Raw genomic sequence first — 212,414 nt, 5'->3', positions numbered from 1 at the left:
CGCCGGGCGGCCGTTGCCGTCTACCGGCGGGTTGCCGATATGCGGGTGCGTCCGGTTGGGGCCCTCGATCGCCGGGCGGCCGTTGCCGTCTACCGGCGGGTTGCCGATATGCGGGTGCGTCCGGTTGGGGCCCTCGATCGCCGGGCGGCCGTTGCCGTCTACCGGCGGGTTGCCGATATGCGGATGCGTCCGGTTGGGGCCCTCGACCGCCGGGCGGCCGTTGCCGTCTACCGGCGGGTTGCCGATATGCGGGTGCGTCCGGTTGGGGCCCTCGACCGCCGGGCGGCCGTTGCCGTCTACCGGCGGGTTGCCGATATGCGGATGCGTCCGGTTGGGGCCCTCGACCGCCGGGCGGCCGTTGCCGTCTACCGGCGGGTTGCCGATATGCGGGTGCGTCCGGCCGCCGGTCACGATCGCCGGACGGCCGTAGGGCTGGGATGTGATCTGCGGGCCGCGGTTGTTGGGACCGGTACGGCCGCCGCCCTGTTGCGGGCCACGATCATTGGGATGAAGGTGGTTGTTATACGGGTTGTAGGGCTGGTTGCCGTTCGGCTGTGCCCCAGATCCGATGTCGGGACCCGGCTGAGCGCCTGAGCCGATCGGCGGATTGCCGTTCGGCTGAGCACCCGAACCGATGTCGGGGTCGCTGTTGCCGTACGGATTATACTGTCCACCGGCGTTACCGAGGGTGGCGCCATAGGGGTCGTAGAAGGGCTGGTTGCCGTTCCCGAGCGGAGCCGGTACGGTTCCCGGTTGGACCGGTGGAACGTTGCTCGGCTGTGGCTGTGCGCCCGAACCGATCGGCGGATTGCCGTTCGGCTGGGCACCGGAGCCGATATCGGGCCCCGGCTGAGCACCCGACCCGATGGGAGGGTTGCCGTTCGGCTGGGCACCGGACCCAATGTCGGGCCCCGGCTGAGCGCCCGAGCCGATGGGAGGGTTGCCGTTCGGTTGAGCACCGGAACCGATGTCGGGACCGTTGTTGCCGTTCGGCTGGGCGCCGGAGCCAATGTCTGGGTCCGGAGTCGTTCGATCGGCGTGAACGATCCCGCCTCTGACCAGATTACGGTGAACAGCGCTGCCGTGGGCAAGGGCTGCTCCGCCGAACCCGAAAGAGAGGGCGCTTGCGGCGACACATGTCATTAAAAGTTTGTGGTGGCGTGTCATGGTATCATACTCCTGATACCCCCTCGACACCCCCCGCCCTATATGCGGTCCGCTGCTAAACTGTTGCCCAATTTCAGCAACGGAGGGCGGACCTTCTTATTTAATTGCGTTGTAATTATGTTAACTATATTCTTGTTATTTCGTTTATACCATCAAATTGTCGCATACTATTTCGTCAATGCGGGGAGAAACGAAATAATATTAATTTCACGGATGTTTGATCTGAAAACACTAGGAGAGGCCGGCCCCTTGAGCCGGCCTCTCGAAATCACAGGAAATGGTGGATTAGCGCGTGGAAGGGCCACGGTGGCCGCGGTGGCCGCCATGGTTATGGTGTCCAGTCGAAGCGCTATGACGAGCGACTCCCTTGCCGGTGGCCGAGTGGCGCGCGAGGGATGCGGTGTTGCGGCTCGCCGGGGTGGCCGAGTGCTGGGCGAGGGAAGCGGTGGCCGAGTGGTGCGCGAGAGACGCCGCCTTGCCGCCCGCCGGATTGGGCGAGTGCTGGGCGAGCGAAGCGGTGGCCGAGTGGCGCGCGAGAGACGCCGCCTTGCCGCTCGCCGGGTTGGCCGAGTGCCGCGCGAGCGAAGCGGTGGCCGAGTGGCGCGCGAGGGAAGCGGCCCTACCGCCCGCCGGGTTGCGCGAAACTGTGGCGCCTGAACCGATTGGGGCTGGGCCTACCGCAGCGCCTTTACCGATGGCGGAGTGGCGCGCGAGGGAAGCGGCCCTACCGCCCGCCGGGTTGCGCGAAACTGTGGCGCCTGAACCGATTGGGGCGGGGCCTACCGCAGCGCCTTTACCGATGGCGGAGTGACGCGCGAGGGAAGCGGCCCTACCGCTCGCCGGGTTGCGCGAAACTGTGGCGCCTGAACCGATGGGGGCAGCGCCTACCGTAACCCCCTTACCGATAGGGGCGCGATCCACCGTAGCTCCCGAGCCGATGCGGACGCGGCCGTTGGATCTCGAACCGAGAGGGATGCGGACGATGGAGGTTGGGGCCGGCGTAGCTCCCGAACCGATGTCAGGACCGGGCATCCGAGTGCCCGTTGCTGGGTTAACCGAGGCGACGGCGCCTGTGCCGATTGCCGGGGCGTACGCAGCGGTCGGAGTGCTACGAGTAGCGCGTGGGGCCTTCGAAGCCTTGGTGTGACGGAACCCACATGAGGCGGCAGAAGTCCCACATATAACGCTGGGCCTGGGTGCAGCTTCATGGGCGGTGCGCCCGGCGGCCAGAGAGGCTCCGCCGAGGCCAAGGACGAAGGTGCTCGCGAAGAGCGTTGTTAAAAACTTACGGTGCATCACGATGTACTCCTAGATGCCCCCTCACTCAATTGCCGCAACCGACCGGTAACGGTATAATAATACTCTTGTTTAATTGTGTCTTAATTGTGTTTATGTTTCAGTACTTGCTTTAGGATTGGGCATCCTAAATTTATCTATTCTTGATGGGGAGGAGGATTTATATTAAATTTTATTGCTCACGTCTGAAATTGTAAAAGGAAGAGGTGCGTATGGGTGCCTCTTTCGTCTACCCGCCCGAAAATCTTGGGATTTGCTAAGGAACATAGGCGGGAGGAAACCGCCATGAAGAGAGGCCAGCCCTAGAGCCGGCCTCTTGAAATCAGGACACAAGCTCGATCAGCGATGCGACCCGTTGTGCGATGCGCCGCCGCCGTGGCGGCCGTCGGATCCATGGCGCCCCCCACTGCCGTGGCGGCCTATCGAAGCGCCCCGCATCGCGGAAAAGCCTCCATGTCGACCCTGCCGGGCCATGGTTGCTGCTCTGTTATCGACTGTGGCACCCTGGCCAATGGGAGCGGGGCCTCCGGTGACGCCCAGGCCGATGGGGGCGGGCCCTCCCGTAATGCCTGAGCCGATGTCAGGGCCCTGAGTGCCCTTTGGACCGCCCCCATGTAGGCCGCCGCCTACGTGGGTTGGATCGCCCCTATCTTTAGGGTGCCCGGTGTGGGTCGGTCCCGTGTGGGTTGGGTCGCCCCTGTCTTTGGGGTGTCCTGTATGGGTTGGCCCCGTGTGTTTTGGATCACCCGTGTGGGTTGGAGCTCCTCCACCGCCTGTCGGTTGGCCATTGCCCTTCGGGCCGCCCCCGCCTCCATGGCCGCCGCCATGATGGCCTGCGTGTTTTGGATCGCCCCTGTCTTTTGGCTGCCCGGTGTGGGTCGGTCCCGTGTGGGTTGGGTCACCCCTGTCTTTTGGCTGTCCGGTATGGGTCGGTCCCGTGTGTTTTGGATCACCCGTGTGGGTTGGGGCGCCTCCGCCCCATGGCCCGCCATTATCGGTCGGGTTGCCGTTGTCGGATGGCCCGCCATTGCCGGTTGGATTGCCGTTGTCGGATGGCCCGCCATTACCTGTTGGCCCGCCATTGCCAGTTGGCCCGCCATTGCCGGTTGGATTGCCATTGCCGGTTGGCCCGCGAGTGCCGGTTGGGCCTCCCGTAGCTGCGGGAGCTCTTTGAGCGGAGGCATGTGGGCTACGTGATTTATTCCACCCACCACCTTTGCTGTAAGGCAGGCAAGCACCAACTGACATCCCACATATAGCGCGCGGCGCGGTGCGCCCAGTTCTATGGGTGGTGTGCACTTCGGCCACAGCCGCCCCGGCAAAGCCCAGTACAAGAGTGCTCGTGAAGAGCGTTGTTAAAAGTTTGCGGTGTATCATGGTATTGCTCCTTGATCCCCCAATCCTTTTGCTGTCGATCGATCACTCAATTGACAGACCCAGAGCCTAATAACGGCGCTGTTCAAATAATGTTCCGATAGTTAATATCTCTTAACTCTTATTTATAGCTGGGGTTTCGGCTGCGGCTATCGTTAGCTGCGCTCACGGAACGAACGGATGAGATCACTAGCGCGGGGTTTCTGTCTGTCCATCGCCCGTAAATGTTCGTCGCGGGTTTCGGCGTGGCGCGTGCGCCAGTCAGTTTCGTCTGCCGGCAGCCCTAAGCGCTGGTTCGGATCGAGCGGCAGGATAGGCGGGAGCGAGGGTTTTTGGTCGTCCTCTGCCGTCAGCCGCGGCCCATAATCCAGAAATTCCGGCTCGGGTTCGGCGGCGGCGCTGTCGAAATGACGCAAGCGCTCGATGACGCTTTCGAGCGATATGCGCCGGTCGCCACCGCGCATCGCCTGCTGCTGCTCCTGCATATGCGCGCCCGGCAATTTGCTGGCGGGGATGGTCTCGAAGGTCATGCGCATCGGCGTCGACAGCGCCTCGCCGAAGGCGATGGCCTCGCGATTGGCGATGGATGACAGGAAGTTCGTCATGCTCCTGGCCGCGCCTGATATCGCGCCCTTGACGATCTGCTGGTCGCGCTCATTGCCGAGCCGCATGGCGAAGATCGTATTGCACTGGGACAGGATCGTCGGGTCCAACTCGCCGGGGCGCTGCGTGACCACGCCGAGATAGACGCCATATTTGCGGCCTTCCTTGGCGATGCGGGCGATGGCCTGGCGCGTCGGCCAGAAGCCGGCGTCCGGATCGGCGGGGATATAGCGGTGGGCTTCCTCACAAACGACGAGCGTCTGGATCTTGCCGTCGCTCGACACCGCAAGATCGAAGGCGAGGCGGCAGAGCACGGAGGCGACGCTATTCACCACCTCGGAGGGCAGGCCGGAGAGCTGGAAGACGCAAATCGGGCGGCCATCCTGGGGCACGCGGAAAATGCGGCTGATGGTCTGGCGCATCGTATCGGCAATGGTGGAGGCGGCGAACATGAAGCGGAAGCGCGGATCGTTGACGATCGATTCCAGCCGGATCTTCAGCGCCTTGAGGTGAGGGCGCTCCGCCTTTCCTTCGAGTTGTCCCGCGCGCTGTTCGATCAGCGCCATCAGGTCTGAGATGCGGTAGGGGACCGGTGTGTCGGCGGAAACCGCCCGCTGGTCGCGCTCGCGCCGCCTGAGAAGCGTCGATGCCTGGCTATCGGCCATGCGAAAGCGTTCGCGGGCGGACTGGATCATGTCGCGCAGCGCATCCATTTCGCCGGCGTTGGGCTCGCGGCCCCGGAACAGGACGTCGGCGAATTCCTCCAGCCGGAACATCCAGAAAGGGAGGTCGAGATTGGCCGCGTCCATGACAATGGCGTGATCGGGAAACGCAGTGGCAAACTCGTTGTGCGGGTCGAGGACCAGCACGCGCACATCGGGGCGTTCGGCCACCACCTTGCGCAGGAGCAGCGTCACCGCGCTCGACTTGCCGACGCCGGTGGTGCCGACGACGGCGAAGTGGCGCGACAGGAGATCGTCTACCGAGATGAGCGCGGGGATTTTATTGTCCTGCGTCAGCGCGCCTATGGCGACGGTCTTGCGCTCGCTCGCGGCATACATGGCCGCGAGGTCGGCGGCGCGGATGCGGTGGGCAATGGCGCCCATGTGGGGATATTGCGAAATGCCTGAGGAGAAGGAGGATGTTCCTTCCTGCGTCGAGCGCGCCTCGCCGATCAGCTCGATATGGATGTGGATGATGTTGTCGTTATCTTTCTTCCAGGCGGCATCGGGCATATCCATTCTATGAATGAGTCCGACCAGCCGGTTCTCGCCGACGCGCACGGAAATGAGCTGGCCGACGGCCCAATAATCCTCCGATGCGCTGACGGAGGGGCCGGCGACGGCGGCAATCGTCGCGCGGTCGCCGTCGCATTCGATGATATAGCCTTCGGTGCGATTGCGCGCGACGACGCGCTCCTGTTCGTGCTGCATCCCACTTGCCCCCTTCGATCCCTTCACCCTCGTCCTTCGAGGCTCGCTTCGCTCGCACCTCAGGATGAGGGTGAAGGGCCGCCGCGCTCCAGTAGCCCTCATCCTGAGGTGCGAGTGGAGCGAAGCGGAACGAGCCTCGAAGGACGAGGGCGCTTGGCGCTAATGCATATCTAGCCTAGTCACGTTGAGAGAAGGTTAGCAGTAACGAATTCATTTTTACCATTGACGCGTGGCTGTACCGCATTTACTCTCCGAGCCATGAACAAGCTTCTTATCGTAGTACGAGCGCGCATGGGCAGGGTGGTGTAACCATCCGGCGAAAGCTCCCATGCGCGACACACAGGCTCCCTCGGGGGGCCTTTTTTATTGCCTTAAATCCAGCTAAACGAAACTTTATTGCTCCATCGGCGACTTAAACGAAACGTGAGACGGCAAGATGGAACGGCGAACGGGAAGAGAATGATGACGGCAGGAAAACGCGAAGCAGAGACGGCGCCTTCGGCAAAACGCGAGATGACGGGCGCGGAGATGGTCATCCAGGCGCTGATCGACCAGGGCGTGACCGATATTTTCGGCTATCCGGGAGGGACGGTTCTTCCTATCTATGACGAGCTCCACCAGCAGGACCAGATCAACCATATTCTGGTGCGTCATGAGCAGGGTGCCGGCCATGCGGCGGAGGGCTATGCCCGCTCGACCGGCAAGGTCGGCGTCATGGTGGTTACGTCAGGTCCCGGCGCGACCAATGCCGTCACGCCGCTGCAGGATGCGCTGATGGATTCCATCCCGCTGGTTTGCATCACCGGCCAGGTTCCGACCACGCTCATCGGCTCCGACGCGTTTCAGGAATGCGATACCGTCGGCATCACCCGTCCCTGTACCAAGCACAATTGGCTGGTGAAGGATGTCAACGATCTCGCCCGAATCCTGCATGAAGCCTTTCACGTAGCCCGCACAGGCCGTCCGGGCCCGGTTCTCGTTGACATTCCGAAGGATATCCAATTTGCCGTGGGCATGTATACGCCGCCGCAGATCGCGCCGCGCACCAGCTACCGTCCGATCGTCGATGGTGACCAGAATGCTATCGCGCAGGCGATCGAGCTTCTGACCTCGGCCAGGAAGCCGGTTATCTATTCCGGCGGCGGCGTTATCAATTCAGGCCCGCTGGCAAGCCAATTGCTGCGCGAATTGGTGGAACTCACCAACTTTCCGATCACCTCGACGCTGATGGGGCTCGGCGCCTATCCGGCATCGGGCAAGAACTGGCTCGGCATGCTGGGCATGCACGGCACCTACGAAGCCAATATGGCGATGCATGATTGTGACGTCATGCTGTGCATCGGCGCACGCTTCGACGACCGGGTCACCGGTCGTCTGAATGCGTTTTCACCTAATTCCAAGAAAATCCATATCGATATCGATCCGTCCTCGATCAACAAGGTCGTCCGTGTCGATGTGCCCATTATTGGCGATGTCGGCCGCGTGCTGGAGGATATGGTGCGCCTGTGGCGGGCGTCGGAGAAGAAGCCCGAGAGACAAGCGACTACCGAATGGTGGACGCAGATCGATAAATGGCGCTCGCGCAAGTCACTGTCCTATACCCGCAACAAGGATGTGATCATGCCGCAATATGCGCTGGAGCGGCTCTTTGCGCTGACCAAGGATCGCGACACTTTCATCACCACCGAAGTCGGCCAGCATCAGATGTGGGCAGCGCAATTCTATGGCTTTGAAGAGCCGAACCGCTGGATGACATCGGGCGGTCTCGGTACGATGGGCTATGGCCTGCCCGCCGCGCTGGGCGTGCAGATCGCGCATCCCGCTGCGCTGGTCATCGATATCGCCGGCGACGCCTCGGTGCAGATGACGATGCAGGAGATGAGCACGGCGGTGCAGTATGAGGCGCCGATCAAGATTTTCATCCTGAACAACCAATATATGGGCATGGTGCGCCAGTGGCAGCAAATGTTGCACGGCAACCGGCTGTCGCATTCCTATACGGAGGCGATGCCGGATTTCGTCAAGCTGGCGGAAGCCTATGGCGGCCATGGCATACGCTGCGAGAAACCGGGCGATCTCGATGATGCGATTTTGGAGATGATCGACGTGAAGAAGCCGGTGATCTTCGATTGCCGCGTGGCGAACCTCGCCAATTGCTTCCCGATGATCCCCTCCGGCAAGGCGCATAACGAGATGCTGCTGCCTGATGAGGCAACGGATGAGGTTGTCGCCAACGCCATCGACGCCAAGGGGCGGGAATTGGTGTGATGTCTGATTTATCTTTAGCGCTGCCCCTCACCCTTACCCTCTCCCCGTAAGGACGGGGAGAGGGAGGCATGGATGTTTTCGTATTTTCCGTCCTGCACGGCGCAGGGACGAAGGATAAGGTGGTGACGCTGGTGCCTCCGTCGCCCCGCTTGCGGGGAGAGGGTAAGGGTGAGGGGCAATCCATGCGCGGTCCTAAAGAGACTATTATCAAGCGGGCGCGTTCGCTGCGAAGACAGGATAACGACGCTGAGTACAAATTGTGGTTGGAACTTAAGGACCGGCGGCTAAATGGCTATAAATTCGTCCGGCAATTTCCGATCGGTCCCTACTATGCCGATTTCGTGTGCCGGGAACGCAAACTGGTCGTGGAGGTCGATGGCAGCCAGCACGCCGAAAATGAATATGACCGAAGGCGCGATGCTTTCATGAACAATGAAGGATATGCGGTCATGCGGTTTTGGAATGTGGACGTGCTGAACAAAAGCAATGCCGTCCTGGAGACCATTGTAGCTGCGCTCGACGGGCGATTGCGTGAAGAGACCGCAGCCAATGACTTGATTTTCACGGGATACTTTCGAGGCAAATCATGAACGCACAGAATCTAGCTTCCGGCTCGGCCTATTTCATCGCCAGCGAGACGCAAAAGCCCGAGACGCACACGCTGGCGGTGCTGGTCGACAACGAGCCGGGCGTCCTTGCAAGGGTCATCGGCCTTTTCTCCGGGCGCGGTTACAATATAGAGAGTCTCACTGTCTCCGAGACGGAGCATGAGAAGCATCTCTCCCGCATCACCATCGTGACGCGCGGCACGCCGCATGTGCTCGACCAGATCCGCCATCAGCTGGAACGCATCGTGCCGGTGCATCGGGTGATCGACCTTTCCATCCGCGCCGCTGAACTCGGCCATGAGCGCCCGATCGAGCGCGAACTGGCGCTGATCAAGGTCGTGGGAACCGGCGAAGCGCGCGCCGAGGCCTTGCGCCTCGCCGATGCCTTCCGCGCCCGCGTCACCGATGCGACCACGGAGCATTTCATCTTCGAAATCACCGGAAAAAGCGCCAAGATCGACCAGTTCATCGGCATCATGAAGCCGCTTGGGCTGGTGGAAATCTGCCGCACAGGGATTGCCGCGATGAACCGGGGGCCGGAGGGGATGTAAAATATCGCCGTGTCCCCTCTCACCCTCGTCCTTCGAGGCTCGCTCCGCTCGCACCTCAGGATGAGGGTGAGAGGGAGGCCAGCGTATCAGTAGCCCTCATGGTGAGGTGTGAATGGAGCGAAGCGAAATGAGCCTCGAACCACGAGGGCGCTTGGGGCGCTTGAAGCCAATCGGTCTGCGGCGTATAGACGGTTGGGTTCACCATCCGGGAGGGTAAGGCTGTGACCGAGCCGAAGAAGCCTGAAAAGATCACTTTGGAGTGGATCATTTCGGAAATGGAGCGGCTTGGCCCAGAGAACGCGCCGGAGACAGTGGATTGGGGGCCTGATCGCGGTGAGGAAATCATCGACGATGAATATTCCACGCTCGATAAGGAAATCTTTTCCATGCCAAACCTCCCGACCTATGAGGACGTGCTCGCCGCCGCTGGGCGCATCGAAGGGCATGCGCATCGCACGCCGGTGTTGCGGTCGCGGACCATCGACCGGGAGATTGGCGCGGAAATCTTCTTCAAGGCGGAGAATTTCCAGCGCGTCGGGGCGTTCAAGTTTCGCGGCGCGTTCAATGCGCTTTCACGCTTTGACGAGCGGCAGAGGAAGGCGGGAGTGCTGGCATTTTCGTCCGGCAATCACGCCCAGGGCATTGCGCTTTCGGCAAGCTTGCTTGGCATTCCGGCGACCATTGTCATGCCCGAAGATGCGCCCGCTTCGAAGATTGCGGCGACGCGGGGATATGGCGCGACGGTCGTGACTTTTGACCGCTATAAGGAGGATCGCGATGCGATTGCCCAGCGGTTGGCGGAAGAACAGGGGCTGACGCTGATTCCGCCTTATGATCACCCGGATATCATCGCGGGGCAGGGCACGGCGGTGAAGGAATTGATTGAAGAAGTGGGCGAACTTGATGCCTTGTTCGTCTGTCTGGGCGGCGGCGGCCTTTTGTCCGGTAGCGCATTGGCGGCGAGGGCTCTAGCGCCTCAATGCAAGATTTATGGCGTCGAGCCGGAAGCGGGCAATGACGGGCAGCAATCGTTCCGATCAGGTGAAATCGTGCGTATCGCGACGCCGAAGACCATTGCCGATGGCGCACAGACCACGTCGCTTGGAAACCTTACCTTTCCCATCATCCGGCGGGATGTGGACGATATCCTGACCGCTTCGGACGACGCGCTGGTCGAGGCCATGCGCTTCTTCGCCTCGCGCATGAAGATGATCGTCGAGCCGACCGGCTGTCTCGCATTTGCCGGGGCGCGGCAGTTCGGCCCCCAGCTCAAGGGGCAGCGTGTTGGCGTGATCGTTACTGGCGGCAATGTGGATTTGGGGCAGTTCTGTGCTTTGGTAGGGCAGTAAGGCAATAGGCCAGTAGGGCCGTATGTTTTACACATATTGCCTTACTGCCTTACTGCCCTATTGCCTTATTTTTCTACTCCTGCCATTGAACCCCATGCAATTTTCTCCCCAACAGGACGCGGCGCTCAAGGCCGTTGCGCAATGGCTGAAGGAAGGCCGCCGGCCGATCTTCCGGCTGTTCGGCTATGCCGGAACGGGCAAGACGACGCTGGCGCGCTATTTCGCCGAGCATGTCGATGGCGACGTGCAGTTCGCGGCCTTCACCGGCAAGGCGGCGCAGGTGCTGCGCTCCAAGGGCGCGGCCAACGCGCGTACGCTGCATTCGCTGATCTATCGCCCGAAAGGCGAGGAAGCGGTGGAGGACGAGACGACGGGCAAGACCAGCATTTCGCCGACCTTCTCGCTCAACCGGCAGAGCCCGGTGGCCAAGGCCAAGCTCATCGTTGTCGATGAATGCTCGATGGTGGACGAACAGCTCGGCCGCGATCTTATGACATTCGGCACACCGATCCTCGTGCTGGGCGATCCCGGCCAGCTGCCGCCGATCTCGGGTGGCGGATTCTTCACCGAACATGAGCCGGATTTTCTCTTGACGGAAATCCACCGCCAGGCGCGGGACAATCCAATTCTCCGGCTGGCGCTCGATGTGCGCGAGGGGCGCGAGTTCGGACATGGCGACTACGGCAAGGCTCAGGTCATCGGCAAGGGTGACGTGACCCAGGAACTGGTGCTCGCCGCGGACCAGGTGCTGGTCGGCACTAACAGGACAAGGCGGCGCTATAACCAGCGCCTGCGCGAGCTGAAGGATTTTACCGCCGATTATCCGCAGGCGGGTGACAAGCTTGTTTGTTTGCGAAACGATCCGGCGAAAGGGCTGCTCAACGGCTCGCTTTGGAAGGTGATGACCTCCTCGCGCGAAACGGTGAAACCGGGAATCAATCTTCTGGTATCGCCAGAGGATGAGGAGCCGGGCAGAGGCGTTGCCAAGATCAAGCTCCTGAAGGCGCAATTCGAGGAGCCGGATACAGAAATTCCGTGGCAAACCAAGAAGCGCTTCGATGATTTCGATTATGGCTATGCGCTGACCGTGCACAAGGCGCAGGGTTCGCAGTGGAACGATATCGTGCTGTTCGACGAGAGTTTCGCCTTTCGCGATACGCGCGACCGCTGGCTCTATACGGCGATCACGAGGGCGGCGGAGAGGCTGACGATTGTGAGGTGAAGGCAGTATGGCAATAGGGCAGTAAGGCAATATGTTTATTGATATTGCCTGCCGTGCAAATACGCTTTCCCTACTGCCCTACTGCCCTACTGCCCTACTGCCCTTATTCTTTCACTTCCTCCGCCTCAATCCATTTCCACGCCTCGGCTTCCTCTTCGGCGGAATATGTCTTCATCTCTATGGAAAGAAACGGCTTCATCAGGCTGGCGCTGAGGCTTATCCAGGCAGGTGCGCCGACGATCGCATAGCGGCGGATGTGTTTTAGCGACCGCGACTGCATGGCAAATGTCGAATCCTTGAAGGCCGCGTTCCAGTCGAAACCCTGATAGCCATCGAGCCGCACCAGGAGATCGATCTTATCGTGCTGTTCATAGGCTGCTTCGAGGAGGCCATAGATATTCTCGATGTCGGCGCTGGAAAGGTGGCCTTCAATGGCAAAGGCGAATGCATCGTCGCGATTCGTCGGTATGCGGCGGACGACGGGAATTGTGGTTTCAGGCCTCATAATGTTTCCTTACGTATGTTTTCCTTACGTTGAAAAGATTTTCCTTTATAAGGCTGCCTCTAGGCGTTGATCAGCCGCATGATCTTTCCAAAAAGTCTGCAACTTTTTAGGATCATGCTCCAGCGCTTTCGTTAGGAGCCAGCATGACAGCAAAGCTTTCCGTCAATCTTAACGCCATCGCCATGCTTCGCAACCGTCGCGATCTGCCGTGGCCAAGCGTTACCGGCATGGGGCGGATCGCGCTTGGCGCGGGCGCGAGCGGACTGACCGTGCATCCGCGCCCCGACCAGCGCCACATCCGCTTTGCCGATCTGGGCGAGATCAGGGCCTTGATCGATGACGAATTTCCCGGCGCGGAGTTCAACATCGAGGGTTTCCCGACCGAGCGATTTCTTGAATTGGTTGAGAAATACGAACCGGAACAGGTAACTCTTGTGCCGGATGATCCGACGCAGGCCACTTCCGACCATGGCTGGGATTTCGAGACCAAGGCCGATTTTCTGACGCCGATCGTGGCGCGGTTGAAAAGCCGGGCGATGCGCGTGTCGCTGTTTGCCGATCCCGGTCCGAAGGGACTCAAGGCTGCGAAAGCCACTGGCGCCGACCGGATCGAGCTTTATACCGGCCCTTATGGCGGAGCGCATGCCTCACCCAAGGCGGCGGCGGAGGAGTTGCGCAAGCTTGGCGCAGCTGCCGATGCGGCACTGGCGCTGGGATTCGAAATCAACGCGGGGCATGATTTGACGGTGGAGAATCTTCCCGCCCTGGTCAAACGCATTCCGGCGCTTGGCGAGGTTTCCATCGGTCACGGCCTTACGGCCGACGCGCTGCGCCATGGAATGGCCGATAGCGTGCGGCGCTTTTTGAACGCTTTGGAACTAACTCCATAACCCCTTGGAAACCATGCAGCATTTCAAAATATTAGAAGGTTTGGTGCAATCATGCCGGCGAATAGTATTCTTGGTTTCGGTTGGTGCTGAGGTTCTCAGGCATTCGCTTAATGCATAACTGTTGTGCAAGCCTTGCATTATCCCGCATTGTTTTTGCGGCGCGATGTGGCTATCCCGCCGCCCACGCGCCATCAGAAACGATAACCGGCATATGGGACCGCGAACGAGAGACTGAGGCAGTGAGGTGTCATTAATGAGCAATGCGCAGAACGACGATCTGCCTGAATCCGGTGTCGCCGGTTCTGACAGCGGAATCGAGCTTACCGGTCACGAAAGCGACAGTTTCCGCGTTCTGCTTCTAGGTGCATTGGGGGTCGTCTATGGCGATATCGGCACCAGCCCGATTTATGCCTTTCGCGAGGGCCTCCATGCGGCATCGGGTGACGGCTCTCTGACGCGCCTGGAAATTCTCGGCGTCATCTCGATGATTTTCTGGGCGCTGACCCTGATCGTCACGATTAAATATGTTCTTTTCGTGCTGCGTGCCGACAATAACGGTGAAGGCGGCATTCTTTCGCTGATGGCGCTCGTCCGCTCCAGCTTTCGCAAGCGACCCGGCTTCGTGCTCGGCATCGGCATATGCGGTGCGGCGCTGTTCTTCGGCGATGCGGTGATCACACCGGCGATTTCGGTTCTCTCCGCCGTTGAGGGGCTTGAAACGGTCACGCCGGAGTTTACGCCCTTCGTCGTGCCCCTCACCATCGCCATTCTGGTGACGCTCTTTTCCGTGCAGCGCTTCGGCACGGCCAAGGTTTCCGCCGTCTTCGGGCCGATCACGGCGCTCTGGTTTCTTTCCATCGCGGCTGTCGGACTCTGGCATATTTTCGATTCGCCTTCGATCCTCATTGCGCTCAATCCGTATTATGCCGTCAGCTATCTCTTTTATCATCCCGCCACGTCCTTCGCGACGATAGGCACGATCTTCCTTGCGGTGACGGGCGCCGAGGCGCTTTATGCGGACCTTGGCCATTTCGGACGCAAGCCGATCGTCACTGCATGGCTCTGGATCGTCTTTCCCGCCCTGCTTCTCAATTATTTCGGTCAGGGCGCCTTCATCCTGGCGCATGGGCAGGCGGCGTCGAACCCGTTCTTCCAGATGATGCCGAGCTGGGGCTTGTTGCCGATGGTCATTCTCGCCATGGCGGCGACGATCATCGCCAGCCAGGCGGTGATTACCGGCGCTTATTCGCTGGCGCGCCAGGCGGTACAGCTCAATTTGCTGCCGCGGCTCGAAATCCAGCACACATCGGAAAAACTGCTGGGCCAGATCTATATTCCGCGCGTCAATCTCATCCTTGGCATCACGGTTATCATGCTGGTTCTCGGTTTCGAGAGTTCAACCAGGCTATCGGCGGCCTATGGCATTGCCGTCACCGGCAACATGATCGTGACGAGTTTGTTGCTCTGCATCGTCATGATGCGCATCTGGAAGTGGCGGGTGCCGGTGGCGGCGCTGGTGACAGCGGGCTTTCTCACGCTCGACATCGTGTTCTTCGGCGCCAACATCATCAAGGTGCATGAAGGCGGCTGGGTTTCCATCCTGATGGCGGCCATCGTCATGGTGATAATGATCACCTGGGTGCGCGGCAGCCGGCAGCTCTTCCACAAGACCCGCAAGGGCGAGGTGGAACTAGACGTGGTGCTGGAGCAACTGGCGAAGAAGCCGCCTGTTATCGTTCCCGGAACCGCGGTATTCCTCACCGGCGATCCCAAGAGCGCGCCGACGGCGCTGATGCACAGCCTGAAGCACTACAAGGTGCTGCACGAGAACAATGTCATCCTGACGGTGGTGACCGCGCCGACGCCGCGCGTCTCGGCGGCGGACCGCGCCCGCGTCTCGCAATATAACGAGCGCTTCATGCAGGTGACGCTGACCTTCGGCTATATGGAACAGCCCAACATTCCGCGCGCGCTCGCCATATGCCGCAAGCTTGGCTGGAAGTTCGATATCATGAAGACGTCCTTCTTCCTGTCCCGCCGCTCGCTGAAGGCATCGCCCCATTCCGGAATGCCTATCTGGCAGGACAAGCTCTTCATCCTGCTCGCGCGCACCGCCTCCGATGCGACGGAATATTTCCAGATACCCACCGGGCGGGTGGTTGAGGTGGGTACGCAGGTGAATGTTTGAGGGGAGGGGCGCTTTGCGCTCCTAAGTCCGAGAATGACGGCTGGACTATGCGCCGTCTCTTATCAGCGTTTCAGCCGAGGCCTGACAGACTCTAGAGCGGTTTCTAGTTTAATGGAATCGCGAGGCATACCCCCCTCTGGCTTGCCAGCCATCTCCCCCTCAAGGGGGGAGATTACGCTGTCATTGCCGCTTTCGCCAATCGCCAACATTTCCAGAATAAGTGCCGTCATTGATGCAGGCCAATCTCCCCCCTTGAGGGGGAGATGTCCGGCAGGACAGAGGGGGGTATACTGTCCCGCCAGCATTTCCATCTAAATATGAAATGCACTAGCTCATAATCGAGAAGGTGAGATAGGCGCGGGCATCCCCCGACACGCGAACTTTCATCACGCAACCTTGCGATTGACGATCTGGTGAATTTCTTCGAGAACATCATCCATGTCGTGAACGTCACCGCCAGCGACCTGCTCCCGCCCTTTTTTCACGGCGAGGATGTCCGCCCCTTCGCTAGCAAGATATGTTTTCAGCGCCCTGACCATGACCCAGCTACGCGGCCTGTCACAGGTTTCCGCGATCTGCTCGATTGCTGCAAGGATTTCTTCCGGCAAGCGAATGGTGATCGGGTTGGAAAGATTGGGTTTGGTCATACTGCTCTCCATTTGTAATACATCGTATTACAATATCTATTTGTGGTCAATTAAAACCCCCTTGCATCCTCCCCCCGCTTTCGACATAGTGCCGAACCGTAACGTACGGTACGGTGACAAGGCGCGGGATTAGCCGCCTGTGGGAGCGAGTGAAGTGCAGGGCAGGGTGGAAGTGAATGGCGAGGGCGATAGCCTGACCGCGCGGCAGAAGGCCGTGCTGGATGCCGCGCTTGGCCTGCTTGTCGAAGGCGGCGATGCGGTGACCATGACGGGCGTGGCGCGGCGCGCCAGTTGTTCCAAGGAAACGCTCTACAAATGGTTCGGCGACCGCGACGGGCTTTTGACCGCCACGGTGCAGTGGCAGGCCTCGAAGGTGCGGGTCGCACCGCTGACGCGCGAAGGGCTCGATGCGAAATCGCTGTTTGCCAGCCTTGAAGGTTTTGCTCGCGATTGGCTGCGTGTTCTCTCGGGCGAGATTTCCGTGACGCTCAATCGCCTGGCGGTCAGCCATGCCGGGACGGGCAAATCCGATCTGGGCCAGATCGTTCTCGCCAACGGGCCTTTTGCCATGGCGCGGCGGCTGAAGCCGGTCCTCGAAATCGGCCGCGAGGCCGGTCTGCTCGCTTTCGATGATGTGGACGAGGCGTTCCGCACGTTCTTCGGGCTCGTCGTCCGCGACATGCAGATACGCCTCTTGCTTGGCGACCAGCAGGAATCGACCGACGCCGCGATTGCCCGGGATGCGACCCGCGCGACGCAGCAGTTTTTCGCTCTTTACGGAGCTCAAAAAGAAGCGGCGGATGCCGCTGGCAGCATAAGGAAGGGAATACCCCATGCGCGTTTATTATGACCGCGATGCAGACCTCAATCTGATCAAGTCGAAGAAGGTCGCCATCATCGGCTATGGCAGCCAGGGCCGCGCCCACGCGCTGAACTTGAAGGATTCCGGCGCCAAGGATGTGCGCATCGCGCTGCGTCCGGGTTCCGCCACCGCCAAGAAGGCGGAGGCCGATGGCTTCCAGGTTGTCAGCGTTGCCGAAGCGGCCAAATGGGCCGACCTGATGATGATGGCGACGCCGGATGAGTTGCAGGCCGACATCTACAAGGAGCACATCGCCGACAATATCCGCGACGGCGCTGCAATCGCCTTCGCCCACGGCCTCAACGTGCATTTCGGCCTGATCGAGCCGAAGAAGACCGTCGACGTGGTGATGATTGCGCCGAAGGGTCCCGGTCACACCGTGCGCGGCGAATATCAGAAGGGCGGCGGCGTGCCGTGCCTGATTGCGGTCCATCAGGACGCCTCCGGCAATGCGCATGATCTGGCGCTGTCCTATGCCTGCGGCGTCGGCGGCGGGCGTTCGGGCATCATCGAGACGAATTTCCGTGAAGAGTGCGAAACCGATCTGTTCGGCGAGCAGGTGGTGCTATGCGGCGGTCTGGTGGAACTCATCCGCGCCGGTTTCGAAACGCTGGTCGAGGCCGGATATGCACCCGAGATGGCCTATTTCGAGTGCCTGCACGAGGTGAAGCTGATCGTCGACCTGATCTATGAGGGCGGCATTGCCAACATGAACTACTCGATCTCCAATACCGCCGAGTGGGGCGAATATGTCTCCGGCCCACGCATCATCACCGCCGAGACCAAGGCCGAAATGAAGCGCGTCCTCAAAGACATCCAGACCGGCAAGTTCACCTCGGAGTGGATGCAGGAATACCGTGCCGGCGCCTCGCGCTTCAAGGGCATCCGCCGCATGAACGATTCGCACCAGATCGAAGAAGTTGGCGAAAAGCTGCGCGGCATGATGCCGTGGATCAAGTCGAACGCGCTGGTGGACAAGGCGAAGAATTAAACTATGGGAATAGGGCAGTAGGGGAATAAGGCAGTATGTTTTGGCCCTTGCCATCATCTATCTGCGAAATATTCTTGCCCTACTGCCCTACTGCCCTACTGCCCTACTGCCCTACTGCCCTACTGCCCTACTGCCCTAACCGCCAAACGGCGATGAACAGTCGCGGCGCGTACCGGCGAAAGGCTGGTAGGTATTGTCGTTCGCGCTATAGGAGCGGTAGCGGTTCTGGCACCATTGAATATGGTTCACGCTTGGGGTGGCGGGCTTGACACCGGATGCACGCCCACCCCGATCCTCGATGGGATCGCCGTTTTTATAGTGCAGCACGCCCTGATCCGAAAAATAGGTGCCGCTTTCGCCACATAGCGTCGAGCCGTAACATTTGCGCGCTCCCTGATCGGAACTGGTGCTTCCTATCCTGCCGCCGATAATCAGCGCGCCTTCGGGCCGCAAGGGGCGCACACCGGATTGCTGGCGGATCTCCACGGCCGACGCGGCGGAGACCGCCACGCCGATATAGGCGGCCATCAAAAGCAATATGCGGCTTGATCGAAGCAATTTCGTTCTTCCTGTTCTTTCCCTTGCTATATAGGGTTGGGGCGTTGCGATGCAATCGAAGGCCTGATCGATGGACAAAATTCCCGAGAACACGGTTTTCTCGATAGACGGCGTCGACGTGCGGGTGGTGCCAGGAGAGCTCGACTATGCCAGTGCCAACAAGACGGCGATTGCGCGCAACTGGGAGGGCGAGCTTGTCGCAAAGCCCGGGCTTTTCAACGGCGAACTCTATCTGGCACCGGATGCACGCCTTGGTGAGGGCGTGCTTCGCGCTGACTTCGTGCGCTCCCGTTACGAGACGCTGCTCTATTGGCGCAACGACCCGCAAAAAATCCGCCCATGGCATATTTTCAGCGTCGGTGTGATCGTCTCTTCGGATAATCGCCTGATCGCTGCGCGCATGGCTGCGAACAATGCCGGCGGCGGGCGCATCTATTTTCCCGCTGGTTCCATCGATGACGATGACATCATTGGCGGGGTGGTGGACTATGACGGCAACAGCCGGCGCGAGGTGCTGGAGGAAACCGGCCTCGACCTTTTCGGGGCTGAACGGGAAGACAAAATTCATCTGGTGACGGCCAATCGCAGCATCGCGCTTTTCCGCCGTTATCACTTTCAGGAGAATGCGGCGGCGCTGACCGGGCAGATCAGGGAGCACATGGCCGCTCAAGCCGCGCCGGAACTGGATGAAATCATCGAGGTGAGCGGGCCGGGACAGATGGGGGAGGCGACGCCGAGCTATGTGCGGGCATTCGCCGACTGGCACTTTAAGGCAGTAGGGCAGTAGGACAATATGATGAGGAAATCCATGAGCACTCAGCAAACTTCCGGCCGGCCATACGAGATATTCGACGTGTTTACCGGTGAGGCGCTGAGCGGCAATCCGTTGGCTATCGTCCATGACGCCGAAGGGCTCGACGACAGGCGGATGCAGGCTATCGCGCGGGAATTCAATCTTTCCGAGACGGTCTTTGTCAAGCCTGCCGAAAACCCGCTTCACACGGCAGCTATCCGCATCTTTACGCCTGATGATGAGTTGCCTTTCGCCGGGCATCCAACGGTGGGAACCGCCGTGGCGCTGGCATCCCGGCAGCGCGAGGGGGACGATGCGGACGTGCTTGTCGCGCTGGAAGAAAAAATCGGCGTCGTGCGCTGCGGGGTGCGATCCTCGACAGAGGGCGCTTTTGCCGAATTCGATATCCCGCGTCTGCCCGAGAAGCTCGGTATCGAGGTGGAAAAGGAGGCTGCGGCGGCGGTGCTTGGGCTGGGCACGCATGAGATCGGCTTTGAGAATCACGTTCCCGGCATGTGGAGTGCCGGTGTTCCCTTTCTGCTCATTCCGGTACGCAATCTGATCGCGGCGGCCAAGATTTCGCTGGACAGGGCATTTGCAAGGGAGAACCTGCCGGCAATCGCCGGGAAGCCGTTGTTTATCTATGCCTATTGCCGCGAGACGCAGCTTTTCGACAGCGCTTTTCATGCCCGTATGTTCGATACGGCGGGCAATATTTTCGAAGACCCCGCGACCGGCGCCGCCGTCGCGGCCTTTTCCGGCGCGGTGCAGCATTTCGACAGGCCGGTGGACGGTGTCACGACCCTGTGGATCGAGCAGGGGATGGAAATGGGGCGCCCGTCACGCATCCGGCTGGAAATCGATGTTGAGAACCAGAAACTGGCCCGCGCGCGTATCGGTGGATCGGCGGTGAAGGTGGCGGAGGGGACGCTGTTCGCCTGACGGTAGCGGGGCAATGTCAACGCGGATGGTTCCGTTTTGACGGTTCTGGATTTTTTCTTGAAAATTCAGCGATTAGAGGCTGGACAGTGGCGATGAGGGCAGCTATAGAACCGCTCACTTCACCGGGCCGCTGCCCAGCGAAGCGGGTGCGTAGCTCAGTTGGTAGAGCAGCTGACTCTTAATCAGCGGGTCACAGGTTCGATCCCTGTCGCACCCACCACTTTCCCCTCAGTTCACAAATTCTTGCAGATATATTCGTCCTTGCGGACGCCGCAATCGGCTGCCATATGTCCGGAGGGCGGCAATCCTGTCATTAATATTTGATCCTTGCCTGCCATAAACGAAAGACTGCTGCTGCATAGTTCCTTAAACTCTGTCAGCTATGGCTTTGTCGGGTAGATTGGGAACTGAATGGAAAGTCTTCTAGGCGATCTGGCGCATTTCATCTCGGCGCATAGCGCATGGGCCGGGCCGATCGTTGGGCTGATCGCATTTGGCGAATCGCTGGCGCTGATCGGTATGTTCATTCCGGCAACTCCAATCATGCTATTGATCGGCGGCCTTGTCGGCGCCGGCATTATCGAGCCTTTTTCAGTTATCCTCGGCGCCATTATCGGCGCGGTTGTCGGCGACATCATCTCCTACTTCCTGGGCTGGTATGTCGGGCGCAGCATCGTGCACAAATGGCCGCTCAACAAGCATCGCCAAGGCGTTGCCCGAGCGCGACTCTATTTCCGCCGCTATGGTTTTGCCGCCGTGTTTTTCGGTCGCTTCTTCGGCCCCATCCGCTGCACGGTTCCGCTGGTGGCGGGCATGATGTCGATGGACCAGAAGCGCTTCCAGACCGCCAATATCCTTTCCGCCGCCGTCTGGGCGCCACTCATGTTCGCTCCCGGTTGGCTCGCGGGCAAGGGGGCCGGGATATTCGCCAATATGGATGGCGGTCATCTGATGTGGCTGACAGCCGGTGCGACGGTCGTTGCCACGATCGCCACGGTTTTCGGCGTTCGCATGTTCAAATCCCGCCCGCGCCGCACCCGGCGCAAGGTGCAGATTTCTCCTGCGGAGTGAGGTTAAGGCAGTAGGGCAGTAGGGCAGTAGGGCAAATATGTTTGGTATTGCCATCGTCTGTCGGCGCAATTTCCTTTGCCCTACTGCCCTACTGCCCTACTGCCTTACCGATCACATTCTCCTGAACCTGCCCTTATTCCCTCCGGTTACCTAAAGGTGCCTTCTTGTCCGGTTTTTTGCGTGTGGTTAAGTCGCGCTTGAAATTCACAAAAGGATTGCCGGATGAAGCCCAAACTTCACATCATTATCTGCTCAACCCGCCCGGGCCGCGCCGGGCCCAAGATGGCCGAATGGTTCCATGGTTTCGCCCAGGAACACGGCAAGTTCGATGCCAAGCTCGTCGATCTCCAGGACTTCGCCCTGCCGGTTTTCGACGAGCCGAACCATCCGCGTCTGAAGCAATATGAAAACGCGCATACCAAGGCCTGGAGCGCCAGCGTCGAGGCCGCTGATGCCTTCGTTTTCGTGACGCCGGAATATAATTTTTCGCCGCCGCCGGCGTTCTTCAATGCGCTCACCTATCTCTCCCAGGAATGGAGCTATAAGGCTGCCGCGATCCTGAGCTACGGTGGCGTCTCCGGTGGGTTGCGCGCTGCGCAGATGGCGAGGCTCTATCTCGCCAATCTCAAGATGGTGCCGCTTCAGGAAGGCATTGCCATCCCCGGCTTCCCGCAATTCATCAGCGAGGATGGCGTGTTCAAGCCCAACGAGCTGATCGAGACAAGCGCCAAGACCGTGCTGGACGAGCTGGATCGCTGGACCGCCGGCCTCAAGACGATCCGCGCCGCGTAATTGCAGCAAACGAACTTTTCAAAGCCGCTCCGCACACCTTGTGGGGCGGCTTTCACATTTGCGGGTGTGCCCTTCCTGCATCAATCACGAAATATATATCGCATTTATAAACCATCGGCTTGGTCCGGTGCTTGACCGATGGGAGGGATGGCATATCCTTAAACAAGCTTAACCTGTTTGACTAAAACAGGGCAGGTTGATTGAGGAAGACTGGAGATTGACATGGCACGTATCTACGAGCTTGGCGTTCGTCCTGTCGTGACATTCTTTTTGCGGCTGCTGGCCTGCCTGGAACGACCGCTTTTCACTAAAGCGCATAACACCGATGAGGTCGCGGCGCGGCGCAAGCGGCGGACCGAGCGGACTGAGGACGACGTTCTGTGGTGCTGGAAACAGCGCGGCTTTTGGTGATCGAATAGAGTTTGTCCAGGCATCAAGATAAGCGCCGTTAAGAGAAGGCGCATAGGCCTATCGTCATTCTCGGGCTTGTCCCGAGAATCTACCGTGGCCTAATCTGTCAGGATGGCAATCGCTTATCTTTGTCTTATGGCAGATTCTCGGGACAAGCCCGAGAACGACGGCGAGAGGGGCAGGCATTGTTTGCTTTCTTGTCATTCGCTCTTTGCGTGGAAAAATTTTCTCCTGTTTTGGAAAGGTCCGTGACGGGCATTTTGCGGCCGCGGGCGATGGTAGATTATCTATTCAAATCAATGATTTAAATTGTCTTTTCCCGGCAGAGGCGTAAGTTTCATCTCACGATTTCAACAGGGTGGGATTACGATCCATGGGCAAAACTTTTCTCTACGCGGCGGTAGCTCTGGCACTCGGAACGGCGCCTGTTCATGCAGAGGAGCCGAAGGAAATCCTCAACGTTTCCTACGATATCGGTCGCGAACTTTACGAGCAGATCGACAAGGCCTTTACGGCGGCGTGGAAGGAGAAGACCGGCAACGACATCACGGTCAATCAGTCTCACGCGGGCTCATCGAAGCAGGCGCGCTCGATCCTGGAGGGGCTGGAGGCCGATGTCGTGACCTTCAACCAGGTGACGGATGTGCAGGTGCTGCACGACAAGGGCAATCTCATTCCCGCCGACTGGCAATCGCGCCTGCCGAACAATTCATCGCCCTATTATTCGCTGCCGGCCTTCCTGGTGCGTACCGGCAACCCGAAGAACATTCGCAACTGGGACGATCTCGTACGCGAGGATGTCGAGGTGATCTTCCCCAATCCGAAGACATCGGGCAATGGGCGCTACACCTATCTGGCCGCCACCGCCTATGCCAAGGAAGCCTTCGGCAATGACGATGCGAAGGTGCGGGAGTTCATCACCAAGCTGTTCAAACGCGTCCCCGTCTTCGACACCGGCGGGCGCGGCGCGACCACGACCTTCACCGAGCGCGGCATCGGCGATGTGCTGATCACCTTCGAGGCGGAAGTGCTGGGCACGCAGAAACAGCTTGGCAAGGACAAATACGATGTCGTCGTGCCGCCTATCAGCCTGTTGTCGGAATTTCCGGTGACGGTGGTGGACAAGGTTGCGGACAAGCGCGGCTCGCGCACGGTGTCGGAGGCCTATCTGAACTATCTCTATTCGCCGGAGGGACAGGATATCGTCGCCCGGAACTTCAACCGTGTGCATGACGAGGCGGTCAAGGCGAAATACAAGGCGCAGTTTCCCGAGGTTCGGCTGGTGAAGGTGGAAGACGCTTTCGGCGGCTGGAAGCAGGTGAGCAAGGAGCATTTCGCCGAGGGCGGGATTCTCGATCAGCTGTTCACGGCGCGGTAGGAAAATGCCCCTCACCCTTACCCTCTCCCCGCAGGCGGGGCGAGGGGGGCATAGACGTTGCCGCTTCGTCCTTCTCCCCGTTTTTACGGGGAGAAGGTGCCGGTAGGCGGATGAGGGGCAAGCGAGGTCGTCATGTTTTCAAACCCATTCACAACCAGAAAAAGCGTCCTACCAGGCTTTGGCATCACCATGGGCGTGACGCTGCTTTATCTGGTCATCATCGTGGCGCTGCCGCTTGCCGCCATGGTGCTGAAGACAGCTAGCCTGGGCTGGGCGGAGTTCTGGTCGATCGTCACCTCCGACCGCGCGCTTTCGACCTATCGCATCACGCTTGGCGCAGCGGCGCTCGCCACGCTGATCAATGCCGGCTTCGGGCTTCTGCTTGCCTGGGTGCTGGTGCGCTATGAATTTCCCGGCAAGAGGCTGATCGATGGGCTCGTCGACCTGCCTTTCGCGTTGCCGACGGCGATTGCCGGTCTGGCGCTGGTCACGGTCTTCTCGCGCAATGGCTGGTTCGGCCAGTATATCGAGCCGATGGGGATCAAGATCGCCTATGCGCCGCTGGGCATCGCCATCGCCATGGCCTTTACCAGCGCGCCCTTCGTCATCCGCACGGTGCAGCCGGTGCTGGAGGATCTCTCCGATGATGTGGAACAGGCGGCTGAGACGCTTGGGGCGCGGCCCTGGCAGATTTTCCGCCATGTCATCTGGCCGATGATCTTTCCCGCCTTTCTCGCGGGTTCGGCCCTGTCGTTTGCCCGCAGCCTCGGCGAGTTCGGGGCGATCGTCTTCATCTCGGGCAATCTGCCGTTCAAGACGGAGGTGACGTCGCTGCTGGTTTTCATCCGGCTCGACGAGTTCGATTATCCGTCGGCGGCGGCGCTGGCGATGGTAATGCTGATTGTTGCCTTCCTCATGCTTCTCACCACCAATCTCATTCAAGCGTGGCAACTCAGATATGCAGAGCGTAGCTAATATTTTGATCGAAGCGCCAAGCGCCCTCGTGGTTCGAGGCTCCCCTTCGGGGCGCACCTCACCATGAGGGCTCCTGTAACGCCGGTGCCCCTTCACCCTCATCCTGAGGTGCGAGCGAAGCGAGCCTCGAAGGATGGGGGTGAAGGGACTCGCCAGACAACGAAGCGCGGCCCGTGGCAGGTGGCGCTGGTCCTCCTTGCCATCGCGCTTTCGGCGCTCTTCCTCGGCGTGCCGCTGGCGGTGATCTTTACCTATGCCTTCGGCAGCGGGATCGGGGTGTTCTGGGGGCAGATCACCGAACCTTCGACGCTACACGCAATCTGGCTCACTGTTCTCACCGCCATCGTCGTCGTGCCTGTTAACATGGTGTTCGGCATCTGCGTCGCGTGGCTGGTGACGCGGTTCCGCTTTCCGGGGCGGCGGCTGCTCATTACCTTTGTGGAAATCCCGTTTTCCGTCTCGCCCATCGTGGCCGGCGTCATCTATCTGTTCCTCTACGGGTCGCAGGGCCTGCTCGGACCGTTTCTGGAGGCGCATGACATCAGGATCATGTTCACCGTCCCGGCGATCTTTCTGGTCAGCCTGTTCGTGACCTGTCCGTTCGTCGCGCGTGAACTCATTCCGCTGATGGAGGTGCAGGGTAGCGACGACGAGGAGGCGGCGATTTCGCTTGGCGCGACCGGCCTGCAGACTTTCTTCTACATCACCTTGCCCAATATCAAATGGGCGCTGCTCTATGGCGCGGTGCTTTGCAATGCGCGGGTGATGGGGGAATTCGGCGCGACATCCATCGTCTCCGGCGCTATCAGGGGCAAGACGAATACATTGCCGCTGCAAGTGGAACTGCTGTTCAATGATTACAACACCGTCGGTGCCTTCGCCGCCGCCTCGACGCTGGCAGTCATCGCGCTTTTGACATTGGTGCTCAAGTATATTCTGGAGAGGGCAGTAAGGCAGTAGGGCAATAAGGCAGTATGTTTATAAGGCAGTATGTTTAATTGCCTTTGACCGAATCTCGATATTCTCCTACTGCCCTACTGCCCTACTGCCCTACTGCCCTACTGCCCTACTGCCCTAATTTCTCACTCCGCTGCGATCAAGGTGCGCTGGCGGAAGGAAGAGGTGAGGATCATGCCCTCCGGCCAATAGCCGAAGCCGCTTGCGGGGTTGATATGGCCGGCGCGGCCAAGATCGACAAAGCCGGAACCCCAGACATCGGCGAGAGCCTGAGCCTTGGCGAAGCTCATATATTCATCGTTGCGGCTGGCGACGACGATGGAAGGGAAGGGGAATGGCTGGCGGGGCAGCGGCGTGAAGCTTGCGAATATCCGGTCCTGCCGCGTCATCTTCTCGCTATCGGCCGGGGCGACGAGCAAAGCGCCCGCCACGTGCGCCGCCGCCGGGCGGTTCGCCAGATGGGCGACCAACACGCAGCCGAGGCTGTGCGCCACCAGGACGCTGCCGGGATGTTCGGCGAGATGCGCTTCCAGCACATACAGCCAATCGGACAGGACCGGATTTTCCCAGTCTTCCTGCTCGACCACTTTCGCGGAAGAATCGTCGAGAAGCCATTGGCGCTGCCAATGATCGGATTCCGAGCCCCGGTAGCCGGGTATGATCAATGTCGTCGTCATGCCATTTCCTCGTATAGAGCGTGATCCCCACAAACCATGCGAATTAAATGCTGATGCTATTCAAGAATAGGTGGAAGACTGGTGCATATAAAGAAATGCCCGGCTATATCTGCCGGGCATTTGTAACTAATTGCCTAATCTATACTTGGATACAAGAAATTTTTTTAGAGAATGACTTCAATTATTCTCCGATAGTGGTTTTATCCTTCTCGCGCCAGCGCAAGGAGAATTGGCTCTTCTCGAAAATGAGCACCACTATGAGCGAAAGTGCGAAGGGAATGAGCAGATAGAACAGGCGGAATACGATCAGCGCGGCCAGCACGTCGGCCCGGTTCATTTCAGGCAGGCCGGTCAGGAAGACGATTTCAAGGACGCCGAGCCCGCCCGGCGCATGCGAAAGGAGGGCGGCGGAAAAGGAAACGAGGAAGATGCCGAGCACGATGAGATAGCCCGGATTTCCGGCTTCGGGGAGGGCGAAATAGATGATGCCCGCGGCGCCGATCAGTTCGACCGGGGCGATCAGAAGCTGTTGCCAGACGATTTTCAGGCGCGGATATTCCAGCCGGAACTTGCCTATTTCGAGCGGGCGCAATTGCAGCCAGCTACCGAAGACATAGAGCAGTACCAGCAGGATCATCAACGCTCCAAGGCCGGTTGCGAAGCCTATGGAAATCTCATCGTTGAAGCGCTGCAGAATGTGGGGTTCGATGATCAGGACGGCGCCGGTCAGGATGACGCTGCCCAGAATAAAGGTAAAGGAGCAAAGGGCGATGAGAAGCGCCACCTCGCTGCCGGTCAAGCCGCGCGAGCTATAGGCGCGGTAGCGCACGACCGCGCCCGAGAGCATGGCAAAGCCGATATTGTGCGACAGCGCATAGGTGGTAAACGAGGTGAGCGAAATGAAAAGCCAGGAGATGCGCTTGCGCAGATGCGCGAGCGCGATGCGGTCATAGCCCGCCAGCGCGATATAGGACAAAATGGCGGAGCCGCCGGCCAGGAGCCAGTGGCGCAGGCTGATGGCCTCGAGACTATGCACCACATCGTCAAGCGATATGCTGCGCAGTTCCCGATAAAGCAGCCAGACCGAAACGGTGACGGCGCCGATGCCGACGATCGGCCAGATGTAGTCTTTGAGTTTCATGCCCCTGCCGTTTAAATTCATTCAGTAGCGTACACGATTTCATCGGCAGGCGGTGAATTTGTGGTTGAGACATAGGAAACCATGCCGCGCGCGATTTCGCGCTCACCCATGATGACGGCGTTTGCGCCCAGTTCAGTCAGATGCTGCGCTTCGGCGTCGGAATGGGCGCGGGCGACGATATCGATGTCCGGATTGGCGGCGCGAGCCTTGGTGATGATCTGGCCCGCCTCGAAGGCATTGGGGATGGCAATGACGAGCTTTTGCGCGCCCGCCAGATTGGCTGCCTTCAGCGCGTCGTCGCGCACGGCATTGCCGGGAAGGTATTCCGTACCCTCGTCACGCAGCTTGGCTAATTGCTTGTCGCCGTCCTCGATGACGAGGAACGGCATTCCGGCCGTCTTCATGGCTTTCCCCACGAGGGAGCCAACGCGGCCATAGCCGACAAGAACCGTGTGGCCGGAAAGCTGGGTCTGCGGCAGATGCTCCGGTTCCTCTTCCTCCGGGGCAGGTTGCAGGTCGGATGCGGGCGTTTCTTCCGGGACCGGCGCGAGGCGCTTTTCCAGCCATGGCCGCATCTTGTCGGTTGCGAAAAAGACGAGCGGATTGAGCAATATCGAAAGGATCGCGCCGGCCAGTATGAGGTCGCGGCCCTCTTGGGGGAGCAGTTTCAGGCCGAAACCGAGTTCGGCCAGAATGAACGAGAATTCGCCGATTTGCGCCAGGCTTGCGGAAATGGTCAGGGCGGTGCCAACGGGATGGCGGAAAACGCGCACGATGACGAAAGCGATGGCCGATTTGCCCAGAATGATGATGCCAAGCGTGGCGATGAGTGGCAGCGGATCGTTGAGCAAGCTCGATGGGTCGAACAACATGCCGACCGAGACAAAAAATAGAACGGCGAACGCATCGCGTAAGGGGAGCGATTCTTCCGCCGCGCGGTGGCTAAGCTCCGATTCGCTCATGATCATGCCGGCGAAGAACGCGCCCAGCGCCAGCGATACGCCGAAGAGCTTGGCCGCGCCGAAGGCGACGCCGAGCGCGATGGCGAGGACGCCCAGTCGGAAGAGTTCGCGCGATCCGGTGTTGGCGATGGAATGGAGAACCCACGGAATGACGCGGCGTCCGACAACGAGCATGAGGGCGACGAAGAGCGCCACCTTGGCCAGCGTCAGGCCGATGATGCCCCAAAGGCCAAGGCCGAAATGGGCGGCAATCGGGTCGGCCGCAGCCATGCCTGATGTGCCGTTGATGAGGCTGGCAAGCGCGGGCAGGAGCACCAGCGCCAGCACCATGGCGAGGTCTTCGACGATGAGCCAGCCGACGGCGATGCGGCCGCGCTCGGTTTCGATGAGACGGCGCTCCTGCATGGCGCGTAGCAGGACGACGGTGCTCGCCACCGAAAGGGCGAGACCGAAGACCAACCCGGCGCCGGGACTCCAGCCGAGCAGAAGGGCGAGGCCAAGGCCAAGAACCGTGGCGACGGCGATTTGGGCGATGGCGCCGGGAACGGCAATCGCCTTGACCGAAAGAAGATCTTTTAGGGAAAAATGCAGGCCGACGCCGAACATGAGGAGGATGACGCCGATTTCGGCCAGCTCCAGCGTCAGGTTTTGATCGGCAACGAAGCCCGGCGTATAGGGTCCGGCAATGACGCCCGCGAGGAGATAGCCGACAAGAGGAGGAATACGCAGCCGATTGGCGATGGCGCCGAAGACAAAGGCCAGACAAAGCCCGACGACGATCGTTGCAATCAGAGGCGTCTCATGCGGCATATGGCGGGGAGCCTCCTGTGTAAGTTAGTGCCTTCCTTCCCCCTGCGGGGAAGGTGTCCACGGAGCGGGCGGATGGGGGGATGCTCTATTCTTCACCACCCCAACCCCGGACTTGCCGTCCCCCTCCCCGCAGGGGGAGGGGGAGGAACCTCAGCTCTGCACAACCGCGCTACCCGATTCCTTCTCCTTGTGATGGCGTTTCCACCAATCGCCGAGGAAGAGCAGGATCGGAGCGGCAATGTAGATCGACGACGAGGTCGCGATCACGATGCCGAAGATCATCGGGACGGCGAAGTTGTGGACCGCGCTGCCGCCCCAGATCGCCATGGGCAGCATGGCGAGGAAGGTGGTTGCCGAGGTGTAGATACAACGCGCCAGCACCTGGTTGATGCTCATGTCGATGATCTCGCGCAGCGGCTTCGACTTGTAGAGCCGCATATTTTCCCGCATCCGGTCATAGACCACCACCTTGTCGTTCACCGAATAGCCGATGATCGTCAGGAGGGCGGCGATGGCCGTCAGGTTGAAGTCGAGGCCGGTCAGGGCGAAGAAGCCGATCATCTTCGTGGTATCGAGGATGAGCGTGGCGATGGCGCCCAGCGCGAAATACCACTCGAAGCGCCACCAGATGTAGAACAGCATGGCGACCGCCGCGAGCGACACGGCGAGAATGCCGGAACGCGCCAACTCGCCGCTGACCTTCGGGCCGACGACTTCGGAGCGTTCGATCTTGACGCCTGGGATGAGCTTTTCGACCGAATCGCGGACCTTGGCGACCGCCGCCGTCTGCGCATCCTCGCCGCCATTCTGGCGTTGTACGCGGATCAGCACATCGCTTGGGCCGCCGATATTCTGGAGCGCGACTTCGCCGATGTCGAGCGCGCCGAGGGTCGAGCGCAACTGGGAGAGGTCGGCCGGCTGCGGCGATTTGATCTCTATCTGGATGCCGCCCAGGAAATCGATGCCGTAATTCAGGCCCGGCTTGATGAAGAGCACGATCGAGGCAAGCGACAGCAGGATGGAAACGCCGATGCCGAGAAAGCGCGCCCGCATGAACTTGAAATTCGTCTCGCCGGGCGAAAAATTGAAGAGCGGCTTGATTTCCAGCTTCTTCAGCTTCCGGCGGCGAACGATCGAGGCCATCATCATGCGGACGAGGGAGACGTCGGAGAACATCGAGATGGCGATGCCAAGCATCATGGTGATGGCGAAGCCGCGCACAGGACCGGTGCCGAACAGGAAGAGCAGGCCGGTGGCGATGAGCGTCGTCACGTTGGCATCGACAATGGTCGCGTAGGCGCTCTTGAAACCCTTGTCGAGGGCCGCCATGGCGGAAAGGCCCTTGCGGGTTTCTTCCTTGATGCGTTCGTTGATCAGCACGTTGGCGTCGACGGCGATACCGATGCCGAGGATGATGCCGGCGATGCCCGGCAGCGTCAGCGTCGCGCCAAGCAGGCTTAGCGCGGCGAAGGTGAGGACCGTGTGAAGCAGGAGAGCCACATTGGCGACCATGCCCCAGAAGCCGTAAAGCACGACAATGAACAGCGCGACGAGAATGAAGCCGGCGATGCCGGTATAGAGGCCCATCTTGATGGAGTCGGCGCCGAGATCAGGGCCGACGGTGCGCTCTTCCACGACGGTGAGCGGGGCGGGCAGGGCGCCCGCGCGCAGCAGTGCCGAAAGGGTCGACGTCTCCTCGACCGTGAAATTGCCGCTGATCTGGCCGGAGCCACCGGTAATCGGCTCGCGGATGACGGGCGCGCTCAGCACCTTGCCATCGAGAACGATGGCGAAGGGCTTGCCGACATTGCGGCTCGTGATGTCGGCGAACTGGCGCGCGCCGACGCTATCGAATTTGAAGGAGACCAGCGGCTGATTGGTGTTCGGGTCGAACCCGGCGCGTGCATCGACAAGTCGCGAGCCGTCAAGCGCCACTTGGTCTTCAACCGGGTACTTGATGTTCGGATCCTTGGCATCCGGCAGGATGGTCACGCCCGCGGGCGGCGGATCGTTCGGGTTGACGTCGGCGAGCATATGGAAGGTCATCTTGGCGGTCGAGCCAAGAAGCTGGCGCAGCTGCGTCGGGTCTTTCAGGCCGGGAAGCTGAACCACGATGCGGTCGGAGCCGGCGCGCTGGATCGACGGTTCCGCCACGCCGACCTGATCGACACGCCGGCGGATGATCTCAAGGCTCTGCTGCACCGCATTGTCGAGGCGGTAGCGCTCGCCGGCTTCCGTCAGCGTGAGGCTGATCTGGTTGCCGTTGGTCGTGACATCGATATTGTTGGTCGTGGTGCCGAAACCGGTGTCGCCGACCGGGGTAACGAGCGTGTTAAGCGCCGTTTGCGCTTGGGCGCGCTGAGCTGCATCCGGAATATTGACCACCACGGCATCGCCCGCGATGCGAACCGATTGCGGCTGGATGCGTTCGGCCCTCAGCTTGGAGCGGACGTCATCGAGCATCGAGCGCAGGCGATCCTTCTTCAGGCTCGCTTCATCGACTTCCATCATGAGATAGGAACCGCCGCGCAGATCGAGCCCGAGCGTAACCTGCTTTTTCGGCAGCCAGCCGGGCAGGGAGGCCAGCTGTTCCTTGGTGAACAGGTTCGGCAACGCCACCAGGATGCCGAGCAGAACGATGATGCTGTAGGCCGCGACGACCCATTTTGAAGTTCGCATATTGCCGATCCGGTAAATCGCGCTCGCCCAATCCGGAGATTGCCCCGAAGATATCGACGGGCGCAGATGTTCTGATTTCCCTGTCAGGGATTTCCTTCTCCATAAACACCCAATCGCCAGTGGACAAGAAAATATCGCTTGTTTCCAGCGCTTAACAGGGATTTCTGCTATTCCGATTCATGTCGCTTGCCTATATCTGACCTATACGCGGTGCCATGATTGTGCCCGTTTTGCTTGTGAACGGTGCTTGACGGCACACTCAAGCCTGGTTGCCCGGCAGAAACTGCGGAACGATAAATTGATAATTTCAAACAAATCCTCGAGAGTTCTGTTCATTTTCGCGATGTTCCTTGCGTTGCTTGTTCCTGCGGGCCAGGTGCTGGCGCAGGCGGTCACCGCCCCGCCGCCGGTTGCCACAGTACCGCAGAGTATCGTCGATCAGGAACGGCCGGTCATCGACTCGCTTAAAAAGCAGACCGCTGATTTTGCCAATACGCTCAACAAGGCGGCGACCAACGACGAAGCGCTGGTAAACCTGCGTATCAGCCTGGAAGATACGGCGAAGAAGCTGCTGGGTGCGGGGCTGGCATTCCGGCCAAGGCTGGCGGAGATCAATGCGCGGCTGGAGCAGCTCGGACCGGCACCAGCCAAAGACCAGCCAGCCGAGCCTGAAATCGTTACCGACGAGCGCAACAAGCTGACGACGGAAAAGGCGCAGATCAACGCCATGATCGGGGAGACGGAGGATACCTCTCTCACCGCCAACCAGATGATCGAGCGGATCGGCGAAATGCGCCGCAATCTGTTCACGCGTACCCTGTCGCAGCGTGTCGATATCAATTATGCGCTGGGCAGCGAGGTAGCGGGCGCCGCAGGCGCAGAGGCCCAGACGCTCGGGCGGGTGGTATCATCCTGGTGGCGCTTCGTTCTTTTCTTCAAGTTCAAGCCGTTTTTGGCGGCTGCATTCCTCGCGCTGTGCGCCGCGCTGGTGCTGCGTTTCGGCGCACGCCGTTTTCTAGGCAGGTTTTTTCTCAGCCGTGATGTCACCGTTGAGGCTCCGTCCTATCTGAGCCGGCTTTCCGCCGCTTTCTGGTCCACGCTCATTCCTACGGCGGCCGCGGCTGTCTTCCTCGGGACAACCTATTATCTTCTCGACTATTTCAATGTGCTGCGTCCTGACATCGCGGCGATGCTGTCGTCGCTGTTCACGGTCATCCTCATTGTCTATTTCATCCACAGGCTGGCGAAGGCGGTGTTGTGCGCGGACATGCCGAACTGGCGGCTGGTGCGCATCGCGTCCAGGCCCGCGCGGGTGCTCACCTTCCTCATCACGGCGACCGCGTTGATCAATGGCCTCGATTATTTCCTGAACACGGTCAACCAGATCCTGGTATCGCCCCTGTCGCTGACGGTGGCGAAAAGCCTGTTGGCGACAGTGCTCGGGGGGCTTCTCATCATCGCCATTGCGTGGGTGAAGCCGTTCGAGGACGAGGAGACAGGCGCGGCCAAGCCGTGGCCAAAGGCATTGCGATTGTTTCTCATCTGCCTGGGGTTGTTCCCGATCGTCGCGGCGTTGCTCGGCTATATCGGGCTTGCCCGCTTCGCCTCGCAACAGATCGTCGTCAACGGCGCGTTTCTGGTGACGATGTATCTGGGCTTCCTCACCGCCCGGGCAATCACGGATGAACATGCGTTCGGAGGCACCTCCATCGGGCGCGCCATGCAGCAGCGTTTCGGCACGAGCGAGGCCTCGCTTGACCAGCTCGGGCTGGTTGCGGGCATCCTTATCAATATCGCCGTTCTCCTGGTGGGTATTCCGCTGATCCTTCTACAATTGGGCTTCCAATGGTCGGAATTGCAGACCTGGTTCCTCCGGTTGCTGACCGGATTCCAGATCGGCAGTTTCTCCATCTCGTTCACGGGAATTTTCACCGGGCTTCTACTCTTCGTCGCCGGCTATTTCCTCACGCGCTGGTTCCAGAACTGGCTCGATGGCAGCGTGATGGCGCGCGGGCGGGTCGATTCCGGCGTGCGCAATTCCATCCGCACCGTCATCGGCTATGTCGGCCTGGCGCTGGCGGCGCTGGTGGGCATATCTGCTGCAGGCGTCAATCTTTCCAACCTGGCGCTGATCGCCGGCGGTCTCTCGCTCGGTATCGGTTTCGGTCTGCAGAACATCGTGCAGAATTTCGTCTCCGGACTCATCCTGCTGGTGGAGCGGCCGATCAAGGTGGGCGATTGGGTGGAGGCGGGCGGCGTCGGCGGCATCGTCAAGAAGATCAGCGTACGCGCCACGGAGGTGGAAACTTTCCAGCGCCAGTCGATCATCGTTCCAAATTCATCGCTGATCAACGCCAATGTCGCCAACTGGACTTATCGCAACAAGCTTGGCCGCGTCGATATACCCGTGGGGGCGGCCTATGGCAGCGATCCCAGAAAGGTTCATGCGGCGCTTTTGGAGATTGGGCGCTCGCATCCGCAGGTGCTGAAAAATCCAGAACCTTTCGTCGCCTTCAAGGCGTTCGGCGCTTCCTCGCTTGATTTCGAGCTTCGCGTGTTTCTTGCCGACATATCCAACGGCGCGAACGTGCAGAATGACTTGCGCTTCCAGATCATGGAGAAGTTCGCGGCGGAAGGGATCGAAATCCCGTTCCCGCAGACAGATATTCACCTGCGCATGGAGCATATAGAGGCAATCGCCGAGGCCCTCGCCGACCGCAACGGTGAAGAGAGCGATGAAAAGACCAAAACCGTGAAGGTGGGAACGAAGACCAATGTCACCGGGACAAGAAATTGATATGTTCAGTTGCCGTTCAGATCGCAGACTATAAATTGTGTCTGGAAATGGGCGGGGAATGCCTGTGCAAACTGGAAGCAGCCTTTCGCTGCAAAGGGGCGGTGGCGACACCGGGAACGAAATGAAGAGATTTGCAACCGTTTTGCTTCTGGCCACAATCGGTTCCAGCGCCGCGCTGGCAGCCAGCGCCGTCAATAAGGACAGCGAGCCGCGCACCCTTGTCGTCACAGAAGGGTCGACCAAGAGCGATCTGGTCATCGCGCCGAGCGAAACGGTGGATTTTTGCCCTTCCGGCTGCTTCGTCACCTTTCCCAATGGCGACCGTCAGGCGCTGACGGGCAGCGAGACCATCGAGATTACAGGCGGCAAGGCGAAGATCAATTAAGGCAGTAGGGCAGTAGGGCAGTAGGGGAATAAGGCAATATATTTATATTGCCATTGCCTATCTGCTTGATATTCCTCCTGCTTCGATCACTCATGAATAATCGCACGAGCTGATAGTTTCCCCACACGCATTTCATCCTTTGTTTTCTTGTTGTTCGCTATTAAAAAGCTGAACGTGGGGGAGCAGGGTAGGAATGATGAATGCGCGTAGCAAGGTAGAGACAGTACCGCTGGCTGTCGATCTCGACGGCACCCTGATTGCAACGGATCTTTTGTGGGAAGGCATCTTCCTGCTTTTGAAGAAGAACATTCTCTACATCTTCCTGCTTCCGGTGTGGGCCTTGCGAGGCAGGGCGTGGCTGAAGCATGAAATCGCCGAGCGCGTCATGATCGATGCCTCGACGCTTCCCTACCGGCTGGAGTTTCTCGATTTCCTGAAGCGCGAACATGCGGGGGGGCGCAGGCTGGTTCTTGCCACCGCCTCCGCCACATCTTTCGCCGAAGCGGTGGCGAAGCACCTGGGCATTTTCGATGCGGTCTATTCGACAAGCCGGATCCGAAACCTTGCCGCGGGCAACAAGCTGAAAATGCTGGTGGAAGCGTTTGGCGAGCGCGGCTTCGACTATGCGGGCAACTCACGCGCCGATATCACTATTTTCAGCAATGCGCGCAAGGCCATCGTCGTCGCACCCGACAGGGCCGCGCGGGCGTGGCATCGCAAGCATGGCGGCGATGGCGAGGCAGGAGGCTATTTCCCGGCGCCGCGCACGGGGCTTCATGGCATTCTGAAAATGCTGCGCGCGCATCAATGGATAAAGAACACGCTTGTGTTCGTTCCACCGCTTCTTGCCCACGACCTGTTTTCGGTGAATGTCGTCATCCACGCGGCGATTGCCTTTGTTTCGTTTTGCGCCGCCGCGTCGTCGATCTATATCGTCAACGATCTGTTCGACCTGCAGCTGGACCGGCGGCATGCGCGCAAGAAGGCCCGTCCCTTCGCCAGCGGTGCGTTTTCCATCCCGTTCGGTATTGGCGCTGCGATAGCGCTGCTGGCGCTGGCCTATGGCCTGGCCCTGCTGTTGCCGGCCCGGTACATGCTGGTCCTCACGCTCTATCTTGTTGTCACCACCGCCTACACGGCGGCACTGAAACGGATGCTGCTCATCGATGTGCTGGTGCTGGCGGGGCTTTATACGCTGCGGTTGCTGGCGGGCGTTGCCGCCACCGCCACGCCGGACTCGTTCTGGCTGCTCGCCTTCTCCATTTTCTTTTTCCTGTCGCTCTCGCTGGTGAAACGCTATGTCGAGCTGACAAGTTCGCCGCCGGAAGAAAAAGCCAAGCTGGCCGGCAGGGGGTATCGCGCCATCGATCGCGAGATCATTGCGCAGAGCGGTGTGGCGTCCGCCTTCGGCGCGGTGCTGGTGCTGGCGCTCTACGTGGACAGCCAGTCCGTCGCGAGCCTTTATGCCCACCCCTGGATGATCTGGCCGCTTTGCCCGATCGTTCTCTACATCAATTTGCGCATATGGATTCTGGCGCGGCGCGAGGAAATGCATGATGATCCGGTCGTATTCCTGCTCGGCGACTGGCGCAGCCTCATAATGGTGCTGATCGGCGCGGCGATGCTGGTGCTGGCTGGGGTGAACTGGTGACGCTTGAAAGCTTCGGCCGCATAGAGCGAAGGCCGCGGCAGGCGGTTTCGTTTATTGAAGCGGAGCGGATGCTGAGAAGCGGCGAGGTGGCGGCGGGCGCGTTGCTCGGCTTCGGCAATGGACGCTCCTATGGCGATAGCTGCCATAATGATGGTGGTACGCTTATCGGGATGCGCCCGGCGGGCCGAATACTCGGTTTCGACGGGGAGAGCGGCATCCTGGAGGCGGAAGCGGGCGTGCTTCTCGCTGACATAATCGCCTTTGCCGCGCCGCATGGTTTTTTCCTGCCCGTAACGCCGGGTACGCGCTTCGTTACGCTGGGAGGGGCGATTGCCAACGACGTGCATGGTAAGAACCATCACCGGCGCGGCACCTTCGGCTGTCATGTGGATAGGCTCACGCTCCTGCGTTCGGATGGGGTGCTGCGCAATTGCTCGCCGGGTGAAAACCCGGCGCTTTTCGCCGCGACCATCGGGGGAATGGGGCTGACCGGCTTGATCGTGACGGCCCGCATCCGGCTGATGCGCGTCACTTCGCTCGATATAGAGGAGCGGGTCACGCCCTTTGCCGATCTCGATGAATTCTTTGCGCTGGCTGAAAAGGCGGACGAGGAGAATGAATATGCTGTGGCATGGATCGACCAGCTTGCTGGCGGACGCCATGCCGGGCGCGGGCTGTTGATCACGGGAAACCATGCCGCCAACGGCAATTTCAACGCTGACAACCGCTCCGCGCGGCTCCGTGTGCCGTTCGAATTGCCATTTTCGGCGGTCAGTCGGCCAAGCCTCAAGCTTTTCAACTCCGCCTATCATTATCTAAAAGGTAAGAATGCGGGACCGCATCTGACGGGCTATGCAAGCTTCTTCTATCCGCTTGACGGGGTACGCGACTGGAACCGGCTTTATGGTCCGGCAGGGCTTTACCAGCACCAGAGCGTCATTCCGGAACCTCAGGCGCGAGCGGCGATACCGGACATGCTGGAGGCGACGCGCCGGGCAGGGCAGGCATCCTTCCTGACGGTGCTGAAACGGTTCGGGCCGGTTGCCTCGCCGGGGCTTCTGTCCTTTCCGCGCGCGGGCTATACGCTGACGCTCGATTTCCCCAATCGCGGCGCGAAGACGCTGACGCTTCTGTGCGAACTCGACCGGCTGACGGTGAACGCGGGCGGCCGGGTCAATCCCTACAAGGACCAAAGAATGTCGGCGGAAACCTTCGCCGCGTCTTTTCCGGAGTGGAGAAAACTGGAGGAAATGCGCGACCCCGCATTTTCATCGAATTTCTGGCAAAGAACGGGGTTAGTTCTAGCCGCATGATCTTACCCGGAAGTCTGCAACTTTTCGGGATCATGCACCTAACGGGGTTAGCTTTAGCCGCATGATCTTACCTGGAAGTCTGCAACTTTTCGGGATCATGCTCTAATGCTCGCTTGACCCAAGGGCACATGAATGCGAATTGCAATCGGGAAGCCGGATTGCAAGTGAGAATTGCGGATTGTTCGAATTGTAGACAATCGCTTTGCGGCTTCTCAACATGCCTGGTGTAGCGACAGTATTTGTTTTAGCCGCATGATCTTATCCGAAAAGGCCAAATTTTTCGGGGTCATGCTGTAGCAAACGGGTGGGTGCGATGACAAAATATATTCCTTTTATTCTGTTTACGGTGATGACCAATGCCGCGGCGCAGATACTGCTCAAATACGGCATGATCTCGCTCGGACCCATCAGCTTCAGCGCGGATACGCTTATCCAGCGCATGTTCCAAATACTGTTCAATCCGTGGGTATTCGCAGGGCTTACGGTCTTTGTCATCTCGATGGCCTCCCATCTGTACGTTTTGTCGAAAGTCGATCTCTCCTTCGCCTATCCGTTCTTGAGTCTCGCCTATGTGGCGGTCGCTGTTTTCGCGTGGGCCCTGTTCAAGGAAGAGCTCGGAACTCTGAAAATCGCCGGTATCGCCTTTATCTGCATCGGCACAGTGCTGATCGCCCAGAGCGGGCATGGCCGCGCGGCGGCTTCTGCGGCGGTTCATGCCGAAGCCGGTGCAAAATAAACAGAACAGCGGGGGAAATCATGAGACATATCATCTTCGGCGGCGACGGTTTTGTCGGCCGCTATCTGGCGCATGATCTGGTAGCGCGGGGCGAGGAGGTCGTCGTCGCGGATATCGTCCGGTCCGAACTGCCGCATTACGGCAACGCGCGGTTCGTCCATTGCGATGTCACCAGCGAAGTGCAGGTGAACGCGATCGGCCTCCAGCCGGATGACATGGTCTATAATCTCGCCGCCAAGATGCTCTCGCCGCTGCAGGTGCGCGCCAAGCGGCATGAATTCTTCTGGCCGGTCAATTATCACGGCGCCGCCCATATCATGAGCGCCATGGACCGGGCGGGAGCTTCGAAACTGGTGCAGTTCACCACCGATATGGTCTATGGCCATACTGTCGTCTCGCCGCAGACGGAGGACCATCCGATTGCGCCGCTGGGTGAATACGGCAAGTCGAAGGCCGCGACGGAGGCGCTTGCCGCCGATTGGCGCGCGCGTGGCATGAACATCTCGATCATGCGCCCGCGGCTGATCATCGGTCCTGGCCGTCTCGGCATTCTGGAAAAGCTGTTCAAGCTCGTTGACCGCAATTTTCCTGTGCCGATGATCGGCTCGGGCAAGAACCCTTACCAGTTCATTTCCGTCTATGATTGCGCGGAAATCGCGCGCCTCGCCTGCGAGCACGGCGTGCCGAATGACGCTTATAATCTCGGCTCGTCGAGCCCGCCTTCGGTGCGCGCGCTGCTTGGGGGGCTGATCAAACAGGCGGGCTCGAAATCGATTCTGCTGCCGACGCCTGCCTTCGCGGTCAAGGCTACGCTCAAGCTGCTGGATGCTATCGACAAGCCGGTGATGGATCCCGAGCAGTATCTGATCGCCGATGAATATTGTGTGAGAGACACATCACGCGCCTTCGCTGCCTTCGGGTGGAAGCCGAAGTTCCGTGACGAGGACATGCTTGTCGCCGCTTACAAGGAATATCGCAACAAGATTGACGGCAGGCCGGTGGCGCAGATGGTGCCGCTGGCCGCGAAATAGAAACGGGGGGAGTACGGGATGACGCCGAAGCCTAAATTGCTGACGGTCGAAGAGGCCAAGGCGCTTGACCTGCCACGCATGACGGAGCTTTTCTCCGCACATATCAATCCCGGGCAACTGCATTTCATGAAGCTGCTCGGCTTCGACAAGATCAAGGTCGAGCGCGCCGAAGGCATGTTCTACGTCGACCAGAATGGTCGCAAGATCCTCGATTTTTTCGGTGGGTTCGGCTCGCTCGCCTTCGGGCACAACCATCCGCGCATTCTCGCGGCGCGCCAGGCCTTTCAGGAGGAAAAGCGCCACGAGATCGCCATGGCCTTCATGTCGCAATATGCGGCGGCGCTGGCGCATAATCTCGCCGCCTGCAGCCCCGGCGATCTCGACATGGTGTTCTTCGGCTCCTCCGGCTCTGAGGCGATGGAGGCGGCGCTGAAAGTTGCCGAACGCGCTGCCGGGCCGAAGCGCCCGAAAGTGGTCTATGCGGAGAATTCGTTCCATGGCAAAACCAAGGGCGTTCTGAACGTCACCGACGGCAAGCTCTATCGCGGCGAGTTCAAGCTCATCGACAATACGGTGCGTGTGCCTTTCGGCGATATCGAGGCGATAGAGAACGCGTTCAAGTCCGATCCCGAGATCGGCGTCATCGTGCTGGAAACGATACAAGGTGGGGCCGGGATCGTCACGGCGCCGACCGAATTCTGGCAGAAGCTGCGGGCGCTTTGCGACCGGTACGGTGTGCTTTGGGTCGCGGACGAGGTGCAGTGCGGGCTTGGCCGGTCGGGCAAATTCTACGCTTTCGAGCATCATGGCGTGGTGCCCGATGTGACGGCGCTGGCCAAATCGCTCGGCGGCGGCAAGACCGCGATGGCGGCGATGATTGCCCGGCGCGAGGTCTATATGAAGGCCTATGGAACGCCGAAGACGGCGCTGATCCACGCCATGGCCACCTTTGGCGGTATCGGCGAGGCGTGTATTACGGCCATCGAGGGGCTGAATGTGCTCTACGATGAGCACCTGATCGACAATTCCGCGTCTACCGGAACTTATCTGGTCGAGCGGCTTGAGGGGCTCAAGGGAAAATATCCCTCGCTCATCAAGGAAGTGCGCGGGCAGGGGCTGATGGTCGGCCTGGAGTTTCATGATTTTTCCAAGACGATGCCGATGGTATTGCGACCCGTGCTTGCCATGCTGGATGACAAGCTGAAAGGATCGCTGCCGGGGTTCATCGGCAGTCATTTGCTGCGCGACCATGGCGTTCTGGTGGCTTTCACTGAATATAACCGCAATGTGGTGCGTCTCGAGCCGCCGCTGATCTGCGAGCGGGAGCATGTCGACCAATTCATCGCGGCGCTGGATGAAGTGCTGTCGCGGGGCATCGTCCGGATCGTCAAGGATTTCGTCAAGGCGCAGGTGCGGTAGGCTTGTCGCTTCGCTGATTCAATGCTTGATTGAGAATATTCGGGAGCAGAAGCAGCAGAGCGCTGAGCCAGCCAGCGCTCAACCGGCGAGGATGAGCCACGTCGGCCGAGGCACGGCTTTGCTCTCGAACAGGAGTGATACCAATGGGCTATTCTGTGCCTATTATCGTCACGCTTGAGATAAGGAAAACCCGCACTGGCTGGACAGTCCGTGTGCGGGTTCAATTCCTAGTCTGAGCGAAAAGGGTCAGGAGTTGACGCTCCTGGCCCACTCCAATCTAGTATTTTCTGTGACACGTTTCAAGCCAGTCTCTTTCACGTCGCAATACGAAAAGACCCACACGGCCTGGTCTCCGTGCGGGTCGCTGTCGAACTACGAAGCGAGTAAAGGACTGAAGGAGTTAGCGCTCCCTGTCAGCACTCCCGTAATCTAAAGCAGAGGCGCGTTGGTTTCAAGCCTCAACCGTCGGACGGCACGAGCCCCGGCCGCAGCAGCATATCCCAGCAATCGTTGAGCTTCACCTTCTGCTTTCCCTCAAGCGCACCGGCATAGATGCGCTGGAGTTCGCGGCGGCCGGTGGTGAGCGGGCAGTGCGGCACGAGCACGGCATCGGTCTCAGCTATCGCCGCTTTGGCCGCCGCGTCGGGCGGCGGCACGGTGCGGAAGGGATCGGCGCCGATCTGGATATGGCGAGGCGCGTCGCGATCGAGAAGCCAGGGGAAGGGATTGGGGAAATCGAGATTCATGATCGTGGCGAAGTGGACGCCATGCGCGGCCTCGAATTTCCGGATATCCTTGACGGCTCCATCCGCGGAAATCAGCCAGTACATCTGGTAGTCGAGTTCGGAATAGAGCTGCCAGCTCGGAAGCTGGCCCTTGGCGGAGAGGTCGGCGTAGGCATCGCCATATTGCTGATAGTGTTTTTCCATCAGCAGGGCGCGCTCCATGATATTCCGATGGGTGGAAACCTGCGCCAGCGATTTCATGTCGGTCATCTGTGCGGCGACATAGCGGGGCGACACCGCGATGGCGCGCAGCGTCTTGTGAACGATCTTGGCCGTGTAGGGGATGGCGACGAAGCCGATGAGCACCGCGATCAAAAGCTGGCGCGGGAGGGGCGCGCGCGAGGACTGGATAAAAATGGCAAGGAGGATCGGCCACAGGAAGGAAAAGTCCTGGCTGCCCGTGTTCTGCGTTTCAAAGAAAATGCCGGCGACAAGCGCCACGCCCAGCCAGACGAAATTGCTGTCGAGCCCATGGCGTATGCCGGCGATGCCTCCGGCCCTGAAAGCGGCGGTGAGCCTGCCTCGTTCCGTCCAGAAGAGGACGGACGCCAGCATCGCTCCCGCCAGGATGATATCGAGATCGGCGGAGAGGGCGGTAAGGAAGCGGGGAAGCAGCGCTTCCCGGTTCAATTGAATGAGCAGGGCGATTTCGTTGAGGTAGGCCGTTATCATGCGCCCGTTGAATTCCAGGCAGGCGAGGATGATGAGAAACACCGCGCCCGCCAGCAGGACGCTGCGCCAGGAAATGCGCCCCGACAATAATGCCAGCAGGCCGATCATCCCTCCCGCAAGGAAGCCGGTGATCTTGACGAGAAAGAGGGAAAGCATCGTCAGCCCGCAGACGATGGCGAGCCTGCGCCCATCCTTCACGAACATCAGGGCGGACGTGAGCACATAGAGCAGAAGCGTGGCGTGGCGATTGTAGATGCCGAAGCCATCCATGCCGGGATAGGTATGGAATATCTGCACATTTGCGGGACAAATGGCTAAAATCAGGAAGGGGACGATCAGTGCAACGGTGACAGGGCGTCTGGTGCGGGCGATATCGCCGAGCACCAAGGCCATCAGCGGCGCGGCGACAAACAGGATGACCCATTGGGTGAGCAAAAGCGGCTGGGCATGAGGAAAAAGCTTCAATCCCAGCGCGAAGAGATAATAGGCGAGCGGACCCACCGGGGTGAGAAAGTCGGTGTTGGGGATCTGGCCGTTGAAGATGCGCTGCGCGGCATCGTAATAGATGTAGGTATCCCAATACATCGGGCCGATCGGCAGGACGATGGGAAGGGAAAGGAGAACGCAAAGCAACAGCAGAACCAGCCCGAGCCACGCGAGCGGCATCGCCACAACGCGGCGCAGGAATGGCTTGCGCCCGCCATTGTCATTGTTTTCCGTCGCCGATATGTCCATCATGATCGATCCTGCCCCCTAGGCCCTTAATCGGGCATGGGCAGCAAAATGACAAGGTGTCTTTCTTCGCGCTTCCAAATGGACGCGCGGCGCTCCATGTCGCAAACAGGCCTTATTAAAAGCAGGGCGCTCGGCATAGTGCCTCAAAAATCCAGCCTTATTTCCAAGGGGAACGATACGATATGAAGACCCATGCCCGTGCGGTGGTGATCGGTGGCGGCGTGGTGGGCGTTTCGACGCTCTACCATCTGGCAAAGAAGGGCTGGAGCGATGCCGTCCTGATCGAGCGCAAGGAACTCACCTCCGGCTCGACCTGGCACGCGGCGGGCCTGTTGCCGCTGTTCAACATGAGCTATTCGGTCGGCCAGATCCATAAATACTCGGTGAAGTTCTATCAGGAACTGCAGGAAGAGACCGGCATGAATGTCGGTTTCACCAATTGCACCAATATCCGTCTGGCCCGCACCAAAGACCGCTGGGACGAATATATGTATTATGCGGGCGTGGCCGAAACCATCGGCGTGCCGGTAAAACTCCTGACGCCTGAAGAGGTCAAGGAAATCTGGCCGCTGGCGGAGATGGACGGCATTCTCGGTGCGATCCAGCATTCCGATGACGGTTATATCCAGCCGGCGGATCTGACGCAGGCGTTGGCCAAGGGCGCGCGCGATCTGGGCGCCACGATCTACCGCTACACCACGGTGACCGGTATCGAGCAGCAGCCGGATGGCCAATGGCTGGTGAAGACCGACAAGGGCGATATTCTTGCCGAGCATGTTATCTCCGCCACCGGCAATTTTGCCAGGCAGACGGGCCGAATGGTCGGCCTCGATGTTCCCGTCATTCCGGTCGAGCATCAATATATCGTCACCGAGCCGCATCCGGCGATCCTGGAGCGCAAGGCCAAGGGCCTGCCTGAAATGGGCGTGCTGCGTGAGAGCGATTCCTCCTGGTACATGCGCGAGGAAAATGGCGGCCTCCTGCTCGGACCATATGAGAAGGGCGCGCCGGTCTGCTATGTTGATGGTCCCTCGGATGAGAGCGAGTACGAGTTGTTCCAGGAGGATCTGGAGCGGCTGATGCCCCATATCGAGACGGCCATCGCCCGCGTTCCGGCCTTCGGCGAAGTCGGCATCAAGAAGGTTTATAACGGCGCCATCGCCTATACGCCGGATGGTTCGCCGATCATCGGTCCCGCGCCACGGCTCAAGAATTTCTGGCTCAATGAGGGCCATTCCTTCGGCGTGACGGCGGCGGGGGGCGCTGGCTGGCAGCTGGCGGAATGGATCGTCGAGGGCGAGCCTTCCATCGACATGATGGGCGTAGACCCGCGCCGTTTCGGCCCTTATGCGACCGAGGGGTATCTCAAGGAGAAGAACGAGGAGGCCTATGCGGAGGTCTTCTCCGTCCATTATCCTGATGAGGAGCGCGGCGCGGCGCGGCCCTTGAAGCGCTCGCCTTCCTATGACCGCCAGAAGGCGCTCGGCGCGGTATTCGGTTCGGTCTATGGCTGGGAGCGGGCCAACTGGTTCGCGCCAGAGGGCTACGGCATCGATGTCGCCTCGCTCGACAAGCCGGATGTGCTGCTCAACCACAACCATCCGAAGCCGGATGCCGACGGCAAGGTCAAGGAATTATGGTCGTTCCGCCGCTCGAACTATTTCGAGCATGTCGGCAACGAGGTGAAGAACGTTTCCGAGAATGTCGGCCTGCTCGACATGTCGGCCTTCGCCAAGATGGAGGTGTCCGGGCCGGGCGCTCAGGCGTGGCTCGATAGCATCCTCGCCAACCGTATCCCGAAGAAGCAGGGCCGTATCGCGCTTTGCCATCTCCTGACCAAGAATGGCGGGGTGCGCTCGGAATTCACCGTCTATGAATATTATCCGGGCTTGTTCTATCTGGTTTCCGCCGGTGCTTATGAAAATCACGACCACGACTATCTCCATAAGCTGCTTCCCGCCGATGGCTCGGTGCGGCTTCGCCCCGTTACGCAGAAGCTGGGCGTGCTGGTGCTGGCCGGGCCGAACAGCCGCAAGGTGCTCCAGAAGCTGACCCGCACGAGCCTTGCGAACGAGGATTTCCCGTGGCTATCGGGCAAGCAGATCAATGTCGGCCCGGCGACAGCCCATGCGCTGCGCGTCAATTTCGTCGGCGAGCTCGGCTGGGAACTGCATCATCCGATCGAGCAGCAGAACACGATCTACGATCTTCTGATGGAAGCAGGCGCGGAATTCGGCATCAAGCCGTTCGGCATCCGCGCCATGCTGGCGATGTCGGTGGAGAAATCCTACCGCCTGATCCCGCGCGAACTCTCCATCGAGTACAATGCCTACGAATCCGGCCTAGACCGCTTCGTGCATCCGAACAAGGGCGAGTTCATCGGTCGCGACGCGGTGGTGAGCGCGCGTGAAAATGGGCTGAAGTGGAATTTCGTGACGCTGGAGGTGCACGATATCGGCGATGCCGACGCGCGTGGCTCGGAGCCGATCTATCATGACGGCAAGCTCATCGGCCGGGCGACGAACGGCGCTTATGGCTGGCGCTTGGGGAAGAGCTTGGCGTTGGCGATGGTGAAGCCGGAGTTCTCCGCGCTGGGTACGGAGCTTGATATCCGGATTTTGGGCAAGATGCACAAGGCGACCGTCATTTCGGAATCGCCGTTCGATGGGGAGAATGAGCGGATGAGAGGGTAGGTGTAAAATAGAAGTGCTGGCGGGACAGCGCCCCCCTCTGTCCTGCCGGACATCACCCACCTCTCACGTCGTCATCCTCGGGCTTGACCCGAGGATCCACGGCGAGGGGGTACAGACGGCGCCGCTCCATCAACGCATTCCAGCAAGCGAAAGCTGTGTTTGTTGTTCGACCTATATTCTGCTCTATGCCAACGATCCTGTAGCGGATGATAGTACCATTCTCGCCTCCTCGCCGTGGATCCTCGGGTCAAGCCCGAGGATGACTATGTGAGAGGTGGTAGATGGCTGGAAAGCAGTGGCGCGCGCTCCTCCATCAGCATTCAGTGGTAAGCCTAAATTTTTACGCCGCCATCGGCTGCTTCCGCTCCGCCCGCTCCTGTTGCGGTGAGCGGCCATAAAGCTCGCGGTAGCATTTCGAGAAATGAGAGGCCGAGACGAAGCCGCAGGCGACGGCTACTTCCACCACGGGCATGGAGGACTGGATGAGCAGATGGCGGGCGCGGTCGAGGCGGATTTCGAGGTAGTAGCGGGCGGGCGAGCGGCCCATCTCGTGGCGGAACAGGCGCTCGATCTGGCGGCGCGACAGGCCGACATGGTCGGCCACCTCGATCAGCGACAGGGGCTCGGTCAGGCTCGCCTCCATCAGTTCAATGATGGTCAGCACCTTGGAGTTCTGCACACCCAAGCGCGCGCGCAGCGGCAGGCGCTGGCGGTCGTGCGGGTTGCGCACCCGGTCGGTCAGGGCCTGCTCGCAAACGCGATTGACCAGATTGTCGTCGAAATCGTCGCCGATGAGCTTCAGCATCATGTCGAGCGCGGCGGTGCCGCCGGCGCAGGTGTAGATGTTGCCATCGACCTCGAAGAGATCGGCATAGACATCGGCCTTAGGGAAAGCTTCCGCGAAACCGGGCAGGTTTTCCCAATGGATGGCGCAGCGTTTGCCTGAAAGAAGGCCGGCGGCGGCGAGAATGTGGGCGCCGGTGCAGAGGCCGCCCACTGAGACGCCGCGGTTGAACTCCTCGCGCAGCCAGGCGAAGACTGATTTGTTCTGGAATTTCTCGACATTGATGCCGGAGCAGACAAGGACCATCGAGGGCCGTTCCTCGCCGGTCAGATAGCGGCGCTCATCCTCCAGCGAGGCGGTGACGGCGCATTCGACGCCATTGGATGCCGTGACGGGCTTGCCGTCGCTCGATGCCAGACGCCAGCGATAGGCGTTGTAGCCCAGCATCCGGTTGGCAATGCGCAACGGCTCGATGGACGTCGCAAACGCGATCATCGAGAAATCGGGAACGAGAAAAAAGACGAAGGAGCGCTTTACAAGCGTTTTCTGATTCATGGCTATCATTCCGTTCCCTGTCGCGTATGAACCATTATTCTGGTTTCTTTGCGACCTAAAGCCATTGAACCATAGAACGAATTCCAGGGGAAGTGCGACGAAATAACTGTCGCAAACAGGCAATTCTCATAAAAAGGCGGAAAAGGGTAAACAGGTCGCGAGCGGCTGGGGCAACGGTATGCCGCTCGCTACCCTTGGGGGCATCAGTTCTTATCCTCATGAAATTGCCGTTCATAGAGATCCGGCCAGCCGATGTCATGAAGGATGTTCTCCGGCAGAGCGGCGAGGGCAAGGATCGTTTTCCGTCGCCGCTTCCTTGCTGCCATCTCCTCGAACATTCCGGCGATCGGGGAGGTGAAGTTCTCGAAAGCCCTGATAGCCCGATGGGCAAATCGTGCCAGATGCGCATTATATTGATCGAGATAGTTGTCGTTGCAGTCGGCCATGGCGTTTCTCCTGAGCAGCCATTTCTATTTCCTTTCTTGACTATCGGATGATGTTGATGTTCAATCAAACGAAATTGATGAACATGTGAATTCAATATATTTGATCCATGAGGCTGGACATGACCGCTCCGATGCACCATCCGCTGCCTATTCTCGACCTCGACGTTTTGAGGACATTCGTGATGATCGCCGAGACGGGAAGCTTCTCTTCGGCGGCGAATGCGGTGTTCCGCACGCCGTCGGCGGTGTCGATGCAGATCAAGAAGCTGGAGGAGACGCTTGGCACCACGCTTCTGGAGCGCGATGCGCGGTCCGTTTCGCTGACGAGCGATGGCGAATTGCTGCTGGGCTATGCGCGGCGGATGCTGGCGCTCAACCGGGAGGCGGTGGCGAAGTTCGTGGCGCCGACCGTTTCTGGCCTTGTGCGGCTTGGGTCGCCCGACGATATCGGCGAATGGGTGCTGCCCTACGTGCTGAAGCGCTTCGCCGAGACGCATCCCAGCGTGACGGTGGATGTCGTCATCGACCAGAGCGTAAATCTGCGCCGGCGGATAGATGAGAAGCGCCTCGACATCACCATGATCAATCTGTCGAACCTTGTGCCGAAGACCAGCGATGTCGAGGTGCTGATGACCGAGGAACTGGTGTGGGCCGGCGCCAAATGCGGCACCGCGCATGAGCGCCAGCCGCTGCCGCTTTCCATGTGGGAGGAGGGCTGCGCCTGGGGCGGCAACGCGCTTGAGGCGCTGGAAAAAGCGGGGCGCGAGTATCGCGTCGCCTATATGAGCGCGCATACCACGGGCCAGCGGTCGGCAATCCTCGCCGATCTCGCCATCGCACCATTCGGCAAGACGCTGCTGAGCGAGGGGCTCGTCCCGCTCGGCCCGGAACACGGCCTGCCGCCGCTTGGCAGCTACCAGCTTGGCATGATCGTCGCCAAGAATGCCGGCCAGCATGTGGAGGTGGTGGCGGAGCATTTGCGCGGGATTTTTGAGAAGTATGGGCGGACGGGGAAGTTTTGAGGGCGTGGTTGATGGATTTGCTGATCCGCGCTTCCTCTCACCCCCCTCTGCCCTGCCGGGCATCTCCCCCTCAAGGGGGGAGATTGGCTGTCATCAATGACGGTTCTTATTCTGCAACGTTGGCGATTGGTATATACGCCTGTGAAGGCGTAATCTCCCCCCTTGAGGGGGAGATGGCTGGCAAGCCAGAGGAGGGTGAGAGGAAGCGCGGAAACGCTTATCGTTTTGAGTCTGATAATAGCAACAACTATCTGTATTTAAAGAAGCTTTCGCTTAAGCGCCGCCACCCGATGTTTGTCAGTCTTTCGCCGCAGGCCGTCCTCAAAACCAAGGCGAACTATATTTCCTTCCCTTGACGGTAGAGCAACGCCACATGAGGCGTGCACCTCGGTTACGGGCAGGCGAGACAACAACGTTTCTACATTCTCCGCCGTCAGTCCGGAACCAGGCATGATCGAGATTTTACCGTCCGCCGCAGCGAATGCTTTTTCCAGATCATCCAAACCTTCCAGCGCTGTCCTTGCCCGACCCGACGTGAGGATGCGCCCGAAGCCGGTGTCGATGGCAATGCGTACAGCTTCATCGATATACGGCACCAGATCGAAAGCGCGGTGGAGTGTCGTGCCGAGGCCGTCTGTCTCGCGCATGAGTTGCTCAAGCGCGTGAGGATCAAGATTGCCGTCGGGGCGGCTGGCGCCGAACACCACGCCAGCGAGGCCCGCCGCGCGCGCGGCATAGATATCATATTGCATCTGCTCGATCTCGCGGTCCGTATAGACGAAATCCCCCGCGCGCGGGCGGATCATCGCATAGACTGGGATCGTTGCCAGTGACGCAAGGGCGATGAGGCTGGGCGAGGGGGTGAGGCCGCCCAGTTGCAGCGCGGAGCAAAGCTCGATGCGGTCGGCGCCGCCTTCGATCGCCGCTTCCAGCCCTTCGGCATCATCGACACAGACTTCCAGCAGGATGTGGCTCATGGCCGTGCTTCCAGCCCAAGCAGACCCGCGCCGATGAGGCCCGGTTCGATGCGGCATTCGCCGCGCACCACCAGCGGCTTGTCCGTTTTGCGCAATATGCGGTTGCGCACCGCCGCGTCGATCCGCTCTATCAATGGCATCGAATTCGACAGTCCGCCGCCGACGGGCACGATGGATGCGCCGAGCACATTGACGACCAGCGCCAGCGCGTCCGACAGGATGTCGACATGGCAATTGATGGTATGGGTGGCGTTCGCATCGCCGCTTGTCCAGGCGTCGATGATCTCGGTGCTGGTTGCCTCCATGCCATGGAGATAGCGATGCAGCTTTTCGAGGCCGCGGGCGCTGCATATGGCGTCGATGCATCCGGTCTGGCCGCAGCCGCAGGCAAAACGCGGTATGGCGACCGGCGGGTTGCCGGCGAGCGTGGCGGAAATCGGCCCGTGGCCCCATTCCCCGGCAAAGCCGCCGGCTCCGGTCAGGACCTTGCCGTCGATGACGATGCCGCCTCCCACGCCGCTGCCCAGAATTGCACCGAACACCACGCGATGACCGCGCCCCGCGCCCAGAATTGCTTCGGCAAACGCAAAGCAATCCGCGTCATTGGCGATCAGCACGGGTCTTTTCAGGACTGCTTCGAGGTCGGCGACGAGGGGGCGCCCATCGATGCACGGGATATTGGCGCAGGTGATGCGCCCGCTATCGGCATCGATGACGCCGGCAAGCGAAATCGAGACGAGGCTATGGTCGTTGCCGGTCGCTTCAGTGGCTATCCTGCCGATTGCGGCGGCGAATGCGTCGAAATCGTTGAGTGGTGTCGGAACGCGGTCCAAAGCCTTGATATCTTGCGGCGAGGTTGCCCGCGCGCTCTTGATGGCCGTGCCGCCGATGTCGAAACATGTGATCATGCGGCCTTATTCGCAGAAAGCGAAACGGGTGTCGATGGGAGGAGGCAGCAAAGAGAGCAGTTGGCGAGGCAGTACCCCCCTCTGCCCTGCCGGGCATCTCCCCCTCAAGGGGGGAGATTGGCTGACACGAGTCGTCGTATCTATTCTGTAACGTCTGCGATTGGTGGCGAGCGCCATGAAGGCGTAATCTCCCCCCTTGAGGGGGAGATGCCCGGCAGGGCAGAGGGGGGTATCTAGCGAATCCATTAAAACAGGAGCCGCTCTAACCTCGGTTCCGGCGCGCGGCGCGTTCCTCGCGGGAGCGGCGGCGGGGGGAGCCGTCTGCCGGACCGTCGGAGCCATCGCCATCGGATTTCCGCTCCGGCAGCTTCACCGCCGCGGAGAGCTTGGGGAAGGGATCGACCTTGTTGGGGATCGCCATGGCGTAGACGAAATGCTCCTGGAATTTCGGCTCCAGTGCGGTTTCAATCTTCTCGATGCGGCCCACCGTTTCCTCGACTTCGCGGCGGTAATCGCGGTTGAGCAGCGCCATGCGCGCGCCGGTTCCCGCCGCATTGCCGACGGCCTTGACGTTTTCCAGCTCGCAATCTGGGATGAGGCCGAGGACCATGGCGTATTTCGGATCGATGAACGAGCCGAAGGCGCCGGCGAAGCGGATCTGATCGACATGATCGATGCCGAGCTTGTCCATCAGCAGCTTCACCCCGGCATAGAGCGCGGCCTTCGCCAACTGGATGGCGCGCACGTCGTTCTGGGTGATGGCGATGCGCGGGCTGCCCTCATGCAGGAGATAGGAGAAGGTGCGGCCATTGGCGGTGATGCGGGGCGAGCGGGCGTTGTTTTTTTTGCGCAAATCCGGACGGAAAACCGCTTCACACTTTTCCTGGATTTGCGCTAGGCTGCCGTCGATGACGCCATCCTCGGAGATGATGCCGGACAGGTACATTTCCGCGATGACTTCGATGATAGCTGACCCGCAAATGCCGGTGATGCCGGTGCGGCTCGCTGCTTCCGCGAACCCCGGCTCATCCGACCATTGCTCGACGCCGATGATGCGGAATTTCGGCTCCAGCGTGTCCGGGTCGATGCGCACGCGCTCGATGGCACCGGGCGCGGCGCGCTGTCCGCCGGAGATTTCCGCGCCCTCGAAGGCAGGGCCGGTGGGTGAGGAGGCCGCGACGGTGCGCTGGCGATTGCCCAATACGATCTCGGCATTGGTGCCGACATCGACGAGCAGCATCATCTCGTCCTGCCGGTGCGGGCCTTCGCTGAGCGTCGCGGCGGCGGCGTCCGCGCCGACATGGCCGGCGATGCAGGGCAGCATGTAGACACGGGTGCCGGGATTCATTGGCAGGCCGATATCCGACGATTTCAGATGCATGGCACCCGAGACGGCGAGTGCGAAGGGCGCGCCGCCGAGCTCCGTCGGGTCGATGCCAAGGAACAGGTGGTGCATGATCGGATTGCCGACGAAGACGGCGTCGAGAATATCCTCGCGCGCAATGCCGCCATCGGCGCAGACCTTGTCAACGAGGTTGTTGACCGCCTCGCGAACCGCAAGCGTCATCGCCTCGCGCCCGTCGGGGTTCATCATGACATAGGAAACGCGGCTCATCAGATCCTCGCCGAAGCGGATCTGCGGGTTGGACGCGCCCGCCGAGGCGAGGGTGCGGCCCGAAAGAAGCGAGGATAGATGCATGGCGATGGTGGTCGAGCCGATGTCGCAGGCGATACCATAGGCCTCGTTCTTGAGGCCGGGCCAGAGTGCGATCAATGTCGGGCGGCCGGTTTCCTCGCCGTGGTGAATGGCGGCGGTGACGCCCCATTTTTCCTTGCGCAGGATCTGCTGGAGTTTGGGCAGGAGATAGGCATCGACCTGCAACTCCTTGTATCCCCAGTCCTTTTCAAGCGCTGCTTTCAACCGGTCGAGGTCGCCGAGCGGCTTGTGCATGTCGGGCTCTTCCACTTCGACATAGCACATGTGGACCGCCGGATTGCGCTCGATGCTGCGGGTGTCGACGTCCTTGCGTATGGTTTGGGCGTTGACCTGGACGTCCTGCGGCACGTCGATGACGAGATCGCCTTCAATGGTGGCGGAGCAGGAGAGGCGGCGTCCCGGCTTCAGCTCGCGCTTTTCGGCGTAGCGAAGTTCTTTCGGGCCGATGGCGGAGATATGCTCGTTGGCGGAGGTGATGCCGTGCTTGGCAAACCGGCCCTCCTGCACCTCGATCTGGCAGCGCCCGCAAGTGGCGCGTCCGCCGCAGACGCTTTCGACATAGACGCCAAGCGACCGCGCGGCTTCGAGAACCGGTGTGCCAACCGGGAAATGCCCGCGCTTGCCCGAGGGCATGAAGAGGACGAGGGGGTCGGTGCTCATGGATTACCTATTGCAGTGCTTTCGGGCGGCGCTATCATGCCCCTCATCCTGAGGTGCGAGCGTAGCGAGCCTCGAAGGACGAGGGGCATGATGGTTGAAGCAACTGTCTATATTTTGCGCTGCGCCGATGGGAGCTACTATACCGGCATTACAAAACAGTCGGTCGAATCCCGGATATGGGAACATAACCATCTGCCTGATGAAATGGCATATACGTGGAACAGACGGCCGGTGGAACTCGTATTCTCGGAAACTTATGATCTTGTGAAAGAGGCCATTGCGCGAGAAAAACAGATCAAAGGCTGGTCGCGGCGCAAAAAGGAAGCACTGATCGCTCTCAATTATGAGGGATTGCCTGAATTGTCCCGTCGCGGTCATCTGATACCCAAACCTTGATCTTGGGGTTGGCGCCAAGCACCCTCGTGGTTCGAGGCTCATTCCGCTTCGCTCCAATCGCACCTCACCATGAGGGCTCCTGAGATGCCTCTCCAAGAGCTACTGAATACAGCGCCCTCTCTATGGCAAACAATGTCCCTCTCTATAATAGTTCGCATTATGGGCCGTTTCGAGCTTATCTGCGCAGTGAAGCAAGGTAGGGCCAATGAAGCGCTCGCCGCCCCTTCACCCTCATGGTGAGGTGTGAGTGTAGCGAAGCGAAACGAGCCTCGAACCACGAGGGTGAAGGGGGTCGATATCTGCCCCTACACCACCACCCCCCGCCTTGCCTCGCGCCCCCCACGTCGCCGTCCGCCATTGTCGCCCGCCGGTACCGGCTGGCCGGAATTGGCATTGGCGGCGTGGGTCGGCTGGTGGTCGCGGTATTTATTGATCCATTTGCCGCAATTGGCATCTGTGCCGTTCAGCACATTGGCTGCATGGACCATTTCCATCTCCTGCGGGCGGCAGGGGTTCATGATGGCTGACGTCATGCCGCTGGCGATGACCATGGGGATGAAGGCGGCGTTGATGCCGTGGCGGTGGGGGAGGCCGAAGGAGATGTTGGAAAGGCCGCAGGTGGTGTTGACGCCCAGCTCCTCGCGCAGCCGCCGCACCAGCCGGAAGACCTGCAGCCCGGCGGTGCCCATCGCGCCGATCGGCATGACCAGCGGATCGACGACGATGTCATGCGCCGGAATGCCGTAATCGGCGGCATGGCGCACGATCTTGCGGGCCACTTCGAAGCGCACGTCTGGGTCTTCCGAAATACCGGTCTCGTCATTGGAAATCGCCACGACAGGCACGTTGTATTTCTTGATGAGCGGCAGGATGGCTTCGAGCTTTTCCAGTTCCCCCGTCACCGAGTTGACCAGCGGACGGCCCTTGGCGACCTTCAACCCGGCCTCGATGGCGGCGCTGACCGAGGAATCGATCGAGAGCGGCAAATCGACCAGTCCCTGGACGATCTCCAGCGTCTGCACCATCAGCGCAGGCTCCGTCGCATTCGGATCGACGGCGGTGACGCCGGCGTTGATATCCAGCATCGTCGCGCCCGCAGCCGCTTGCTCCAGCGCATCCTTGATGACCGTCTCGAAATTGCCGGCGACCATTTCGGCGGCGAGCTTCTTGCGCCCCGTCGGGTTGATGCGCTCGCCGATGACGCAGAAGGGCTGGTCGAAACCGATGACGATTTCTCGTGTCGCGGAGGCGACGATGGTGCGGGTCATGCGGATTTGTTCCTTATTGCGCGGCGGCGACAGGGGCGACGGTATGTGGATTCCAAGTACCACGTTCGACCAGCCATTCGGAGGCTTGTCTGATGCCGCCGAAGGGGAATACGTGGATCTGCTTGATATTGCTCGTCGGATTTTCCAGCACATGCCGCTCGATGGGGCCGACGACGCCTTCCGGCGAGTGGCTGGTGGCAAGAGCGGTCAACGACAGGGCGTTCTTCTTCAAATAGGTGATGGAATTGCCGATGCCGCACATGGCGGCATATTTGATGAGCGTGGTGATCTTGGCGGGACCGGCAATGCCCAGATGAACGGGCAGGTCGATGCCGGCGTCGCGTAGGCCTTCACTCCAGATTATGAAATGTTCCGCATCGAAGCCGAACTGCGTGACGATGCGCAGGCGGGCACCGGTGCGCTCGCCGAAATTCTTTTTGAGGCGCAGGGCTTCGATGGCCACGGCTTCGGAAAAATCGGGGCTGCCCTCGGGGTGGCCGGCGATGCCCATCTCGGTGATGCCGTAGCGGTCGAAGAAGCCGGTTTCGAGGACCTGCATGGTCGAGTTGAACTCGCCCGCAGGGCGCTCCAGCCCACCGCCGATAATGAGAACATCGGTGACGCCAGCTTCTTCAGCCGCGCGCTGGATGCGGACTTCAAGCGCCGCTTTGGTGGTCAAGCGGCGGCAGGCGAAGTGCGGCACGGGCTTGTAGCCGAGGTCGCTCACGCGCCGGGCGGCGGTGGTCAATGTATCGACCGTGTCGGTGCCCATGTCGGTTATGTAAACGCGGCTTCCCGCCGGGAACAGACTCGGCAGATCCTGCGACTCGATTGCCTGCTTTGGCGCCAGCTCGATGGATGCGGCGATGCGGGTCGCTTGAGAGGATTTCAGCTCATGAATGGTCATGTCCACCTGCCTTTACCAGCGCCACGAGGCGGTCTTGGGTGTATTCACTGTCTAGCTGGGCAAACGCCGCATCGGCTTCCGCTTCCAGATCGTCGCCGACGGCCACGGGCGTTCCGCGCCGCCATTCGGCGAGATAGGCGTCGGTGCCTTCAGCGCCCACACGCATGGCGCACATATCGATCGCTTCGGTGAAACGCTGCGGCAATTCGCGCTTGGCGCTCTTGCGGCCCTGCTTCACGATTACCTGGGCGGGTATGTCCCGCCAATAAACGACAACGAGATCGGCCATGCGTTTTCATCTCTCCGTATCGCCAGCATCGCTGGAATTGCTGGTTATGGCTTGCTGCGCGACGACGCGTTGCAATCCAAAAACGACGCGGACGGCTATCGCGTTTGCGTCACTGGAAACGCATCCGTCAATTCAGGAAAGGCAGCTTGGTGATGAGCGCTCCGGCGGTGAACAGCACCCCGACGATTATGCCAAGGGAGATCAAGCCGATCAGGACGCCGATGGTCATGAGAACGCCGTCGCGCTCGGTCAGCGCCGCGCCGATGATGGCGGTGGCGAAGGCGGGGAGCCAGTTGGAGAGCGGTATGGGGAAGACCACCGCAAGCCCGAGGATCAGCGTCAGGAGGCCAAGCCAGCGGTCGCCATGATGACGGGCGAAGGGCCATAGGCGAGGGCGGATGAAGCGCTCGATGCGCCTGAGCCACGGGGTGCCCTTCTCAGACAATTGCCGGAAACGTTCCGGCGCCAGCGAACGCTCGCGCAGGACGCGCGGCAGCCAGGGCGTTTCGAAGCCCAGCACCATCTGGGCCGAAAGGAGCACCAGCGGGATGCCGGTGATGATGCCGGTGCCGGGCGGCAGCGGCAGGAGATTGAGCAGGGCGAAGAAGGTAAGGAGCGTGGCGAAGCTGCGGTCGGAGAGCGCCTTCTCGATCTGTCCGAAGCTGATCGGGCTGGTGGCATTCTGCGCCAGATCCTCGAAAACCTGCGACAAAGGCCGGCGGTCGGAAATGCCGGATGGCTTGCCGGAGCCGGCAGCTTCGCCTGCCGGCGTGGAGGTTTCCTGTCGGGGAGTCGGGTGCGGCTTTTGGTTCATGCGCTCCATATCGCCCGCCGATGATGATATTTCAATGACATGCACGCGAGATCAGGCTTAATCGCGGTGGATTGCGGTTGCATCCCTGATAGCAGGAACCAGATCGCCGAAACCGGTAAAGCGGCGCTCATAGGCGAGCCCCAGAAAGCGAGCTGCTTCCTCGGCCTTGCGCGAAAGTTCGGGATCGTCCGTCTGCGCCAGATAAATCATTTTGGAATAATTGCCGAAATACATGTCGCGCAATTCGGGATGTCGGTCGAGACCGAGCGGTTTGACCAGAAAGGTCTCGAACTGGCGGGCGAGGAAATCGGTCATGAAGAAGGACGTCATGTCGTCGTCCCAGCGTTTCGCGAAAGCCTCGTTGCCGACATAAAAGGAGAAGCAATGCGGTCCGGCGATGCGCTCCACGCCGTATTTCTCGCAAACCTTGTCCAGCAGGCCGCCGGTGCCGCAATCGGCATAGCCGACGAAAATATGCTCGATGCCCTCGCGCCTGGCGCGCTTGATCGCCCGCTCGACGGCAGGGGCGATTTTATCAGGGTAATGGTGATAGACGGCGGGGAGGCATTTCAGCTCGAGATGATCGAGGCCGAACTGCTCGCGAATGCTCAAAATTTCGCGGGCAATCATGCCACAGGCGATCACCCGCACTTTCTCCGGTTGGGAAACGTGCCGTCGTTCAGACACCATCTTGCCAAGCGCGTGCATCCCGGTACCCTCATTGGGGCGGAAATGTGATTCCGCGGATCGTCATCATATTACCAGATCAGGAGACACCGTCCATGAAAGCATCGCGCGTCGTGCCGTTGATTGCCGTTCTCTGTGCGTTTTCACTCGCTTCCTGCGCCAATACGGTGACCGGTGTGAGCAAGGATGTCAAAGGCACCGCCCAGGCGGTGAAGAAGGCCGTGAAGTAGAGCTACGATTGTTCCCCTCCCCCTTGCGGGGAGGGGTTAGGGGTGGGGGTGCGGACGGAAAGCGCGATTGCAATTCGGTTTAGTACCGAGGGCATATCCAGCATCACGTCGGCGTTGGAGACGCGCAGTATGCGGAAGTTCTGGCTCCGCAGATAGACCTCACGTTCAAAATCGTGTCGACGCTGATCTTCGTCTTCATGAATTTTTCCGTCGACCTCGATGATCAGACGATGGCCGAGACAAACAAAATCCGCCACATAGGGGCCGATAGCCATCTGGCGGCGGAAATGCGTACCCATAGCTTCGGGTAATTCTTTTCGCAGGGCGGTCCAGAGGCGGCGTTCCGTGTCGGTCATTGTCTTGCGCAAGCGCGGAGCGTTATGGGCGGCGGAAGCGCTGGGCGGGGCGGGGTTATATCGGTTCCATGCCATTCAGCGTTCCACTTGCCATCACCACCCCCACCCGTCCGCTAACGCGGACACCCTCCCCGCAAGGGGGAGGGAGGGCGCTATATGATCTACCCCGCGCCACGCTGATTGTGCCGGCGCTTCATGAAATCCTTGGCGGTTTCCACCGCCACGGCGGCATCGCGGCAATAGGCGTCGGCGCCGACGGCTTTGCCGAATTCCTCGTTGAGCGGCGCGCCGCCGACCAGCACGACGTAATCGTCGCGGATGCCCTTTTCCTTCATCGTGTCGATGACGACCTTCATATAGGGCATCGTGGTGGTGAGTAGCGCCGACAGGCCGATGATGTCGGGCTGGTGCTCCTCGATGGCGGCGAGATAGTTTTCCACCGGGTTGTTGATGCCGAGGTCGATGACGTCGAAGCCTGCGCCCTCCATCATCATGCCGACGAGGTTCTTACCGATATCGTGAATATCGCCCTTGACGGTGCCGATGACGAGCTTGCCCTGCTTCGGCGCGCCGGTGGCGGCGAGCAGGGGGCGCAGGATGAACATGCCCGCTTTCATCGCATTGGCCGAAAGCAGCACTTCCGGCACGAAGAGGATGCCGTCGCGGAAATCCTCGCCGACGATGCGCATGCCCTCGACAAGCGCCTCGGTGAGCACCTTGTAAGGCGCCCAGCCGCGTTCGAGCAGGATGTTGGTGCCTTCCTCGATCTCCTCCTTCAGGCCGTCATAGAGATCGTCATGCATCTGCTGCACGAGTTCGGCGTCGGAAAGTTCGGAGAGAATGATTTCATCGTCGGCCATGGACGCATCCCATTTTAAGACCCGGAACGGGCCAATCCCATATTCATCACATAATCCGCAAGCGGCAAAAATCCATCGCTTAAAAGCGACCTCACATGTCTTAAAACGCCATGGTTTGGCGCGGACGGAATTGCTGCCCCAATCAGTTCGGATATTGCTATAATATGCGCAAAGGAGACTGCGTCAGAGGCGCGGGAGAAATAAATGGATAAAGAAACGTCTGGCGAAGCATCGGTGGAAAGCGGCGAAGAGCGCGGCGGTCGGCGTGGGCGCGGCGCCAGCGGCGGGGCGGCGGCAAGGCGCGCTGCGCGGTCCGGCGGTGGGCCGGGCAAGTCGCTGACCTATATCACCCGCAAGGTGCCGGTCTATGAGGTGCTTGGCGAGGAAGGTCTGGCGCTGATCGAGGCCAATGCCGATATTGTTCTGGAAGAGATCGGCATCGAGTTCCGCGACGATGCGGAAGCGCTGGAGCTGTGGCGGCAGGCGGGCGCGGATGTCAAAGGCGAGCGTGTGCATTTCCCCAGGGGGCTTTGCCGCTCGCTGCTCAAGACCGCGCCATCCACCTATACCCAGCATGCGCGCAACCCTGAACGTTCGGTGCAAATCGGCGGCGACGCGACCGTGTTCGCGCCCGTCTATGGCCCGCCCTTCGTGCGTGACCTCGACGGCAACCGCCGCTATGCGACGATCGAGGATTTCCAGAATTTCGTGAAGCTCGCCTATATGGCGCCGAATATCCACCATTCCGGCGGGACGGTGTGCGAGCCGGTCGACGTGCCGGTCAACAAGCGCCATCTCGACATGATCTATGCGCATATGCGCTATTCGGACAAGCCGTTCATGGGGTCGGTGACGGCGCCGGAGCGGGCCGAAGACACGGTGGCGATGTGCAAGATCCTGTTCGGCGATGATTTCGTCGAAAACAACACGGTGCTCACCAGCCTCATCAATGCCAATTCGCCGATGGTGTTCGACGAGACGATGCTGGGCGCGCTGAAGGTCTATGCGAGGCATAACCAGGCCTGCATCGTCACGCCGTTCATCCTTGCCGGCGCAATGAGCCCGGTGACGGTGGCGGGGACGCTGACGCAGATCCTGGCGGAAGTGCTGGCCGGGGCGTCGCTTACGCAGCTGATCCGCCCCGGCGCGCCTGTCATTTTCGGCACGTTCGCTTCGTCCATCTCGATGCAATCAGGGGCGCCGACCTTCGGCACACCGGAGCCGTCGCTCGTCTCCTATGGCGCGGCGCAGCTGGCCCGGCGTCTCGGCTTGCCGTTCCGCACCGGCGGTTCGCTCTGCGCCTCGAAGCTGCCGGATGCGCAGGCGGCTTATGAAAGCGCCAATACGCTCAACTCGACGCTGCTCGCCGGCACGAATTTCGTGCTGCATGCGGCTGGCTGGCTGGAGGGTGGGCTGGTTTCTTCCTATGACAAGTTCATGATGGATATCGACCAGCTCGGCATGCAGCAGCGTTTCGCCGAAGGCGTCGATCTTTCGGAAAACGGGCAGGCGATGGATGCGATCCGCGAGGTCGGCCCCGGTAGCCATTATCTCGGTTGCGCCCACACCCAGGCCAATTTCCAGAGCGCGTTCTATCGCTCATCGATTGCCGACAACAATTCCTACGAGCAATGGCTGGCAGAGGGCGAGAAGCGGGCCGAACAGCGCGGCAACGAGCTGGCGCGCCGCTGGCTGGAAAGCTATGAGGCGCCATACCTTGACCCAGCGATAGACGAGGCGCTGAAGGCGTTTATCGCGGAGAAGAAGGCCTCGATGCCCGACGCCTTCACCTGAAAGAAGCCCGAAGACGGCCGGGCTAAAGTGGCCAATCTGATCCACCATGAGGTGTGGCGTTCGGCCATCAGAGGGCCGGATGGATGATGCTCACGGTGGAAGCGTCGGTGGGACACATACCCCCCTCTGCCTTGCCAGGCATCTCCCCCTCAAGGGGGGAGATTGGCCGACGCCGCCATCCGCGTTCATTTTGCAACATTTGCGATTGGTGGCGACGTTGATGAAGGTGTAATCTCCCCCCTTGAGGGGGAGATGGCTGGCAAGCCAGAGGGGGGTGCCTCGAATAGGTACGTCTCTGCCGGAGTGGAGATGTATAGCGATAACCTCACCATCACCGCTGCCCTTGCGCCCTACGGGCTCATTCCACGCGGCGGCTTTGTTTTCAGCGGGGGCGAGGATGCGCCGCGCGGAGTCGCGCGGAACCGAGCGCGTAGTATCGTGCTGGTGGGTCATGCCGGATCGTCGATCTGGCCGCATTTTGCGCGTTGGTGGGAAAACGAGGGCAGGGACCGAGCTGACCCGCTCGACAATTGGTCAAAACAGGTGCTGGGGGAGGCGGCGGAGGCGCTTGGCGCTCGGGCGGCTTTTCCATCCGACAAGCCGTGGCTACCGTTCCAGCAATGGGCGACAAGGGCGGAAGGGCTGAAACCATCGCCGCTCGGATTGCTCATCCATCCGGTCTTTGGGTTGTGGCACGCTTATCGCGGCGCTTTGCTGTTCGACGAGGAAATCGAATTTCCGGCACATCGAGCCTTCCCGCATCCCTGTGACCAATGCGCCGCCAAGCCATGCCTTTCCGCTTGTCCGGTCGAGGCATTCGATGGCGCCGGCTTTGCAGTGGATCGCTGCCGGGACTATTTGCGGGCCGATGTGGGGAAGGCATGCCGGACAGGCGGTTGCCTTGCCCGGCTCGCCTGTCCGGTTGGACGGGAATATGCCTACGAAGCCGCGCAACAGCGCTTCCACATGGCGGCGTTTATGAGGGCAGGAGATAGGCCCTCACTGACCGCGTAGCGGACCGGTGAGGGTTTTACTGCCGGTCAGGCGCCTAGAGAGGCGTTGTCGATCACGAACCGGTACTTCACGTCGCCCTTAAGCATGCGCTCATAGGCGGTGTTGATCTCCTCCGCGCGGATCATCTCTATATCCGCCACGATGCCGTGATCGGCGCAGAAATCCAGCATTTCCTGGGTCTCGGCTATGCCGCCGATCATCGAGCCGGCGATCGCCCGCCGCTTCATGATAAGGTTGAACACGTTGGGGGATACGTGGGGCGTCGCCGGGGCTCCCACCAGTGTCATCGTGCCGTCCCGCTTCAAGAGCACCAGAAATGCATCGAGATCGTGCGGAACCGCAACCGTGTTCACGATAAGATCGAAGCTTTTGGCGTGCGCCGCCATCTCGTCGGCGTTGCGTGACACGACCACTTCATCGGCGCCCAGCGCCTTGGCTTCCTCACGCTTGGATTCAGAGGTGGTGAACGCCACGACATGGGCGCCCATCGCGTGCGCCAGCTTGACCCCCATATGACCCAGACCGCCGATGCCGACAATGCCAACCTTCTTGCCCGGTCCGGCCTTCCAATGCTTGAGCGGCGAATAGGTGGTGATGCCGGCGCAAAGCAGCGGCGCGACTGCGGCGAGTTGATCCTCCGGGTGCCTGATCCGCAGCGCATAGCGTTGATGCACGACGATCTGCTGCGAATATCCGCCAAGCGTATGGCCGGGCGCATCGAGGGTGGGGCCGTTGTAGGTGCCGACCATATGGTCGCAATAGTTCTCCAGATCGTCGTCGCACTCGACGCAATGCCGGCAGCTATCGACGATGCAGCCGACGCCGACCAGGTCGCCTTCATGGAAGCCCGTCACCTGCGATCCGACAGCCGAAATGCGGCCGACAATCTCATGCCCTGGAACGCACGGCCATTGCGTGCCGGCCCATTCAGCGCGCACCTGATGCAGATCGGAGTGGCAAACGCCGCAATAGGCAATGTCGATGCGGACATCCTGCGGGCCGGGAGCCCGGCGGGTGATGATCAAGGATTCAAGCGGCTTGTCTGCGGCATAGGCGCCATACGCTCTGACGGTCATCAGGCTATTCCTTTGGATATTCAGTTTTTTGAGAATGCTGCGGCGGGATTTCACGGAAATGAATCTTAGCAGGCGATTGCCTTATGAGATTAGACGGCAAATATCGCTTGCTGTCATGAGCTGTGCTCATCAATTTAGGGTGAGGATTACTTCCCGCCTTGGGGGGATACCTTATTATCCAAGCCGCCGCCAATTATCGCCGGCCTTCGTTGGCTGGTTGAGGCGCTTCGGCATCGAGGTTAGGGTTCCCTCGGACCGTCATTTTCGGGCTTGTCCCGAGAATCTTCCATAAGAAAAAGAAAAGCGATTACCGTACTGGCAGATTATGCCTCGGTAGATTCTCTGGACAAGCCCGAGAATCTACCGAGGGACAAGGGAGCCGCACGATCCCGAGAAATCTGTTGCTTCCCGGGATCATGCGTCGCCTTACTTTCCGGCGCGAACCTTCGCCAGTTCCGCCTGCGTCTCATCCCAGAGCGGCTTGCCGATGCTGTCGACGACCTTCTGGGTGATGGGGGCCGCGATTTCGCGCAGCTTGGCCACTTCGCCTTCGGGCATGACCGAGACTTCCATCCCGGCTTTCTTCAGATCTTCCAGCGCTTTGGCCGATTGCTCGCGGGTATCCTTGCGCTCGAACGCGCGTGACGAGATTGCGGCTTCCTTCAGGATTTTCTGCTCGTCGGGCGAGAGGGTGTCCCACCACTTCTTGCTCACCAGGATCACCCATGGGCTATAGACGTGATTGGAAACGGTCAGGTATTTCTGCACCTCGAAGAACTTCGAGGACAGGATGGTCGTGTAAGGATTTTCCTGCCCGTCGACCGTACCGGTCTCCAGCGCGGTGAAAAGCTCGGAGAACGGCAGCGGCACGGCGTTGGCGCCGGCGGCGTTGAAGGTTTCGAGATACACCGGATTCTGCATGACGCGCAGCTTGACGCCCTTCAGGTCCTCAGCCTTCTCGATCTTGTGGCGGTTGTTGGTGAGATTGCGGAAGCCGTTTTCCCAATAGACCAGGCCGACAAGGCCCTGCGCCTGCAGGCTGTCGAGAAGCTTCTGCCCGACCGGGCCGTCGAGCACCGCATCGGCTTCCTTGTCATTGGCGAAGAGGAACGGCACGTCCCACAGCGCGAATTCCTTGACGGTGCCGACGAGGGTGGCGGTCGAGCCGACCATCATTTCCTGCGCGCCGCCGATCAGGGCCTGCTGCATCTGCACGTCGGAGCCGAGGGACGCCGCGCCGAAGCCGCGCACCTTCATCTTGCCGCCGCTCAGTTTCTCCACTTCGGCAGCGAAATGGCGCTCGGCATTGCCTTGAACGCTGTCTTCGTTGAGGCCATAGCCGAAGCGGATGATCCGGCTTTTCACGTCCTGCGCTTGCGCCGCGGTGGCGCCGATTCCCAGCGCCAGCATGGCGATAAGGATTTGTTTCATTTGAGGTTTCCTCCCTTAGAGTGTTGCAGCTGAGTAAATTGCAGCTGTGGTTGATTAGTGGAGCCATTTGGCCGGAACGGTGATGAGTTCCGGGATGAGGATGAAAAGAGCCAAAAGTGCGGTGTAGGCGATGATATATGGCCAGACGCCGCGAATGACGCCTTCCAGCCGGATATTGGCCACCCCGGCGACCACATTGAGCACCGTGCCGACCGGCGGTGTAAGCAGCCCAACAGCGCCCACCAGCACGAACATGACGCCGAAATAGATCGGGTCGATGCCTGCCTTCACCGCAAGCGGCGAGAGGATGGGGCCGAGGATCAGGATCGTCGGCGTCAAATCCATCGCCGTGCCGACGAGCGTCAGCAGGATGATGATCGCCGCCATCAGCAGCTTCGGCTGGTCCAGCAGCGGATCGAGCAGGCTGATGACGAGATTGGGAAGATCGGCGAGGGTGATCATGTAGGAGGTGAAGAGCGCCGACGCGACGAGGAACATGACCACAGCCGTGGTCTTGGCGGAGGCGACGAAGAGCTTGGGCAGGTCGGCGATTTTCAGCCCGCGATAGATGAAGAGGCCGACGAACAGCGCATAGACGGCCGCGACCACCGCCGCTTCCGTCGGCGTGAACAGGCCGCCCCGCATGCCGCCGATGATGATGACCGGCATCAGCAGCGCCCAGAACGCATCCAGCAGGGCCTTGCCGCGCACCGACCATGGCTGGCGCGGACGCGGCGGCACGTTCTCCTTGCGCGCAACCCATGACCAGACGCCGACCAGCACAGCCGCCATCATGAGGCCGGGCGCGATGCCTGCCATGAACAGCTTGGTGATAGAGACATTCGTCGCGACGCCATAGATGATGAACGACATGCTGGGCGGAATGATCGGCGCGATGATGCCGCCGGAGGCGATCAGCCCGGAGGAGCGCTCGACATTATAGCCATGCGACCGCATCATCGGGATGAGCAGGGCGGCGACGGCGGCGGTATCGGCGATAGCCGAACCGGAAACGCTGGCGAGCAGCGTGGCCGCGCCGATCGCAACATAGCCGAGGCCGCCCTTGATGTGGCCGACCATCGTCACCGCGAGATCGACCATGCGGCGGGAAATGCCGCCGGCATTCATCAATTCACCGGCGAGAAGAAAGAACGGCACGGCCATCAGCGGAAAATTATCCGCGCCGGCCAGCATATTCTGGGCGAGCAACTGCGCATCGAAGAAATCGAGATGCACCATGAGCGCAACGCCGGTCAGCATCAGCGCAAAGGCTATGGGCATGCCCAGCGCCATCAGGCCGAGCAGGGTGCCCAAGAAAATCGCGATTGTCATTGCTTCTTCCCCCCAGCTTGCTCATGTGGAGCAAGCTCCCGCAGCGTTTCCGCCGCTTCGCCTTCATCCGCGCTTTCGCGCACCTGGACCAATTCGTCGTCGCTCAACCGTCCCGTCAGCGCCCGGATGAGGTCGAGCGCGAACAAGACGCCCATCGCGACCGCCGCGACCAGACCGGCGGCGGAAAAGGCTGCGAGCGGGACGCCGGTGACGGGTGACTTGCTCTGGAGGCCGATGACTGTCTGCTGCCAGCTTCCCTCAGCGAAAAGCCAGAGCGCATAGAGAATGAGCGCATTGGTCACGACCATGCAGGCGAGCCTGCCTGCGCGCGGCAGCAACCGGACCAGCATATCGACGCCGACATGAGCGCGCTCGCGCACCGCCACCACCGCGCCAAGAAAGATAAGCCAGACGAAGGCGAGCCGCGAGATTTCCTCGGAGGCCGCAAGGCCGCTGTTGAACAGGTACCGGCCAGCCGCATTGCCGAAGACGAGCACGACCATCACCGCAAGCGTCGCGGCCATGGTCCATTCGGTGATTTTCTGGAGCCAATCGGCGACCGCTTTCATGCCGTTTCCCCTTTACGGCTTTCTACCTCTGCGTCGGGCATCCCCAGGAGGGCGCATGTCCACTCGACCAGCTTGGCCGGGTCTTGATCGATGGTCATGGTGATGCCCTTCTCAGCGGGCGCCAATTCTTCCAGAGCCGCCAATTGGCTGTCGAGAAGTTCCGGCGGCATGAAATGGGAGCGGCCCGTCATGCGCTGCAGGATGAGATCGCGGGGGCCGGTGAGATGCAGGATGGCAATAGAACCGAGCTTCTCACGTAAAAAATCGCGGTAGCTCTGCTTCAATGCCGAACAGGCGATGATGACAGGAGCGCCGTCGCGCTTGAGCGCCTCCGAAGCGCCCTCGGCAATCGCGCCGAGCCAGGGCCAGCGATCCGCATCGCTCAGGGGCTGTCCCGCCGACATCAGCCTTATGTTCGCTTCGGGATGGAACTCGTCGGCTTCGATGAAGCTGCCACCGCTTCGCTCGGCAATCGCCCGGCCAACGGTCGATTTGCCGACGCCGCAGACGCCCATGACAAGGACGAAATCCGGGACGAAACCCGGCACGAATTCGGGCCGCCGCGTGAGCGCAGCTTCTTTCGACATCGTCTCTCCTCCCAATTTTTTATGGCCTTAGAAAAATGAAAGCGCTTTCATTTGTCAAGTGCGTTTCGCTTGGCTATAAATTTCTACCTTGGAGAGGGGCCGCAAAAGCGTATGAAACCCAATAGAATCAAGCTTTCCGACGTGGCGGATGCGGCCGGTGTAAGCGCTGCGACAGTTTCACGCGCATTGCGAAACCCGGATATCGTCTCGCAAAAGGTTCGCGAGCGAATCCAGTTCGTTATCGATGAATTGGGCTATGTTCCCGACCCGGCGGCAAGGGCGCTGGCGTCAGCGCGGACGGATGTGATCGGCGTCCTCATTCCATCGGTCACCAACAGTGTGTTCGCCGATGTGCTGCGCGGCATCTATTCTGCGGCGGAAGGCACGTCCTATCGCATCCAGCTCGGAAATACGCGCTATTCGGTGCTGGAAGAGGAAAAGCTGCTCAAGGTATTCCTGAGCCAGCGGCCCGCTGGATTGATCGTGACCGGAATAGACCAGTCGGCGGCGTCTCGCGCCATGCTGCTCAAGGCGGAGTGTCCGGTCGTGCAGATCATGGAAACGGGCGACAGGCCTGTCGATATGATGGTTGGCTTTTCGCACCGCGAAGGCGCGTTTGCCGCGACCTGCCATCTGATCGAGAACGGCTACAAACGAATCGCCTTTCTGGGCGCGCGAATGGACCCGCGCACGCAGCGGCGTCTGGAGGGTTTCTCCCAGGCGTTGCGGGAAGCGGGCCTTCTCGACGAGCGCCTGATCGTCACCACCCCGCGCCCGTCGACCGTGACGCTCGGCAGCGAACTGCTTGGCGAGTTGCTTGCGCGCGCACCGGATGCGGACGCGGTTTTCTGCAACAATGACGATCTGGCATTGGGGGTGCTGTTCGAATGCCAGCGCCGGAGGATCGCAGTGCCAGACGAATTGGGAATATGCGGGTTCAACGATCTGGAGATGATGGCGGTGGCCAATCCGGCGATTACGAGCGTGAGGACGTTTCGCGAGGAGATGGGGGGCAGGGCGTTTGAGCTGCTGCTTGGGAGCTTGAATGGGGCGCCGGTGGGGGAGGGGATTGTTGATTTGGGATTTGAGCTGGTGAGGCGGGAGAGTACGCGGCGGTCCGCCTTAAATTGAAGCATTGGCGGGGCTAGATGTGAGCGGTTCCTGGTTTAATGGAATCGCGAGGCATACCCCCCTCTGGCTTGCCAGCCATCTCCCCCTCAAGGGGGGAGATTAGCCTTCATGACGCTCGCCACCAATCGCAGACGTTACAGAATAAATGCCGCGACCCATGTCAGCCAATCTCCCCCCTTGAGGGGGAGATGCCCGGGAGGGCAGAGGGGGGTATGCCTCGCATTAAACCAGGAACCGTTCTGGCGCTTACTTTTACCCCCGCCGTCCCCGCCGCTCGCGCCGTGGAATATCACTGCCATCTCCGGCAACCTTGTTCCGCATCGGCCCGATGGCCTCGACGATGGTTTCGACCGTCGGGCGAGGGCCCTGAACATGATTGTCCAGCGCCTGTCGCATCGCCGCCAGGTGGGCGAAGGAGGTGCCGCAGCAGCCGCCGATGATCTTCGCGCCGGCGTTGATCGCCAGATGGGCGTAGTTCGCCATCAGATCCGGCGTTCCGGAATAGTGGATTTCCGTGCCGCGGAATTCTGGAATGCCGCAATTGCCCTTGACCACGATCGTTGCCGCAGGATCGGCGTCGGTCATGTCGAGGAGTGAGGAGAGAATGTCGGATGCGCCGACGCCGCAATTGGCGCCCACCGCCACCGGCCTTTGCGGCAATCCATCTACGACGTGATGAATATCCTTCGGGTGGAGGCCCATCATCGTCTTGCCGGCGGTGTCGAACGAGCCGGTGTAAACATAAGGCAAGCCCAGTGACGTCGCGGCTTCCGCGGCGGCGCGGATTTCATCGGGCGCGGACATGGTCTCGATCCAGGCGACATCGATGCCGCCGGCTTTCAGCCCTTCGAGCTGTTCTGTGAATGCCGAGACTGCCTCGTCATAGGTGAGGGCGCCCAGCGGCACGAGCAGCTCACCCGTCGGGCCGACTGAACCGGCGACGATGATTTTGCGGTCCGCCTTGCGGGCGACGGATCGAGCGAGTTCGGCTGCTTTCTTGTTGAGTTCGAAAACCTGATCCTGGGCATGATGCAGTTTGAGCCGCTGCCTGGTGCCGCCGAAGGAGTTGGTGAGGATGATATCCGCGCCGGCATCGATGAAGCCCTGATGCAGCGCCTCGATCTTCTCCGGATTGCTCTCGTTCCAGAGTTCCGGCGCCTCGCCCGATTCCAGCCCTGCGGCAAACAGGTTCGTGCCCGTCGCGCCATCGGCGAGCAGCACGCCTTTTTCAGCGATGAGATCGGCCAGCGGGTTCGGCGAAGAGGCGCTCATATGGGTTCCGGCTTTATTTGACGATTACATAATGTACCGGAACCTTGATATCCGGGCGGGTACGGTATGGCAGTTCGGCGGTTTCGATCTTGTCGACCGGCAGCATGATATGCGAGGCGTTCAGAATGTCCATGACCTTTTCCGGCGGCTCGTTGCCGCCGAACCAGAGGACGAGCAACGGCTTGGCGATGCGCGACACGGCGTTGGGCGTCTCGGGGTAAACGACCTGGACCGAGGGATCGAAAAGCCGGAAATTGCCCGGTATCTGCGGATAATCAGCCAGTACGGTGGAAAAATCCCCGTCTTCATGCACCTGCTTGAACAATTGCGCGTATTCCAGCTGGCCTATGGGCGGGTCGTTGCGGCCGCTGCCATAGGTCAGGTTGATGGCGAGAACGGGCGTGACCAGAAATGCCACGACAATGCTTGCGATGCTGAAATCGCGTAACGGGCGGTCGGTCAGCCGGTAGCGGTGAAGGAGCCAGGCGAGGCAGGCCGGAACGAGGAACAGTACTGGCTGTAGCCAGCGATCCTTCACATTGGTTGCGCCGGTAGCACAGATGCCGACGAAGACGATGGCGAAACCGATAAGGATGAGCCTGAACAGGAAGCGCTCGCCCGGGAGCAGGTGGGCAGCGGCATGTTTTTGCTTTCCGCGATGGAGAAAGAATATAACGACCGCCACGATGATTGCGAGGGCGGAAAAGAGCAGGCCGACCTCAAAAAGCCGGGCAACGCCCACCACACGGTCGAGCAGGAAGTTGCCCGTGGCGTCGATTTCGAATTTTCCCGAGCGGGCCAGGACGCTATTCTTGTGCTCAAGCATCCACCAGCCGGTTGGCGCGAGGCAAAGCGCAAATATGCCTATGGTGAGGAAGGATCGGCGCGACAGAAGTACTGTCCTGTATTCCGGAATTGTCAGGGCAGTGAGGACGAGGCCGAGGACAAAGAAACCGGCGTTGAACTTACCAAGCAACGCCGCTGCCATCGTCAGCCCGAGAATGCCTGCCGAAAACAGGGAGCGTGAGCGCATGTGCCAGGCGAAAGCGAGGAACGCCCAGGCGCAGCCTGTGGTGCCGGCGACGGAATGCGTAAGCGCGCGCTGCGATTCCCAGCCGATTTGCGGAATGAGGAACAGGCCCAGCATTCCAGCGGCGGCGACAGTGCGCGGCAGGCCCAGCAGGTGGATGCCGCCATAGACGCTGGCGAACATGCTGGCGAGCAGCCCGAACTTGACGATCTGCAATGTCAGAAGGCTGGTGCCGAGGAAATGGGCAGCGAAACCGGTAATCCAGGTATAAAGCGGCGGTTGCGAACCGCCGTAGCCCCAGGAGAGATAGCCGATATTGGCAAGTTGCTCTGCATCGTCGAGCCCCGCGCCATTGGAAATGAAGCTTACGAAAACGGCCTGAAATGCGAAATAACACAGGACGAACAGCAGTGCCGGATGCAAGCCTGACACTTGCCGGGGAGAGGGTGTGGATATCGGCTCGTTCAAATCCATGAATACCGTCGATCCTGTAGGATGCATAATAGCCTTCAGGAGATCATTTGCCCCTGCTCCAACAATAATGCGCTGGCAGCCTTTTCCCAGAATCGTGGCAGCATTACAACGGTGGAATGGCGACGGTAAAAAAGTCGTGAAGAGTGAGGTGGATTTCGCGATTCTCTGGACCGGTCATGGTCCCGCAGGCGTGACCATGGCGGCGATGATACTCTGCATATCGACGTAGCCCATGGGTTTGCCATCCGCATCCTGTACATGGAGCGCGCCGATGCGCCTTTCGGTCATAATACGCGCGGCGTGTTCCAGAATGGTGCCTTGGGGAACCAACGGCAGGCCGGCTCCCTTGTCATGCATACCGGGCTTCATGATCGCCTCGACGACGATGACGCGACCGCGATTGACGTGCTGGACGAAGCTGGCAATGTAATCATCGGCGGGTTTCATCACGATGTCCTGCCCGGTACCCTGCTGGACGATCTGGCCATTGCGCAGGATGGCGATGCGGTCGCCAAGCCGTAATGCCTCGTCGAGATCATGGGTGATGAAGACGACGGTCTTGCGGATTTCCTTCTGCAGATCGAGGAGGACGGACTGCATGTCCATGCGTATGAGCGGATCGAGCGCGGAAAACGCCTCGTCCATGAGCAGGATCGGCGCGTCATTGGCGAGCGCGCGGGCGAGGCCGACGCGCTGCTGCATGCCGCCGGAGAGTTGGTTGGGATAATTGTCCTCGAAGCCTTCGAGGCCGACGCGGGCAATCCAGCGCCGCGCGGCTTCCAGTTGTTTAGCGCGCGCTACACCCTGAATTTCCAGCCCATAGACCACGTTTTCCAGAACGGTGCGGTGCGGCAGGAGCGCGAATTTCTGGAAGACCATCGCGGTTTTGTGGCGACGGAAGGCGCGCAACTCCGCCGCGTTCATCTTCACCACATCGGCGCCGTCGATCAGCACTTCGCCCGCTGTAGGGTCGATCAGGCGGTTGATATGGCGGATCAGCGTGGATTTGCCCGACCCGGACAGGCCCATAACCACCTGAATGTGGCCGGCAGGCATATCGATGTTGATATCCCGCAGGCCAAGGACATGGCCATGTCTGGCGTTCAGCTCCGCCTTGGTCATGCCGTTTCTTACGGCGTCGATGTGTGCCTTGGGATTGGCGCCGAAGATCTTGTAGAGATTCCGGATGGTGATGCCGGTCGTGCCTTTGTCTTCCTCAAGCATGGACCGTCTCCAGATGCTTCTGCAGCCGCTTGCCATAGGCCTGGCTTATGCGGTCGAAGATGATGGCGATGCCGACGATGGCGAGGCCGTTGAAGAGGCCCAGCGTGAAATACTGGTTGGCGATGGCCTTGAGCACCGGCTGGCCCAGACCCTGAACGCCGATCATGGAGGCGATGACCACCATGGCGAGCGCCATCATGATGGTCTGGTTGATGCCGGCCATGATGGTGGGCAGGGCAAGCGGCATCTGCACGTTCTTGAGGCGCTGCCAGCTTGACGAGCCGAAGGCATCGGCGGCTTCCAGCACATCCTTGTCGACCAGCCTGATGCCCAGATTGGTCAAGCGGATGATGGGCGGAATGGCGTAGATGACGACGGCGATCAGCCCCGGTACGCGGCCTATGCCCAAGAGCATGACGACGGGGATCAAATAGACGAAGCTCGGCATCGTCTGCATCACGTCCAGCACCGGGTTAATGATGCCCTGAAACCGGTCGGACCGTGACATGAGGATGCCGATGGGGATGCCGATGGCGATGGAAAGCACGGTGCAGACGAAGATCATCGATACCGTCTTCATCGTATCGGTCCACATGCCGAAGAAGCCGATGAGCAGGAGGGTGATGACGGTGCCCGCGACGATTTTCCAGCTGCGGCTGGCGAACCAGGCAATACCTGCGATGAGCGCAAGGATAATCGGCCAGGGCGTCCCGGTCATGAAGCGCTCGGACTGGATGAGGAAATATTGCAGCGGATCGAAAAAAGTCTCGATCCTGTCGCCATAGGCGCGCGTGAATGCCCGGAAGCCCTCATCGATCGACTTCTTCAACGCGGTCAGCGTGGTGTCGTCCATATGAGGGAAGCGGGTGAGCCAGTCCATTGGGTGGTGTGTCTCCTTTGCGAGGGAGTAGGGGAATAAGGCAATAAGGCAGTAGGGCAGTAGGGCAGTAGGAAAAATTATCCGATTAATGCGCAGCCAAGGCAATCAACATATTGCCCTACTGCCTTATTGCCCTACTGCCCTCCAATTACTTCACCGCCGCCTTGATCTTCTCCGCCGCCTCAGGCGAAACCCACTTGGTCCATACATCCTCATTATTCTTGAGGAAATATTTCGCGCCGGCTTCGCCAGTGGCCTGGTTGTCGGTCATCCAGGCGAGAAGCTTGTTGACCGTTTCGTTGGTCCAGGAGCGGGCTTTCAGATAATCCAGCGCGGGGCCGGCGCGGTCGGCAAAGGGCTTGGTCACTAGCGTCTCGACATTGTCCTTCGGCCATTCATTGGGCTTGGGATCGGCGCAGCTTTCTACCGTGTTGCAGCGCTTCCACTCCGCTTCGTCGAAGGGGACGCCATGGCCGAGCTTGACCATCTCGTATTTGCCCAGAAGCGCGGTCGGCTCCCAATAAAAGCCCATCCAGCCTTCCTTGCGCTCGTAGGCCTTGGCGATCGATCCGTCGAGACCGGCGGACGTGCCGCTGTCGACCAGCACGAAGCCGGCCTTTTCGCCCCCATAGGCCTTGAAGAACTGCGTCGTCACGCGCGTGCCGCCCCAGCCCGCAGGACCGTTGACCACGGCGCCCTTGCCGGGTTCTTCCGGCGCGGGGAAAAGTTCGGGATGCTTCAGCGCATCGGCAATGGTCTTGATATCGGGATGGGCGTCGGCGATGTATTTCGGGATCCACCAGCCCGATACGCCGCCTTGCGAAAGCGCCTTCGAGACGGAGACGATCTTGCCTTCCTTCGTGCCTTGGGCGACGACATCCGGTAGGAAATCGACCCAGCCTTCCGGCGCGATGTCCGGCTCGCCCTTTTCGATCATGGAGGTGATGGTCGGCACCGTATCGCCGGAGATGAGCTCGGCCTTGCAGCCGTACCCTTCGGTGAGAATAAGCCTATCGAGATTGGCCAGAACCTCGGCCGATTGCCAGTTCATGCTGGCGATTGTCACATCGCCGCACTCGGCGGCCGATGCCATTCCGCTAAATCCCACGATACCGGCGACCAGAATCGTGGAAGCAAGAAGCTTCTTCATCAGATATTCTCCCATTTGCAACAGCACGAAGATTTTATGTTCCCCGCCGGCGTCCTGTTTGGCCGGCTGGGCAATTTTTCCCTTGATTCCCATGCAAGCGCCTAACCCGGTAATTAAGCGTCTTGCTCACGACAATTCTTATCGGAATAGCGACAAGCAGCCAATAAGGCGCGGATAAATCTTCGCCTCCGATTTGCTGCGGCAATGGCTCGCTTAGATCGGGGCAGCAAGGGGCAAGCCGGACAAATTCCCAAGTGGATAAAATGCAATTGAAATGCTCAACGAATCGGCAATACTACCACAGATAGAATTACGCAACGTCCAGTTCGCGCGCATTGATATTATGAAATTCGCCCTTCATCCGGGTGATCTGAATTACGCAGGCATTTATCCTGAGAATTAGAAACCATGCATATGAGTAATTTTTTTAAATGGAGGAAAGAAGATGAACAAGTTACTTTATAAAGCGGCATCATGGCGGATATTCACCGCCATGGCCGGCCTGCTGGCCGTAGCGGTGATTGCGATCCCCGACGCGGCGCAAGCGACTTCAGGCAACAGGGCGATTGCCAGCGTCTCCGCATTTAAAGGCGTCAGCCCAAATCGCGTCGCCTTCATGCCGGACGGGTCGAAAGCATATGTGCCCAACACCACGTCGAATACGGTGTCGGTAATAGACGCTCAGACACACAAGCAGCTGAAGGTCATTACCTTGCCCGCTGGCAGCTCGCCTGGCAACCTTGCTGTGACGCCCGATGGGACCAAAGTAGATGGGACCAAAGTATATGTCCTTCACCAGCATTCGGCGATTTCCATAATCGACACGAGAACCGACGAGCTGGCAACGACAAGCACGGTCCAGAATTACACCGGGACGAACCCTTATGGCATCGCGTTCAACCCGGCCAAAGGTTCGAACGTCGCCTATGTGACCAATAATGACGCGGCCTCGTCTGTATCGATAATCGATACATCGACTGACACCCAAACCGGCACGGTTGCCGGCTATGATGGTGCCGCGGGCGCCCATGACGTGGCATTCGCACCGAGCGGGACATTCGCTTATGTCGTGACCGCGCTGTCCGTCGTCGTGATCGACGTTGCGTCAAATGCGCAAACCCAGCCAGTTACGGGCTATACCGGCACAACTCCGCTCAATGTCGCCTTCGCTCCGGACGGGTCGAAAGCCTATGTAACCAACCAGGGGTCAAGCTCGGTGTCGGTCATCAAAACCAGCAATCACACGCAAACGGGCGAGGTCGCAAAATTCAATGGCATTAATCCTGCCGTTGTAGCGTTCAACCCGGACGCGGCGATTGCCTATGTGACCAGCTATAGTTCCAATTCGGTGTCGGTGATCGATATCACAAGCGACACCCAGACTGGCACGGTCAATCTGGACGAATTCGAGGGCAATCATCCCAACGGGGTGGCATTTCGCCCTGATACCGACCCCGATAAGGCGGGGGATGTCGCTTACGTCGTTTTCATCGGTTCCGACAAGGTATCGGTCATACAGGTGCACCCCGCCGCCGCTGTCATCACTACGCCGGTCTTGCCGAGTTCTGGTGCGGTTTCGGGTGGGACGATCGTGACCATCAAGGGAGAGAATCTGCTCGATACGACCGGCGTCCACCTTCGGGGGTATCGTGGCGGATACTCCCAACAGTCCCTCCGGCGGCTCCAATACGGAACTGACGGTGGTTACGCCTCCGTCGAAGGATGGCAATTTGGGCGCCGTTGACGTTGTCGTGGAAAATAAGGGCGGCAACGGCACGGCAAAAGGCGCGTACACCTACATCACACCTGTTTCGGATTAACGGGGCAGAGTTCCTCACTCATGCGGCGTGCCCTGATGGCGGGGCACGCTCGCGGCGCCGAGTGCCACTTGCAGGCGTGGAGAGTGATTTTTGAAGGAATATTACAATGATTTTCAAGGATTTTTCGAAAGTATATTGGGGCTGGCTCGTCGCGGCGTGGGCCATGGCTGCGGGGCTGATGGCGGGGGCGCTGTTGCCGGCATACGCCACACCAGCCAATACGCAGATTGGGATTGTCGAGGGGTACGACGGGCAAATTCCTTTCGCATTCGCACTTACTCCCGACGGCAAAGTCGGGTATGTGCTGCAGCCGATGCGTTGGCCTAATGGCGATAGCGCCATTGCTGTCATCGATATTGGCCGGAACATGCAAGTGGGCTACGTGAAAAATTATATCGGAGCAGGCCCAACTGCTATTGCTATGTCACCGGACGGCAAAATTGTGTACGTTAGCAATGGTGGTCCTGGCTCCACAAAGTCGATCTCCGTCATTGATGTGGCAACGAACACCCAAACCGACACGATCAATTTGCCGGATTTTCAACTGCGTATTCCCTCTATGGCGCTTTCACCTGATGGGAAGACCGCCTATGTGTCTTTCGCTACCGGCAGTAGCGGTGATCCGGATCCCGGGATCGCCGTGATCGATATCGCGACGAAGGGAGTAAGTTTTATTCCTCCTTCCCCAAAAGGGTATATGGGGATGAGGGTTGTCGCGGTTTCTCCAAACGGGGACAAGGCATATGCGACAATTCCTAACGCCCCGGCGGTAGCGGTGATCGATACAAGAACGAATACACAAACCGGAATGATCAAGAATTGGGACGGTTCAACGCCGTTTGGGATTGGCTTTTCTCCTGATGGGAAGAAAGCCTATATTACGTCAAATGACTACGGCGGTAACATTTCCCGCGAGGTGCTCGTAGTTGATGTGGCTACGGATACGGTCACAGGAGCCGTCAAGAAAGGGTTAGTATACCCGCCGTTGGCGGATATTACCTTTTCGCCAGATGGAAAAAATGCATATTTTCTGGATGGAAGCGGCTACCTTGAGAATACCAAAAACGGCTACGTTATCACTACCGCGACGAACACGATAACGGACATGCTGCACGGGTATGTCACCTCCGATAATTTTTATCCGATCGGCAACGCCAACACCGAAATCTTGGCGGTAACTCCGGACAACGGGCGTCTCTACATCGCCACTCCGTGTGGTGCCAACGCTGTGGTGCTGGCCTGCACAAAGGTTGACAATAACAAAAGCTACATCGCAATTATAACCCTTCTTCCCCTGGCCTCGACCATCAATAAGGACGGGGTACTGCCATCGAGCGGGTCGATCGACGGAAAGACCCAGGTGACTGTCCATGGAACGAATCTCCTTGGGACGAGCAATGTCACTTTCGGTGGGGTTGCTGGGACGGACCTGCAGATTATTTCGGATACCGAATTGACGGTGACAACCCCTTCGCACCAGGTTGGAACCGTCGATGTCGTCGTCGAGAATGGCGGAGGGAATGCTATCGCGCGCGCGGCGTATACATATATTACCGACCGCGAGGAGCATTGCGGCGCCCCGATGCCTGGAGCGCGTATCCTGAGTTCCAGCACCAATCACAGCGATTCGCGGTATTTAACAGCCATGGCCGCCGGCGATTACAACCAAGACGGCCGCGGTGATCTGGCGATAGCAAGCTTCAGGCCGGAACGTGCCGTCAATGTCTTCCTGGCCCGGACCGACGGCACCTTCTCCTGGTGGCATCCGTTTTATTCTCAATCCACGGATAGTAACACCCAACCCACGGATATCTACGACATTGTCGGGACAGTAACGGGGGATTTCAATAATGACGGCATCCTCGATCTCGTCACCGGTTCCTATAAGGCGGCAAACAACGCCAACGGCGAGATTATTTACCTGCAAGGCAAGGGCAACGGGGACTTCGATCCTCCGGTTATGTCGTCGACACGGGGCGGCGGGGTAAGCGCGGTTGCCGATTTCAATAGGGATGGCAATCTTGACGTCGTGTTCGTGACATATAGCACGTCTTCCCCGTCAGCTGAGGGCGTCTTCCAAGTCCATCTCGGCGACGGCTATGGACTATTCAGGCCTTATGGCTCTCCGCAAGACCTGCCTAACGCTCGCCAATTTATCTTTTCGTATGCTGCGGGTCCCGGAATGGCCACCGGGGATTTCAACAATGACGGCAAGCCTGACCTTCTTATAGCAGAGGGAGATACGGGAGCGTCGGTGTACCTCGGCGACGGGAACGGTGCCTTCGAATCGAATCCCGCTATATTCAATCTCGGCGCGGGGAATAACGCCCGCTCGGTGGTGGCGACGGATTTCGACGGCGATCGAGTTCTCGATTTCGCGGTGGGTAGCGATGCGGTGCTCGCCCTTTATCGAGGAGCCGGCGATGGCAAGAACTTTGAGCGCAAGCCGAATCCGCTTGAAAACACTTCCTCAAGCGGGATTTCCCTGGCGGTGGGAGATTTCAACAACGATGGCTGGGCGGATATCGTCGCCTCGTTGCTTGGTAAGCGTGAAACGAAGATTCTGATCAATAGCGGCTGTCGCTGGGCCTTCATGGCGGCCAAGGTGCAGATCAAGGGTCAATATGACGGTTATTGGCCCGTTGTTGGAGATTTCAACGGTGATGGGTTCAGTGATGTGGCGGTGCTGGATGATATGCATGGCCTCACATCGGCTCTCATCGTCCCTGAGGTGGTCAGCGGGTCGCAAACGGTTCCCGGGCAGCAGGGAAAGCAATGAAGAATCCCTTCACCGCTTTCCCATGCGCGGGGCCAGATAGCTTCGTCTAAAACGGCAAAAACCGTGCTGTCCCTGGGGAGAGCACGGTTTTGCCAAACTACGCATGGCGCTATCGCGAGAACGCTGCGACGGCGGGAGATGCAGCTCCGGTACGCAATACCTTATCCGGAGCGGGGGACGGCGTTGCGTGCCGTCTTGATTTCCTTTCTAGCGCCACATCGTTACCGTCAGGTTAGCAAGAGCTTAAGCAAATCTGAATCGGTGCATTTTTTGAATCTTTTTGCGATTGCCCAAGGTGCCTGCAGAGATTAGTCAGGTAACCATGACACGCGCCATCATGCTGCAGGGAACGGGTTCGGATGTCGGCAAGACGGTGCTGGTCGCCGGGCTTTGCCGGCTGGCGGCAAAGCGTGGGCTCAAGGTGCGCCCGTTCAAGCCGCAGAACATGTCGAACAATGCCGCCGTCAGCGATGATGGCGGCGAGATCGGGCGGGCGCAGTGGCTGCAGGCTCTGGCTTGCGGGGTGCCGTCGTCGGTGCATATGAATCCCGTGCTGCTCAAGCCGCAATCGGAAACCGGAAGCCAGATCGTCGTGCAGGGGCGGGTCGTGGGACAGGCGAAAGGCCGGGAATATCAGCGCTTGAAGCCGCAATTGATGGATGCGGTGATGCAGTCCTGGGAGGAAGTGCGCGCCGGGGCCGATCTTGTCATCGTGGAAGGCGCGGGCTCCCCGGCGGAGATAAACCTGCGCGCCGGCGACATCGCCAATATGGGGTTTGCCGCGCGGGCAAATGTGCCGGTCGTGCTGGTCGGCGACATCGATCGCGGCGGCGTGATCGCCTCCATCGTCGGCACCCATGCGATCCTTCCCGAAGAGGATCGGCGGATGATCGCTGGATATCTCATCAACAAGTTCCGCGGCGATATTTCGCTGTTCGATGATGGCCTTGCGGCGATCACAGGCTTCACCGGCTGGCGCTCCTTTGGCGTGGTGCCGTGGCTGAAAGCGGCGGGGCGCTTGCCAGCGGAGGATTCGGTGGTGCTGGAGCGGCTCGCCAAGGGCGAGGGCAGGGCGCTTAAGATCGCCGTTCCCGTGCTCGACCGCATCGCCAATTTTGACGATCTCGATCCGTTGAAGGCCGAGCCGCAGGTGGAGGTCGTGATGGTGCGAAGCGGTGAGCGGCTTCCGGCCGATGCAGGGCTGGTGGTGATCCCCGGCTCGAAATCGACCATCGGCGATTTGAAGCGCTTTCGCGAGAATGGCTGGGATCGCGATTTGCAGATGCACCTGCGACGCGGCGGCCATGTGATCGGCATTTGCGGTGGCTACCAGATGCTGGGCCGCGCGGTGCGCGATCCTGATGGGATAGAGGGTGATATCCGCGAGATAGAGGGGCTGGGCCTGCTCGATATCGAGACGGTGATGGAGCCGGAAAAGACGGTGCGCAATTCGACGGCGCATTCGGTGGTTTTCGATGTGACGCTTGAAGGTTATGAAATCCATCTGGGCAGGACAACCGGGCCGGATTGCAATCGCCCCGCCGTTATTTTGAATGGTGTGCCCGATGGCGCGGTGTCACCGGATGGGCGGGTGTTTGGGACCTATCTGCACGGGCTTTTCGGGGCGGATGCCTTTCGGGAGAAGCTGCTTGGCTCGCTGGGCGTAACGGGCGGTACGGTGTCTTATCGCGCCGAGGTTGAGCGGGCGCTGGATGAGATGGCGGAGGAACTTGCGGGTTGTCTGGATGTGGAGGGGTTGTTGGGGCTGGAGAGGGGGTAGAACAGGCTGCCCCGTGGTTCGAGGCGCTCTCCCTCCCCCTTGCGGGGAGGGTGGCCCGAAGGGCCGGGTGGGGGTGGTTCAGGATTGAGCACAACCGTTGCCACCCCCATCCGCCCGCTAACGCGGGCACCTTCCCCGCAAGGGGGAAGGAAGGCGCCCAACCGCTCAGGCAGGGCAGAGGGGGGGTGAAGTGCCCCACCGGCTCTTTAATTTCAATTCGGCAGCACCACCGAAGCCACCGCCCCGCCATGCTCTCCATTTTCCAATTCAAGGCTGCCCCCATGCGCCGTCGCGATGGCGCGGACGACTGACAGGCCAAGCCCGGTTCCGCCGGTGGCGCGGGAGCGGGAGGGGTCGCCGCGCCAGAAGGGGTTTGCCGCGACCGTTTGCATATCGGCGGGGAAGCCGGGGCCGTTGTCGATCAGGCGGATCACCGCGCCGCCATCGGGCAAAGCGCTCGTTTCGCAGCGTAGAATCTTGCCGGCAGCGGCATAGCGGCAGGCGTTTTCGAGGAGCGCCAGAAGCGCTTGGCGGATGCGTTCGGCATCGATCGGGGCGGGCGCGGGTTCCAGCCTGGTTTCGACTTCAAGGCCGCTCGCCTCCAGCATGGGTTTGGCGGATTCGAGCACGATTTCAAAGTCTTCCGCCACGTTTCGCATGGCGCGATTCAACACCAGCTTCTGGCCGATCGCCAGCGACAGAGTGCGCAAATCCTCGATCAGCCGGGAGAGGCCTTCGACCTGGACGAGCAGGTTCGACATGGTTTTGCGCTCCATCGGGAACACACCGTCGAGCATACCGTGGATCGAGCCGCGCAGGATGGTGACCGGCGTACGCAACTCATGCGCCACCGCCATGTTGTTGAAGCGCAGACGTTCTTCCATCGTTTCAAGGCTGGTCGCAAGCGCATTGAAGCTTTCGACAAGGCTCGCCACTTCGCGCGTGCTGGCATGGGAAACGCCGACGCGGGCCGAAAAGTCGCCGGATTTCAGGCTCTCCGCCGCAAGGGCCAATTTCTGCAGGGGATGGGCGATGCGCCGGGCAAGCCACACGCCGATAAGGCTGCAGAGGCTGGCCGATAGAAGGCTGCACACCAGCACCGACATTTGGAGATCAAAATCGCTGGGTCCGTCGAAATCGGCGCGCCCCTCGACAGATGCGAGATGACGAAGCAATTCCTGCACTGCTGCCGCATCGGGCACACCACCATTGTTTATGGCGCGGTAGGTATCCGCCAGCGGCGGCGGCAGACTGTTGATGACCGCATCTTCCAGATGATTGGCGTACCAGTTCACGCCCAGATAGGTGAGGCTGACGCTCAAGAGCAGCATGGCTGCTATGATGATGGCCGTGGTTCTTGCCAGCGGCAAAGCGCGCGTTTTCATTTGGGCTCCGAAAGGCGATAGCCGATGCCGCGAACGGCGGGAAACAGGCCCTTCTGCCCCAGCTCTTCCAGCTTGCGGCGAAGGTTGGAGATATGTGTATCCACGGTGCGCGCCAGCGCATCGCTTTCCGGCAGGCAGGCGTCGAGAATGTCTGAGCGGTCGAATGCGTGGGTCGGGCGGCGGATCATATAGGCGAGGATGCGGAATTCGCTCAACGTCAGTTGGACCGGCCGGCGCGTTTCACCGCGCTTTACGAACGCCGCGTGGGAATGAAAATCGACCTCGATATCGCCGAAGCGGCGGATGGTTTCCTGATTTTGCCCCTTGGCGCGGCGCAGGACGGCACCCACCCGCGCCACTACCTCCTGCGGGTTGAAGGGTTTTACCACATAATCATCCGCGCCCATCCGCAAGCCGCTCAGGCGGTCGATATCCTCGGCCAGCGCCGTCACCATGATGACCGGCGTGGTGCCCGCCTGGCGCAATCGCGCGAGAACGCCGAAGCCGTCGAGCTTCGGAATGCGGACGTCGAGGAGAACGATATCGGGTGAGAGTTGCGCATGGTGCTGCAAGGCCGTCTCGCCATCCGCCGCGCGCACGGTGCGATAGCCTTCCCGGATGAGATAGGCATCCAATATCCGGGCGATTTCCGGCTCATCCTCGACGATCAGAACGAGACTGTTTTCCACGTGAATTTAGCTCCGTTCGCTGCGGCGCGTTTTGATAGCGTGAATGGTGAATGGAGAATAGTGAATGGCTCCGTCACGCACCATTCACCGACTAGTCCTTGGCCGTTTCTTGACAATGCCCGCCCACACCGCAGCCGGCCCATTCCTTCGAGGTGTTCGACATGCGGGAAACGACTTTCAAATTATACGATACGCGGCATGATTCCATCGCGCCGAAAGGGGCTGTGCTCTTCGCGGGGCCGCTGGGGCTGGCGGTGCTCGCTGTCAGCGTCGTGTTCATCATCTTTCCCGGCATCGACCTCGCCGTTACCCGCCTGTTCGCGGATGAGGATATCTTTCCTTTGTTGGAAAACCCGGTTCTGAAGGCGGTGCGGGATTTCAATCGTGCCATGCCGTTTTTCCTGCTGCCGCTGATGATCGTCGCAATTCTTGCCTATGCGCTCTGGCCGCGCCGCTTGAGTGGCATTGCCGCGCATAAGGCTCTCTATGTGATGTTGAGTTTCGCAATGGGGCCGGGGCTTTTCGTGCAGATCGGCAAAACGTTCATCGGCCGGCCGCGTCCGACGGGCATTTTCGAGTTCGGCGGCGCTGCCGACTTCGCTCCCGTCTGGCAATTCGCCTCCATATGCAGCCGAAGCTGCTCGTTTCCATCCGGCGAGGCGGCGCTTGCCGCGGCTGCGATGTCCGTGCTGGTGTTCGTTCCGGCTGCGATGCGCAAGAGCGTGGGGACCGTGCTTGCGCTCCTCTTTTTCTTCGTCGCGTTCAACCGCGTCATGTTCGGCGCGCATTTTCTGTCGGACGTGCTTGTCGCCTGGTTCGGCACGCTCTGGGTGATGGCATGGCTGTGGAACCGGATCGTATCGAATGCGGACAGGATCGATGATGCCGTACGCCGGTCGGGCGGTCCGGCGCGGCGTGTGATTTTCGGCCAGGCGCGGACTGACTTCGATTGACGCCGATTGTCTTAACTCATACTGTGCCGCCATACGTTTGGTTCCCTACGGCCAAAAGCCATGAGGGATCAAAAGGGAATGCGACGGGCGGACCCATTCAGGGCGTCCTCATCGCAGCCGACCCCGCGACTGTAGAGCGGATAGGATTCATGCCACGCCCAAGGGGAGCTTTGGGCAGCCACTGGGAAACCGGGAAGGCGGCATGGGTCTTGTGACCCGCGAGCCAGGAGACCTGCCGGACGTACAGGGCAATGACGCCCGCACCCCTGGGGAGTTTTCCCCTGCTGCCTGCACGGAGGTTGTCATGGCTGCGCGTACCGAATTTTCCCGATCGCTGGCTTTGCCGCTCGCAACGCGTTTAACGACGGCTGTCGTCTCGCTGTTTCTCGGCGCATTCCTCATCTACGGCGTCGGTCTCGCCCATTCCGACGCGCTGCATGATTCGGCGCACGACACGCGCCACTCCTACGGCTTCCCCTGCCATTAGAGTTTAGCCGCCAAGGAAAAATCATCATGCTGATCAAATATTTGCTGGCTACTATCGTAGCCGGCCTCTTTGCGGGCATCCTTGTGACGCCTGCGATGTACCTGCGCACCGTGCCGCTTATTCTTCATGCCGAAACCTTCGAGGATGCGGAGGGCGGTCATGATCATGGCGCTGGGGAGGCTGCTCATAGCCACGAATCGGCTGAGCCGCATGAGCATGAGACGGGGCCGGAATTGCCATTCGGGCGTCTGGGCAATACCATCCTTGCCAATCTCGTAGCCGGTGCCGGTTTCGCGCTGGCGCTCGGCGGTGTGGCGCTGCTGCTAGGCAGGCGGATCACGGCGCGCAACGGCATCTATTGGGGCCTTGCGGGCTTCTTCGTTTTTGCCTTCGCGCCGTCGCTTGGTCTTGCGCCGGAACTGCCGGCCATGCCCGCCGCCGATCTTGGCTCGCGGCAGGTCTGGTGGGTGGCGACGGTTCTGCTTTCCGCCATCGGCCTTTATCTCATCGCGCTCAGGCGGGAGGCGTGGGCGAGGCCGCTCGGGCTTGCCGTGATTGTCGCGCCGCATCTTTACGGCGCGCCGAAGGCTGAGGACCTTTCCTCGCCGGTTCCCGCCGTGCTCGCCTCGGAATATGCGGTGGCATCGCTGGCGACCAACCTCTTCATGTGGGCGGTGCTTGGGCTGGCGCTCGGATGGATGCTGCAGCGATATGCTTCGGCGGAATTGGAAGGCTAGAACGTTTGATGGAATCGCGAGGCTACCCCCCTCTGTCCTGCCGGACATCGCCCCCTCAAGGGGGGAGATTGGCCTTCATCGATGACGGCGCTTTATATTGCAACGTCGGCGATAAGCGACAGCGGTTCTCACAGCCAATCTCCCCCCTTGAGGGGGAGATGCCCGGCAGGGCAGAGGGGAGTACTGTCCCGCCAGCGCTTCCAGCTAAAAATGAAGGGCTCTGAGCGTGCCTGGAAAAACCACATTTGTCCTTGGCGGCGCGCGCTCGGGCAAATCGGTGTTTGCGGAGCAGCTTGTCGAGCAATCCGGCCTTGACGCGGTGTATATCGCGACGGGGCAGGCTTATGATGATGAGATGCGGGAGCGGATCGCGGCGCATAAACAACGCCGCGGTCTGGTCTGGACAACGGTCGAGGAACCTCTCGATCTCATCGGCGCGCTTCGCTCCCATGCGGGCGAGGGGCGCGCCGTTTTGGTCGATTGCCTGACGTTGTGGCTTACCAATCTGATGATGGCCGAACGTGATATCGCGGCGGAAATCGCGCGGCTTGCTGCTGCGATACCCGAACTCTCGGGTGCGGTGCTGTTCGTATCCAACGAGGTGGGGCTCGGCATCGTGCCTGATAACCGCATGGCGCGGGCGTTTCGTGATCATGCCGGGCGGCTCAATCAGGCGGTCGCAGCCGCCGCCAACCAAGTTTATTTCATAGCGGCCGGACTGCCGCTCAAGATGAAGGGTTAATTTCCATGCAGGGACAAAAGATACCGGCAACGGTCATCACCGGCTTTCTGGGTTCGGGCAAGACGACGATGATCCGCAATCTGCTTGAAAACGCCAATGGCAAGCGGATAGCGCTGATCATCAACGAATTCGGCGATCTGGGCGTCGATGGCGGCATCCTCAAGGGTTGCGGGATCGAGACCTGCCGCGAGGAAGATGTGATCGAGCTCAACAATGGCTGTATCTGCTGCACGGTGGCCGATGATTTCATCCCGACCATGACCAAACTGCTGGACCGCGCGGACAGGCCTGATCATATCGTCATCGAGACGTCTGGTCTCGCCCTGCCGCAGCCGCTCGTTGCCGCCTTCAACTGGCCTGAAATCAAGACGCAGGTGACGGTCGATGGCGTCATCACCGTCATCGACGCCGCCGCTGTGGCGGAAGGCCGCTTTGCCGACGATCATGACAGGGTGGATGCGCAGCGCGCGGAAGACGATGCGCTCGATCATGACAGCCCGCTGGAAGAGCTCTACGAGGACCAGATTCGCGCCGCCGATCTGATCGTGCTCAACAAGGCCGACCTCATCGACGTCGTGAAGCTGGAGCAGGTGCGCGAGGATGTGGCGAGCCGCACCAATCGGGCGCCGAACATGGTGCCGGCGAGCTTCGGCAAGCTTGGCGTGGAGCTTCTGCTGGGCCTTGGCGTCGGCACGGAAGCCGACATCGCCAACCGCAAGTCGCATCACGAGCTGGAGCATGAAGCGGGCGAGGAGCACGATCATGACGAGTTCGAAAGTTTCGTCGTGGGGCTTGGGCCGGTTGTGGAGCCGAAGGCTTTTGTCGAGAAGCTGAAGGGTGTGATTGGAGCGCATGACATCTTGCGGCTCAAGGGCTTTGCCGATGTGCCGGGCAAGCCGATGCGTCTCGTGGTGCAGGCTGTGGGGACGCGCATCGAGCATTATTTCGACCGGGCCTGGGAGGCGGGGGAGGAACGGTCGTCGCGGCTGGTGGTGATCGGGCTGCATGATATCGATGCGGTGGCGATTGAGCGGGCGGTAAGGGCGGCGGCGGCCTAGTTGGAATAAGATTGTGCTTGTCGATCTCACCCCCCTCTGTCCTGCCGGACATCTCCCCCTCAAGGGGGGAGATTGGCCTTCATCGATGACGGCGCTTTATCTTGCGACATTTGTGATTACTGCGTTTGGGATTGTGCGAAAGCGGTCCTCCCAGCCAATCTCCCCCCTTGAGGGGGAGATGTCCGGCAGGACAGAGGGGGGTGTCTCGGTAAAGCCAAGGCAACAGAAGGAGACGCCTGAATGCATCTTCTTCTAGCCCAGAAAGGAACCATTGCCGAAGGCGGCGAGGCGGTTGATCTTGGCCAGTCGCCGGGCGATATCCTGTTCCTTTCGGCGGCGGATACGGAGCTGGCGAGCCTTGCGGCGGCGCATGTCGGCGGGCCGACACTGCGGCTGGCCAGCATCATGGCGCTGGCGCATCCCATGTCGGTCGATACATATATCGAGCGTACCGCGCGGTACGCTCGACTGATCGTGGTGCGCGTCATCGGCGGCGAGAGCTATTGGCCCTATGGGCTCGAGGCGCTGCATGCCTGCGCGGTCAACCATGGCATCAAGCTTGCGGTGCTTGCCGGAGATGACAAGCCGGATGCGGGGCTGCATCGGTTTTCGACGGTCGAGCGCCGAGATCGGGATGCGCTCTGGCATTATCTCATCGAGGGCGGGGCGCAGAATGCGCGGGGGTTTTTGGATTATTGCGCGGCGTTGATTGGGCTTGGGGAGAGACCGGCGGAGGCTTCGCCGCTGCTGAAGGCAGGGGTGTGGTGGCCGGGGCGGGGGGGGGGTTCGGGGGGGGGTGTTCGGGGGCAGTGGGCTGCAACACCCCCCTCTGTCCTGCCGGACATCTCCCCCTCAAGGGGGGAGATTGGCCTTCATAGAGGTGGCCACCAATCGCAAACGTTGGCAAGTAAGCAGCACGGTTCAGGTCAGCTAATCTCCCCCCTTGAGGGGGAGATGGCTGGCAAGCCAGAGGGGGGTATTCATAAAGCGTCCCCAATAGCCGCCATCTGCTTCTATCGCGCTCTCGTCCAGAGCGGCCAAACAAAGGGCGTCGAGGCGCTGATCGATGCGCTGGCGGCGCAAGGGCTGAATCCTCTTCCGGTGTTCGTCTCAAGCCTCAAGGACCCCGTCTCGGTGGCGACGCTTGACGCCATCTTCGAAGAAACCCCGCCCGATGTGGTGCTGAACGCCACCGGCTTCGCTGTCTCCGCGCCCGGAGCCCAACGTCAGCCGACGGTTCTGGAAAAGCGTGGCGCGGTGGTGTTGCAGACGATCTTTTCCGGCTCGACGGCAGAGGCGTGGGAAGCCTCGCCGCAGGGGCTTTCGGCCCGCGATCTCGCCATGAACGTGGCGCTGCCGGAGGTCGATGGCCGGGTGCTGTCGCGGGCCGTCTCGTTCAAATCGGCTTGGGCGTATGATGAGGCGGTTGAGGCCAATATCGTTACGCATGAGCCGCGCGCGGACCGCGTGGCGTTTGTCGCCGAACTCGCGGCGCGCTGGGCGCGGCTGCGGCGCAAGCCGGCGGGTGAGCGGCGGGTTGCGATCATCATGGCCAATTATCCGAACCGTGACGGGCGGCTCGGCAATGGCGTGGGGCTGGATACGCCGGCGGGTACGCTGGAGGCGCTTCTGGCGATGAAGGCGGCGGGGTATCCGGTTGCTGATCTGCCGGAAAACGGCGATGCGCTGATCAACTATCTCATGGCCGGGCCGACCAATGCTGCAACCGATGGTCGGGAAATCCGTGAAACGCTTTCACTGAATCAATATAAGCACTTCCTTGAAAAGCTTCCGATAAAGATTCAGGATGAAATCACGGCGCGGTGGGGAGCGCCGGAGGCCGATCCGTTCTTTCTCGACGCCGCGCGTGGTTTCGCGCTGCCGCTTGCCCGCTTCGGTGAAACGCTGGTCGGTATCCAGCCGGCGCGGGGTTACAATATCGATCCCAAGGAGAGCTACCACTCGCCGGACCTGGTGCCGCCGCATGGCTATCTTGCGTTCTACGCCTATTTGCGCGAGACATACGGCGCGGATGCCATTGTCCATATGGGCAAGCATGGTAATCTCGAATGGCTGCCGGGCAAGGCGCTGGCGCTTTCGGAGAATTGCTACCCGGAAGCCGTTTTCGGCGCGGTGCCGCATATCTATCCCTTCATCGTCAACGACCCCGGCGAGGGGACGCAGGCCAAGCGCCGCTCCGCCGCCGTCATCATCGACCATCTGACGCCGCCGCTGACACGGGCGGAGAGCTACGGGCCGCTGAAGGACCTCGAAGCGCTGGTGGACGAATATTACGAGGCGGCGGGCGTAGACCCTCGCCGCCTGCGACGATTGAAGGGGCAAATCCTCGATCTGGTGCGTGATATCGGGCTGGACCATGACGCGGGCATTCATGAGCATGACGGCGAGGACCTCGCGCTGCAGAAGCTCGACGCCTATCTGTGCGATTTGAAGGAGATGCAGATCCGCGATGGGCTGCATGTGTTTGGGCTGTCGCCTGAGGGGCGGTTGTTGACGGATCTGCTCGTGGCGTTGGCGCGGGTGCCGCGTGGGGGCGGCGAGGGGGCGGACAGGAGTTTGCAGCGGGCGATTGCGGCGGATGGGGGGGTGGCTGGAGGGATACCCCCCTCTGCCCTGCCGGGCATCTCCCCCTCAAGGGGGGAGATTGGCCTTCATCGAGGTTCGCGTCAGTCGCATACGTTGGAGAGTGAGCGGCAAGGGTCCTCTCAGCTAATCTCCCCCCTTGAGGGGGAGATGGCTGGCAAGCCAGAGGGGGGTATTCGTAAAGATATACCCTTCGATCCTCTTGATTGCGACATGTCAGCCCCCTGGACCGGCCAGAAGCCCGACATCCTCCAGTCCGTATCCACCGACCCATGGCGAATCACCGGCGATACGGTGGAACGGATCGAACTTCTGGCAGCGAAATTGGTGGCGGGTGAAATACCATGTCCGGAGGGCTGGAGCGCCACAAGGGCAGTGCTCGACGGAATAGTCTCGCATCTCCGGCCTGTCGTGGAAGCCTGTGGCGCGGCAGAGATAAACGCCATGCTGACGGCGCTCGACGGCCGCTTCGTTGCGCCCGGTCCTTCGGGTGCGCCGACGCGGGGGCGGCCGGATGTGTTGCCGACGGGGCGCAATTTCTTTTCCATCGACAGCCGCGCCGTGCCGACGCCGGCGGCGTGGGAGCTGGGCAAAAAGTCCGCCGAACTGCTCATCACCCGTTATACGCAGGACCATGGCGAATGGCCGACTTCGTTCGGGCTGACCGCATGGGGCACCTCGAACATGCGGACCGGCGGCGACGATATTGCCCAGGCGCTGGCGCTGATCGGGGTCAAGCCGGTGTGGGACATGGCCTCGCGCCGCGTCACCGGCTATGAGATCGTGCCGCTGGCGTTACTTGGCCGACCGCGCGTCGATGTGACGTTGCGCATCTCCGGCTTCTTCCGCGATGCCTTTCCCGACCAGATCGCGCTTTTCGATCAAGCGGTTCGGGCGGTGGGAGCGCTCGACGAGGATGAGGCCGATAATCCAATCGCGGCGCGGATGGGGCGTGAGGAAATCCGGCTGACGACCCAAGGTGAGGACGAGAAATCGGCGCGGCGCAAGGCCGGTTACCGCGTCTTCGGCTCCAAGCCGGGCGCTTATGGCGCGGGTTTGCAGGCGCTGATGGACGAAAAGGGCTGGCAGGATCGCGGCGATCTCGCCGAAGCCTGGCTCGTCTGGGGGGGCTATGCCTATGGCGCTGGCGAAGAGGGCACCGCCGAACGCGGGCTGCTGGAAGAGCGGCTGAAATCGGTCGAGGCGGTGATCCAGAACCAGGACAATCGCGAGCATGATCTGCTCGATTCCGACGATTATTATCAGTTCGAGGGCGGCATGGCGGCGGCGGTGGAGCATCTCAACGGCGCGCGGCCCACGATCTACCACAACGACCATTCGCGGCCCGAGCGCCCGGTCATCCGCACGCTGGAGGAAGAGATCAGCCGCGTGGTGCGGGCGCGCGTCGTCAATCCGAAATGGATCGCGGGCGTGATGCGCCATGGCTACAAGGGCGCATCCGAGATGGCGGCGACGGTGGATTATCTCTTTGCCTTTGCCGCGACGACGGGCGCGGTGGCGAACCATCATTTCGAAGCGGTCTATCAGGCCTTCATCGCCGATGGCGAGGTGCATGATTTCCTCAACGAGAAAAACCCGGCGGCGCTGGCGGAGATGGCCGCGAAGCTCATCGAGGCGATCGACCGCAGGCTTTGGACGCCACGCTCCAATTCCGCGCGGTACGATCTTGAAGAATTAGCTATTCATAAAATGAATCACGGAGCGATGCCAAATGGCTGAAAAATCAGAGAAACTTTTAGGGCTTAGCGAAGAGGAGCTGAACCTCCGTCACGCCGAGAAGATGAAGAAGAAGAAGGCCGCGCGCGACAAGATCCTTGCCACCAAGACGGACGAGAAGGGTCTCGTCATCGTCAATACCGGCAAGGGCAAGGGCAAATCGACGGCGGGTTTCGGCATGGTGTTCCGGGCGCTGGGGCATGGCATGAAGATCGGCGTCGTGCAGTTCGTCAAGGGCTCGTGGGATACGGGCGAGCGCTGGGTGCTGGAAAAATTCCCGGATCAGGTGACGATCTCAGCCATGGGCGAGGGCTTTACCTGGGAAACGCAGGACCGCGCCCGCGACATCGCCATGGCGCGCGACGCCTGGGAACAGGCGAAGGCGATGATCCTCGACGAGGAGCATGAGATGGTGCTCTGCGACGAGCTCAACATCGTGCTGCGGTATGATTATTTGCCGGTGGAGGAAATCATCGAGGTGCTGAAGGCGAAGCCCGCGATGAAGCATGTCATCATCACCGGGCGTAACGCCAAGGACGAACTGATCGAATTCGCCGATCTCGTCACCGAGATGGAGATGCTCAAGCACCCGTTCCGCTCCGGCGTGAAGGCGCAGAAGGGGATAGAGTTTTAGAAATAGGGCTGCGGGCGGTGGTAGCGCCGCCCGCAGTCAAAGAGGTCAGACGTTCTTGAACAGGACGCCGCCGAGAAGAATGATGTAGGCCACCGCCAGAATCCAGAAGGATGCGACGGGGATGAAAGAGAGCGTTCCGAAGAACGCCAGCAGCGCCAGGATTGCGATGATGAGGCTGAGGAAGAAAATCAATTGAGTAGGTGCAGTAAGGTTCATGACAGGCCCCTCCTTGGAGACAATTGAGATGGATAAGCTGCAAACAGCCAGATAGAACCCCCTCTGTGCCGATTGCGCAAAAGTGAGTGAAACGCGGTAAACACGTACGCAATGCAACCGATTCGCGAGATGCAGATTAGCAGAAACTATATGTGACCGAAATGAGGCTTGCTACAACAAATAGGGGCGGTCGAATTTCGCTTCTAGCGCTAGGCGTGGGCTGCGAGCGTGGCGCGGAAGCGGCGGAAGCGATTGGGCTGGCGGAGCGCGCCTTGCAGGAATCGGGCTTCGGTCTTGATGCGCTTGGCGGGATATTTTCGCTCGACAGGAAGCGGGGGGAGCCCGCCATTCAGGCGCTGGCCGAGCATTTCCGGCGCGAAATCGTGTTTTTCGACGCAAGACGGCTCGAAAAGGAGACGCCGCGTTTGCAAAACCCGTCGGAGGCAGTTTATCGCGCGGTGGGGTGCCATGGCGTGGCCGAGGGCGCGGCGCTGGCGGGGGCGGGGCCTGATGCGCGGCTGGTGGTGCCGAAGATGCGGTCGGAGCATGTGACGGTGGCGATTGCGGTAAGTTATGTAGCGCGGGTGCAGTTTTGATGGCATCGCGAGGCCTCACCCCCCTCTGTCCTGCCGGACATCTCCCCCTCAAGGGGGGAGATTGGCTGACATGTCTCCCGGCGCCTATTCTGCAACGCCTGCGATTGGTGCCACGCGCCAATGAAGGCCTAATCTCCCCCCTTGAGGGGGAGATGGCTGGCAAGCCAGAGGGGGGTGAGGCCTCGCGTTTCCCTATAAGGAGCAATTGAGATGACTATCCATTTCATCGGCGCCGGTCCCGGCGCGCCTGATCTCATCACCGTTCGCGGCCTCAGGCTGATCGAGCGGTGCCCGGTCTGCCTTTATGCGGGATCGCTGGTGCCAAGGGAGGTGGTGGCCTCCGCGCCTGAGGGTGCGCGGGTGGTCGATACTTCGGTGCTGACGCTGGGCGAGATCATTGCCGAACTGGAGGCCGCGCATCGGGCGGGCCATGATGTGGCGCGGGTGCATTCGGGCGATCCGTCGATCTATGGCGCGATGGCCGAGCAGATGCGGCGGCTGGATCAATTGGGCATTCCCTATGAAGTGACGCCCGGCGTTCCCGCCTTCGCCGCCGCCGCGGCAGCGCTGAAGCAGGAACTGACGATCCCCGAAGTGAACCAGACGGTGATCCTGACGCGCACATCGATGAAATCGTCGGGGATGCCGGAAGGCGAGGATCTGGCGACGCTTGGGCGTTCGGGCGCGACGCTGGTGATCCACCTCTCGATCCGCAATCTGGGGCATATCGAGCAAGAACTGACGCCGCTCTACGGAGCCGATTGCCCTGTCATCGTCGCCTATCGCGTCGGCTGGCCGGATGAGCAATTCGTCAAGGGGACGCTGGCTGATATCGCGGAGAAGGTGCGGGAGGCGAAGCTGGCGCGGACGGCGATGATCTTTGTCGGGCGCGGGTTGGCGCCGGAAAACTTCAGGGATTCAGCGCTTTACCATAAGGATCATGTGCATTCACTACGGGGTACGTAAACCCTTCCTTCCGTCATTCTCGGGCTTGTCCCGAGAATCTGCCGTCGTGGAAAGGAAGGGTGATTACCGTACTGACAGGCCATCGGTCGGCAGATCCTCGGGACAAGCCCGAGGATGACGGGTCCGAGGAGGGGAGCTATCCCAAATTGCTTCTGACGAACTCCAGTACCGCCTCGACATTGCCGGCGGCATTGGCAAAAACTTGTTGCGGACGGGCGATCAGGATGACCGGGATTTGCAGTCTTCGGGCGGCTTGCAGCTTGGCATAGGAAGCGGCGCCACCGGAGTTGCGGCAGACGATGTGGGTTATCCGCCGCTCGCGGAGGAAGGCTTCCTCGTCGCTGGACTTGCCGGGCTTGGCGAGCACCAATTCGTATAAGGCAAGATCGAGCGGCGTTTCCGGCGGGTCGATCATGCGCGCCACAAAATGCGCGTCGGGGCGCGTGGCGAAGGCGGCGATGTGCTGGCGGCCGAGTGCCAGCAGGACGCGCGCGTTTGGTGGAATGGTCAACGCGGCCTCTTCGAGCGATGCGACTTCGTGCCAGAGGTCGCCTTCGGTCTTTTCCCACGCAGGACGCTCGAGGCGGATGATTGGCCGGGCGGTCAGTTCGGCGGCCTTTGCCGCATTGGGGGAAATCCGGGTGGCGAAGGGGTGGGTGGCATCGACCAGCAGGGTTATATTTTCCGCCTCGATATAGCGGGCAAGACCTTCCGCGCCGCCGAACCCGCCGCTGCGGACTTCGCCGTCGAGCGGGGCGGGATCGCGCGTGCGGCCGGCGAGCGAGGTGATGACGCGGAGAGGCAGGGGCGCGAGGCGCTTTGCCAGTGCCGCCGCTTCCGCGGTGCCGCCGAGGATGAGGATGGCGGGGCGTTGCAAGACACCCCCCTCTGGCTTGCCAGCCATCTCCCCCTCAAGGGGGGAGATTACGCTGTCATTGGCCGTGCTGCCACTCGCAGACGGCGAAGGATAAGCGTCGCCACCGATGCCAGCCAATCTCCCCCCTTGAGGGGGAGATGCCCGGCAGGGCAGAGGGGGGTGCTCATAAGGCGTATTCATTTGCAATCTAAACCCTCGCAAGCACATTCCCCTTGCGATCCGTCACAATCACCTCCACCTCAACCGGCGCGCCCCTCAGCACATCCAGCGCGGTCGCGCGGGCGCGTTCGGCGATGGGGCGGGCGAGGTCGAGGCTTATTGATTGAGTCATTTCAAGCACTTCCATCGCGCTGTTGGCGGAGAGAATCCGCTGCTTCATCTCGATTGGAGCCCCCAGCTTTTCCGCCTCCGCCCAGAGAAATCCCATATCGACCTGGCTTCGCGAGGAATGCAGGTCGAGCGCGCCTTGGGCGAGCTTGGTCAGCTTGGCGAAGCCGCCGGCGATGGTGAGTTTGTCTATGGGATGAACGCGCAGATATTTGAGCAGCCCGCCGGCGAAGTCGCCCATGTCGAGCAGCGCGAAATCGGGCAGATTGTAAATCTTCTGGGCAGTGTCCTCGGAGGTCGATCCCGTCGCGCCCAGCACATGGGTCTGTCCGGCGGCCCGCGCGACATCGATGCCGCTATGGATCGAGTGGATCCATGATGAGCAGGAAAAGGGGTGGACGATTCCTGTAGTGCCGAGGATGGAAATGCCGCCGACGATGCCTAAGCGCGGGTTCCATGTCTTTTTGGCGATTTCCTCGCCGTCGGGCACGGAAATGGTGACGACCAGATCGGCGGGCAGGCCGTATTCCGCGCAGATTTCCTCGCATACGACGCGTATCATCGCGCGGGGCACCGGGTTGATCGCCGCCTCGCCGGGCGGAATCGGCAGGCCGGGACGGGTGACCGTGCCGACGCCTTCGCCGGCGGCGAAGACGATGCCGCTGCCGGGTTCGGCGGGGAATACGGTCGAGATGATGGTGGCGCCGTTGGTCACATCAGGATCGTCGCCCGCATCCTTGATGATTCCCGCCATGGCATAACCTTCGCCGAGGCCTTCCAACGCCAGCGAGAAGTATGGCACTTCGCCCTTGGGCAGGATGATGCCGACCGGATCGGGAAACTCTCCCGTGATGAGCGCGGTTAGCGCCGCCTTGGTCGCCGCGGTGGCGCAGGCACCGGTCGTCCAGCCGCGCCGCAGCGGCGTCTTCGCATCCGTTTTTCTTGTTCCGGCATCTGGTTCGTCGTTCATGGGGGCTTTATAGAGCAGTCGGTGAATGGTGAATAGTGAATGGTGAGCGGTAAGCAGTGAGCGGTGAGCAGTGAGCGTTTGTTTTTAACTGTCTCACCGCTTACTGCTCACCGCTCACTATCACATCAGGAGACCCAGAATGAGCGCAACGAGGACGCGAATGGCCTTGCCCATCTTCGAGCCGGGCCATGTCTGGCTGGTCGGCGCGGGGCCGGGCGATCCCGGACTGTTGACGCTCCACGCCGTCAATGGTCTCGAACAGGCGGATGTGATCGTGTACGACGCGCTGGTGGATGCGCAGTGCCTCGCCATGGCGCGCGAGGGGGCGGTGCTCGAATATGCGGGCAAGCGCGGCGGCAAGCCTTCGCCCAAACAGCGCGATATTTCGCTGAGGCTCGTGGAATTGGCGCGCGAGGGCAAGCGGGTGTTGCGGCTCAAGGGCGGCGATCCGTTCGTCTTTGGGCGCGGCGGCGAGGAGGCGTTGATGCTGGTGGAGCATGGCATCCCGTTCCGCATCGTACCCGGCGTTACGGCGGGCATCGGCGGTCTTGCCTATGCCGGCATTCCCGCGACAATGCGCGATATCAATCATAGCGTTACCTTTCTCACCGGGCACGATGCGACGGGTATCGTGCCCGATACGATAGACTGGGCGGCGATCGGCAAGGGATCGCCCGTCATCGTCATGTATATGGCGATGAAGCATATCGGCCTCATCACCGGCCGGCTGATCGCGGCGGGGCGTTCGCCGCATGAGCCGACAGCCTTCATCTGCAACGCCACCATGGCGAACCAGCGGGTACTGGTGACGACATTGGGCCAAGCGGAGGCCGATGTGGCGGCGGCGGGGCTGGAACCCCCGGCCATCGTTGTTGTTGGTGAAGTCGTTAAACTTCGCGGGATGCTCGACTGGATGGGAGCGGCGCAATGAAGGGATTTCTGATCGCCGCGCCTTCTTCGGGTTCGGGCAAGACGACGGTGACGCTTGGCCTGTTGCGCGCGCTTAGAGAGAGGGGCGTCGCGCTGGCGCCTGCCAAGGCCGGGCCGGACTATATCGACCCCGCCTTTCACGCGGCGGCGAGCGGCGCGCCATGCTTCAACCTCGATCCATGGGCTATGCGGCCGGAGTTGATCGGTGCGCTTGCCGCCCGGATGACGGAAGGCGACAAGCTGCTGGTGGCCGAAGCGATGATGGGCCTGTTCGATGGCGCCATCGACGGGACGGGATCGGCGGCGGATCTGGCGGTGCAATTGGGACTTCCGGTCATCTTGGTGGTGGATTGCAGCCGGCAGTCGCAATCCGTGGCGGCGCTTGTCAGCGGGTTTCGAGATTTCAGGAATAATGTTCTGATCGCCGGGCTGGTGTTGAACCGGGTTGGCAGCATCAGGCATGAGGCGATGCTGCGCGCGGCGCTGGAGCCGCTGGGCATTCCTGTTCTGGGCGCGGTCGCGCGTGATGAGGCGCTCTCTCTGCCTGAGCGGCATCTGGGGCTGGTGCAGGCGGGCGAGCATGGCGAACTCGACGCCTTCATTGCCCATGCCGCCCATGTCATGGCTGAGCGGCTCGATCTGAAACGTATCGAGGAGATCGCGCGTCAGGCCCATATGGGTACCGCGGCCGCCAATGTGCCGCGCTTTCCGCCTTTGGGGCAGCATATTGCCGTGGCGCGCGACGACGCCTTTGCATTTGCCTATACGCATATTCTCGATGGATGGCGCAGACGCGGGGCGAGTTTGAGCTTGTTCTCGCCGCTGGCTGACGAGGCTCCCGATACGCAGGCAGATGCGATCTACCTGCCGGGGGGGTATCCCGAACTGCATGGCGGGCGGCTTGCTTCGGCGGAGAATTTCCGCGAAGGCCTGCACCGGGCGGCGGCGAATGGCACGGCCATCTATGGCGAGTGCGGCGGCTATATGGTGCTGGGCGAGGCGCTGGAGGATGCCGTGGGACAGCGGCATGAGATGCTGGGACTCCTGCCGCTCGAAACGAGCTTTGCCAAGCGTAAGCTGCATCTCGGCTATCGCAAGCTGACGCCGCTTGCCGGTTCGCCGTGGAATGTGCCGCTGAGGGGACACGAGTTCCATTACGCCAGCATTGTCAGGGAAGGGGCGGGAGAACGGCTCTTCCAGATTGCCGATGCGCTCAATACGGATCTGGGCGAGGCGGGTCTGCGCGTCGGCTCGGTGGCTGGTTCCTTCATGCATGTGATCGATATTGCCGGAGATGAAACATGACGATCGAGCGTGCGGTAATAGAGCATGGGGGCGCGCTCGACCGGGCAATTGCCCGCTTCGGGGGCAACCAGGCGGATTGGCTGGATCTCTCCACCGGCATCAATCCGGAAGCCTTTCCCTTGCCGGAAATCACGCCTGAGGTCTGGAACCGGTTGCCAGATGAGGCGCTGCTGGACAAGGCGCTCGCGGCGGCGCGGAGTTATTACAGCGTGGCGGATGGCGCTTTTATCGTCGCTGCCCCCGGCACGCAGGCATTGATCCAGATCGTGCCGGAACTCACCCAGCCGGGCGAGGTGGCAATCCTGTCGCCGACCTATCAGGAGCACCACGCCGCCTTCGCGCGCGCCGGGTGGGCGGTGCTTTCGTGCCCTGATATCGGCTCCATACCGGCAACGGCGAAGGCCGTGGTGGTTGTCAATCCGAACAACCCCGATGGACGCATCGTGCCGGGCGACGAACTCTTGGGGCTGGCGCAGAAGCTTGGGGCGCATGGCGGCTTTCTGATCGTCGATGAAGCGTTCGCCGATGCGCATCCGGAGGTGAGCATCGCAGGCCAAGCCGGTGGCGATCATCTGATCATCCTCAAATCGTTTGGAAAATTCTTCGGCCTTGCCGGTTTGCGGTTGGGGTTTGCGATTTCCGGGGCGGGAATTGCGAAAAGGCTATCCGAACGGCTCGGTCCTTGGGCGGTTTCCGGACCTGCGCTGGCGATTGCTGTCCATGCGTTTTGCCCCTCACCCTTACCCTCTCCCCGTGAAGTACGGGGAGAGGGGGGCCTTGATGTTGACGCTCTTTCTTTCGTGCCAGGGGCAGCGGTAGAAGAGGGAGGCGGCGATGCTGATGTCTCCCTCTCCCCGTCAAAACGGGGAGAGGGTAAGGGTGAGGGGCAGAATGTCACCATCCTTGGTGCCTTTCGCGCACGCCTTCTTGCCCGCCGCGCCCTCCTGTCCGCCGTCCTTCAGCGCAGCGGTTTCGAAGAAATCGGCGGCACGGCTTTGTTCGCGCTTGTCCACCACGAACAAGCCCAAGCGCTCTATGAACATTTGTGCCACCGGCATATCCTGACCCGCAAATTCGATTACGCGCCCAACTGGCTACGCATCGGCCTTGCCGACGAAGCCGGGTTGGAGCGTTTGGAAGAAGCGCTGCGCTAACGTTTCCAAGGAATTCACATGGAAATAAAGCTGCTTATCCTGTTTCTCGCGCTTGTCGCCGACCGTATCCTGGGCGACCCCGAATGGCTGTGGCGACGAGTTCCGCATCCCGTCGTTCTCTTCGGCAGTGCCATCTCCTTCATCGACAAACGCTATAATGACACGCGGACCAGCGCGGCGGAGCGGGAGCGGCTGGGCATCTGGACTGTGCTGGCGCTGCTCGTGGGCGTATTCGTCGTCGGGCTTCTGGTTTCCGCGCTTTTGCTGCATTTGGGATGGTTCGGCGCGCTCGTCGAAATCGCTGTTGTTGCGGTGTTTCTGGCGCAGAAGAGCCTGGCCGATCATGTCTCGCGCGTGGCCAGCGCCTTGCGGGACGAGGGGATCGAGGGTGGCAGGCGGGCGGTTTCGATGATCGTCGGGCGCGATCCGCAATCGCTGGATCAGGCGGGGACTAGCCGCGCGGCGATCGAGAGCCTTGCCGAGAACAGCTCGGACGGGGTGATCGCGCCGGCCTTCTGGTATCTCCTGCTGGGGCTGCCGGGCCTGTTTGCCTACAAGCTCCTCAATACGGCGGATTCGATGATCGGGCATCTCAACCCGCGTTATCGCGACTTTGGCCGGTTCGCGGCGCAGCTCGACGATGCGGCGAACTGGATACCCGCGCGCCTGACGGGAGGGCTGATTGCACTCGCCAGCTGGTTCCAGGGCGGGCGCGGGGCGGCGCGACGCTCGTTCCAGGTGATGATGCGCGACGGGCGCCTGCACCGCTCGCCCAATGCCGGCTGGCCTGAAGCGGCTTATGCCGGGGCGCTCGATGTGGCGCTGGCAGGCCCGCGCGTTTATGCCGGTGATATCGTCAACGAGCCGATGGTCAATGGCGCGGGCAGGCATGATCTGGGCGCGGCCGATATCGAGGCGGCGCTGAAACTGTTCTGGCTTTCGATGACAGTGCTTGCCGGTGTCGTGCTGGTGCTTTGTCTGATCGGATTGCTTTTTTAGTTTCTCGGATCCAACACATCCCGCAACCCATCGCCCAACAGATTCAGGCCGAGCACGGTGATGACGATGGCGAGGCCGGGGAAGAGGGCCATGTGCGGGGCGATGCCGATCATGGTTTGTGCTTCGAAGAGCATTCGTCCCCAGCTTGGGTTGGGCGGCGGGGCGCCCAACCCAAGATAGGAGAGCCCGGCCTCCGCCAATATGCCGAGGGCAAACTGGATGGTCGCCTGGACGATCAGCAGGCTGGCGATATTGGGCAGGACATGGTCGATGGTGATGCCGCCGGAGCTTTTGCCGATCGCCTTGGCCGCGAGGATGAACTCGCGCGACAGTATCGAAAGCGCCGCTCCCCGCGTCACGCGGGCGAAGACCGGAATATTGAAGATGCCGATGGCGATGATTGCATTGATTGCGCCGGGGCCGAAGATGGCGGTGATCATGATGGCGGTGATGAGGGCGGGGAAGGCGAAGACGAGATCGTTGAAGCGCATCAGCATCTCATCCAGCCAGCCGCCACGCGTGGCGGCGACGAGGCCGAGCGGGATGCCGATCCCCGCGCCGATACCGACCGCGACGAGCGCGACGGCAATGGAATTGCGGCTGCCGACCATGATCATGGAGAGGATGTCACGGCCGAAATGATCGGTGCCGAACCAGTGCGCGGCGGACGGCCCTTGAAGCTTGGCGGCGATATCGATGGCCGTGGCGTCATAGGGCGTCCAGGCATAGGACAGGAGCGCCATTCCAGCGACGAGGAGGGTGATCGTCAGGCCGATGATGAGGGACCGGTTCATCGCGGAATGTCCAGACGCGGATCGACGAAGGCGTAGGCGAGATCGACGATCAGGTTGACGAGAAGGACAGCGGCGACGAGGACCATGATGACTCCCTCCACGACGATGAGGTCGCGCTGGGTGATGGCCTGGAAGATCAGGCGTCCGAGGCCGGGAAGGTAGAAGACATTCTCGATGATAACAGTGCCGGCGAGCAGGAAGGAGAATTGCAGGCCGAGAATAGTTAGGACAGGAATCATGGCGTTGGGCAGGGCGTGGCGGCGGAGAATGGCCGTTTGTGTCAGCCCCTTGGCGCGGGCGGTGCGGATATAGTCCTGCGAGAGGGTTTCGATGAGCGCCGAGCGGGTCACGCGCGCGAGGATGGCGGCTTGCGGCAGGGCGAGCGCGATGGCGGGGAGGAGGAGGCTCTTGAAAGCAGGGAAAATCCCGGCGCTCCAGCCGGGAAAGCCGCCTGCCGGCACGAGGCGGAGCGTGACGGCGAAGACATAGACGAGCAACAGCGCGAACCAGAAATTGGGAATGGCGACGCCGAGTTGCGTGACGCCCATGATTGCTGAGTCCGGGGCGCGACCGCGCCGGGCGGCAGCGAACAGGCCGACCGGGATGGCGATGGCCATCGAGAGGGTGAGCGCCATGAGGGCGAGGGGGAGGGATACGGCGAGGCGTTCAGCGATAAGATCCCTGACCGGCACGGCGTAGGTGTAGGAGCGTCCGAAATCACCGGTGAGCATATGTCCGGCCCAGGTGAGGTAGCGGAGGATGATCGGCTGGTTCAGGCCCATCTGGCCGCGCAGTGCGGCGATTGCGTCCTCGCTTGCGCCGAGGCCAAGCATCAGCCGGGCAGGGTCGCCGGGGAGGATTTCCAGGGTGCTGAAGACGACCAGCGAGGCGAAGACGAGGGTGAGGAGGGAGGTGGCGAGGCGGGTTAGGAGGTGCGATAATATTGAGGGGGAGAGCATTACGAGATACCCCCCTCTGCCCTGCCGGGCATCTCCCCCTCAAGGGGGGAGATTAGGCCTTCATGGACATTCGGAACCAATCGCAATCGTTGCAAAATAAAAGCGGAACGTAGTGTCGGCCAATCTCCCCCCTTGGGGGGGAGATGCCCGGCAGGGCAGAGGGGGGTATCTCGCTGTTCCCTTACACGAGAAACCGCCCTCTTCACTCCGCCCACTTCACCGCCGTCAGATCATTCGCCGGGATCGGATAATTCTTCCACAAACCCTCCAGCTTCGCATCCCAGATGCCGATCTTGGGAAACTGCATCAGGAACGCGACGGGCGCGCCGGCGGAGAGGGTTTTCTGCGCTTCCCCATAAAGCGCGTTGCGCTTCTCCCCATCCGGGGTCGCGCTTATTTCGGCGATGAGCGTCTTGAAGGCCGGGTTGCGGTAATTGAAATAGTAGTCGTCGCGGGCGAAAATGTTCAGATCGTTCGGCTCGGTGTGCGAGATGATGGTGAGATCGTAATCCCGGCTCTTGAACACCTGCTCCAGCCACTGCGCCCATTCGACGAGAATGATCTGCGCCTCGATGCCGACGCTGCGCAGTTGCGCCGCGATGATCTCGCCGCCGCGCCGCGCGTAGACCGGCGGGGGCAGCTTCAGCGTGGTCTTGAATCCATCCAGATAGCCTGCCTCAGCCAGCAGCTTTTTCGCAAGTTCCGGATCGTATTTCCGCTCGCCTGTCAGATCGACATAGGCCGGATGGTGCGGCGGGAAGAAGGAGCCGATTTGGGTGCCGAAGCCGAACATTGCGCCGTCGATGACCGCCTTGCGGTCGATGGCGTGGGCGATGGCCTCGCGCACCTTCGGGTTGTCGAAGGGCGGTCTGGCGTTGTTTTCGGAAAGAATGGTTTCGCCCTCGGTCGTGCCGATCTCTACCTTGAAGCGCGGATCGGCCTGAAACTGGGGCACGGATTCCGGCGCGGGGAAGGAGGGGAACGCCTGTATATCGCCTGCAAGCAGGGCGGCGCTGGCGGCGGCGGGATCGGGGATGAAGCGGAAGGTTGCCTTGTCGAGCGCGGGCTTCGCGCCCCAGTAATCGGATGAGCGCGCGAGGGCGACCTGCGATCCCTTGGCCCAGTTTTGGAATTTGAACGGGCCGGTGCCGATGGGCTTTTCCTTGTTGGTGGCGGCACTGGTCCGACCGACGATCACCGCATCGCCCCAGCCCAGACTATAGAGAAAATCGCCGGAGGGGTGTTTCAGCGTCACCTTCACCGTCGCGGGATCGATCACTTCCACCTGGTCGATGGCCTCGAACAGGCCTTTTTGGGCGTTGGTGGAATCGGGCGCGCGGGCGCGGTCGAGCGAGAATTTTACGTCGTTCGCATCGAAGGCCGCGCCGTCGTGGAATTTGACGCCCTGATGGAGATGGAAGGTGTAGGTTTTCCGGTCGGGCGAGATGTCCCAGTTTTTCGCAAGCGCCGGCTGCGCCTCGCCATTGGCGCCGATGCGGGTGAGCCCCTCGAAGATATTGGCGTAGACGATCTCGTCGATGGCGCCAGCGGCGCCGGCGGTGGGGTCCAGATGCGGCGGTTCAAGCACCATCGCGAGGGTCAGGTCGGAACGGGCGGTGGCGGGGTTTGCGGCGCCAAGGAAGAGAGCGGCGAGCGCGAGAAACGCATATCTGCGGGCGGTTGCGAATGTCATGATAGCTGCTCCCCTATCCAGATGAAATGTCGGCGGGACAGTACCCCCCTCTGTCCTGCCGGACATCTCCCCCTCAAGGGGGGAGATTACGCTTCCATAGACGTTCGGCGCTCAATCGCCAACATTGGAGAAAGGAGCGATGCCATTGATGCAGGCCGATCTCCCCCCTTGAGGGGGAGATGCCCGGCAGGGCAGAGGGGGGTATTTGGCACCAGCATTGGCATTCCTACCCCCAGCGCTTGTGGAACCACATCCATTGGCCCGGATACTCCCGCACCCAGCCTTCGACCGTATCATTGAGCAATTGCGCGGTGGCGTTGACGTCGATCTGGCCCTTCTCATCACGCGGGAGTTCCATGCGTTCGTTGAGTTCGAGCCTGTAGCGCCCGTGAGCCAAGCGGATGCAGCGGGCGGGGTAGACGTCGCAATCGAATTGCCGGGCGAGCTTGGCGAGGAGCGGATTGGTTCTCACGGGACGCCCGAAGAAGGTGGAGGGCACGCCGCGGCGGAACTTCTGGTCCACAAGCATGCCGACATTGCCGTCTTCGCCAAGGACATGGGCGAGCGACCATGCGGCTCCGGCCTTGGAGGGCACCAGATGGCCCATATTGGTGCGCCGCGCCTGCAGGACATGCTGCGCAATGTATGGGTTGTTGGGCGGGCGGAAGAGGGCGGTGACGTTCAGTCCGAACGTGGCGGCGCAGATCGGCAGAAGCTCGAAATTGCCGGTATGGGCGGTGAAGAAGATGTGCGGCTTCTTCTCGTTGCGCAGGCGCTCGAAAATCTCGGTGCCTTGAACCTCGATCAGTCCCGGTTCGGTGACGTTCGGATCGTAATCGAAAACCGCGTCGAGAAAGATATATTCGGCAAAAAGCCGCGCCATGCCGTCCCACATGTCGCCTGCGATCTTTTCGATCTCGGCGGTGGTTTTTTCCGGGTAAGCGCTGCGTAAATTGGCGACCGCGACGCGGTGGCGCGAGGTGTAGGGGCCGATGAACCGCCCCGCCTTTGCCGAAAACTCAATGGCGCTTTTCGCGGGCAAGCGGCGCAACAGGGCGAGCACGGCAAACACCGCCTGCGCCCACAGCCAGTAATTGGCGCGGCGAAGTTTTTGCCAGTGGCGCCAGAGGGTGAGTTTGAGCTTTAGCATCCCCCTTCACCCTCGTGGTTCGAGGCTCGCTTCGCTCGCACCTCACCATGAGGGTGAAGGGGCGCCGGCGTGGCAGTAGTCCTCATCCTGAGGTGCGTAGTGAAGCGAAGCGGAGCGGAGCCTCGAAGGACGAGGACGCTTGGCGGTGATCCCATCAAAACAGGCACCACGTTAGCCCACACGCAAGATAATCTTGCCGAACACATCCCGGCCTTCCATGCGCTTCAGCGCCGTGTCGATCTCCTCGAAACCCACTACAGTATCAATCACCGGATGAACCAGCCCGCGCGCCATCTTTTGCATGGCGTCGGCCATGTTTTCCATGCGGCAGCCGAAGGAGCCGAGCAGCTTCAGTTGCTGCTGGAAGAGCATCATCAGGTTCATATCCGTTGAAACGCCCGATGTGGAACCGCAGGTGACGAGGCGGCCGCCGCGTTTCAGGCACAGCATGGAACCGGCCCAGGTATCCTTGCCGACATGCTCGAAGACGACATCGACGCCCTTCTTCTTGGTCAGCTTGCGCACGACGCCCTCGAAGCGGTCCTCGCGATAGTTGATGACGTGATCGGCGCCCAGCGCCTTGGCTTTCTCGATCTTGTCGTCCGAGCCGACCGTGGTGATGACGGTGCAGCCCATCTTCTTGGCAAGCTGGATCGCCGCCGAGCCGATGCCGGAGCCGCCGGCCTGGATGAGGATGGTTTCGCCGGGTTCCAGCCTGGCATTGTCGAACAGCATGTGCTCGACCGTACCGAAGGTTACGGGCGCGACCGCCGCGCCGATTTCATCGACGCCGGGAGGGGCGGGGACGAGCAGGCGGGCGGGGAGGTTGATCTTCTCCTGCGCGAAGCCGTCGAGATGGAAGCCGTGGACGCCGGAGACGTGCTCGCAGAGATTGTCGCGGCCTTCGCGGCACGGGCGGCAGAGGCCGCAGGTCTGCGCGCCGTAAATCGATACGAGCTGGCCGGGCAGGATGCCCGCCACGCCGGACCCAAGCGTCTCGACCACGCCCGAAGCTTCCGCGCCGATGACCAGCGGCATCTTGCGCTTGGCAAAAGCCATGCCGCGCCAGCCCCAGACATCGATATGATTGAGCGCCACGGCCTTGATGCGCACCGTCACCTCGCCGGGGCCGGGGGGCGGGGGCGGGGCGATGTCGGTCAGTTCCAGGCGGCGGTCTTCGATGAGTTGTAATGCGCGCATGAGTCTTTCTTCATTTGAGAAGGGAGTAGGGGAGTAAGGGAATAGGGGAGTAGGGAAGAAAGTACGTTTAGCTTACCACCTATTCACCTACTCCCTTACTCCCCTATTCCCTTACTGCCTTAAAGGACCGGTTCCGCGCCCATGACAAGGCAGGTGTTCTGGCCGCCGAAGCCGAAGGAGCTGGAGAGGACCGTCGAAACCTTGGCCTCGCGTTTAACGTTCGGCACCACGTCGAGGAGAATGGCGGGGTCCGGGTTGTCGTAGTTGATGGTGGGCGGCAGGGTGCCGGTCTGGATGGTGAGCAGCGAGAATGCCGCCTCAATTGCGCCCGCCGCCGTCAGCGTGTGGCCGATCATCGACTTGTTCGAGGAGGTCGGGATCGCGCCGATGCGGTCGGCGAAGACGGTGGAAAGCGCCAGATATTCCATCTTGTCGTTTTCCGGCGTCGAGGTGCCGTGGGCGTTGATGTAATCGATCTGGCCGGTGGTCAGGCCCGCATCCTCCAGCGCTGCGCGTACCGCGCCGATGGCAGGCGAAGCGTCCGGCTTGGAGCGGGTGCGGTGGAAATCGTCGGCTTTTTCGCCGCAGCCCTGCAGGAAGCCAAGGATTTTTGCGCCACGGGCGATGGCGCTTTCAAGCGATTCCATCACCAGCGCGCCCGCGCCTTCGGCCATGACGAAGCCGTCGCGGTCCCTGGAGAAGGGCTTGGCGGCCTTGTGGGCGGGATCGTTCTGCGTCGAAAGCGCTGACAGAAGTGAGAAGCGGATCAGCGATTCGGCGGAAACCGAACCGTCGGTGCCGATGGAAAGCACACGCTCGCTTTCTCCGCGCCGGATGGCTTCGACGCCGAGCTGAATGGCGGTGGCGCCGGATGCGCATGCGGTGGAAAGTGTGATCGGCAGGCCGCGTGTGCCGAATGTATCGGCGATGCGCTCTGCGATATAGCCGAACTGCGTGGTGTTGAAGAAATCGGGCAGCGGCTTGCGGCGGCAGGAGGCGAGCATCAGCTCGTAGCTCGTCTCGCCATCCTCGATCGTTGTCCGGTCAAGCGCGAAACGGCTTTTCCAGTCGAGTTCGACCGGAGGGGCGGCGATGAAGAGCGAACCGCCGAAATCATCCATGGGAAGGCCGGACTGCGCGATGGCCTCTTCGGCGGCGAGGGCGGCGAGCTTTTCCGACAAGGGCGTAGCGCCGGCGGTGCTTTCGCCCAGGAAATCGACCGTGCCGGCGATGCGGGTGTTCAAGTTTTCCGTCGGGAAGCGCGTGATCGTATGGATGCCGGAGCGCCCGGCGGTCAGCGCCGCCCAATTGTCTTCCTTGCCCTGGCCAAGCGAGGAGACGATGCCGATGCCGGTGACGGCAACAATCGGACGGCCAAGATGATCGGTATATTTCGTCATCTGCTTCTCCCTCAGACTCGGGTCAAACGGGCGACGCCTTCGCCGCGCGTGACGCCGATGGTGGTGGCGATGGCTGCGGAAACCGGCTTATCCCGGGGCATTTCGCCTTCGCCGAGCGGGCCGAAGGCCTCGCCTTTCGAAACGGCGATGGCCGCAAGCGCGACGCTCAGCGGAAACTGCGCCTCGCGCAGATGGCCGGTGAGGCCGGTAACACCGCGCACGGCTGCGCCGGGCAGGGCGTCGAGCGCCGCTTTTTCCGCCGCCGTCGGCGCATGCGCGCCGGATGCGCCGGAGACGATGAAGGGCGCTTCATCGCCGTTGGCGGCCGTTTCGATCATATCCCGGACCGTCTTTGACAGATCGTCGCGGCCTCGGCGGATTTGCCCGCTGGTGATCGATTCGATCTCGGCATAGGCCTTCGCGCCGCGTTTGGCCGCATGGTCGGCGCTTTCGAGCACGAGGAACACGCCGCCAGAGCCGGTGACGAGACCGCCCCCGGCGCTGCCCTGGCGCTGCCAGAGCGGCGCCCAGCCATCGGATTTCAGATAGCCGCCAAGCTCATGGCCCAGCAGCATGTCGAAATGCTCGGTGTTGTAGGAACCGCCAACCAGCATATGCGTGCTCTGGCCGGAGCGGATGCGGGCGGCGGCGGTTTCGATGGCAGAAATGCCCGAAGCTTCCTCGCCCATGAAGGTGCGCGAGGAACCCGTGACCTTATGGACGATGGAGATATTGCCCGCCAGCAAGTTGGACAATTGCGCAAGGAACAGCGTCGGGCGAAGCTCGGTGGAAAGCTTCTGGTTCAGCATCACGCCACGGTCGTTCGAGGTGCGGCCCTCGGCCAGAATCAGCGTATCGACGGCAAGGTCGCGCTCGCCGCCGCCTGCGGCGACGACCATGTCCATGGTCGCGCACAGCGCCTCGTTTTCCTTGATGCCGGCATTCTGGAGCGCAAGGCCCGCCGCGTAGGTTCCGAGCCGCTGCCAGGTTTCCATCTGGCGCTGGTCGCTGCGCTTGGGGATCTGCAGGTTCCAGTCCACCTCACCCAACGGGTGCACGGTGTATGGCGCGAACCGCGTCGCATCCAGCTTCGGCTCGGAGTTTTCGACAAGCGCATTCCAGTGGGCATCGAGCCCCTCGCCAAGCGAGGAGACGATGCCGATGCCGGTGATGAGGACTTTATTGTTCTGCATGATTCCCGCCGCTTTTCCGTGACCCAGACTTGGCGACTTGTTAGGCCTTCTTGGCGGCGACCAGTTCGTCGATCTTGGCGCAGAGATTCTTCAGGACGAAATACTCTTCCGTGGGAACCTTGCCGTCATTGACTTCCTGCGTCCACTTCTCAAGCGGAATCTTGATGCCGAACGCCTTGTCGATGGCGAAGACGATGTCGAGGAAATCGAGGCTGTCGATGCCAAGATCGTCAATCGTGTGGCTTTCCGGCTTGATCGTGTCGCGGTCGATCTCGCTGGTTTCGGAAATGATGTCGGCGACTCTGTCGAACGTGGACGTCAATTTGCAGTTCCTTTTCAAGGCGTCATTGTGGTCAATTGGCGCGTGTCTAGCGTTTTTCTTAAGCGAGGGGAAGATGCAAGGTCCCAAGCTGTATGAGCGGCAACTTAAACGGGGTTAAGTAAAGCGTTTGCTAAAATGATTTTGCCTCCATTCCGATTGCATCCTGACGCGCCAGATTCTATGCCGGACAGATGGGACTCGCCGGCACGATATTCATCATCTTCAGCATCATTTTTCTCGGCTATGCGGCAGCGCGATTCAAGGTGCTGAGCGAGGCGGCGGGGGATGGGCTTTCGGAATTCGTCTTCGTCGTCTCCACGCCGCTGCTTCTGTTCCGCACCACGAGCACGGCGGATTTCCACGGCAGCGCGCCATGGGAGCTGTGGGTGGCCTATTTCTCCGGCGTCGTCGGGGCGTGGGTCATATCGCACGGGGCCGTGCGCACCGTCTTCGGGCGCGACCGGCGCGCGGGCGTGGTGGCTGGGGTTTCCGGCGCGTTCTCAAACCTCGTCTATCTCGGATTGCCGCTGATGCTGGGCGTGTTCGGGCAGGAGGGGGTGACGACGATCTCGCTCATCATTTCCGTCCACATGCCATCGATGATGGCCGCTTCCATTGCGCTTAATGAGTGGGCCTCGCGCCGCGACGGGGTGAGCACCGGCGAAACCAGTGTTGCCGCGACGGTCAGCACGTTTTTCAAGAGCCTCCTGCGCAATCCGCTGGTGCTTGGCATTCTCTCCGGCTGGGCGTGGCGGCTTTCGGGCCTCGCCATGCCGGAATTCGCATCCACCGTCATCGACATGCTGGCAGGGGTCGCGGGGCCGCTGGCGCTTTTCGCCATGGGGATGGGGCTGAAGAAATTCGGCATTTCCGGCAATGTCCGCGCGGCGTGCCTCGTTGCGACGATCAAGCTGATGCTGATGCCTGCCATCGTCCTTGCGGTGGCGTGGGTTTTCCAGCTTCCGCCGCTCACGGCCAAGGTGGCCGTTACCGCCGCCGCGCTTCCCTCCGGCATCAATTCCTACCTGATCGCCACGAGGTTCGGCACGGGGCAGGCGCTCGCCTCCACCTCGATGGTGATCGCCACCGGGATATCCGCCTTGACGCTGGGGATGTGGATTTCAATCGCCACGCGCATTTTTGGCTGACACAATTAAAAGTTTATTTATTGAATAAATCTCGCGTTATAGTTGTAATTCTATAGTGCCTCCCGTGGCGTGACGCCCATATTGGAGGACTATTACCGATGACTACGACAGACGAAATCAAACGCATGGTCGCCTCGATGACGATCGAGGAGAAGATCGGCCAGAAAATCATTCTGGATTTCATGCATTGGAACGGGGCGGACATGACGGCGCCGAGCGACGATGTCAAATCCCTCCTCGTCGATAACAATATCGGCGGGGTGATCCTGTTCTCGAACAATTTGAAGGACACCGCCCAGATAAAGACGCTGACGTCCTGGTTCGCGTCGATCCAGACGAAGCCGGGAACACGGCTGTTTCTTGCCACCGACGAAGAGGGCGGGGATGTCTTCCGGCTTCCTCGCGGGGATTACCCGTCATATCCCGGCAATATGGCGCTGGGCGCGGCCGTTTACGGCGGGGCGAGCCCAAGCCTTGCCTACAGCCAGGGCAAGCAGATGGCGCAGGATCTGAAGGCGCTCAACATCAACGTCGCCTTTGCCCCGGTCGCCGATGTCAACACCAATGCGCACAATCCTGTTATCAATGTGCGCTCGTTCGGCGCCAACTGGTCCAATGTGCAGGATCTGGCGGAGCAACTGGCTGCCGGCATACGCAGCGAGAAGGTGATGACCACCTACAAGCATTTTCCGGGCCATGGGGGCGCGTGGTCGGATTCTCATCTCACGCTGCCGCTCATCACGCGCGACCGTTCGGATGCGTTCACCATCGATATCGCGCCCTATAAGGCTGCCATCGACAAGGGCATGGCGCCGGATATCGTGCTTACGGCGCATATCCAGTACCCATCTCTCGACAATACCAAGGTCAAGGCATCGAAGACCGGCGAGATGATCATTGTTCCCGCCACCATGTCGCGCGAGATTCAAACCGTGATCCTGCGAAACCAGTTGGGGTTCAAGGGCGTGACCGTCTCCGATGCGCTCAGCATGGGCGCGATTACCAATTATTTCACGGAAGAAGACGCCATAGCCAAGGTCTTCGCCGCAGGCGTCGATATTTCCCTGATGCCTATCGGAATTTATTCGAAGGCGGACATGGCGCTTCTGCCCAAATTCATCAAAACGGTGGTGGATAAGGTCAAAAGCGGCGTGCTCAATGCGGCCGAGATCGACGCCTCTGTGGAGCGGATCCTTCGCCTCAAATCCGCCTTCGGGCTGGCGAGCGGCAGCGTTTCGTCGGGTCAGGCGGAAGCCGGCGGTGTTAAGGCCGATCCGTTCGCGCTGGAAAAGGAGATCGCGGACAAATCGGTCACGCTGTTGCGGAATAATACTGGCGAGTTGCCGGTCCGCAATACCCAGAAGAAGTTCTTCATCTTCACACCATGGGGCGAGCAAGGCGAAGGGATCGCGCAGGCTCTCACGGCCAATGGCTACAAAGCGACCTCTGCGAAGCAGGGCGCCATCAGCGAGGACCAGCGCAACGCCTATATCGACGCGTGCGACGTGTTCGTCATGGGCACCATGTCGGCGGGTCTCGATCCCAATGATCCGGAGATCGGGCCGGCGAGGACGCTGATGCTCCACGCCCAGAACGACCTGAAAAAGACGGTGGTGCATGTTTCGCTACGCGCGCCCTATGACGTCATATGGTATGACGGCGTCAGGAATTGCGTGGCGACCTATGCCCGCTACGGCTATGAAAATGGCCGCTGGCGCGGCCCCTCGATGAAGACGCTGGGGGAGGTGCTGATCGGCAAACGGAACCCCGTCGGCAAATTGCCGACGCCCCTCTATTGGAGCTATGACGACAATGTCAATCTGGGCGTCGTCGCGCGTCCGTATTATATGGGGTACGGGCTGAGTTATAATACCGCTCTCGAAACGTGATCTATTCGCTTCTGGCCGGGGCGTCGGCTCCGGCCAGAAATCTTCCTCGCGACGAGGGTAGCGCAAGGCGCTCATCCTCCTTATCTTGAGATTGATCAAAGCCGCGCGAAGGTGGGCGGCTTGGCGTGTGGGGGGCTGACTATGGCTATAACATTTGATACTCTTGGTTATTCGAAACGTCTTCGCGATGGTGGCATCGACCAGAAACACGCGGAGCATCATGCGGAAGCAGTGCGAGATTTCGTCATGCCGGAACTGGCCACGAAAGCAGATTTGAGAGCCGCACTTGAAACGCAGACGTTGCGTTTAACCCTTGTCAACGGTGGCATGTTGGCGACAGCCATAGGCATTTTGTTGGCGGCTCTGCCCCTTTTCCTCAAATAGCCCGGCGCTACCTTTCTGGTTGCATCAAATATTGAGGAGAAGTGCAATGCTTCAAAAAACCAGCCACTTCATGAAACAGGCCAATCTGATCGGCGGTGAATGGGTGGAGGCCGATTCTGGCCAGACCATCGATGTCATCAATCCGGCGACAGGCCTGAAATTCGGAACGGTGCCGAAATCTGGCAAGGCGGAGACGGCGCGCGCTATCACAGCTGCGGCGAAGGCTTTCGAAAGCTGGAAAAAGACCTCCGCCGCCGAGCGCGCCCGGCTGATGCGCAAACTGCACGATCTGATCATCGAGAACCAGGATGCGCTCGCTGAACTCCTGACGCTGGAGCAGGGGAAGCCGCTTGCCGAGGCGAAAGGCGAGATTGGCATGTCGGCGGCCTATATCCTCTGGTACGCCGAAGAGGCGCGGCGGGTCTACGGCGATACGGTGCCTTCGCCCTGGGCCGACCGGCGCATCCTCGTGACGAAAGAGCCGGTGGGCGTCGTCGCGGCGATCACGCCGTGGAATTTCCCGTCCTCGATGCTGGCGCGCAAGATCGGTCCCGCGCTCGCCTCCGGCTGTACGGCGGTGGTGAAGCCCGCGACGCAGACGCCTTATTCGGGCCTCGCCTGGGGTGTGCTCTGCGAGGAGGCGGGCATTCCTGATGGCGTGATCAACATCCTGACCGGCTCGGCCTCGGAGATCGGCGGGGAACTGACGCGCAATCCGCTGGTGCGCAAGCTGACGTTCACGGGTTCTACGGAAGTGGGGAAGATCCTGATCAAGCAATCCGCCGACACGGTCAAGAAAGTATCGATGGAGCTTGGCGGCAACGCGCCGTTCATCGTGTTCGACGATGCGGATATGGACCGGGCGGTCGAAGGGGCGATTGCGGCGAAGTTCCGCAATTCCGGGCAGACCTGCGTATGCACCAACCGTTTCTTCGCGCAGGCCGGGATTTATGACCGGTTCGTGGAGAGGTTGGCGGCGGCGGCTGAGAAGCTGAAGGTCGGCAACGGGCTGGAGGACGGCACCCAGCAGGGGCCGCTGATCGACGAGGGTGCGGTTGAAAAGGTCGAGGAGCTGATCACCGATGCGGAGGCGAAGGGCGGCAAGGTTGTGACCGGCGGCAAGCGGTCTACGCTGGGGCTGACCTATTTCGAGCCGACGGTGATTACGGATGCCAAGCCGGACATGCGTTTCTTCAAGGAAGAGATCTTCGGCCCCGTCGCGCCTGTCTACAAGTTCGGGACAGAACAGGAAGCTGTCGACCTTGCCAACAGCACCGAATACGGCCTAGCCTGTTATTTCTACACGCAAGACCTCGGTCGCACCTTCCGGGTGATGGAGGGGCTGAAATACGGCCTCATCGGCGTCAACGAGGGCATGATCACTACAGTCGAGGCGCCATTCGGCGGCTTGAAGGAATCGGGCCTCGGCAAGGAAGGCGGGCATCAGGGCATCGAGGATTATCTCGATACGAAATATGTCTGCATTGGTGGGTTAGTGAGCGGTGAGCAGTAAGCAGTAAGCAGTAAGCAGTAAGCAGTAAGCAGTAAATAGTATCCTTCACTGCTTTCTGCTCACTGCCTCACTGCTCACCATTAAAAAAAGGCACTAGACGATCGTGACAGCGGAAATTTTTGGAGAGACGCCGGATGGCGAGGCGGTTCATCGTATCACGCTATCCGGCGGGGGGCTGACCGCGAAAGTTTTGACCTATGGAGCGGCGATTCAGGATCTGCGGCTTGAAGGGCATGAGGCGCCGCTGGTTCTGGGGTATCAGGATTTCGCGGATTACCTCGCCTATTCGCCGCATATGGGCGCGATTGCCGGGCGGTCGGCCAACCGGATTCGCAACGGCATCTTCACCATCGACGGCAATACCTATGAGGTGGATCGCAATTTCCTTGGGGCTCACAATCTGCATGGCGGGCGCAAGGGCCTTGGCAAGCGCGTCTGGCGGGTGACCGGGGAGGGGCGGGATTTCGTCACGCTGGCGATTCTTGCCGCTGATGGCGAGATGGGCTTTCCGGGCAATCTCAACGTTCACTGCACCTACATGCTAAGCCCGGGCGGAACGCTGGTGGTGCGGCTCGAGGCGGTGACCGACAAGCCGACGATCTGCAATCTCATCCACCACAGCTATTTCAATCTCGACGATGGGGGCGAAACCGACATTCTCGACCATCAGGTGATGATCGGGGCGCAGGCTTATCTGCCGGCGAACGAGGCGCTGATGCCGGATGGTCGGGTGCTGCCTGTCGAGGGCACGGATTATGATTTCCGCGATTTCCGGCAGGTCGCGCTGGAGCGGGATGGCGCGCAGGTGGTTTACGACAATAATTTCTGCCTCGCCGCAGCGCGCGGGCCGCTCAAATGGTGTGCGGCGGCGAAGGGCGCGAAGTCCGGCGTGCGTCTCGATGTGTCCACCACCGAGCCGGGTGTGCAGTTCTATGCCGGCAATACCGTCGCGCGGCCTGCGGTGGGGCTGACGGGCAAGCCTTACGAGAATTACGCCGGGCTGTGCTTCGAGCCGCAGATTTGGCCGGATTCACCGAGCTTTCCGTATTTCCCGCAGGCGGTGCTGCGTCCGGGGGAAGTTTATGCGCAGACGACGCATTATCGGTTTGGGCGGGGGTAGGGTAATTCGCGATGGATGGCCGCGCGCTTCATTTCACCCCCCTCTGGCTTGCCAGCCATCTCCCCCTCAAGGGGGGAGATTAGCTTTCATCGATCGCGGGCATTCTATTCTGCATCGCTGGCGATTGGCGAAAGCGGAACTCTCAGCCAATCTCCCCCCTTGAGGGGGAGATGCCCGGCAGGGCAGAGGGGGGTGTTCCTGGCTCAAACGCCTCTTTGGCTTCCTCCATCGGAGCAAGGGCCCCATAGAACTCCACGACGCGCGCAGCCACCGTGTGGGCGCGTTTGGCGGCGTCGGCTGGAGCTAGACCTTGTAATCGCGCGGCGAGGTATGCGCCGTTGAAGCTGTCGCCTGCGCCGGTCGTGTCGATGGCATTGGCGGTGATTGCGGGTACCCATTCTTCCTGTTCCGGCGTCAATAAAAGAGCCGGGTCGGTGCCATCCTTGACCACGATTTCCTTCACGCCAAATGCCGCGATGCGCCGGGCCGTGGCTTCGGGCGACGCATCGCCGAACAGGTCCTTCTCGTCGGGGAAGGTGGGGAGGGCAATGTCGGCAAGGCGCATGGCTTCGCCAATCACGGCGCGGGCGGTCTCGATATTTTCCCAGAGCCGGGCGCGGTAGTTCGGGTCGAAGGCGATGCGGCTGCCGTTGCTGCGGGCGGTGGCGATTGATTCGAATAAGGCGTTTCGGTCGGCGCGGGCAAGAATTGCCAGCGTGATGCCCGAGAAATAGACGATATCGCGGTCTTTGAGGCTTGCGGCAAGCGCCTGCGGGTCGCTCGCCAGTTTTCGCGCCGCGGCGTCGCTGCGCCAATAGGTGAAGGAGCGTTCGGCGCCATCGAGCGTGATGGCATAAAGGCCGGGGCGGGCGCCCGGTATGATGGGGCTTTTGGCGGTTCCGATGCCGTTAGCCTCAAAAAAATCGCGCTGTTTTTCGGAAAACGGGTCGTCGCCGAAGGCGCTCACATAATCCACCGGATAATTGGCCGCGCTGAGGGCGCGAACATACCACAGCGTGTTGAACGTATCGCCGGCAAAGCCCATGCGCCAGATATCGCCGCTGGCTCCCGAAAGCTCGATCATGCATTCGCCGATGGATGCAAATCCGCCCAATTCTTTTCTCCCGTCCGTTTTCCCTGCATAATCAGGCCGATGCAAAATAACCGGCCCGCTGCGTAACCAGGCAATCCAATTTCTTGGCCGATTTCCTTTGTTGGCATGTCATATTCGGCATGTAACAAAAAGGGGAAAGAGGGAATCGGCCATGCGTTATGCGATCTATTTCACCCCGCCGGCGGGCGATCCGCTCAGTAAGGTGGCCGCCAACTGGCTGGGGCGCAACGTTTTCAGCGGTGCGGCGGTGAAGCCGCCGGCGATCCGCTCCTTCGAGCCGGAGGAGGTGGCGCTGTTGACTGCGGAACCGCGCCGTTATGGTTTTCACGCGACACTGAAGGCGCCATTCAGTCTCGATGAGAAGTTCACCGAGCGCGATTTGCTTTCCAGCCTGATGCATTTCGCTTCGTCGGTGGCTCCCGTTACCATCGATCGGCTGCATGTCGCGGCGCTCGGAGATTTCTTCGCGCTGGTGCCGGAGGAGCCGCTGGCGGAACTGGACCAACTGGCGAACGATGTCGTCGTCGCCCTGGACCGCTTTCGCGCATCGGCCACGGAAACAGAGCGGGCGCGGCGCAAGCCTGAAAGTTTAAGTATTTCCCAGTTGAGAAATCTGGAACAATGGGGTTATCCTTACGTGTTCGAGGATTTTCGTTTTCACATGACTTTAACAGGGCGTGTCGAGGAAAAGGACAAGCTTCGCGTTGCACGAATGCTGGATGCGTTTTTCGAGCCGGTCCTGAGCGAACCGGTCGAAATAAACAATCTGGCGCTGTTCGTCGAAGCCGAGCCCGGCGCGCCGTTCGAGGTTCATTCCCTGCATCCGCTGTCCGTTTCCCCGCTTACCGGAGCCGGGCGGCCCAAGAAGAGTGCCTGACAAGAAAAGTGCCTGATATGTTGCATGAATTCATATTGAAGAATGCCCGCATTATTCTGGAAAATGAGGTGCTTGCCGGTTCCCTGCAGGTTCGGGATGGAAAAATTGCGGATATTTCCTGGGGCAACACGGTCGCCGGCGAAGACATGGAGGGCGATTTTCTCACGCCGGGCCTGATCGAGCTTCATACCGACCATCTGGAGGGGCATTACGCGCCGCGTCCCAAGGTACGGTGGAATCCTGTTGCGGCGGTGCAGGCGCATGATGCGCAGATCGCCGCGTCAGGCATCACCACGGTTTTCGATGCGCTGCGCATAGGTCTCGATGACGAGGCGGAAGTGGGCGTGGAGGATATGCGGGTGCTGGCAGACGCGATCTGCGACAGTACGCGCAACAACCGGCTGCGCGCGGAACATTTCCTGCATCTTCGCTGCGAGGTTTCGGCGTCCGATTGCCTTGAAGCCTTTTCGCTTCTGGAGGGCTATGGGCGGGTGCGGATGGCATCGCTCATGGACCATGCGCCGGGACAGCGCCAGTTCGCCGATCCCGAAGCCTATCGTGTCTATTACATGCGCAAGCTGAAGACCTCCGAGGAGGAGTTTCGCCGCTATTGCGAGAAGCGCATGGCCGAATCGGAACGCCATTCGGCGGCCAACCGGGCGGCTATTTCCGAGGCCTGCCATGCGCGCGGCATCGTTCTCGCCAGCCATGACGACGCGACCGTCGCCCATGTCGAGGAGGCGGTGGAACAAGGGATACGCGTGGCGGAATTCCCCACCACCCATGCGGCAGCCAGCGCCTCGAAGGCGGCGGGACTATCGGTGCTGATGGGCGCGCCGAATGTGGTGCGCGGGGGCTCGCATTCCGGCAATGTTTCGGCGCGGGAACTGGCCGAGAAGGGCTGTCTCGACATTCTTTCCTCCGATTATATCCCGTTCAGCCTGATGCAATCGGCGTTTTATTTGAGCGAAGTCGTGGAGGCGATTACGCTGCCGCAGGCGATGCGGCTCGTGTCGAAGAATTCGGCGGATGCGGTCGGCCTTGACGATCGTGGCGAGATTGCCGTGGGCAAACGCGCCGATCTGGTGCGCGTGCGGGTCGATGATCACGTGCCGGTCATCCGTACGGTGTGGCGCGAGGGGGCGCGGGTGATATGATGGCGTCCGGTTCCATCGAACGGGTCTTAAGCGAGACGCGGCCTCTACGGAACGGCGTGTTCGTTGCCGTGGTCGGGCCGAGCGGTTCGGGCAAGGACACCATCCTTGCTTATGCGCGCGAGCGGTTGCAGCATCGATCCGAATTTCATTTCGTGCGCCGGATCGTCACCCGCGCGGCTGCTGATGATACGGAAGAACACGATACCGTGAACGAAGAGGCGTTTGACGCGGCGCTTGAGAAGGGCGCGTTCAGTTTGCACTGGAATGCGCATGGGCTGCGATATGCGCTGCCCAAGGCCGTCGATCACCATGTCGATAATGGCGCCGTGGTGATCGCCAATGTCTCGCGCAGTACGCTTGAGGAAATCGGCTCGGCATATGCCAATATCCGGGTGATACATCTTCATGCCGCGCCGGAGGTGCTGGCGCGCCGCCTGGCACAGCGTGGCCGCGAGGATGCGGCTGATATCGAGGAACGGCTGCGGCGTGGCACACAGGCGATAGCGCACCGCGACGGGGCGATCATGCTCGACAATTCCGGCCCATTGGAAGTTGCCGGCGACCGGTTCGTCGCCATTTTAGAAAAAGCAGCGGCGTTTGCCGCGGTGTGCGGGGAGATTTGAGGGCTTTCTGTCCTGAACCTGCGACAAGGAAAAAAGCAATTGCCGCCCTGATAAATCAGACCGCAGGGCAATCGCATATGGCACTGAAAAAGCCCCTCATCCGCCTGCCGGCACGTTCGTCGCTCAAAAAGCCAAATCGTTGGCTTTTTGTCCGCTGCGCGGATCGCTCCTCAACCCGCACGCGGGGAGAAGGAAGAAGCGGCTACGCTGGCGCCTCCCTCTCCCCGTCTTTGCGGGGAGAGGGTAAGGGTGAGGGGCAAGCCGCGCCATATGTGATTGGCTTAGATTAGACTCAGTAGATTCTCGCGGGTAGAGGGGAAGCCTCGTCCATATCGCGGAACATGTGCATTAAGCTCAGCATAGCCGCGATTTTTCTTTACTTTTGGCGCTTTATCGCCGCATTTCGATAGCTGGGGCACAACCTAGGGGCAGGTCGAAATGATGGGCATTATCGCTGCGCGCGTGGCCGTTATTGCGGCTGCTGGTGGTGCAATTTCATGGATCGGCGATTTTCCGTTTTTTCTGCTGGTCTCTTCATTCGTTTTTATTATTGCCGTGGCCTTCGTGACATTCGGGCGCGATCCGCTGCGGGCGGAACTGGCTGAAGCGGGCGTAACGAATTTCGTGGTTTCGCGCGGCGACAACAGGCATTTCGCCGGCATTGGCAGTGAGCCTGGCCTCTATATGGGGAATCGTGTGCGGCGGGCCTGGGTCTATGCGCGCGATATCGAATCAATGACTGTTGATGCAGGGCAGAATCAGGTTTCGCTCGATATAAACACCTCCGTGGCAGGATTTCCGCTCCTCCAAATCCACTTTCTGCCGGATGCTTCGAGCGTCAGGCAAGGTTCGGCAGCCTACCGTAAGGCATTTGCGCAGGCCGAGGAATGGTTGCAGCTTTTGAATGGAAAAGTTGCGAAAATCGCCGATTTTGCAGCCTTTAAGCCGCAGGAAGCTTGAAAAAACGGGCATTTGACGCTCCTGCGCGACTCGGCGCGCCAGTCCTGATTGTTATGAAAAAGGCTTTTTTACCAACGCGGCGCGGCGGAATTAATTCAGCCCGTGATATGTTGTGAATTTACAGATCCGATTGTTTCTCTGTATGTGCCGCAACGGGGTTTTGGGGGCGGTACTATTCTTGCCTTGGTTGCAGGGCAGGATGGTGCAGGACGAAACAACCAGGATTTAATAAATTGATGCATGTTTTGTCGGTCTTCGGTACGAGGCCGGAAGCCATAAAGATGGCCCCGGTCGTGAAAGCCCTTTCCGCGGAAAAGGGAATTCGATCAATAACCTGCGTTACCGGGCAGCATCGCACCATGCTCGACCAGGTGCTGGCGCTCTTCGATATCAAGCCTGATTTCGATCTGGCTGTGATGGCGCCCAACCAGACCCTCAACGGTCTCGCCAGCCGCGTCATGGCCGGGCTTGATGACATATTTGCCGAAGTCCGGCCCGATTATGTGCTGGTGCATGGCGATACCACGACGGCGATGGCCGCAAGCCTTGCCGCCGCTCATCGCAACATCAAGATTGGCCATGTCGAGGCGGGGCTGCGTACCTATGATCTCGCAAAGCCCTGGCCGGAAGAGCTCAATCGCCGCGTCATCGATGTGGCCGCCACGAAGCTTTTCGCGCCGACCGAGACGAGCGCGGATAATCTGCGCGCGGAGCGGCTTGGCGGCGAGATTCTCGTCACCGGCAACACGGTCATCGATGCTCTCAAGGAGACGGTGGGCCGTATCGACAATGATCCGGCCATCCGGACGCGGCTTGAGGCGCAATTTTCCTTTCTCGATCCGTCACGGCGCGTGCTTCTCGTCACGGGGCATCGCCGTGAGAGCTTCGGCGACGGCTTTCTCAACATATGCAAAGCTTTGGCGGAACTCAGCCGGCGCGCCGACCTTCAGATCGTCTATCCCGTCCACCTCAATCCCAATGTGAGCGGTCCCGTCCATGAACTGCTTTCGGGCAAGCCCAATATTCATCTGATCGAGCCGCAGGAATATCTTTCCTTCGTTTATCTCATGAACAGGGCGGATATCATCCTGACGGATTCCGGCGGCGTGCAGGAGGAGGCTCCTTCGCTCGGCAAGCCGGTTCTGGTCATGCGCGATGTCACGGAACGGCCGGAAGCGGTCGCAGCCGGCGTCGTGCGCCTCGTCGGCACGGATGCCCAGCGCATCACGGGCGAGGTGGAACGCCTCCTGGGCGATGCCGCCTACTATTCCGGCTTTGCGCGGATACTCAATCCTTATGGCGACGGCCTGGCATCGAAGCGGATCGCCGCATCGCTTGCGGGCAGGGACATCGCTCCCTTCGCCATCTGAAAATCTCAAAATTCAAAAAATCCCCCCACCTTGTGAAATAGGTTCATCATGATTGATTCAGCTCGTCGTCGACTCCTTCTGTCCTCCGCCCTGATCGGCGGTCTGCTCGTCGTACAGGGTGGCCAGGCGGCCTATGCGGGCGAAATTGGCGACGCGGTCAAATCGCTTGCAGGCGGATCCATCGTTCGCGAAAAAGTTTCCCTCAAGGAGCTTGGGCTTACCCAGCCGATCACGCTGAATTCCAGCGATGCGCGCCGCGAAATTTATCTGCCGGTTCCCGCGAATGTGAAGCTGATCGATCCGAGCCTGGTCGTGGATGGTCATTATATCCGCGCCGATGGCGGGCGGACCACCTATACGATGGCGCTGGACGGCAACGTGGTTGCCGCGCGTTCACCTGATGACGCGGAAGGCGAGGCGGATGTGAGCATCGGCGTTGACGGTGCACCGCGTCCTTCGGGCTTCGTGCGGCTTGGTCTCGCATGGGCATCCGTAACGGGTCGCGACGATCTCTGTAATGAAGATAGATCCATCGGCAATCTGTTGCAGATCTCGCCCAATTCCTATTTCGAATATGGCTACGATCCTTCCGGCGTCACGGATATCGCATCCGTCTGGTCGGCCTTGCCGCGCAAGGTCACGCTTCTCGTCGCCTCCGATGCGCTGGAAGGCGGCAGCTACGATGCCGCGTGGCGGCTCGGCGTTGCCCTGCAACGGGCCGGCAAGGATGTGCAGGTCATCGCGTTGCCCAAGCCGGGCAGCGAGATCGACACGACAGGTCTCAAAATCCCCCCGGCGCTTATGAATGTACCTGCCTTCGCCGCGCTGGCGAAGGGCGGCAAGGTTGCCCTCGCCAATGAGGCCGAAGTCGGCGCTCTGCTGCTGCTGGGCGCGCCGCAGGTGCGCGCCGATGTCGCGGTTTCCGATCCGGCGCTCGCAGCCAGGCTCAAGACGGCGTTCGACGCTGTAGGGGCAGAGCTGGCGCAAGCCGACCCGGCGGCGACCGCGGCGCTTGACGCGCTTGCGACGCGCAAGGACTCGCTTCTCAACGCCGCTGAAGCAAAGACCGTCGATGTCCGCACGCTTGCCGGCCGTCCGGTCATTGCCGTTTCTCCGGATGCGGCGGCTGCGGCGACGGGCCTGTTCGATGGCCTGTGGCGGAAAACCGCGCTTGTCCGCGGCATGGTCCTCAACACGGTCGGCAAGCCGAACGCCGGCTCCAATAGCGTGGCGCTGGGCTCGCTCGATCAGTCCGCCGGCAATCTCGATGTCGTGGCGCGCGGCGACTGGACGACGACTTTCGATCTTGGCTCCAGCCTTGGCGAAGGCAAGGTGCCTTCGAGCATGACGATCAATGTCGCCGCTGCTCCGGGCGCGACGGAAACCTCGCCGGTGGCCTCCGTATATCTCAACGATTATCTCCTCGGCGCCAAGCGCCTGACCGCCGATGGCAAGGCTGAGAGCATCTCGGTTGATGTGCCGTCCTATGCGCTTCTGCCGCGCAATACGGTGCGCGTGCAGTTCCAGCGCCAGCCCGCCGGCGGCAATTGCGAAGTGCCGCAAGCCTTCCCGGCGGCGGTGTTGCCCAACAGCCGGATCTGGCTGGAAGCCGCGCCTGCCGCCCAGAACTTCTCCGGCATAGTCGCCAGGCTTGCCGATGATTCCGAGGTGATCGTGCCGCAGGGCTGGCGCAATTCGGCCACCGAAACGCTGCCGACGCTCATCAGCGTCGCCGACGCGGCGGGGATTTCGCCATCGAAGGCGGTGTTGAGCCTTGGCGAAAACAATGCGGCTATCGCGCCGAAGAAGCCGTTCCTGGCCTTCGATGTGCCGGTGGCAGGTGCTGCCGATACGGTGAAGGTTGCGGGACAGCATGTTTCGATCGCCGACAAGGATGGCAAGGTTTTCTACGATGTCGCCGGACTTGATCATGTCGCCGTGCTGCAGGCGGTGACGGGCGCGACCGAACCGGGGATCAGCTACCGCACGGTTGGCGAGGGCCCGCGTCTGGACAAGTCCTTCCAGCTCGGCCAGGGCGATGTCGCTGTCGTGGGGGAGGCCGGTATTCTGGCTGCGGTCAACAGCAATGGCACGCCTGCCTATGAGAATGGCGCCAAAGGGGCGAACAACGCGCCCTTCACCTTGAGCAAGCTTCTCGAAGGATCCTTCTGGGAGCGGCACTTCTCATGGGTAGCGACCGCGGTGCTGGGCCTTGCCTTCCTCCTTCTGCTCCTGCTTGCGCGGCGAGCGCGTAAGCGCCGGGGCGGCGACCAGGCATAAAGGTAGACCACCAGATGTCGCTTTATTGGCCCTATCTTTTCGCGGACTACTACCTTTGGCTGGAATATGGCGCCATCGCCATTGCCGTCGTGATCCTCATATCCAGCATCGATGATCTTTTCATCGACGCATGGTACTGGTTTCGAGAGGCCAAGCGCGCCACCACGAAGCGGGGCTACAAGCCGCTTCGGGCGGAGCAATTGCGCGACCGGCCAGAGCAGCACATCGCGATCATGATTCCGGCCTGGATGGAATACGACGTCATTGCCGCCATGCTGGAAAACATGGTGAAGGTGCTCGATTATCGAAACTATACGATCTTCGTCGGCACCTATTGCAATGACGCGGCGACCATCAAGGAAGTCGAGCGCATGCGCCGCCGCTACAAGCAGCTGGTGCGCGTGGAGGTGCCGCATGCCGGGCCCACCTGCAAGGCGGATTGCCTCAACTGGGTCGTGCAGGCGATCTTTGCCCATGAGGAGAAGCACGGCATCAGCTTCGCGGGCGTGGTGCTGCATGACAGCGAGGACGTGCTGCATCCGGTGGAACTGCAGTATTTCAACTATCTCCTGCCGCGCAAGGATCTGATCCAGCTTCCTGTCGCCTCGCTGGAGCGCAACTGGTTCGATCTCGTCGCCGGCGTCTACATGGACGAGTTCGCGGAATGGCATGGCAAGGATCTTGTCGTGCGCGAAAGCCTTGCCAAGCAGGTACCGTCAGCCGGTGTCGGCACCTGTTTTTCCCGCCGCGCGCTGTTGACGCTCGCGGCTGAAACCGACAACCAGCCTTTCAACACCCAGACGCTCACCGAGGACTACGATATCGGCGTACGTCTTGCCGCGCACGGGATGCACTCCATCCTGGCGCGGTTCCCCGTGGAATATCGCGTCAAGCGGGCGTCGTGGTTCGGCTACGGCAAGGTGAAGGAAACCATCGTGCGCATGCCGCTCAGCGTGCGCGAGTATTTTCCCAATACCTTCCGCACCTCCTATCGGCAGAAGACACGCTGGTCGCTCGGCATCGTTTTTCAGGGGTGGGCCTATTTCGGCTGGCATGGCTCGCTGGTGGATCGATATTTTCTGCTGCGCGACCGCAAAGGCGCCGTGACGGCCTTCATAGCGATCCTCGCCTATGTGCTCGTCGCACAATATCTGTTGTTCCAGATCGCCTTTGTGACGGGCCTCATGACTGTGAGCTATCCGCCGATCACCGCATCGGGCAGCTGGTTCGAGCTTCTCCTGGGATTGAATGCCGTCGCGCTTACATTGCGAGTCGCCCAGCGCGTCTACTTCACCTCCCGCACCTTCGGCTGGGAGCACGGGCTGCTGTCGATCCCGCGCATGGTTGTCGGCAATTTCGTGAATTTCATGGCGATGTCGCGCGCATGGAAGCAGTATCTTTTGCACCTTATCCTGGGCAGGCGCCTTACGTGGGACAAGACGATGCACGACTTCCCCACGGGCGGAGGACTGACCGAGGAACGCACGAGGCTGGGTGAGCTGCTCGTTTCATGGCAGGCGATCAATGACGACACTCTTCAGGCGGCGCTGCAAAAGCAGGACCAGAAACACGTCCCCTTCGGCCGTATCCTGGTGCAGGAGGGCTGGCTTGCCGAAGAAGTGCTGGCCGAGGCGATCGCCTTCCAGTCCGGACTGGACCTGACATCGGTCTCCGAGGCCGAAATCCTCGCCGCAAAAGACCGGTTTCCGCTGGAGCTCAGCGTTCGCTGGCGCATTCTTGCGTTGCCGGACGGGGAGGGGCCGGATGGGAAGGTCCGTCTCGCGACGGCTGCTCCTCTCCCTGACATCGTGCAGGAACAAATCCGAGCAACTCTCGGCTATCGTCCGCGCCAGTTCATCGTTCGCGATCGCGATATCACAGTCGGCTTGCGCTTTTTGAGCGAACAGAGGAAAGATGGGGCCAGTGTCGAATCACTAAGCGCTTTAAAGTTAGTACATAGTTCTGAAGTTCCATTGCTTGGCGATTTATTGGTCGAACAGGGCGGTGTATCACGCGACGCTTTCAACGAGGCGATGATGCACTATTCGCCTGCTTCGGATGGACTTGTTGGCGGTTATCTCGTGGCGAGGAACGTCATTTCGAAAGACACGCTTGAATGGGCGCTGCAAGAACAGCAGCGCCATGCTGTGGAAGTTGCTGCCAGGGAGATGAGCCACTGATGAAAAGGACTTTTCCTTTGCGAAAATTTTCCCAACGTGCGGTTGGCCGGCCTTATCGCTTGGCGCTTGCGCTGGCGTTCCTCAATCTCAGCACCGCAATGCCGGTATGGGCGCAGGACCAGGGCAGCAGCCAGATGCCGGCGGCTGAAGAGCAGCCTGCGCAGGCGCAAGGGGAACTTCCGCTGAGCGGCCCGGCTTATCGCATCGCCACCGAGGCTTATAACGCCTTCGCCCGTCGCGATTATGAAACAGCCATTACGCAGGCCCGCGAAGCCATCCGGCAGCGCCCGGATGTGGGGCGGTTGCGGGTGCTTCTGGCCGAGGCGCTTGCCGCATCGGGCAAGAGAGACGAGGCGCGGACAGAAGCGCGGCAGGCGGCCAACGATCCGCGCCTGTCGTCCGCCGCGCGGGCACAGCTCAGCACACTGGCGGCTGCGGAACCAGCGCCTGCCGCGCCGCCCGCTGCTCAAGTCTCCGAACCTCAACCTGCACCCCCTCCGGTAGCATCGCCTGCCGCGCCTCCCGCGGCAAAAGCTGGGACATCGACGCAATCCAGCCCCGCTTATCAGGCCGCTGATGCCGCGTATCGCGCCTATGCGCGCCGCAGCTATAACCTCGCCGTCACCAAGGCGCGGGAAGCGGTAAAGCTGAGTCCTGGGAACAAAGCCTATCGCACTTTGCTTGCCAATTCGCTCGCGGCGCAAAAACTGGCAAGGAAGCCTGCGGTGCAGGCGCAGGCGCCGGTTGATCAGGCGGCGAGCTCCGCCTATGCGATTGCCGCCCGCATAACGCAATTGAACAAAGAGGGCAGGCGACAAGACGCGCGCCGGCTCTTTGCCGAGGCGCGCGATGCCGGAAACCTCAAAGCGCTCAAGCCCGCCGATCTTGGTTACCTCGCGACGCAGGCGGGCGATAATGAGATGGCCTATGAGGCCTTCCAGCAGGCGAAGCGCGCTGGCGAACTGCACGGCACCCAGCTGATCGACGCCGCCTATGCGGCGCGGCGCGCCTTTCATAATGAAGAGGCGGTTGCGCTGTTGCACGAGGCCATCGATGCCGAGGAGCGCGGCGATTTTTCCTTGCCGCCGCAGCGTCTGTTCGGCTTGCGCCGCGAGGTGGCGGATCTCACCCGCGAGTTCGGGTTCAATTCGACCTTGAGCTACGGCAGCAGCGGCGTTTCCAGCGGTTCGTTCAGGCCATTGGATAGCAGCGCCGGGAAGATTCTCCAGCATGGCTCGGAGGTCTATTGGCGTCCGCGCGGCATCGGCTATCGCGACGGCGCGATCTTCGAGCTGTTTGCCCGCCAGTTCACGACGCTGAACGATTCTCGCGATGGGCCGACCGGTTTCCCCACCATGCAAGGCAGCGTGGGCGCGCGGTGGAAGCCGTTTGCCCGCTACAATCTGGTGCTGGAAGCGAGCAAGCTTTTCAAAATCGGGGAGCATAGCCGCAACGACACGCTGTTGCGCGCCGCATTTGGGGATAGTTTCGGCACCGATTTGCGCGTGGATGTGCCCTCGTGGTGGACTGGGCAATATTATGCCGAGATCGGACGCTACATGGAATCGGGCCAGAACATAGCCAATGGCGAAGCCCGGATCGGGCGCAGCTATCGCATGGATGGCATCGACAAGAATCTGGTGGTGACGCCTTTCCTGGCGGTGGCTCCGAGTTATGACAGCGATCTCGACAAGCAATTCGCGCTTGGCGCCGGTCCCGGCATCAATGCGCGCTACTGGTTCCGAGAAGACAAATATACCGCGCCGCGGTCCTATGTGGACTTCACGGTGCAATATCGCGCCAAATTGTCGGGCGATGATCGGGCCAAGGGGTTTTTCGGGGCTATTAGCGTGGCTTATTGATGCGCCGGGCTTTTTCCGCCGGCAAGTGGCTATTGCCGGTGTTTATTCTTGTCCTGGCCGGATTGATTGTCTGGCTATCGGGAGGCTATGGGCTCTTGGAGCGATGGTGGCGCGGTCCCCTTTCGGTTTCGGGGATCGTCTGGCAGGTCGATAATCCGACCGCCGACATCTCCGGCAACTGGCAGAAACTTGGTGTCGATCATCTGCTGATCCAGTGGAGCGAGGTTGACGGCGCGAGTTTCGTGGGCGGTCCAGGGGCGGCTGGAGCGAAGCAGCCCGACTGGCTGCAAATCTCGCGCCAGCCATGGGCAAAGCATGTCATTCTGGGGCTTGCCGGGCATTTCGGTGAAAAGCAGGCGCGGCAGAACGCAGTCTCGTTGGCTCGCGATTCGGCCGCACTTTTCCAGACACGCCTGCCGCTCAATATCGAGGGATATTATTTCCCCGTAGAGGTTGACCCTACCTGGAAGGAAGCGCCCGAAACCATGAAAGCGGCGCTGGCATTGCTCCCGCGCCCTTTATGGATCAGCGTTTACGACAGCGCCAATATCGGCGCCAAACCCTTGGCAGACTGGCTTGCAAGCTGGCTTCCGCCGGATGTTGGCGTGTTCTTTCAGGATGGCGTGGGCGTGGAAGCCCGTAGCCCTGCCGTGGCGCGCGAATATGCCGATGCGCTCGCCGCGCGCCTTGGACGCAAGCGAGTCAAGGTGATCGTGGAGGCGTTCAGGCCCAAGGCCGGCGGTGGTTTCAGGCCTGCGACCGTGAATGAGCTTCTACCGCAGATCGCGGCGATGCAGGGCTATGATATCTATCTCTTCGATGGGCCGCATTATCTTGATGAGCACCGGGTTGACGAACTGGCGGCGGAGATGAAGAGCGCAAGGCATGATTTGCGCTAGATACGCTGACCATTCATCATTATCTAGGCGTGATATGTTGGCACACTTTCCCCTGCTGGATTGAAGCTAAATGAACGGTAGCGCTGAAAAGGCTAATAAATACAAAGAGTTCAAGCTTTCCATCGCACCCATGATGGATTGGACGGACCGACATTGCCGGTTTTTCCATCGCCAGATGACGCGGCGCGCGCTGCTTTATACCGAGATGGTGGTCGCGGATGCGGCCATTCAGGGCAATCGCGAGCGGCTGCTGGGCTTTAATGCTGTCGAACATCCGGTGGCGCTGCAACTGGGTGGTTCCGATCCGGCAAAACTGGCGGAGGCGGCGCGGATCGGGGCGGATTTTGGATATCGGGAGATCAATCTCAATGTTGGCTGTCCCTCGGACCGGGTGCAGTCGGGCACGTTCGGCGCCTGCCTGATGAAGACGCCCGATCTGGTCGCCGCCAGCGTGGCGGCGATGAAGCGGGCGGTGGATATTCCCGTCACCGTCAAATGCCGGATCGGTGTCGATGAGCAGGACCCGGAAGTGGCGCTCGATGCGCTGGCGCGTGGGGTGATCGATGCGGGCGCGGATGCGCTGTGGGTTCATGCGCGCAAGGCCTGGCTGCAGGGGCTGTCACCCAAAGAAAACCGCGATATTCCGCCGCTCGACTACAACCGTGTCTATCGGTTGAAAGCGGAATTGCGGAGTCATTTCATTGGCATCAATGGCGGTATTCAGACGCTTGATGAAGCGCTCAATCATTTGAATCATGTGGACGGCGTGATGATGGGCCGCGCCGCGTATCATAATCCGGGCTTGCTGATCGATGCGGACAGGCTGCTGTTCGGCGACGAGCGCGAGGCTATCGATATGCCTACGCTTATCGATACGATGTGCGATTATGCCGACCGGCACATTGCCGAAGGCGGCAGGCTTTCACATGTAACCCGGCATATGATCGGGCTCTTCCCAGGGATGCCGGGGGCGCGGCGCTGGCGACAGGTGCTCTCAACCGAGGCATCGCACGCCGATGCCGACAGCCGGGTTATTCGCAAGGCTTTTGCGGAAGTCGGCGCGGATGTGACGGAAGCAGCTTGAATTCTTTATTTTTGCGCAAGTCCGGACGGAAAACCGCTTCACACTTTTCCTGGACTTGCTTTAATCCGTCAGCACCAGCTGATCGCCCTGCACGGAAAATCCGCGCAAGGTATCCAGAAAATTCATGCCGAGCAGGCTTCCGATCGCGCCATTGTCCTGCGCGACGAGCGCGGGGATATCGTGGCGGGTGATATCGCCGATCTGGAGGGTGGCTATCTGGACCATGGCGGCATTGGCGCTGCCATTGGCGGTCATGATCGGGACGGAGTAGGAGAGATTGGTGGTATCGATCCCGCCGCGCCTTGCGTCGTCAGCGGACAGGATAACCATCGAAGCTCCTGTATCGATCAGGAATGAGGTGCGCGCGCCGTTGACCTTGCCGTTGACCTCGAAATGGCCGTTGAGGGATTTGGCGAGCGTGACGGTCAAATTTCCGTTGCTGTCTTTTCCCGAGATAGGGCTGCCGGGGATGAGGCCGGCGGTGACGCGATTCGCGACATCCTGCAATTCATAGCGATATTGATATCCGGCGACGAGCGCGAGGATGATAACGACCCAGATGGCGGTGCTACGGGCGAAATCGCTCAGTTTTATGCGTGAACCGAGGAGCGCGGCGGCAAGGACGATGCCCCATATGCCGAGATAAGCGGCATTGGCAAACGCGTCATTCGCGAGGCCAAGCGTCGTGCCGCTATCATTATTGGCCATCAGGAGCAGGATGACGGCGCCAATTATCGCGACGATGATCCAGAATAGACGGTTCATGCTTCTCTCTGTTTCTGAAGCGCCATCCGGGCGCGCCGGGTGTCTCGCCTCGGTTTTCGCTCTACGGTTTCAAGGCGAGCGGCAAGTGCTTGCGCAATTTCGCGGCGGCGCTCCGGCGTCATTGCCGACCAGGTGCTGATTTCATCGATCGTGCGGCCGCAGCCGAAGCAATAGCCGGTCTTGGCGTCCATCGAACAGACGAGGATGCAGGGCGATTCAATAGTGTTCATTGCGTCCCGAAAAAATACTATGTCTTTTCTTACACAAAACTCCGAAAAATCCATCACGGGAATTGTGCTTCAATCAATATTCTTGAATGTGGTTGCGTCACGCCATCATGACAAGGCCCATTAGAAGCGCAAGCGCCGCGATTTGCTGCGCCGCGCCCAGCGCATCGCCGGTCTGTCCGCCGATCTTGTGGTGACAGAGATTGGCGAAGCCGAATGTGGCGGCGGCGCATAGCAGGACCGCAACCAACAGTCCGCCGATGCCGCCTGCGGGCACATAGGTTGCTACCAGAAAGAAAAAGCCGGCGAGGAGGGCGGTGAAGGCGCCTGTGTCGTCGGGCGCTCCCGCGCCATCGGCCACGCCGCCGGGCCGCGCGGAAGGCAGCATACGCCAGAACGCGACCAGCACCGCGCGGCTTGCCGCTTCCGTGCCGATGAGGGCGAGGGCGGCTAGACCTACGCCCGCACGCTCGATGAGCGTCGCGAAAAGCAGGGCGCGCAAGGCCACGGAAATGATGAGCGCCAGCCCGCCAAACGTGCCGATGCGCGAATCCTTCATGATTTCAAGGCGCCGCTCCACCGTTGCCCCGCCGAAGAAGCCGTCCGCGATATCGGCAAGGCCGTCCTCATGCAATGCGCCGGTAACGATTGTGAGTGTGCCAATGGCAAGGATACTGGCGACGACGGGGGGGAGATTGAACAGGGTGGCCACGATCAGCACGAAGGCCGCGGGCAGGGCGATCAACGCGCCGGCGAGAGGGAAAACCCGGGCATTCTCCGCCAGCGATCCATTCTGGCCATCAAACCATGCCTGGGATATGCGCAGGCGGGTGAGGAAGCCGAGCGAGCGCATGATTTCCGCCAGAAGGCTATCCATGTTCGTGATCCCTTTTTCAAACGCAAGAAACCATCCGGCCTGAAGAAATGGGCCGGATGCCTTTGTTCCATATCTGATTCCTAACCCTTATCGGCGGGCATAATCCCGGTTGCCGGTTCGAAGCGAAGGGCGGTGCCGACCTGGCATAAAAAATTTATCGGTTCGGAAAGCTGCCTATAAGTTTTGGGTGAAAGCTCCCGCATGGTAACGATGGCCTTGTCATCGGGCATGACGCCGTATTCGAAGACCTCGAGGATAGGTAAATTCGAGGGTCCCGTGATCAGGCGCTGTTGATTATACGCGATCATGGCATGGGGCCCGGGTACCATCTTGAAATCCTTGATCACATGCCCAACAGTCAGCCCCGATGACACGGGATTTTTGCCGGGAGGATCAGGGCGGACCTTGCAACGATCGAGATCGACGATCGATGTCGTGGGCAAACCGGCAAGCAGCCGGTGGCTGAGTTCTTCGTACTGGTTTGTCATCGGCGCTGCTTGCGCCTGCGCCACTGCGCCAAGCATTGCCAGGGCCGTAAGCGCGTTGCTGAAATATCGCATGATGTTCACCTCGCGATTTAACATCCGGATACATATAGAAGCGGGCGTTTCTTTATCCAGAGGCGTGGTTTTTCAGCGTTCCCCCGACATGTCCCTTCTCGCCTTGTCCAATTCTTCCGCATAACGGCGCAGAAGATAGCCTTCGGTCAGAAGGCCCTGTACCTTGCGGTGGGTGAAATCGTCGACCACGACAAGCTCTTCGCTGCCCGTTTTGGCGAACATTTCGGCTGCTTCCTTTACATTCATCGCCTGCCGCAGCATCGCGTCGCCATAGCGGAGATAATCCGATACGGGCTGTTCCCCGATAGCGGGATCAGGCGGCAGGGCGTGGATTTCGGCGACAATCAGGATGCCGGCATATTTCCTGCCCGGCTCGACGGCAATGACGCGCTGGAAGGAACCCAGCGGTATTTCCTTGCGGAATTCCACCACCGTCAGGTCGTACGGCACGGTGCGGATATCCTTGCGCATCATGCGCTCGACGGTCAGGTTTCTCATCCAGCCGATGTCCTGCGCGCTGCGAATGGTCTCGCCGCGCAGGTGGAAGCGCCAGGTGGAGAACGAATAGCCGAACGTCTCCCTGACCAGCATCGCCGACATGATCGCCGCCGCCAGCACTACGCCGGTAAGGGTCAGGTCGCCGGTGGATTCGAGCGCGAGGAAGGCCATCGTCAGCGGGCCGCCCACGACGCCCACCGCAAGCGAGGTCATGCCGACCACCGCGGCCACAACCGGATCGATGCCCGTTGCGGGCGAGACAATCGCCATGATGCCGGCGAAAATCTTGCCCGCCAGCGTGCCCAGAAACAGCGATGCGAAGAACAGGCCGCCACGAAAGCCAGATCCGAGGGATATGGCGGAGGCCAGAAGCTTCAAAAGGAAAATTTCGATGATGATGAAGAGCCCGTAATCCATCGCCAGCTCGCGGTGGAGCGCGCCGTGGCCGCTGGAGAGCACCTGCGGGGTTATCAGCGCAAGAAGCCCGATCAGACAGCCACCGATGGCCGGGCGCAAGGTGTTGCCGATTGTCAGCCGGGTGAAAAGCCGCTCGACCACGGTCACCAGATGCATGATGGCAATCGACAGGCCGCCGGCCATAAGGCCAAGGATGAGAAAGGGCAGATATTGCCGCGCCTGCATGGGAGGCAATTCGCCCAGCTCGATAGGAAAGGGCGGCGCGCCCAGATATCCGGCAACCAGCGTCGCGGACACGGCGGCCGCCATCACCGGCGCCACATTGGCCACGGTGTAAATGCCAATGATGAGCTCGAAGCCATAAAACGCGCCGGTGAGCGGCGCGCCGAATGCGGCGGCGATGGCCCCGCCCGCGCCACAGCCGACGAGCAGGCGGACATCGCTGCGGCGCAGGTTCAGAAACGCGGCCAGCTTGGAGGCGATGCCGGAACCGACCTGCGTATAGGCTGCTTCCAGCCCTACCGATGCGCCGAAGCCGCTGGACAAGATCGTTTGCACAGCTACGACAAGCGTATCGGTCATCGACATGCGTCCGCCATAAAGCGCGTTGGCCTCGATGGGGTCGATCGGATGGCGCAGCTTCCTGCGACGGACATAATATATCGTCAGCCCCATCAGGATGCCGCCGGCCACCGGCACGAGAGCCATTTCCGGACGGGCGAGCGCCAGCATCCCGGAGAGGCGCTCGCCATGCGGGAGTTCATAGAGCAAGCCATGTAACTGGCTGACGATCCAGCCGATCAGCATGACGGCGGCGCCTGCAAACACGCCCACGATGCAGGCGAGCAGAACGATAGCGATGCCGCGCGCATTGAGAATGCGGAGGACGGCGAGCAGCCGCAGGCGCAATCTGCCTGCATCGATGGTTTTTAGTGCTTCCAGATGCACAGCCGGTCCAATCGGCAAAATTCGATTCTAGCCGCATGATCTTGTTCAAAAAGTCTGCAACTTTTCGCGATCATGCTCCAGACCAATCTAACGCCATACAGCTTAATGACAACAGGCGGGAAGGGGACGGTTTCTGCATCTTGCGGAACCGGGCTTGCTCACCTTATGTATGGAGCAATCACGAATCCCCTTTGCGGGCGGCCCCGCCTGCGCTATTCGAATGCAATCTCCAGATATTTAGAGGCCCAGATGAGAGATCCGATCGCACCAACCATGAACCTTGTGCCGATGGTCGTCGAACAGACCAACCGCGGCGAGCGGGCCTATGATATTTTCTCGCGGCTCCTCAAGGAGCGCATCATCTTCATCACCGGACCGATCGAGGACGGCATGGCGTCGCTGGTTTGCGCGCAGCTGCTGTTCCTGGAAGCGGAAAATCCGAAGAAGGAGATCAACATGTACATCAACTCGCCGGGCGGCGTGGTGACGTCGGGCATGTCGATCTACGATACGATGCAGTTCATCCGTCCGCCGGTTTCCACGCTCTGCATGGGGCAGGCGGCTTCCATGGGCTCGCTTCTGCTGACCGCGGGCGCCACCGGTATGCGCTACGCGCTGCCCAATGCGCGCATCATGCTGCACCAGCCGTCCGGCGGTTTCCAGGGGCAGGCCTCGGATATCGAGCGCCACGCGCAGGACATCATCAAGCTGAAGCGCCGGTTGAATGAGATTTATGTGAAGCATACCGGTCGTGATTATGACACGATTGAACGCACACTGGACCGCGACCATTTCATGACGGCGGATGAAGCGAAGGATTTTGGCCTGATCGACAAGGTCATCGAATCGCGCGAAGTGATCGAAGGCGCGGCGAAATAAGCCGGCTGAGCCAGCCATTCGAAGCCGACAAAGCCCCCGGTGCGTGGTTCTGCATCGGGAGTGCGGCTTTTATATCACAAAATCGCGTTCCTTCGGGCTTGTGCATGGCGCGGCAGTCGTTACGTTAAGTGAAAATTGGTTTTCGTCAGCCTAGTGTCGTGATTTCGGAAGTCCGCTTGATTTCGTCTGCCGAAGAGTTTTTGAGAAGTTGCTCAGGTGATCGGTGTTTTCGGTCGGGACGCCGGATAGGGTAACGGGTTTTGCGGAGGCACTGCCAACGGGCGTGCCACCGGTTGTGAAAGGAAACTGCGATGAGCAAAGTCAGCAACAATGGTGGCGATTCGAAGAATACGCTCTATTGCTCGTTTTGCGGGAAAAGCCAGCATGAAGTCCGCAAGCTGATTGCGGGTCCGACCGTCTTCATCTGCGACGAGTGTGTCGAACTGTGCATGGATATCATCCGCGAGGAAAACAAATCCTCGATGGTGAAGTCGCGCGAAGGCGTGCCCACACCGCAGGAGATTATCGCGGTCCTCGATGATTACGTCATCGGCCAGAACCATGCGAAGAAGGTTCTCTCCGTTGCCGTGCACAATCATTACAAGCGCCTCGCGCATCAGTCGAAGAACAACGAGGTGGAGTTGGCGAAGTCCAATATCCTGCTCGTCGGGCCGACGGGTTGCGGCAAGACTTACCTTGCCCAGACGCTCGCCCGCATCATCGACGTGCCATTCACCATGGCCGATGCGACGACGCTGACGGAAGCGGGCTATGTGGGCGAGGATGTCGAGAACATCATCCTCAAGTTGCTCCAGTCCGCCGATTACAATGTCGAGCGCGCGCAGCGCGGCATCGTCTATATCGACGAGGTCGACAAGATCAGCCGCAAGTCGGACAATCCATCGATCACGCGCGATGTATCGGGCGAGGGGGTGCAGCAGGCGCTCCTGAAGATCATGGAAGGTACGGTCGCCAGCGTGCCGCCGCAGGGCGGGCGCAAACATCCGCAGCAGGAATTCCTGCAGGTGGATACGACCAACATTCTCTTCATTTGCGGTGGCGCCTTCGCCGGCCTCGACAAGATCATTTCCGCGCGCGGCGAGAAGACGTCCATCGGCTTCGGCGCCAACGTCAAGGCGGCGGATGATCGCCGTATCGGCGCTATCTTCCGCGAATTGGAGCCGGAAGACCTGTTGAAGTTCGGCCTTATCCCGGAATTCGTCGGTCGTCTGCCTGTTATCGCGACGCTGGAGGACCTCGACATCGATGCCCTGGTGCAGATCCTGTCTGAGCCGAAGAATGCGCTGGTCAAGCAGTATCAGCGGCTCTTCGAGATGGAGAATATCGAGCTGAGCTTCCACGAGGATGCATTGCGCGCCATTGCAAACAAGGCGGTGGAACGCAAGACCGGCGCTCGTGGTCTGCGCTCGATCATGGAGAAAATCCTTCTCGACACCATGTTCGACCTGCCGACGCTCGACGGTGTGCAGGAGGTGGTGATCTCCGGTGATGTGGTGGATGGCAGCGCCCGCCCGCTCTATATCTATTCCGAACGGCATGAGGAAAAGGGCAACGCCTCGGCGTGACCGGTCTCTTATGGCGGACGACAGAAAAACGGGAAGGGCTGCGGATAGCGGCCCTTTTTCGTGAATGGCATGCAATCAAGCTTTTGCGTGCCAAGCAAGTGATCCGGGACTAAATCCAGATTGTGACTTGAATTGAATTCTTCGGGTCTCCAACTAGGGTTTCTAATGCATGTTTGTGACTTGCCAATGACTGTTCACGGGAGCACAAACACGGCAATCGGCCGAACGGCCTGAGAAAGGACTTGATATGACGGGTATTGAGAAGAAGGCTTTGGCGGGTGGCAATGATGGGCTTTATGCCGTTCTGCCGCTGCGCGACATCGTGGTCTTCCCGCATATGATCGTTCCGCTTTTCGTGGGACGGGAAAAATCGATCCGTGCGCTCGAGGAAGTCATGGGCGTGGACAAGCAGATCCTGCTTGCGACGCAGAAGAATGCCGCCGATGACGATCCGGCAGCCGATGCGATCTATGATATCGGCACAGTCGCCAATGTATTGCAGCTCCTCAAGCTTCCCGACGGCACCGTCAAGGTGCTGGTCGAGGGCATAGCGCGGGCAAAGGTCACGCAGTTCACGGACCGCGAAGATTACCATGAGGCCCACGCCTCCTCGCTAGGCGAGCCGGAAGAGGACATGGTGGAGATCGAGGCGCTGGCCCGCTCGGTGGTTTCCGATTTCGAGAATTATGTGAAGCTCAACAAGAAGATCTCTCCAGAGGTCGTGGGTGCCGCAAGCCAGATCGACGATTATTCCAAGCTGGCGGATACGGTCGCCTCGCATCTGGCGATCAAAATTCCTGAAAAGCAGGAGATGCTGTCTGTTCTCTCCGTGCGCGAACGGTTGGAGAAGGCGCTTTCCTTCATGGAAGCCGAAATCTCCGTGCTGCAGGTGGAAAAGCGCATCCGCAGCCGCGTCAAGCGCCAGATGGAGAAGACGCAGCGCGAATATTATCTGAACGAGCAGATGAAGGCGATCCAGAAGGAGCTTGGCGACGGCGAGGACGGACGCGACGAAGCGAGCGAACTGGAAGAGCGCATCAACAAGACGAAGCTCACCAAGGAAGCGCGCGAAAAGGCGCAGGCCGAACTGAAGAAGCTGCGCAGCATGAGCCCGATGTCGGCGGAAGCCACGGTGGTGCGCAACTATCTCGATTGGTTGCTGTCCATTCCGTGGGGCAGGAAGTCCAAGGTCAAGCAGGATCTGGATTTTGCCGAGGAAGTGCTCGGCGAGGAGCATTTCGGCCTTGATAAGGTCAAAGAGCGCATCGTCGAATATCTCGCGGTGCAATCTCGTTCGGCCAAGATCAAGGGGCCGATCATTTGCCTCGTCGGACCTCCCGGCGTCGGCAAGACCTCGCTCGCCCGCTCGATCGCCAAGGCGACGGGGCGTGAATATATCCGCATGTCGCTGGGCGGCGTGCGCGACGAGGCGGAAATTCGCGGTCATCGCCGCACCTATATCGGCTCGATGCCAGGCAAGGTCATCCAGTCGATGAAGAAGGCGAAGAAGTCCAATCCGCTGTTTCTTCTCGATGAGATCGACAAGATGGGGCAGGATTTTCGCGGCGATCCGTCATCCGCATTGCTGGAGGTGCTTGATCCGGAGCAGAACTCGACGTTCATGGACCATTATCTCGAGGTCGAATATGATCTCTCGAATGTGATGTTCGTGACGACGGCCAATACGCTGAATATCCCCGAGCCTTTGATGGACCGCATGGAGATCATCCGTATTGCCGGTTACACCGAGGATGAAAAGCTTGAAATTGCCAAGCGGCACCTGCTGCCGAAGGCAATCCGCGACCATGCGCTGCAGCCGAAGGAATTCTCGGTCAGCGAAGATGCGCTGCGCGGCGTCATCCAGCATTATACGCGGGAAGCGGGCGTGCGCAGCCTTGAACGCGAGCTGATGAAGCTGGCGCGCAAGGTCGTCACCGAGATTTTGAGGACAAAGAAGCAATCGGTGGAAATTACGCCGGCCAATCTCTCCGACTATCTGGGCGTAGAGAAATATCGCCACGGGCAGATCGAAGGCGAGGACCAGCTTGGCGTCGTCACCGGCCTTGCCTGGACGGAAGTGGGCGGTGTGCTGCTGACCATCGAAGGCCTGATGATGCCGGGCAAGGGCCGCATGACGGTGACCGGAAACCTGCGTGACGTGATGAAGGAGTCGATCTCTGCGGCGGCGTCCTATGTTCGCTCGCGAGCCCTTGATTTCGGCATCGAGCCACCGGTATTCGACAAGCGCGACATCCACGTCCATGTTCCCGAAGGCGCCACGCCGAAGGACGGCCCGTCGGCGGGCGTGGCCATGGCGACGGCCATCGTTTCGATCCTCACGGGAATCCCTGTGCGCAAGGACGTGGCGATGACCGGCGAGATCACGCTGCGGGGCAGGGTGCTGCCGATCGGCGGCCTGAAGGAAAAGCTTCTGGCGGCCTTGCAGGGCGGTATCAAGAAGGTTCTGATCCCGGAAGAGAACGCCAAGGATTTGGCGGAAATTCCTGACAATGTTAAGAACAATCTCGAGATCATTCCGGTATCGCGGGTGGGTGAAGTGCTGAAGCATGCTCTTGTGCGGATGCCGGAGCCTATCGAATGGACGGAGCCGTCAACGCCCTTGCCGGGGGCTGGAGACGAAGACGCCGCCGCTGCAGTGGCGCATTAAGGTTGCTTCCGTCGGCAATATAAAGGAAATGCCGGGCAAAACGTCCGGCATTTCTGTGTTTAACCCCGGTTTTCCGGGCTTTTTCGATTTGAACGGCTTGGTTTGGGAGATGATTCGAATAAACTCCGCCCATGCCGGTCGAGTCGTAAGACCCGGCAAATAAAAGAAAGGAAATGCCCCTATGAACAAGAACGAATTGGTTGCCGCGGTTGCGGAAAAGGCCGGCCTGACGAAAACCGACGCCGCTTCGGCTGTCGATGCCGTCCTGGAATCCGTTACCGGCGCGCTGAAAGATGGCGGCGACGTCCGCCTCCCGGGCTTCGGCGTTTTCTCCGTTTCGCACCGAGCCGCCTCTACGGGCCGCAATCCCTCGACGGGCGCGGAAGTCGCCATTCCGGCCCGCAACGTGCCGAAGTTCTCTGCCGGCAAGGGCCTGAAGGACGCCGTCAACGGCTGATCCATATAGAGCGCTTCTTGCCGGGAGCGCTATTTATCTCTCCGGCCTGCCGACCCGTGAAATAGCGAGCAGCAAAATGGTTGCTCTCTATTTCCAGTTCGGACAGGCCGGAGATTTCTTTTTGTCCGTTATTTCCAATCAGGCAGCCGCTTCGACATCATATTCGAAATGAATGCGGGTATAAGGAAACTCGACTCCCTTATCCGTGCGATCGATCATGCCTATCTTGATAAGCATCGTCACATCCCGATGCACGGCCTGCACGTCACGACCGACGCGTCTCGCCACTTCTCGGATCGACAGTGCCCCCTGGCCCGCTAGCGTTGTAATGATAGCAAGGCGGGAGGGTGAAAGGGTGCGGTACATGTCGTCATAAGAAGGGAAATTGTATGACGGCGTGGCTTTGAATGTTTCGTCGCCAGCGAGTACACGCCGTTCCGCCTCCAGTATGCGGGTAAAGATCTCATCATCCGTGGCGATACGCACAAGTAATGTATTCATCTAACCATCCTTTCAATATCCGCACGAAAGGCGGCAGATAGTGCTTCCAGCGACGTGAATTCGAAGGCTTCCTCCCGGTTTCCAACATGCCGGTGATCCCCTTTCCCTCGCTCATTGTCGTACCGCAGAATACACTTATCGTCCCTAATGAGAGCGAGTCTGTACTTGTAATAATGCGTGCAGCCGGGAACGGGGCGAGGTAAACGCCAGATGACAACTTCGTAAAAAGTCGCATCATCGATCTTCCTATGTGTTCTCTCAATAAGCTTCGCCCCCATGTTGTTTAGCCTAACAACAGGGCGCGGTCATGTCAATGTCGGATGGGAGACGATTATTTGCGAGACGACTTCATCGTCCCGACATCCACGGTAATGCTGCCGGATATCGTCACATCGGTATTGCCGATCCTGACCGTATTCGGTCTTGATGGATCAGTCATCCGGTCGGGCTCAGGCGGTGGCGCGGTGACGATCGGCTTTGGCGGGATGACGCCCGGCAAAGTCTTGTTTTCCTCGGCAAATGACACGCCGGCGCTGACCGCGCTCGCGGCCAGCCCCAGGAAAAGCGCCGGAACAGATTTCGCGCATATCATCATGCTCGTCTCCTACAGCGCCGCTGCCATGATCAGGCCGTTGGCCATGTCGAGCGTCAGTTCATCGTAATGCGAGATGATGCGGCTGGGCTCAAAATTGTTGACGGGCAGATCGGTATAGCCGAAATCGACCGCGATGACAGGAATGCCGGCGGCCTTCGCAGCGTCTATGTCCGCCCGGCTATCGCCGACCATCACCGCGCGGGCCGGATCGCCGCCGGCGCGCAGGATGGTTTCCACGAGATGGCGAGGGTCGGGTTTGCGGAATGTGAAAGTATCGCCGCCGCAGATCGTGGCAAAGCGATCCGCCTCGCCGAGTTCGGCCAGAAGCTTCACCGCGAGGGCTTCGAACTTATTGGTGCAGACGGCAAGCATAAAGCCCGCTGTAGCCAGCCGGTCCATTGCCGTGATTACCCCGGCGAAAAACTGCGATTGGCCAGGCATATGCGCGCTGTAATGCTCCAGGAACAGCCCGACGAGCCAATCCAGTTGCTCCGGTGAAAGTTGCTTTTGCTGCGCCTCGAACGCGCGCTCGATCATCACGCGAGCGCCTTGGCCAACATAACGGCGCAGTGCCACCGGATCGACCCTTTCCAGTCCTGATTGTTCGAGGCAATGGTTGAGGCTGTCGAGAAGATCGGGCGCTGTGTCGACCAGCGTTCCGTCGAGGTCGAACACGACAATGGGCTTCGTCATTTTGTATATCCAGATTGGAGGTTACATCCAGATTGGGTCAGCGATACCTACCGGATCATTGCGGTTTGCTCAAGGTTTGGGGAAAAGGCAGGTTAAAAAGCTGCAAAACAAAGCTTTGTGCAATCGCCCCGGCATGATAGATGCAACTGCAAATCAGCAGGGTAAAAAAGGTGGGGGCGTCATGGATGCGCGCAAGCTGAAAATCGAGGCGGCAGCCGTTGCGCTCACATATGTGGACGACGGAATGCGGCTCGGTATCGGCACCGGCTCGACGGCGGAAGAGTTCGTGCGGCTTCTGGCCGCGAAGGTAGCCGGAGGGCTCACCATCATTGGCGTCCCAACGTCTGAACGCACCGCGCAATTGTGCCGCGAACTCGGCGTTTCGCTGACAACCCTCGACGAGACGCCGGAACTTGATCTCACCATTGATGGCGCGGACGAGCTGGACGGCACGCTGTCGCTTATCAAGGGCGGGGGCGGGGCGCTGTTGCGCGAGAAGATTGTCGCCGCAGCGTCGAACAAGATGATCGTCATCGCCGATGAGACGAAAGTCGTCGAAACGCTCGGGCGGTTTCCTTTGCCCATCGAGGTCAACCGCTTTGGACTTGAGGCGACGAAAATCGCCATTATAAAGGCGTCCGCCGATCTTGGTCTTGCCGGACCGATTGCGTTGCGGTTAAAGGAAGGTGAACCCTTCATTACCGATGGTGGCCACTATATCCTGGATGCGTCTTTTGGGAGCATTCCCGATCCGAAGACCTTATCATGTGCTTTGTATGCCATTCCAGGCGTGGTGGAGCATGGACTTTTTCTGGGGCTGGCGAGCGCTGCGATTATCGCCGGCGTGGACGGCATCCGGACACTGACAGTAGCTTAGTTCAAGCCGCATGATCTTCTCCGAAAAGTCTGCAATTTTTCGGGATCATGCTTAGTTTAGTTTGAGCCGCATGATCTTGTCCGAAAAGTTATAGACTTTTCGGGATCATGCTTAGAGAGACACGGAGTAATGACCATATGACCCAGGCAACTGGTTTTCGCCGCCTGATTACGCCGCTGGCGGTGCTTGCGATAATTGCGGGCCTCAATGCGGCCCAGGCGCAGGAAATCTCGGAATCGCATCTGGCCGCCGCACGCCAGGCGATTGCCGCTATCCATGCGACGGAGCAGTTCGATGCCATCCTGCCGCGCGCCGCGCAGGCGCTGAAAGCCGAGTTGATCCAGAAGGATCCAAATCTTGAAGCGGCGATTACCAAGACCGTCGATGAGAAGGCGCTGGCTCTTGCCGCGCGCCGGGCGGATTTGGAAACGGAAGCCGCGCGCGCTTATGCCAAATCCTTCTCCGAGACTGATCTCAAGGCGATTGCGGCATTCTATGAATCGGCTGCGGGGAAGAAGCTGATCTCCGAGGGGCCGATTGTCACGCGCGAAGTGCTCCGGTCCGCCAATATCTGGCAGAACGGCATCGCGCGCGATCTTGCCCAGTCGGTCGGCGAGGCCATGAGCAAGCAGGAAGGCGCCGCTCAGCCGGCGCCAGCCGAGCAGCCTAAGCCGTAACCCCATCTTCACGCCCTACATTGAGAGCCCGGCTTTTCAAGCCGGGCTTTTTTATTCCCGTCGCAGGCTATATGTGTGGGTTCTCTTTCAGTTCAGATTCCCGAGGTTTTTCATGGCATCCTACGATTACGATCTCTTTGTCATCGGCGGCGGTTCCGGCGGCGTGCGTGCCGGGCGTCTGGCGGGAGCGATGGGAAAACGTGTGGGACTTGCCGAGGAATACCGCATGGGGGGCACGTGCGTCATCCGTGGGTGCGTTCCGAAGAAACTGTTCGTCTATGCCTCGCAGTTCAGCGAAAGTTTCGAGGATGCGGCCGGTTATGGCTGGAGCGTCGGTGAAGCATCGTTCGACTGGTCGACGCTGATCGCCAACAAGGACCGGGAGATCGCGCGGCTGGAGGGGCTTTACCGCAAGGGGCTCGAGAATTCGAAGGTAGAGATATTCGATAGTCGGGCGGTGCTGGTGGATGAGCATACGGTCGAGATCGTCTCGTCGCGCAAAAGAGTGACCGCCGAGCAAATCCTGATTGCGACCGGCGCGCGACCCAATCCACATGCGGCGCTGCCGGGACACGAGCTCTGCATTAATTCCAACGAGGCCTTCCATCTTGCCGAACTGCCGAAGTCGATCGTGATTGCCGGCGGCGGCTATATCGCGGTGGAGTTCGCCAACATCTTCCACGGGCTCGGCGTGGAGACCACGCTTGTCTATCGCGGCCTCGAATTGCTGCAGCGCTTCGATGGCGATCTGCGCCATCTCCTGCACGAGGCGATGGAGGCCAAGGGTATCCGCATCCTCTGCAGCACGGTATTCGAGCGTGTATCGCGGCGCGATGACGGGCGGCTCGATGTTAAGCTCTTGGGCGGTGAAACCCTGGTCGTAGATCAGGCGATGCTGGCGCTTGGACGCACTCCAAACACCGAAAATCTCGGCCTGGAAAAGGCTGGGGTGGAAACCGATGTGGTCGGCGCCATTCGCGTCGACGATTATTCACGCACCAACGTCCCGAACATATGGGCAGTGGGCGACGTGACCAACCGGGTGCAGCTTACCCCCGTGGCGATCCACGAGGCGATGTGCTTCCTTGAAACCGCGTTCAAGAACAATCCGACGAAGCCGGACCATGAACTCATCGCCACCGCCGTTTTCTCGCAACCGGAGATCGGCACGATTGGCCTTTCGGAGGAAGAGGCGGCCAAGAAATATGCGGAAGTTGAGATTTATCGCGCGCATTTCCGGCCGATGAAGAACACGCTTTCGGGCCGGAATGAAAAAATGCTGACGAAGCTGGTGGTGGACGGGAAGAGCCGTAAGGTGCTGGGGGCGCATATCCTTGGACCCGACGCAGGCGAGATGGCGCAACTTATCGCCATAGCGCTGAAAGCAGGGGCGACGAAGGATGATTTTGACCGGACGATGGCGGTGCATCCGACGGCGGCGGAAGAGTTTGTGACGATGTACCAGCCGAGCTATCGAATTGTGAATGGCGAGCGGGTTTAGGGGGAGACTAACGGGTGGAGATAATCTCATCCATTGCTTTTCGAGCCCGGGGGCAAATATCTTTATGCTCCGTCTCTTAATGGTAATATTTATCTCTATGAACTCAATGACGACGGCACTTTAAACCCGAGGCTGCCGGCGACCGGCACCGCAACGGGGGCGGATAGCATGATGATATTGGACATATAGTCTGTAATGATCAGTTGGCCAATCGGGTGCAGCTTTACCCCGGTGGCGATCCACGAGGCGATGTGTTTCCTTGAAACCGTGTTCAAGAACAATCCGACGAAGCCGGACCATGAGCTTATCGCCAAGCAGCGGACTTGAGATTGCTGCAACTTAAAGTTTTTTTATTTGAAAATTCCCTCGACAGTAGCATCATAATTTTATAGAATGCGCAAGTATTTAAAATATTTCTCATATTAATAGGAGCTAAATTATGCCGAAATTTGCTTATGTCGTAGAGCCAAGTATTATCTATCGCTATTCTGTGCAGCCGGACGGCTCGTTATCCCCTTTAGATCCACCTGTCAGCTGCGAGAACGCGATTGGGATTGCTTGTTCGAATGCGTCGAGATTTCAGGAAGGAGGCGATTATATTTTCGTTGTCAGTAACGGCATCGATGGCGAAAGCGGAAGCGGAATAAGTATTTATCACGTCGAAAGTGATGGCTCACTGACTATGAGGATTGACCATTCTCAATCCGACACTGTGTCAGAGGACGCATTCTTTATCACTGCCATGTATTTGAGTGGTCCGAATGCGTATTTTATTTATATCGACAGCAGGAGTGCTAAGTCCAGAATAAGTGGTTATCAATTTATTGCGCCTAATTCCATAACGGCGCTTGGCCCTCGGGGCGAGCCGGCGATCTCCCTTCCTCCCGGCTTCCAGGAGCAGATGCTTAGCTATTTGGAAATTGTATCGCCGGATGGAGCGCCTTTGCCATATATTTATGCGCTTTATCCAGCGGAGCTCGTTTCTTATACGACCCGTGTCGATGGCCGTCTCAAATATGCCGGCTTCTCAGCAGGTGGTTACGATAGTGCCTCGCAGATAGCTGCACCCCCCAATGGTGATTTTGCCTACGTCCCATTTTTTGATGGTTCCGTTCTGGGGTACAAAATGCAGGCGGGCAATTTCAATCCGTTGGGGTCCGTCACCCAATTGCCGAGTTTTGGAACTGCGGCTATCACCAGCAGGGATGGCAAATATCTGTTTATTTCTGTCGCGGCGAGCCCCGTCGATGGAGGGGGAACCGATGCAGTATTTTCATTCAAGATCGGACCGGATGGCTCGTTGACGCCATTGGATCAAAAACCCTGTGGTCCGGTAACCACCATGCTCGTTACCGAGCCGGGCGGACAATATCTTTATGCTCTTGCCGGAGAAGGCGTTGGCATCATTTATATTTATGAGATCAACGCTGACGGAACCCTAACTCCCAAGCCGCCGGAATCGAAACACAGCGGGCGAAGCGTGTTCGGTATGGTCGTGCTGGAGATGTTGCCTGGGTAAGGATGTCCCGCCACGGGAAAAAGCTGGAGCAATCCGGCGGGTTTTCGCCTAGTATATATGTTAATTTTCCTTTATAGGAACGCAGCCTCCGTACCTGATGGTACGGAGGTGTTAGATTATTCCGTAAACGGGTGCTGTAATGACGAAGAACTGGACACCGCAATCCTGGAGAGGCAAGCCGATCAAGCAGGTGCCGTCCTATCCGGACGCACAGGTGCTGGCCGATGTCGAGTCCCGTCTTCGTTCTTATCCGCCGCTGGTTTTTGCAGGCGAGGCGCGCAAGCTCACCCGTCAGCTGGGTGAAGTCGCCGAAGGCCGCGCATTTCTGCTTCAGGGCGGGGATTGCGCCGAAAGCTTCGCCGAGCATGGCGCGGACAATATCCGCGATTTCTTCCGCGTGTTCCTGCAGATGGCGGTGGTGCTGACCTTCGGCGCGGCGCAGCCGGTGGTGAAGGTCGGGCGCATCGCCGGGCAGTTCGCCAAGCCGCGTTCGTCCGACACCGAGACGAAGGACGGCGTCGAGCTGCCGGCCTATCGCGGTGACATCATCAACGGCATCGATTTCGACCCGGCGTCGCGCATTCCCGACCCGAACCGCCAGGACATGGCCTACCGCCAGTCGGCGGCGACGCTGAACCTTTTGCGCGCCTTCGCGCAGGGCGGTTATGCAAATCTCGAAAACGTGCATCAATGGATGCTGGGCTTCGTCGGCAACAGCCCGCAGGGCGAGCGCTACGAGGCTTTGGCCCAGCGCATTTCCGAGACGATAGGCTTCATGCGTTCCATCGGTATTACGGCGGAGAGCAATGCGTCCTTACGCGAGACGGATTTCTACACCAGCCATGAAGCGCTGCTTCTGGGCTACGAGGAGGCGCTGACGCGCGTCGATTCCACCTCCGGCGACTGGTACGGCACGTCCGGTCACATGATCTGGATCGGCGACCGCACACGCCAGCCTGATCATGCGCATGTGGAATATTGCCGTGGCATCAAGAACCCGCTCGGCCTCAAATGCGGTCCTTCGCTCGATCCGGACGGTCTCTTGAAGCTGATCGACACCCTCAATCCGGAGAACGAGGCGGGCCGGCTGACGCTGATTGCGCGCTTCGGCTATGACAAGGTTTCCGACCATTTGCCGAAGCTCATCCGCGCTATTCAGCGGGAAGGGCGCAAGGTGGTGTGGTCGTGCGATCCGATGCATGGCAACACGATCACCGCCAATGGCTACAAGACGCGGCCTTTCGACCGCATCTTGAAAGAGGTGGAGACTTTCTTCGCCGTCCATCGCAGCGAGGGCAGCTATCCCGGCGGCATCCATATTGAGATGACGGGCAAGAACGTCACCGAATGCACCGGCGGCGCGCGCGCCATCTCGGCGGAGGATCTTTCCGACCGTTACCATACCCATTGCGACCCCCGTCTCAATGCGGATCAGGCGCTGGAACTGGCGTTCCTCGTCGCGGAACTCTTGAAGAAAGAGCGCGACGCGCAGCCGCAGAAGAAGGTTGCAAACGGCTGAAGCCTGCATTCAGATTTTCTCGATTGCCGAAACAGGGCGGGAGGATACACTCCCGCCCTGTTGTTTTTTTGGGGAGGGAAGAATTGTCTGAAAACGATCATCAGGACCGTCGCACGGGATCATGCCTTTGCGGGGCTGTGCGTTTTGAAACCGACGGCCCGCTTCGCGGCATCCTTTATTGCCACTGCACGCAATGCCGCAAACAGTCGGGGCACTATTTTGCCGCCACCAATGTCGGCGACGATGCCATCCACATCGATGGGGCGGAGAATATCACCTGGTATCAATCGAGTGAGAAGGCGCGCCGCGGCTTCTGCCGGATTTGCGGTTCGGTGCTATTCTGGAAGCGCGACAAGCGTGATGCTATTTCAGTCATGGCGGGCGCGTTTGACCAGCCGAGCGGGCTCCACGGCGAAAGGCATATCTTCACCGCCGATAAGGGTGATTATTACAGCATCGATGATGATCTGCCGCAGCACGAGGGCCGATAGCCGGGGTGCTTGACTTGCTACCTACTAGAAGGTAGGTAAAGTGCATGGGCAATTTATCGACCACCTCCGATGCCATTCTGACGTGCGCGCGTTCTCTGATCGTCGCTGGCGGGTACAACGGTTTCAGCTATGCCGACATCGCGGATGTGGTCGGGATTCGCAAGGCGAGCATCCACCATCATTTCCCAAGCAAGGTCGATCTGGTCCGAACGCTCGTTGCGCGGTATCGGGAGGAGGCTGAAGCGGGGATGGCGGGGCTCGAGCTTCAGGTATCCGATCCGCTCGAGCAGCTTCGATCCTACGTTGGGTATTGGGAAGTGTGCATCGCGGACGCCAGTGCTCCGTTTTGTGTCTGTGCGCTGTTGGCAGGCCAACTGCCTGTTCTGCCCGAGGAGGTTGCCCTGGAGGTGCGGGCGCATTTCCGCTGCCTGTCGCAGTGGCTGACATCGGTATTGGAGCGCGGCGCGGGTGAGGGGCGACTTCAACTGACGGGTACCCCTCGTGCCGAGGCTGAAGCATTCATGGCAACGGTTCATGGCGCGATGCTTTCGGCGCGGGCCTATGGCGATCCGAAGATTTTTGCCCTTGTGACAGCACCGCTTCTGGAGCGGCTGGCTCCGCGCTCCGCCTGATGAACGCTGCGATGGGAAGGCGGCTGCGAGATTTGCCTTTTAAAACTACCTACTGGTTGGAAGATGTCAAAGGAGACTGAAATGTTTGGGATTTCACCGATCGGCTGGGTGCATACGCTCGGCAGCTTGCCCGCCATTCCGCTGGCTATCTATATGTTCGCTCGCCACGGGCGGATCGTGCCCCGGTCAACGCCCGGCGCCGTCTATTTCGTCTCGATGCTGATCGGCGCGGTCACAGTGTTCCTCGTCGCGCATCAGCCGGTGAGCTACGGCATCGGCGCGGCAACGATCCTGCTGCTACTTGCGGGGTATGGTGTCGGCCGTATTTCTTTCTTTGGGCGTGCGGGCAAATATCTCGAAACCATTTTCCTCAGCCTGACGGCGTTTTTGCTGATGGTGCCGACCGTTAGCGAAACCCTGCGCCGGGTCCCGGATGGCCACCCCTTTGTTACAGATCCGAAATCGCCGCTTCTTCTCGGGGCGCTGGCCAGTCTCCTTGTCATTCTCATCGTCGGCTTGACGGTCCAAATCGTCTATTTGCGTCGGCAAGACAGGCTTCAATCCAGCCACGTCTTGATCTAGCTTATCCCCTAGTCTTTCGGGGGAATCGTTCATGGAGCGCATCTGGCTGGCGTTCATTAACTCGATGCGGGCGCTCAAGTGGCTGGCGCGGCATGAAAAGGCGGTGCAGCAGGAGCTGGCGCTGTTCGTCGTCTCGATACCCGTCGCGCTCTATCTCGCGCCGAACGCGCCGATGTTCCTGGCCATGATCGGGGCGATCCTGTTTCTGATCATGATCGAGGTGCTCAACACCGGCATCGAGGCGGCCTGCAACGCCCTCTCGCGCGAATTTCACAGGGATATCCAGATCGCCAAGGATTGCGGCTCGCTCGCGGTGTTGATCTCCATCATTCTGGCAGCCGGGGTGTGGGGTTACGCGCTATTCATCGCTATATATCAATAAGCTTGGATTGCGACTCTTCAACCCGCACGGTAAAGCTTGCCCATGACCAAAAAGACATTCGCACCCGACACTCTGCGCATTGCGATAGCCCAGCTCAATCCCGTGCTGGGTGACGTAGACGCCAATCTCGCCAAAGCGCGGGAGGCGCGCGCCGATGCGGCGCGGCAGGGGGCGGATGTCGTCCTCTTCACCGAGCTTTTCATCTCCGGCTATCCGCCGGAAGATCTGGTGCTGAGGCCATCATTCACTGCGGCTTGCGAGAAGGCAGTGCGCGAATTCGCGGCCGATACAGCCGATGGCGGACCGGGCGTCATCATCGGTACGCCGCTGAAGCGCGATACGGGGCTGCATAATTCGGTGATGGTGCTCGATGGCGGCGAGGTGATTGCCGAACGCTTCAAGCAGGATTTGCCGAATTATGGCGAGTTCGACGAAAAGCGGGTTTTCGTGGCGGGCCCGATGCTGGGACCGGTGAATTTCCGCGGGGTGCGGCTCGGAATTCCGATCTGCGAAGATATCTGGGGCGATCTCGGCGTCTGCGAGACGCTCTGCGAAAGCGGCGCGGAAATCCTGCTCGTGCCCAACGGTTCGCCCTATTATCGTGGCAAGGTGGATGTGCGCCACCAAGTGGCGATACGCCAGGTGATCGAAACGGGCCTGCCGCTCATCTTCGCCAATCAGGTGGGCGGGCAAGACGAGCTGATCTTCGACGGCGCTTCCTTCGGCATCAATGCCGACAAGTCGCTCGCCTTCCAGATGTCCGAGTTCGAGGCGCAACTGGCCGCTATTCCTTGGAAGCGGGAGCCCGATGGCTGGGTCTGCTTCGATGGGCCGATGGCGAGAATTCCCGAAACGGAAGAAGCCGATTATCACGCCTGCATGCTGGGCCTGCGCGACTATGTGAACAAGAACGGCTTTAAAAATGTCGTTCTTGGCCTTTCCGGCGGCATCGATTCGGCGCTGTGCGCGGCGCTGGCCGTGGATGCGCTGGGTGAGGAGCGGGTGCGCGCCGTGATGATGCCGTACCGCTATACGTCCAAGGATTCGCTTAAAGACGCGGAGGATTGTGCCCGCGCGCTGGGCTGCCGCTATGATATCGTGCCGATCCATGAGCCGGTGGAAGGCTTCAGGCATGCGCTCGCGCCTCTGTTCGAGGGATTGAGCGAGGATACGACCGAAGAGAATTTGCAAAGCCGCGCGCGCGGAACGCTGCTGATGGCGATCTCCAACAAGTTCGGCTCCATGGTTGTGACCACGGGCAACAAATCCGAAATGTCGGTGGGCTACGCCACGCTTTATGGCGACATGAACGGCGGCTTCAACCCGATCAAGGATCTCTATAAAATGCAGGTTTATGCGCTTGCAGCCTGGCGCAACAGCCATGTGCCGCCGATGGCGCTTGGCCCCTCCGGCGTGGTCATTCCGCAGAACATCATCGACAAGGCGCCATCGGCGGAATTGCGGGAGAACCAGACGGACCAGGATTCGCTGCCGCCTTATCCCGTGCTGGACGATATTCTCGAATGCCTGGTGGAGAACGAGATGGGCGTCAATGAGATCGCGGCGCGTGGACATGAGCCCGCTCTGGTGCGCCGCATCGAGCACTTGCTTTATCTCGCCGAATACAAGCGCCGGCAATCGGCGCCGGGTGTGAAGATCACCAAGAAGAATTTCGGGCGGGATCGCCGTTATCCCATCACCAATCGATTTAGAGATCGAGCATAGTCCAGGAATACCAATGACCGTCACCGTGCGTTTCGCCCCGTCTCCGACGGGCTATATCCATATCGGCAATACGCGAACTGCCTTGTTCAACTGGTTGTTTGCATTGAAGAATGACGGGCGGTTCATCCTGCGTTTCGACGATACGGATGTCGAGCGCTCGAAAGCCGAATATGCCGAGGCGATTGCCACCGATCTCGACTGGTTGGGCGTAAAGCCTGACCGGGTGGAACAACAGTCCAAGCGGTTCGCCATCTATGATGCGGCGGTGGAAAAGCTAAAGCGGGCCGGGCTGCTTTATCCGGCTTACGAGACGGCGGAGGAGTTGGAGCGCCGGCGCAAGCTGCGGCTGACGCGGCGGTTGCCGCCGGTCTATGGGCGCGAGGCGCTGAAGCTGACAGATGCAGACCGGGCGGCGCTCGAGGCGGAAGGGCGCAAGCCGCATTGGCGGTTTCTGTTGCCTAATTTCAAGGACGATCCATTCTCGCCTGAGCGCACCGAGGTGCATTGGGACGATCTGGTGCGCGGGCCGCAGACTGTCGATCTCGCATCGATGTCCGATCCCGTGCTGGTGCGCGAGGACGGGACGTATCTTTATACGCTGCCGTCCGTCGCCGACGATATTGACTTAAGCGTCACGCATATCATTCGCGGCGACGACCATGTCACCAATACCGGCGCGCAGATCGCGTTGTTCCGGGCGCTGGGCGCGGAGCCGCCGGCGTTCGGACATCATAATCTGCTGACGACGATCTCGGGCGAGGGGCTTTCCAAGCGCAGCGGCGCGCTTTCGGTCGGCTCCTTACGCGAAGCCGGCTACGAGCCGATGGCGATCGCCTCGCTGGCGGTGCTGATCGGCACTTCGGAGAATGTCATCGCCGCGCCTGACATGGCAGCCTTGGCCACGCATTTCGACCCGGCGGCGACATCAAAATCATCGGCGAAATTCGATCCGGCCGAGCTCGATACGCTCAACCGCGCGCTCATCCATGCGCTGCCTTTCGAGGCGGTGAGGGATCGTCTTGCGGCGCTTGGCATAGAGGGGGAGAAAGCAGAGGCGTTCTGGCTCGCCGTGCGCGGCAATCTCACCCATGTCAACGACGCAGCGGCATGGTGGCGGATCGTCAACGAGGGCGCTCAATCGGCACCGGACCTTACCCCGGAAGATCTCACCTTCGTGCGGCAGGCTTTCGATCTCCTGCCGCCGGAGCCGTGGGATCGCGAGACCTGGAAAATCTGGACCGACGCCGTGAAGGAAGCGACGGGACGCAAGGGCAAGGCGCTGTTCATGCCGCTCCGTCTCGCGCTTACCGGGCTTCATTCGGGCCCGGAACTCGCAGACCTTTTGCCTCTTGCTGGTCGGGAAAGAATTTTGGCCCGACGACCCTGACCTTCGCCCCTGCGGAGTTGGCCATGGCGGCATCCTTGTCCGTCAGCCTTATCAGATCGTCCCGGTTGAGGCCGCCCTCGGTGTTGAGCATCGTTTCCGGATCGGCGGCGGGATCAGGCCGCCGGCGTGGGATGCCGATGAAGACGGACGTCTTGGCGGAGGCCGCATCGTCCTTTTCGCGTGTTTCGCTAGGCATAGCACTACTACCATTCGGGATCGGGGTGAATTTATTCGTCCCCGCGACGGGCTGGCTCTGCGGCGCGGCGGCCTGGCAGCTGCAGCCCGGGGTCGCCTTCAGCTTGCGATAATTGAACGCCGTCGGCAGATCCGCATAGGGGGTATTGGTAGCGGCGGATAGCATATCTTCCGAATCCTCGTCCCTCACATTGTGATAGTAGAGTTTTGTCTCGGTGCCCGGACACATGGCGGAGCAGGAACTCTCGTCACGAGCGAAGAATTTGCGGTCCGTTGAAAAGGATATGGGGAAATAATAGCCGTCGCAGGTGCGTACGCAGAGGGTGCGCAGGCCACCTTTGACGTTCAAGTTCTTGAGGGGCGACACGCTCTCACTGATCGCGGCAATCTTTTCAATGCGCCGGCTCACGGGCTCGGCGTCGCGCTCCACCACCCGCTCTCTGTCTCTTTCGCGGTTTCTGTCGCGCTCGCGCTCAACCAGCCGATCTCTCTCCCGTTCACGCTCACGATCAATCCGTGCTCTCGTTTGCGAGCGGATGCGCTCTTGCTCACGTTCCTTTTTCAGGCGGATAGCGGCGTTGCTTCTTTGCCGCGTGACCGGCGCATAGGCCGTATCGGAGTAGGAGGCCTCTTCCCTGGCTTGCCTTTGGTTGAAAAGCCGGGTGAAGAGTCCGACGGAGCGCTGCGGGGTTGCATCGCAATCATAGTTCGCGAGCGCCGCAAGCACCTGCCGTCGCTCTGCCGGCGATCCGGCAGGGCTATATCGCGCCGCCTGCTTCGCCTGGGCGATTTCGGCCTGGAGCCGCGCGATATCGTTGTTGAGACTCATGCATTGCGGCGAATAGGAGGGGCGCCGGAACAGCCCGCGGAGGCAATTTTCCTGCCGCGCCCATGCCCGCGCGGTGGCCAGCTCGCCCTGCAACTGCCTGACCTCCGGGGCGCGGGAAACGGAGCGGCTGCGGTTGCTGGAGAGGGAAGCCAATTGCCGATGCAATTTGGAGCATATGGCGGAGGCCGCCGCGCCTTCTCGTGTCGATGCGGCAACGGAGCCGATGCCCAGAAAAGCCACCGCAATCAAGAGTAAAAATCTGGTCATCATATCCGCCACCCTGCCTAAGCAATATCGACATAGTAAAGCGTAAATTTAAACGGTTAACAATTGGTTAATTTCAAGTTTTTTCGTTAAGTATTTCTGAATAATATTGAATGAAGTATTTATAATTATTTGCGGCTGAGAGCTTTCTGGTCGTCATTCTCGGTGCCAAGTCCGATAATGAGTAGCGTTTTTGCCGACGCTTATAAACTCAAGCCTCCAGCCGCTGTGATACCTCCACAACATTGATACAGCGTATAATAAAACACGAGGTACTATCCCCGTACCATCCCTTGCTCTTTGCACGGCATTTGACGAATACGGAAATGCCTATGTAACGACAGAATCTACCGGAGTAATGGCTATTATATGCAGTAAGATTAATTCAATGTAATATTTACTCCCTCTGGCCTTCCTAGGAAGGCCAGAGGGCCATGGAACGCTCAAGCACCCAATTTCTGCGAAGCCTCCACCACTGCCAGCGCCGTCATATTGACGATGCCGCGCGAGGTAACCGATGGCGTGAGAATATGGGCCGGCCTTGCCGCGCCGAGCAGGATCGGGCCGACATGCAGCGCGTCGGTGACGCTTTTCACCACAGTCAGCGTGATGTTGGCCGCGTCGAGATTGGGGAACACAAGGAGATTGGCCTCTCCTTTCAATCGTGAGGCGGGGAAGGCGCGGTCGCGCAATGCTTGGCTCAGCGCCGCGTCGCCATGCATCTCGCCATCGACCTCGAGGCCTGGATCGCGATCGCCAAGGATGGCGGTGGCGCGGCGCATCTTTTCGGCGCTTTCGGAATCCTTGGAGCCGAAATTGGAATGCGAAAGCAGCGCGGCCTTCGGCTCGATGCCGAAGCGGCGGATTTCATTGGCGGCGAGGAGCGTCATCTCGGCGATATCCTCTGCGTCCGGATCGACGCTGACATAGGTATCGGTCATGAAGAGCGTGCCGCGCTGCGATATGAGGAGGCTGAGCGCCGAGAAATCGCGCAAGCCCGGCGCTTTGCCGATGATCTGGCCCACCAGGCGCAGATGACGCTCGAAGCGGCCCTGCAGCCCGCAGATCATGGCGTCGGCCTCGTCGCGCATGACGGCGAGCGCGGCGATGGCGGTTGAATTGGTACGCACGATCGTTCGCGCGGTATCGGGCGTCACGCCATGCCGCCCGGCGAATTTCAGGTAAAGGTCGACATAATCGCGATAGCGCCGGTCATCCTCGGGATTGATAAGTTCGAAATCCTCGCCGGCGCGGATTTTCAGGCCGTAGCGCTTGAGCCGGGTTTCAACCACTTGCGGGCGGCCGATCAGTGTCGGAATGGCGATGCCTTCCTCAAGCACCACCTGGGCGGCACGGAGCACGCGCTCGTCTTCGCCATCGGCATAGATGACGCGCTTCTTCTCCGCGCTACGTGCGGCGGTGAAGACGGGCTTCATGACGAGGCCTGAGCGGAAGACGAAGCGGTTCAGCCGGTCGAGATAGGCTTCCATATCCTCGATGGGCCGCATGGCGACGCCGGTTTCCATCGCGGCCCTGGCAACAGCGGGCGCGATGCGCAGGATAAGCCGCTGGTCGAAAGGCGAGGGGATGAGATAATCAGGACCGAAGGTCGGCGTCTCGCCGGAATAGGCGCGCGCGGCGACGTCGGACGGCTCCTCGCGGGCCAGCGCGGCGATGGCCTTGACGGCGGCCATCTTCATTTCCTCGTTGATTGCCGTGGCGCCGACATCGAGCGCGCCGCGGAAGATATAGGGGAAGCAGAGGACGTTGTTGACCTGATTGGGATAATCGGAGCGCCCGGTGCAGATCATTGCGTCGGGACGGGCGCGGCGGGCCATTTCCGGCATGATCTCGGGCGTCGGGTTGGCGAGCGCCATGATGAGCGGCTGCGGGGCCATCTGTTGCAGCAGTTCAGGCTTCAGCACGCCGGCGGCGGAAAGGCCGAGGAAAACATCGGCGCCGGGGATGATATCGGCGAGCGTCCGCGCATCGGTTTTCTGCGCGTAGACCGATTTCCAGCGGTCCATCAGCGCGGTGCGGCCCTCATAGACCACGCCCTCGATATCGCAGACCCAGATGTTCTCGCGCCTAGCGCCGAGCGTCACCAGCAGATTGAGGCAGGCGAGCGCCGCCGCGCCGGCGCCGGACGCGACGATCTTGGCCGAGGCAATGTCCTTGCCGGCCAGTTCCAGCCCATTGAGGATCGCCGCCGCCACGATGATGGCCGTGCCGTGCTGATCGTCATGGAACACCGGGATCGCCATGCGGGCGCGCAGCTGCTCCTCCACCTCGAAGCATTCCGGCGCCTTGATGTCTTCCAGATTGATGCCGCCGAAGGTGGGCTCCAGGGCGGCCACCACTTCGACGATGCGGTCGATCTCGTTGGCATCGATCTCGATGTCGAACACGTCGATATCGGCGAATTTCTTGAATAGAACCGCCTTGCCTTCCATCACCGGCTTGGAGGCCAGCGGCCCGATATTGCCGAGGCCGAGCACGGCAGTGCCGTTGGAGACGACGGCGACGAGATTGCCGCGCACGGTGTAGTCGGCGACCGTCGAAGGGTCAGCATGGATGGCGAGGCAGGGCGCGGCGACGCCGGGCGAGTAGGCGAGCGCCAGATCGCGCTGGTTGCCGAGCGGCTTCGTCGGCTGGATTTCCAGCTTTCCGGGCGTGGGATAGCGGTGAAAGAACAGCGCGGCTTCATCAAAATCGGAAAAGGCGGGTTTTATGGTCTTGGTCATGATGAACTGTTTCCGGTCAAAAGGCGCTGTTGTAGGCGCCGCCATCGATGATGAGATTCTGGCCGGTTATATAACCGGCTTGGGCGGAGCAGAGAAACGCGCAAGCCTGCCCGAATTCCTCCGGCGCGCCGAAGCGACCGGCGGGAATTGCGCTCATGCGCCTTTCCGTCTCCTTCTCCGGCTCTATTCCTGCCCTTTCCGCCCCGAAGCGGATGCCGCTGCGAATGCGGTCCGTATCGAAGATGCCGGGCAGGATATTGTTGATCGTCACATTGTCCTTGGCGACCGTCCGGGCGACGCCAGCCAGGAACGAGGTGAGCCCTGCGCGCGCACCAGAGGAAAGATCGAGGCCGGAGATCGGCTTGTAGACCGAGGTTGAAGTAATGTTGACGATGCGCCCGAAACGACGAGCGGCCATGCCATCCAGCACTGCCTTGATCAACTCGATCGGCGTGACCATGTTCTGCGTCACGCCATCGAGAATCGCCTGGCGGTCGAGCTCGCGGAAATCGCGGAAGGGCGGCCCGCCGTTGTTATTGACCAGGATATCCGGTTCCGGGCAGGCGGCGAGCAGGGCCTTCTGGCCTTCCGGGGTGGAAACATCGGCAAGAACAGCGGTGACGGAGACGCCGGCGCGCATGAGTTCCTGCGCGGTGGCTTCGAGCGTCTCGACATGGCGGCCATTGACGACGATATCGCATCCGGCTTCGGCGAGCGCCGTGGCACAGGCCTTGCCAAGTCCTTTGCTCGAGGCGCAGACGATGGCCTTTCGGCCTTTCAGTCCCAGATCCATGGCATCCACTCCTTATGATGGGCTTTCATAGGCCAAAGAAGGCGTTTTGCAAATCCAAACCCGCGCGCTTCATTAACGCAGGCTACGCTTCAGCCTGGTGACGAATGGGTATATAGCGAGTTCCGCCCACCCAGGCGGAATCGCCCGCTCAGCCGTTATCGCGCACGATCCGATCCCATCGGATCCACGCCGCTTTGAATCAGGTCTATCCCGTGAACAGTTCATCCAGCGCCAGCCTAGACGTACAATCGCCGCCGCAACTAACCGCCTTTCAGCTCACGCTTGTCATTCTGGCGCTGGCTTGCGGCGGTTTTGGAATCGGGACGGGCGAATTCGCCATTATGGGCCTTCTGCCGGATGTGGCGCGCGGCTTCGGGATCAGCGTGCCGGAAGCGGGGCATGCCATCAGCGCCTATGCGCTCGGCGTGGTTGTCGGCGCGCCCGTCATCGCCATGATGGGGGCAGGGCGGTCGCGGCGGACGTTGCTGCTCGTCCTCATGGGCCTCTTCGCCGCCGGTAATCTTCTCAGCGCCACCGCCCCGTCTTTCTCGAGCTTCATTATCTTGCGATTTGTCACCGGCTTGCCGCACGGCGCCTATTTCGGCGTCGCCGCGCTGGTGGCCGCTTCGCTGGTGCCGTTCGACAAGCGCGCACGGGCCGTCGGCTATGTGATGCTGGGCTTGACCGTCGCGACCCTTGTCGGCACGCCGGCGATGGCGCTCTTCGGACAGCTTCTCGACTGGCGCGTGATGTTCGTCTCCGTGGGCGGGGTCGGCATCCTCACCGTCGTCCTGTTGTTCCTCTATCTGCCACGGGACGCCACTCATGAGCGCGCCGGGGTCCTGCGCGAACTTGCCGCCTTCACCCACCCGCAGGTGCTGCTGACCCTTGCCGTGGCGGCGACCGGCTTCGGCGGCATGTTCTCGATCTTCAGCTATATCGCGGCAACGGCGACGGAAGTGGCCGCGATGCCGGTGGCAACGGTGCCGATCGTCATGGCGCTGTTCGGTCTGGGCATGAATGCCGGCAATCTCGTGGGCACGCGCTTTGCCGATCGTTCGCTGATGGGCACGATATTCGGCATGCTGCTGTTCAATGTCGCCGTCATGACCTTCTTCGCCCTGACCGCGGAAAACCCCATTTTGTTGTCGCTTGCCGTGTTCCTCGTCGGCTGCACGTTCGCGGCGGGCCCGGCTATCCAGACCCGCCTTATGGATGTGGCGCGGGACGGCCAGACGCTCGCCGCCGCCTCGATGCATTCGGCCTTCAATATCGCCAATGCCCTCGGAGCCTGGCTTGGCGGTCTGGTAATTACCTATGGCTACGGTTATCCGGCCACGGGCTATGTCGGAGCGGCCTTGTCGGTGCTTGGAGTGGGTGTTTTTGCCGTCTCTTACGCCTTGGAAAAAAGGAGTTCGGCGGCCGGGGATACGTTGGTACTGAAGTCGTAAACATTTGCCCGTGGGGGCCATCGAGGCCGCGCAAATCATTGCCGTCATACGTTTGTGACATGAATCGGCTTTTAGTCGTCTCGAAAATAGGACCATCACACGACGGACGGAGCCGGCGATGGGCAAGAATACAGACGACGAAGCGAAGAAATACCGTACGCTTTTCATCTCGGATGTGCATCTGGGGTCGAGGGGCGCGAAGGCGGATTTCCTTCTCGATTTTCTGCGCTTCCACGATGCCGACACCATCTATCTCGTCGGCGATATCGTTGACGGCTGGCGGCTGCGGCGCAACTGGCATTGGCCGCAGGAGCACAATGATGTGGTGCAGAAGCTTTTGCGCAAGAGCCGCAAGGGCGCAACCATCATCTATATCGCCGGCAATCACGACGAATTCCTGCGCGATTTCCAGGGCACGCATTTCGGCGGTATCGAGGTGATGGACCGCACCGTGCACGAGGCGGCCAATGGCCGCAAGTTCCTCGTCATCCACGGCGACCAATTCGATGTGGTGGTGCGCAATGCGCGCTTCATCGCCTATATGGGCGACTGGGCCTATGACGCGGCCATCGCCTTCAACACTGTCATGAACAAGGTGCGCCGCCTGCTCGGCCTGCGCTACTGGTCGTTTTCGCAATGGGCGAAGTTCCGCGTGAAGAAGGCGGTCAATTTCATCGGCGCGTTCCAGGATGTCGTCTCGGAGGAGGCGCGCCGCGCCGGGGTAGACGGCGTCATCTGCGGGCATATCCACCACGCCACCATCGAGACGATCGACGGGATCGAATATATCAACACCGGCGACTGGGTGGAAAGCTGCACGGCGGTGGCGGAGCATTTCGATGGAACGATGGAGCTGATCTCATGGACGCATCTCATCGGCGAGCAGGCCGGGTTCGCGCCTGTCATCGAGCTTCAGGATCATCGCCCGGCGGCGCGCGCCATGCCAAGACCGGCGAATGTGGCTTAGAGCATGATCCCGAACCGAAGGTCAGCGTCAGCAAAAAGTTGCAGACTTTTCGGATAAGATCATGCGGCAAAACAAAGAGATAGAGCGGTTCTTCTGTTCTATCAAAAAAGGAACCGCTCTAATGAAGCCGCGCCTCGTCATCGTCACGGACGCCTGGCATCCACAGGTCAATGGCGTGGTTCGGACGCTCACGCATATGCGCGACCTGATGAGCGCGCGGGGCTATGCGGTGACGATCGTTTCGCCAAGCGATTATCGCTCGGTCCCATGCCCTACCTATCCGGAAATCCGGCTGGCGCTGACGCATCCGGCCGCGGTGCGCGCGGTACTCGCCAAGCTGCAGCCAGCCTATGTGCACATCGCCACGGAAGGGCCGCTCGGCATCATGGCCCGCCGCGCCTGCCTCAGGAATGGCTGGCACTTCACCACCAGCTTCCACACCCGCTTTCCGGAATATCTCTCCGAGCGTTTTCCGGTGGTGCCGCTCTCGCTGACTTATGGCTTTCTCCGGCGCTTTCATAATGCCGCCGCGTGTACCCTCGTGCCGACGCCATCGATCCGTGACGAGCTTGCCGCCCGTGGCTTCACCCATCTGAAAGTATGGACGAGGGGGGTGGACCGTGCTCTGTTCAAGCCGAAACGGGTCGACCTGAAGCTAAAGCACCCGATTTTCCTCTGCGTCGGGCGTGTCGCGCCGGAAAAGAACCTTGCCGCTTTTCTCTCGCTCGATCTGCCGGGAACGAAGCTCGTGGTGGGGGATGGTCCGAGTCTGGCGGAATTGAAGGCGCGCTTCCCTGAAGCCGTGTTTGTGGGCAAGAAGGAGGGCAAGGAGCTTGCCCGATATTACGCGGGGTCGGATGTCTTCGTCTTTCCCAGCCGGACGGATACGTTCGGTCTGGTGCTGCTCGAGGCGATTGCCAGCGGTTTGCCGGTCGCAGCCTATCCTGTGCCCGGCTCACAAGATGTGGTCGGCGCGACGGGCGCGGGTGTTCTGTCGGAGGATCTGGGTGAAGCTTGCCGTGAGGCCTTGAAGATGGGGCGAATCGACCCCGATACGGCGCTCAAGGATTTCACCTGGGAGCATTGCGCCGATATTTTTGAGGGTGTGCTGACGCCTGTTGTTGCCGATGAGCAGGCTAAAGCGGCTTGAAAAGGCAGTAGGGCGCTAAACGAATTACCCCACTGCCCAATAGCTTAAAACTGCTTGCCGATCTTGGCATCCACCGACTGGCTGTTTGCCCCGCGGATGACGAAGAAAAGCATGATCGCCGACCACAGGATCGATTTTTCGGCGCCCGAATAGCCTTGGCCTTGCACGCCCCAATGGAACCATACGGTGACGAGAAGGACGATCATCGTGGCGAAAGCCGCGGGGCGGGTGAAAAGGCCTATGGCGAGAAGGATGCCGCCGAAGAATTCGGTGGCGGAGAGCAAGGGCGACCAGAAGGTGCCCGGATAGAAGCCAAGGCCTTCGACCATTCCGCTCGCGCCGAATGGGTTGAGTATCTTGCCGTAGCCGTGGGTCACCAATGCGGCGCCGGCGACAAAACGCAGCAAGGTTTCGGCAAATGTGTGCAGCGACGAATAAATGCCGCCCAATGCTGGAATGAAGAGCTTTTGATTTTCGAGATGATGGCTCACTTTTTTGTCCCCTAAAATTGTTTGCATAATGCTGGCGCAATCCTTGGCGCTCTACCATCAATAAAACATGACATTCGGAGCCAAGTAAAATTAATTTGATTGCCACAGATAGCGCGAAATCACATGAGCCTGAAGGACTCGATCAGAATCGAAAAACTCTATAAGCATAAGAACATGTTGACCCATGCTGCGGACGATGGAAGCGCCGCTCCCGACACGAGCCCCAAGATCGACGTGACGCGCGATTCCGCCGGCGCGACGATTGCGCTTGCCGGGCGCTGGACGTCGCACAGCGTCCATCTGGTCGATAATGAAATGCGCAAATTGCAAAGCGAGCAGGGCTTTTCGAGCGCGACGATCGATCTTACTCACGTCGGCGGCCTCGATACGGCGGGCGCGTGGCTGATCGAGCGCCTCGGCCACGCTCTTAGGGCGCGCGATGTGGATGTCAAGCTCAAGGGCAGGCGCGAGGCTTGGCGGCCGCTGCTTGCGGCTGTCGGCGAGGCGGTGGACCGCGACAAGCCGGAGAAGCCGCCGAAGAAGCCGTTTTTCGTCATCCGTCTTCTCGAAGCGCTCGGCAAGCTCAGCTATGCGGCCTGGGATGATTTCGTGATGGCGATGCATATTCTGGGCGCGACCATTCGCGGATCGCAGATGAAGCTTGGGCGCGGGAGCGGCATCAGCTTCGCGCCTATCGTCACCCAGCTCGACCGCATGGGGGTAGGGGCGGTTCCGGTGGTCATGCTGATGTCGGCGATCATAGGCGGCATCATCGCCCAGCAGGGCGCCTTCCAGTTGCGCTATTTCGGGGCGGAGATATTCGTCATCGATCTGGTCGGTATCCTTGTCTTGCGCGAAATCGGCGTGCTGCTGACGGCGATCATGGTGGCGGGGCGCTCGGGCAGCGCGATCACGGCCGAAATCGGGTCGATGAAAATGCGCGAGGAGACGGATGCGCTCACCGTCATCGGGCTTAATCCCGTCGGTGTTCTCGTTTTTCCGCGGCTGGTGGCGCTGGTCATCGCCCTGCCGCTCCTGACAATCCTTGCCGATCTGGCGGCGCTTGCCGGCGCATGTTTCGTGGTGGCGACCTATTCACACATTCCGCCGGCGGCCTTTCTGGAGCGCCTGCGCGATGCCATTGCGGTCTCGACCTATCTCGCGGGGCTGATCAAGGCGCCCTTCATGGCGATGATCATCGGCATCATGGCTTCTGTGGAGGGCATGAAGGTGAAGGGAAGCGCCGAATCGCTCGGTCGCCGCGTCACCGCCTCCGTCGTCAAATCCATCTTCGTGGTCATCGTGGTGGACGGCTTGTTCGCGATGTTCTACGCGGCAATCAATTTTTGAGGCAGCACCGGATGGCCCACGCAATCGAAACCGAACGGGAACAGGCGGATTATGCCGCGGCGCCGGTCATTTCCGTGCGCGATGTCACCGTCTCGTTCGGCAGCCAGACCGTTCTCGACAAGCTTTCCCTCGATGTTTATCCGGGCGAAATATTGGGCTTCATCGGGCCATCAGGCGCGGGCAAATCGGTGCTGATGCGCACGATCCTCGGTCTCAACCAGAAAACATCCGGCGAGATACGCATCTTCGGCTACGATATCGACAAGGTCACGGATATCGAGAAGATGGAGATCGACATGCGCATGGGCGTGCTGTTTCAGCACGGCGCATTGTTCTCTGCGCTAAACGTGCTCGAAAATATCCAGGTGCCGATGCGTGAATATCTCGATCTGTCGCCACGGCTGATGGATGAGCTGGCGCGGCTGAAGATCGATCTTGTCGGGCTGCCGCAGAACGCGGCGGAGAAGCTTCCGTCCGAACTGTCGGGCGGCATGATCAAACGCGCGGCGCTTGCCCGGGCGCTGGCGCTCGATCCGGATATCGTGTTCCTGGATGAGCCGACTTCGGGTCTCGATCCCATCGGCGCCGCGGAATTCGACGATCTGATCGCGAATCTGCGCAATACAATGGGTTTGACGGTCTTCATGGTGACGCATGATCTCGATAGTCTCTTCTCCGTCTGCGACCGCATCGCGGTACTGGGCAAGAAGCGGGTGCTGGTCGATGGCTCCATCGAGGATATGCTCAAGGTTGATGAGCCGTGGGTGAAAGCGTATTTTCGCGGCAAACGCGCCCGCCAGATCGACCCGGCGGCCAAGAAGAGGCGCCGGGCGGAGGGCGGAAGAGATATGGAAGCCACTGGATAAAAGATGGAAACTAAAGCCAATTACGTTCTGGTGGGGATATTCACGCTGCTGGTGTGTCTGGCGGCGTTCGCATTCGTCTATTGGGTGGCCCGCTATGGTGAGAACCGTGATACGGCGCCACTGGAGATACGCATTCCGGGCTCCGTCACCGGCCTTTCCGTGGGCAGCCAGGTGCTGTTCAACGGCATCAAAGTGGGCGATGTGCGCAGGCTTCAGCTTGACCCGACCAACCCCAACATGGTGATCGCGCAGACCGAGGTGAACCGCACCACGCCGATCACCCGCTCGACCAAGGCCCAACTCGCGATGCTGACCCTGACGGGGCAGGCCTATCTCGAATTGAACGGCGGGAGCCTCAACGAGCCGAACCTTCTGGAGGAGGCGGCGAAGACGGACACGGTGGCGCGCATCAATGCTGATCCCTCCGCCTACACCAATCTGCTTTCGACGGCGCAGGACGTGGCGGCCAAGGCCAATAATGTGCTCGACGGGCTGCAAGGGTTCGTCAAGGACGTGCGCGGGCCGCTGACGGAGACGGTGAAAAATACCGAAATATTCACCGATGCGCTGGCCAAGAACTCCAAGATGCTCGACGAGCTTGCCGGAAATGCCGGCGACGTGCAGCAGATCGTCAAGGAGGCGCGGGAGATGATGGGCCGGCTCAATGCGGCTTCGGCGCGCGCCGACAGCGTCATGCAGAAGGTGGACGGGCTGCTTTCCGAAAACAACAAGGACAGCGTCGTGTCGCAAACCAAGGCGACGCTTCAATCCATCCAGCAGACGTCCAATACGCTCAATTCCCGTATCGGGCCCATTGCCGATAATCTGCAGCGTTTTTCGGGGCAGGGCTTGCGTGACGTGCAGGCGCTCGTCACCGACAGCCGGCGCTCGATCCAGCGCATAGAGCAGGCCATCACCGATCTGGAGCGCGATCCGCAGCGCCTCATTTTCGGTGGACAGGGCAACGTCCCGCAATATGACGGGCGCACACGACATTGATACTGATGTGATCCCATGAGATTGATCCTGTTGCAATCCCGTGACATGAAGAGATTCGGCGCGAGAAGGGCTTGTATTTGACCATGCTTCGACAATCCGGGCGTATCGCCGGTCTCATGCTGCTGGCCGTGACCGTCGCCTCTTGCGGTACGGTGCCGCTCGACACCTTCGATCTGACCGCTTCCAGACCCGCGGTAGCGGCGAAGAGCCGGAAGAACCTGCAGATCCTGATCCAGGCCCCCGCCGCGCTCAAGGCGCTGGACGGGCAGAACATCGTCGTCAACACCTCGCCGGACGAGATCGAATATCTCAAGGGCGCGCAATGGGGCGATCGGCTGCCGAGCATCGTGCAATCGCGCCTGGTGCAGGCGTTCGACAATACCGGCCTGTTGGGGGGGGTGGGGCGGCCGGGCGATGGACTCGCTATCGACTATCAGGTCATTACCGATATCCGCACCTTCGGCGTCGATGCATTCACCTCCAACCCCACGGCGACGGTGGAAATCGGCGCGAAGATCATGAACGACAAGAATGGCGAGGTCCGCGCAACCCGCGTCTTCACCGCCTCCGTGCCGGTGCGTGGAAGCGGCAACGCGGCTTACGTGCAGGCGCTCAACGCGGCTTTCGATCAGGTCACGGGTGAGATTGTAAGTTGGACGCTTTCGGTGATTTGAGGAGGCTTGCCGCGCCACTGAAACAGGATATGGTTCCCGAAATGCGCTTAAGTGGGGAAAACGCTGAGGGATGGATAAGGTGGGACAAGGCGGCCAATGGATAGCAGCCTCTCTCGTAGAGAACGGCTCGTTTCTGCTTTCGCTTGTTTCCGCACTTTTGACGGCACTCGGCATTCTTCTGGCCCTTTCGGGAGTCATTGCCTACATAAGGGTCAAGTCGGCGGCGCGAGCGATAGCGGTAGAAGAGGCGAGAAATACCGCTCAAGCTATCGCGGAAAAGGCAGCGAACGACTATCTGAGGCTGAAATCCCGGCTATAATCGCCGCATACTCGGCCTTGGGCCAATCAGCCGTAAGTGATGGTATTGCTGATCAAATTGCTGAGAATCAGGATGAAGGGAGATAGGCATGCGCATGTCCGAGCAGCTTGCTCTCATTAACAGATCTAAGCGTTCGGCACCTGTAGATGTGGAAACACTTTCACATGCTCTTGGCGTTCCGGTTCACTATGCGAATTTGGACAATGATACCTCCGGCATGATCGAGAAAACCGGGCCAAATGAATTTCGTATCATTGTAAATGCCAATCATCCAGAAACGCGGCAACGTTTCACGATAGCCCATGAATTGGGGCATTACATGCTTCACCGGCATTTAATTGGTGACGGCATTGATGAAAACAGAGCTTATCGCAGCAGCGTGAACGGCATTTACAAAAACCGCAACATAGGTCCAGCTCAAGAAACGCAAGCCAATAAGTTTGCGGTGAGTGTTCTGATGCCGGACGGATTGCTGAATATAGTTCGGGATAATCCGAACTATAATAGCCCCGCGGCTCGTGCGCGCGCTCTCGGAGTATCGGAACAGGCCTACTGTATCCGGTCCGGCATACCTCACGAAGCCTCGATGTTTTTCTGATAACGCTTTTTTTGATATTTACGGGAAACCAGCCGTTCTATTTTATCATGAGGCGAATAGAATAAAAAACGCGGCCCGAGAGCCGCGTTTTTCAATTCATCCCGTCATAGCTTCGTTACCGCAGCCGCCCGCTGGCGTGGGCGAGCATGGTGTAGACCTTGCCGGTATCCGAGGTCAGGTAGGTCTGGGTGACCATGTTGTCGCGGTCGTTGCGGGCTACGTCCTCGATCAGGCGCTGGAAATCGTCCATGTAGCGGTCCACCGCGCGGCGGAACTCGCTATCCGACTGGTACTTGCGCTTGATCTCGTCGAAGGTCTGCTGTCCCTTCATCGTGTAAAGGCGGCGGGTGAAGACGTTGCGTTCGCCGCGGCGGTAGCGGTCCCAAAGCTCGACCGATGCGTCGTGATCGATGGCGCGGGCGATATCGACCGATAGTGAGTTGAGTGACTCGACCACGTGGGCCGGGGAGCGCGATGCGCTGGATGGCGGAGCGCGGACAGGCTCTGGCTCTTCCTCACGCGAGGCGCGGGCCAGAAGATCGGAAACCCAGCCGCCGCTGCCGCTGCTGCGCGGTGCCGCAGCGGCGGCTATCGCCGCCGTTGTCCGATCCCGGCTATTGCCGACACCCATCGACTCCTCGAATGCGAAGCTGCGTTCCGGTTGACGGGGCGCCGGAGCCGCCGGAGCAGGAGCAGCCGGTGCGGGGCGTGGCGCCGGGCGGGAAACGGGCCGGTCCGCCCGGCTTTCGCCGACATCGACCAGACGGCCGGATTTATTGACGATTTCCGCCAATTCCCTCAGCGCGCTGATCTGTTCGGAAACCGCCTTGCGCATGGCCTTGGTGGATTCCTTGGCCTCGGCGGGCATATCGAGTACGCCGCGCTTGAGTTCGCCACGCGTCTCGTCGAGTTCGGCGCGGATTTCCGCTGCGGTGCGGCGGATATCCTCGGTGGCGCCGGCAAATTTCTGCGACGCCTGCTCGACCACGTCGGAGATGGCGGCGCGCATCTGCTCCGCCGACATCCGTGTGCGGCCTTCGGCGCGCTCGAAAGCGGTCGAAACCAGCTTTTCGAAGGAACGCATGAAGTGTTCGATGCCTTCGGACCGCTCGGTCAGGCCGGCGGCGAGATTCTGCAACGCCTGGCCGCGTTCTTCCAGGGTGACGGCCAGATTGTCCTGGGCGGCGCCGATCATCGAATTGGCGGAACCCAGAACCCTGCTGTGCTCCTCGAAGCGCTCGGCGATGTCGGCGATCTGTTTGAGCGTTTCATTGGAAAGACCGCTCAGCGTATGGATGTTGTCATCGATAAGCCTCGAGGAGGAGGCGAAGGTCTGGGCCGCGCGGTTTGTGTTTTCAGCAAAGACCGTCGTGGTGTTGAGCAGGCGCGTATCGATATTGCCAAGATTACGCGTGGCCATCTCGATGAGATTGCCAAGCTTGGCGTTGGAGCCTGCCAGGCGGTCGATGAGGTCATCGACATTTTGCGACAGGCCGCTTTTGGCCTCCTGGATGGCGGAAATGGTTTCCGCGGTGCGGCTGGCGAGGGCGCTGACGAGCGCCGCATTTTCCGCGCGCAGCCGGTCGGTCGCCGCGTGGGTGGCTTCTTCCAGCTGGGTTGCCAAGCCTCGGCCGCTGTCGGCAAGGCGCTCGACGAGCGGTTCCGCCGTATCGTTGAGAATGCGGGTGATCTCCTGCGAGCGCGCAGCGAGCACGGCGTTGAGTTCGCGGGTGCGCTCCTCCAGTGTCGCGGAGGTGTTTTCCGTCACATTGGCGATCCGTGCCTCGATGGAACCCAGTTCGGTCGCAACGCGCGAGCCGATTTCGCCAAGGTTCGATGCGATGGCGTCGGCGCGCTCGTTCAGGCGGGCTTCCGTTGAGGAGAGGTTCTCGATGAGATGGGCGCTGAAGAAATTGCCATACCCGTCCAGCGCCTCACCGGCCTTGGCCGCTTCGGCCGACAGCGTGCTGGCAGCTTCGTTGATTTTTTCACGCAGCGCGCCGGCAACCACCGATGCGCTCTGCTCAAGCGATTTGCGCACATTATCGACGCCCATCGTCAGCGCCTTCTGCATGGTCGAGGTGCGTTCGTCGATTATGCCGGTCTGCTGGTCGAAGGCTTGTTCGATGGATGCGCTGCTCTGGCCGATGGTCTCCTGCAGCATGGCCGTACGCTGCTCAAGAATGCTATTCTGGTTCAGGAGCGTTTCGCCCAGAGTTATAGCCGTATCCGCCAGGACCACGCGGATCTCAGCGGTACGATCCTCGATCAGACGTTCGTGACCGCCAAGTGTTTCGGCAATATTGGCGTGGTTTTGCGCGAGGATGGACCCGAAGAACTCCGTGCGGTCGTCCATGGCGCGGGCATGGTCATTGAGGGTCGCATCCAGCATTTCACGGCTTTGGCCAAGCGTGGCGTGGATTTCGGCAGTGCGTTCATCAAGTGCGCGCGCAAGGCCATCCTGGCCGGCGGACAGGATGCTGTGAACGTCATTGGCCTTTTCATCGATCGTGCGGACGATCGCATCCTGGCTGCCATCCAGGATTTCCCGGATGCCGCGGGTGCGTTCGTCAAGCGCGCGGATGAGCGCGTCCTGGCTCTCGCCGAGGATATTCTGAACCCCATGGGTGCCATGATCGATCGACCGGGCGTGCTCATCAAAGGCGTTCTGAAGGATCGCATTGTTTTGGGCCAGTGCCGTGCGGATGCCGATGACGCGCTCGTCCAGCGCGGCGCTATGAATCTGGAAAGTCCTGTCCAGAAGCTCGCTGTTATCCTCGATCGCGGCGCGAACAGCGGCGGTGCGTTCCTCAAGCAGCGAGGCATGGTTCTCGGTGACCCCGCCAAGGGCCGCCGCGCTGGCGGCAACCGCGTTCTGGATATTGGCCGTATGAGCGGCGAGGGTGTCGGCGTGATCGCGAATGACCGCCGAAACACGATCCGTCTCGCCGGAAAGCGACGCCGCCAGCGCATCCCGGCCTTCGGCCAATTGGTCTGCGAAGTTCGCTGCCTTCTCGTTGAGCAGGCTCCCGACCGAGTCGGCGATACCCGAGAGGTCGCTCGATATCCGCGTCTTGGTTTCGTCCATCACCTCGCTGATCGTGGAGCGGCCTTCGGAGAAGGTCTCGGCAATTTCACGGGTGCGGGCGATGAGGTTTTCGTTGATCTGGCGCGCGCGTGCCTCCAGCGCCGCATTGAGCTTCTCAGTGCTGGCATCGAGTGATTGCGCGCGGGTCTCGAATTCGTTCAGCAGGGAGCGTCCACGTTCAGCAAGCGTGTTGTCAAGATTGGAAAGACGCGAGTCGAACTCGCTGACCATGTTCTGCGTGGTATCTCCGAGAAGCGAGGCGATGCTGCTGGTGCGTCTGTCGAGCGAACTTTCAAGCGTCGTCACCACATCCTGCGTCTTGTCGCCAAGGGCGGTGATGCGCGTATCCAGGAGCTCGGCGAGCTCCTTTCCGGAGGTCGCGATACGCGTCGAAACATCGATGGCGCGGGTGTCGATCGCGGAGGTGATCGTATTGCCGCTCTCGGCGAGACGATGAACAAGATTTTCGCCGGAAAGCGCCAGCTGTTCCGTCAATTGCGACGATGTGCCAAGTACGTTGTCACGAATGGCGCTGGCGGCGGCGGTCAGTTCATCTTTCAGCTGTTCATGAGCGCCTGATATGGAAGAGCGAACCCGCTCGGCATGGGTGAGTACGGCCTCGCGCTCATTGCCGAGTTCGCCGACCAGCGTACGGATGCGGATTTCATTATCCGTATAGGCCCGCTCGAGTTCGTTGACTTCGGTCTGGACCAGCGTTTCAAGCTCGACGGCGCGGGCAAGCGTACGCTCGATTCCCTCGCTCATAGCCGCTACTTCGCGGCGAACCGCCTGTCCAAGCGTGGCGACGCGATCGCTGGATGCCGATTCCGGCTCGGCGAGACGCATTGCCGCCTCGGTCATCGTGCGCGCCGCGAACTGCATTTCCTGCGCGCGGCGCAGCATGTGGGCAAAGCCCCAGAACATCAGTACCGGAACGGCGATGCCGGTCGCCACCGCGAGGCCGGTAGGCGTTGTGAAGAAATTGCTTAAAGCGCTGGTGGAAGCGAGCGCGGCAGGGTTGAGAGAATGGCTGACGGCCAGGCCTCCGGCAGCCCAGAGCGCGCTTATGGCGGTCGTCGTCCAGTAGATCCGGCTCGATGGCCGTTGCGCGAGGCCGCGTGGTTGCAATACGCCGTCGCGGCGCAGATCGTCATTGGCCGGGGTCAGCGCTGCCGCCTTGGGCTGCGCAGACGATGCTGCCTGAGCACTCTGAGACGAGTGGGCTTGAGTGAGGAACGCGGGTGGCGCGTCTATCGGCTCCGACGGCGAGGCGGAAGCAGCCGCGGCTTCCTTGACCGTTGTGGTGGAAGATGTCTTTGCCGGTATACGGGGAGGCTTTGGGGGCGGAGGGGGGGATGCCACCTCGGCGCCTGCCGAAACTGCAAGCGTACCCTTCTTGTCACGCGCAAGTTCCGCTGCGGCGCGTGAAATCTGCTCCTCCAGCTCGCTCCGCAGAAAACTATCATCGAACGAGCCGAGGTTCATATCAATTCCCAGGTTCTCGTCGAAATCGAAATCGAGAGCCTTTTCCAGCGCTTGCTCAACTTCGAGGTCGATTTTCTCCACCGTGGTTTTGGGTGCCATCGCCGTTACTTACCTCGTACTCACCGCTGATGTGCATCGGCGTGGATGCCACATCGAACTCATTAACGCCCGCCTTGATCGTACCGGCACATATTCCGGAATGAAACAGTTGAATTCGCAACTGCTTAAAAGTTTAAATACAAGGTTAACGCTTACGGCCACAGGCCCTGCAAACTCCATGTTTTTCCGCGATTACGCCGTCTTAACCAAGTTGTGGAAATCTTGATCGGCGGGCCAAGCGCGAGCCGCGAATATGCCACTTTTCCAGCGAAACAGGAATGCACCACGCGGCTTCGTCCACAACGGATTTGCAGCATGAACGATGCGTTCATGAGCGGTTCATTGGTGGCGAAATAAACCGTTCTCAAGTTTGTTCCAGTCGCATTCATGCGCTGCCCGATAAAATACTCAAGGAGAATAAAATGGCGGTTGCCCATCAAAGCCAGGCTCAAGTTTCTCATTTGCAGAACCACGCAATTGCATTCACCAAACCTGGTGGTGAAGCCGCGCGCCCGTCCCGGGGACGCCCAATCGACCTGGTCCATCTCGCCCGCCAGACTCTTGGCGACCGGGCGCTCGAGGCGGAAGTATTGTCGCTGTTTTCCAGGCAGGCCGGCAGCATCGCCAGCCGGATCGGCCAGGGGATGGGGAAGGAAAGGGGACTTCTCGCGCATTCGCTGAAAGGTTCGGCGCGTTCCATCGGCGCTTTCCGCGTGGCGGAGCTTGCCGAAAGGGTCGAGGCCGATCCGGCCAATGACAACGCGGCAAGCACTCTGTGCGACGCGCTGACGGATGTGCAGCAGTTCATCGCCGCCATCAGCCGGTAGCCTGTAGCCGCCTTTCCGTCCCAAGTCAGAGAGGCGGTTGCACTCTGGCCGGCAAAGCAGTATCTGCGTGGCCAAGATACCGCTTGGGACCAGCATGACCAAAATCACCTTTGTTTCGTTCGACGGCGCGACGCGCACGGATGTGGAGGCGGAAAACGGCTCCACCGTGATGGAAAACGCCATTCGCAACGCCATACCCGGCATCGATGCGGAATGCGGCGGCGCCTGCGCCTGCGCGACCTGCCATGTCTATGTGGACGAGGCATGGGCGGACAAGGTCGGCGAGCCTTCGCCGATGGAGGAGGACATGCTGGACTTCGCCTATGACGTGCGCCCGAATTCGCGGCTTTCCTGCCAGATCAAGGTGAAGGACGATCTGGATGGCCTCGTCGTGCATGTTCCAGAGCGGCAGAGCTAGGATAACGAAATGAGCGACATCATCCGCACGGACGTAGTGATCATAGGCGCCGGCCCGGTTGGGCTTTTCGCCGTTTTCGAGCTTGGGCTCTATGATCTCAAATGCCATCTGATCGACATTCTCGACCGTCCGGGCGGCCAATGCGCGGAGCTTTATCCCGAAAAGCCAATCTACGATATTCCTGCATGGCCCGAGATTTCGGGGCAGGCGCTGGTCGATCGGCTAATGGAACAGATCAAGCCGTTCTCGCCGCAATTCCATTTCAACCGCATGGTCACGCGGCTGGAGCGCCAGGCGGATGGCGGGTTCCATGTCGAGACGGACGAGGGCGAAATCTTCGAGGCCAAGGTGGTGGTGATCGCCGCCGGCGGCGGCTCCTTCCAGCCGAAGCGTCCGCCGGTGCCAGGCATCGAGGCCTATGAGGGAACGAGCGTCTTCTATTCGGTGCGCCGCATGGAGGCTTTCCGCGACCAGGACGTGATGATCGTCGGCGGCGGCGATTCCGCGCTCGATTGGGCGCTCAATCTTCAGCATGTCGCCAAGAGCCTGACGCTCGTGCACCGGCGCGCCGAATTCCGCGCCGCGCCTGACAGCGTCAAGAAGATGTTCGAGCTGGTGGACAGCGGCGGCATCAGCTTCGAGCTCGGTCAGGTAACCGGCTTGAAGGGCGAGAACGGCGAATTGTCAGCCGTGACGCTTAAAGGCCCTGACGGCGAGAAGGAGCTTCCCGCCACGCGGATGCTGCCGTTCTTCGGCCTGACGATGAAGCTCGGGCCGGTCGCGGAGTGGGGCCTGAACCTGCATGAAAACCTCATCGCCGTCGATACGGAGAAGTTCGAGACCTCCGAACCCGGTATTTTCGCCATCGGCGACATCAACTGGTATCCGGGCAAGCTGAAGCTGATCCTCTCGGGCTTCCACGAGGCGGCGCTGATGACCCAGGCGGCAAAGCGCATCGTCAGTCCGGGCGAGCGGGTGGTGTTTCAGTATACGACATCCTCGACCAGCTTGCAGAAGAAGCTCGGGGTGCAGTGAGGTTAGTGAGCAGAGAACGGTGAGCAGTGAGCAGTGAGCCCCATTTCCTACCTTACTGCTTACTGCTCACCGTTCGCTGCTCACTGATCATCCGCTCCAGCCTGTACGTCAACAACCGCTCGAAGCGTTTTTCGAAATTGAGCGTCTCGACATAATCGAACTTCTTTTGCGCGATGTCGTGGGCCTTCATCAGTTGCTCTGTCACCTTGTTGATATCGGCGCGCAGGAGCGCGCAATCGGGCCGTGAAGGCAGCGCCCTGACGGCTCGTTCGATCTCGCTTGCATGGGTGCGGGCGATGATGATGTGGCTTTCCTCATGACGCTTGATATCCTGGGACAGCGTGTCCCAGACGAGCGCCAGTTGCGGCTCCGCCTTGCGGCGCTGTTTCCAGCGCGGCAGCATGACCTTGGCATAGACATTCACATAGACGCCGGTGACGCGGCAGGCCCGGCCATCGGAGCGATAGCGCGCCTTGGCATCGAAGCGGATCTGCGCCGCGCCCGGATGATGATTGCCGGTGCTTTTCAAGAGCGGGCCGCCGCGCGCAAGGCCCTTGTCGAGGTCGGCCGCCGTTTTGCCGGTGATGCTATAATAGCTATAGGTGCGATGAACGGTAGCGGCATCCGCCGTGGCGGCCGCGAAAATGAGGATGGCGGTCGCGGCCAGAACCTTGCGCAGGGAAATCATTTCCAATCCGGTTCCTTTGCAGCTTTACCGCATATAACAATTTCGGTGGCGGATAGGTTCACCATGCCCCACAATCGTCAAGAGAAATATAATTGTCGTGGGAATCGTGGTCCCGAAAATGCAGGGCAATCTGATGCGAAGAGAATGGAGGCTGGCGCATGGGCGCAGCCTGATTTTGGGAGAGGAGGCCGTGATCATGGGCATCCTCAACGTGACGCCGGATTCCTTCTCCGACGGCGGACGTTATGCCGATCTTCCGAGCGCGGTTGAGGCTGCGCAGACCATGCGGGCGGAAGGGGCTGCCATCATCGATGTGGGCGGCGAATCCACGCGACCGGGGGCCGATCCCGTCGATGCGGCGACCGAGCAGGCGCGCATCCTGCCGGTGATCGAAGCGCTCGCCGAGGATACCGATTGCATCATTTCCGTGGATACCTATCGGGCTGAAACCGCGCGGCTCGCCATCAGCGCCGGCGCGCATATCGTCAACGATGTCTGGGGTTTGCAGCGCGAACCTGATATCGCCGATCTGGCGGCGGAGGTGGGGGCAGGACTCGTCATCATGCATACGGGCCGCGAGCGTGAGCGCGAGCCGGATGTGATCGCCGACCAGTTCGCGTTTCTCAACCGCTCGCTTGAAATCGCGCACGCGGCGCATGTGGAAAACAGCCAGATCGTGCTTGATCCGGGCTTCGGCTTTGCCAAGGACACCGGCGAGGGCATTGCGCTGATAGCGCGGTTCGTGGAATTGCAGCGCTTCGGCTTTCCGCTTCTGGTGGGTACGTCGCGCAAGCGGATGATCGGTGCGCTGACGGGGCGGGACATGGCGGAGCGGGATGCAGGCACGGCGGCGACCTCCGCCATCCTGCGGCTTGCGGGCGCCGATATCTTCCGGGTGCACAATGTCGGCATGAACAGGGATGCGCTCAAGATTGCGGATGCGGTGCTGAACGCGCGTGCAAGCGCATGAGCGGGCAGGGGATTATGTGCAAAGCCTGGCTCGGTCTTGGCGGCAATGTTGGCGATCCGGTCGCGTCGATGGGGCAGGCGTTGCGCGCGCTTGATGAGCGCGAGGATACGCGTGTCGTAGCCGTCTCATCCGTCTATCGTACGCCGCCTTGGGGCAAGACGGATCAGGACTGGTTCCACAATGCTTGCGCGGAAGTTGAAACCAAGCTTTCGCCCGTGGCGCTGCTTGACGCTTGCCTCGATATCGAAAAGCGGATGAAGCGGCAGAGGGGAGAACGCTGGGGACCGCGCACCATCGATATCGATGTGCTGGCGTTCGAAGGCGTCGAGGAATTGCAGGCTCCGGCGCTCACCTTGCCGCATCCGCGCATGACCGAGCGGGCTTTCGTGCTGGTGCCTTTGGCGGAGATTGCGCCGGGGATAGTGGTTGATGGCCGGACTGTCGAGGAATGGCGGAGCCAGTGCGATGATGAGGGGGTGGAAAGGGTAGAGGGGGAGGGAATGTGGTGGAGTCCCGAATAGGAGTGATTTATTTGCAACCAAATTTCAGTTGCAAAAATCCGTCGTAATCGTTAAATTGGGGGAGGCGGTATGACGCAACTAGACAAGCTGATTGATGAGTTCAAGCGATGCGCGGGGCCGTTTCAGTACAAGAAGTTGGTCCGCATACTGGAAGGGCTTGGATATGATGAGAAGCCCACCAGCGGGGGCAGCAGGAGGCGCTTCCTCAATCCTGACACCGGCCACATCATTACCTTGCACGAGCCGCATCCAAGGAATGAAATCCATCTCTACCTTGTCAAACAGGTCCGGGATGCATTGATATCGAAGGGGTTGATATGAAGACGCTGCATTATCGAGGATATCAGGGGGCCGTCGAGTTTGAGGATGGTCACCTCTTCGTGCGCGTTCTGCATGTGGATGACGTTCTGGTGGCTCAGTTCGACAACGCAGGCGAAGCCCACAAGATTTTTCGTGAACTGGTTGACGGATATCTGGCGGATTGCACGGAATTCGGGCGAGAGCCAAACAAGCCGTTCAAGGGTTCGTTCAATATACGCATTCCGCCCGAACTGCACCGGCGCGTTGCAATATTGAGCGCCGAAAGCGGAATTTCACTGAACACATGGGTATCTGAAGCAATTTCAGAAAAAGCTGGACAGCAATCACATCATTGATTGCGTCAAAGGGGCGACGGTGGAGGCACGCCTTCCCTAGTTCTTCGCGATGCTGCTCACAGCTGCCGCATCGACGCGCTTCAGGCTCATGCCGATGACCGGCACGAGTTCCTTTTCCACGCGGACGGAAACCGTGACGTTCATGGTGTTTTCATCCGCGATGCGGGCGAGCATTGCGCCGTTCAGCTGCTTGCGGTTCAAGCCGAATACGACGCGGTCGCGGCTGACGGTGCCGGAGGTAACATCCAAGCCTTTGCCGGCGGCGCCATCGTTGAATGCGCCGCTATAGGTACTTCCCTTGCGCGTGACGGTCGCCTTCATCGGTTGTGAGAAAACGCCGACGCGGCAGGTGCCGTCCAGCGTCATGCCGATGTCGTTCTCAGGTGTAGAGCCGGCAAGCGTGCAGGTGAATTTGGTGCCCTTGTATTTTCCGGCGACGATTTCGCCTGGGCCGGTCCATTGTCCCTCGACATTACGGAAGAAGCGCTCATCCGTATCGGAGGCCGCCGCCGGGGAGGCCGCGCCTGCCAGGGGCAACAGGAAAAGACAAGCGACAACGCAATTTTTCATAAGGATGAACTCGGATTTTGAACGGGGGGCATTCAACTGACAATAATCGGTTGGATTGGTTAATGCTTCGTTTGTAACGCGCCGATTGTCAATGTTAGCCGCATGGTCTTGTCCGCAAAATCTGCAACTTTTCAGGATCATGCCTCGTCCTTCTTCTCACCACCGAGCTTTGCCAAGTCGCCGATAAAGTCGCCGATCCCCGGCCGTTTTTCGCCGATAAAGGGGAAGGGGCGGACGATATCCATGGCGGAGATGCCTATGCGCGCGGTCATCAGGCCGTTGATGACGCCTTCGCCAAGCTTGGCGGAAAGTCGTGAGGCGAGGCCATGGCCAATGATCTGCTGGACGAAACTATCCCCGACCGCGAGGGTGCCGGTGACGGCCAGATGGGCGATGACGCGCCGCACCAGTTTCAGGAAACCGAGCGTGCCGGGACGGCTGCCATAGAGCTCCGACAGGCGGCGGATCAGCCTTGCGGCCTCGAAGACGACATAGCCGATATCGACCAGCGCGCGCGGGCTGACCGCCGTGACGATGGAAACGCGCTTGGCGGCAGCGAGGATCAGCCCGCGCGCCTCGCGGTCGAGCGGGCGGAGGATTTCCGTCTCGGCGAGGCGAATCAGGTCGCGCCCGTCGATGATGTCGTCGCTCAGCGTATTCAACATTTCCCGCCCGCGCGCCGTGGAGGGCAGGCCGGAAGCGATGGTTGTCAGCTTCGATACGGCATCACGCGCGGCTTTTGCATCGTCACGCGTGGCCGCATCGGCGGCTTCCTCGCGCAGATGCTGCACGGAGGCGAGCCGTCTCAGCGCCAGCGTCTCGCGGACGATGATGACGAGGAGCGCCAGAAGCGCGATGCCGGCGACGCTCAAGCCCGCCCAGCCGAGCCATGTGGCGCGGTCGAACAGGGCGCGGACCAGATCGTCGGTCCATATGCCGATGGCGAGCGAAAGGAGAATGCCAAGCGCGCCCGCGAGGATACCGCCGAAGGGGAATTTCTTGCGCGGCGGCAGGGTAGGCGGCGGGGTGAGGGCGTCGAGCTCGTCCGTGTCCATGCCTTCCGCGTCGAACACATCGACGGGCGCCGGGGTGACCACGGCGATATCGCGGATGGCCGTCGGCTTGCGCGGGGCTTCCGGCTTTTTCTTCTCCGGACCGGGCGCGGCTTCCTTTCCCTCGACGGAAACCGTGGAACTGTCGAGGCGGAAGGCGGCGGGCCTGCGGGGCGGTGTCCCGGTCATGCGAGGCGGTCTCCGATCAGGAATTGCAGCGCGCGGTCGAGCCGGATGTGCGGCAGCGACAGCGTGATGCCCTCGGCGGTACGCTCCAGCCTCGGCGGGCGGAAGCGGACGAAGCGGATGATGTCATGGGCGGGATGGGCGGCTTCTTCAAAAATCGATTCCGGATTTGCCGGCAAGTCACCGGGAAATATGGCGGTTTCCGTTTTCCCATCGAAGATTTCGCCATCGATCATCTCGCCCTTCAGCGGTGTGCCGATGATGACGGGCAGGGTTTCCCGGCCCTGTTTGACGGTCGCCTCGCGGGTGGCGCGGACGGCGGCCATGGCCAGCACATCCACATGCGCGCCGGAAAAATCCGCGCGCTTGATCGCCCGGTCGACCAGCCGGCGGACGATGGCCTCCAGCCGGTCATGGCTTTCATGGTGCAGATGGTCCGCCTTGGTGGCGGCGACGAGAATGCGGCCTATGCGGCGTTGTACGAGGCCTGTGAGGAAATTGGTCCGGCCCGGACGGAAACAGGAGAGAATCTCGGTGAGCGCGCGTTCGAGATCGGCAACGGCGGGAGCGCCGGCATTCATCGCCTGCATGGCGTCGATGAGCACGATCTGGCGGTCGAGCCGCGCGATATGCTCGCGGAAGAAGGGCTTGACCACATGGGTCTTGTAGGCCTCGTAGCGCCGCTCCATCATGGCGGCGAGGGAGCCTTGCGGGAATTTCCCTGGCGTCAGGTCGGGCAGGGGCGCGAAGGTGAGGGCGGGCGAGCCGTCGAGGTCACCGGGCATGAGGAAGCGTCCGGGCGGCAGGGTGGAGAGCGCCTTCTCATCCGCCTTGCCGGCGCGCAAATAGGCGGTGAAGCTCTTGGCCAGCCGCTGCGCCATCAACTCGTCCGCTTCCGCCTCGGAATCGATGATCCCTGCCTCGGCCAGCCATTGCCGCGCGGGCTCCGCATGGGCGGGCAGGCGGGCCAGATCGAAGGAATCGCGCGAAAAATCCGCATAGGTTTTGGCCAGAAGCGGCAGATCGAGTAGCCATTCGCCGGGATAATCAACGATATCGACCGAAAGTCGGCCAGCAGAGAGGACCCTGTTCCACGCGGAGGCGGATTCATATTCGATGGTCAGGCGAAGTTGCGAGACGGCGCGGGTGGATTCCGGCCATTCCCGCTCATCGAGGAGCGCTTTCAGATGTTCCTCATATTGAAAGCGAGGAACGGCATCGTCCGGCTGCGGCTCCAGAAAGGCGCGGGAGATGCGGCCCTGTTTCTGCGCTTCAAACAGCGGCAGACGCCCGCCATGAATCAAATTATGCACCAGTGCGGTGATGAACACCGTCTTGCCGGCGCGGGAAAGGCCGGTGACGCCGAGACGCAGCGACGGGGAAACGAGGCCGCCCGTGCGGTCGACAAGCGTATCGAGGGCAATCTTCGCCTCGTCGGTCAGGGTGGTCAGTGTTCCCAATGTGCCCTCTTGGAATTGCTAACGGTCTGAGATCATAACCAAAACAGTTAAATATCGACTATATCGTCCGGCGTGATGAATGCGCGCAAGATTCCCTCGCGTGGCTGGGCATGTTCAAGGGGGGCGTGAAAATCGATGACTGCCAGGGCCGCTGTGGGGAAGCCGTGGAGGAGCCTTGCCAGCGAGGCCGGGTCGCCCTCCGCCGCGAGCATGAGCGCCAGTTCATGTATCGATGGGTTATGTCCGATCAAAAGCAGGGAAGAGAGGTTCCCGTTTTCATGGATCGCATCAAGATAGCCATCGGCATTGGCTGAATAGAGCGCGGCGCTTGTCATGGCAGGGAAGGGGGCGGGGAGCGTCAAGCGCAGATTGTCGAGCGTTTCGCGCGTGCGTTTCGCCGCCGAGCATATCGCCTGTTCGGGAGTAAACCCCGCCGCTTCCATGGCCGAGCCCATTTTTCGGGCGGCTTGCGCGCCTTCCTCATCAAGCGGGCGGTCGAAATCGTTCATTCCGGGCACGGCACGGGCCGCTTTCGCATGGCGTAGAAGATAGAGACGACTCATTTTCATACCCCTGATCGCTTCGATGCTGCGCTTTTTCATACCGCACACGCCGCCCCATTGTCGCCGGATCGCGATGCCAAAAGCACATTTTTGTGGATGGTAAAGGCGAGGGCGCTGCAATCACCTGCAAAATCAATGCACTAAAAAGTGGTGCTGCTCGCTTATTTCTTGTTGTGCGATGTTGCGTCTGGACCTATATAGGCGCTCGCGTCTCCTAGATGTGGGGTGATTCAGACATGAGTGAATTGATTAACCTTGACTACAGGCCCACTGAAGACGAACCGTTCATGAACGAGCGGCAGAAGTCTTATTTCCGCGCAAAGCTGGTAGCCTGGAAAAATGATATCCTTCGCGAGGCCCGCGAAACGCTCGAAGCCTTGCAGCAAGAAAACGCCAACCATCCAGATATTGCTGACAGAGCCTCATCGGAAACCGACCGTGCAATCGAATTGCGCGCCCGGGACCGCCAGCGCAAGCTGATCTCCAAGATCGATGCCGCCTTGCAGCGCATCGATGACGGCACATACGGGTTCTGCGAGGAAACCGGTGAGCCGATCAGCCTCAAGCGGCTGGATGCCCGGCCCATCGCCACGCTCTCCATCGAAGCGCAGGAGCGGCACGAGCGGCGGGAAAAGGTGTATCGCGACGATTGAGGGGGAAGAGGTTCTCTAAATCTTCCGCGCTGGCTTCAAATGCTGGGCTGCCAGGTGGGCCGCGAGGACAAATAGCGCGCCTATGACGCCGCCGAGAATGACATTGACAATCCGTTCGCTCGCCACGCTTACCGATTGGCCGGCAAGCATTATTGCGAGCGATACCAAGCCGCAGCGTACGCCGAAACCGACGACATAGCTGCGGAAGGCCGTCAATGTCAGGAAAACGCCAAGAATGACGACGCCATAGGTCGTTTCGGAGTGTGGTATGGCAAGACCGGCAAGGATGCCCAAGGGCACGCCGGCCAACGCGCCTATGGTGCGGTCGCGTAATTTCAGCCGTGAGCTTGCCGTATCTCCCGTCACGACACTCGCAGCCGACCAGATCACCCATTGCCCATGGTCGAGATGCCCCCATTCCACAAGGAATGCCGCCGTCCCCACCGCCAGGATGACCGCTGCCATATCCTCCAGATAGGGGACGTGATCTCCGAATGGATCGTTCTTCGTCAAACGCATGAAATGGCGCATGAAATGGCGAAGACCATCCGCCTTTTTAGTGTGCCAATGATCGACCACGGATTGCACCATGGTGGGAATGATCGCGATCGCAATATAAGGGAGAAATGCCGTCGCTGTCGGCCAATACAAATCACGGGGCAGCCTTTCCGTCATTTCGCAGGCAAGATAGAGAGCGGGAATGAATGTGAAATTGCCGAGCGTACGCAATTTGCTCCCCTCCGCCGCCATGCGGATCGTTGCCGCCGACATGAGCGCGCATCCCAGCACGAAAAGCGGCTGGAACAGGAGCGAAAGGAATAAAAACAGGAACCCGACGGCAATCGCAAGGCCATGCAGCAGAACGCCGAGCGGAGCCAGTTCGGTACGCTCCCAGGCGATCTGGATGCAGATCGCCACCAGGGCCACGTCGATCCAGAGCGGATTGTTCAAGACGAGCGATAGAAGAACAAAGGGCGCGACGACAAGCGTTGTCCTGAAAAGCGGGCGCCACGTGATTTCAGGAAGAGCTATAGCCTGCAAGTGAATCACATGCCTCGCATATCATCGACATGGATGATTTTCGCGATCCGGGTGAGGCGGTTGATCGCCGCTTCATGCTCTTCGCCGGTTGCCGCCGCGCAGGCGTCCTCCGCGATGCAGACCTCATAATCCCGATCATGCGCATCGCGCGTGGCCGCTTCAACTGCCCAAGTGCTGCTTACGCCGGCGATGACGAGGCGCTCTATCCGGTTCGCTCTAAGCGCCGCGTCAAGCCCTGTGCAGTAGAAGGGATTGACCCGTGGCTTGACGATGATGAGGTCTGCGAGGTCTGCTCTCAGGTCAGGATGAAACTCGGTGCCCGGCTTCCCAAGCGCCAGCGCGCCAAGTTCATTGGCGCGTCCGAAGAGCGGCGAGTTCTTGGGCTGGTCCTTGTAATTGTTAGAAAAGCCAACCTTGACGAGGATGCTGAGCCAGCCCTTTTCACGGGCGATAGCCAGGGCCTCGTTGGCCTTGGCTATGACGCCGCGCTCCTTCGCCTGCGCGGCGGAGGCGGCGATCTTGCCGCTTGGGTCCACTATATCGACGATATAATCGAGGCCGATGAATGCGGTTTTCATGACGCGTTCTCCTATGGCGATGAGCGTTTCAATGTCTCCCTCTACCAGCTATCCCCTTTCAGCACGTTTGGCTGGGCGTGACTTAACTTCCCCTGCTTCTCGACAGCTCGCCAAGCAGCTTTTCCATTTCGTCTTCGAGTTCGCTGATTGACTCCTCCTCCAGTTCATTCTCAGTGGAGAAGGTCTTTGGCTCAGTGGAGAAGGTCTTTGGCGCGCCGGGAAAGATGTTGAGCTCGCTCGTTGGCTTGTCGTACTCTTCGGGTTCTATATCGTCGATGGTGAATTCATCGAAGAGGGCGTCGTGCAGTTCGTCGCTGAACGTGTCGAGCCTATCGGAAATATCTTCCTTTGGGTGAGAAACGGAAGGGAATGGCGTGACGGAACTTTCCTCGGAGCGAACGGATGGCCGTTCATTCGGTATCTCGATATCCGGCGATATGTCGTTATCCGGAAAGGACGGAGGCGCTTTTGCGGCAACCGGTTCGGCCTGTGGCATCTCCCGGCTGGGCGCGATGTTGAGGCTTGCTGCGCCGCCCGATGCCAACGTTGCGCCGGACGTGGCGCTGATCACGCCCTGAGCCACCTGGCTCAACGGATAGGCCGGGTGAGCGCGAACAGACTGGATGCCGGGCTGCGGCGCCGCAGCGCGCGGCGTCTGAGGCGGAATGGGCGCGGGGCGAGGCGGCTGGCTGAACTGGGGCGCCGGCCGGGGTGCTGCCGGGGCCTGAACTGGCTGCATAACGGGCCTGACAGCTGACTGGACCGGTGGACGCACCGCTGCAACGGTGGGGCGCGGGCGTTCAGGCGCGCGCTCCTGGGCGCGTTCATATGTTCTTTCCGAAGGCTTTTCCGGGAACGGCGTAACGGAAGCAGGGGCTTGCTGCCTAGCGACGGGAGCCGGATTGTTTGCCGGCGTGGGCGGCGTCACGTGCGCGGCAGGCGCAGGCTCGATGGAGGGTTCGGCTTCACGCGTCTCAAGGGGTGGAGAAACTGGCGTGGCGGTGCGCTCCGCGCGCGGTTCCCGGCCAGGATTCGCAGCCGGAATACGGTCGTTTGCGGTCACGGCGTTCGCGGAAGTGCCTGAATGAATATTCTGCTCGACGACGATATCGGTCGGGCCGCCGATCAGAAGCAAATGTTCGACATCATCGCGCCGGACAAGGACGAGCCGGCGGCGGCTATCGACCGCAGCTGCATCCATGACGGACAGGCGCGGCGCGCGCCCGCGCCCGCCGGCGACGAAAGTGCCGCCGGCAAAGCGGCGGATGAGGCCCAACACCACGACGATCGCCAGCAGGACCAGCAGGAACAGGCAGACGAAACCCGCAATGCGTGCCGCATTCTCACCGACAATTCCACTCAGCCACTCGTACATAACGCTTTTCTCCTCAAGAAGCATGACCCCGAAAAGTTGCAGATTCTTCGGGATCGTGCAGCTTATCTTCTCAAAACACGATCCCGAACCGAAGATCAGCGCCAGCTTGGCGCATTTTTCGGCAAGTTCATGCGACTAAACTGGAATTGCAGCCATGGGCTGCCATCCCATTGCCTTGCCGGAAGGCTTTGCAATTTCATAATGTCAGGATATGCGACGAAAGGGATCAAAGGAAACAATCAAAAATTAAGTATTCTTGTTACCGCCCTGTAACCAACAGAAAATCCGGCGATTGGGGCGAGAATGCGGCCTGTTCGCACTCGAAGGTGGTGTTATGGTGCTTTCCTTGGCCAAATTTCCTTCGTATGGGTTCCGGAATTCGGGAATGTATGATCCAAGAATTTGAGAATCGCGTATTCCAGCATTTCGGCGATAGATTAGAATAAGGGGCTGAGAGCCATATGTCTCAAGCGGCACGGACCGATCTTTATCCAAAGCCGATCGTCTCGGGTCGCAGAGGCCCTGGTGCCGCGATCCGGCTTCTGGTTCTGGGTATTTTGCTAACGGGCGCAGCCCTTCTTTATTTCCTCTTTCGCGATGAGTTGGGGGAGCCCTTCCTGCTTGGGCTTCTCGGCGTTTTGGCGATGGTTGGCGTCTTCTATCTGTTCGGCGCTGCCATCGGCCTTATCCAATTCACGCCGCGCGCGATGGGCGACGATCTGGCCCATGCGTTTATCGATTCAATTCCCGAAGGCACGGTTATTCTGGATAGCCGGGGCAGGATCGTCTATGCCAACCAGGCTTATGCGGTGTTGACAGGCACGGCGGAAGCCACAGATATGCGCACACTCGATACGATCCTTTCCGTCGAGCCCGGCGCCTCGGATGCGATCTACCGCCTGGCGAATGCAGTGCGCGACGGCGTGCCTGCGCAGGAAGAGGTACGGCTTTCCCATCCGATGGCTTCGTCAGCCGATGGGCTGCGGGCGGCGGGGCCTACATGGTATCGCATCAAGGCGCGGCCTATCGCCTCGACACCGGATCACAAGGGACCGCTTTTTGCATGGCAGGTTGCCGATATCTCGGCGGAGAGGGCGGAACAGGAGCGCTTCTTCCAGGATCTGCAGGAGGCCATCGACCATCTCGACCATGCGCCGGCCGGGTTCTTCTCCGCCGATGCCGCGGGTCGGATTGTCTATCTTAACGCGACGCTTGCCGAGTGGCTGGGCGTCGATCTCACCCAATTCATCCCCGGATCGCTGACGCTTAACGATATTGTTGCCGGCAACGGCATGGCGCTGGTCAATTCGGTCAAGGCCGATCCGGGCTCCAGCCGCAACACCGTACTGGACCTCGATCTGGCGAAGCTGAACGGGCAGAGTCTCGCGGTGCGCTTCTACCACCGGGTGCAGGCGCAGCGTGATGGCAAGCGCGGCATGAGCCGGACGATCGTGCTCAACCGTGCCGAGGGGGAGGACGCGTCCGCGACGCTCAGGGCAGCGGAAGTCCGGTTCACGCGGTTTTTCAATTCGGCGCCGATGGCCATCGCCGCTGTGGATGCCAAGGGCAATACGTTGCGCACCAATGCGCGTTTCCTCGATATTTTCTCCTCCGCTGTCGACAATGATGCTCTCGACGGTGGCATAAAGCTGGAAAATGTCGTGCATGAGCGTGACCGCGAGGCCTTCTCCAAGGCGCTGACGGCGGCCTTTGCCGGACAGGCGGAAATCTCGCCGATCGATACGGTGCTTCCAGGCGATGAACAGCGGCATATCCGTTTCTATGTCAGCCCCGTCTCCGATGTCGGCGGCGAGGCGGCGGAAGAGGCGGCGATCGTTTCCGCGGTCGAGACGACGGAGCAGAAGGCCCTGGAAGGGCAGATGGCGCAGAGCCAGAAGATGCAGGCGGTGGGCCAGCTTGCCGGCGGCATCGCGCATGATTTCAACAATGTGCTGACGGCGATCATCATGTCGTCGGACCTGCTGCTGACCAATCACCGCGCGTCCGACCCGTCCTTCCCCGATATCATGAACATCAAGCAGAACGCCAATCGCGCGGCATCGCTGGTGCGCCAGCTTCTGGCCTTCTCGCGCCGGCAGACGCTGCGGCCGGAGGTGCTGGATCTCACCGATGTGCTCGCCGACCTTCGGATGCTGCTCGCTCGGCTCGCGGGCAAGGACGTTGAGTTGAAGATCGATCATGGCCGCGACCTGTGGCCCGTGCGTGCGGATCTGGGACAGTTCGAGCAGGTTGCCGTCAATCTCGCCGTCAATGCGCGCGATGCCATGCCCGATGGCGGCACGATCACGATGCGCACCCGTAATGTGAGCCAGGCGGAGGCGGCCACTTTCAATTATCGCGATCTGCCCGCTGCCGATTATGTTCTTGTCGAAGTCGAGGATACCGGCACGGGCATCGCGCCGGATGTGATCGAAAAGATCTTCGAGCCGTTCTTCACCACTAAGGAAGTGGGCAAGGGGACCGGACTCGGCCTGTCGATGGTCTACGGCATCATCAAGCAGACGGGCGGCTTCATCTATTGCGATTCGGAACTGGGTAAAGGCACCACTTTCAAGATTTTCCTGCCGAAGCATGTGGAAACGGCTGCGAGCGCGGCGGAAGCCCTGGCCGAGAACAACAGGAAAGAGAAGGAAAGAAAGGCTGACAAGCCCCGCGATCTTTCCGGCTCCGCGACCGTGCTCCTCGTCGAGGACGAGGATGCGGTGCGCATGGGCGGGGTGCGGGCTCTGCAATCGCGCGGCTATACCGTGCACGAGGCGTCGTCCGGCGTGGAGGCGCTGGAAGTGCTCGCCAGCCTTGACGGCAAAGTCGATATCATCGTTTCCGACGTGGTGATGCCCGAGATGGACGGCCCGACACTTCTGCGCGAATTGCGCAAGGATCATCCCGACATCAAGTTCATCTTCGTTTCCGGCTATGCGGAGGATGCCTTTGCGAAAAACCTGCCGGCGGAAGCCAAGTTCGGCTTCCTGCCCAAGCCTTTTTCGCTCAAGCAACTTGCGACGGCGGTGAAGGAGATGCTGGAAGCGGAAGATTGATTGCTTGGCGTTCACCAAAATAGGAAGATTGCTGCTTGTGCGGCATGGAAATCGGAAGATTGATGCGTTATCGATTGCCATTCGCGGCATAAGTGAATTAAGTCACAAACGTCCGCTTCTATACCAAAACAAAAGCCCCAGGGGGGCTCGCATATTGGAGGGTTTCATGCGTTATTCGTTGTTTTCCACGGCTGCGCTTGCTGCGAGCGTCGCGTTCATTCCGCTTGCCCATGCAGATATCACCATCGGCCTGATCGCGCCGCTGACCGGCCCGGTCGCGGCCTATGGCATCCAGGTGAAGAACGGCACCGAGGCCGCCGTCGAGGCCATCAACAAGGCGGGCGGCATCAAGGGCGAGAAGATCGTTCTCAAGCTGATGGATGACGCGGGCGAGCCCAAGCAGGCCGTTTCGGTTGCCAACCAGCTCGTCGGCGACAATGTACATTACGTCGTCGGCCCGGTGCTTTCGGGAACCTCCGTGCCCGTGTCGGACGTGCTGGCAGAGAACGGCGCCATCATGGTGACGCCGACCGCGACGACACCGACACTGACCAGCCGCGATCTCTGGAACGTGTTCCGCACCTGCGGCCGCGACGATCAGCAGGCGCAGGTCGCCGCTGAATATGTCCTGAAGAACCTGAAGGACAAGCGCATCGCCATCGTCAATGACAAGGGACCTTATGGCAAGGGCCTGGCCGACGCTTTCAAGACGACGCTGAACAAGGGCGGCGTCAAGGAAGTGCTCGATGAGTCGGTCAATGTCGGCGATAAGGATTTCAGCGTGCTCGTCACCCGCCTGAAGGCGGAAAAGGCCGATGTGATCTATTTCGGCGGCTATCATCCAGAGGGCGGCCTGCTTGCCCGCCAGCTTAAGGATCAGGGCGTCAAGGCCACGATCATTGGCGGCGAGGGCCTGTCGAACACCGAATATTGGGCGATTGGCGGCGAGGCCGCTGCCGGCACGATCTTCACCAATGCGGTGGACGCCACCAAGAACCCCGCCGCGGGCGAGGTGATCAAGGCACTTGAGGCGAAGAAGATCCCGGCCGAGGCGTTTACGCTCAATGCCTATGCCGCGGTGCAGGTGCTGAAGGCCGGCATCGAGAAGGCCGGATCGGCTGACGACGCGCAGGCTGTCGCCAAGGCGCTGAAATCCGGCGAGGCGGTCGACACTGTCATCGGCAAGCTGACCTATGGCGCGAGCGGCGATCTCTCTTCGCCGAGCTTCTCCCTTTACAAATGGGAAGGCGGCAAGTCGGTCGCAGTCGAATAAGCTATTGCTGGTTTAGCTAAATTAAGAAGGCCGCCATTTCGAGCTTCGAAGTGGCGGTTTTTCTATCGGACGTATCGGAATTACGGTTCGTCCTCATCATCTTCCGATAACAGATCGATGAGTTCCGCAGTGCGCCCGGTGGCGTGTGGAATCCCCTCCCGCACCAGCGCTTCCTCGTTGGTGATCCATCCCCACGCCACGATGAGTTCCTCGGTCGTGGCACCCGATGCCAGGATCTCGGCGATGAGCGTGTCATCGACCGGTCCCAGCACCGCAATGATGTTCTCCCGCGTGATGGTCATAGGCAATCCTCCCTTCGATTTGGACTCAAGAGCAGGATGCAATCAAGTTGAATCGGGGATCCTGCTAACTTCTTTCAAGCTGCCTGATCTCATCCGAAAAACGCGCCAACGTTTTCGGTATCGTGCTTTAGAGCGGTATGCAATTAAGTTGAATCGGGCATCCCGCTCTAAGTCCTTGTTTTAGCCGCATGATCTTATCCGAAAAGTCTGCAACTTTTCGGGATTATGCTCTAGCCGATTATGCGAGGCCCAAGCGGTTCCGCCGATTTCGCCTGGCTGCAAATTTCTAATCGGGATTGGGCGCAACGCCTGTACGGCAGGGTTTGTTCCTTCACTTATGGAGTTGCTCGATCTTGTTGTTAAATTCCGCAAACTTTTGCGGATCATGGACTGATTAAACCGCATGATTTTCGGGATCATGCTCGGGAAACATAAAATAGGCCATTGAAGCGGCGGGTGGGTTCGGCTAAAACCGCAACGTATCCGATTTGCCTCGGATATCTGCACCCGTAGCTCAGCTGGATAGAGTGTCGCCCTCCGAAGGCGAAGGTCACAGGTTCGAATCCTGTCGGGTGCGCCAAAAATTTCAATAAAATCATATAGATAAAGTAAGAATGATTTGGTTGGTGAACCTTCGCTTCGAAGGTGAGCGCCAGGTAAGCGCGCAGATTAAAATCGCGCCATGGGCAACATCCGGAGGCTCCCAGTTCGACCCGCTTGCGGGAATGCCCTCCGTCCAATCCCGCAATGCTGCCGTAATCTTGAGGGCAGACAAGGAGGATAGCGGCCCAAGGGCGGGGAACGATGAGATTTTTACTGATAGAAGACGAGAAGGAACTGGCGGCCGCGCTTTCGACAGCGCTCGGCAAGCATGGGATCGTCACCGACCACACGATGCATCTGGCCGACGCATTCGAATTGACGCGGCAGAATCCTTATGATGCCATCCTTCTTGACCGCCGCCTGCCCGATGGGGAAGGGCTGTCTTTCATCCCGCAACTGCGGCGGGCAGGGGTTGATACGCCGGTCATCGTGCTGACGGCAAGGAATGAGCCGCTGGAGCGGGTTGAAGGGCTCAATGTCGGCGCTGATGATTATCTGGGCAAGCCTTTTCTCGTTGAAGAATTGATGGCGCGGGTGCGCGCGGTCTTGCGGCGACCGTCCAATCTGGTGGAACCGCGCATTGTTGCCGGTCGCATGGTGATCGATCCGTTGAATCTGAACGTCACGATCGATGAGGCTGCGCTCGATTTCCCCCGGCGCGAACTGCTGGTTCTCGTGGCCCTCGCCAAGCGGAAGGACAAAACCGTCCTTCGATCGACCCTTGAGAGCGCGGTCTATAATTACGAAGAAGAAATCCAGTCGAACGCGCTCGATGCGCATATCTCCCGGCTGCGCAAGCGTCTGCTGGAGATGGGCGCGGGCGTAACGATCCACGCTATTCGGGGCGTCGGCTATCTCCTGAGGGAAGAATGATGCGCGTGACGGTGAGTTCGAACCCGTCGCTTTGGTGGAAGCTGAGTTGGCAGCTCAGTCTGGTCATCATCGTCGTGGTTGTCTCGGTGATTATCGGACTTTCCATTTGGGCGACAACGGTGATGTCGCCGAACGTCGCGGTGGAGGATAAGATAACCGCCGTAATGGCGAACGCGGTGGAACGCGACAGCCGGGGAAATCTTCAATTGCGCGATACGCCTGCGCTAAAGCTGCTCAAAGAGAAGAACAGCGGGCTTTGGTATGTTGCCGCGACGACAGACGGGGCGTCTGTATCCTATGGAACCGTCCCGGCTCCCTATGCGGAACTTGGGCATCTGGCATATCTGTTCCAGGATGCGGACATCAGGGGATCGACGCGAACAGATGAGATTGCGTCGATTGAAAATGTCGATACTCCGGTGGGTGAGGTCCGCATTCTGTTTGGCGGCGTGACCGACATGGGCTTGCCGCCCGCTCTTGCCATTTTGGCTCGGGCCTATCCCATCTACATACCGTTGATCGCGATTGCCCTGCCTACGATCTTCCTCACCATTCCTCGTGTCGTGAGGCGTGCGCTTGCGAGGGTGAACGATGTCGTACAAAAAGCATCCCAGATCGAGCCCCGCCACCCGGAAGCGCGCCTTCCGGTGGAAGGGATTCCCAAGGAGGTCGCGCCGCTGGTGATTGCTTTCAACGGAACGCTCGAACGGCTCGAAACCGAGTTCAGGAAACGCCAGCGCTTCCTCATCGATGCGGCGCATGAGCTCAGAACGCCAATCGCCATCATGCAGACGCGGATCGACGGAATGCCCGACGGCCAGGAGCGTACGCGCCTGCTGGACGATGTGGCGCGCCTTGCAGAAACAGCGGAACAGCTCCTCGATTTCGAACGCAACGACCAGGCGGCCGATCCGCACGAAACGGTCGATCTTGTCGAAATCGCTCGTACCGTGGTTGCGGAGCTTGCGCCGCTGGCGATCGCCGCCGGCTATCAGATCGCCTTTCATAGCGAGGTGGAAAGTTCGATGCGCAAAGGCAGCCCGTCAGCCTTGCCAAGAGCCATCGGCAATCTGGTTCGCAATGCCATCGATCACGGCGGCAACCGCGGAACGATCACGGTCTCGGTTTCTGACGATGGGCAGATTGATGTGGCCGACGAAGGTCCGGGCATAGCAGAAGAACACCAGCAGCTCGTTTTCGAGCCGTTTTATCGCGTCACGCCCAAAAGCACCGGCGCCGGCCTTGGCTTGAGCCTCGTGAAGCAGGTGGTTGCCAATCACGGTGGAGAAGTTGCGCTCAAGAGCGATGTGACGGGAACATCGGTGGCAATCCGGCTCTGACCGCTGGTTTTTAGACGCATGATCTTATCCGAAAAGTCTGCCAACTTTTCGGGATCATGCTTAATGTAATGTTGCGGCAATTCTCGCCTAGCAATGTCCCTCCAGAACATCCGTCACAAAGGCTTGAGAATGCGCTGCAATCCATTGAACAAAGTATCCCGCCGGCATATCGGGCGCCCGTCAGCATCATTGAAGCTTGCCTTCATCCTGCCGGTCGTCCTGGCTGCGGGATGCGCCTCGGTGCCGCTGAAAGAGGGCGGCACGCTCACGTCCTACAGCAATCTCAGCGCGCCGAAGGGGAAGATAGCCAAGAAGCGGATTTATGCCGATGGGCCACGGCTGGCGGCGGTGAAGACGGTTAGCATCGTGCCGACGTCTTTCGTCCCCAGCGCCGCGGCCCGTGTCACATCGGAAGCCGACCGCTCGATGGTGGCGAACGCGCTCGACCGGGCGCTCTGCGTCGCGCTCAGCGACAAATATCAGATGGTCCCGGCGGGTCAGCCGGCGGATTTGACGATCCGCTCGGTCGTTACCGATCTTGTTCCCACGAACAAGACCATGGCCGGAGTCGCCACGGCGGTAAGCGTAGGCAGCGGCTTTGCCTTGCCCGTCAGCGTGCCGCGCCTGCCCATCGGGCTCGGCGGCTTGGCCATCGAGGCGGAGGCGGTCGATGGCAGTGGTGTGCAGAGCGCGGCGATGGTCTGGGCGCGGGGGGCAAATTCGATCCAGGACAACCCCCGCGTTTCGGAAGTAGGGGATGCCTATGGTCTGGCAGGAAAATTCGCTGATGATTTTTCCAAGATGGTCATCAAAGGCGAAGAGCCGAAGGGGCTGGATATTTCCATTCCTTCCGGACAGCGGATGAAATCCTGGCTCGGCGGCAAGCCGAAATACGCCGCCTGCGACGCATTTGGCCGGGCACCGGGAATACTCGGGGCCGTGGCAGGCAAATACGGCGCGCCGCCGCAATGGACGGAGAAGAAGGCTAAGCCAGCGGTGTAGTCGAGCATTCCATATTTAGCTGGAAGCGTTGATCTCGCTGGAACGCCCCTCATCCGCCTGCCGGCACCTTCTCCCCGTGAAGAACGGGGAGAAGGAGGAAACGGCGACGTCCATGCCTCCCTCTTCCCGTGAAGTACGGGGGAGAAGGAGGAAACGGCGACGTCTATGCCCCCCTCTCCCCGTTCTTCACGGGGAGAGGGTGAGGGTGAGGGGCAACTATTGCATCTTGGTCGCAGTGACATTCGGGCCTCATTGTGACAGTCATTTCGTATGAGATTCACGCGGCAACTCCTGAAAGACAGGCTATCGGCAGGCGCTATCGCTTTGCTGATGGCCTATCTTCTGGTGTTGCAGAGCTTGCTCGGAATCATGGCCCAGAGCGCCATGGCGACATCCGCGCTGGGTCCGCTGCATGTCATCTGCACATCGACCGGCGCGGAAGCAGCCGATCCCGGCGGGCAGGGCGGTCTACCGCAAAAGGCCCCGGAGTGCCCGTGCGCCTCGCTCTGTCAGCTTGCCTCGGGCGCGACGCCCGCCATACTGAACAGCAATCCGGACCTGCCTGTCATCGTCAGGTCCTATGCCGTTAAAATCGGCCCTGTCCTTCCCGATGCCGGGCGACACTTACCGCGCGGCCTGATCGGCCAACCAAGGGCGCCCCCCGTTTCTCTCTGACGTTGCAGGTTTAACCTAACCTTACGTTTGGAGAGAATTCATGTCCGATCTGACCCTCGGGCGGGGCAATGCTGGCGCAGCCACGCGGTCCGCGTCCGATCTCTACCGCGCCGTCTGGCGCTGGCACTTCTATGCGGGACTGCTCGTCCTGCCCTTCATGATCACGCTCGCCATCACCGGCGCGCTCTACCTGTTCCGCGATGAGATCGAAGCCATCGTCCATAGCGATCTCAAACGCGTCGTCGCGCAGGAAACCGTGGCCGCTCCATCGGCGATGGTGACGGCGGCGCTTGCGGCTTATCCCGGAACGGCGATCAAGTTCACCGATCCGCCGACGCCCGTCTCGTCCGCCGAAATCACCGTCGCAGTCCCAAGCGGAGAGAAACTCGCCGTCTATGTCGATCCTTACACTGCCCGGGTGCTCGGATCGCTGCCCGATCGCGGGACGATCATGTGGACCGTCCGCTATCTGCACAGCCTGAAATATTTCGGCTCCCTCGCGCGAATGCTGATCGAGATCGCCGCCGGCTGGTCGATATTGCTCGTCGCCACCGGCATTTATCTCTGGTGGCCGCGCAGACAGACCGGCGGCGTGGTGACGGTGCGCGGAACACCGAAGCGCCGCGTCTTCTGGCGCGATACGCATGCCGTCACGGGCATCTTCGTCGGCTTCTTCATCGTGTTCCTCGCCATCACTGGCATGCCCTGGTCGGGCGTCTGGGGCGCGAAGATCAACGAATGGGCGAACGGCAACAATTTCGGCTATCCGGCGGGTGTCCGCGTTGCCGTGCCGATGTCCGACGAGCATCTGGACCATGTGGCGAAGACGTCATGGTCGCTGGAACAGGCGCAGGTGCCGCAATCTCCCGCCCACGATCACGGGACGTCGCCTATCGGACTGGACCGTGCCGTCGCCATCTTCAACGACCTCGGCCTTCACCGGGGCTACGCCGTCAATATCCCGGCCACGCCTGAAGGCGTCTACACGGGTTCGGTCTATCCGGACGATCTTTCGCGCCAGCGGGTGGTTCATCTCGACCAGTATACCGGCAAGCCGCTCATCGACATGAGCTATGCGGACTATGGCCCGCTCGGCAAATGGCTGGAGTGGGGCATCAATGTGCATATGGGGCAGGAATTCGGCTTCGCGAACCAGCTCGTGCTGCTCGCCGCCTGCATCGGCATCATCCTGCTCGCCGTCTCCGCCGGCGTCATGTGGTGGAAGCGGCGGCCAAAGGGCTCGCTGGGCGTGCCGCCGATGCCATCCGACCGCCGGGTGTTCCGTGGCCTGATCGCAATCCTCGCCGTCGGCGGCATTCTCTTTCCGCTGGTCGGCTTGTCGCTGATCGTGATGCTGGTGATGGATTGGATCGGCTTGCGTCTGATGCGAGCTCGAACGGCATGATTATTACAGGCCGCCACATCCCGAATGCGGCGGCCCTGCAAACTTACGGAGCCGTTTTCCCAGCCAGGGGCGAAACTGCCATGCCGAGAAATACGATCATGGCTTGGTTGAGGCGAACCATGTCTTCGTCATCGAGGCGTCCAATCCGCGTTCCCATTTTCGTCCTGGGAATGGTGGCAAGCTTGTCCACCATCAGACGGCAGGTCACGCGCAGGCCGTTACGGGCATTTGGTTCAACGACAAGACGAAATAGCGGGGAGTCGACTGGATCGGTGGTGAAGCCGCAGATCGTTATCGAGTCGATTGCATCGAACCTGTCATCCTGGACGATAACAGCTGGACGCGGTTTACCCGCATAGTCCTTGCCGCCCGAAATCGTCCAGATCTCGCCGCGCCTCATTCGTCGTCCCATTCTGGCAGGGAGTCATCATTCCAAACCGATACGGAGTCGATGAAAGCTTGATCCTCATGAGCATGAGGGCTGGCAGCGACAGCTTTCGACTGACGCTGCGCCTCCGCCCGGAACGCAGGAGAGCGCACATCCGGAACCCAGATCTGGATTGGACGCAGCCCCTGCGCGCGCAGCCGCTTACGGTGCTCATGCACCTTCTCTCGAACGGTCTTCGGCTTTGATGAGGGTGTCATTACGAGCCTCCATGGCAAAGGTTACATGTAACCTACCATGAAAACATCGCGCAAGCCAGTGATTTCAAAAAATAAGCGAGCGGTGGGCGGCCACTCCGGCCATTGCGCCGTCGCCGATGGCGAGCGAAACGTTGCCGGCGCCACGGGCCGCATCGCCGCAGGCGAAAACGCCGGGAACTGTTGTCTCCTTCATGCCGTCCACGCCGATGTAAGGGCCAAGCGGACCATCCTCTATCGCGCAGCCCAATTGTTCGGCGAGCGGACTTGCCGGACGTGTGGCGGGCGCGGTGAAGAGGCCGGCGAGGGGGATGATGCGGCCATCGGCGAGGCGGATGTCGGCATGTCCGGTGATTTCAGTGACGGGCGCGGTTTCTACAGTCACGCCGCGCGCGTTGAGCTGCGCAGACTGTTCTTCGTCGGGGGCGAAGGCATCATTGAGGAAGAAGGTCGTCTTGCCCCAATCGGGCAGCATGAGCGCCTGATGTATCGAGTTGGGACCGACGGCAAGAACGCCGATATGGCCTTGGTTGAGTTCATAGCCATGGCAATAGGGGCAATGGTAGACGGCTTTCCCCCAACGTTCCTTCAGTCCGGGGAGATCGGGCAGTATATCCTCGACCCCAAGGGACAGGACCAGCCGCTTTGTATCGTAAAATTGTCCTGGCGTTTCGATGCGGAAACCGCTGTCGGTCTTGATGGCGTTGAAAACCCGGCCTTCGTTCCACGTCACGGTAGGGTAGGCGAGAAGCTGCTGTTTCGCCTCCTCCGCAATCGCGCCCGGCGCATGGCCGTCACGGCCAAGGAAGCCATATGAGCTTTCTGCAAAACGGTTGCGGCGCTGACCGGCATCGATCACCATGATCTTGCGGCGCGCCCGCGCCAGTGGCAGCGCCGCCGCCATGCCCGCATAGCTGCCGCCGATGATGATCACGTCATACTGCATCTTGTTTGGTTCCTTTTATCAGGCGCATGATCTTATCCAAAAAGTCTGCAACTTTTTGGGATCATGCTTTGTTCTGCTTATATGCGGCGAGGCGCCGGGTGAAATCCTCGGCCAGTTCCGCCAGCGTCAGGCGGCCGAACCGTTCCATCAGCAGGGCTTCGATATCGTGGAACGTATCGTCCAGCGCGGCGTTGACCGCCTGTTCGACAAGGCATTGCGGGTTCTCGTTGCGGTTTCCTATGGCGAAGACCGCCGGCTCGCCCAGCGCCTGATGGATGTCGCGCAACGTCACGCTCTTGAGATCGCGGCCAAGCGTCCAGCCGCCATTGTGCCCCTTTTCGGAGCGGACCAGCCCGGCATCGCGCAACCCCGCCATGGTGCGCCGGACGACCACGGGATTGGTGTTCATGCAATGGGCAAGCGCTTCCGATGTCATCGGGCGATCATGGGCGGCCATGTGCAGGAGCGCATGGAGGACGGAGGAGAGGCGGCTATCACGTTTCATGTAACTTCATATATTACATGAAAGAGCCGGGCGCAAGCTCGCTAAGGAGTTACAAACCTATTTTGAATGCCGGCCGGGTGACGTTAGGAAGAATGTGATATATTTTTGGGATATTATGAATCGTGCGTTTCCCAAGCGCATGATAATCCGAAGATCAGATACACGATCTTCAAAGAAAAGGAGAGTGCTGATGAAGAAGACATGGACAAAGCCGACCATGTGCCAGGTCGCAGCCGGAATGGAAATGTCCCGTTATCTTTCCGCCGAGCTGAAAGCAAAGAAATAAGCATCGTTCCGCCCCGCGCGAATATTGCGTGGGGCGGCGCAATTGCCTTGGAAGGCAATGGGGGCGGGAATGCATCTGAAGATCATCGGCTCAGCGGCGGGCGGCGGATTTCCCCAGTGGAATTGCAATTACCGTTTCAGCCGGGTGGTGAGGGAAGGGCAGCCAGGCTTTCAGTCGCGAACGCAATCCAGCCTCGCCGCAAGCGCCAATGGAACAGATTGGGTGCTGTTCAACGCATCCCCCGATATCCGCCAGCAGATCGCCGGCACGCCGGAACTGCAGCCGCGAACGGACGGCCCGCTGCGCGGTACGCCGATCCGGGCGGTGGTGCTCACCAATGCCGATGTCGATCACATCGCCGGTCTCTTGAGTTTGCGCGAACGGGAGCCGTTCGCGATCTACGCGACGGACCGGGTGCTTGAGGTGCTCGACGCCAATTCCATCTTCAACGTGCTCGACCGTTCGATTGTAGCGCGCCGCAGGCTCCCCTTGGGTGAGGGGACCGATATCCTGGATGCGGGGGGGAGCCCCACCGGGATCAGGGTAGAGACCTTCGCCGTTCCGGGGAAGGTGGCGCTGTTTCTGGAAGATGCGGCGAGGGATGGTTTCGGCACCGAGGAAGGCGACACGATCGGGGTGAGGATCGGGACGGAGAGCGCCGCCGGGACGGCACTCTACATTCCCGGCTGCGCCCGTATCGATGAGCCTTTGAAGCAGCGGATTGCGAATGCCGCCTGCCTGTTGTTCGACGGAACGGTCTATCATGACGACGAGATGATCCGGGCCGGCGTCGGCGCCAAGACGGGAGCCCGCATGGGGCATCTGCATATCGCAGGCGAAGGGGGCTCGATGCAGCTTCTTGCGGACGCGCCCATCGGGCGGCGCATTTATGTGCATATAAACAATACCAATCCCATCCTGGACGAAAATTCCGCTGAACATGCCGCAGTCAGCGCGGCGGGATGGGAAGTGGGTTATGACGGAATGGAGATCCGGCTTTGAAAGAGTTTTCCAGCGCCGCAAGGGATGGGCTGACGCCTTGGCAACTGGAAGAGGTACTGCGGGATGTCGGCGCGGCGCGTTATCACAATCTTCATCCGTTCCACCATCGGATGGTGAGCGGCGCGCTGACCAAAACGCAGATGCAGGCCTGGGCGCTCAATCGCTATTGCTACCAGTCGGTCATTCCACGCAAGGATGCGATGATCCTGAGCCAGGCCGAAGACCCGGCGTTTCGTGCGCAGTGGCGCAAGCGGATAGAGGATCATGACGGCGACGACGGCTGGAACGGCGGCATCGCCCGCTGGCTGAAGCTGGCGACGGGTCTCGGCCTCGACGCCGAAATGGTGAAAAGCGAACAGCTGGCGCTTCCCGCAACGCGGTTCGCCGTCGGCGCCTATCTCTCCTTCTGCACCAACCGTAGCCTGCTCGAGGCGGTGGCATCATCCCTGACCGAGCTGTTCTCGCCCGTCATCATCGGCGAGCGGGTGCCGGCCATGCTGGCGAAATATGATTATGTCTCGGAAGACATCCTCGCCTATTTCAAGCCGCGTCCAACGCAGGCCTCGCGCGACGCCGATTTCGCGCTCGCCTATGTCATGCAACATGCGACCACGCCGGAAAAGCAGCAGGCGGTGATCGACGCGCTGGTTTTCAAATGCGATGTTCTCTGGGCCATGCTCGATGCGCTCGATTATGCCTATGGCGGCAAGGGCCATGTGCCGCCGGGCGCTTTTAACCCGGGGGAGGGGTGATGGAAACCGCGCGCACCCGTGCTATCATATCGATGCAGTCGAGGCCGAAGCTCAAGCACCATGCGCGGTTGCAATATGATCCGGTGCGCGATGCGTGGGCGCTGCTGTCGCCCGAGCGGATATTCTGGCCCAATGAAGTCAGCCTCGATATTCTGCGCCTCTGCGACGGTACGCGCAATGTCGAAGAAATGATCGCATCGCTTGCCGATCAATATGGCGCTGATGAAGCTGACATAGCCGACGACGTGACGGCGTTCCTGCAGGAATGGTCGGACAACATGCTGGTGACGTTATGACCGAAGCCATTCTCCCACCGATCGCCATGCTGGCGGAGCTGACGCATCGCTGTCCGCTGCAATGCGCCTATTGCTCCAATCCGGTGGAGCTTCTGAAAGCCAATCGGGAAATGGACACGCAAGGCTGGATCGCGCTGTTCGAGGAGGCGGCCGATCTGGGCATCCTGCAGGTGCATCTCTCGGGCGGGGAGCCGACGCTGCGCAGCGATCTGGCCGAGCTTATCGCCTGTCTGGCGGGGCGCGGCGTCTACACCAATCTCATCACTGCCGGGGTAGGCATCGCCGAAGGGCGGATCGAAGCATTCGCCGCGGCTGGGCTGGACCATGTGCAGCTCAGTTTCCAGGGCGCGAAGCCCGAGACGACGGAGAAAATCGGCAATCATCGGGGCGCTCATGAAAAGAAGATCGAGACGGCAAGGCGCGTCCGCGAAGTCGGCTTACCCTTGACGATCAACGCGCCGATCCACCGCCACAACATGCACGAAGTGCCTGACTTCATCGAAATGGCGCTTGCGCTTGGCGCGGAGCGGCTGGAAATCGCCAATGTGCAATATGCGGGCTGGGCGCTCCTCAACCGTGATGCGCTGATGCCGGACCGGGACGCTGTCGAACGTGAGGTGCAGATCGTCGAGGAGGCGCAGGAGCGGCTGCGCGGCATCATGACCATCGATTTCGTCACGCCCGATTATTTCGCGATCTATCCCAAGCCCTGCATGGGCGGCTGGGCGCGCGATGCCTTCATGGTGGCGCCGGATGGAACGGTGTTGCCCTGCCATGCCGCGAGCACCATCAAATCGCTCAATTTTGAACGGTTCGGCGATTGGAGCCTTGGCCGCATCTGGCGGGATTCTCCCGCATTCAACGCCTTCCGGGGAACGGACTGGATGGCGGAGCCGTGCCGGAGTTGCGAGCGGCAGGAGATCGACTGGGGCGGTTGCCGCTGTCAGGCGATGGCGATTGCGGGCGACGCGGCTGCAACGGACCCGGCCTGTATCAAATCGCCGCTCCACGCGCGCATGGGTGCGCTGATCGACGAAGCCGCGAGGATGCCGGGGAATGCTCCCGATTTCCAATACCGGCGGATCGGGAAAGTCGTAGAATCCGCTGCTTGATTATCACCCGGCGCCATGCTCTTGCGTTGTTCAGGAATTTCCGGCCAAGGGGCTACCCATGACAAAGATGCTGGCGAGTGTGCGGGACCGCCAAGAAGCCGAAACCGCGCTGAAAGGCGGGGCCGATATCATCGACCTCACGAGCGCAGAGGGAACCGCCCTGGCGCTCAAAACGATCCGCGATACGGTCAAGCTCATCGCGGGCGCGCGGACGGTGAGCGCGCTTTGCGGTGATCTGGACCAAGCGGAGGAAATCGCGGCGGCAGGCGTCGATTATATCAGGAGCGGCTTTCTTCCATCGAAACGGCTGATTGCTGACGTCAAGGCGCTGGCCGGGCTGGCGGCAAGCACGAAACTCATCGGCGTGCTCTATGCGGAGCATGTCTATCCGGATGATTTGCCCGCGGCTTTCGCCGCCGCCGGGTTTCATGGAATCATGCTGGATACGATATCAGCCGGGCGATTGCTGGACCATATAAGCCTCGATCGGATAGGCTCGTTCATCGAGGCTGCTCACGGCTATTCAATGATCGCCGGCGTGGCGGGCGGTCTGGAAGCGCCGGATATTCCGCGCCTCTTGGTCTACAATACTGATTTTCTCGGTTTCAGCGGGCTTGATGCGGCGGGAATGGCCAAGATCAGGGCGCTGATACCGGAGAAGCAGAAGCGCGCGCCAAAGCGTAAAGTCTCCGAGCCCGAGGATGCGGACCTCGGAACGGACAAGATTTTCGTGCGTGACTTCGTGCTGCCGGTCCATATCGGAGCCTATAGCTTCGAGCACGGCAAACCGCAAAAGGTGCGCTTCGACGTGACGGCGGATGTGCGGCGTGTGACCAATGCACCAAGGGAGATGCGCCACGTCGTCTCCTATGATTTGATCATGGATGGGATCAGGGGCATCGTCGCGCGCGGGCATGTGGAACTCTCGGAAACATTGGCCGAGGAGATCGCGACGCTTATCCTGGCGCATCCCCGCGTGATGCGGGTGGTGGTGCGGGTGGAAAAGCTCGAGCTCGGGCCGGGTGGGGTTGGCGTGGAGATCGAGCGGCGCGTAGGGAAGAGGGATAGGATTTTTTAACCTTCTTCGACCCGCCAAGTGGTGGAGAATTGAATTTCTCGTAATGCGTGTTGCGTATTTAAATATTCAACGTTACATTGCCAAATGTAAGCGCTCTATCATATTTTTGGAAATTTCAATCAGGGATTTTAACAATGGAAAAAGCACAATACGTCTGGAATCCGAATGCCAATCAGGAATTTACGGTAGACACGGACCTGAGTCAGCCCGCTGCGACGTTCAATAAAAATGCCGGCTTTCAGTGTACCGTAGGACCATCAGCTAAAATGTCGTTGACAGTAACGGATGATGGAACAACCACATGGGGAAAACAACTGATACAGCATCAGAATCCCCCCACCAAGACAACTATTTTATCGATCACGCCTCAAGCTTCGCTGAAGATGGTGTCGCCTGGAAAGTTAGTCATTGGCGAGGATTCAGTACAAACACGAATATTGGTGATGGACTTTAAGAACTTGAACGTTCCGAATCTGCAGCTTTTTGTGCATGAGGTCTTTTTTTCCAATATGGAAATGGCTATTACCCAAAGCAATGTTGAAATGCGGGGGGACAATTTCTCATATTTGAATATAGGCAATGCCAGTATTAATGTTCAGAATAATAGTACTTGCCAAATAACGCCAAGTTTCGGTGAGAAAAAAATAGATATAGTGACTTATTTTCTCATGCAGGTGCAGGATAGTTCCTCGGCGCAGCTGGATGGCGTGTCGGTGCAGCCAGGCGCTAAGGTGCGATTTGATCTTCAGGCTAACGGCGAGCCGTTCACACCGACTATCAGGCTTTCCGGCATTGATTTCCTGGGGCCGGAATCTCAAAATTATCCAAAGGGCATGTTTAATTTCGTTACTTATGACGGCAAAAATAACAGAGGAACCTTTGTACTTGCCGGGATTGGCAATGCCTTCGAACTTAGCGCCCTGCGTAGTCTGCAATTGGTAGCCATTGATGGTAATACCGATCCATCCTATATCAATTCGAGACTTGATACCTCCAATATGTACCAAAATGGAGATATGATTTTAAAATTGCGGTTTCAAAAATAGTGATTGATGCATTTCCGGCATTTGTTTCCTGAACAAATGCCGGAAAATGCCATTGCCGCGCGTTTCTCGGCCGTTCCCATACACTTCCACCTTATTGCCGCGCGGGTGGGACACGATTTTTTAACCTTCTTCGATCCGCCATGTGGTGGAGAACTGAATTTCTCGCAATAAGTGTTGCGTTTTTAAGTATTCAACGTTACATTGTCGGATATAAGTGCTCCATCATATTTTTGGATATTTCAATCAGGGATTTTAACAATGGAAAAAGATCAATACGTCTGGAATCCTAATGCCAATCAGGAATTTACGGTAGACACGGCCCTGAGTCAGCCCGCTGCGACGTTCAATAAAAACGGCGGCTTTAATTGTACCGTAGGAACATCAGCTAAATTGTCGTTAACGGTAACGGATGATGGAACAACCACATGGGGAAAACAACTGATACAGGATCAGAATCCCCCCACCAAGACTACTTATTTCACGATCACGCCCCAAGCGTCGTTGAAGATGGTGTCGCCTGGAAAGTTAGTCATTGGCGAGGATACAGTGCAAACACGAATAAACGTGTTGGGTTCTAAGAACTTGAACGTTCCGAATCTGCAGCTTTTTGTGCACGAGGTCTTTTTTTCCAATATGGAAATGGCTATTGCCGAAAGCAATGTTGAAATGCTGGGGGACAATTTCTCATATTTGAATATAGGTAATGCCAGTATTGATGTTCAGGATAATAGTACTTGCCAAATAACGCCAAGTTTCGGTGAGAAAAAAATAGATATAGTTACTAATTTTCTCATGCAGGTGCAGGATATTTCCTCGGCGCAACTGGATGGCGTGTCGGTGCAGCCAGGCGCTAAGGTGCTATTTAATCTTCTGGCCAACGGCGAGCCGGACTACCCAACCATCAGGCTTTCCGGTATCGATTTCCTGGGGCCGGAAGCTAAAAATTATCCAAAGGGCATGCTTAATTTCCAGACTTATGACGGGAAAAATAATAGAGGAACCTTTGTACTTGCCGGGATTGGCAATGCCTACCAATATACCGCCATGCGTCAGCTGCAATTGATATCCATTGATGGTAACACAGATCCAACCTTTATCAATTCGAGACTTAATACCACCAATATGTACCAAAATGGAAATATGATTTTAACTTTGCGGTTTCAAAAATAGTGATTGATTCAGTTCCGGCATTTGTTTCCTGAGCAAATGCCGGAAAATGCCATTGCCGGGTGGGTGGGACACGATTTTTTAACCCTCTTCGATCCGCCATGTGGTGGAGGATTGAATTTCTCGCAATAAGTGTTGCACGTTTAAATATTCAACGTTACATTGCTAAATGTAAGTGCTCTATTATTTTTTTGGAAATTTCAATCAGGGATTTTAACAGTGGAAAAAGAACAGTACATCTGGAAACCGTATGCCACTCAAGACTTTAAGGTAGACACGAGCCTGAGTGGGCCCGCTGCGACGTTCAATAAAAACGGCGGCTTTTCGTGTTTCGTAGACGCGGGGTTGTCGTTAACAGTAACGGATGCCGGAACAACCGCATGGGGAAAGCAACTGATACAGCAACAGAATCCCCCCCATAAAAGCACTGGTATTATGCTCTCTAATGCAATGTCATCGCTGACGATGGTGTCGGCTGGAAAGTTAGTCCTTGGCGAGACTACCGTAACAACACACATAAGTCTGCTTGACAGTCAGAATCTACAGCTTTTTGTGCGCGAGGTCTTTTTTTCCAATACGCATATGCAGATTTTCGGCGGCAGTCTTGAAATGCTGGGGCCCAATTTCTCATATTTGAAGATAGACAATGCCGTAATTACTGTTGAGGATAATGGGGGGTGCCATATAACGCCAAGTTTCGGTGAACAGAAAATAGATATAGCGAAAAATTTTTACCTTATGGTGACCGATACTTCCTCGGCGCAGCTGGATGGCGTGTCCGTGCAGCCAGGCGCTAGTGTGCAATTCAATCTTCAAACCATCGGCGAGCCGGACACCCCAACCGTCAGGCTTTCCGGGATCGATTTCCTGGGAGAGGAATCTCAAAATTATCCAAAGGGCATGTTTAATTTCACCACCTATGACGGGAAAAATAACAGAGGAAATTTTGTACTTGCCGGGATTGGCAATGCCATCCAGTTTAACTACATGCTTCAGCTGGAATTGGTAGCCATTGATGGTAACAGCGATCGATCCTATGTCAATTCGAGAATTGATAATCAAAATATATACCAAAATGGCGATATGATTGTAAGGCTGCGGTTTCAAAAATAGTGATTGATGCATTTCCGGCATTTGTTTTCTGAGCAAATGCCGGAAAATGCCATCGCCGCGCGTTTCCCGGCCGTTCCCATCCGCTTCCACCTTATTGCCGCCGGCGGAGTTGAGTGTCTTTTTTTGCTATAAAAGAGATTGGATGGTATATTTAAAAATGCGCGGTATCATTATTTTATAGCTTATTTAATTTTTCAGCGAGGGAGTATTCGTATTTTCTGGATTACAGCGTTGTTGTGCCTACTTGGCAATATCTCTAATTCTGCATGTGATCCGCACACTTATTGAGCGTTATCGCACCAATACGGTGTGTAAACATATATATTAATTTAGGAGATTAAAATGAATAAGGCAAAGTTTGTTTGGGATCCGAATTCAAATCAAACATTTACACCCGCTGACGGCAATATGAATACTCCTCTTACGGGGCCAGCCGAGTCTTTTAATAAAAATGAAGGGTTTGGGCTCAATACGACCGGGGAGTTATTTATAGACGTCTCCGACAGTGGGATGACGGTTTGGGGCAGTCCGACCCCGAACCCTCCCATCGACGAAACCGTGTTCAAGATACTTCCAGATACAGGGTCGCTTAGGGTTGCTTCGCCAGGATCCTTGGCTATTGGCGAAGCATTCGGTGACCTAGCGGTAAAAGTGATAATGGAGGTGGCTCACGCAAACGGATCCGGAGATAATTCTGATCCGTTACATGAGCGGGAAGGTTTGGGAATTTCCGTTAATAGAGTGGTTTTTGGAAATGTAGAAATTAATATTAGCAATAGAAGCGGGCTTCAAATGCTGGGAACACAGTTTGGTGATTTTTCATATCTAAAAATAGATAATGCAAAAATTTCCGTTACTGGAAAAAGTTACTGCCATATAACGCCAAATGCAGGCGAAAAAAGCATAGATATAATGAATTTTGATCTATCATTGAGCGATAATTCATGGGCGTATATGGACTCTATGTCATTTTTGGATGGTGGTACCGCAAAGTTTTCGTCTATTGCGACTTCCGACGATGATAGTCCAATTTTTTATCTATTTGATTTCAATTTTATTGATGACACTTATCAAAAGGATTTGTTTAGTATTGTTACGCATAACGGAAATAACAAAGGTGGATTTACGTTCTTTGGAATAGGAAGTTCATTTTCTTTGACCGCCTTTATCGATAAACGGCTATTATCCATTGATGGAAATGACGACCCTAATTATCTTTGGTCCAGAATTAATCGGGACTCAGCTGTTATATATAAGGATGGGAACCTCAATATAAGGTTGAAATAAATATATATAGTTGGCTTTGCTCACGGCGCGACCGCGTCATAACTCTCGATTGTCCAGAGTAGATGGTTGAGGGTTATGACGTGTCGGTGATCATTCACACATGCCGCGTGATACCGCCATCGACGCGAATGTTCTGTCCGGTTATGTAGCCCGCGTCGTCTGAAAGCAGAAAAGCCGCAGTTGCGGCGATTTCCTCCACTGTGCCGATGCGCTTCATCGGCACGTCCTCTGCCGTTTCCGGTTTGTGGCCGAGGCTGTCTATATAGCCCGGCAAAAGGGCATTCATGCGGATGTTGTCGGCGCCGTAGCGATCGGCGTGGAGCTTGGTATAAGCGCCGACCGCGGCGCGATAGGCGCAGGATACCGGGAACTTCAGCGTCGGCTCGAAGGCCGCGAAGGTGGTGATGTTGACCCACGCGCCTTTGCCCTGCTTCAACATAAGTGGGTCACCAGGCGCGCCATGCGTGCGACATTCAGCACCATCTCTCATTGCCGAGCGCCCAGCCTTCATCGGTGATGTCGAGAAGGTCGCCCTTCGGCGGATGGCCGGTATGATTGACCACGGCATCGATGTGGCCAAAGCTGCTCACCGCCGCGTCCACCAGCGCTTCAAGGTCGGTCAGGTTCTGGGCCGATCCCTTGACGCCGACTCCATCCAGTTCGTCCGCCAACTCGATGGCGCTGCCGGAAGGCGACATAAGCGCGAGTCGCCCCGATCATGCAGCTTCCTGGCAATCGCGGCGCCCATCCCGCGGCCACCGCCCGTTATCACCGCCACTGGCTTTTCGATTTTCGCCGGCATCTGCTTTTTCTCCACGATTTGACCGTACCGCTTTTACTTGAGTATGAGAGCGACGTCGTTAACCAAGTTCCACCGTGTTGCCGCAATCGCTATTATGATACGCGACGCATACCAAATCCGGGGACCATCTCATGACCAAGAAACTTATCATTGCCGGCCTCGTTGCGGCGACCTTTCTCGCGGGCTGCACCACCGATCCTTATACGGGCGAGCAGAAGATTTCGAACACCGCGGGCGGCGCGGCGCTGGGCGCTGCCGTCGGCGCGCTGGGCGGCCTTGCAGTGGGCGGTTCGAGCCGCGCGCAGCGCAATGCCGTGCTGATCGGCGCGGGTCTAGGCGCGCTGGGCGGCGGGGCTATCGGCAACTATATGGACCGGCAGGAATCAGAACTGCGGGCGCAGTTGCAGGGAACCGGCGTCTCGGTCACGCGCAATGGCGACAACATCATTCTCAACATGCCATCGAACATCACCTTCGGCACCGACCAGGATACGCTGAGGAGCCAGTTCTATCCGACGCTCAATTCGGTGGCGATCGTGCTGCGCAAGTTCAACCAGTCGCTGGTCGATATATCCGGCCACACCGATTCGACCGGCAGCGCGAGCTACAATCAGCAGCTCTCGCAGCGCCGCGCGCAGTCGGTGGCCAATTATCTGGGCGCGCAGGGCATCGACCAGCGCCGCTTCGCCGTCACCGGTTATGGCGATACGCAACCTGTCGCGTCCAACGCCTCGGAAGCGGGGCGCGCGCAGAACCGCCGCGTCGAGATACAGATCTCGCCGCTCACCAACGGGCAGGGCGGCTACTAAGCCTTTTTGCCTGTCTTCAAATGCCAAAGCGCGGTCCTTCGGGGGCCGCGTTTTTTATGTGCGGTCCGAATCGCGAAATTCCCAAAAGGGAATGTAAAGTGTGCATTCAGCCGGGGCCTTTAAGAAAAAGACGCCGCATTTAAGCTGGAACGTATATGGAACATTTTTACAATATTTCGATTTATCAATGGGTTGCATGGCTTGCCAAAGCGGAACAAAACAAATACAAATAGTTTACCAAGAACGGGCTGTCCGGGCTTCATGCAGCATAGAGGGGTAGTGTAACATGGCGCAAAATTCATTGAAGCTTGTTGAGGAAAAATCAGTGGACAAGACTAAGGCTCTGGACGCGGCGCTGTCTCAGATCGAGCGGGCATTCGGCAAGGGATCGATCATGCGGCTCGGGCAGAACGATCAGGTGGTCGAGATCGAAACGGTTTCGACCGGGTCGCTTTCTCTCGATATCGCGCTTGGCGTCGGCGGCCTGCCCAAGGGGCGCATCGTGGAAATCTATGGACCGGAAAGCTCCGGCAAGACGACCCTGGCGCTGCACACCATTGCGGAGGCGCAGAAGAAGGGCGGCATCTGCGCCTTCGTCGATGCGGAACATGCGCTCGATCCCGTTTATGCGCGCAAGCTTGGCGTGGATCTGGAGAATCTGCTGATTTCGCAGCCAGATACGGGCGAGCAGGCACTGGAAATCACCGACACGCTTGTGCGTTCCGGCGCCATCGACGTGCTGGTGATCGATTCTGTCGCGGCATTGACGCCGCGGGCCGAAATCGAGGGCGAGATGGGCGATTCGCTGCCGGGTCTGCAGGCGCGCTTGATGAGCCAGGCGCTGCGCAAGCTGACGGCCTCCATTTCGCGCTCCAACTGCATGGTCATCTTCATCAACCAGATCCGCATGAAGATCGGCGTCATGTTCGGCTCGCCCGAGACGACGACGGGCGGCAATGCGCTGAAATTCTATGCCTCCGTCCGCCTCGACATCCGCCGCATCGGCGCCGTCAAGGAGCGCGACGAGGTGGTGGGGAATCAGACCCGCGTGAAGGTGGTGAAGAACAAGCTTGCGCCGCCCTTCAAGCAGGTGGAATTCGACATCATGTACGGCGCCGGCGTCTCGAAGACGGGCGAGTTGGTCGATCTCGGCGTCAAGGCCGGCGTAGTCGAGAAATCGGGCGCGTGGTTCTCCTATAATTCGCAGCGTCTGGGGCAGGGGCGTGAAAACGCCAAGCTGTTCCTCAGGGACAATCCGGAAGTGGCGCGCGAGATCGAGCTGACCCTGCGCCAGAATGCAGGCCTCATCGCTGAACAGTTGCTGGATGTCGGTCCGGGCGGAGATGAGAATGGCAGCGACGTAGCTGAAATGTAAGACGGGGCGTATTTCCCTCGACTACTGGCGGCCCGTCTCCTTTCAGTAGAGGGGGCGGGTTTTCCTTTTCATACCGGATGTTTCGGCAGCCTTTGCCGCTGGTCCTTTCGATTGCCGGATTGTCTGGACAGGGTTCCGTGGCATCGCTAAAAGCGGGCGGGTCCGGGCCTTTGCCCGAAGGAGCATTTCAAGAAGGCGAAGCTGGCCGGGGGCAAGCCCTTGGCGCGGTGAAAGCCCCAAAGGTTGGAACATGAGTGGCGTCAACGAGATCAGGTCGACATTTCTCGAATATTTCAAGAAGAACGGGCATGAGATCGTGCCGTCGAGCCCGCTCGTGCCGCGTAACGATCCGACATTGATGTTCACCAATGCCGGCATGGTGCAGTTCAAGAATGTCTTCACCGGGCTTGAGCAGCGCCCCTACAGCCGGGCGACGACCTCGCAGAAATGCGTACGCGCCGGCGGCAAGCACAACGACCTCGATAATGTCGGCTATACCGCGCGCCACCACACCTTCTTCGAGATGCTCGGCAATTTCTCATTCGGTGACTATTTCAAGGAAGAAGCGATCGGCCTTGCCTGGAACCTGATCACCAGGGAATTCGGCCTGTCGAAGGACAAGCTCCTCGTCACCGTCTATCATACGGATGAGGATGCCGCGAATTTCTGGAAGAAGATTGCGGGTTTGTCCGACGATCGCATCATCCGCATCGCGACCAGCGATAATTTCTGGGCGATGGGGGATACCGGTCCGTGCGGTCCATGCTCGGAAATTTTCTATGATCATGGCGACCATATCTGGGGCGGCCCTCCCGGCAGCGCGGACGAGGATGGCGACCGGTTTATCGAGATATGGAACCTCGTCTTCATGCAGTTCGAGCAGCTGACGAAGGAGGAGCGCGTCGCGCTGCCGCGTCCGTCGATCGACACGGGCATGGGGCTGGAGCGCGTCGCCGCCGTGCTGCAGGGCGTGCATGACAATTACGACATCGATCTTTTCAAGGCCCTGATCCGCGCTTCCGAAGAGGCGACGGGCGTCAAGGCGGAGGGCAAAGCCCGCGCCAGCCACCGCGTGATCGCCGATCATCTGCGCGCATCGAGCTTCCTCATCGCCGATGGCGTGCTGCCTTCGAATGAGGGGCGCGGCTATGTGCTGCGCCGCATCATGCGCCGCGCCATGCGCCATGCCGAGCTTCTGGGTGCGCGCGAGCCGCTCATGTGGCGGCTTCTGCCGGCGCTCATCCGTGAGATGGGCCAGGCCTATCCGGAGTTGATCCGCGCCGAAGCGCTGATCTCCGAGACGCTGAAGCTGGAGGAAACCCGCTTCCGAAAGACGCTGGAGCGCGGGCTCGGGCTTTTGGGCGAGGCGACGGAGAATTTGAGCGAGGGTGGCCGTCTCGACGGCGAAACAGCGTTCAAGCTGTATGATACCTTTGGCTTCCCGCTCGATCTGACGCAGGACGCGCTGCGCCAGCGCGGCATTGGCGTCGATACGGAGGGCTTCAACGCGGCCATGGAGCGCCAGAAGGCGGAGGCGCGCGCCAGTTGGTCCGGCTCAGGGGATGCCGCGACGGAAACCGTGTGGTTTTCCGTGCGTGACAAGGCCGGCGCGACGGAATTCCTCGGTTATGAGACCGAGAAGGCGGAGGGAATCATCGCTGCGCTGGTGCGCGATGGCGCCGTTGTCGATAGCGCCGGGGAGGGCGTGGCGGTTGCCGTCGTCGTCAACCAGACGCCGTTCTACGCCGAATCCGGCGGCCAGCAGGGCGATGCGGGAACGATTTCCGGTGAAGGTTTCACGATAGAGATCACCGATACACAGAAAAAGGGCGACGGCGTTTTCGTCCATCTTGGCCGCGTGACGAAGGGCACAGCTGCGACCGGGGCGGCGGTAGAGCTTGCCGTCGATGCATCGCGTCGCACACGCATCCGCTCCAACCATTCGGCGACTCACCTCCTGCACGAGGCGTTGCGCGAGACGCTTGGCACGCATGTGGCGCAGAAGGGCTCGCTCGTTGCGCCGGATCGCCTGCGCTTCGACTTTTCGCATCCGAAGCCGATTTCGGCTGAGGAATTGAAAGCGATCGAAAATATCGCCAACGAGATCGTGCTGCAGAACTCGCCCGTGACGACGCGGTTGATGGCCGTAGACGATGCCATTGCCGAGGGCGCGATGGCGCTTTTCGGCGAAAAATATGGCGATGAGGTGCGGGTCGTATCGATGGGCACGGCGACGCATGGGGATAAGGCGGGCAAGACCTATTCCACCGAGCTTTGCGGCGGCACCCATGTGCGCCGCACCGGCGATATCGGGCTGGTCCGGATCGTCTCGGAAGGTGCCGTCGCCGCCGGCGTTCGCCGCATCGAGGCGCTGACCGGCGAGGCGGCGCGGCGTTATCTGGAAGAGCAGGACGAGCGGGTCAAAGCCCTGGCATCCGCGCTCAAGACAACGCCTGCGGAGACGCTCGATCGCGTCAATGCGCTCATCGACGAGCGCCGCAAGCTGGAGCGCGAGCTGACGGAAGCGCGCAAGAAGCTGGCGCTTGGCGGCGCAACGTCGGCTGGCGAGAATGCCGCTGAAACCGTCAACGGCATCAGCTTCCTCGGCAAGGTTGTCACCGGCGTCTCGCCGCGTGATCTGAAACCCTTGGCCGACGAGGGCAAGAAGCAGATCGGCTCGGGCGTGGTGCTTTTCATTGGCGTCGGCGAAGACGGCAAGGCGAGTGCCGTTGCCGGTGTGACCGATGACATGATTGGCCGCTTCAGCGCCGTCGACCTGGTGCGCGCGGCTTCCGCCGCTCTCGGCGGGGCGGGCGGCGGCGGACGGCCGGACATGGCGCAGGCGGGGGGGCCGGACGGCGCGAAAGCCGCCGCCGCCGTCGATGCGGTGAAGGCCGTGCTAGCCGGCTGAGACTTTTACGAACAGGCCGGAATTACCGGCCTGTTTTATTTTATTCGACGGTATGGATGGCCCGGCTATCCGCTGGCGCTTCGTCACGCTCAATGAGCCCGTAATCGCGCAGGATGTGCGCCACACGCAGGCGATAATCCTCGAAGACGCCGTTGCGGCCTTCCGCTTGCGCGACGCGATGTGCGGGCAGGTTGCGCCATGCCTTGACTGCCCCTTCATCGCGCCAGAAGGAAAGCGACAGGAGTTTGCCCGGCTCGTTCAGGCTTTCGAAGCGCTCGATCGAGATGGAGCCGTCGATTGCCAGCAGATCTTTACGCAAGCTCCCGGCAATATCCAGATATTGCTTTCGCCGCGCTTCATCCGCAGGCCAGACTTCGAAAATGACCACGATCATGGCCGGATGAGCTCTCCATGCGGCGCGGAAACGAGCTTCAGGAAAATCCGGTCTTCTTTCAGGATGAACCGTTCCTTGCGGGCGAATTCATAATTGGCGCGACCAAGCGGGTCGTCGGACAGCCTTGCGCGATAGGCCTCGTAGGCGGCGAGGTTTTCGATGTTGTATATGCCATAGGCGGTGGTGGCGGAGCCTTCGTACGGGCCGTAATAGCCGATCAGATCCGCGCCGCAACGGGGAATGGCCTCGCCCCAATTGCGCGCATATTCGGCAAAGGCGTCTTGCCTGAACGGGTCGATCTGATAGCGGATGAAACAGGTGATCATTCATATACTCCATGTTTTGAAGACCTGCTTCTAGCGCTTGAATTTCATCCATGCTTCGGCTAGCGTCGAACTATGAAGGACGGTCCTGTCATTGCAAAGATCGCGGCGCTTATCGGGGATCCGGCGCGGGCGAACATGCTGACCGCGCTCATGGACGGGCGCGCGCTGACGGCGAGCGAGCTTGCGGGTCTCGCCGGCGTCACGCTGCAGACTGCGAGCGGGCATCTCTCCAAGCTGGGTGAGGCCAACCTCACGACCGTGGAAAAGCAGGGACGGCATCGTTATTTCCGCCTGTCGGGGTCTGACGTGGCGGAAGTACTGGAAGGGTTGATGGGCCTTGCCCAGCGCACCGGCGCGGTGCGGATGCGGACTGGTCCGAAGGATGAGGCGCTGCGTACGGCGCGCATCTGCTACGATCATCTGGCGGGCGAGCGCGGCGTCGAGATGCTTGATGCTTCCTATCGGCTGGGCCTGATCGAAGGCGCTGAGAAGCCCATGCTCACAGAAAAGGGGCGGGCGTTCTTTCGTGCTCTTGGCGTGGATATTGAGGCGCTGGAGAGGCGAAAGCGGCCTGTCTGCCGCCATTGCCTCGACTGGAGCGAGCGGCGCAACCATCTGGGCGGCGCGCTTGGCGCGGCGCTATTGGATAATTTCATCGCGCGGAACTGGGCGCGGCGGGAAAAGGGCCGGGTGATCGCCTTTTCCCCAACGGGCGCGCAGGCTTTCACCAAGACCTTTAGCTTGAAGGTAAGCGCGAATTTCTCAGCACGTTGAATCCCGGATGAGATCGTCCATCATTTGCGCGGCGTTGGATTTGATGGTGAGCAACGGTTTTTGCCGGCTCAGGTCGATTTCCTCCGGTCCTGGACTTCAGTGGTTATTTAAACATGTAAGCTTAACCACCTATTCGAAAATTATAATTCCATGGATTGATTAATTAGTCCGCTGGAATCTTAAATGCAGCATTGTTTATTGAATAATAAGGGGAGCGATCAATATGACTGCAGGTCTTAACGCCGAACCGCGTCTATCTTATATTATT

Annotated in this window: 190 protein-coding genes, 2 tRNA genes, 3 pseudogenes and 1 riboswitch; of the genes and pseudogenes, 117 read left to right on the top strand and 78 right to left on the bottom strand. The window is 59.9% G+C overall.

Annotated features, from left to right (window positions below; genetic code table 11):
- The 3 genes and pseudogenes from C7477_RS02565 to C7477_RS02550 all read right to left on the bottom strand — a co-directional run.
- Positions 1 to 1,167 (bottom strand): annotated as a pseudogene (locus C7477_RS02565) (hypothetical protein); the annotation flags it as partial.
- Positions 1,168 to 1,452: 285 nt separating this feature from the next.
- Positions 1,453 to 2,199, bottom strand: a complete 747-nt coding sequence (locus tag C7477_RS18690; protein ID WP_146226051.1) for a hypothetical protein — start codon at positions 2,197 to 2,199, stop codon at positions 1,453 to 1,455.
- Positions 2,200 to 3,992: 1,793 nt separating this feature from the next.
- Positions 3,993 to 5,873, bottom strand: coding sequence for an ATP-binding protein (locus tag C7477_RS02550; RefSeq protein WP_110748637.1), 1,881 nt, complete (start codon positions 5,871 to 5,873; stop codon positions 3,993 to 3,995).
- Between the two features lie 462 nt (positions 5,874 to 6,335).
- On the opposite strand from C7477_RS02550, the gene C7477_RS02545 reads away from it, so the two are divergent.
- The 5 genes from C7477_RS02545 (at position 6,336) to C7477_RS02525 (ending at position 11,871) form a co-directional block, all read left to right on the top strand.
- A complete protein-coding gene (locus C7477_RS02545) occupies positions 6,336 to 8,141 on the top strand; it encodes an acetolactate synthase 3 large subunit (RefSeq protein ID WP_181418320.1) in 1,806 nt (601 codons plus the stop codon).
- A 182-nt stretch (positions 8,142 to 8,323) separates the two neighbouring features.
- Positions 8,324 to 8,731, top strand: coding sequence for an endonuclease domain-containing protein (locus C7477_RS02540; RefSeq protein WP_110748837.1), 408 nt, complete (start codon positions 8,324 to 8,326; stop codon positions 8,729 to 8,731).
- Entirely contained in the window at positions 8,728 to 9,300 is a 573-nt protein-coding gene (gene ilvN / locus C7477_RS02535) for an acetolactate synthase small subunit (RefSeq protein ID WP_110748634.1), read from the top strand. Before C7477_RS02540 ends, ilvN begins: the two co-directional genes overlap by 4 nt.
- Positions 9,301 to 9,686: 386 nt before the next feature.
- The gene (locus tag C7477_RS02530) at positions 9,687 to 10,649 is read left to right on the top strand and encodes a threo-3-hydroxy-L-aspartate ammonia-lyase (RefSeq protein WP_110748834.1); all 963 of its coding nucleotides are present in this window, start codon (positions 9,687 to 9,689) and stop codon (positions 10,647 to 10,649) included.
- A 94-nt stretch (positions 10,650 to 10,743) separates the two neighbouring features.
- Positions 10,744 to 11,871 (top strand): ATP-dependent DNA helicase, encoded by a 1,128-nt coding sequence (locus tag C7477_RS02525; RefSeq protein WP_110748631.1) that lies wholly within the window; start codon positions 10,744 to 10,746, stop codon positions 11,869 to 11,871.
- Between the two features lie 103 nt (positions 11,872 to 11,974).
- On the opposite strand, the gene C7477_RS02520 is transcribed toward C7477_RS02525, so the two are convergent.
- Positions 11,975 to 12,376 carry a SpoIIAA family protein gene (locus tag C7477_RS02520; RefSeq protein WP_110748628.1) on the bottom strand — a complete coding sequence of 134 codons (402 nt, stop codon included), beginning with the start codon at positions 12,374 to 12,376 and terminating at the stop codon, positions 11,975 to 11,977.
- Positions 12,377 to 12,519: 143 nt separating this feature from the next.
- On the opposite strand from C7477_RS02520, the gene C7477_RS02515 reads away from it, so the two are divergent.
- Together C7477_RS02515 and C7477_RS02510 are read left to right on the top strand one after the other, a co-directional pair.
- Complete coding sequence (locus tag C7477_RS02515; protein ID WP_110748625.1) at positions 12,520 to 13,266, top strand: pyridoxine 5'-phosphate synthase; 747 nt, start codon at positions 12,520 to 12,522, stop codon at positions 13,264 to 13,266.
- 253 nt (positions 13,267 to 13,519) lie between these two features.
- Positions 13,520 to 15,454: a potassium transporter Kup gene (locus tag C7477_RS02510; protein ID WP_110748622.1), complete on the top strand. Its 1,935-nt coding sequence runs from the start codon at positions 13,520 to 13,522 to the stop codon at positions 15,452 to 15,454.
- Between the two features lie 386 nt (positions 15,455 to 15,840).
- Here C7477_RS02510 and C7477_RS02500 read toward each other — a convergent pair whose 3' ends face one another.
- A complete protein-coding gene (locus C7477_RS02500; protein ID WP_110748618.1) occupies positions 15,841 to 16,101 on the bottom strand; it encodes a CopG family ribbon-helix-helix protein in 261 nt (86 codons plus the stop codon).
- A gap of 154 nt (positions 16,102 to 16,255) precedes the next feature.
- Here C7477_RS02500 and C7477_RS02495 point away from each other — a divergent pair, with 154 nt between their 5' ends.
- The gene (locus tag C7477_RS02495; RefSeq protein ID WP_110748615.1) at positions 16,256 to 16,951 is read left to right on the top strand and encodes a TetR/AcrR family transcriptional regulator; all 696 of its coding nucleotides are present in this window, start codon (positions 16,256 to 16,258) and stop codon (positions 16,949 to 16,951) included.
- Positions 16,935 to 17,954, top strand: coding sequence for a ketol-acid reductoisomerase (ilvC, locus tag C7477_RS02490; protein WP_110748612.1), 1,020 nt, complete (start codon positions 16,935 to 16,937; stop codon positions 17,952 to 17,954). Before C7477_RS02495 ends, ilvC begins: the two co-directional genes overlap by 17 nt.
- Positions 17,955 to 18,089: 135 nt before the next feature.
- On the opposite strand, the gene C7477_RS02485 is transcribed toward ilvC, so the two are convergent.
- Positions 18,090 to 18,512: a BA14K family protein gene (locus C7477_RS02485; RefSeq protein ID WP_146226049.1), complete on the bottom strand. Its 423-nt coding sequence runs from the start codon at positions 18,510 to 18,512 to the stop codon at positions 18,090 to 18,092.
- A 70-nt stretch (positions 18,513 to 18,582) separates the two neighbouring features.
- Between C7477_RS02485 and C7477_RS02480 the strand changes: the two genes are divergently transcribed.
- The 9 genes from C7477_RS02480 (at position 18,583) to cysW (ending at position 25,834) form a co-directional block, all read left to right on the top strand.
- A complete protein-coding gene (locus tag C7477_RS02480; protein WP_110748607.1) occupies positions 18,583 to 19,299 on the top strand; it encodes an NUDIX hydrolase in 717 nt (238 codons plus the stop codon).
- A 21-nt stretch (positions 19,300 to 19,320) separates the two neighbouring features.
- Positions 19,321 to 20,247 carry a PhzF family phenazine biosynthesis protein gene (locus C7477_RS02475; RefSeq protein ID WP_110748604.1) on the top strand — a complete coding sequence of 309 codons (927 nt, stop codon included), beginning with the start codon at positions 19,321 to 19,323 and terminating at the stop codon, positions 20,245 to 20,247.
- A 144-nt stretch (positions 20,248 to 20,391) separates the two neighbouring features.
- A tRNA-Lys gene (locus tag C7477_RS02470) sits at positions 20,392 to 20,467 on the top strand.
- Positions 20,468 to 20,658: 191 nt separating this feature from the next.
- Complete coding sequence (locus C7477_RS02465) at positions 20,659 to 21,318, top strand: DedA family protein (RefSeq protein ID WP_110748602.1); 660 nt, start codon at positions 20,659 to 20,661, stop codon at positions 21,316 to 21,318.
- A gap of 222 nt (positions 21,319 to 21,540) precedes the next feature.
- The gene (locus tag C7477_RS02460; protein WP_110748599.1) at positions 21,541 to 22,110 is read left to right on the top strand and encodes an NADPH-dependent FMN reductase; all 570 of its coding nucleotides are present in this window, start codon (positions 21,541 to 21,543) and stop codon (positions 22,108 to 22,110) included.
- A gap of 222 nt (positions 22,111 to 22,332) precedes the next feature.
- Positions 22,333 to 22,521: a hypothetical protein gene (locus tag C7477_RS02455; protein WP_110748597.1), complete on the top strand. Its 189-nt coding sequence runs from the start codon at positions 22,333 to 22,335 to the stop codon at positions 22,519 to 22,521.
- A gap of 373 nt (positions 22,522 to 22,894) precedes the next feature.
- A complete protein-coding gene (gene cysP / locus C7477_RS02450; RefSeq protein ID WP_110748594.1) occupies positions 22,895 to 23,899 on the top strand; it encodes a thiosulfate ABC transporter substrate-binding protein CysP in 1,005 nt (334 codons plus the stop codon).
- Between the two features lie 132 nt (positions 23,900 to 24,031).
- A complete protein-coding gene (cysT, locus tag C7477_RS02445; protein ID WP_110748593.1) occupies positions 24,032 to 24,874 on the top strand; it encodes a sulfate ABC transporter permease subunit CysT in 843 nt (280 codons plus the stop codon).
- A 63-nt stretch (positions 24,875 to 24,937) separates the two neighbouring features.
- Positions 24,938 to 25,834: a sulfate ABC transporter permease subunit CysW gene (gene cysW / locus C7477_RS02440; RefSeq protein ID WP_110748590.1), complete on the top strand. Its 897-nt coding sequence runs from the start codon at positions 24,938 to 24,940 to the stop codon at positions 25,832 to 25,834.
- 122 nt (positions 25,835 to 25,956) lie between these two features.
- On the opposite strand, the gene C7477_RS02435 is transcribed toward cysW, so the two are convergent.
- The 4 genes from C7477_RS02435 to secD all read right to left on the bottom strand — a co-directional run bounded on the left by C7477_RS02435 (position 25,957) and on the right by secD (position 32,100).
- Positions 25,957 to 26,508, bottom strand: a complete 552-nt coding sequence (locus C7477_RS02435; RefSeq protein WP_110748588.1) for an RBBP9/YdeN family alpha/beta hydrolase — start codon at positions 26,506 to 26,508, stop codon at positions 25,957 to 25,959.
- A 181-nt stretch (positions 26,509 to 26,689) separates the two neighbouring features.
- Entirely contained in the window at positions 26,690 to 27,649 is a 960-nt protein-coding gene (locus tag C7477_RS02430; RefSeq protein WP_110748832.1) for a lysylphosphatidylglycerol synthase domain-containing protein, read from the bottom strand.
- Between the two features lie 17 nt (positions 27,650 to 27,666).
- Complete coding sequence (gene ybaL / locus C7477_RS02425; RefSeq protein ID WP_110748585.1) at positions 27,667 to 29,421, bottom strand: YbaL family putative K(+) efflux transporter; 1,755 nt, start codon at positions 29,419 to 29,421, stop codon at positions 27,667 to 27,669.
- Between the two features lie 150 nt (positions 29,422 to 29,571).
- A complete protein-coding gene (secD, locus tag C7477_RS02420) occupies positions 29,572 to 32,100 on the bottom strand; it encodes a protein translocase subunit SecD (RefSeq protein ID WP_110748582.1) in 2,529 nt (842 codons plus the stop codon).
- A gap of 343 nt (positions 32,101 to 32,443) precedes the next feature.
- Here secD and C7477_RS02415 point away from each other — a divergent pair, with 343 nt between their 5' ends.
- From C7477_RS02415 to C7477_RS02385, 7 genes are all read left to right on the top strand, one after another.
- Positions 32,444 to 34,897, top strand: coding sequence for a mechanosensitive ion channel family protein (locus tag C7477_RS02415; protein WP_110748580.1), 2,454 nt, complete (start codon positions 32,444 to 32,446; stop codon positions 34,895 to 34,897).
- A 121-nt stretch (positions 34,898 to 35,018) separates the two neighbouring features.
- Entirely contained in the window at positions 35,019 to 35,282 is a 264-nt protein-coding gene (locus tag C7477_RS02410; protein ID WP_110748829.1) for a hypothetical protein, read from the top strand.
- Positions 35,283 to 35,478: 196 nt separating this feature from the next.
- Positions 35,479 to 36,933 carry a UbiA family prenyltransferase gene (locus C7477_RS02405; protein WP_110748827.1) on the top strand — a complete coding sequence of 485 codons (1,455 nt, stop codon included), beginning with the start codon at positions 35,479 to 35,481 and terminating at the stop codon, positions 36,931 to 36,933.
- A gap of 68 nt (positions 36,934 to 37,001) precedes the next feature.
- Entirely contained in the window at positions 37,002 to 38,246 is a 1,245-nt protein-coding gene (locus C7477_RS02400) for an FAD-binding oxidoreductase (protein ID WP_110748825.1), read from the top strand.
- A gap of 313 nt (positions 38,247 to 38,559) precedes the next feature.
- Positions 38,560 to 38,982: an EamA family transporter gene (locus tag C7477_RS02395; protein ID WP_110748577.1), complete on the top strand. Its 423-nt coding sequence runs from the start codon at positions 38,560 to 38,562 to the stop codon at positions 38,980 to 38,982.
- Positions 38,983 to 39,002: 20 nt separating this feature from the next.
- Positions 39,003 to 40,013, top strand: a complete 1,011-nt coding sequence (locus tag C7477_RS02390) for an NAD-dependent epimerase/dehydratase family protein (RefSeq protein ID WP_110748574.1) — start codon at positions 39,003 to 39,005, stop codon at positions 40,011 to 40,013.
- Positions 40,014 to 40,031: 18 nt separating this feature from the next.
- The gene (locus C7477_RS02385) at positions 40,032 to 41,432 is read left to right on the top strand and encodes an aspartate aminotransferase family protein (protein ID WP_110748571.1); all 1,401 of its coding nucleotides are present in this window, start codon (positions 40,032 to 40,034) and stop codon (positions 41,430 to 41,432) included.
- 458 nt (positions 41,433 to 41,890) lie between these two features.
- On the opposite strand, the gene C7477_RS02380 is transcribed toward C7477_RS02385, so the two are convergent.
- The gene (locus C7477_RS02380; RefSeq protein WP_110748823.1) at positions 41,891 to 43,555 is read right to left on the bottom strand and encodes a hypothetical protein; all 1,665 of its coding nucleotides are present in this window, start codon (positions 43,553 to 43,555) and stop codon (positions 41,891 to 41,893) included.
- Between the two features lie 251 nt (positions 43,556 to 43,806).
- On the opposite strand from C7477_RS02380, the gene C7477_RS02375 reads away from it, so the two are divergent.
- Complete coding sequence (locus C7477_RS02375; protein WP_110748567.1) at positions 43,807 to 46,317, top strand: GcvT family protein; 2,511 nt, start codon at positions 43,807 to 43,809, stop codon at positions 46,315 to 46,317.
- 340 nt (positions 46,318 to 46,657) lie between these two features.
- Here C7477_RS02375 and C7477_RS02370 read toward each other — a convergent pair whose 3' ends face one another.
- Both C7477_RS02370 and C7477_RS02365 read right to left on the bottom strand, forming a co-directional pair.
- Positions 46,658 to 47,656 (bottom strand): GlxA family transcriptional regulator, encoded by a 999-nt coding sequence (locus tag C7477_RS02370; protein ID WP_110748821.1) that lies wholly within the window; start codon positions 47,654 to 47,656, stop codon positions 46,658 to 46,660.
- Between the two features lie 203 nt (positions 47,657 to 47,859).
- The gene (locus C7477_RS02365; protein WP_110748564.1) at positions 47,860 to 48,102 is read right to left on the bottom strand and encodes a DUF1127 domain-containing protein; all 243 of its coding nucleotides are present in this window, start codon (positions 48,100 to 48,102) and stop codon (positions 47,860 to 47,862) included.
- Positions 48,103 to 48,221: 119 nt separating this feature from the next.
- On the opposite strand from C7477_RS02365, the gene C7477_RS02360 reads away from it, so the two are divergent.
- Complete coding sequence (locus C7477_RS02360) at positions 48,222 to 49,124, top strand: LysR family transcriptional regulator (RefSeq protein ID WP_110748561.1); 903 nt, start codon at positions 48,222 to 48,224, stop codon at positions 49,122 to 49,124.
- Between the two features lie 257 nt (positions 49,125 to 49,381).
- Here C7477_RS02360 and C7477_RS02350 read toward each other — a convergent pair whose 3' ends face one another.
- The 3 genes from C7477_RS02350 to C7477_RS02335 all read right to left on the bottom strand — a co-directional run bounded on the left by C7477_RS02350 (position 49,382) and on the right by C7477_RS02335 (position 53,386).
- Positions 49,382 to 50,101, bottom strand: coding sequence for a copper homeostasis protein CutC (locus C7477_RS02350; RefSeq protein ID WP_110748558.1), 720 nt, complete (start codon positions 50,099 to 50,101; stop codon positions 49,382 to 49,384).
- The gene (locus C7477_RS02345; protein WP_110748554.1) at positions 50,098 to 51,009 is read right to left on the bottom strand and encodes an ROK family protein; all 912 of its coding nucleotides are present in this window, start codon (positions 51,007 to 51,009) and stop codon (positions 50,098 to 50,100) included. Before C7477_RS02345 ends, C7477_RS02350 begins: the two co-directional genes overlap by 4 nt.
- 262 nt (positions 51,010 to 51,271) lie before the next feature.
- Positions 51,272 to 53,386: an ASKHA domain-containing protein gene (locus C7477_RS02335; RefSeq protein ID WP_110748551.1), complete on the bottom strand. Its 2,115-nt coding sequence runs from the start codon at positions 53,384 to 53,386 to the stop codon at positions 51,272 to 51,274.
- Between the two features lie 90 nt (positions 53,387 to 53,476).
- Here C7477_RS02335 and C7477_RS02330 point away from each other — a divergent pair, with 90 nt between their 5' ends.
- Entirely contained in the window at positions 53,477 to 53,782 is a 306-nt protein-coding gene (locus C7477_RS02330) for a GIY-YIG nuclease family protein (RefSeq protein ID WP_110748819.1), read from the top strand.
- A gap of 305 nt (positions 53,783 to 54,087) precedes the next feature.
- On the opposite strand, the gene C7477_RS02325 is transcribed toward C7477_RS02330, so the two are convergent.
- From C7477_RS02325 to C7477_RS02305, 5 genes are all read right to left on the bottom strand, one after another.
- Positions 54,088 to 55,050 carry a methyltetrahydrofolate cobalamin methyltransferase gene (locus C7477_RS02325; protein ID WP_110748548.1) on the bottom strand — a complete coding sequence of 321 codons (963 nt, stop codon included), beginning with the start codon at positions 55,048 to 55,050 and terminating at the stop codon, positions 54,088 to 54,090.
- A gap of 13 nt (positions 55,051 to 55,063) precedes the next feature.
- Positions 55,064 to 55,957: a methylenetetrahydrofolate reductase gene (locus C7477_RS02320; protein WP_110748545.1), complete on the bottom strand. Its 894-nt coding sequence runs from the start codon at positions 55,955 to 55,957 to the stop codon at positions 55,064 to 55,066.
- On the bottom strand, positions 55,944 to 56,246 hold the full coding sequence (locus C7477_RS02315) for a virulence factor (RefSeq protein ID WP_110748542.1): 303 nt from the start codon (positions 56,244 to 56,246) through the stop codon (positions 55,944 to 55,946). The genes C7477_RS02320 and C7477_RS02315 overlap by 14 nt, the downstream gene beginning before the upstream one ends.
- A gap of 127 nt (positions 56,247 to 56,373) precedes the next feature.
- Positions 56,374 to 57,060, bottom strand: coding sequence for an exopolysaccharide biosynthesis protein (locus C7477_RS02310; RefSeq protein WP_110748817.1), 687 nt, complete (start codon positions 57,058 to 57,060; stop codon positions 56,374 to 56,376).
- A 57-nt stretch (positions 57,061 to 57,117) separates the two neighbouring features.
- Positions 57,118 to 57,768: a DUF1638 domain-containing protein gene (locus C7477_RS02305; RefSeq protein ID WP_245411691.1), complete on the bottom strand. Its 651-nt coding sequence runs from the start codon at positions 57,766 to 57,768 to the stop codon at positions 57,118 to 57,120.
- Positions 57,769 to 57,842: 74 nt separating this feature from the next.
- On the opposite strand from C7477_RS02305, the gene C7477_RS02300 reads away from it, so the two are divergent.
- Positions 57,843 to 57,977, top strand: coding sequence for an entericidin EcnAB (locus C7477_RS02300; RefSeq protein ID WP_110748539.1), 135 nt, complete (start codon positions 57,843 to 57,845; stop codon positions 57,975 to 57,977).
- A 2-nt stretch (positions 57,978 to 57,979) separates the two neighbouring features.
- On the opposite strand, the gene C7477_RS02295 is transcribed toward C7477_RS02300, so the two are convergent.
- A complete protein-coding gene (locus C7477_RS02295; protein ID WP_110748536.1) occupies positions 57,980 to 58,408 on the bottom strand; it encodes an endonuclease domain-containing protein in 429 nt (142 codons plus the stop codon).
- Between the two features lie 86 nt (positions 58,409 to 58,494).
- Positions 58,495 to 59,193, bottom strand: a complete 699-nt coding sequence (locus tag C7477_RS02290) for a corrinoid protein (RefSeq protein ID WP_110748533.1) — start codon at positions 59,191 to 59,193, stop codon at positions 58,495 to 58,497.
- A gap of 204 nt (positions 59,194 to 59,397) precedes the next feature.
- Between C7477_RS02290 and C7477_RS02285 the strand changes: the two genes are divergently transcribed.
- Both C7477_RS02285 and C7477_RS02275 read left to right on the top strand, forming a co-directional pair.
- Positions 59,398 to 60,987, top strand: coding sequence for a trimethylamine methyltransferase family protein (locus C7477_RS02285; protein ID WP_110748530.1), 1,590 nt, complete (start codon positions 59,398 to 59,400; stop codon positions 60,985 to 60,987).
- 309 nt (positions 60,988 to 61,296) lie between these two features.
- Complete coding sequence (locus tag C7477_RS02275; RefSeq protein WP_110748813.1) at positions 61,297 to 62,001, top strand: 4Fe-4S dicluster domain-containing protein; 705 nt, start codon at positions 61,297 to 61,299, stop codon at positions 61,999 to 62,001.
- 26 nt (positions 62,002 to 62,027) lie between these two features.
- Here C7477_RS02275 and C7477_RS02270 read toward each other — a convergent pair whose 3' ends face one another.
- From C7477_RS02270 to C7477_RS02250, 5 genes are all read right to left on the bottom strand, one after another.
- Positions 62,028 to 63,077, bottom strand: coding sequence for an NAD(P)-dependent alcohol dehydrogenase (locus C7477_RS02270; RefSeq protein ID WP_110748811.1), 1,050 nt, complete (start codon positions 63,075 to 63,077; stop codon positions 62,028 to 62,030).
- 426 nt (positions 63,078 to 63,503) lie between these two features.
- Positions 63,504 to 64,508: a TRAP transporter substrate-binding protein gene (locus C7477_RS02265; RefSeq protein WP_110748524.1), complete on the bottom strand. Its 1,005-nt coding sequence runs from the start codon at positions 64,506 to 64,508 to the stop codon at positions 63,504 to 63,506.
- A 54-nt stretch (positions 64,509 to 64,562) separates the two neighbouring features.
- Entirely contained in the window at positions 64,563 to 65,840 is a 1,278-nt protein-coding gene (locus tag C7477_RS02260) for a TRAP transporter large permease subunit (RefSeq protein WP_110748520.1), read from the bottom strand.
- Positions 65,837 to 66,409 (bottom strand): TRAP transporter small permease, encoded by a 573-nt coding sequence (locus C7477_RS02255; protein WP_210206126.1) that lies wholly within the window; start codon positions 66,407 to 66,409, stop codon positions 65,837 to 65,839. The genes C7477_RS02260 and C7477_RS02255 overlap by 4 nt, the downstream gene beginning before the upstream one ends.
- Positions 66,406 to 66,996 carry a gluconokinase gene (locus C7477_RS02250; protein WP_110748517.1) on the bottom strand — a complete coding sequence of 197 codons (591 nt, stop codon included), beginning with the start codon at positions 66,994 to 66,996 and terminating at the stop codon, positions 66,406 to 66,408. The genes C7477_RS02255 and C7477_RS02250 overlap by 4 nt, the downstream gene beginning before the upstream one ends.
- Before the next feature lie 111 nt (positions 66,997 to 67,107).
- Between C7477_RS02250 and gntR the strand changes: the two genes are divergently transcribed.
- Entirely contained in the window at positions 67,108 to 68,127 is a 1,020-nt protein-coding gene (gene gntR / locus C7477_RS02245) for an HTH-type transcriptional regulator GntR (protein ID WP_110748514.1), read from the top strand.
- A gap of 252 nt (positions 68,128 to 68,379) precedes the next feature.
- Here the strand turns inward: gntR and bmt are convergent, their stop codons facing one another.
- From bmt to C7477_RS02215, 5 genes are all read right to left on the bottom strand, one after another.
- The gene (bmt, locus tag C7477_RS02235; RefSeq protein ID WP_110748511.1) at positions 68,380 to 69,399 is read right to left on the bottom strand and encodes a betaine--homocysteine S-methyltransferase; all 1,020 of its coding nucleotides are present in this window, start codon (positions 69,397 to 69,399) and stop codon (positions 68,380 to 68,382) included.
- A 13-nt stretch (positions 69,400 to 69,412) separates the two neighbouring features.
- Positions 69,413 to 70,903, bottom strand: a complete 1,491-nt coding sequence (locus C7477_RS02230) for an ArnT family glycosyltransferase (RefSeq protein WP_110748508.1) — start codon at positions 70,901 to 70,903, stop codon at positions 69,413 to 69,415.
- A gap of 174 nt (positions 70,904 to 71,077) precedes the next feature.
- Positions 71,078 to 72,127, bottom strand: coding sequence for a quaternary amine ABC transporter ATP-binding protein (locus C7477_RS02225; protein ID WP_110748505.1), 1,050 nt, complete (start codon positions 72,125 to 72,127; stop codon positions 71,078 to 71,080).
- Positions 72,120 to 73,007 (bottom strand): ABC transporter permease, encoded by an 888-nt coding sequence (locus C7477_RS02220; protein WP_110748501.1) that lies wholly within the window; start codon positions 73,005 to 73,007, stop codon positions 72,120 to 72,122. Before C7477_RS02220 ends, C7477_RS02225 begins: the two co-directional genes overlap by 8 nt.
- A 148-nt stretch (positions 73,008 to 73,155) precedes the next feature.
- Positions 73,156 to 74,157, bottom strand: coding sequence for an ABC transporter substrate-binding protein (locus C7477_RS02215; RefSeq protein ID WP_110748807.1), 1,002 nt, complete (start codon positions 74,155 to 74,157; stop codon positions 73,156 to 73,158).
- Positions 74,158 to 74,602: 445 nt separating this feature from the next.
- On the opposite strand from C7477_RS02215, the gene C7477_RS02210 reads away from it, so the two are divergent.
- From C7477_RS02210 to C7477_RS02200, 3 genes are all read left to right on the top strand, one after another.
- Positions 74,603 to 75,901: a YncE family protein gene (locus tag C7477_RS02210; RefSeq protein ID WP_110748498.1), complete on the top strand. Its 1,299-nt coding sequence runs from the start codon at positions 74,603 to 74,605 to the stop codon at positions 75,899 to 75,901.
- A 182-nt stretch (positions 75,902 to 76,083) separates the two neighbouring features.
- The gene (locus C7477_RS02205; RefSeq protein ID WP_110748496.1) at positions 76,084 to 78,756 is read left to right on the top strand and encodes an FG-GAP-like repeat-containing protein; all 2,673 of its coding nucleotides are present in this window, start codon (positions 76,084 to 76,086) and stop codon (positions 78,754 to 78,756) included.
- 322 nt (positions 78,757 to 79,078) lie between these two features.
- Complete coding sequence (locus tag C7477_RS02200; protein WP_110748493.1) at positions 79,079 to 80,536, top strand: cobyric acid synthase; 1,458 nt, start codon at positions 79,079 to 79,081, stop codon at positions 80,534 to 80,536.
- Between the two features lie 212 nt (positions 80,537 to 80,748).
- Here the strand turns inward: C7477_RS02200 and C7477_RS02195 are convergent, their stop codons facing one another.
- Together C7477_RS02195 and C7477_RS02190 are read right to left on the bottom strand one after the other, a co-directional pair.
- Complete coding sequence (locus C7477_RS02195) at positions 80,749 to 81,921, bottom strand: ATP-binding protein (RefSeq protein ID WP_110748491.1); 1,173 nt, start codon at positions 81,919 to 81,921, stop codon at positions 80,749 to 80,751.
- Entirely contained in the window at positions 81,918 to 82,610 is a 693-nt protein-coding gene (locus C7477_RS02190) for a response regulator (protein WP_110748487.1), read from the bottom strand. Before C7477_RS02190 ends, C7477_RS02195 begins: the two co-directional genes overlap by 4 nt.
- A 161-nt stretch (positions 82,611 to 82,771) precedes the next feature.
- Between C7477_RS02190 and C7477_RS02185 the strand changes: the two genes are divergently transcribed.
- The 7 genes from C7477_RS02185 to cobO all read left to right on the top strand — a co-directional run bounded on the left by C7477_RS02185 (position 82,772) and on the right by cobO (position 91,562).
- Entirely contained in the window at positions 82,772 to 83,563 is a 792-nt protein-coding gene (locus C7477_RS02185; RefSeq protein ID WP_210206125.1) for a phosphatase PAP2 family protein, read from the top strand.
- Between the two features lie 21 nt (positions 83,564 to 83,584).
- A riboswitch (cobalamin riboswitch) is annotated at positions 83,585 to 83,817 on the top strand.
- A gap of 50 nt (positions 83,818 to 83,867) precedes the next feature.
- Positions 83,868 to 84,050, top strand: coding sequence for a CbtB domain-containing protein (locus C7477_RS02180; RefSeq protein WP_110748484.1), 183 nt, complete (start codon positions 83,868 to 83,870; stop codon positions 84,048 to 84,050).
- A 26-nt stretch (positions 84,051 to 84,076) separates the two neighbouring features.
- Complete coding sequence (locus C7477_RS02175; RefSeq protein ID WP_110748481.1) at positions 84,077 to 84,787, top strand: CbtA family protein; 711 nt, start codon at positions 84,077 to 84,079, stop codon at positions 84,785 to 84,787.
- Positions 84,788 to 85,007: 220 nt separating this feature from the next.
- Complete coding sequence (gene cobU, locus C7477_RS02165; RefSeq protein WP_110748478.1) at positions 85,008 to 85,529, top strand: bifunctional adenosylcobinamide kinase/adenosylcobinamide-phosphate guanylyltransferase; 522 nt, start codon at positions 85,008 to 85,010, stop codon at positions 85,527 to 85,529.
- A gap of 5 nt (positions 85,530 to 85,534) precedes the next feature.
- Positions 85,535 to 86,587 (top strand): cobalamin biosynthesis protein CobW, encoded by a 1,053-nt coding sequence (gene cobW, locus C7477_RS02160; protein WP_110748475.1) that lies wholly within the window; start codon positions 85,535 to 85,537, stop codon positions 86,585 to 86,587.
- A gap of 240 nt (positions 86,588 to 86,827) precedes the next feature.
- A complete protein-coding gene (gene cobN, locus C7477_RS02150) occupies positions 86,828 to 90,931 on the top strand; it encodes a cobaltochelatase subunit CobN (RefSeq protein ID WP_110748471.1) in 4,104 nt (1,367 codons plus the stop codon).
- Positions 90,924 to 91,562, top strand: a complete 639-nt coding sequence (gene cobO, locus C7477_RS02145) for a cob(I)yrinic acid a,c-diamide adenosyltransferase (protein WP_110748469.1) — start codon at positions 90,924 to 90,926, stop codon at positions 91,560 to 91,562. Before cobN ends, cobO begins: the two co-directional genes overlap by 8 nt.
- Positions 91,563 to 91,607: 45 nt before the next feature.
- Here the strand turns inward: cobO and C7477_RS18860 are convergent, their stop codons facing one another.
- On the bottom strand, positions 91,608 to 91,778 hold the full coding sequence (locus C7477_RS18860; protein ID WP_181418314.1) for a hypothetical protein: 171 nt from the start codon (positions 91,776 to 91,778) through the stop codon (positions 91,608 to 91,610).
- Positions 91,779 to 91,939: 161 nt separating this feature from the next.
- Between C7477_RS18860 and C7477_RS02140 the strand changes: the two genes are divergently transcribed.
- Positions 91,940 to 92,374 carry a cobalamin biosynthesis protein gene (locus C7477_RS02140; protein WP_110748803.1) on the top strand — a complete coding sequence of 145 codons (435 nt, stop codon included), beginning with the start codon at positions 91,940 to 91,942 and terminating at the stop codon, positions 92,372 to 92,374.
- Between the two features lie 210 nt (positions 92,375 to 92,584).
- Positions 92,585 to 93,340: a precorrin-4 C(11)-methyltransferase gene (gene cobM / locus C7477_RS02130; protein ID WP_110748463.1), complete on the top strand. Its 756-nt coding sequence runs from the start codon at positions 92,585 to 92,587 to the stop codon at positions 93,338 to 93,340.
- A 136-nt stretch (positions 93,341 to 93,476) separates the two neighbouring features.
- Here cobM and C7477_RS02125 read toward each other — a convergent pair whose 3' ends face one another.
- Positions 93,477 to 94,244 carry a cobalt-precorrin-6A reductase gene (locus C7477_RS02125; RefSeq protein ID WP_110748460.1) on the bottom strand — a complete coding sequence of 256 codons (768 nt, stop codon included), beginning with the start codon at positions 94,242 to 94,244 and terminating at the stop codon, positions 93,477 to 93,479.
- A gap of 160 nt (positions 94,245 to 94,404) precedes the next feature.
- Positions 94,405 to 95,514 carry a cobalt-precorrin-5B (C(1))-methyltransferase gene (locus tag C7477_RS02115; protein ID WP_110748457.1) on the bottom strand — a complete coding sequence of 370 codons (1,110 nt, stop codon included), beginning with the start codon at positions 95,512 to 95,514 and terminating at the stop codon, positions 94,405 to 94,407.
- A gap of 139 nt (positions 95,515 to 95,653) precedes the next feature.
- On the opposite strand from C7477_RS02115, the pseudogene cobA reads away from it, so the two are divergent.
- The 4 genes and pseudogenes from cobA to cbiB all read left to right on the top strand — a co-directional run.
- Positions 95,654 to 96,436: pseudogene (gene cobA / locus C7477_RS02110) on the top strand (uroporphyrinogen-III C-methyltransferase); the annotation flags it as partial.
- Positions 96,437 to 96,441: 5 nt separating this feature from the next.
- Positions 96,442 to 97,749, top strand: coding sequence for a cobyrinic acid a,c-diamide synthase CobB (locus C7477_RS02105; protein WP_110748450.1), 1,308 nt, complete (start codon positions 96,442 to 96,444; stop codon positions 97,747 to 97,749).
- Positions 97,746 to 98,903 (top strand): threonine-phosphate decarboxylase, encoded by a 1,158-nt coding sequence (locus C7477_RS02100; protein ID WP_245411690.1) that lies wholly within the window; start codon positions 97,746 to 97,748, stop codon positions 98,901 to 98,903. Before C7477_RS02105 ends, C7477_RS02100 begins: the two co-directional genes overlap by 4 nt.
- 18 nt (positions 98,904 to 98,921) lie before the next feature.
- Positions 98,922 to 99,902, top strand: a complete 981-nt coding sequence (gene cbiB / locus C7477_RS02095) for an adenosylcobinamide-phosphate synthase CbiB (RefSeq protein ID WP_110748446.1) — start codon at positions 98,922 to 98,924, stop codon at positions 99,900 to 99,902.
- Here cbiB and C7477_RS02090 read toward each other — a convergent pair.
- The 8 genes from C7477_RS02090 to C7477_RS02050 all read right to left on the bottom strand — a co-directional run bounded on the left by C7477_RS02090 (position 99,899) and on the right by C7477_RS02050 (position 108,613).
- Positions 99,899 to 100,696: an ABC transporter permease gene (locus tag C7477_RS02090; protein ID WP_110748443.1), complete on the bottom strand. Its 798-nt coding sequence runs from the start codon at positions 100,694 to 100,696 to the stop codon at positions 99,899 to 99,901. The genes cbiB and C7477_RS02090 overlap by 4 nt on opposite strands.
- Positions 100,693 to 101,655, bottom strand: a complete 963-nt coding sequence (locus tag C7477_RS02085) for an ABC transporter permease (protein WP_425373494.1) — start codon at positions 101,653 to 101,655, stop codon at positions 100,693 to 100,695. Before C7477_RS02085 ends, C7477_RS02090 begins: the two co-directional genes overlap by 4 nt.
- 202 nt (positions 101,656 to 101,857) lie before the next feature.
- Complete coding sequence (locus tag C7477_RS02075) at positions 101,858 to 103,348, bottom strand: ABC transporter substrate-binding protein (protein ID WP_110748438.1); 1,491 nt, start codon at positions 103,346 to 103,348, stop codon at positions 101,858 to 101,860.
- 226 nt (positions 103,349 to 103,574) lie between these two features.
- Positions 103,575 to 104,498, bottom strand: coding sequence for a lipid A biosynthesis lauroyl acyltransferase (locus C7477_RS02070; RefSeq protein WP_110748436.1), 924 nt, complete (start codon positions 104,496 to 104,498; stop codon positions 103,575 to 103,577).
- Between the two features lie 171 nt (positions 104,499 to 104,669).
- Entirely contained in the window at positions 104,670 to 105,698 is a 1,029-nt protein-coding gene (locus C7477_RS02065; protein WP_110748433.1) for a zinc-binding dehydrogenase, read from the bottom strand.
- Between the two features lie 119 nt (positions 105,699 to 105,817).
- Entirely contained in the window at positions 105,818 to 107,098 is a 1,281-nt protein-coding gene (locus C7477_RS02060) for a beta-ketoacyl-ACP synthase (RefSeq protein WP_110748430.1), read from the bottom strand.
- Between the two features lie 11 nt (positions 107,099 to 107,109).
- Entirely contained in the window at positions 107,110 to 108,291 is a 1,182-nt protein-coding gene (locus C7477_RS02055; protein WP_110748428.1) for a beta-ketoacyl-ACP synthase, read from the bottom strand.
- Between the two features lie 40 nt (positions 108,292 to 108,331).
- Positions 108,332 to 108,613, bottom strand: a complete 282-nt coding sequence (locus C7477_RS02050; protein ID WP_110748425.1) for an acyl carrier protein — start codon at positions 108,611 to 108,613, stop codon at positions 108,332 to 108,334.
- Positions 108,614 to 108,804: 191 nt separating this feature from the next.
- On the opposite strand from C7477_RS02050, the gene C7477_RS02045 reads away from it, so the two are divergent.
- The 5 genes from C7477_RS02045 (at position 108,805) to C7477_RS02025 (ending at position 114,667) form a co-directional block, all read left to right on the top strand.
- Complete coding sequence (locus C7477_RS02045; RefSeq protein ID WP_110748422.1) at positions 108,805 to 109,761, top strand: AEC family transporter; 957 nt, start codon at positions 108,805 to 108,807, stop codon at positions 109,759 to 109,761.
- A gap of 98 nt (positions 109,762 to 109,859) precedes the next feature.
- A complete protein-coding gene (locus C7477_RS02040) occupies positions 109,860 to 111,650 on the top strand; it encodes a glycoside hydrolase family 3 protein (RefSeq protein ID WP_110748419.1) in 1,791 nt (596 codons plus the stop codon).
- A 141-nt stretch (positions 111,651 to 111,791) separates the two neighbouring features.
- Positions 111,792 to 112,034: a hypothetical protein gene (locus C7477_RS02035; protein ID WP_110748417.1), complete on the top strand. Its 243-nt coding sequence runs from the start codon at positions 111,792 to 111,794 to the stop codon at positions 112,032 to 112,034.
- Positions 112,035 to 112,080: 46 nt separating this feature from the next.
- Positions 112,081 to 113,547 carry an NAD-dependent succinate-semialdehyde dehydrogenase gene (locus C7477_RS02030; RefSeq protein WP_110748414.1) on the top strand — a complete coding sequence of 489 codons (1,467 nt, stop codon included), beginning with the start codon at positions 112,081 to 112,083 and terminating at the stop codon, positions 113,545 to 113,547.
- Positions 113,548 to 113,650: 103 nt separating this feature from the next.
- The gene (locus C7477_RS02025; protein ID WP_110748412.1) at positions 113,651 to 114,667 is read left to right on the top strand and encodes an aldose epimerase family protein; all 1,017 of its coding nucleotides are present in this window, start codon (positions 113,651 to 113,653) and stop codon (positions 114,665 to 114,667) included.
- A 142-nt stretch (positions 114,668 to 114,809) separates the two neighbouring features.
- On the opposite strand, the gene C7477_RS02015 is transcribed toward C7477_RS02025, so the two are convergent.
- Complete coding sequence (locus tag C7477_RS02015) at positions 114,810 to 115,781, bottom strand: sugar kinase (RefSeq protein WP_110748409.1); 972 nt, start codon at positions 115,779 to 115,781, stop codon at positions 114,810 to 114,812.
- A gap of 151 nt (positions 115,782 to 115,932) precedes the next feature.
- Here C7477_RS02015 and C7477_RS02010 point away from each other — a divergent pair, with 151 nt between their 5' ends.
- The 10 genes from C7477_RS02010 to dusA all read left to right on the top strand — a co-directional run bounded on the left by C7477_RS02010 (position 115,933) and on the right by dusA (position 129,073).
- Positions 115,933 to 116,658 (top strand): DUF1045 domain-containing protein, encoded by a 726-nt coding sequence (locus tag C7477_RS02010; protein ID WP_110748407.1) that lies wholly within the window; start codon positions 115,933 to 115,935, stop codon positions 116,656 to 116,658.
- Between the two features lie 17 nt (positions 116,659 to 116,675).
- Entirely contained in the window at positions 116,676 to 117,815 is a 1,140-nt protein-coding gene (locus C7477_RS02005) for an alpha-D-ribose 1-methylphosphonate 5-triphosphate diphosphatase (protein ID WP_110748405.1), read from the top strand.
- Positions 117,812 to 118,438, top strand: coding sequence for a phosphonate metabolism protein/1,5-bisphosphokinase (PRPP-forming) PhnN (gene phnN / locus C7477_RS02000; RefSeq protein WP_110748403.1), 627 nt, complete (start codon positions 117,812 to 117,814; stop codon positions 118,436 to 118,438). Before C7477_RS02005 ends, phnN begins: the two co-directional genes overlap by 4 nt.
- 438 nt (positions 118,439 to 118,876) lie before the next feature.
- On the top strand, positions 118,877 to 119,398 hold the full coding sequence (locus C7477_RS01995; RefSeq protein ID WP_110748402.1) for a hypothetical protein: 522 nt from the start codon (positions 118,877 to 118,879) through the stop codon (positions 119,396 to 119,398).
- A gap of 236 nt (positions 119,399 to 119,634) precedes the next feature.
- A complete protein-coding gene (gene wecB, locus C7477_RS01990; protein WP_110748398.1) occupies positions 119,635 to 120,768 on the top strand; it encodes a non-hydrolyzing UDP-N-acetylglucosamine 2-epimerase in 1,134 nt (377 codons plus the stop codon).
- Positions 120,769 to 120,816: 48 nt separating this feature from the next.
- Positions 120,817 to 123,048 (top strand): cellulose biosynthesis cyclic di-GMP-binding regulatory protein BcsB, encoded by a 2,232-nt coding sequence (locus C7477_RS01985; protein ID WP_110748395.1) that lies wholly within the window; start codon positions 120,817 to 120,819, stop codon positions 123,046 to 123,048.
- A 14-nt stretch (positions 123,049 to 123,062) separates the two neighbouring features.
- Positions 123,063 to 125,228, top strand: coding sequence for a glycosyl transferase family protein (locus C7477_RS01980; protein WP_110748393.1), 2,166 nt, complete (start codon positions 123,063 to 123,065; stop codon positions 125,226 to 125,228).
- A complete protein-coding gene (locus tag C7477_RS01975; RefSeq protein ID WP_110748390.1) occupies positions 125,228 to 127,090 on the top strand; it encodes a bacteriophage N4 adsorption protein A in 1,863 nt (620 codons plus the stop codon). The genes C7477_RS01980 and C7477_RS01975 overlap by 1 nt, the downstream gene beginning before the upstream one ends.
- Complete coding sequence (locus tag C7477_RS01970; protein ID WP_210206124.1) at positions 127,090 to 127,989, top strand: alpha-amylase family protein; 900 nt, start codon at positions 127,090 to 127,092, stop codon at positions 127,987 to 127,989. Before C7477_RS01975 ends, C7477_RS01970 begins: the two co-directional genes overlap by 1 nt.
- Positions 127,990 to 128,059: 70 nt before the next feature.
- Positions 128,060 to 129,073: a tRNA dihydrouridine(20/20a) synthase DusA gene (gene dusA, locus C7477_RS01965; protein WP_110748388.1), complete on the top strand. Its 1,014-nt coding sequence runs from the start codon at positions 128,060 to 128,062 to the stop codon at positions 129,071 to 129,073.
- A 60-nt stretch (positions 129,074 to 129,133) separates the two neighbouring features.
- Here dusA and C7477_RS01960 read toward each other — a convergent pair whose 3' ends face one another.
- The 5 genes from C7477_RS01960 to C7477_RS01940 form a co-directional block, all read right to left on the bottom strand.
- Complete coding sequence (locus C7477_RS01960; RefSeq protein WP_110748385.1) at positions 129,134 to 129,838, bottom strand: TIGR02281 family clan AA aspartic protease; 705 nt, start codon at positions 129,836 to 129,838, stop codon at positions 129,134 to 129,136.
- Positions 129,835 to 130,068, bottom strand: a complete 234-nt coding sequence (locus C7477_RS01955) for a DUF1289 domain-containing protein (protein WP_110748382.1) — start codon at positions 130,066 to 130,068, stop codon at positions 129,835 to 129,837. The genes C7477_RS01960 and C7477_RS01955 overlap by 4 nt, the downstream gene beginning before the upstream one ends.
- Before the next feature lie 97 nt (positions 130,069 to 130,165).
- Complete coding sequence (locus C7477_RS01950; RefSeq protein ID WP_110748379.1) at positions 130,166 to 130,942, bottom strand: adenosylcobinamide-GDP ribazoletransferase; 777 nt, start codon at positions 130,940 to 130,942, stop codon at positions 130,166 to 130,168.
- Positions 130,943 to 131,022: 80 nt separating this feature from the next.
- Positions 131,023 to 131,502 (bottom strand): hypothetical protein, encoded by a 480-nt coding sequence (locus C7477_RS01945; protein ID WP_181418313.1) that lies wholly within the window; start codon positions 131,500 to 131,502, stop codon positions 131,023 to 131,025.
- A gap of 72 nt (positions 131,503 to 131,574) precedes the next feature.
- The gene (locus C7477_RS01940; protein WP_425373492.1) at positions 131,575 to 133,383 is read right to left on the bottom strand and encodes a chloride channel protein; all 1,809 of its coding nucleotides are present in this window, start codon (positions 133,381 to 133,383) and stop codon (positions 131,575 to 131,577) included.
- A gap of 231 nt (positions 133,384 to 133,614) precedes the next feature.
- Here C7477_RS01940 and clpP point away from each other — a divergent pair, with 231 nt between their 5' ends.
- The 4 genes from clpP to hupB all read left to right on the top strand — a co-directional run bounded on the left by clpP (position 133,615) and on the right by hupB (position 138,955).
- Positions 133,615 to 134,244 (top strand): ATP-dependent Clp endopeptidase proteolytic subunit ClpP, encoded by a 630-nt coding sequence (gene clpP / locus C7477_RS01935; RefSeq protein ID WP_110748370.1) that lies wholly within the window; start codon positions 133,615 to 133,617, stop codon positions 134,242 to 134,244.
- A gap of 311 nt (positions 134,245 to 134,555) precedes the next feature.
- Positions 134,556 to 135,830: an ATP-dependent Clp protease ATP-binding subunit ClpX gene (clpX, locus tag C7477_RS01930; protein ID WP_110748367.1), complete on the top strand. Its 1,275-nt coding sequence runs from the start codon at positions 134,556 to 134,558 to the stop codon at positions 135,828 to 135,830.
- A 247-nt stretch (positions 135,831 to 136,077) separates the two neighbouring features.
- Positions 136,078 to 138,498, top strand: a complete 2,421-nt coding sequence (gene lon / locus C7477_RS01925; RefSeq protein ID WP_110748364.1) for an endopeptidase La — start codon at positions 136,078 to 136,080, stop codon at positions 138,496 to 138,498.
- 181 nt (positions 138,499 to 138,679) lie between these two features.
- On the top strand, positions 138,680 to 138,955 hold the full coding sequence (gene hupB, locus C7477_RS01920) for a DNA-binding protein HupB (protein ID WP_110748360.1): 276 nt from the start codon (positions 138,680 to 138,682) through the stop codon (positions 138,953 to 138,955).
- Between the two features lie 138 nt (positions 138,956 to 139,093).
- Here hupB and C7477_RS01915 read toward each other — a convergent pair whose 3' ends face one another.
- Genes C7477_RS01915 through C7477_RS01900 form a run of 4 tightly spaced genes read right to left on the bottom strand, consistent with a single transcriptional unit; the run spans position 139,094 to position 140,744 of the window.
- Entirely contained in the window at positions 139,094 to 139,456 is a 363-nt protein-coding gene (locus tag C7477_RS01915) for an HVO_A0114 family putative DNA-binding protein (RefSeq protein WP_110748357.1), read from the bottom strand.
- Positions 139,453 to 139,734, bottom strand: coding sequence for a toxin-antitoxin system TumE family protein (locus C7477_RS19115; protein WP_110748355.1), 282 nt, complete (start codon positions 139,732 to 139,734; stop codon positions 139,453 to 139,455). Before C7477_RS19115 ends, C7477_RS01915 begins: the two co-directional genes overlap by 4 nt.
- A gap of 53 nt (positions 139,735 to 139,787) precedes the next feature.
- Complete coding sequence (locus C7477_RS01905) at positions 139,788 to 140,051, bottom strand: hypothetical protein (RefSeq protein ID WP_110748352.1); 264 nt, start codon at positions 140,049 to 140,051, stop codon at positions 139,788 to 139,790.
- A gap of 9 nt (positions 140,052 to 140,060) precedes the next feature.
- Positions 140,061 to 140,744, bottom strand: coding sequence for an HAD family hydrolase (locus C7477_RS01900; RefSeq protein ID WP_110748349.1), 684 nt, complete (start codon positions 140,742 to 140,744; stop codon positions 140,061 to 140,063).
- A 181-nt stretch (positions 140,745 to 140,925) separates the two neighbouring features.
- On the opposite strand from C7477_RS01900, the gene rpiA reads away from it, so the two are divergent.
- The 12 genes from rpiA to gltX all read left to right on the top strand — a co-directional run bounded on the left by rpiA (position 140,926) and on the right by gltX (position 152,036).
- Positions 140,926 to 141,621, top strand: coding sequence for a ribose-5-phosphate isomerase RpiA (rpiA, locus tag C7477_RS01895; protein WP_110748346.1), 696 nt, complete (start codon positions 140,926 to 140,928; stop codon positions 141,619 to 141,621).
- Between the two features lie 137 nt (positions 141,622 to 141,758).
- Complete coding sequence (locus tag C7477_RS01890; RefSeq protein WP_110748343.1) at positions 141,759 to 142,298, top strand: DUF2059 domain-containing protein; 540 nt, start codon at positions 141,759 to 141,761, stop codon at positions 142,296 to 142,298.
- A gap of 112 nt (positions 142,299 to 142,410) precedes the next feature.
- Positions 142,411 to 143,799: a glutathione-disulfide reductase gene (gene gor, locus C7477_RS01885; RefSeq protein WP_110748340.1), complete on the top strand. Its 1,389-nt coding sequence runs from the start codon at positions 142,411 to 142,413 to the stop codon at positions 143,797 to 143,799.
- A 195-nt stretch (positions 143,800 to 143,994) separates the two neighbouring features.
- Positions 143,995 to 144,126: a hypothetical protein gene (locus tag C7477_RS19340; protein WP_281032501.1), complete on the top strand. Its 132-nt coding sequence runs from the start codon at positions 143,995 to 143,997 to the stop codon at positions 144,124 to 144,126.
- Between the two features lie 112 nt (positions 144,127 to 144,238).
- The gene (locus C7477_RS18680; RefSeq protein ID WP_146226048.1) at positions 144,239 to 145,318 is read left to right on the top strand and encodes a lactonase family protein; all 1,080 of its coding nucleotides are present in this window, start codon (positions 144,239 to 144,241) and stop codon (positions 145,316 to 145,318) included.
- Between the two features lie 139 nt (positions 145,319 to 145,457).
- Positions 145,458 to 146,837, top strand: coding sequence for a class II 3-deoxy-7-phosphoheptulonate synthase (locus tag C7477_RS01875; protein WP_110748335.1), 1,380 nt, complete (start codon positions 145,458 to 145,460; stop codon positions 146,835 to 146,837).
- An 83-nt stretch (positions 146,838 to 146,920) separates the two neighbouring features.
- On the top strand, positions 146,921 to 147,328 hold the full coding sequence (locus C7477_RS01870) for a GFA family protein (RefSeq protein WP_110748332.1): 408 nt from the start codon (positions 146,921 to 146,923) through the stop codon (positions 147,326 to 147,328).
- Between the two features lie 44 nt (positions 147,329 to 147,372).
- Positions 147,373 to 147,960 (top strand): TetR/AcrR family transcriptional regulator, encoded by a 588-nt coding sequence (locus tag C7477_RS01865; RefSeq protein ID WP_110748329.1) that lies wholly within the window; start codon positions 147,373 to 147,375, stop codon positions 147,958 to 147,960.
- An 81-nt stretch (positions 147,961 to 148,041) separates the two neighbouring features.
- Entirely contained in the window at positions 148,042 to 148,542 is a 501-nt protein-coding gene (locus C7477_RS01860) for a hypothetical protein (protein WP_110748326.1), read from the top strand.
- Between the two features lie 31 nt (positions 148,543 to 148,573).
- On the top strand, positions 148,574 to 148,924 hold the full coding sequence (locus tag C7477_RS01855) for a diacylglycerol kinase (RefSeq protein ID WP_110748323.1): 351 nt from the start codon (positions 148,574 to 148,576) through the stop codon (positions 148,922 to 148,924).
- 42 nt (positions 148,925 to 148,966) lie between these two features.
- Positions 148,967 to 150,649 (top strand): NAD+ synthase, encoded by a 1,683-nt coding sequence (locus tag C7477_RS01850; RefSeq protein WP_110748321.1) that lies wholly within the window; start codon positions 148,967 to 148,969, stop codon positions 150,647 to 150,649.
- A 13-nt stretch (positions 150,650 to 150,662) separates the two neighbouring features.
- Positions 150,663 to 152,036: a glutamate--tRNA ligase gene (gltX, locus tag C7477_RS01845; protein WP_110748318.1), complete on the top strand. Its 1,374-nt coding sequence runs from the start codon at positions 150,663 to 150,665 to the stop codon at positions 152,034 to 152,036.
- Here the strand turns inward: gltX and C7477_RS01840 are convergent.
- From C7477_RS01840 to C7477_RS01830, 3 genes are all read right to left on the bottom strand, one after another.
- On the bottom strand, positions 151,954 to 153,330 hold the full coding sequence (locus tag C7477_RS01840; RefSeq protein WP_110748315.1) for a DUF2865 domain-containing protein: 1,377 nt from the start codon (positions 153,328 to 153,330) through the stop codon (positions 151,954 to 151,956). The two genes, gltX and C7477_RS01840, sit on opposite strands and share 83 nt — an antisense overlap.
- Positions 153,331 to 153,767: 437 nt before the next feature.
- A complete protein-coding gene (locus C7477_RS01835) occupies positions 153,768 to 156,068 on the bottom strand; it encodes an NADP-dependent malic enzyme (RefSeq protein ID WP_110748312.1) in 2,301 nt (766 codons plus the stop codon).
- Positions 156,069 to 156,084: 16 nt separating this feature from the next.
- Complete coding sequence (locus tag C7477_RS01830) at positions 156,085 to 156,861, bottom strand: SDR family oxidoreductase (protein ID WP_110748309.1); 777 nt, start codon at positions 156,859 to 156,861, stop codon at positions 156,085 to 156,087.
- A gap of 212 nt (positions 156,862 to 157,073) precedes the next feature.
- Between C7477_RS01830 and C7477_RS01825 the strand changes: the two genes are divergently transcribed.
- From C7477_RS01825 to C7477_RS01815, 3 genes are all read left to right on the top strand, one after another.
- Positions 157,074 to 158,312, top strand: a complete 1,239-nt coding sequence (locus tag C7477_RS01825) for an MFS transporter (protein ID WP_245411689.1) — start codon at positions 157,074 to 157,076, stop codon at positions 158,310 to 158,312.
- 118 nt (positions 158,313 to 158,430) lie between these two features.
- Positions 158,431 to 159,279 carry a UDP-2,3-diacylglucosamine diphosphatase gene (locus C7477_RS01820; RefSeq protein WP_110748303.1) on the top strand — a complete coding sequence of 283 codons (849 nt, stop codon included), beginning with the start codon at positions 158,431 to 158,433 and terminating at the stop codon, positions 159,277 to 159,279.
- Between the two features lie 121 nt (positions 159,280 to 159,400).
- Entirely contained in the window at positions 159,401 to 160,429 is a 1,029-nt protein-coding gene (locus tag C7477_RS01815; RefSeq protein WP_110748301.1) for a glycosyltransferase family 4 protein, read from the top strand.
- A 44-nt stretch (positions 160,430 to 160,473) separates the two neighbouring features.
- Here C7477_RS01815 and C7477_RS01810 read toward each other — a convergent pair whose 3' ends face one another.
- Complete coding sequence (locus C7477_RS01810; RefSeq protein WP_245411688.1) at positions 160,474 to 160,920, bottom strand: DoxX family protein; 447 nt, start codon at positions 160,918 to 160,920, stop codon at positions 160,474 to 160,476.
- Between the two features lie 174 nt (positions 160,921 to 161,094).
- On the opposite strand from C7477_RS01810, the gene C7477_RS01805 reads away from it, so the two are divergent.
- The 6 genes from C7477_RS01805 to C7477_RS01780 all read left to right on the top strand — a co-directional run bounded on the left by C7477_RS01805 (position 161,095) and on the right by C7477_RS01780 (position 165,726).
- Entirely contained in the window at positions 161,095 to 162,270 is a 1,176-nt protein-coding gene (locus tag C7477_RS01805; protein WP_110748795.1) for an ABC transporter permease, read from the top strand.
- Positions 162,271 to 162,281: 11 nt separating this feature from the next.
- Positions 162,282 to 163,136 (top strand): ABC transporter ATP-binding protein, encoded by an 855-nt coding sequence (locus tag C7477_RS01800; RefSeq protein WP_110748295.1) that lies wholly within the window; start codon positions 162,282 to 162,284, stop codon positions 163,134 to 163,136.
- Positions 163,137 to 163,139: 3 nt separating this feature from the next.
- The gene (locus C7477_RS01795; RefSeq protein WP_110748293.1) at positions 163,140 to 164,135 is read left to right on the top strand and encodes an MlaD family protein; all 996 of its coding nucleotides are present in this window, start codon (positions 163,140 to 163,142) and stop codon (positions 164,133 to 164,135) included.
- Positions 164,136 to 164,218: 83 nt separating this feature from the next.
- Positions 164,219 to 164,809 (top strand): ABC-type transport auxiliary lipoprotein family protein, encoded by a 591-nt coding sequence (locus C7477_RS01790; RefSeq protein WP_110748290.1) that lies wholly within the window; start codon positions 164,219 to 164,221, stop codon positions 164,807 to 164,809.
- A 70-nt stretch (positions 164,810 to 164,879) separates the two neighbouring features.
- A complete protein-coding gene (locus C7477_RS01785; protein ID WP_110748287.1) occupies positions 164,880 to 165,128 on the top strand; it encodes a hypothetical protein in 249 nt (82 codons plus the stop codon).
- Between the two features lie 88 nt (positions 165,129 to 165,216).
- Complete coding sequence (locus C7477_RS01780; protein ID WP_110748284.1) at positions 165,217 to 165,726, top strand: ImmA/IrrE family metallo-endopeptidase; 510 nt, start codon at positions 165,217 to 165,219, stop codon at positions 165,724 to 165,726.
- A 115-nt stretch (positions 165,727 to 165,841) separates the two neighbouring features.
- Here C7477_RS01780 and C7477_RS01775 read toward each other — a convergent pair whose 3' ends face one another.
- Together C7477_RS01775 and C7477_RS18675 are read right to left on the bottom strand one after the other, a co-directional pair.
- Positions 165,842 to 170,398: an apolipoprotein A-IV repeat region-like domain-containing protein gene (locus C7477_RS01775; protein WP_110748281.1), complete on the bottom strand. Its 4,557-nt coding sequence runs from the start codon at positions 170,396 to 170,398 to the stop codon at positions 165,842 to 165,844.
- Positions 170,399 to 170,550: 152 nt separating this feature from the next.
- A complete protein-coding gene (locus C7477_RS18675; RefSeq protein WP_146226047.1) occupies positions 170,551 to 170,835 on the bottom strand; it encodes a hypothetical protein in 285 nt (94 codons plus the stop codon).
- On the opposite strand from C7477_RS18675, the gene C7477_RS01770 reads away from it, so the two are divergent.
- The 3 genes from C7477_RS01770 (at position 170,821) to C7477_RS01760 (ending at position 172,678) form a co-directional block, all read left to right on the top strand.
- Positions 170,821 to 171,225 (top strand): Hpt domain-containing protein, encoded by a 405-nt coding sequence (locus C7477_RS01770; RefSeq protein ID WP_110748278.1) that lies wholly within the window; start codon positions 170,821 to 170,823, stop codon positions 171,223 to 171,225. The two genes, C7477_RS18675 and C7477_RS01770, sit on opposite strands and share 15 nt — an antisense overlap.
- Positions 171,226 to 171,319: 94 nt before the next feature.
- Entirely contained in the window at positions 171,320 to 171,643 is a 324-nt protein-coding gene (locus C7477_RS01765; RefSeq protein ID WP_110748275.1) for a 2Fe-2S iron-sulfur cluster-binding protein, read from the top strand.
- Between the two features lie 9 nt (positions 171,644 to 171,652).
- On the top strand, positions 171,653 to 172,678 hold the full coding sequence (locus C7477_RS01760; protein ID WP_110748272.1) for an NAD(P)/FAD-dependent oxidoreductase: 1,026 nt from the start codon (positions 171,653 to 171,655) through the stop codon (positions 172,676 to 172,678).
- A 52-nt stretch (positions 172,679 to 172,730) separates the two neighbouring features.
- Here the strand turns inward: C7477_RS01760 and C7477_RS01755 are convergent, their stop codons facing one another.
- Positions 172,731 to 173,366, bottom strand: a complete 636-nt coding sequence (locus C7477_RS01755; RefSeq protein WP_110748269.1) for a DUF922 domain-containing Zn-dependent protease — start codon at positions 173,364 to 173,366, stop codon at positions 172,731 to 172,733.
- Between the two features lie 133 nt (positions 173,367 to 173,499).
- On the opposite strand from C7477_RS01755, the gene folP reads away from it, so the two are divergent.
- The 4 genes from folP (at position 173,500) to C7477_RS01735 (ending at position 175,513) form a co-directional block, all read left to right on the top strand.
- The gene (gene folP, locus C7477_RS01750) at positions 173,500 to 174,336 is read left to right on the top strand and encodes a dihydropteroate synthase (protein ID WP_110748793.1); all 837 of its coding nucleotides are present in this window, start codon (positions 173,500 to 173,502) and stop codon (positions 174,334 to 174,336) included.
- Between the two features lie 14 nt (positions 174,337 to 174,350).
- Entirely contained in the window at positions 174,351 to 174,857 is a 507-nt protein-coding gene (folK, locus tag C7477_RS01745) for a 2-amino-4-hydroxy-6-hydroxymethyldihydropteridine diphosphokinase (RefSeq protein WP_245411687.1), read from the top strand.
- Positions 174,858 to 174,926: 69 nt separating this feature from the next.
- Positions 174,927 to 175,178, top strand: a complete 252-nt coding sequence (locus C7477_RS01740) for a type II toxin-antitoxin system HicA family toxin (RefSeq protein WP_110748263.1) — start codon at positions 174,927 to 174,929, stop codon at positions 175,176 to 175,178.
- On the top strand, positions 175,175 to 175,513 hold the full coding sequence (locus tag C7477_RS01735) for a type II toxin-antitoxin system HicB family antitoxin (RefSeq protein ID WP_110748260.1): 339 nt from the start codon (positions 175,175 to 175,177) through the stop codon (positions 175,511 to 175,513). The genes C7477_RS01740 and C7477_RS01735 overlap by 4 nt, the downstream gene beginning before the upstream one ends.
- Positions 175,514 to 175,549: 36 nt before the next feature.
- On the opposite strand, the gene C7477_RS01730 is transcribed toward C7477_RS01735, so the two are convergent.
- The 4 genes from C7477_RS01730 to C7477_RS01715 all read right to left on the bottom strand — a co-directional run bounded on the left by C7477_RS01730 (position 175,550) and on the right by C7477_RS01715 (position 179,344).
- On the bottom strand, positions 175,550 to 176,083 hold the full coding sequence (locus C7477_RS01730) for a hypothetical protein (RefSeq protein WP_110748257.1): 534 nt from the start codon (positions 176,081 to 176,083) through the stop codon (positions 175,550 to 175,552).
- Positions 176,084 to 176,220: 137 nt separating this feature from the next.
- A complete protein-coding gene (locus C7477_RS01725) occupies positions 176,221 to 177,324 on the bottom strand; it encodes a YcjF family protein (protein ID WP_110748254.1) in 1,104 nt (367 codons plus the stop codon).
- Positions 177,321 to 178,781, bottom strand: a complete 1,461-nt coding sequence (locus C7477_RS01720; protein WP_110748251.1) for a YcjX family GTP-binding protein — start codon at positions 178,779 to 178,781, stop codon at positions 177,321 to 177,323. The genes C7477_RS01725 and C7477_RS01720 overlap by 4 nt, the downstream gene beginning before the upstream one ends.
- 47 nt (positions 178,782 to 178,828) lie before the next feature.
- Positions 178,829 to 179,344, bottom strand: a complete 516-nt coding sequence (locus C7477_RS01715; protein ID WP_181418312.1) for a SixA phosphatase family protein — start codon at positions 179,342 to 179,344, stop codon at positions 178,829 to 178,831.
- Between the two features lie 236 nt (positions 179,345 to 179,580).
- Here C7477_RS01715 and dksA point away from each other — a divergent pair, with 236 nt between their 5' ends.
- A complete protein-coding gene (dksA, locus tag C7477_RS01710) occupies positions 179,581 to 179,997 on the top strand; it encodes an RNA polymerase-binding protein DksA (RefSeq protein WP_110748245.1) in 417 nt (138 codons plus the stop codon).
- Between the two features lie 15 nt (positions 179,998 to 180,012).
- Here dksA and C7477_RS01705 read toward each other — a convergent pair whose 3' ends face one another.
- The 3 genes from C7477_RS01705 to C7477_RS01695 all read right to left on the bottom strand — a co-directional run bounded on the left by C7477_RS01705 (position 180,013) and on the right by C7477_RS01695 (position 182,991).
- Positions 180,013 to 181,038, bottom strand: a complete 1,026-nt coding sequence (locus C7477_RS01705; RefSeq protein WP_146226046.1) for an FUSC family protein — start codon at positions 181,036 to 181,038, stop codon at positions 180,013 to 180,015.
- A gap of 5 nt (positions 181,039 to 181,043) precedes the next feature.
- Entirely contained in the window at positions 181,044 to 181,616 is a 573-nt protein-coding gene (locus tag C7477_RS01700) for a cysteine hydrolase family protein (protein WP_110748240.1), read from the bottom strand.
- An 82-nt stretch (positions 181,617 to 181,698) separates the two neighbouring features.
- Complete coding sequence (locus tag C7477_RS01695; RefSeq protein WP_110748237.1) at positions 181,699 to 182,991, bottom strand: flagellar biosynthetic protein FliO; 1,293 nt, start codon at positions 182,989 to 182,991, stop codon at positions 181,699 to 181,701.
- 461 nt (positions 182,992 to 183,452) lie between these two features.
- On the opposite strand from C7477_RS01695, the gene cckA reads away from it, so the two are divergent.
- Both cckA and C7477_RS01685 read left to right on the top strand, forming a co-directional pair.
- Positions 183,453 to 186,050: a cell cycle histidine kinase CckA gene (cckA, locus tag C7477_RS01690; RefSeq protein ID WP_110748234.1), complete on the top strand. Its 2,598-nt coding sequence runs from the start codon at positions 183,453 to 183,455 to the stop codon at positions 186,048 to 186,050.
- A gap of 166 nt (positions 186,051 to 186,216) precedes the next feature.
- Positions 186,217 to 187,323, top strand: coding sequence for a branched-chain amino acid ABC transporter substrate-binding protein (locus C7477_RS01685; protein ID WP_110748232.1), 1,107 nt, complete (start codon positions 186,217 to 186,219; stop codon positions 187,321 to 187,323).
- Between the two features lie 80 nt (positions 187,324 to 187,403).
- Here the strand turns inward: C7477_RS01685 and C7477_RS01680 are convergent, their stop codons facing one another.
- A complete protein-coding gene (locus tag C7477_RS01680; RefSeq protein ID WP_110748229.1) occupies positions 187,404 to 187,625 on the bottom strand; it encodes a hypothetical protein in 222 nt (73 codons plus the stop codon).
- Between the two features lie 503 nt (positions 187,626 to 188,128).
- Between C7477_RS01680 and C7477_RS01675 the strand changes: the two genes are divergently transcribed.
- From C7477_RS01675 to C7477_RS01650, 6 genes are all read left to right on the top strand, one after another.
- Positions 188,129 to 188,205, top strand: a tRNA-Arg gene (locus C7477_RS01675).
- A gap of 224 nt (positions 188,206 to 188,429) precedes the next feature.
- Entirely contained in the window at positions 188,430 to 189,101 is a 672-nt protein-coding gene (locus C7477_RS01670) for a response regulator transcription factor (RefSeq protein WP_110748225.1), read from the top strand.
- Positions 189,098 to 190,441 (top strand): sensor histidine kinase, encoded by a 1,344-nt coding sequence (locus tag C7477_RS01665; protein ID WP_110748222.1) that lies wholly within the window; start codon positions 189,098 to 189,100, stop codon positions 190,439 to 190,441. The genes C7477_RS01670 and C7477_RS01665 overlap by 4 nt, the downstream gene beginning before the upstream one ends.
- A gap of 129 nt (positions 190,442 to 190,570) precedes the next feature.
- Positions 190,571 to 191,443: a DUF3313 domain-containing protein gene (locus C7477_RS01660; RefSeq protein WP_110748219.1), complete on the top strand. Its 873-nt coding sequence runs from the start codon at positions 190,571 to 190,573 to the stop codon at positions 191,441 to 191,443.
- A gap of 270 nt (positions 191,444 to 191,713) precedes the next feature.
- The gene (locus C7477_RS01655; RefSeq protein ID WP_146226045.1) at positions 191,714 to 192,118 is read left to right on the top strand and encodes a DUF2946 family protein; all 405 of its coding nucleotides are present in this window, start codon (positions 191,714 to 191,716) and stop codon (positions 192,116 to 192,118) included.
- A gap of 40 nt (positions 192,119 to 192,158) precedes the next feature.
- On the top strand, positions 192,159 to 193,523 hold the full coding sequence (locus tag C7477_RS01650; RefSeq protein WP_110748213.1) for a PepSY-associated TM helix domain-containing protein: 1,365 nt from the start codon (positions 192,159 to 192,161) through the stop codon (positions 193,521 to 193,523).
- Between the two features lie 43 nt (positions 193,524 to 193,566).
- Here C7477_RS01650 and C7477_RS01645 read toward each other — a convergent pair whose 3' ends face one another.
- The 4 genes from C7477_RS01645 to C7477_RS01630 form a co-directional block, all read right to left on the bottom strand.
- A complete protein-coding gene (locus tag C7477_RS01645; RefSeq protein ID WP_110748210.1) occupies positions 193,567 to 193,923 on the bottom strand; it encodes a type II toxin-antitoxin system PemK/MazF family toxin in 357 nt (118 codons plus the stop codon).
- A complete protein-coding gene (locus C7477_RS01640) occupies positions 193,920 to 194,168 on the bottom strand; it encodes an antitoxin MazE family protein (protein WP_110748207.1) in 249 nt (82 codons plus the stop codon). Before C7477_RS01640 ends, C7477_RS01645 begins: the two co-directional genes overlap by 4 nt.
- 64 nt (positions 194,169 to 194,232) lie before the next feature.
- The gene (locus C7477_RS01635; protein ID WP_110748204.1) at positions 194,233 to 195,111 is read right to left on the bottom strand and encodes an NAD(P)/FAD-dependent oxidoreductase; all 879 of its coding nucleotides are present in this window, start codon (positions 195,109 to 195,111) and stop codon (positions 194,233 to 194,235) included.
- A gap of 61 nt (positions 195,112 to 195,172) precedes the next feature.
- A complete protein-coding gene (locus tag C7477_RS01630) occupies positions 195,173 to 195,616 on the bottom strand; it encodes an Rrf2 family transcriptional regulator (protein ID WP_110748201.1) in 444 nt (147 codons plus the stop codon).
- Between the two features lie 355 nt (positions 195,617 to 195,971).
- On the opposite strand from C7477_RS01630, the gene pqqB reads away from it, so the two are divergent.
- From pqqB to C7477_RS01585, 9 genes are all read left to right on the top strand, one after another.
- The gene (pqqB, locus tag C7477_RS01625) at positions 195,972 to 196,904 is read left to right on the top strand and encodes a pyrroloquinoline quinone biosynthesis protein PqqB (protein WP_110748198.1); all 933 of its coding nucleotides are present in this window, start codon (positions 195,972 to 195,974) and stop codon (positions 196,902 to 196,904) included.
- Positions 196,901 to 197,656: a pyrroloquinoline-quinone synthase PqqC gene (gene pqqC, locus C7477_RS01620; protein ID WP_110748195.1), complete on the top strand. Its 756-nt coding sequence runs from the start codon at positions 196,901 to 196,903 to the stop codon at positions 197,654 to 197,656. The genes pqqB and pqqC overlap by 4 nt, the downstream gene beginning before the upstream one ends.
- Positions 197,656 to 197,952, top strand: a complete 297-nt coding sequence (gene pqqD, locus C7477_RS01615) for a pyrroloquinoline quinone biosynthesis peptide chaperone PqqD (protein WP_110748191.1) — start codon at positions 197,656 to 197,658, stop codon at positions 197,950 to 197,952. Before pqqC ends, pqqD begins: the two co-directional genes overlap by 1 nt.
- A complete protein-coding gene (gene pqqE, locus C7477_RS01610) occupies positions 197,949 to 199,064 on the top strand; it encodes a pyrroloquinoline quinone biosynthesis protein PqqE (protein WP_110748188.1) in 1,116 nt (371 codons plus the stop codon). The genes pqqD and pqqE overlap by 4 nt, the downstream gene beginning before the upstream one ends.
- A gap of 58 nt (positions 199,065 to 199,122) precedes the next feature.
- The gene (locus C7477_RS01605) at positions 199,123 to 200,142 is read left to right on the top strand and encodes a (5-formylfuran-3-yl)methyl phosphate synthase (RefSeq protein ID WP_110748185.1); all 1,020 of its coding nucleotides are present in this window, start codon (positions 199,123 to 199,125) and stop codon (positions 200,140 to 200,142) included.
- A 134-nt stretch (positions 200,143 to 200,276) separates the two neighbouring features.
- Complete coding sequence (locus tag C7477_RS01600) at positions 200,277 to 201,188, top strand: hypothetical protein (protein WP_110748182.1); 912 nt, start codon at positions 200,277 to 200,279, stop codon at positions 201,186 to 201,188.
- 258 nt (positions 201,189 to 201,446) lie between these two features.
- Positions 201,447 to 202,358 (top strand): hypothetical protein, encoded by a 912-nt coding sequence (locus C7477_RS01595; RefSeq protein ID WP_110748179.1) that lies wholly within the window; start codon positions 201,447 to 201,449, stop codon positions 202,356 to 202,358.
- A gap of 216 nt (positions 202,359 to 202,574) precedes the next feature.
- Positions 202,575 to 203,468 carry a hypothetical protein gene (locus C7477_RS01590; protein ID WP_110748176.1) on the top strand — a complete coding sequence of 298 codons (894 nt, stop codon included), beginning with the start codon at positions 202,575 to 202,577 and terminating at the stop codon, positions 203,466 to 203,468.
- Positions 203,469 to 203,810: 342 nt separating this feature from the next.
- The gene (locus C7477_RS01585) at positions 203,811 to 204,755 is read left to right on the top strand and encodes a hypothetical protein (protein WP_110748173.1); all 945 of its coding nucleotides are present in this window, start codon (positions 203,811 to 203,813) and stop codon (positions 204,753 to 204,755) included.
- 94 nt (positions 204,756 to 204,849) lie between these two features.
- Here the strand turns inward: C7477_RS01585 and C7477_RS01580 are convergent.
- Positions 204,850 to 205,557: pseudogene (locus C7477_RS01580) on the bottom strand (SDR family oxidoreductase).
- 131 nt (positions 205,558 to 205,688) lie between these two features.
- On the opposite strand from C7477_RS01580, the gene C7477_RS01575 reads away from it, so the two are divergent.
- From C7477_RS01575 to alaS, 3 genes are all read left to right on the top strand, one after another.
- Positions 205,689 to 206,366 (top strand): YiaD family glycine zipper/OmpA-like lipoprotein, encoded by a 678-nt coding sequence (locus tag C7477_RS01575; RefSeq protein ID WP_110748171.1) that lies wholly within the window; start codon positions 205,689 to 205,691, stop codon positions 206,364 to 206,366.
- Between the two features lie 286 nt (positions 206,367 to 206,652).
- On the top strand, positions 206,653 to 207,741 hold the full coding sequence (recA, locus tag C7477_RS01570) for a recombinase RecA (RefSeq protein ID WP_110748168.1): 1,089 nt from the start codon (positions 206,653 to 206,655) through the stop codon (positions 207,739 to 207,741).
- Between the two features lie 250 nt (positions 207,742 to 207,991).
- On the top strand, positions 207,992 to 210,652 hold the full coding sequence (gene alaS / locus C7477_RS01565; RefSeq protein ID WP_110748165.1) for an alanine--tRNA ligase: 2,661 nt from the start codon (positions 207,992 to 207,994) through the stop codon (positions 210,650 to 210,652).
- A gap of 40 nt (positions 210,653 to 210,692) precedes the next feature.
- On the opposite strand, the gene C7477_RS01560 is transcribed toward alaS, so the two are convergent.
- Positions 210,693 to 211,046, bottom strand: coding sequence for an antibiotic biosynthesis monooxygenase family protein (locus tag C7477_RS01560; RefSeq protein WP_110748162.1), 354 nt, complete (start codon positions 211,044 to 211,046; stop codon positions 210,693 to 210,695).
- Complete coding sequence (locus C7477_RS01555; protein ID WP_110748160.1) at positions 211,043 to 211,372, bottom strand: NIPSNAP family protein; 330 nt, start codon at positions 211,370 to 211,372, stop codon at positions 211,043 to 211,045. The genes C7477_RS01560 and C7477_RS01555 overlap by 4 nt, the downstream gene beginning before the upstream one ends.
- Before the next feature lie 72 nt (positions 211,373 to 211,444).
- Between C7477_RS01555 and C7477_RS01550 the strand changes: the two genes are divergently transcribed.
- Complete coding sequence (locus C7477_RS01550) at positions 211,445 to 212,146, top strand: ArsR/SmtB family transcription factor (protein ID WP_110748157.1); 702 nt, start codon at positions 211,445 to 211,447, stop codon at positions 212,144 to 212,146.
- Positions 212,147 to 212,414 lie beyond the last annotated feature (268 nt).

The organism is Paramesorhizobium leguminum (assembly GCF_003217235.1).
Lineage (GTDB): Bacteria > Pseudomonadota > Alphaproteobacteria > Rhizobiales > Rhizobiaceae > Paramesorhizobium > Paramesorhizobium leguminum.
This window is presented reverse-complemented; position numbering and strand designations above follow the sequence as displayed.

Bases quoted from the DNA above. Each gene is read 5' to 3' on its own strand.
- C7477_RS02005 (WP_110748405.1), top strand. From the start codon at position 116,676: ATGTTGCATGAATTCATATTGAAGAATGCCCGCATTATTCTGGAAAAT.
- C7477_RS02180 (WP_110748484.1), top strand. From the start codon at position 83,868: ATGGCTGCGCGTACCGAATTTTCCCGATCGCTGGCTTTGCCGCTCGCA.
- C7477_RS02430 (WP_110748832.1), bottom strand. From the start codon at position 27,649: ATGAAACTCAAAGACTACATCTGGCCGATCGTCGGCATCGGCGCCGTC.
- pqqB (WP_110748198.1), top strand. From the start codon at position 195,972: ATGCATCTGAAGATCATCGGCTCAGCGGCGGGCGGCGGATTTCCCCAG.
- lon (WP_110748364.1), top strand. From the start codon at position 136,078: ATGACGGGTATTGAGAAGAAGGCTTTGGCGGGTGGCAATGATGGGCTT.
- C7477_RS01780 (WP_110748284.1), top strand. From the start codon at position 165,217: ATGCGCATGTCCGAGCAGCTTGCTCTCATTAACAGATCTAAGCGTTCG.
- C7477_RS02185 (WP_210206125.1), top strand. From the start codon at position 82,772: ATGCGGGAAACGACTTTCAAATTATACGATACGCGGCATGATTCCATC.
- C7477_RS02435 (WP_110748588.1), bottom strand. From the start codon at position 26,508: ATGACGACGACATTGATCATACCCGGCTACCGGGGCTCGGAATCCGAT.
- pqqE (WP_110748188.1), top strand. From the start codon at position 197,949: ATGACCGAAGCCATTCTCCCACCGATCGCCATGCTGGCGGAGCTGACG.
- C7477_RS02520 (WP_110748628.1), bottom strand. From the start codon at position 12,376: ATGAGGCCTGAAACCACAATTCCCGTCGTCCGCCGCATACCGACGAAT.
- C7477_RS02200 (WP_110748493.1), top strand. From the start codon at position 79,079: ATGACACGCGCCATCATGCTGCAGGGAACGGGTTCGGATGTCGGCAAG.
- ilvN (WP_110748634.1), top strand. From the start codon at position 8,728: ATGAACGCACAGAATCTAGCTTCCGGCTCGGCCTATTTCATCGCCAGC.
- C7477_RS02365 (WP_110748564.1), bottom strand. From the start codon at position 48,102: ATGGCCGACTGCAACGACAACTATCTCGATCAATATAATGCGCATCTG.
- C7477_RS01975 (WP_110748390.1), top strand. From the start codon at position 125,228: ATGAAAAGGACTTTTCCTTTGCGAAAATTTTCCCAACGTGCGGTTGGC.
- C7477_RS02385 (WP_110748571.1), top strand. From the start codon at position 40,032: ATGACGCCGAAGCCTAAATTGCTGACGGTCGAAGAGGCCAAGGCGCTT.
- C7477_RS02390 (WP_110748574.1), top strand. From the start codon at position 39,003: ATGAGACATATCATCTTCGGCGGCGACGGTTTTGTCGGCCGCTATCTG.
- C7477_RS01820 (WP_110748303.1), top strand. From the start codon at position 158,431: ATGGGCAAGAATACAGACGACGAAGCGAAGAAATACCGTACGCTTTTC.
- C7477_RS02035 (WP_110748417.1), top strand. From the start codon at position 111,792: ATGGCTATAACATTTGATACTCTTGGTTATTCGAAACGTCTTCGCGAT.
- C7477_RS02330 (WP_110748819.1), top strand. From the start codon at position 53,477: ATGGTTGAAGCAACTGTCTATATTTTGCGCTGCGCCGATGGGAGCTAC.
- C7477_RS02285 (WP_110748530.1), top strand. From the start codon at position 59,398: ATGGATAAAGAAACGTCTGGCGAAGCATCGGTGGAAAGCGGCGAAGAG.
- C7477_RS02250 (WP_110748517.1), bottom strand. From the start codon at position 66,996: ATGTCGAAAGAAGCTGCGCTCACGCGGCGGCCCGAATTCGTGCCGGGT.
- C7477_RS02455 (WP_110748597.1), top strand. From the start codon at position 22,333: ATGGCACGTATCTACGAGCTTGGCGTTCGTCCTGTCGTGACATTCTTT.
- C7477_RS02195 (WP_110748491.1), bottom strand. From the start codon at position 81,921: ATGAAAACGCGCGCTTTGCCGCTGGCAAGAACCACGGCCATCATCATA.
- gor (WP_110748340.1), top strand. From the start codon at position 142,411: ATGGCATCCTACGATTACGATCTCTTTGTCATCGGCGGCGGTTCCGGC.
- C7477_RS02085 (WP_425373494.1), bottom strand. From the start codon at position 101,655: ATGCTCTCCCCCTCAATATTATCGCACCTCCTAACCCGCCTCGCCACC.
- C7477_RS01830 (WP_110748309.1), bottom strand. From the start codon at position 156,861: ATGGATCTGGGACTGAAAGGCCGAAAGGCCATCGTCTGCGCCTCGAGC.
- C7477_RS01770 (WP_110748278.1), top strand. From the start codon at position 170,821: ATGGCGGTTGCCCATCAAAGCCAGGCTCAAGTTTCTCATTTGCAGAAC.
- C7477_RS02230 (WP_110748508.1), bottom strand. From the start codon at position 70,903: ATGGATTTGAACGAGCCGATATCCACACCCTCTCCCCGGCAAGTGTCA.
- C7477_RS02325 (WP_110748548.1), bottom strand. From the start codon at position 55,050: ATGACCCGCACCATCGTCGCCTCCGCGACACGAGAAATCGTCATCGGT.
- C7477_RS02350 (WP_110748558.1), bottom strand. From the start codon at position 50,101: ATGAGCCACATCCTGCTGGAAGTCTGTGTCGATGATGCCGAAGGGCTG.
- C7477_RS02065 (WP_110748433.1), bottom strand. From the start codon at position 105,698: ATGCGCGCATTACAACTCATCGAAGACCGCCGCCTGGAACTGACCGAC.
- C7477_RS01600 (WP_110748182.1), top strand. From the start codon at position 200,277: ATGGAAAAAGCACAATACGTCTGGAATCCGAATGCCAATCAGGAATTT.
- C7477_RS02475 (WP_110748604.1), top strand. From the start codon at position 19,321: ATGAGCACTCAGCAAACTTCCGGCCGGCCATACGAGATATTCGACGTG.
- C7477_RS01550 (WP_110748157.1), top strand. From the start codon at position 211,445: ATGAAGGACGGTCCTGTCATTGCAAAGATCGCGGCGCTTATCGGGGAT.
- dksA (WP_110748245.1), top strand. From the start codon at position 179,581: ATGAGTGAATTGATTAACCTTGACTACAGGCCCACTGAAGACGAACCG.
- C7477_RS02395 (WP_110748577.1), top strand. From the start codon at position 38,560: ATGACAAAATATATTCCTTTTATTCTGTTTACGGTGATGACCAATGCC.
- cobW (WP_110748475.1), top strand. From the start codon at position 85,535: ATGCAGGGACAAAAGATACCGGCAACGGTCATCACCGGCTTTCTGGGT.
- C7477_RS01605 (WP_110748185.1), top strand. From the start codon at position 199,123: ATGACAAAGATGCTGGCGAGTGTGCGGGACCGCCAAGAAGCCGAAACC.
- C7477_RS01700 (WP_110748240.1), bottom strand. From the start codon at position 181,616: ATGAAAACCGCATTCATCGGCCTCGATTATATCGTCGATATAGTGGAC.
- C7477_RS01685 (WP_110748232.1), top strand. From the start codon at position 186,217: ATGCGTTATTCGTTGTTTTCCACGGCTGCGCTTGCTGCGAGCGTCGCG.
- C7477_RS01585 (WP_110748173.1), top strand. From the start codon at position 203,811: ATGAATAAGGCAAAGTTTGTTTGGGATCCGAATTCAAATCAAACATTT.
- cysW (WP_110748590.1), top strand. From the start codon at position 24,938: ATGAGGGCTCCTGTAACGCCGGTGCCCCTTCACCCTCATCCTGAGGTG.
- C7477_RS01715 (WP_181418312.1), bottom strand. From the start codon at position 179,344: ATGAGTCGTCTCTATCTTCTACGCCATGCGAAAGCGGCCCGTGCCGTG.
- C7477_RS02010 (WP_110748407.1), top strand. From the start codon at position 115,933: ATGCGTTATGCGATCTATTTCACCCCGCCGGCGGGCGATCCGCTCAGT.
- C7477_RS01950 (WP_110748379.1), bottom strand. From the start codon at position 130,942: ATGGATAGCCTTCTGGCGGAAATCATGCGCTCGCTCGGCTTCCTCACC.
- C7477_RS02295 (WP_110748536.1), bottom strand. From the start codon at position 58,408: ATGGCATGGAACCGATATAACCCCGCCCCGCCCAGCGCTTCCGCCGCC.
- C7477_RS02225 (WP_110748505.1), bottom strand. From the start codon at position 72,127: ATGCTTGAGGAAGACAAAGGCACGACCGGCATCACCATCCGGAATCTC.
- C7477_RS02290 (WP_110748533.1), bottom strand. From the start codon at position 59,193: ATGGCCGACGATGAAATCATTCTCTCCGAACTTTCCGACGCCGAACTC.
- C7477_RS01635 (WP_110748204.1), bottom strand. From the start codon at position 195,111: ATGCAGTATGACGTGATCATCATCGGCGGCAGCTATGCGGGCATGGCG.
- C7477_RS01970 (WP_210206124.1), top strand. From the start codon at position 127,090: ATGCGCCGGGCTTTTTCCGCCGGCAAGTGGCTATTGCCGGTGTTTATT.
- C7477_RS01995 (WP_110748402.1), top strand. From the start codon at position 118,877: ATGATGGGCATTATCGCTGCGCGCGTGGCCGTTATTGCGGCTGCTGGT.
- C7477_RS01860 (WP_110748326.1), top strand. From the start codon at position 148,042: ATGTTTGGGATTTCACCGATCGGCTGGGTGCATACGCTCGGCAGCTTG.
- cbiB (WP_110748446.1), top strand. From the start codon at position 98,922: ATGGAAATAAAGCTGCTTATCCTGTTTCTCGCGCTTGTCGCCGACCGT.
- C7477_RS02105 (WP_110748450.1), top strand. From the start codon at position 96,442: ATGAAGGGATTTCTGATCGCCGCGCCTTCTTCGGGTTCGGGCAAGACG.
- C7477_RS01575 (WP_110748171.1), top strand. From the start codon at position 205,689: ATGACCAAGAAACTTATCATTGCCGGCCTCGTTGCGGCGACCTTTCTC.
- C7477_RS01680 (WP_110748229.1), bottom strand. From the start codon at position 187,625: ATGACCATCACGCGGGAGAACATCATTGCGGTGCTGGGACCGGTCGAT.
- C7477_RS01725 (WP_110748254.1), bottom strand. From the start codon at position 177,324: ATGACCGGGACACCGCCCCGCAGGCCCGCCGCCTTCCGCCTCGACAGT.
- C7477_RS02260 (WP_110748520.1), bottom strand. From the start codon at position 65,840: ATGACAATCGCGATTTTCTTGGGCACCCTGCTCGGCCTGATGGCGCTG.
- cysT (WP_110748593.1), top strand. From the start codon at position 24,032: ATGTTTTCAAACCCATTCACAACCAGAAAAAGCGTCCTACCAGGCTTT.
- cysP (WP_110748594.1), top strand. From the start codon at position 22,895: ATGGGCAAAACTTTTCTCTACGCGGCGGTAGCTCTGGCACTCGGAACG.
- C7477_RS02530 (WP_110748834.1), top strand. From the start codon at position 9,687: ATGCCAAACCTCCCGACCTATGAGGACGTGCTCGCCGCCGCTGGGCGC.
- C7477_RS02310 (WP_110748817.1), bottom strand. From the start codon at position 57,060: ATGAACCAAAAGCCGCACCCGACTCCCCGACAGGAAACCTCCACGCCG.
- C7477_RS01695 (WP_110748237.1), bottom strand. From the start codon at position 182,991: ATGTACGAGTGGCTGAGTGGAATTGTCGGTGAGAATGCGGCACGCATT.
- C7477_RS02380 (WP_110748823.1), bottom strand. From the start codon at position 43,555: ATGCCGCTCGCGTGGCTCGGGCTGGTTCTGCTGTTGCTTTGCGTTCTC.
- folP (WP_110748793.1), top strand. From the start codon at position 173,500: ATGCGAAGAGAATGGAGGCTGGCGCATGGGCGCAGCCTGATTTTGGGA.
- C7477_RS01560 (WP_110748162.1), bottom strand. From the start codon at position 211,046: ATGATCGTGGTCATTTTCGAAGTCTGGCCTGCGGATGAAGCGCGGCGA.
- C7477_RS01730 (WP_110748257.1), bottom strand. From the start codon at position 176,083: ATGAAAAATTGCGTTGTCGCTTGTCTTTTCCTGTTGCCCCTGGCAGGC.
- C7477_RS01955 (WP_110748382.1), bottom strand. From the start codon at position 130,068: ATGAACACTATTGAATCGCCCTGCATCCTCGTCTGTTCGATGGACGCC.
- ybaL (WP_110748585.1), bottom strand. From the start codon at position 29,421: ATGCCGCATGAGACGCCTCTGATTGCAACGATCGTCGTCGGGCTTTGT.
- C7477_RS01775 (WP_110748281.1), bottom strand. From the start codon at position 170,398: ATGGCACCCAAAACCACGGTGGAGAAAATCGACCTCGAAGTTGAGCAA.
- C7477_RS02140 (WP_110748803.1), top strand. From the start codon at position 91,940: ATGAGGCTTGCTACAACAAATAGGGGCGGTCGAATTTCGCTTCTAGCG.
- C7477_RS02090 (WP_110748443.1), bottom strand. From the start codon at position 100,696: ATGAACCGGTCCCTCATCATCGGCCTGACGATCACCCTCCTCGTCGCT.
- C7477_RS02075 (WP_110748438.1), bottom strand. From the start codon at position 103,348: ATGACATTCGCAACCGCCCGCAGATATGCGTTTCTCGCGCTCGCCGCT.
- C7477_RS01665 (WP_110748222.1), top strand. From the start codon at position 189,098: ATGATGCGCGTGACGGTGAGTTCGAACCCGTCGCTTTGGTGGAAGCTG.
- C7477_RS02205 (WP_110748496.1), top strand. From the start codon at position 76,084: ATGATTTTCAAGGATTTTTCGAAAGTATATTGGGGCTGGCTCGTCGCG.
- C7477_RS02360 (WP_110748561.1), top strand. From the start codon at position 48,222: ATGACCGCTCCGATGCACCATCCGCTGCCTATTCTCGACCTCGACGTT.
- C7477_RS02320 (WP_110748545.1), bottom strand. From the start codon at position 55,957: ATGACCATTCATGAGCTGAAATCCTCTCAAGCGACCCGCATCGCCGCA.
- C7477_RS02540 (WP_110748837.1), top strand. From the start codon at position 8,324: ATGCGCGGTCCTAAAGAGACTATTATCAAGCGGGCGCGTTCGCTGCGA.
- phnN (WP_110748403.1), top strand. From the start codon at position 117,812: ATGATGGCGTCCGGTTCCATCGAACGGGTCTTAAGCGAGACGCGGCCT.
- C7477_RS02210 (WP_110748498.1), top strand. From the start codon at position 74,603: ATGAACAAGTTACTTTATAAAGCGGCATCATGGCGGATATTCACCGCC.
- C7477_RS01655 (WP_146226045.1), top strand. From the start codon at position 191,714: ATGAGATTCACGCGGCAACTCCTGAAAGACAGGCTATCGGCAGGCGCT.
- C7477_RS02220 (WP_110748501.1), bottom strand. From the start codon at position 73,007: ATGGACTGGCTCACCCGCTTCCCTCATATGGACGACACCACGCTGACC.
- C7477_RS01790 (WP_110748290.1), top strand. From the start codon at position 164,219: ATGCTTCGACAATCCGGGCGTATCGCCGGTCTCATGCTGCTGGCCGTG.
- C7477_RS01630 (WP_110748201.1), bottom strand. From the start codon at position 195,616: ATGAAACGTGATAGCCGCCTCTCCTCCGTCCTCCATGCGCTCCTGCAC.
- C7477_RS02345 (WP_110748554.1), bottom strand. From the start codon at position 51,009: ATGATCACATGTTTCGACATCGGCGGCACGGCCATCAAGAGCGCGCGG.
- C7477_RS02375 (WP_110748567.1), top strand. From the start codon at position 43,807: ATGAAGACCCATGCCCGTGCGGTGGTGATCGGTGGCGGCGTGGTGGGC.
- hupB (WP_110748360.1), top strand. From the start codon at position 138,680: ATGAACAAGAACGAATTGGTTGCCGCGGTTGCGGAAAAGGCCGGCCTG.
- C7477_RS01795 (WP_110748293.1), top strand. From the start codon at position 163,140: ATGGAAACTAAAGCCAATTACGTTCTGGTGGGGATATTCACGCTGCTG.
- secD (WP_110748582.1), bottom strand. From the start codon at position 32,100: ATGCGAACTTCAAAATGGGTCGTCGCGGCCTACAGCATCATCGTTCTG.
- C7477_RS01905 (WP_110748352.1), bottom strand. From the start codon at position 140,051: ATGATGATATGCGCGAAATCTGTTCCGGCGCTTTTCCTGGGGCTGGCC.
- C7477_RS18690 (WP_146226051.1), bottom strand. From the start codon at position 2,199: ATGCCCGGTCCTGACATCGGTTCGGGAGCTACGCCGGCCCCAACCTCC.
- C7477_RS02465 (WP_110748602.1), top strand. From the start codon at position 20,659: ATGGAAAGTCTTCTAGGCGATCTGGCGCATTTCATCTCGGCGCATAGC.
- C7477_RS02415 (WP_110748580.1), top strand. From the start codon at position 32,444: ATGTTCCTTGCGTTGCTTGTTCCTGCGGGCCAGGTGCTGGCGCAGGCG.
- C7477_RS01840 (WP_110748315.1), bottom strand. From the start codon at position 153,330: ATGATGACCAGATTTTTACTCTTGATTGCGGTGGCTTTTCTGGGCATC.
- C7477_RS02400 (WP_110748825.1), top strand. From the start codon at position 37,002: ATGCTGAGAAGCGGCGAGGTGGCGGCGGGCGCGTTGCTCGGCTTCGGC.
- C7477_RS01865 (WP_110748329.1), top strand. From the start codon at position 147,373: ATGGGCAATTTATCGACCACCTCCGATGCCATTCTGACGTGCGCGCGT.
- C7477_RS02265 (WP_110748524.1), bottom strand. From the start codon at position 64,508: ATGAAACAAATCCTTATCGCCATGCTGGCGCTGGGAATCGGCGCCACC.
- C7477_RS01805 (WP_110748795.1), top strand. From the start codon at position 161,095: ATGTTGACCCATGCTGCGGACGATGGAAGCGCCGCTCCCGACACGAGC.
- C7477_RS01640 (WP_110748207.1), bottom strand. From the start codon at position 194,168: ATGACACCCTCATCAAAGCCGAAGACCGTTCGAGAGAAGGTGCATGAG.
- C7477_RS02525 (WP_110748631.1), top strand. From the start codon at position 10,744: ATGCAATTTTCTCCCCAACAGGACGCGGCGCTCAAGGCCGTTGCGCAA.
- dusA (WP_110748388.1), top strand. From the start codon at position 128,060: ATGAACGGTAGCGCTGAAAAGGCTAATAAATACAAAGAGTTCAAGCTT.
- C7477_RS19340 (WP_281032501.1), top strand. From the start codon at position 143,995: ATGATCAGTTGGCCAATCGGGTGCAGCTTTACCCCGGTGGCGATCCAC.
- C7477_RS01850 (WP_110748321.1), top strand. From the start codon at position 148,967: ATGACCAAAAAGACATTCGCACCCGACACTCTGCGCATTGCGATAGCC.
- C7477_RS01875 (WP_110748335.1), top strand. From the start codon at position 145,458: ATGACGAAGAACTGGACACCGCAATCCTGGAGAGGCAAGCCGATCAAG.
- C7477_RS18860 (WP_181418314.1), bottom strand. From the start codon at position 91,778: ATGAACCTTACTGCACCTACTCAATTGATTTTCTTCCTCAGCCTCATC.
- C7477_RS02335 (WP_110748551.1), bottom strand. From the start codon at position 53,386: ATGAGCACCGACCCCCTCGTCCTCTTCATGCCCTCGGGCAAGCGCGGG.
- C7477_RS01660 (WP_110748219.1), top strand. From the start codon at position 190,571: ATGCGCTGCAATCCATTGAACAAAGTATCCCGCCGGCATATCGGGCGC.
- C7477_RS02255 (WP_210206126.1), bottom strand. From the start codon at position 66,409: ATGAAAGCGGTCGCCGATTGGCTCCAGAAAATCACCGAATGGACCATG.
- C7477_RS02270 (WP_110748811.1), bottom strand. From the start codon at position 63,077: ATGACCGTCAGAGCGTATGGCGCCTATGCCGCAGACAAGCCGCTTGAA.
- bmt (WP_110748511.1), bottom strand. From the start codon at position 69,399: ATGAGCGCCTCTTCGCCGAACCCGCTGGCCGATCTCATCGCTGAAAAA.
- C7477_RS02045 (WP_110748422.1), top strand. From the start codon at position 108,805: ATGGGACTCGCCGGCACGATATTCATCATCTTCAGCATCATTTTTCTC.
- C7477_RS02480 (WP_110748607.1), top strand. From the start codon at position 18,583: ATGGACAAAATTCCCGAGAACACGGTTTTCTCGATAGACGGCGTCGAC.
- recA (WP_110748168.1), top strand. From the start codon at position 206,653: ATGGCGCAAAATTCATTGAAGCTTGTTGAGGAAAAATCAGTGGACAAG.
- C7477_RS01800 (WP_110748295.1), top strand. From the start codon at position 162,282: ATGGCCCACGCAATCGAAACCGAACGGGAACAGGCGGATTATGCCGCG.
- C7477_RS02115 (WP_110748457.1), bottom strand. From the start codon at position 95,514: ATGAACGACGAACCAGATGCCGGAACAAGAAAAACGGATGCGAAGACG.
- wecB (WP_110748398.1), top strand. From the start codon at position 119,635: ATGCATGTTTTGTCGGTCTTCGGTACGAGGCCGGAAGCCATAAAGATG.
- cobM (WP_110748463.1), top strand. From the start codon at position 92,585: ATGACTATCCATTTCATCGGCGCCGGTCCCGGCGCGCCTGATCTCATC.
- C7477_RS02040 (WP_110748419.1), top strand. From the start codon at position 109,860: ATGACTACGACAGACGAAATCAAACGCATGGTCGCCTCGATGACGATC.
- C7477_RS01900 (WP_110748349.1), bottom strand. From the start codon at position 140,744: ATGACGAAGCCCATTGTCGTGTTCGACCTCGACGGAACGCTGGTCGAC.
- C7477_RS02410 (WP_110748829.1), top strand. From the start codon at position 35,019: ATGAAGAGATTTGCAACCGTTTTGCTTCTGGCCACAATCGGTTCCAGC.
- rpiA (WP_110748346.1), top strand. From the start codon at position 140,926: ATGGATGCGCGCAAGCTGAAAATCGAGGCGGCAGCCGTTGCGCTCACA.
- C7477_RS02305 (WP_245411691.1), bottom strand. From the start codon at position 57,768: ATGCACGCGCTTGGCAAGATGGTGTCTGAACGACGGCACGTTTCCCAA.
- C7477_RS18680 (WP_146226048.1), top strand. From the start codon at position 144,239: ATGCCGAAATTTGCTTATGTCGTAGAGCCAAGTATTATCTATCGCTAT.
- C7477_RS01740 (WP_110748263.1), top strand. From the start codon at position 174,927: ATGACGCAACTAGACAAGCTGATTGATGAGTTCAAGCGATGCGCGGGG.
- C7477_RS01785 (WP_110748287.1), top strand. From the start codon at position 164,880: ATGGATAAGGTGGGACAAGGCGGCCAATGGATAGCAGCCTCTCTCGTA.
- C7477_RS01980 (WP_110748393.1), top strand. From the start codon at position 123,063: ATGTCGCTTTATTGGCCCTATCTTTTCGCGGACTACTACCTTTGGCTG.
- ilvC (WP_110748612.1), top strand. From the start codon at position 16,935: ATGCGCGTTTATTATGACCGCGATGCAGACCTCAATCTGATCAAGTCG.
- C7477_RS01645 (WP_110748210.1), bottom strand. From the start codon at position 193,923: ATGAGGCGCGGCGAGATCTGGACGATTTCGGGCGGCAAGGACTATGCG.
- cobN (WP_110748471.1), top strand. From the start codon at position 86,828: ATGCATCTTCTTCTAGCCCAGAAAGGAACCATTGCCGAAGGCGGCGAG.
- C7477_RS02060 (WP_110748430.1), bottom strand. From the start codon at position 107,098: ATGACGAAATATACCGATCATCTTGGCCGTCCGATTGTTGCCGTCACC.
- gltX (WP_110748318.1), top strand. From the start codon at position 150,663: ATGACCGTCACCGTGCGTTTCGCCCCGTCTCCGACGGGCTATATCCAT.
- C7477_RS02405 (WP_110748827.1), top strand. From the start codon at position 35,479: ATGAATGCGCGTAGCAAGGTAGAGACAGTACCGCTGGCTGTCGATCTC.
- C7477_RS01945 (WP_181418313.1), bottom strand. From the start codon at position 131,502: ATGCGATATTTCAGCAACGCGCTTACGGCCCTGGCAATGCTTGGCGCA.
- C7477_RS01855 (WP_110748323.1), top strand. From the start codon at position 148,574: ATGGAGCGCATCTGGCTGGCGTTCATTAACTCGATGCGGGCGCTCAAG.
- C7477_RS01555 (WP_110748160.1), bottom strand. From the start codon at position 211,372: ATGATCACCTGTTTCATCCGCTATCAGATCGACCCGTTCAGGCAAGAC.
- C7477_RS01835 (WP_110748312.1), bottom strand. From the start codon at position 156,068: ATGACCAAGACCATAAAACCCGCCTTTTCCGATTTTGATGAAGCCGCG.
- C7477_RS02550 (WP_110748637.1), bottom strand. From the start codon at position 5,873: ATGCAGCACGAACAGGAGCGCGTCGTCGCGCGCAATCGCACCGAAGGC.
- C7477_RS02315 (WP_110748542.1), bottom strand. From the start codon at position 56,246: ATGGCCGATCTCGTTGTCGTTTATTGGCGGGACATACCCGCCCAGGTA.
- C7477_RS01755 (WP_110748269.1), bottom strand. From the start codon at position 173,366: ATGATTTCCCTGCGCAAGGTTCTGGCCGCGACCGCCATCCTCATTTTC.
- C7477_RS02070 (WP_110748436.1), bottom strand. From the start codon at position 104,498: ATGCTAAAGCTCAAACTCACCCTCTGGCGCCACTGGCAAAAACTTCGC.
- pqqD (WP_110748191.1), top strand. From the start codon at position 197,656: ATGGAAACCGCGCGCACCCGTGCTATCATATCGATGCAGTCGAGGCCG.
- C7477_RS02100 (WP_245411690.1), top strand. From the start codon at position 97,746: ATGACGATCGAGCGTGCGGTAATAGAGCATGGGGGCGCGCTCGACCGG.
- C7477_RS01915 (WP_110748357.1), bottom strand. From the start codon at position 139,456: ATGAATACATTACTTGTGCGTATCGCCACGGATGATGAGATCTTTACC.
- C7477_RS02215 (WP_110748807.1), bottom strand. From the start codon at position 74,157: ATGAAGAAGCTTCTTGCTTCCACGATTCTGGTCGCCGGTATCGTGGGA.
- gntR (WP_110748514.1), top strand. From the start codon at position 67,108: ATGAAACCCAATAGAATCAAGCTTTCCGACGTGGCGGATGCGGCCGGT.
- C7477_RS01760 (WP_110748272.1), top strand. From the start codon at position 171,653: ATGAGCGACATCATCCGCACGGACGTAGTGATCATAGGCGCCGGCCCG.
- C7477_RS01670 (WP_110748225.1), top strand. From the start codon at position 188,430: ATGAGATTTTTACTGATAGAAGACGAGAAGGAACTGGCGGCCGCGCTT.
- C7477_RS02275 (WP_110748813.1), top strand. From the start codon at position 61,297: ATGTATAGCGATAACCTCACCATCACCGCTGCCCTTGCGCCCTACGGG.
- C7477_RS19115 (WP_110748355.1), bottom strand. From the start codon at position 139,734: ATGGGGGCGAAGCTTATTGAGAGAACACATAGGAAGATCGATGATGCG.
- C7477_RS02510 (WP_110748622.1), top strand. From the start codon at position 13,520: ATGAGCAATGCGCAGAACGACGATCTGCCTGAATCCGGTGTCGCCGGT.
- C7477_RS02500 (WP_110748618.1), bottom strand. From the start codon at position 16,101: ATGACCAAACCCAATCTTTCCAACCCGATCACCATTCGCTTGCCGGAA.
- C7477_RS02175 (WP_110748481.1), top strand. From the start codon at position 84,077: ATGCTGATCAAATATTTGCTGGCTACTATCGTAGCCGGCCTCTTTGCG.
- C7477_RS01650 (WP_110748213.1), top strand. From the start codon at position 192,159: ATGTCCGATCTGACCCTCGGGCGGGGCAATGCTGGCGCAGCCACGCGG.
- cobO (WP_110748469.1), top strand. From the start codon at position 90,924: ATGGCTGAAAAATCAGAGAAACTTTTAGGGCTTAGCGAAGAGGAGCTG.
- C7477_RS01595 (WP_110748179.1), top strand. From the start codon at position 201,447: ATGGAAAAAGATCAATACGTCTGGAATCCTAATGCCAATCAGGAATTT.
- C7477_RS01960 (WP_110748385.1), bottom strand. From the start codon at position 129,838: ATGAACCGTCTATTCTGGATCATCGTCGCGATAATTGGCGCCGTCATC.
- folK (WP_245411687.1), top strand. From the start codon at position 174,351: ATGTGCAAAGCCTGGCTCGGTCTTGGCGGCAATGTTGGCGATCCGGTC.
- C7477_RS02460 (WP_110748599.1), top strand. From the start codon at position 21,541: ATGAAGCCCAAACTTCACATCATTATCTGCTCAACCCGCCCGGGCCGC.
- C7477_RS01815 (WP_110748301.1), top strand. From the start codon at position 159,401: ATGAAGCCGCGCCTCGTCATCGTCACGGACGCCTGGCATCCACAGGTC.
- C7477_RS02055 (WP_110748428.1), bottom strand. From the start codon at position 108,291: ATGCAGAACAATAAAGTCCTCATCACCGGCATCGGCATCGTCTCCTCG.
- C7477_RS02030 (WP_110748414.1), top strand. From the start codon at position 112,081: ATGCTTCAAAAAACCAGCCACTTCATGAAACAGGCCAATCTGATCGGC.
- cckA (WP_110748234.1), top strand. From the start codon at position 183,453: ATGTCTCAAGCGGCACGGACCGATCTTTATCCAAAGCCGATCGTCTCG.
- C7477_RS02515 (WP_110748625.1), top strand. From the start codon at position 12,520: ATGACAGCAAAGCTTTCCGTCAATCTTAACGCCATCGCCATGCTTCGC.
- C7477_RS02370 (WP_110748821.1), bottom strand. From the start codon at position 47,656: ATGAATCAGAAAACGCTTGTAAAGCGCTCCTTCGTCTTTTTTCTCGTT.
- clpP (WP_110748370.1), top strand. From the start codon at position 133,615: ATGAGAGATCCGATCGCACCAACCATGAACCTTGTGCCGATGGTCGTC.
- C7477_RS01765 (WP_110748275.1), top strand. From the start codon at position 171,320: ATGACCAAAATCACCTTTGTTTCGTTCGACGGCGCGACGCGCACGGAT.
- C7477_RS02300 (WP_110748539.1), top strand. From the start codon at position 57,843: ATGAAAGCATCGCGCGTCGTGCCGTTGATTGCCGTTCTCTGTGCGTTT.
- C7477_RS18675 (WP_146226047.1), bottom strand. From the start codon at position 170,835: ATGGGCAACCGCCATTTTATTCTCCTTGAGTATTTTATCGGGCAGCGC.
- clpX (WP_110748367.1), top strand. From the start codon at position 134,556: ATGAGCAAAGTCAGCAACAATGGTGGCGATTCGAAGAATACGCTCTAT.
- C7477_RS02125 (WP_110748460.1), bottom strand. From the start codon at position 94,244: ATGGCTGGCAAGCCAGAGGGGGGTGTCTTGCAACGCCCCGCCATCCTC.
- alaS (WP_110748165.1), top strand. From the start codon at position 207,992: ATGAGTGGCGTCAACGAGATCAGGTCGACATTTCTCGAATATTTCAAG.
- C7477_RS02545 (WP_181418320.1), top strand. From the start codon at position 6,336: ATGACGGCAGGAAAACGCGAAGCAGAGACGGCGCCTTCGGCAAAACGC.
- C7477_RS01890 (WP_110748343.1), top strand. From the start codon at position 141,759: ATGACCCAGGCAACTGGTTTTCGCCGCCTGATTACGCCGCTGGCGGTG.
- C7477_RS01985 (WP_110748395.1), top strand. From the start codon at position 120,817: ATGATTGATTCAGCTCGTCGTCGACTCCTTCTGTCCTCCGCCCTGATC.
- C7477_RS01735 (WP_110748260.1), top strand. From the start codon at position 175,175: ATGAAGACGCTGCATTATCGAGGATATCAGGGGGCCGTCGAGTTTGAG.